The sequence below is a fragment of the Paenibacillus brevis genome, assembly GCF_018919145.1.
Taxonomy (GTDB): domain Bacteria; phylum Bacillota; class Bacilli; order Paenibacillales; family Paenibacillaceae; genus Fontibacillus; species Fontibacillus brevis.
Genome location: NZ_JAHLQJ010000003.1, coordinates 57672 through 288357 on the forward strand (window position 1 = coordinate 57672; position 230686 = coordinate 288357).

The window sequence follows — 230686 nt, forward strand, 5'->3', positions numbered from 1 at the left end:
AAAGCGAGAAGCAGGTCCCTCATCCGCAAGCCTATGATCTGACCGAGCTGCAGCGGGATGCGAACCGCTATTTGGGCTTTTCTGCAAAGCAGACCTCAAATGTACTGCAGCGGCTATACGAGCAGCATAAGCTGGTGACATATCCGCGGACCGACTCGCGCTATCTGACGACGGACATGGTCGATACCTTGAAGGAACGGCTGACCAGTGTAGCGATAGGCCCGTATGCGTCTTTGGCCCGGCCTTTGCTGCGCAAGCCGCTCCAACCGGGCAAGCGTGTGGTCGATGACAGCAAGGTTACTGATCATCATGCAATTATCCCGACCGAGCAGACAGTACTGCTGAATACGCTGAACACGGAGGAACGGAGATTATATGATCTGATCGTTCGCCGCTTCATCAGCTTGTTCTACCCGCCGGCCCGTTTTGATCAGGTTGCGGTGATCGTGGAGGCAGAGGGCGAGAAGCTGCATGCCAAGGGGATCACGATCAAGGACAGCGGCTGGAAGGCCGTCTATGACGGACAAGCCGGGGGCGAAGAGGACGAGGAGGAAGAATCCGGAGAGGACAGCGGCACCCTGCCGGAGCTGAAGGAAGGCCAGCGCTTGACGATCAAGCGCTGCCGCTTGCTGCCGGGGCGGACTCAGCCGCCAAAGCGGTATACTGAAGCCGCCCTGCTGACCCAGATGGAGAAGCATGGACTGGGAACCCCGGCGACCCGTGCGGACATTATCGAGAAGCTGGTTAGCTCGGATACGATTGAGCGGCAGGGATCTTCACTGCATCCGACGGGCAAAGGCAAGCAGCTTATCGAGCTGGCGCCCGAGGATCTGCGCTCGCCGGAGCTTACGGCCAAATGGGAGGCCGAACTGGAGCGGATTGCGCGCGGACAGGGCAAGCCTGAGCCGTTCCTTGGCGGCATCCGCGAAATGACGATGACGCTCGTGCGTGGCGTGAAGAACAGTGAGGCTACTTATAAACCGCACAATGTCTCGAACAGCCATTGCCCCGATTGCGGCACGCGGCTGCTGGAGAAGAAGAGTAAACGCGGCTTGCTGCTAATCTGCCCGAGCGAGGATTGCGGGTACCGCCGTTCAGGCGAGAAACGGCTGTCGAACCGCCGCTGTCCGCAGTGCCACAAGAAGATGGAGCTGAAGGATGGGAAAGTCGGTCTGTACGTGCAGTGTTTGCCTTGTGGAATTACGGAGACCTTGGACAAGGATTCGAAGCATGTGAACAAACGGGAGCAGCAGAAGCTTGTGAAGCAATACGCCAAGCAGGAATCGCTCGGTAACAACCTCGGCGATCTGTTGAAGGCAGCACTGGAGAAGCAGGACAAATAGCAATTGATGAATGAGGGCTCCACAGAGCTTGCATAAAACGGCAGCCCCTGCGGGAGGATAATGATGGGAAGGAATAGATTTGCATTCTTATTTCCGCAGGAGGTGAAGCTCATGCCGCATCATAAAGCGCGCAAGACAGAGAATCAGCAGAATAAATCCAGTATTCTGGAGGAGAGCATCACGCCCAAGCCGAAAAAGCAAGGCGAGCGTCCAGCCAGTCTGAACGATATTCCGAAGCAGGAATCCTGATAGATTCAGCCGGCAGGTGCAGCAGCATCTCCTAAACGTAAGGCCAGGCCCTTGAGGGTGCCTGGTCTTTTTCTATTTGGTATGCGGAAGAGGTTAGCAGTATAATAGAACTATGAGCACGAGTTCAAAAGGCCGACAACTTTTTGAACAACCTCTTTCGAGGGAGCGGTGAAGGGAGGGGAGCGGTTATGCGGACTGGAATCGTGATATGGTTTGTATTTATTAATTTGGTAGCCTATATCGTCATGTCCGATGACAAGCGCCGGGCCAGACAGCGCAAGGATCGTACGCCGGAAAAAACACTGTTTCTACTGGCGGCTATCGGCGGTGCGCTGGGTATCCTGCTGGCAATGAATATCAAACGTCATAAGACGAAGCATGCCAGCTTCCGGATCGGAATTCCGCTGCTCTTGCTGTTAAATGCGGTGTTGTACGGCTATTTCTTAAGCTGAGACCGGCCGTTAACACGGATACAGACCGGAGGCGATGCCTGGAAAAGTTTCATTCGTTGGGTCAAGGTGTAATGGTTTACATACTTTTAGAGATAAGGGGTGCTGACCTATGTTATTTTCTAAAATTGTTGCCGCCTTCGACGGATCCAAAGCCGCCAACAAGGCACTGGATAAAGCGATTGAACTGGTAAAGCTGACGCCGGGAGCCAGTCTTACGGTTGTTCATGCGTTCGATTTTCCAAGGTTTTATGTAGCGGAAGGCTTCGCGCCGATCCCCGCTTCAGTGAATCAGGATTTCTATAATATGGCGGAGAGTACAGTTAAAGAAGCTGAGGAACGGGTCAAGCAAGCAGGATTAACAGCGAAGGTCGAGTTGCTGCAGGGGCCGCCAGCCGAAGCGCTGCTTGATTATGTGAAGAAGCAGGATTCCGATCTGATTGTTATCGGCAGCAGAGGGCTCGGAGGCATCCGCGAATTTGTTCTGGGCAGTGTCAGTCATAATGTGGTGCAGCATGCGCGTATTCCGGTACTCGTCGTCAAATAAATCATCTTGAATAGAATAGTGATCCGCCTGGATTGCATGGAAAAGCGGGGGGTTCCCCCGCTTTTTTGTTTTAACTATTTGTCTTGTAATATATTAAGATGAATATAATTTGAACCCGCTTCTTGATATAGGAAAGGAAGAATGAACATGGCACAACTTGTTTTTGATCCGGCCGGCTATACGGTGAACGACGGAACGGAAAGCGTGGAATTGCTGGCCAAGGAATTTGCCTTGCTGCAGTTTTTATATGAGCAGCGGGGGCGGGCATTTTCGCGCGAGCAATTGCTGGACCGGGTTTGGGTGCTGGAATATCCGGTAGAGCGGACGGTTGATGACCATATTTACCGTTTGCGCAAAAAGCTTCGCCGTTGGGCGCATGTTCAAATTAACACGATTCGGGGATACGGCTACAGTCTGATCATGGCTGAGCCCAAAGCTTTGGATAATCCCTCTATGCGTGATGAAGAGATCCGGAATGCGGTACGGGGGTTGTTTGAAAAATACCATTTGCTCGGGCAGGGAAAATCTATCGTGGCATTGGCGGCTCAGCGCGAAGTCCTCGGATTTGAGATTGATGCATTTTACCGGAGCTATATCCGGTTTATTCAAGCCGACATCGGGTGGTTTCTGGAAACGGACGAAGTTCCCCCGCGGGAACGTTTTTATTGGTTGCTCCTTCTTTACTGGGCGGGCACGCCAGATTACGTTCGGGTGCTCGATTACTGCGAGGAAGTGCTGAGGCAAGGCCTGATGACTCCGGAACAGCACAGGGAGATGGAAATCCTGAATATTCTTGAGATGTATGCCGATGCCGGCAAGACCAAGAAAGCTATAGAACGATTTGATTCTACTAGGCGCGTAGTGGAGCAAGACGGATTAACCGGTTTTGTCATGCCCGTGGCATTGATGGAGATGTATGTTCATCTGGTGGCCGAAAACTGGGAGGAGGCAGATCAGACTGCTGCCAGACTGGAGCGCTTGCTGGAGAAAGAGCCTTATATTAGAGAAATAGGCCGATTTCGCGTTTTTAAAGGATTGCGGCTTCTTGCGATGGGGCAAGAGCGAGAAGCGGAAGAAAATCTGGATGAAGGCCTGGAGATACTGGGCATGTCTCAACACCAGCCGCTTTATCTAGCTGCTATCAAACAGATTAATCTTTTTTTGCGGCGGCGTGATCACGAGAATTCATTAGTACGCAAATATGCCGGTTTATTTGAGTCCGTACAGAAGGAATACCGTCTATCGACGCTTGGCCCCGCCATGGAAGAATACATTACGGAATTTCTTGGGGCTGGTACGGTCGAAAAGGAGTAATTTATTCCCGTCCCCCATTCTTATCTGATCATTCTCTGATATTCATCGGTTAAGCTGCAAAGAGTGATCACGAAAATGACAGATGAAGGATGGAGGAACCGGTAAATGATATCTGCTTCCCGCTCCGCGCTATGGTCGATCCGCAGTTACAGGAGCATGTTTTCCGCCTATGCGCTCGCTTCGTTCGGAGACTGGTTCGATGCGCTCGCCATTCAGGTCTTGGTAGTTTATCGCTGGGGCATAGATCCGTTCATGATTGCGCTCATTCCGGTATGCATGGCGTTGCCGGCCGTTTTGTTCAGTTCTTTTGCGGGCACGCTGGCGGACCGGATCCAGCAGGCGAAGCTAATGATGCTTTGCGATCTGCTGACCGTTATCCTGACAATCGGCGTGCTGTTCGCCCCAAACTTTTCATGGCTATTGCCTTTGCTGGCGCTTCGGGCCATGGCCGGTGTATTTCATGTGCCGGCTCAACAAGCGCTGACCCGCCGGGTCGTTCCGGCTGATTTATTGCTGCAGGCGACATCTTATAACGGACTGGTTGGTCAGGGATCTAAGGTAGCCGGACCGCTGCTGGGCGCGGTAACGCTCGCTGCCCTGTCTCCTCAGGCATGTATCCTGATTAACATGGGGGCGCGGCTGCTGTCTGCTCTGCTGCTACTGGGATTATGGAAGCTGCCTGATAGTAGAGCTGGTCAAGGGATGGCAATTGCAAAAGGGCAGACTCGAAGACAGAGCTTCTGGGGTGAATGGAAGGAAGGCTGGGCATTCCTTTGGCACCGTAAAGTGGTGTTTCATACCATGATTTTCGGCTTTGTCGGCTTAGCGGCGATCTTGATGGTTGATTATCAATTTCCGACCCTGTTCAAGTCTATTTCTCCCGATAATGAATCGTTGACCGGACAGGTTGTGGCCGTGATTGGAGCGGGTGCCGTGGGCGCGCTTATTGTTCTGAACAAGCTGGGTAAAATCCATTATGCTTGGGGACTGGGCGGAGGCTGCGGATTGATCGGCCTGGGTATTGCCCTGCTGGGGTTATGCCCTCCGGCAAGCCCGCTTTGGCTGTTGTTAGGATTTGGTCTGCTGCTCGGAATCGGCAATGGGACATATATTCTGGTCCAAAATTATATTTTGCAAAAGGAAACTTCGCCGGACGTCGTCGGGCGCGTGTTCGGTATTCAGAATACAATGAACAGTCTCGTGATGCTGACCGCGCCGTTGGTTGGGGGACTATTCATCCGGGCGCTTTCCGTTGGGACGGCCTTCATGTCTATCGGCGTGACGATGGTGGGACTTGGCCTGACAGGAATTTTGCTCCGGCGCTGGCTCTGGCCTCAAACGGAGGGCGAACAAACCGGGACTGGTGTATCCGGAATGAATATGCCCTCCGCTTAAATGTGCTTTTCTATAGCTATCGAATATCGTTGCTGAAGGATCATCACTTTTGTAAAAATACGAACGATATTTTGTCAACAAAAAATTAATGTTCGTGTTTGAGTTGACATCTCTTGTCGGGGATTGTTAAACTAAGAGAGCGCGCGGGAGAACCGCGAATGAGAAAGAAACTTATAGAGGTAGTTTAAATAGTTATCTTTTGATCACGAAGTGTTTCAGGTAGTTGGTTCGACATCGAATCTTGCGTTCACCCTAGAAGTCCGGTACTCATGTAGGTTCGCCTACACTCTGTTCCTCCTTCTTCGGGTTCTCGCAACCTTCTTGGTGCTGAAAAGCTGACTTTTTAAACACGCATTAATATACTCTCGTATAAAGCCGGGGATAGGGCCCGGAAGTCTCTACCCGGAAACCGTAAATTTTCGGACTACGAGTGAATACGTCATAGGAATAGGCTGTTTCTTGCGTTGCCTTGACGGGCTGCGGCCGATAAGGCCGGTTTCGTGCTCGTCAGGGCAAGCGGTGTATTCACAACCGGGTCCGGAACTTCTGAAAATACGTGTATTTTCATAGAGTTCGGGCTTTTCTTTTTTTAGCTCGGGGTAAGAACAGCAATTTCAACCAACCATTTTAATTATAGAAGAAGATTTACGAAAGATTAGGAAACCTAAAGAAAGCGGGTGGATGTCAAGCATGTCAGCACGGGTTGGAGTCATTATGGGCAGCAAATCGGATTGGGAGACCATGTCTCACGCATGCATGGTGTTGGAAGAGCTTCAGGTACCTTATGAGAAAAAGGTTGTATCTGCGCACCGCACGCCGGATCTTATGTTTGAATATGCGGAGCAGGCTGCAGAACGCGGACTGAAGGTAATCATTGCAGGTGCCGGAGGTGCGGCGCATTTGCCGGGGATGGTTGCTGCCAAGACCATGCTGCCCGTAATCGGCGTACCGGTACAATCAAGAGCCCTGCAGGGGCTGGACTCGCTGCTGTCGATCGTTCAGATGCCGGGAGGCATCCCCGTTGCGACGGTGGCGATCGGCAAGGCAGGCGCGATCAATGCCGGACTGCTTGCTGCCCAGGTGCTGGGTGCATTTGACCCGGAGCTGGCTGAGCGGCTCACGGCCCGGCGGGAGCGGATCCGGGATGAAGTGCTTGAGAGCAGCGGCGAGTTGGTGCTGGAGGAGAAGCAATGAGCCGTTTGAGACTGGAGGCGGCAGGACCTCGCCTGGCTCCGGAAGGAGGCGGCGGAGAAGCGCGGGCTAACCTGGATGAGAAGGTAATCGCTCCCGGCTCCACAGTCGGTGTGCTGGGCGGCGGCCAATTAGGGCGGATGATGGCCTTGGCGGGAAGTAATCTCGGCTATCGCTTTGTCACGCTGGACCCGACCCCGGAGTCGCCGTGCGGGCAAGTTGCCCGGCAGATTGTCGCCGGATACGGAGACCGGGCGGCGGCCCAAGAATTGGCTGCTCAAGCGGACGTAATCACATATGAATTCGAAAATGTGGATGCAGATGTAGCTGCATTGCTTGAAGAGCAGTCTTACGTCCCTCAGGGGAGCCGCTTACTCTATACAACGCAGCATCGCTTGCGTGAGAAAGCGGCTATTGAGACGGCTGGCGTGCCGGTCGCTCCTTATGAACAGATTCATAACGAGGAAGGGCTGCGCGGAGCGGCAAGCCGTCTGGGACTACCGGCAGTATTGAAGACCGCGACTGGCGGTTATGACGGAAAGGGGCAATGGGTGATCCGCTCAGAGGCTGAGATTGCCGAGGCGTATGCCACATTGAGTCAGGCGGGCACGGAGCTGGTTTTGGAGCAGTTCATTCCGTTCGAGAAGGAATTGTCCGTGATTGCTGCCCGCAGCCCGCGTGGTGAGATTAAGACTTTTCCCGTTGCCGAGAATATTCATATAGACAATATTCTTCATGCGTCGATCGTTCCGGCCCGGATCGGGTCGGGAGTGCAAGAAGAAGCGGAGGAGCTGGCTTCGCGGATTGCGGAATCGCTTGGAGCAGTAGGGCTGCTGGCGGTGGAGATGTTCCTGACCGGAGACGGAAGGCTGTATGTCAATGAGCTGGCGCCAAGGCCGCATAATTCGGGCCATTATACGATGGAGGCAAATGCGACTTCGCAGTTCGAGCAGCATGTTCGGGCCATCTGCAATTTGCCGTTGGGCGACCCTGGCTTGAGAACACCGGTGGTGATGGTCAATGTGCTTGGCGAACATTTGCAGGCGGTAGAGCAGGCCGTAGCAACCGGACAATGGGGAGAGAGGATGCCGTCCGCGGCTGGCAATCCGGTCATCCCGAAAGTACACTTATATGGAAAGCAAGGTTCTGCGCCGAAGCGGAAGATGGGACATGTCAATCTTTTGTGCAGCAATGTGCAGGACGGGCTGGACTTTATACAGCAAACCAAAATATGGAGGAACCAACAGTTATGATCGAACGTTACAGCAGACCGGAAATGCGGGCCATTTGGACCGAAGAGAACAAGTTTAAGGCCTGGCTTGAGGTGGAGATTTGCGCTTGTGAAGCGTGGGCGGAGCTGGGAGTTATTCCGAAGGAGGATGTAGCGCTGCTGCGTCAGAATGCCACCTTCGATATGGATCGGATTTATGAGATTGAGCTGGAGACGCGTCATGACGTCATTGCCTTTACGCGTGCCGTTTCCGAGAGCTTGGGTGCAGAGCGCAAATGGGTGCACTATGGCCTCACTTCGACGGATGTGGTGGATACGGCGCTTGGTTATCTGCTCAAGCAGGCGAACGAGATTCTGGAACGGGATTTGGTAAGCTTTATCGATATTCTGCGCAACAAGGCAATCGAGTACAAAGATACTGCCATGATGGGACGGACACACGGAGTTCATGCCGAGCCAACGACCTTTGGTCTGAAGATGGCGCTCTGGCATGAAGAGATGAAGCGGAACCTGGAACGGTTCAAGCGGGCAGCCGACAATGTTCAGTTCGGAAAGATCTCCGGTGCGGTCGGCACTTACGCGAACATCGACCCGTTTGTAGAGGAGTTCGTCTGCCGCAAGCTGGGCACGAGCCCGGCGCCGATCTCAACGCAGACGCTGCAGCGTGACCGTCATGCCGAATATATGGCGACCCTGGCGTTAATCGCAACCTCGCTCGACAAGTTCGCCACGGAGATCCGGGCGCTGCAAAAGAGTGAGTTCCGCGAGGTGGAGGAAGCCTTTGCGAAGGGACAGAAGGGCTCATCGGCCATGCCGCACAAGCGCAATCCGATTGGCTGTGAGAACATTTCCGGTCTATCGCGCGTGATTCGCGGGCATATGCTTTCCGCTTATGAGAACGTGACGCTGTGGCATGAGCGCGATATTTCGCACTCTTCGGTGGAGCGTGTGATTTTACCGGATGCAACGATGCTGCTTAACTACATGCTGAACCGCTTCGGCAATATCGTGAAGAATCTGACGGTATTCCCTGAGAATATGAAGCGCAACATGGAGCGCACATTCGGCGTGCCGTTCTCCGGCCGGGTGATGACGAAGCTGATTGATAAGGGCTTCAGCCGCGAGCAGGCATACGATACTGTACAGCCTCGCGCAATGCAGGCCTGGGAGACGCAGCGGCATTTTCGAGACATTATTGAGGAGACGCCGGAGATCACCTCCGTGCTGACCAAGGAAGAAATCGAGGATGCGTTTAATCCATCCTGGCATTTGAAGCATGTGGACACGATTTTCGGCAAGCTTGGTTTGAACTGAGCAGGATAGTAGATACATGGGAGGGGAGCAAGCATGTCAACACCGGCGATTTCCACAGCGGAGGGAATGATTGGGGCCCCGCTGCTTTATAAAGGGAAGGTCCGCGAGCTGTACGATCTTGGGGAGCACTATCTTATTGTCGTAACGGACCGGATCTCGGCCTTCGACTTTGTGCTTGAGCCGGCCGTGCCGGAGAAGGGCAAGGTTCTGAACCGGCTCAGCGCTTATTGGTTCGAGCAGACCGGTCATCTGATCGACAATCATGTGATCCACACCGATGTGGATCGGCTGGAAGGCATTGTTCCGGCGGAGCATCGGGAGGCATTGCGCGGACGAATCATGGTGACCCGCAAGGCTCAGCGCATCGATATCGAATGCGTGGTCCGCGGATACGCGACCGGCGGAGGCTGGCGGCAGTATCAGGAGAGCGGGGAGATTAACGGAATCAGGCTGCCTGAGGGACTGCGTAAGAACAGCAAGCTGGCAGAACCGATCTTCACGCCGGCCGCAAAAAACGATGTCGGGCACGATGAAGACATCCCGTTCGCGAAGATGGCGGAATTGACCGGTGCGGAGCTGGCAGAACAGCTGCGGACCCGCAGTCTGGAGCTGTATAGCTACGCCCGCGAGCGTTGTGAACAGCGCGGCATTGTTCTTGCGGATTGCAAGCTGGAATTTGGCCTGGCGGATGGCAAGCTGATCCTCATTGACGAGATTTTTACCCCGGATGCCTCGCGCTTCTGGGCCGAAGAGAACTATGCGCTCGATATTGAAATCGACAGCATGGACAAGGAACCGGTCCGCACGTATTTGGCCGGCTCGGACTGGGACAAGATTAGCCAGCCGGCTCCGTTGCCGCCGCAAGTTGTGGAGGAGACGACCCGGAGATATAAGGAAATTTACCGGCGTTTGACCGGAGCGGAGCTGTAGCCATTGCAGGGTCAGCCAATCTGTTTTGCGGCATCGCCGCACATACCATGACAAGGGGGAACACGGGAAAATGTTGAAAGCTCGCGTATATGTCACTATTAAGCAAAGCGTACTTGATCCGCAGGGGGTTGCCGTACAGGGGGCACTGCATTCGATGGGATTCAGAGAGGTTGAGGGTCTGAGAATCGGCAAGTATATGGAGATGCAGCTGGACACCGATGACCGCTTTGAGGCGGAAGCCCGGGTCAAGGCGATGTGCGAGAAGCTGCTGGCCAATACAGTTGTCGAAGATTACCGCTTCGAGTTGGAGGGCTGATCCAATGAAATTTGCAGTACTCGTATTTCCCGGCTCCAACTGTGATATCGACTGCTACAAAGCAGTAGAATCTGCACTTGGCGAACCGGTTGACTACGTATGGCACACAGCTACAGATTTGTCGGGCTATGATTGCATTCTCGTGCCGGGCGGCTTCTCTTACGGAGACTATCTTCGCTGTGGAGCCATTGCCCGCTTTGCGCCGGTTATGAATGAGGTAGCCAAGGCGGCGGAAGAAGGCAAATATGTCCTGGGCATTTGCAACGGCTTTCAGATTCTGACCGAGGCCGGCCTGCTCCCGGGTACGCTGCGCCGCAACGATTCCCTGAAGTTCCGCTGTCATGATACGGTGCTTCGCGTCGAGAATAACGACAATCCATTCACTTCGCTTTATGCGGAAGGAGAAGAAATTACGATTCCGATTGCGCATGGGGAAGGCAACTATTATTGCGATGAGGATACCTTGAAACAATTGCAAGAAAATCGGCAGATTATTTTCAGATACAGTAACAATCCCAACGGTTCGGTGGACGACATTGCGGGTATTACGAACGAACGCGGCAATGTGGTCGGCATGATGCCGCACCCGGAACGGGCGGTTGACGGATTGCTTGGCTCGGAAGACGGCAAGAAGATGTTTACTTCGATATTAAAGGCATGGAGGGATCGGCATGAATCAGCAGGTATCCGCTAAGGAACCGAATGCAGAGCAAATTGCGCAGCAGCACATTTACAAACAGATGGGCGTATCGGACAGCGAATATGAGCTGATCTGTGGATTCCTTGGACGCAAGCCGAACTACACGGAAATCGGTGTATTCAGCGTCATGTGGTCAGAGCATTGTGCTTACAAAAACTCCAAGCCACTCTTGCGCCGTTTCCCGACAAGCGGGCCGCGCGTACTGATGGGACCGGGCGAAGGCGCGGGCATCGTCGATATTGGCGATAATCAGGCGGTCGTATTCAAAATCGAGAGTCATAACCATCCTTCAGCGGTTGAGCCTTATCAAGGTGCCGCTACAGGTGTCGGCGGGATTATCCGCGATATTTTCTCCATGGGGGCAAGACCGGTGGCGCTGCTGAACTCGCTTCGCTTCGGCAAGCTGGAGAGCGAGCGCGTGAAATATTTGTTCGAGCATGTCGTATCCGGCATTGCTGGCTACGGTAACTGTATCGGCATTCCGACGGTAGGCGGCGAAGTGGTGTTTGACGAGAGCTATGACGGTAACCCGCTCGTTAACGCGATGTGCGTCGGCTTGATCGATCACGATAAAATTCAACGCGGCGTAGCCAAGGGCGTCGGAAATCCGGTGTTTTATGTCGGTCCTCCTACAGGCAGGGACGGAATTCACGGAGCGACCTTTGCATCCGAGGAGCTCACCGAAGAATCTGAGGCCAAGCGGACAGCAGTACAGGTGGGCGATCCGTTCATGGAAAAGCTTGTGATGGAGGCGTGTCTTGAGTTGATCGATACCGGCATTGTGCTGGGGATTCAGGATATGGGCGCAGCCGGGTTGACCTGCTCCAGCGCGGAGATGGCGAGTAAGGCGGGGAATGGCCTGGAGCTGTATCTCGATCAGGTTCCGCAGCGCGAGGAGGGCATGACTCCGTATGAAATGATGCTGTCGGAATCCCAGGAACGCATGCTGTTCGTAGTGGAGCCGAAGGATGAAGCACAGGCGCTGGAGATTTTTGACCGGTGGGGCGTGATTTGCGCGAAGGTCGGTAAGGTTACGGATGACGGCCGGCTGAAGCTGTTCCATCATGGCGAAGTGGTTGGCGATATGCCGGTGACTGCACTCGTAGATGAATGCCCGGTGTACGAAAAGCCATCTGCGGTGCCTGCTTATTATGAGCTAAACGCAGGAATCGACACGCTTCGCTATCCGGAAGTGAGCGATCTGAACGCAGCGTTGGAGCAAATCCTGGCTTCGCCTTCGGTGGCAAGCAAGGCTTGGGTGTATAACCAGTATGACTACATGGTTCGGACCAGCACGGCGGTTCGTCCGGGTTCTGACGCCGCGGTGGTGACGGTTCAAGGCACCCGCAAGGCGCTGGCTATGACGACGGACTGCAATGGGCGTTTCGTCTATCTGGATCCGGAAGTGGGCGGCAAGATTGCAGTGAGTGAAGCCGCGCGGAATATTGTGTGTTCGGGTGCAGAGCCGCTGGCGATTACGGACAACCTGAATTTCGGCAGCCCGGAGAAGCCGGATATTTTCTGGCAGATGGAGCGCGCGGTTGACGGTATGGCGGAAGCTTGCCGTGTTCTGGACGCACCGGTAATCGGCGGTAACGTCAGCTTGTACAATGAAAATTTGAAAGGCGCGATCTATCCGACACCGGTTGTCGGTATGGTTGGCCTGGTTCATGATACAGATCATATTACGACGCAAGGATTCAAAAATGAGGGCGACGTCATTGTGCTGCTCGGGGATACCCGCGGCGAGCTTGGCGGCAGCGAGTTCCAGGCCGTGGTGCATGGCGTTACAGAGGGACGTCCGCCAGTGCTGGATCTCCAAGTGGAGAAGCAGCTGCTTGATGCCGTGCTGAGCGCTATTCAAGGCGGCTTGGTTCGTTCGGCACATGATTTGTCAGAGGGCGGTCTTGCGGTAGCACTTGCCGAGAGCTGCATCAGCGGCGGCATCGGCGCCAAGATTGCGCTTGACTCTGCACTGCGTGCTGATTTGGCATTATTCAGTGAATCCCAGTCGCGGATCGTGTTATCTGCAGCTCCGGCACAGGCGGAGCAATTGCTGGATCATCTTGCCTCGCGCGGGGTTCCGGTACAGCGGATCGGCGTTGTTGAGGGCAGTGCGCTGAAGGTCTCCATTAACGGAGTCTCAGCGATCGACAGACCGGTGAAGGAGTTGGCCCGGGTCTGGGAGGATGCGATTCCATGTCGGATGCAATGATGCCTTCGCAGCAGCTATGGACGGGAGACTATTATAACGAAGGTACGGGGCGCAGCGATATTTTCGATACCTTAAAAGAGGAATGCGGCGTGTTCGGCGTGTTCGGGCATCCGGAGGCGGCTTCGCTGTCTTATTACGGCTTGCATGCACTGCAGCATCGCGGCGAGGAGAGCGCAGGACTCTGTGTAACCGATGGAGAGCAGTTCAATTACCATCGCGGCATGGGTCTGGTCAAAGAGGTGTTTGACCGTGACAAGTTGTCCTCGCTGCCGGGGAGCCGCTCAATCGGCCATGTGCGTTATTCGACGAGCGGCGATAGCCGTCTGACGAATGCACAGCCGCTAATCTTTAAATATCGGGATGGGGATCTGGCGGTGGCAACGAACGGGAATATCGTCAATGCCCCGCAGATTCGCCGGGAGCTGGAACTGGCGGGTTCGATTTTCCAGACGACTAGCGATACAGAGGTTATCGCGCATCTGATCGCTCGTTCATCAAAGGAATTTGTCGAGGCAGCCAAGGATGCGCTTCGCCAATTGGTTGGCGGGTTTGCTTTCTTGCTGATGACGAACAACAAGCTGATCGTTGCCAGTGATCCGAACGGTCTGCGTCCGCTGACGATGGGGCGGTTAGGAGATGCCTATCTGTTTTCATCGGAGACTTGCGCCTTTGAGGTGGTCGGTGCCGAGATTATCCGCGACATCCTTCCGGGTGAGCTGTTGGTGCTGGACGAGAACGGGCTGCGGGAGGATCGTTATGCCGAGCCGCAGCGCAAGGCGCTGTGTGCGATGGAATACATCTATTTCAGCCGGCCGGACAGCGAGTTGAACGGAGCCAATTTGCACCGGGCCCGCAAGCAGATGGGACTGGTGCTGGCACAGGAATCCTTTGTGGATGCGGACGTAGTAACCGGAGTGCCGGATTCGAGCATCTCAGCTGCGATTGGTTACGCAGAGCAGACAGGAATTCCTTATGAGCTTGGACTGATCAAGAATAAATATACCGGCCGGACCTTCATTCAGCCGAGCCAAGAGCTGCGCGAGCAAGGCGTCAAGATGAAGCTCAGCGCTGTGCGCGGCGTGGTAGAGGGCAAGCGGGTTGTGATGATTGACGACTCTATCGTCCGGGGAACGACCTCGCGGCGTATCGTCAATTTGCTGCGGGAGGCCGGAGCGACCGAGGTGCATGTGCGGATTACGTCGCCGCCGTTTAAGAATCCGTGCTTTTACGGCATTGACACACCCGATCGGGCAGAGTTGATCGCTTCCTCCATGTCGATTGAGGAGATTCGCCAAGAGATTAATGCGGATTCCCTGCAATTCTTGACACCGGATGGATTGATACGAGCTGTCGGCGGCTTTAATCAGGGCGACTATAAGGGCGGCTTGTGCATGGCTTGCTTCGATAACGACTATCCGACTCGAACGGATTTTGATGGGGAAGAGAAGTTTGGTTGTATGTGTTGAATAGTGAGAAGTAGCTGTAAAACTACATTTATATTTCTTCGATGAAGGGGAAAAACGTAAACTAGTTGTAGAAAGGACAGCTATTTTCCACGATTAGGCTCTTTACCTTGGCATAGGGGTCATGGTGTGCTGAAGAAGCGTAAGCGTTCGCCTTTATGAGTGGATTTCTACTGTATAATAACTTAGTTCAATTAGAGAAATCCGCGAATAACAGCGATCGTAAGCACACTCCACACGTTGCCCTATGAATGTAAAACTTATTAGTTCAACCTATATATAAGGATAATAAGGCGCTAGTTATCTTAAGCCAAGTAAATATATTAAAGGGAGAGTGTCGATACGTGTCTGAGGCATACAAACAAGCCGGGGTGGATATTGCGGCAGGCAATGAAGCAGTAGAGCGGATGAAGAAGCATGTCAAACGGACGTTCCGTCCTGAGGTCATGACAGAGCTTGGCGGGTTCGGCGGATTGTTCGGCTTGAATAAGGACAAATACGAGGAGCCGGTGCTTGTGTCGGGAACCGATGGGGTCGGCACCAAGCTGAAGCTGGCTTTCGCAATGAACAAGCATGATACGATCGGCATCGATGCGGTTGCAATGTGTGTCAACGATATCGTGGTGCAAGGCGCAGAGCCGTTGTTCTTCCTGGACTATCTTGCCTGCGACAAGGTCATTCCCGAGAAGATCGAGGCGATTGTAGCGGGGATTGCTGAAGGCTGTCATCAATCAGGCTGCGCTCTGATCGGCGGCGAGACGGCTGAGATGCCCGGCATGTATGCTGAGGGCGAATACGATATTGCTGGCTTTACGGTGGGCGTGGTTGACAAGAGCAAGATCGTGAATGGCAGTTCAATTGCTTCGGGAGATGTTGTGCTGGGACTGCCGTCCAGCGGAATCCACAGCAACGGCTTCTCATTAGTGCGCAAGCTCTTGCTGGAGCAAGCAGGCTATGATCTGAAGGATCGGGTATCCGGACTGGATGGAGAAGTGCTTGGCGAGGTTTTACTGGCACCGACGCGGCTCTACGTTAAGCCGGTGCTGTCACTGCTTGAGAAGGTCCAGGTGAAGGGAATGGCTCATATTACGGGCGGCGGCTTCATCGAAAATATCCCTCGCGTATTGCCGGATGGCGTAAATGCGGAAATCGACTATGGCTCCTGGCCGGTGCAGCCGATCTTCCGGCTGCTGCAGCGTACAGGAGAGGTCAGTAACCGGGATATGTTCACAACCTTCAACATGGGAATCGGACTTATCATCGTCGTCGCGGAGCAGGATGCCGAGCAGGCGCTTGCAGCTTTGCGCGAAGCGGGCGAAACCCCGTATCAAATCGGCCGCATTACTGCCGGAGAACGGGCGGTCACTTTTACCGGGGTGGAAGTCTGATGTCGCAAGGCTGTCGGATTGCTGTATTTGCTTCGGGAAATGGCAGTAATTTTCAGGCGTTGCTGGAGGCCTCCCGAGCAGGGAGACTTGGCGGCGGCGAAATCGTGCTGCTCGTCTGTGACAAGCCGAATGCCTTTGTCGCCGAACGGGCCCGTCAGGCGGATGTGGAGACATATCTGTTCCGCCCGAGGGAATATGGAAGGCGCGAGGATTACGAGGCCGAGATCGCAGCAAGGCTAACGGAGCTCGAGATTGACCTGGTCGTATTGGCTGGCTATATGCGTTTACTTACACCGGTATTGGTTAGTCCTTACGCCGGAAGAATGTTGAATATTCATCCGTCCCTGTTGCCTGCTTTTCCGGGCACGGATGCCATTGGACAAGCCTGGAATTACGGAGTCAAGGTTACGGGCGTGACCGTGCACCTGGTGGATGAAGGTATGGATACGGGAACCATTGTGGCACAAGAAGCTGTGACGGTGGAGGCCGGCGAGGATGTCGATTCTTTGACGGCCCGGATTCACCAAGTCGAACAGCGCTTATATCCTCAGGTTGTGAAACAATTTGCCGAGGGCAGGGTTCGCGTGAACGGACGCAAGGTAGAGTTGGGTTAAGGTGTGTATGAGCTATATAAGTTTAACTTATATAGAATGGTTTTTCGATATTTCCCGAGAAATATTGCAAGCACATTCGTCAAAATCAAAGGGGGACCTGGAACGTGGGAATCAAGAGAGCGCTGGTCAGTGTGTCGGATAAGACAGGGATTGTAGAGTTTTGCCGGGAGTTGTCCGGACTGGGGGTAGAAATCATATCCACCGGCGGTACGAAAAATCTGCTGGCGAAGGAAGGCGTGCCAGTCATCGGGATTTCCGATGTGACCGGATTCCCGGAAATTTTGGATGGGCGGGTGAAGACGCTGCATCCAGCCGTGCACAGCGGATTGCTGGCGGTGCGCGACAGTGCGGAGCATCAGGCGCAAATGCAGGAACTGGGACTGGATTATATTGATCTGGTGGTCGTGAATCTCTATCCGTTTCAGGAGACGATTGCCAAGCCGGATGTGACTTATGAGGACGCGATTGAAAATATCGATATTGGCGGCCCGACTATGCTTCGTTCTGCGGCGAAAAACCATGCGTTTGTCAGTGTGGTAGTGGATGCTGCGGACTATGCCGGCATTATTGAAGAGATTCGGACTGGCGGCGACACTACGCTCGACACGCGCAAGCGTCTGGCGGCGAAAGTGTTCCGTCATACCTCGGCGTATGATGCACTGATCTCGGAATATTTGTCGAAGGTGACTGGTGATCCATTGCCGGAACGTTTTACCGTCACTTACGAGAAAATTCAAGATTTGCGTTATGGCGAAAATCCACATCAAAAGGCTGCGTTCTACCGGAAGCCGCTCGCAGCTGCGGACACATTGACTTCAGCGGAGCAACTGCACGGCAAGGAGCTCTCTTATAATAATATCAACGACGCGAATGCGGCTTTGCAAATTGTTAAGGAGTTTGATGAGCCGGCTGTTGTCGCTGTGAAGCATATGAATCCTTGCGGCGTGGGAGTAGGCGAAAGCATCTATGAAGCTTACCGGAAAGCCTATGATGCGGATCCGGTATCGATTTTTGGCGGAATTATTGCTGCAAACCGGATTGTTGACGAAGCTACGGCAGTATTGTTGAAAGAGATTTTCCTGGAGATCATCATTGCTCCTGACTTCACCCAAGAAGCGCTTGACGTGCTGACACAGAAGAAAAATATTCGTCTATTGAAGCTGGGGAACTTGCAGTCGGGCGCTAATCGCAGCAGTCAGTTCGTCGTTACCTCGATTGATGGCGGAATGATCGTGCAGGAGAGCGATGTCCACACTTTGTCCGAGAGCGATCTGAAGGTCGTTACCGACCGCAAGCCGACCGAAGCGGAGCTGAAACAGCTGTTGTTCGGGTGGAAGGTCGTTAAGCACGTGAAGTCTAATGCGATTGTGTTGGCAAAGGACGATATGACGGTCGGAGTAGGTGCCGGACAAATGAACCGCGTAGGATCGGCGAAGATTGCGATTGAGCAGGCGGGCGACAAGGCAAAGGGCAGTGTGCTCGCTTCCGATGCGTTCTTTCCGATGGGGGATACGCTGGAGTTTGCTGCAAAGGCTGGAATTACGGCAGTAATTCAGCCCGGAGGCAGTGTTCGTGACGAAGAGTCGATCAAGGTTGCTAATGAGAATGGAATTGCAATGATCTTCACGGGAGTCAGACATTTTAGACATTAATAAACACTCACAGTTTTCGTCCATGGATGTAGATGTCAGGTTTGACTAGGCCGAGATCGGCAGGAGGTACCCAAATGGATATATTAGTCGTCGGCGGCGGAGGCCGTGAACATGCAATTTGTTGGGCGCTCGCCAAGAGCCCCAAGGCTGGAACCATCTATTGTGCGCCAGGGAATGCCGGGATCGCCCAAATAGCGGAGCTTGTGCCGATTCAGGTTGGCGAGTTCGGGAAGTTGGCTGCATTTGCCCGGGAGAAGCAGTTGGGCCTTGTCGTAATTGGTCCGGATGATCCCTTGGTCGAAGGAATCGTCGATGCGATTGAAGAGGCGGCTCCGGGAATTCCGGTGTTCGGCCCGCGCAAAAATGCGGCATTGATCGAGGGCAGCAAGACGTTCATGAAGGATCTGCTGCACAAGTACGAAATTCCGACGGCAAGCTACCGGAAATTTGCGGATTATGAAGCCGCGCTTGAATATTTGTATTCCCAGCAGGTGCCGATTGTCATTAAGGCAGATGGATTGGCAGCCGGTAAGGGAGTAACGGTGGCTTTCACTCGGGACGAAGCAGAAGAGGCCTTGAAGCGGATTATGGTCGACAAGGTATTCGGTGATTCGGGCAGCCAGGTCGTGATCGAGGAGTTCCTAGAGGGGCAAGAGATGTCGATTCTGGCATTTGTAGATGGAGAAACGGTACGTCCAATGGCTGCGGCTCAGGATCATAAGCAGGTGTATGACGGCGACCGCGGACCGAACACCGGGGGAATGGGGACCTATTCGCCTCTGCCCCATATTTCGAATGAGATCATTGCCGAGGCGATCGAGACGATCATCAAGCCGACCGCAAAGGCTATGGTGGCGGAGGGACGCGCATTCCGCGGTGTCTTGTTCGCCGGTCTGATGGTGACGCCTGAGGGTAAGCCCAAAACGATCGAATTCAATGCCCGCTTCGGAGATCCGGAGACCCAGGTAGTGCTGCCGCGCCTAAAGAGCGACTTGCTCGAAATATTCCTTGCGGCGGTTGAAGGCCGGCTGGATGACGTGGAGATCGAATGGAGCGAAGAAACGGCGGTATGCGTGATTCTGGCCTCCGGAGGCTATCCGGCTTCTTATCCGAAGGGTCTGCCGATTCAAGGGCTGGAGCAGGCGGAGAACGTGCATAGTCTCGTCTTCCATGCAGGAACCGCGCGGGGCGAGCGGGGAGAGTGGCTGACGAACGGCGGACGGGTATTGGGCGTTGTCGGCGTCGGTGCCGATATTGCCGAGGCGAGAGAGCGGGCTTATGCCGCAGCCGGCAAGATTACGTTCGACGGGAAGCATAGCCGTACAGATATTGCAGCTAAAGCATTGGTATAATGAACTTAGAAATGCCGTCCGGGACGCCGGGCGGCATTTTTTAAATTTTTATTCGGTACAGAGGTTGGATTAGCGGGAAGGGATGGCAATCAGATTGTATGAAGGACAATCCGGCCGTAATGCAAGCGGTGAAAGCAATAGCGTGGAACTTTGATCCCCGCTCGATAGGGTATGTATGGGATTATGACGGCAACAAGCAGGATTATCAGAGGCATTTCCCGGAAGGATACGGGTATGCGGTGGTACGTCCTGTAAAAAGAGCACCAATCCAACCATAAAGCTCTGTACGGAGCCATGGATAAACTCTCTCTTTCTGGAGATATTACCAGGGAGGAGGCGATGCTGCTTGAGTAATGAGGAGAAAAGAATGCACCCGGTCTCGAGGGAAGTCGTCGAGACGGAAGGTGTGTACACTGACGAGCTTGGACGCGAGACGTACCTGCATAAGGGGGAGGAGTTCCCTGCCGATCTGGTCCTCGGAACGACGGAATATAAGCTGACCGAGCTGGCCCAGGTCAAGCATGCAGAAGGACGAACCAATCCTAGATTGGTTCCGAAAAAGGAAGAAGATAATTGATTAGAGCGCCCTTTGAGCCCGGCATTCTGCCTGAGCGTCAGAGGGCGCCTTTACTTTTTCACTTGAAGACTGGCCGTTTCAGGTGTACCTTTAATAGAATGAGAGTAATGATAACGAGGTGAGGAGAACGAGATGAAGCAGACGGAGCAGCAGCATACAACCGGAACGGTCGGTATGGAGGATATTGTACGGGCACATCATGTGCTGAAGGAAGTGGTCAGACGGACTCCGCTTCAGTTAGATCATACCCTGAGTACGAAATATGATTGTAAAGTTTATTTGAAGCGCGAGGATCTGCAGATTGTCCGCTCCTTCAAGATTAGAGGAGCTTATAATATGATCCGGAGCCTGGCACCAGAGGATCTCGAAAAGGGCATTGTATGCGCCAGCGCAGGGAATCACGCTCAAGGCGTGGCTTTCTCTTGTCATGTGATGGGGATCAAAGGAAAGATTTTTATGCCGAGCACGACACCGAATCAGAAGATTAAGCAGGTAAAACGATTCGGAGGCGAAGCAGTAGAGGTCATTCTGACCGGCGATACTTATGATGATGCCTATGCTGAGGCGATTAAGGCCTGCAAGGAAGGCGGCATGACCTTCATTCATCCGTTCGATGATCCGATGATCGTGGCCGGCAACGGGACGATCGCGATGGAGATCATGGAGGGCCTGGACTCGCCGGCGGATTATATGTTCGTCACGATTGGCGGAGGCGGCCTGATCTCCGGTGTAGGCACGTATTTGAAGACAGTGAGTCCGAATACGAAGCTGATCGGGGTGGAGCCGTCCGGTGCGGCTTCGATGACGGAGGCAATCCGGCGCAAAGAGGTCGTGACATTGGAGTCGATCGATAAGTTTGTTGATGGTGCGGCAGTAAAACGGGTCGGCGACTTGAACTATGAGATCAGCAGAGGCTTGATCGATGACATCGTCCTCGTTCCCGAGGGTAAAGCCTGCACAACTATTCTGGAACTGTACAACGACAGCGCAATTGTTGTAGAGCCGGCGGGAGCGCTGGCTGTCTCGGCACTGGATATCTACCGCGAACAGATCAAGGGCAAAACGGTGGTCTGCATTATTAGCGGCGGCAACAACGACATCGACCGAATGCAGGAGATGAAGGAGCGCTCGCTCATTTACGAGGGCTTGAAGCATTATTTCCTGATCAACTTCCCGCAGCGGGCTGGCGCACTCCGTGAGTTCCTGGAGCAGGTCCTTGGGCCGAACGACGATATTGCGCGTTTCGAATATACGAAGAAGCATAACAAGGAGAACGGCCCCGCACTCGTTGGCATCGAGCTCAGCGACAAGGAGGACTACCAGGCGCTGATCGACCGGATGAGCGCGAAAGGAATTGCTTATACGGAGCTGAACCGGGATCTGAATCTGTTCAATCTGCTTATTTGAGCAGAAGAGGGCCTAGATTGATAACATTCATAGGGTTAATAATAACCGTAACGTCCGAGAAATCGGGCGTTATTTTTTTTTGAAATATACTATCTATCTGATACTTTTTGAAAAAAATATACATTATTATTGATGGTTTTTGAAAATTGTGATATTCTCTTGATGTAATGTAATCGCTATCATAAGGAGTGGAGAAATGATGAGACATTATGAGGTAATTGTGTCCGGTGGCGGCGTATCTGGAGCCATAGCCGCTATCGCAGCGGCGAGGGCCGGAGCGAAAACCTTGATTGTCGAAGCAAACGGGTTTCTGGGCGGCACGTTGACAGCTGCAGGGGTTGGTCCCATGATGACTTTTCATGCAGGGAAGAAGCAGGCGATCCAGGGAATTACGGACGAGCTGATCCAGCGGCTGCGCCGGATTGGCAAGTCACCGGGACACATTGAGGATGCGACGAACTACACCTATTCCGTGACTCCGTTCGATGCCGAGGCCATGAAGCACGAGCTGGAGACCATGCTGCTGGAAGCGGGAGGCGACATCTTGTATCACACGATGCTGGCCGGCGTAGTCACGAACGGGAGCCGTATCACTTCGCTGACCTTGTGCAATAAGGCAGGGCTGAGCGAGATTACGGGCGACGTCTTTATCGATGCGACCGGGGATGGAGACGTGGCGGCCTGGGCAGGCGTAAAATTCGCAAAAGGCCGTGAGAGCGACGGCATGTCGCAGCCGATGACGCTGAAGATGAAGATGCGGAATGTGGATACTGCTGCTATCCGCGATTATATCCGCAAGCATCCGGACGAGTTCACGCGTATGAATCAGGATCTGTCGGTCATGGATACGGCCGAACGGCTCTCCGTTATCGGCTTCGAGAAGCAGTTCAAGGAAGCGAAGGAGCGCGGCGAGGTGACGATCAAGCGGGAGGATGTGTTGTTCTTCGAAACGAATAATCCCGGCGAGGTCATCATGAATACAACGCGCATTCTCGGCTGCGACAGCACCGACCCGTGGAGTCTGAGCCTGGCGGAGATCGAGGGGCGCAGGCAGTGCCGCGAGCTGGAACTGTTCCTGAGGAAGTATGTTCCCGGTTTTGAGGAGGCTATCGTTGTATCGACCGGCCCATCCATCGGTGTCAGGGGTTCACGCCAGATTAAAGGACAATATACGCTGACGGGTGAGGATATTTTAACCATGAAAAAATTCAACGACGTCATCGCCCACTCCGGTTACCCGATTGATATCCACAGCCCGGACGGCGAGGGAACGACGCATGGACGGCTGGAATGGGGCGGAATGTACGGTATTCCTTACCGCTGTCTTGTGACCGACCAGTTCGACAACCTGATTGTAGTCGGACGTTGTCTGTCTGCAACCTTCGAGGCGCAGGCCGCTGTGCGGACGACGCCGACGGTGGGGGCGATCGGGCAGGCGGGCGGCACGGCCGCGGCACTCGCCGTCAAATCCCGCGAGTCTGTTACGGACGTGGATATAGCCGAATTGCAGCGCAAGCTGCGCGAAGAAGGAGCTTATCTCGAAGTTTAATATGCTAGAACCCGCAATTATATGAATTTTAAGGGGATGTGTCTATGGAAACTTTGCAAGTAATCGGTATTTTGCTTGTATTCGCTGTATTTGTAGCCTTAATGATGATGAGAAAGCTGCCTACCCTGCTGGCACTGCCGCTGATGGCCGTCTTGCTGGCTGCTGTGGCGGGCATACCGTTCATCTCAAGCGACCCGGAAGCGTTTACAATCGCTAAAGGCGTATTAGCGGGAGGAGCGATGAGGCTGTCCACCGCGATCGCTGGCCTTATCTTCGGGGCCTGGTTTGGACAGATTCTGAACAAGGTCGGCATTACCAAAACAATTATCCGCAAAGCAGCCGAACTGGCTGGCGATAAACCGCTGGCAATCGCCATCGTCTTCTTCCTGGCAGCGTCGGTTATTTTCGCGGCGGCGAGCGGCCTTGGCATGGTCATTCTCGTCGGTACCATCACGATACCGATTATGCTTACTGCCGGACTAAAGCCGTTCGTCAGCGGCTTGGTCGTACTTCTGGCAAATGCGGTAGGTGTGACGTTCAATGTGTCCAACTGGGCAATTTATACGGATGTGCTGGGAATCCCGACTTCGGAAGTAGCTTCCTATTCGGTACTGTGCGGACTTCCGCTGATCCTTCTGGCACTCGTGATGATCGTCTTCTATACGAAGAAGGGCGGCAAGGTTAAAAAAGCATGGGCGATGCCGGCCAAGCAAGATCCTTCAGGCGGCCCCGAAACTAAAAATGTTCGCTCCATTGCGCTGATCAGCCCGCTGGTGCCTGTGTTGCTGGTGTTTCTGCTGAAGCTTGATATCGTATCCGCCGTCTTTGTCGGCGCGGCTGTCACGCTGCTGCTTTCGACGCCAAAACGGCCGGTGCACGTGTTGTCCAGTGCACTCGTGGAAGGCATTCAGGATGTAGCCGGGGCTCTGGGATTGATGATCGGCATCGGGATGCTGCTGGCTGCCGTTACCGCTCCTGAAGTGGCTGCGCTTATTCAGCCGCTGATCGAAGGGATTTTGCCTTCATCGCCGCTCACCTTTGTACTGGTCTTTACCCTGTTGTCGCCGCTTGCAATCTACCGTGGCCCGCTGAATGTTTGGGGTCTGGGCAGCGGCATCGCCGCCCTGATGGTAGCGGGCGGCATGGCTCCAATCGCTGCTATGCTTGCGCTGCGCATTGTCAGCAACCTGCAGGCCGTCAGCGATCCCACCAACTCGCATAACGTTTGGGTGGCCGATTTTACAAAGACGGATATCGTGGAAATTTTGAAGAAAACGGTGCCGTGGATGATCCTGATTGTGTTTGTTTCCATGATTATAGCGGCGTTCTACGCTTTTTAGAGGATCATTAGCAGAACCGCAGAATTAGCAGAAACGAAGAGACAGATAAAAGGCAGAAGATATATGGGGAGGAATACCGGATGGGCAAACAAGAGGTGCGCATCGGCATCGATGTGGGCGGTACGTTCACGGATGCTGTAGCCATCGACAACCATACTTACGAAGTCATGTCCAAGGTTAAAATACCTACAACGCATCACGACAAGCGAGGGGTAGCCAGCGGCATTGTACAGATCATCGAGCGGCTTATGAAGGAAAACGGAATTGCGCCGCAGGATATTACCTTCATCGCCCACGGCACAACCCAAGCAACGAACGCTCTGCTTGAAGGCGATGTTGCCCGGGTTGGCATTCTCGGCATGGGCACGGGCATCGATGCCCGCAGCGCCCGCTCGGAGACGAATATCGAGCATATTGAACTGGCGGCGGGCAAATATCTCGTTACGTACCACACATTCGTAGACTCCAAGGATTTGACCGATGAGGCGATAGATAATGCGATCACCGATCTCGAAATGCAGGGCGCCCAGGTTATCGTCGCTTCCGAGGCTTACAGCGTCGACGATCCAGCCAATGAATTGAGAGTCATCGAGCGGGCACGCAGCCGGGGAATTTACGCCACAGGCGGACATGAGATATCGCAGCTGTACGGCTTGAAGACGCGTACGCGCACGGCGGTGGTCAATGCCAGTCTAATTCCGAAAATGATGGAGACGGCAAACATGACCGAGCAGGCGGTCAAAGAAGCGGGGATCACCTCCCAGCTTATGATTATGCGCTGCGACGGCGGGGTGATGAGCATCGATGAGGTGCGTCAGCGGCCAATACTGACGATGCTGTCCGGGCTTGCCGCAGGCGTGGCCGGTGCGCTCATGTACGAGAAAATCTCCGATGGCATTTTCTTTGAAGTCGGGGGCACCAGCGTCGATATTTCTGTTATCAAGAACGGCAAGGTCATGATTGAAAATGCCGAGGTCGGCGGACATAAAACCTATTTGCGCTCACTCGACGTGCGTACGCTGGCGGTGGCAGGGGGAAGCATGATCCGGATTGAAGACGGCGCGATCATTGATGTAGGACCGCGAAGCGCTCATATAGCCGGCAAGGAATACGAGTGCTTCACTGATACCGCCAACCTGGAGGGAGCGGAGCTTAAGCAAATCAGTCCCCGCGAGGGAGATCCCGATTATACGATCGTTAGCGCAGCCGGAGGCGAATATGCGTTAACGCTGGCCGGTGCGGCCAATATCCTGGGCTATGTGCCGGAGGGCGACTACGCGCGCGGTAACGAAGCAGCGGCACGCAAGGCGTGGCAGGTGCTGGCCGACCGGCTTGGCGTGACCGTGGAGGAAGCGGCTCGTGCGGCGATGGACATCGCCGTCCGCAAAGTGATGAAGGCGGTCCGCGAAATGATCAACGACTATGAGCTGGATGAGAGCTTTGTCACCCTCGTCGGCGGAGGCGGGAGCGGAGCCGTGCTGGTGCCGGCCCTGGCCGATGCAGAAGGCTTCAAGCATCAAATTGCGAATAATGCGCCGTATATTTCCACGATCGGCGTAGGCATGGCAATGGTACGGGAACAGATTGAGAAGACGGTGGTCGGCGCCACTGAGCAAGATATTAAGCTGATCCGCGCCGAGGTGATCGAGAAGATTGTTCGATCCGGGGCTAATGAGGCCACGGTGGACGTAACCATAGAGATAGACGCCCAGCGCAATATATTGCGCGCCATTGCCACGGGTTCCACGGAGCTGCGGTCCAAGGACTTGGCCAACCGCGATGTTCCGCTGGAGGCGCTGCAGGCTACGGCTGCCGAAGCGCTGAATGCAGGGGAGCAGGAAACGGAGCTGAAGGCAGCTTCAGGGCGTTGGTACCTGTTCGAATGTATAGAGACAAAAAAGGCGATGCTGGGTCTGTTCAAAAAGAAAATTCCGCATATCGGAGTGCTGGACCGCGAAGGTGTAGTGCGCTTCAAAAAGACGAACGCTTATTATCTTCAGTTCCGCAAACGGGACCTAAGCAGCAGCTTCTCGGCTTTTCTGGACGAAAACACGATTTATTCTGATGCCAACGCGACGATTCCCAAAGCGTTTCTGTTCTACAAGGAGAAAATGCTGGATTTAACAGGCATGCAGACAAAGGAGCAGCTTTTCTCTATTCTGGAGGTAGAGACCCAGCTGCTGGAAGAGGACAGCGAAATATTAGCCGTTGTCTATCAGTAACGCAGGCGAAGAGTGCGGGATAGAGCTATTCAGGATGAAAGGAGAGCGGGAACGTAATGGCGAAAGAACATTTGCTGCTGCCAGACGAGCAGGTGATGGCCTATGCAGAGCTGACCCAGGATTTGCTGTTTCATAAAATTCCGCAAAGCCGTGTAGCCTTCTATGTCCAGCGGTCGCTGGAGCGCGGAGCGGAATTGGCCGCTGCTGCGCGGAAGGAAGGGAAGGGTATCCGCGAACTGTGCCGGGCGGCAGGCATCTCGGTGACGATCGCCGACGGGGAGAGCACGTTTGGGAAAGTGCGGTTCCGGGCAGAGATCGAATTTTCTGACAAGGAACGGGCTATTACGGTTTACCGCAGCTCGCTGCACGAGCTGGAGCAAGCCTGTCAGCGCTATCTGCCGGAAGCGGCGCTGTCGTTCAATGATATGGTCGACATTCACCTGGCACATGAATATTATCATTATCTGGAGTACAGCGGCCACGGCTTCACGAACGAGCTGCTGCCGCCGGTAACGACGCTGTCCTTCGGCCCGCTTCGGCGCAGCGCGACGATCGTCCGCTGCTCTGAAATCGCCGCTCATGCCTTCAGCAAGGGCTTCACAGGTGTGGATTGGCTGCCGAATCTATTCGATTACTTCTATATGAGAGAAAGCGGCCAGTTGACCGAAGACGAATATGACGTCCTGGAGCGGAACTGGCGCTTGGGATGGGAGTCTGCCCTGGCTGTTGCGGAAACGGTAGAACCGGCGAAATAATCGGATTCTCTTCGGCTGTGCGCTTCCTTAACTTTCCCGGCCCCCCGGCATGCCTTGCGCCGCGGGGCCGTTTGACTATCATTTGTAGTCGAATTTTGATAAACTATGGGAACGGAAGAAGGTATTGCGCGGGGGGTACATATGAGCAGCCAAACGAATGCGGTTGTTGCCAAAATTATATCTAGCAAAGATAAGCTGACATTCAGCGAAAATGAGATTGCCAACTTCGTCATGGACAATCCGGATTACGTCATTCAGAACACGATCACTTCTATTGCGGCCGAAATCGGTGTGTCAGAAGCAAGCATTAACCGTTTCTGTAAAAAGGTCGGCTTTAAGGGCTTCAACGATTTCAAAATTGCGATCGCCCAGGACACGCATTACCGCAATATGAACCACAAGTCCAAGCGGCGAGAGGATATCCCTTTTTCCGACGAGTTGGCCTTCGATTATAACGATCTGATAACGAGCACAGCGGCGCTGATCGACCCGGGAGAGATAGCCAAGGCGGCTCAGGCCATCGCCAAGGCTAAAAACATCTATATTTTTGGGGTTCTAAGCTCCTGGCTTGCGGCGCAGGAACTGCGCCAGAAGCTGGATCTGATCGGCATCAAGTCATTTGCCTACAACGATACCTACAATATGAAGCTCTCCGGGTCCATGTGCACCGGAGGGGATGTCGTGATCGCGATTACCCGTTCCGGCCTGGTGCGGGAAATCGTAGACAGTCTCAGTCTGGCAAGCCAGAGCGACGCTACAGTCATTACGCTTACTAGCTATAATTCCACTTCGGTTACTCAGTACGCAGACATCAAAATCATTGCCTCGGATAAACTGTCGGTGAGAAACAGCGCCTTTTTGTCGGAGCATATTACGTTTCTGTACGTCATCGATCTGATTTTTGCCGCCTTGGTAAAGTCGGATAACCGCTATATGAAGCGCAAGCTTAGCAGTGAGGCGATTATTGAGAGCAGTCAGTTTTGGAATAACGAGTATTTGTAAGCCGTCTGAATAAGGCTTTAATAGCCGGCAGACCTTAAACGGCCTTTTTTGGGCCGTTTTTTATGTATCTAAACACTTTACAACAACAAAATACTAGTGTACTATTTAACTATGACACAGGTACAGTTTGAAAATAATCATAAAATGAAACAAAGGAAGGTCGAAGGGAGGAGATCATGTGACACTTGAATTTGATAATAACCTGCCTATTTATTTACAGATCATGAGCTATATCAAGCGGGAGATTGTGACGGGCAAGCTCAAGGCAGGAGACAAAATTCCTTCCGTCCGGGAACTGGCGGCCGAGCTTCAGATTAACCCGAATACGGTACAGCGGACTTTTCAGGAACTGGAACGGGAAGAGGTCGTAGAGACACGGCGCGGGCTAGGACGATATGTAACCAGCGAGGAGGCTAAGATTATGGCGATCAAAAAAGAAATGGCCGGAGATTTGATCCAGCGGTTTATTACCGGGATGCAGGAGCTTGGGTTCGCTAACAAGGATATTGCAGCGATTATTGCCGAAGCGGTAGACGACAAAAATCCGCCGGCTCTCAAATGACCGTTATGATTTTAGTGAAGTGGCCGAGGAAGTTGGATTTTCGCGTGAGGAATAGAAGGAGGACAGTGAAATGAAGGATCAAATTTTGCACCTGCAAGGTGTTTCGAAAAATTATGCGGGGAAAAAAGCGCTGGATCAAGTCTCGTTATCCATTGGCAAAGGTAAAATTGTAGGGCTGCTGGGTACGAATGGGAGCGGTAAGAGTACACTCATGAAAATCGCCGCAGGCTTGATTCCTTATGAAGGAAGTGCAACTGTGCTGGGAAAACCGGCAGGCCTGGAGTCCAAGGCTGAGGTGGCATTTATGCCTGACCGTCCGCTGACGGAGAGCTGGATGCGTGTATATGAGGCGATTAGAATGCAGCGGGACTTCTATCCCGACTTTGATGAGAACAAAGCAGGCCAGATGCTTGAATTCATGAATCTGAGAGACCGCGACCGGGTCAGCACACTATCGAAAGGAATGCTGGAGCGGCTGCAGCTTACGCTGACCTTGTCCCGGAAAGCCAGATTGTATTTGCTGGATGAGCCGATCGGAGGAGTTGACCCGGTAGCAAGAGCCCGCATTCTGGATGCAATACTGGAGTTCTATGACGAGGACAGCAGCATTGTGATTTCCACGCATTTGGTGCGCGAGATTGAACGGATCTTTGATGAGGTGTTATTCCTGAAGCAGGGGAAGGTTGTTCTCCAGGATGAAGTAGAGCAGTTGCGGAGCAAGCACGGAAAAAGCGTGGAGGATTTGTTCAAGGAGGTGTTCGCTGAATGATGAAGCTGTTTAAATACGATTGGAAAAGAGATTCCAATACAATCTATAGCGTTCTTGCTGTACTGGTTATAGCTCAACTATTGTTCCACTGGGTCGGGACTGCCCGCGGGTGGGACCCGATGATCAGGCTGGCTGTAAGTCTGATGATGTATGTATCCGCCATGGTCGTGATGGTCATTACCGGCTCGAAAGGATACATCAAAAATCTCAAGTCATATCAACGGAGACTGGTTCCGATCCATCCGATCTACCACGTGCTGTCATCCTTGTTGTTCAGTACGCTTATCATGATGGCGGTATTCGTCATCGCTGCCGCGCATGGTCTATTGCTGATTCCTTGGAGTGACCTCACAGCCTTCCTGGAACTTGGCAATTTGCAGCTTACGGCATGGGATGTGATCATTGCTGCTGCCAGCGGAATCTGGGGTACCTTCTTCGTTATGCTGTTGATTTATTTCTCCATGACGGTTGGCGCTATGGTCAACATCCGCGGGAAGGCCGGGGTCTGGGTAGGCATTATCGTATTTATCATTCTTTCAAATATCATCAGCTCGATCAGTGAGACGGTGTTCAGACAAGCTGGCAGTGCAACTAACTTCGGGATTGTTCAGATCGAATCAGGTCCCGCGGCGGTTCCGGATACAGTTACGGTCAGTTCCTTGGGAACAGGGTTGGGCGGCTTCCTATTTGAACTTGTTGCAGCCGTCCTGCTGCTCTGGCTGATGGCATGGCCGATTCGTAAAAAGCTCGAAATCTAATGCTTATTTGGAGCTGCGGAAGAGCCCGATTTGTCCGACGAGTCCAACGGCAAAAACGATCAGGCTCTCCAACGGGGTCACCGGGAAGACTGGAAGCATGCGATCCAGAATCAGACCTGCGGCGCTTACCAATACAACAAAGACAACATACATTCCCAATGACTTCAAACTAAGTTTTCTGCGGGAGGGGACGCCAGGCGTCTCCTCTTTGATATTTCGCGAGCCTGTTCCCAGAAAGCGGGTCATGAGCTCGATCGAAGCCACGGCAAGGGCGGCAATCAGCAGCAAAAGGGTCGAGCTGATTTCGTACCTAGGGACGGTTCCTTCAAGCCATAAGTTAAAATAGCCTCGAAACATATAGATAAAAAATACCCAGGTTATAGCTGACCAGGCGATCAATACATAATAATGCAGCTTGTCTTGGGTGGTGCGCGGTCTGCGCATCTTGATATCATCCGCCAACTGTTCGGCGAATGCGGCAGGCGGACCTTGCAGCAGCTGATCTACTGGTCGCCCTTGAGCTTCAAGCCGTACGATTTGTCTGGCAAGCTGGAGCAGCGCACGATCAGCACGAGCTTCAGTTAATCGGGTTGATTTATCGGTTGCTTTATAAAGAAGCTTGGAGACCTCTTGGAAATAGGCGCGGTGAGAATCATTCATTTGCAGCTTGATGGCCTGAAGCTCAGGCTTGTTGATTTTCTTGTTCAAGTCATGTTCGCTCCTTAATAGCTAAAAATGAAAACAGATACTATTGTCATCATACTTCACCTGAGGAAAAAGCTGCAAATCTCAATGAGACTCGTTAGGCGAGCAACAGCGATCGTAAGCACCCTTCACACGTTGCCCCCGATACGCAGACATCAGTCCTAATGTGACGTTTTCTTGAACAGGTATAAAAGGCTTATCCTCACGGCGAAACTACAGCAAATTGGTTCTGGAGGGAAGCCGTAATGGATTATGATGAATCGGAGTTGACTCGCCGCTGTTTATTGAATAGTCATTCTAGGGGAAGCCTGGAGGAAGTGGCTTCGGAGGATGATGTGCTTGTGATGAGTTATGACATGAATGAGTCTGAGATCAATGAGGCAGATATGACCAGCCATTATTTGAGGCAGGCCTACGAATAGCGAGTGGAATAAGATTGACACCGTTTCGATTCCAATGCTAATATAAGATTACATTAAATCTTATTAAACTTATCGGATTAATATTAATATGATTGATTCGATGATTTGTATAGGAATGGGGGCGGAAAAGGATGGAACGTCAAATTATTATTCCGTATGGACAGGAGTCGTTGGCTGCAAGCATACATTATCCGACAACAGCTAATCAGGAAGGGCGTTGTAAGGGGCGTTCCCCGCTAGTCGTGATCTGCCATGGCTTTGTCGGGAGCCGCATTGGGGTTGACCGGTTGTTCGTGAACACCGCCAGAGAGCTCGCCGCTAAAGGTTATTTGGCTGTCCGCTTCGATTATCTGGGCTGCGGGGAAAGCACCGGCAACTATGGAAATGAGGGTGTGGATTCCATGATTGCCCAGACACGCGCAGTGCTTGATTATGCGCTGGGGATCGGAGACATTGATCCTACCCGTGTGACCTTGCTGGGACATAGTCTTGGCGGGATGATCGCACTTCTGACTGCTGTCCGTGACCGCCGGGTGAAAAATCTGGTGCTATGGGCTGCGGTCGGCTATCCATTCGGAGATATTGTGAAATTAACCGGACGCCAGGTCTATGACCAGGCCATCGGGCAGGGAAGTGCGGATTATCTAGGCTATGAATTGACGCCTGTGTTCTTTAATTCCCTGGGCAACTTCCAGCCGCTTCAGGAAGCGCTGAAGTTCTCGGGCGATGTGCTTGTGATTCACGGAACCTCCGATGATGACATTCCGGCAGACTATGCGTTTCTGTACCAGAAGGTGTTCTGGATGCGGAGCGAGGGAAGCTGTGATAAGGAGATTATTTTTCAGGCCAATCATACTTTCTCATCCGGGGAATCGCGCAAACAGCTGTTACAGACGACCTTGTCCTGGCTGGGACGCCTTCAGACGACCCAAAGTGATTGGCAGCATTGGATGATTTAATCCGTTTCAAGAGCTGAAAGCAGACTGAAAATCTTCAATCTTTTTTCGCAAATGTGGTAAATCGCTTCCTTTCGGGATAAAATGGAAATATATCCTTTGGCGAATGCCCGGGAGGTTGATAGAATGACTCAGCCTGCTTTATTTATTGCCCATGGAGCTCCAACTTTGGCGATCGAGAACAACGCATACACGGCATTTTTACGCAGGCTCGGACAAGAGATCTTGTCCAGACCGAAAGCGATTGTCCTGTTCTCCGCACATTGGGATTCCCCGATTCAATTCGTGACCTCCGATCAGGTTCATGATACCATTCATGATTTCTACGGATTTCCGGATGAACTATATGAGATCAATTATCCTGCACCAGGAAGCTCTGAACTGACTGCAAAGATTGAAGCTCTGTTCAAGGACGGCAATCTGGCCTATAAGAGCATCGCGGGAAGAGGTCTTGATCATGGGGCATGGATCGTGCTTCGGGAAATGTTTCCTGCATGTGATGTCCCTGTTGTGGCTTTATCGGTGGATGCCAGACGTACTCCTGCGGAGCAGTATGCGATTGGCAAAATGCTTATGGCCCTTCGGGATGAAAATGTGCTGGTGATCGGCAGCGGAGGGTTGGTTCACAATCTGCGAATGCTGGAGCGCAGCGGCGATTCGCCCTCATCGTGGGCGGTCGACTTCGATAAATGGATTGAAGAGCAACTCGCAAATTGGGATCTGCGTCAGTTGTTTGAATATGATAAGCGCGCGCCCCATGCTCGTGAAGCGGTTCCATCATATGCTCCAGAGCACTTTGCACCCCTGCTCTATGCGATGGGCGCTTCCGACAATGACCGTAGTGCCAGCAAACTGCATCAGGAATATGAATTTGGCAATCTCAGCCTGAATTGCTGGATGTTCGGAAGCAAATCCTAGATTTTAATTCAGCCGTCATGACGTCAGGAGACTCTTGAGTCTCTTGGTTCATGGCGGTTTTTTGCGTTCAAATTCTTTTTGATGAACACACTCTATTAATTTTCAGCCAACTCTTGGTTTTCTCCGGGATACCCGAGAGCGTATAATAGAATTTACAAATAGTTAGACGGAGGAAATATGACTAAATTCAACCCTAAATTGAGTTTCTTCTCATTACTGCTCTCTGCTTGCCTAATTCTGCTGCCCGGATGCAATACGGCCAAGGAGGTTGCTGATCTGGACGAGCACTCGCCTCCTGTTACGGAGCAGGATACAACGACGCCTGATGAATCCGAGGCGCCAGCGGTTCCGCTTTACACGGCGCCGCTCACAGGCATGCCCATGGATGAACCGGTTACTCGCCGGCCATTGGCGATTATGGTCAATAACGCGCCGGCCGCCAGACCTCAATCCGGTCTGCTGGGGGCCGATATCGTCTATGAAGTGTTGGCGGAAGGCGGAGTTACCCGGTTAGTCTCTATCTTTCAAAGTCATGCGGATGGAGCCAAGATTGGCCCGATCCGTAGTATACGTCCATATATGATCGATCTTGGGGAGAGCTACCACGGTGTTCTTGTCCACGCCGGAGCGAGCAATGATGCTTACGCCATTCTTCAACGTCAGCATAAGGAGGATCTCGATGAGATCACGAATGCGGGTTCCTTCTTCTGGCGGGATAGTTCCCGCAAGGCACCTCATAATTTGTATTCCAATGTGGAGACCTTGCTGGAAGGAGCAAATAAGCGGGGCTATGCTTTAGAAGATATGGATGTCCCATCCTACACCTTCCGGGGTGCGGATGAGACTGTTGAAGGCGAAATAGCTCAAAAGCTAGAGATTAAGTTTCAACTAGAGAACTATAAGGTTCAATATCAATATGATGCTTCCACCGGATTATACGAGCGCTTTGTTAACGGGAGCCCTCATATCGATCTGGAGAGCAAAGAGACGTTGACCGCAGCGAATGTTGTCGTCATGGGTGCGAATCACAAGGTGCTGGACGATATCGGCAGATTATCGGTTGAGCTGGACCTGGGGGGAGAAGCCGTGCTGTTCCAGCAGGGAAAAATGATTCGGGGACAATGGATCCGGCGCGCCGATGATGTGATCCGCTTCGTGAAGGACAATATAGAGGTTCCTTTTGTCCCCGGAACGACCTATTTTAATATTGTCCCGAACAAGCCTGATTTTGACAGCCATTTGAAGGTGAATGAGGAAGTTACCAGTCTATAATTGTCTGAAATTGTATAAGCAAGGATAGTTTTGTATCTGATTGGGTAAATTTATGCTGTGAGTTTGAAATGTTTGCGACATTATTACCTACAATCTTATTTGTTGTGTTAAGATATTCAAGGTGTGTTAAGCCAGTGTTAAAAGTGTAATAGGAGTGTAAATTCGTATATTTAAAGAAAAGGGGAAACAAGATGCGTGTCAAGAAAAAGGACATCTTTTTTCAAACTTTAGAGAACATGGCAGACGCTATCGTGCATGCTGCGGATTATTTCGCCCAACAAGTAACGGAATTCAACAATGTGGACCAATTCGCCAAGAAAATGAAGGAATTTGAGTCCCAGTGCGACGGTTATACACATACGATCATCGTTGAATTGAACAAGACGTTCATCACACCGATCGAGCGAGACGATATCATGAATCTGACGACGACGTTGGACGATGTGATGGATGGTCTGGAGGCAACGACTTCCCGGTTCTTCATGTATCATCTGTCCGAGCCGGACGAGCATATCACTCATTTTGCAGAAATTTTGCGCAATTCGGCCTATGAGATTCAAAAAGCTATCCATCTGTTGTCCGAAAAGAAGCTGCTTGCGATCCGCGAGTATACGATTCGGCTTAATGATCTGGAGAATCAGGGCGATGATTTGCTGCGGATTTGCATCAATGAATTGTTTGCTAAAGTAACGGATCCAATTGTACTGATCAAGAAGAAAGAAATATATGAGCGCCTGGAGACGACGACAGATGCCTGCGAGCATGTTGCCAACATGCTTGAATCCATCATTATGCGTAATTCGTAATACCGAAGCTTTTGAATCGATCAACGGGAGGTTGGGAATTGCGCGGATTTAGACAGAGAGGACCCATCTGTGCAGACTAGTTATGGATATAAGTTTACTAATTATTCTGATCGTTATCATCCTTGCGCTGGGCTTCGACTTTATTAATGGTTTTCACGATACCGCCAACGCGATTGCGACATCGGTATCCACCCGGGCGCTAAAGCCGCGGACAGCGATTATGCTTGCTGCCTGCATGAACTTCCTTGGAGCTATCATGTTTACCGGTGTCGCCAAGACGATCGGCGGCAGTGTGGCCGATCCGGCGAAGCTCGATAACGGTCTCGAAATCTTGATTGCAACGTTGTTGTCGGCGATTATTTGGAACCTGATTACCTGGTGGCTTGGTATTCCATCGTCCTCTTCCCATGCACTGATCGGCTCGCTTGCCGGTGCGGTATATGTGGGTGCGGGACCGGACAAGCTCAACTGGAGCGGATTCATTACTATTATTGAAGGCCTGGTACTGTCTCCGATTATTGCATTTGCCGTTGGTTATATTATTATGATGCTTCTGAAATGGATTTTCGCCAGACGCAGCCCTCATACTGTGAATAAAGGCTTCCGCAGCATGCAAATCCTCACGGCGGCAATCCAAAGCTTCACCCATGGTACGAATGATGCCCAGAAAGCGATGGGGATTATCACCTTTGCACTGGTGACGGCTAAATTCCAGGATCATATGGAGGTGCCGCTGTGGGTTAAGCTCTCGGCAGCTACCGCAATGGCACTGGGGACTTCGGTCGGCGGCTGGAAGATCATCAAGACGATGGGGACGAAGATTTTCAAGATTGAACCCATTAACGGCTTTGCAGCCGACCTTACCGGAGCGACGGTTATTTTCGGAGCGACATTGCTTCACTTGCCGGTCAGCACTACGCATGCTATTACATCGGCAATTCTGGGTGTAGGCTCCGCGAAACGCTTCTCTGCCGTGAAATGGGGAGTAGCCGGACGGATCGTGGTTGCATGGGTAATCACCATTCCGATCGTAGCTGTACTAGCCGGTGTATTGTACAAATTGTTATTCGGTCTTATCTAAAGTTGAACTAAGAAGCTACGCAGAAAAGGCAATGTGTGAAGTGAATTCACTTCACACGTTACCCCAGCGTAAATCATTAGTTCAACTTTTTCTTATAGGGGGAATGCCGTTCATGATTCGAGTAATGGGAATTACGCATGATCATCGGGTCGATGCCGGAATTTCGTTGGAAGATATTCAGGACACCAAGTACCTGTGGAGCTGGATTGATTTCAGTGAGCCGACCGATGAAGAGGGCTGTCTGCTGGATACCGGTTTTCATTTTCACCCCTTGGCTATTGAGGATTGTCTTCATGTGCTTCAGCGTCCCAAGATCGACTATTACGAGGAATACGAATTTCTGGTGCTGCATGCGCTGGACCCGGATACCCTGGCAACGGCAGAGGTTAACCTGTTCATTGGCTCAAATTATATGGTCTCCTTCCATCACCGTCCGATCACCGAGATTGATGCGGTATGGGAGGGATTGCAGCACCGGACACAGGGCCGCAAGTCCTGGACGAGAGGACCGTTTGTGGCTGCTTATTTTGTTATTGATGCACTGGTGGATCAGTATTTTCCTTGTGTATATGCCGTTGAGGACGAACTGGACGAGCTGGAGAACCGGGGCAGCAAGGAGTCTGTGGAGTTGTTGATGAATCAGGTATTCGAGCTGCGAAGCAGGCTGTTAAAGCTGCGGCGGACGATTGTCCCCATGCGGGATATGATGTACCGAATCCTGAATTCGCAACATATTCAAGGGGAGAACGAGCCGCGGGCATACTTTGCCGATGTGTACGACCACTTGCTCAAGCTCTCGGAGATGATTGAGAGCGATCGGGAGATGACGGCGGATCTGCGCGATTCTTATATCTCTCTTAATTCGAACCGGATGAACGGGATTATGAAGACCTTGACGGTCATTACCACTGTATTTATGCCTTTGACCCTGATTGCGGGCATCTATGGGATGAACTTCATATACATGCCGGAGCTAGACTGGAAATACGGATACTTCGCTGTGCTGGGCGGGATGGCGGTGCTGACCGTCTGGATGATTCTCGCGTTTCTGAGGCGCGGCTGGTTCAAATAAAAGAGACGCCGCCGTTGGCATTAACGGCGGCGTTTGACGTTCTTCTTGCGGCTGCTTGAGCCCGATCCGCTTCTTTTTTTGGTTCGGCGACCGTTGCGTTTACGCCGGGAAGGCTTGTAGTAGGAAGTCTCCTCAGCAGCTGTCGCACCTGCTTGAAGCTTGGCGGCAGCTCCGGGAAGAAATGCGGTGAACATTTTGGCCATGGGGGCAAACTGCTGTACAGTCTGCATTACCTTCTGTACTTTGCCGACCGTTTCGAGAATGCCGTCAAGGCCGCCCATCCGGTCAATAATGCCTTTGATGTCCCCCAGGTTTCCTAGATTACCCAGATTACCTAAACTGCCTAACAGCCCTCCGCTCTTTGCCGCAGCATCGGCTGCTCCGCCTCCCAGCGGTGAGAGTGCGCCTCCCGCCTGCGGACTGTACGGTACTAATGCGGAGGATTCTGCTTTGAGCACCTCTTCTGCAGCACCTTCCAGGGGAGCGAGTCCCGGGTATTGACTATACGGGTACGCAGGCGGAACTGCGCTGCGGGTTGTGCGCTGCGGATGGGGTGATTGATAATGTGGCATGAATATCACGATCCTTTTCCTATAATTCTGAATCGTTGGCAAACAGCATGAGATTTCTTCACCTTCTTAGGCGATTGCTTACTATACTGTATGTGTCCAGGGGCGAATGCGTATAGACGAATGTCCCGATTTATTAGGCTTCTGCCGGATTTGGGCATTCTTTCTGTAATGCGTGAAACCGTTAATGCTTGAAAAGGGGGACTTGACTCAGGTACAATGGAGTTGTGTTTAAGTCATGGTAGGGGATGATTATCCAGTGCAGCTTAAGAAATTGAATGATAAAAGCATTGATCAATTATTCGAAGCAATTCTTACATTGAAAGACATCGAGGAATGTTATATCTTTTTTGATGATTTGTGCACGGTCAATGAAATTCAGTCGCTCTCCCAACGTCTGGAAGTGGCGCGAATGCTTGGCAAAGGGAATACCTATAACCAGATCGAAGCGGAGACCGGAGCCAGTACGGCTACGATATCCCGCGTGAAGCGTTGCCTGAATTATGGCAATGATGGTTATAAGATGACCTTGGACCGCTTGGGCAGATAATAGAGGTAGTTCAAAAAGTCAACTTTTGATCACGAAGTGTTTCAAGAGGTTGATTCGACACCGAATCTTGCGTTCACCCTCGAAGTCCGAGCGGATGCTTACGAGGCATGCTTCCTTGGGAAGCATTTCACTCATGTAGGTTTTGCCTACTCCGTCCCTTCTTCTTCGGGTTCTCGCAACCTTCTCGGTGCTGAAAAGCTGATTTTTGAACACTAGGGAGTCGGGCTCGCCTCAATGAACGGGAAGGATAGGAATGCAATCATGACGAACAAGAAGGGGCCTCTTGCATTGAACAAATCGGTTCAGCCAGGTGTGCTCATCATTAGCCATGGTTCTCCTGACCCGGAGTGGGCGGAGCTGGTCGACGGCACGGTTTCCGAGTTGATGGAATTACTCCCTGAAGGGATATCCGTGGAAGCTGTATTCCTGGATAACCATGAGGGCAGACTGATCCAGGACGGAATAGACCGACTGGAAGCGCAGGGGATTACGGAAATCATCGTTATCCCCTTGTTTGTGTCTTCTGGAAGTACGCATATAGATGAGATCACCTATGCTTTAGGCATAAAGAGCACGCCGGAGAAGGAGACCGATATGGAGCGCCTCCGTATTTCCGCACGCGTGTTTCTTGGCGTTCCTGTACACGATGATCCGTTGATCGCGGAGCTTGTCTGGGACAAGGTGAGAGGATTATCGAAGCAGCCGGAACGGGAGGCGCTTGTTCTCGTCGGCCATGGCAGCAGGCATGACGGGTTCAGGCAGCGATGGGAAGAAGGAATAGCTGCTTTGTCTGCCCGAATCGGCGAGATCAGCGGCCTGGCCGCTGCCGATTATGCGCTGCTGAATCCGGATAGTCTTCGGTCACAGGTCAGCCGGTATACCGAGGAGATGGGGGATGGAGTTATAGTAGCTCCTTTATTTTTAAGTGCGGGTTATTTTACGAAAAGGGTCATTCCCGACCGCCTTAAAGGCCTGCAATACCGGTATTCCGGGGAACCGCTGCTGCCGCATCCTCTGGTCGCCCGCTGGATGTATGCGCAAATATTGAATATAATGAGATCAGTGAATAACTAAATTGCGTCCAAACGGGTAATACCTTCTAATAGGGTTGCTTAGTACACCCTAGCAGTGAGTGGGAAGGTACTGAGGACGATAATGAATAACAGGTGGCGTTGATGAGATGAAAAAAGCTAGGCTGATCTATAATCCAACCTCCGGACGTGAAGAAATCCGGCGGTTGCTTCCTGACATCCTGGATCGGCTTGATAAGGCAGGGATTGAGACCTCCTGCCATGCGACAACAGGAGAAGGGGATGCGACACGCGCGGCAGCGGAGGCTTGTGAGCGCGGCTACGATATCATTATCGCTTCGGGAGGAGACGGAACGCTGAATGAAGTCATTAACGGAATGGCGGGACAGAGCCATCTGCCTCCGCTAGGCATTTTCCCGCTTGGGACGACGAACGATTTTGCAAGGGCGATGAAGATTCCGAAGCGCTGGGAGGATTACTGTGATCTGATTATTCAGAATCAGACCCGGCCGATTGATATCGGAAAAGTGAACGGAAGGCATTTTATTAATATTGCCGGAGGCGGCTCCTTGACGGAACTGACGTATGAGGTGCCCAGCCGGCTGAAGACGATGATCGGACAGCTTGCTTATTATGTAAAGGGCGTCGAGAAGATGGTCAATTTGAGCCCGATGCATTTGGTCATTGAAGCAGCCGGACATGATACGATTGAGGGCGAGTTCATGATGTTCCTGATCGCAAACAGCAACTCTGTCGGCGGATTCGAGAAGCTGGCGCCTGGAGCGGAGATTGATGACGGGATGCTGGATGTGATCGCGGTAAGAAAATGCAATCTGGCTGAGTTCATTCGCCTGGTGACGATGGCGCTGAGAGGAGATCATTTCAATGATCCGCATGTTGTCTATCTTAAGACGCCAAGGATGGAAGTGATCTCGCCGAATCATGTGCTGCTTAATCTCGATGGTGAGCTCGGCGGCGAGCTGCCCGGCGTGTTCGAGATTTTGCCGCAGCATTTGCGGATTTTTGCGTAGATGGGGCAGGAAAGTGATTATGTGCCTTTTGTGTTCTGCGCTTTGTGCTTTAAGGTGAAGAGATGCTATAATTTGCTCATGAGTCCCCGCCAGAGATCGGCGGGGTTTTGTGCGGATGAGGCTATTTTGAGGGAACACTCCTGACTCCCCCATCACGTCAGACACTGATTTTAAGATTGAACCTAATACAGGAATATGTTCTGGAAATGAGGCAATGAGATGAAGCGACAGCAGAGGAATCAAGGACAGCAAGGGCGAGGCAGGAAGGGACAAGCTGATGAACGGCTGGAAGGTGTTCCGGTAGCCAAGAATGATGTAGTCACACTGGAGATGGTCGGCATGAATCATGATGGAGAAGGCGTGGGCCGTGTTGAGGGCTATACCTTGTTCGTTCAGGCGGCGCTGCCCGGTGAGGTGATTCAGGCCAAGGTGCTGAAGACCAAGAAGCAGTATGGCTATGCGAAGCTGCTAAAGATCGTGGAACCAAGTCCCGAGCGCGTACCTGCTCCTTGTGCGATTTATGACCAGTGCGGCGGCTGTCAGCTTCAACATCTCAGCTATGAAGGACAGCTGGCTTGGAAAAGGCAGCACGTCGTCGATGCGCTGGAGCGGATCGGCAAGCTGCGTATCGCGGGGGAGCAGAAGGATAGTTACTTGAGGGCTGCGACGACGGATGGAGAACGTGTGGCGACCGAGGTGTACGCAGCAGGAAAGGCGACCGGAAGTTCTCGGGATGGCTCCGATCATTCCCGATTCAATTCGGGAGATTTACTGGGAGCAACAGCAGACAGTTTTAGTGAGGGTATCCGAGTGCTGCCGACGCTCGGGATGGATGAGCCATGGCGCTATCGGAACAAGGGCCAGGTACCGATTGGGGCGGCGGATGGCGGACTTGTGGGCGGATTCTATGCCCGGGGAAGTCATCGGATCGTGGATATGGAGACTTGTCTGATCCAGCATGAGGATAATGACGCCGCTGTCGCCGTGGTGAAGCAGCTCGGCAGTGAACTGGGCATTTCCGCTTATAACGAAGAGACGGGGCGCGGACTGCTGCGCCATGTAGTGGTGAAGAAAGCTTTTCGTACGGGAGAAATGATGCTGGTTCTCGTAACCAATGGACGGGATATCCCGCATCTGGATGCCTGGATTGGCAGTATTCGTGAGCGTCTTCCGGATGTGGTTAGCATTTGCCAAAATATGAATACCAAACGGACTAATGTGATCTTCGGAGACGAGACGCTTGTCCTATGGGGAAGAGATGTGATCTATGATTACATTGGAGATGTGCAGTTTGCCATCTCGGCCCGCTCCTTCTATCAGGTGAATCCTGTGCAGACGGAGGCTCTTTATCGAAAGACAGTGGAGTATGCCGGGTTGACGGGCAAGGAGACGGTGATCGACGCTTACTGCGGGATCGGTACGATCTCGCTGTTCCTGGCGCAGCATGCGGAGCAGGTGTACGGCGTCGAGATCGTCAAGGAAGCAATCGAGGATGCCCGGGTCAATGCGGAGTTGAACGGGATGAAGCATGTGACGTTTGAAGTTGGAGCTTCTGAGGATGTAATTCCAAGGTGGAAATCGGAGGGGATTGAGGCCGACGTCATCGTCGTCGACCCGCCGCGCAAGGGCTGCGACCCACGCCTGCTGGACACCATTCTCGAGATGAAGCCTGAGCGGGTTGTGTATGTGAGTTGCAACCCGGCCACCTTGGCACGGGATTTGCGGGTGCTGGAGGATGGGGGATACACTACCGTCGAGGTGACTCCGGTGGATATGTTTCCGCATACGGTGCATGTGGAGGTAGTAATAGGAATGCAACGCAAAGATACCTAGAAATCCTTTGTTTTCAGCACTTTGCGCCGTTTACGACTTTTACGAGGGATGGCTCCGATTTCAAAAATAAGGTTCTAAAAGAAACAATTGAGGTTTCGGTCGTGCTGGACCTTGGTTTTGAGGTCGAGTGTGTAGACATGTAGTAAAGTGTGTGGAGCGTCTTTAATTAGACGCTTTTTTTATGGCTTCAATGGGAGAGGAATTTCCAATGATTTGTCGAATAGTCAATGAACGTGGTTTAAATCCTTTTTGAATAGGGGTATGATTGGCTAATGAATCGAAGTAAATACTTCAATTATATAGAAGAAAAGCTGGAGGTTTTGGCAAGACGAATTGAAAAACGAGGAAAGATCAATTTATTGGATTTGAATATATATTCAGAGACGTTTTTTGCTGAATTAATGAATTTATTGTTTGGATTTACGTTGGTTAATATGAATATACTTAAGCAGAATGTTGAAGGTATTGATTTGGTGGATGTAGACCACAAAGTTGTCGCTCAAGTATCTTCAACATGTACAAAGCAAAAAATTGAAGGCTCATTAAATAAGGACATATTCCGTAGGTATTCCGGTTACCGTTTCATTTTTGTTTCAATTGCTAAGGATGCAACCAAACTTCGTGATATGAGTTTTATTAATCCACATAATGCTGCTTTTTCTCCCTCGGATGATATTGTGGATATAAACACATTATTAAATGTTATACTGAGCATGGAAATTGATAAACAGCGTGAGGTATTTGAGTTTGTAAAAAAGGAACTTGGAAATGATGTTGATTTACTTAAAGTTGATACGAATCTTGCGACCATCATAAACATACTCGCAAATGAAAATCTTGCTAACTGTATTGAATCACCAGAGATTAATTCCTTTGAGATTGATAAGAAAATAACCTTCAATGATTTATCGGACGTCAAAGACACAATTGATGATTACAAGATATTTTACCAAAAGTTAGATGAAAAATATGCTGAGTTTGATAGGGAAGGCTCTAATAAAAGCTTTTCCGTTTTTCAAATTATCAAAAAGCAGTATACGATGCATCAACATGAAAAAGCTAACTCTAAAGAACTTTTCTACAGTATAATTGATAACATAACCAAGATAATTGTCGAGAGCAAAAATTATATTGAAATTCCGTATGAAGAATTGGAACTCTGCGTCTGTATTTTAGTCGTAGATGCTTTCATACGATGCAAAATTTTTAAGAATCCGGAGGGATATAGCCATGTTATTGCCGGATAATATACATCCACAGCTTAGCATTTACTATAATGGATCTTTAGTTTTGAAAGAACTTAAACAACATGCCAAACAACAAGTATTTGATCTGTATCAAAGGATTAAGAGCCAATATAACATGTCTTTTCCCACTTTCATGCTTTGTTTAGATTGGCTTTATCTAATTGATTTTGCAAAGATAGACGAAGATGGATGGGTGGAATTATGTTCATAAAAACACTGAAAATAACGAGTCGCACAGGGACAATAAGGGAACTGACTTTTAAATCCGGTTTGAACCTAATCATTGACGAAACACCATCCAATGATGATAAATCTACTGGGAATAATGTAGGGAAAACAACAGTATTAAAGCTAATTGACTTTTGTTTAGGGTCTAACGCTTCAATAATATATTCTGATACAGAGAATAAAAAGGAAGTCTATGAGTTGGTTAAAGATTTTCTTGTAACCGAGGAAGTACTGATTACTCTCATTCTTGTTGAGGATTTATCAGATGAGGCGTCAGATGAAGTAGTAATTGAGCGTAATTTTTTGTCAAGAAAAAAGAATATAAGGAAAATTAATGGAAAGTCAATACTAGATAAGGATTTTGAAGATGAGTTACAGAGGCTTCTTTTTCCCAACCATAAGGCTGAGAAACCCACATTCAGACAGATCATCTCTCACAATATTAGATACAAGGATGAGAATATAAGTAATACGCTTAAGACTTTGGACAAGTATACCTCTGATGTGGAATATGAGACTTTATATTTGTTCTTATTAGGTTGTGACTTTGATGAAGGGGCAGAAAAGCAAGCATTAGTGGCAAAAATAAAACAAGAAGAAGCCTTCAAGGAAAGACTGGAAAAAAAGCAAACCAAAACAGCTTATGAAATTGCTTTAGAAATGATTGAAACAGAAATAGCTCAATTAAATGAGAAAAAATCAAATTTTAATTTAAACGAAAATTTTGAAAATCAGTTAGATCAACTTAACTTCGTAAAATTTCAAATAAATAAAAGCAGTTCAAACATAAGTAAAATGAAAATTAGAAAGAACCTCATAGAAGACGCCAAAAGAGAGATTGAAAATAGCAAGGCTAATATTGACTTGAAGCAATTGGAAGTACTGTATGCTGAGGCTAACGCAAATATTTCTAACTTACAAAAGACCTTTGAAGAATTAGTAGCATACCACAACAATATGGTTGTAGAAAAAATTAAGTTTATTACTGCTGATTTACCTTCTTTAACTGGAAAAATTGAGACTGAAGAAAAGAACTTAAATACATTGTTATCTCAGGAGAAAGAGTTGGCAATGACTATATCTAAAGGTGATTCCTTTGAGGAGTTAGAGAAGGTTATCACTGAGTTAAATGATAAGTATCGAATTAAGGGTGAATATGAGAGTATTATCTCGCAGTTAGATGAAGTAGAGAAAAATATTAGTGATATTGATGCTCAAATTAAAGTCATTGATGATGTTTTATTTTCAGGAAGTTTTGAAGAAAAGTTAAAAGGCCAAATTCATAAGTTTAATAAACATTTTTCTGAGATTTCTTTTGAATTGTATGGTGAGAAATATGCATTGAAGTATGATAAAGTTATTCATAAAAAGAGCCAGCAGCAAATATATAAATTCAGCGCATTCAATGCTAATTTAAGCTCAGGCAAAAAACAAGGTGAAATTTTATGTTTTGATCTTGCGGCTATATTATTTGCTGATGAGGAAAAAATACCGAGTTTGCACTTCCTTTTAAATGACAAAAAAGAATTAATGCATGATAATCAACTGATTAAAGTAGCAGATTATGTAGATAAAGAAAATATTCAATTAGTGGTTTCTATTCTGAAGGATAAGTTGCCCGTAAGCTTACTTGATAAGGCTCATATTGTTGTGGAATTATCTCAAGAAAGTAAACTATTTAAAATAGAAGAGTAATTATTTTGAAATCCAATTTGATATGACCAAGAGAGTATCCTTCGCCGGGTGCTCTTTTTTTATATAGATATCTTTTAAAAGCCGATTGCCCTGAAATTCAGCGCAGTCGGCTTTTTTACATTGAAGGGAGGAACTGCGATGACAAAGGTAATCGCCCTGGCAAATCAAAAGGGCGGTTTAGGCAAAACGACAATGGCTGTCAACTTGGGAATCGGCTTGGTAAAGGACCAGCTTGTAGTCCAGCTTGCCTGAGCCCAAGGCTGGGACGGGGCGCTACACAGATTGTAGCTACCTGATACAGTGGGTGTATAAGCAGTTAAATATTCAGTTGCCACGCACCGCGGCAGAACAGGCACGCTATATAGTAGACCATAATCTTGCAATCCAATATGAGCATTTAGCTCCCGGAGATTTGGTGTTTTGGAGCTATGAACGTAATGGTCGTTTTATGGATATTACGCATGTCGGCATTTATGCAGGTAATGGGCAGGTCGTCGATGCTTCCTCCAGTCGCGGACAGGTGGTTTATCGGAATTTGTTTGATGGGGACAGGCAGGTGATGTATGGGAGGGTGACTTAAGCCGCCCTTTTGAGGATACTAATTTGTATTTAAAAACAATATTGTACAGTATGATTGTCTGATTGGAAGCATGAAAAATGGAGGGATCCTCCAATTTATGTCGAATTCTAGTCTGTAAGTAAATAAGGAATCTATTAGAATAGTAAGGTGTGATTTGATTGGAGTGGGCACTAGATATAAATCAGGAACATGTTCACGCCTCTTCGCCCGGCGCAATAAGGGGCATAATTTATGTGTGTCCTAGATGCAAAAAAGATACTTTTTTGAGAAAAGGAACTAAAAGAGTTCCTCATTTTGCTCATGTCTCTGGACAAACTAATAATAATTGTGAATTATACAAACCACCAGCAATCTATTCGACAAAAACAGAAGGCAAAACAGCAATAGATGCCCTAAGTGAATATTCACCAGATATCTATTTAAATATAGAAAAGGATAATTGGTCTCTTGAAATAAAAATATTCTCCGCAATAGGGCAATATGAAGGGAATACATTTGTTAAACTTCCATTTGCTTGGGAGGGAGAGAGGAAGATCCCATTATCCTCTATACGTACAAATGGGAAAAAAATTCGAGTTAAATTACAAGCAGAAGAATATAAAGTAATAGTTAATGGTATCGTTCGAGATGAGTGGAAAATGAAATTAGAATCACCAATTAAAGGATTAGATGAATTTAAACCTACGGTTTTTTATTACTCTCGATTAGGAGGTAGAAGACTAAAAGAAAGTACTTCTCTTCAATGGGGGGAGAGATACGTTCTAGTATGGGACGATTTTGAAAACAGAATGTCCCACAGGTTTCCACCCATGCTTGCCATCCGAAAACTACAGAGCCAGGATAACTGGTCATGTATGATTATAGAATTACCTAATTCATATGATAAATTGGTAGAGAAATGGATTAACCAGCTACTTAATCGTAGTGTAACTTTTACTTTGCCTGAAATAAGGCTGGTAACGCCAGTTTCAACAAAAGTAATTAATGAGGGAAGATTTGAAATATCTTCATCAGGTAAAGTTGTTATTGGAGTGACGGGAACAGAAGGAGCAAAAAAATGGTCGACTATTCACGTTTATAATATTGATAGAGAATTAGAGGTACAGCATTTAGGGAATGGACAGGTTCCAATATTATTACTATTAGGAAAGTTGCCTCTTGGAAGAACAGATATTTGGTTAGATGATAATAGAGAAAATGCTCTAAGATTAATATGCCAAGACGCTGTAAGTTTATTTCCCACAATAAATGGTGTTTGTTTTCGTGCAGTCAATTTTGTAGGTGTTGAAGAAACATGTAATTTGCATTCTATAGAGGCTAAAGAGTTTTTTAGAAAAATCCAAGATAATAAGTTAACGTTGACTGACATACAGTTTCCGATGGGTATTAATATTACCGTGAATTTATTGGGAAGTCGATCTAATCATTGGAGTTTAGATACTGAAAGTACTACTGAGGTTGTTTCAATTCTAAATAATTTACTGCGACAAGATGAGCATATTCAAATTGATGCATGTGGTCTTGGTAGCATAGAAATAATGCCTAAAGCTCTATCTAATGCTAATAAATTTACAATGAGTACTAGATGGCGTGAGCAAATGAAATGGATGTTAATAAGTTTACAAATGATAAATCATAAAGAGGTTACCTTTAGAAACGACGTTATTAATAAAGTCGATTTGTCCCAAATCCATAATCTGAGTAAAAAGGATCAAGGTTTAATATTAGATTTTGTTAAAGTACGTTTTATTCCTAAATCAATGTTTCAATACGCTAATGCGATTATAGATGAATACAGAAGATTGATTTCTGTGAAAAAATTTTGAACATAGGTTAGGTGAAGTTCAATTATGAGTTTTATTGATTACCCTGAAGAAAGAAAAATAATAATTAGGGATTATTCTTTCGATGAATTCAAGGCTTTTTTTGATTTAATCCCGACAGGAATGTTAGCAAACTCAATCAAGGTATTACCTAAAATTAATGGTTTTAGAACCGGAAAAGATACTGAAATTAAGCTTAAAGTTTTTTTAGGAAGAATTGATCGTTGGGACCAGAAAGAGTGGAGATTGTTTTCTAGAATATGGATATTATGGGCGGAGTCACAGGAGAGCTTGATGAATTTAATAAATCATCAAGATATTAAAACTACAGTTGAAAAAATGTTAAGCAGCCAAAGTGAGAAAATACGAATAATGAACATTCTTGTTCAAGGTGAAATATCACAGAGTATCATTAGTCACTGGTTGAAGTTCGGACCATTTAATATAGACATGAATATATTATGGCTAGTATCTTTAGCTCCTCCAGCCACGTTGAAAAGATTAGAAGAACGGATTGGAACTTTAGAGAGACAGAATTACGATTTACAACAAAAATTATTTGAAAAACAATCGGAAACTATTGAAGAGAGTCTATCTACATTAGCTAGTGATTTTTTGAACATTAAAGAAGAAGTTTCTTTATTGGACAAAGAAACTGTTAAGGTTGCGAGGAAAGCTCAACAGATTGAACATGAGACTTTAACGTTAACCAATCATGTGAATAAGTTATCCAAGTATAAGTCTATTTCATCAGATGCATATAAGAAACTAATAGAACAAATAGCGTCTTTAAATCAAACAAGTAAGGATTTAGAACTAAATTACAATATGCTTGCTTCCGACCAATTAAGACTAGAAGATCATTTGAATCAAATTAATATGAATGAAATTGAAGCAAGTATAGGGCGGATCAAAAAAATAGGTCAAATGGCAGCAGTTGCTGAAGCAAATCAAATTTACGAAAGAAATATTAAGTTTGAGTCAGAACCGATTCAACTTTCCAGTTTAGAACAAGCTCTTACTCATTTGAAAAATAACTTAAACAGTTTAGGTATAAAGCTAGCTGATGCAAAATCTATTTCTTTTGAAGTGCTTTCGGCAGTTCTTTCGAATCAATTAGTAATGTTTTGTGGATCGATGGCTATGTTTGTAGCAGAATATTGTGCAGCTAGTTTATGCGGACATACAGCAAAAATAATCAATGTTCCATTTGGTAAAATAGATGATCTTGTTTCATACGAACAAATTGATCAGTGGATTAATCAAGCCAAATCTTATGGATGCCCAATTGCTATTATTTTTGAAGGATTAAATCGCTCATCTTTTGAAGTCTATGGAGCTAGCTTAAAAAAATTTATTGCTAAACGTATAGTTATGCTGAAAAGCGAGGACATACCGATTGTATTTATGGGAACTATTGTTACTGGTTCTTCCGTATTAAATTTAGGAAGGGAAATTTTAGAAATTGGACCAGTGTTTAATACAGATCATATTGGATGGAACTATAAGAATATTACTCCATATACTACTGGGGTAATTGACTCCAGCATATTGACGAGGCAAGAAATCGAAATTATTGACCATCTGGAAATAGAGGATTTATTACCTAAAGGAATAGTTGAACATGGTAGTATTTTATGGAGAAAGACGATAGCAGCTACTTATAAAACGATGATCCAAGTAGATTCATCATTTGATTTTTCTTCTGTAAATTTTGGTTGGTTAATTCCTACAACGTCCTTGTATTTTTCTGATCATATGGAGCAATTGTTTGATGAAATAGAATTGGATGAGAGATGCAAGGCACTCATAAATTATATGAAATTGGAAATCCAATAGTTATGAAGCATGCAAAAGTATTGAATCAGAAAGAACTAGTAGAGTTGCTTTTAAATGATAAGATTGTTTCACTTCCAGAAAATGTTGAGTATCAGAGAGAACTGCTCATAGCGGAATATTGGAGAATTCTCCTCTATGATCTAACCTTAAAAAAAAATTTAGAATATAGTGATATTAGCTTGGAGCCGGTTCGTATTCGTAAACGACTGTTACTCCAATATCTCGATACTATTTGGCCAGAGTTAAGAGATGAAGAATCACAAAATATTATTTCTTCTGTTTGTAGCAGGCTAGATCAAGTTGGTGATATGGTTCGTTTACCTAATGGATTTTTTCTGGCTACTCCACTAAGACTCATTGAAGTCCCGAATAGCAAGTATTCAATTATAGTAGGTGGTATTTCAACCGAAGTAGTGCAACTTTTGTTGCCTGAAGCAAAGATTGCGGGATACGGGCGTATTATTGAGAATGATAAAATACCTGATGCTGTTAAAAGAAATCAAAATTGGTGGCAAGATTATACGAATTGGATAGGCTGGAAGCCTGATGATATAGAGAATTGGGTTAAAACGCAAATGAGTCAGTTATTTTCATTAGGAAGTCAGAGTATTCAAAATTTTGAAGAGTTTGAAGTTTTTAATTCTTTTAAAGAAAGAAAAAATAAAAATCGAACTCTTTGGCTAAATCAAAGTTCTATTTTAACCGAAGGAGCATCAGGTGTTTTCTTATGTAAAACAAATGACTCCAACAGGCGTTACTTTCTTGGAGAGTTTAGCAAAGGACTTTTAATTAAAGAATTATCCATTATGGATAAACAAACTCAACTATGGCTGATGCTTGGTTTGCGTCTATATAATAGACACTTTCCTGTGGCACGTTGGAATAATAATTACCTGAGGGTAATTCCCCAACTTCCCAGTGCAATTGAGCGTCATATCTTAGTGTTTTCGTTGAAAAAAAATGCGTATGAATATTATGTATATGAGCAGTTTCACGACGATGTTGTAGAATTACTCAATGCTTACGGTTATCAGTTTTCAATCAGGAGGACTAAAGATGAATGAAACATACGGTGCTTTTAAAATTTCCAATGTTCTTCATGAGACATTAAGATCCTATCTTGAGTCAGCGTATCATATCAAAAATAACAGTTTAATCAGAGAGAGGGTTCAACTACTAAATCAACTTGGTCAAATAAGCCAGGAACCTTATATTGAAGCAACACCAAGCTATAAAATGGGAGCTTCCTATGATACTCTAGATATCCCTGATTCAGCTAAACAAATTTTAATGGACGTTGCTAAATTAAGCAATCCTGGAGTGGGTGTCTTTCCTAAACCTTATACACATCAGGCTAAGGCACTTGAGTCTTTTTTAGGTGATGATAAAGATATAATAGTTGCGACAGGAACAGGATCTGGGAAAACAGAAAGCTTTTTGATGCCCATTTTAGCATCCTTAGCCATTGAGGCAAAGGAACGAACAAATGTGGCTTCTATGCGAGGATGTCGTGCAATTTTATTGTATCCTATGAATGCCCTTGTAAATGATCAATTAGGCAGAATAAGAAGATTATTTGGTGATGAACGAGTAGCTTCATTTTTGCAAAAAGGGAGATCGAGGAATATTCAGTTTGGTTCATATACCTCAAAAACTCCATATCCAGGGGTCCCTAAATCCGGTAAAACGACAGCACATATAGAAAAAATGTTTGAAAATTTTTACTTGAAGTATGCTGAAGATGCGGAGAAAGTAAAGGAATTACAGTCTAAAGGGAAATGGCCCAGCAAAGATTTAGTTCAATTTTATGCAAAGAATAAAGAACAAATTGATACATTTAAAACAGGAAAAAAACAAGGTAAAAGGAGAGTAACAAAAAATTGGAATTTACGTTTAAAAACACAACCAAATGATAGGGAACTATTAACAAGACATGAAATGCAAGAGTTGTGTCCTGATATCTTAATTACCAACTATTCAATGTTAGAGTATATGCTAATGCGTCCTATTGAAAGGAAAATATTTGAGGACACTAAGAAATGGCTTGAAGCTGATCCAAGCAATAAATTAATCCTAGTTTTGGATGAGGCGCATATGTACCGTGGTACTGGGGGAGCAGAAGTTGCTTTTCTAATAAGACGATTAATGGCCAGATTAGGCATAGATCGTAGTAGGATGAAATGTATACTTACAAGTGCAAGCTTGGGGAAAAGTGAAGAGGATGAACGAGCAATCATAGATTTTGCTGGAGAATTAACAGGAATCACTAGCAATTATCCAAGAAAATTTCAACTGATAACAGGAGATCTTGAATCACGAGCAGGATGGAGTAAAGGAACTACAGGACAGGCGGATATACTTTCAAATGTTGATTTATTTAGTATTCAAAATGCCTTAACTAATCCACAAACTGCAATCAATGAATTTAATTCTACAGCAAGTAAGTTAAAATGGAACACCTTTAAAGGTAATAATTTTAGTGGATTTATGAACCATCTCTTTTTTCAATTGACAGGCTGGGGACCAGCGGAACAAATGATTAACGTCTTGAGTGGGAATGCACTTCCATTAGGGGAATTAACAAAAAAAATATTTCCAGATTCAGATGAACAAACAGCTCAAAAAGCAGTTGAAGTTCTGTTAGCGTTGGGAGCCTTGGCAAGAAGAGAGATAGATAATAAAGTACTTTTGCCTACCAGGCTTCACCTTTTTTTTAGAGGAATACCTGGTCTATATGCATGCACAAATCAACAATGTGAGTGTCGGTTGGATAAAACAGATTCAAATCCAATTCTGGGAAGACTGCATGCGGTTCCTATGTTAAATTGTACATGTCAAAAAAAAGCTAGAGTGTACGAATTGTTAACTCATAGAGATTGTGGCGCAGCCTTTATAGTAGGCTACACACATGGGGAACATGGTGATTTTTTACTTCATGAGCCGACTAATATAACAGGAGTCAATGATGAGGTTGAAGATCGTCTTTATAAGATTCAATTATTAGTAGATGGTGAACCAAATGAAAGAGCTGTGGAACATAGTGTTCCTGCTTGGCTGGATATCAGTTCAGGAAAACTTTTTGATAAGGAGCCCACTGAATTAGAAGGCTTTATTAAGGTTTTTAAGCCTATTGGTAGTACTACTGAGGGAAGAGTATTTAATAGTTGTCCAATTTGCCTAAAAAAATGGAAAAAAAATAAAAGTAAGATTATGAATCTCTCTACTAAGGGGGAAGCACCTTTTGCCAATCTTGTAAAAGCTCAATTGTTTAATCAACCTGCACAACGTATTGAAAGCAATGAATACCCAAATGGTGGTAGAAAAGTATTGCTATTTTCTGATGGTAGACAAAAGGCAGCTCGTTTAGCTAGAGATATTCCAAGAGAGGTCGAATGGGATACATTTAGGCAAGCTATTGTTTTAGCTGCAGTTCGCTATAAAGCAGTCTGTAACAGAGATCCGAAAATAAATGATGCTTTATATGTTGCTTTTGTATCAATAGTTTCTGAATTCAACCTTCAATTTTTTGATGGAGATGATAGAAAATCATTATTATTAGATGTTCGTGAGTTTAAAGATGGATACTCTGGCTCATTAAAGGAGGCCATAGAAGAGCAATGGGATGTTAGACCCTCATCTAGTTATCATAAAGCAATATTGAGGCAATTATGTAATAGAGAGTACTCTTTACGAGCAGCCACTGTTGGTTATTTAAAACCTACTAAATCAGCTCTTAAGAGAATACAAAATGAAATTTCGATAGTAACTAGTAAAATGGATGCTCTTCAAATTGAAGCGCTAATCAACTATTTTATTGAAGAAATTCTGGATGATTATGCATTTGAATTAGAAACTAAGATATCTTCCTCAGTACGTAGGAAAGCAGCGGGATATTCACAAAATTCGTGGACAAGCTCGGGTAAAATTGGAGAAAACCAGAAATTTATATTGGAAAACTATTTTAATATTTCTTTAGATGAAATAACCAGTATTCAAGAGATACTGAGAAAAAGACTTTGCCATAAAGTTGGCGATGCTTTTGTTATAAATAGTAACGAAGTTGTATTAAACATTGATATTGAGTCGGAATGGTATAAGTGTGATAGCTGTACATTCCTTTCTCCAGTAAAGATTGGAGATTATTGTGTTAATTGTGGAAGTAAAGAAATAAGTTCTCTAGATCCAGAAAATCATGAATATATAAAGGCACGAAAAGGATTCTTGCGAAATCCAGTTGTAATGTCAGTTATCGGTAAGGATAGACCGAAGTATGTGACTGCTGAAGAACATACAGCACAGCTTTCTCACAAAGATGCTGGAGAAATATTTGCCTCGAACGAAATGTATGAACTTCGTTTTCAGGATGTTAAGCTAGAACAAGATGAGCTAGAAGGGGATTCAATAGATGTATTGAGTTGTACCACTACAATGGAGGTTGGGATTGATATAGGTTCGCTAGTTGCGGTTGGACTAAGGAACGTTCCCCCTCAGCGTGAAAATTATCAACAAAGAGCCGGTAGAGCAGGACGTCGGGGATCATCACTTTCCACTGTTATTACTTATGCTGAAGGGGCTCCCCATGATAGTTTTTATTTTCAAAATCCTGATAAAATTGTCTCTGGAGCTCCTAGGTTGCCAATGATAAAAATTAACAACATAAAAATTGCTAAAAGACATGTATTTGCCTTTTTATTTCAAACCTTCTTTCATGAGATGATTGACAAGGATGAATTGCATATAGATCGTGATAAAAACCTATTTGCAGCCCTTGGGTCTGTCACAGATTTTTTTAATGAAGAGTCTGATAGTAATTTTAGAAAGGTAAGATTTATTGAATGGATCGAAAAAGAAAAGTCAATTTTAGTGAAAAGAATAATAGAATGGCTTCCTGAAAGAATATCTGATGATAAAGACGAGAGTGTCAATATTTTTATAAGTGAGTTGTTGCATAAATTAAATGAAATTAACTTTAAAAAATCACCTTCAAATGATACGAATTCAGATGAAGATGACGAAGATGAGATCGATTTAAGTTCAAGTAGAGATGAACTTCTAACTTATTTGTTTAATGAGGGCTTCTTACCTAGCTATGCATTTCCTACTAGTCTATGTAGTTTCCCAATTGAGCTGAGAAAAGAAAAAGGAAAAAATAGTTATAAGATATTTACTAAAGAATTGCCACAACAATCTATTGATAAGGCACTAAGTGAGTACGCACCTGGCAGGCTAGTTGTTATTGATAAAAAAACTTATCGCTCTGGAGGGATTGTTTCCAATGACGCTAAGGTTACAGATCCCGATCGAGCAGAGAAGCTTTTTCAGCATAACTTACGTAAATATGTATCCTGTAGGAGATGTACATTTGTACGGGATATAAATGAATCCATAAAATTAAATAAAGATGATTTCTGCCCTGTATGTGAAGGACCCCTAGACATTGGTGAACTACTAATACCAGAAGTGTTTCTTCCTGAAAAAGGAACTTCAATTATTGAAGGGGATGACGAACAAGAACTGACTTATGCTACTACTGCGCAATTTCCACTTCCACTTTCAGAAGATGACTTGGGTGAATGGAAAGGGCTTGGTAAGAGACTGTTAACAGTACAAGCAAAGGATAGATGGTTAGTTACAATTAACAAAGGAAATGACGAAAGTAATGCTGGATTTTATGTGTGCGAAGCGTGTGGGGCATCCAAGGTAGTGGATCCTGAAGATAAGACACCAAACGGTTCACATGAACGCCCATATCAAGTGGAGCCTCTTTATGGAGTGAATGTAACTACAAGATGTCATGGATCATTTAAAAATGTATTTTTAGGTCATGATTTTAAGAGTGACTTGTTGCTTATTCGCTTAAATATTGAAGAGCCATTTGTTAGAACAGTGAGTAAAAATTTAGCTAATCATATTCTCAATGCTGCATTACGAACAGTTTCTGAAGCAGTGTTATTGGCTGCAAGTAGGGAGTTAGATATTGATCCTTCAGAATTTAAATCTGGTTACAGACTGGTAAAATTAAATCCAGATGAAACATTGAGGGCAGACATTTATATGTTCGATTCTTTAGCTGGTGGTGCAGGGTATGCTGAGCAAACAGGTAAAGATTTGCCTAAAGTATTAAATAAGGCGCTAACTTTGTTGGAAAATTGTCCCCAAGGGTGTGACCGTTCCTGTACAGATTGTATTAGACATTATCAAAACAGATATTGGCATACTCAATTGGATAGGCATTTAGGCTCTCAGTTGTTGCGGTACATGATTCATTCAAAGATACCTGATATTTCAGACGTTGCAAATCAAAGCAAAGCTCTTCAACCCCTAGTTCGACTTTTACAATTGGAAGGCTACACATGCGAAGATAATGTGAGTTATAATGGAATTCAAGTTCCATGGATAATTAGCAATAAAAATAGTTTTTTTGTAATTGGTGCGTATCCAAGTCTAATTGATGAAACAGATTCTAATAGGCTACATCCATTAACTAAACATTTTTCTAAGGAACAACTGTTTTTAGTAAATGAATATTTGATTGGTAGAAATTTGTCATTGGTTTACAAACAATTTAAAGAAAAGGTTATGAAGGCTTGATCTATTTTGATAAAGTGTCACCTCCGAAAGGTGGGAGGTGACTTTTTATTTTTGACGGCCAGGTGAAAAAATATGATTAATGAGAAATCAGTAATACAACCGTTTTTATCAGAAGAGTATTTGCAGGACCTTACTGAAATACTAAAAAAAGCGGGAAGCTTGATGGCTGGGCGAGAACGAGCAAATTGGATCGCAAATAATATCCCGGATTCCAACAATAATGAAGTGCTGGATGAAATGAGATTCAGAAGCTTGTTATTGCTGTTACGAGACTTGTTTTCACAGGGATGGGAATTGACTTTTAAAGATGGAATTGCCAACATCCATCATCCCATAACACCAGATAATGTTGAAACAAAGCAGTGGTATAAAGATGCACTTTTACGCGAAAGAAATAAGCAGTTAGAGAATGATTCAATTAAAAAGTTTATTTTGAAAATGGAAAAGGAAAGAAATTACAATGGAGATAAGGTATCAATAAGAAATTTGATATTGCCTGTTAATCAGCTTCTTAGCGATATAGAGGATTATAAAGAGGATGCAGTGAGACCTTATTTACAAATTATACAATCAAGCTCGGAAAAAGATGAAAAGACAGGATTTAAATTGCTTGATATTTGGAGATACTTTCGTTTGACATGGACGTTACCACATAAACCGACCCCTGGAAGAAATATTTTTCTTTTGGTCCGAGACTCGGCACAGGAATATCATCCAATTATTGGAATTGCGGCTCTTGGAAGTAGTATAGTGCAAATAACTTGTCGTGATAACGAAATAGGCTGGACATTAGAAGGAATCCGAGAACGTATGGACACCATGAATGATGTTACAGCCGGACAAATAATTAATTCTTTAAGTCATTCGCTTGTAAAGTCAATTTCCGGAATTGAGTTTCGCGATTTAATAGGTGGAGAAGTAAATATATTAAATGCAAAAGATTATGAAAATACATTGAGTACTTTTTTAAAAGGAACTGGAAGTAGGCCAGCAGCTCCGAGAATTTCTTCAAATTTAGACGAAGTGAATTGGAGTGATGTTTGTCAAAGTCCCTTTTATAAAGTGAAGCGTGCAAAAGCACTTCTTAAACTTTTTAAAGCCCAGTCATTTTTTAGCGATCTTAATATTAATGAACCCCTGGAAGCGCTCCGACAACTTATTATGACGTCACGTGGACGCTCGGCTCTGTCTACAGCATTGCAGTCAAATAAAAAAGAAAAAGTTGGGGCTAATATGATGGATATCATTGTATGTGGAGCAATCCCACCATATAATTATTTGCTTGGCGGAAAATTGATTTCAATGTTAATGATGAGCCCCGAACTTACTCAAGAATATCAGAGGAAATACAAAAATCAAATTTCAGTAATTGCTTCTGCTATGAAAGGCGAACCTGTTGTAAAACCGGCTAATCTTGTTTTTTTAGGTACAACAAGTTTATATGAAACTGGGAGTAGTCAATATAATCGTTTAACAATTCCTAAATATGCTTTGAATGATAATGAGCCGCTGCATAAAATTGGTTTTAAGCCCCTAGGTGTGACTAAGGGATTTGGTACAGTATATATATCAGATGAGACTGTTGAAGCTCTTTCTGGACTGACAACTAAATTGCACGGAAGAAGGGTAGTCAACAATACATTCGGAGAAGGAACGAGTCCCCGGATGAGATTAATTAGAGCAGGATTGGACGCACTTGGTCTTCCGTCAAATCACTTACTTAATCACAATTTTAAGCGGATCGTATATGGAGTGAAATTAGCCGATAATGCATATGAATATTTGCGTGGTGAAGAAAATGAGCCTTGTTATTTTTTAAATCAAGATAAACCTCATGAGATGACAGAAGCTATCTGTGAATTTTGGAGAAAACGATGGTTAGCAATGAGAATAAACAATAACGATATTATACAAAAATTAAGTCAATTTGATAGTAATAAATTCCTTTTAGGCCATAATTATTTCGAAAATAAATAGACAAATAACTTAATATTGCTTAGTGTACTTCAACTACGACATAATGTCTAAATGAAGTGTGATAGGTTGTTTTGGGTTTCTAAAGTGTTTAGTTAATTTGTGAATTGTCAGCAGTAAATCAGACAGCTTTTTTAAGGGCTTCTTGCCGTTGGACGGGTAGTACTGATTTTTACAGGATAAGGAGAATAACCGTGTAATGATTGTTGATGAAAAAATAATAGCTGGAATTTTTGTGGAGGAGAGCAAAAATAGATTTTTGTGTAGAGTAATAATTGATAACAAGATTTGTGAATGCTATGTTCCTAGCTCGTCTAGGATTGATAATTACTTAAATTTAAAGGGACGTGAGGTTCTTCTTACTGAAAACAAGGGAATAAATAAAAGAACTAGATTTAGTCTTTTTGCGGTGAAATATTATAATAAATATATTCTAATTAATTTGAACATGGTTAATAAAATAGTAGGAGCTATGATTCTTGAGAGGAATATGAAGCATCTTTCTGAAATAGGAATTAGAAGAGAACAAACAGTAGAGGGGTATAAAACAGATTTAATAGTAGAGGATAACGGTGAGTTTACTATTATAGAGATCAAGGGAGTAATTTCAGCTAAAAGGGAAGTTGAATTTCCAAGTGTAGCTTCGGAAAGAGCAACAATGCAGCTTAAAAAGATTAAAGAGCTTCTGCAGCGTGGATACAAGGTTGTATATCTGATCGTATCACTTAGTCCCATTGTGAAAAAAATTGTATTAGACCCTGATTTCTCGGAGTATTATTATTTACTAAATGAATGTGTTGAATTAGGAATGCGTCTAAAGGGGTTTTCATTGTCGTATGAAGAGGGTAGCATTATCTACAATCAAAAGTTAAGAATTATTTAATTCTTGCACTATTTTCATACTAAAATAGTAGGCTAATCATAGGAAATATAAATTAGCTTAGTATCGTATGATGTTGCAGTTAATTTGATTAAAGCACGAAACTCAATTACGAGATTCGTGTTTTTTTATGTCAAGGTTCCGATTATAACTGGAAAATGAAAAGACAAGTAGAGGCACATAACCTCCTTGTTCATTGAAAACAAAATACTATCTTATCCAGCACTTTCTTCGCATGCTCCAGAAGGAGAAAGCCAGTTTGCAGGTGCGCCATAATCATCTTGAATTATTAAGATGCAAGCGATTTTGCCATGCAGTAAATAAATGGTGGTTCCATTTAAGGCGACGATTCATGCGAAGGTATAATGATACTTCTGTCCAGCCACAGCTTATCGCAATGGGGGCAGCTCGCAGAGAACCTGGGAGAGGTTAGATACCTATGAGAATGACTAACCATCGTTCGCTGGATAAGTAAATCATCAAACCCAAACAGAGGAGAAGGGGCATTCGCATGCCCCTTTCATTTAAACTTATGTCAAAATATGTGTTTATCTTAAACCAATCCTTTAATAATGAAGTTTCTTAATCTGCTTTATTGGGAGGTATTGTATGAAGCACAATCTGAATCCGATACAGCATGCAAATTGCTATGCTCAAGCAGTTATTATCCATATCTCTAATTACCGAACAGGAGTTTCGTGCTCTCAAAAGCAAAATCATGAGGGACTACGGTGTGATTTCTGACCTGACAACCTGATTCGCACAATTGTTGATTACACCCAATCTTGCGGAAAGAAGCGGAGGCGCGACACGCTAAAGAGATAAAGGACCCAATTGATGGTTGGAGATTCTAAATTAAAGCATCCTTCGGGGTGCTTTTTCTATAAACAAACTCAACCTTTGACAATAGCTTCGACAATAAGGAAAATGATAAGCACGCCAAGCATATAAATCCCGCTTCTAAGGTGCTTAGGATCGTCGTAACTCCATTTAGGAGTAGTGCCCCTACTTATCGCTTTGACTAGTCTTTCAAGTAAATAGAAAAGTAGCATTCCAAAGAGGTTTAAAAAACACAAGACAAGATTATCGTACCCAATTTAACTCAAGACAAGCACTCCTCCCAATCGCATCTTAATATCTAATACGGGTAAGGATGAGAATCAATTCATAAAACGGCGTTGACTCATATCCTTAAAATGTCGACCACACCACCGACCACGTGAATAAGTGTCTGGTTAGCTTAATCATTCTCGATTGTTTTTCCTCTAGATTGAAGGTCTCTTGTCAGTCGATTTTTTAGTTCTCCTTATTATGTGTGGTTATTTTGTCGTTCAAGGATTAAAGGATGTGCTTGCCCCGCTTTTTACAAAGAAATTTTATATAATGAAGGAAGTAATTGGAATAAAATAGAATCTAAGGACAAAATTATCCGCATGATGACAGAGAATTCTGCAGATTTCTATGATATGGAATTTTCAATAGAATTGTGATGTTCAGCATGTTCTAATGCCATTGTAAGACGCGGTAAAGGTATGCCTGCCTTTTTTGCTTCTCTCACAACTTCAAGTACCGCAAAACCCGCTTTACTATTATTGTATTCCATGAAAAGTCGCGGCAAGCTGCCTTTTGCAAAAATAACCTTGTTAAAAAGTGTGCCGAGAAGTGCCGGTGGAACTTTAGTCAACATGAGAGAAATGGCATCAACCTTTGCGCCCCTTGCTTTAAGTACAGGGATCATTTCCCTCATATTTAACCCAACATTTGCAAACGAGTCCTTATGGTTCATGAGCGCCGAAAAGCTTCCCCGTTTTATCACCTCCGTCTCCATAGCCGCATTCATGGCAAAGTGGTTCCATAGCCAGTTTTGCATATCCTTGATCCAGCTAATTTTAAAATGGGCACTTTCAAATAGTTCTTTGACTTTGTTGTTAATATGTTCAGTACCTGCCCGTGGTTTTTCAAGAAATATCATTTTCAAAAAGCCGCCTCTAAGCCGATTGTCCGCTATGCCGCCTCCTGCTCCGGGGAAGCCAAAGACAACATTGTTCATAGACAAGGGTGCGATAGATGACTTCAAATCTTGCCAAACATTATTGAATATGAGGACAGGGGTGTCTCCTGCAGCAGTTGATAGGAATTGTGCTGCTTCCGGAAGTTGTTCCGTGTTGACGCTCATAATAATGAGATCATAATTGGGAAGCACTTCCTCATGCAGTTTGACGTTCCAGCTTTCTTTTATGAGCTTTTTCCCTCTTCGTGCGTCCCACATCTCAAGATCTATACTACTTCCGAAGGCTTCTTTTCTCCCCTTTCTAACGTAAAACTCAACTGTATGCCCTGCCTGTTCGAAAGCCCACGCATATTGGGTCGATATTAAACCTCTGCCGAAGAATAAAATTTTCATGTTAGCCCCCCAAAAAATAGTTTATGATCCTTGTTTATGATCCGACAACGTGTTGTATAATAATATTGTATGCATTCACTATAGGTTCATCAACCATCAGATTTTTAATATCTGTCGGATCATCGATTGAGCCGGAAATGGAGGCGAATAATGAAGAAGCAACCTGAAATTACGGAAAAAACAAGGCAAACATTTATAAATGTATTCTGTGATTTATATAGCCAAAAACCCATTGAAAAAATATCTATTCAAGAGATTGCTAACAAGTCAGGCTATAACCGCAGTACATTTTATCAATACTTTACGGATATTTATGAGTTGTTGGACTACGTTGAAGAGAATGTTTTGAAATCCATTAACGAGGAAATGGCAAACAGGGAGCTTTCTACGCATACATTCCAGGATGCGCTTCAATGTTTGGAAAATACAGAAGAAATTTCAGTCCTAAAGGCCCTTTTGGGTGACTATGGTTCTGTTCATTTTGTTGAACGGCTGAAAAGAGAAATCCCCTTTGAAAGACTGATTGTGGACCTTCCAACAAATGATATCTTAGCGCCATACCTGATTGAGTTTTACATATCAACATTAATGTCTATGTTCCGGCTTTGGATACGCAACGACAAAGATTTATCGTCGGAAGAATTGGTCAAGCTGATTGATAGCCTATTCGCGAACGGGATAACACCGTTTCATATCTTTGGCGGAGAAAGAGAATGAGGAAGTTTAATATCGGATCAACTTGCCATTGGCGGGTATCATTGGCGCATTCTTGATATATAGTGCAATGTGGACTTGATTTAAAGTGAGTGCCAATTATTACAGTTAAACCCCCAACTGTTCGGCAGAGATCCGAATGTGTGGGGGGGGAGGGGTCATACAATCAAGAAGAGCATTAAAGAATATGCTTAGTCAAATGAAATAACTTCATGGCGTCCTGCTTGTTAAGTGTAGGAAGCGAAAGATCGACGGCCTTGGTTCGGTCCCAGGCGATCAGAGGCTGCGGCGGAGGATTATCTATCAGCCTGATAATCGGTTGAATACTATTGTCCACCGTCTGGGCGAAGAGCTTCCCCATGACGAGCAGGATGGATTTAAACGGCTGAGCCACGTGATTCGTTCCGCTATGAGTGTACCCGGGATGATTAAGAATGAAGCGCGTTTTCGTACCTTTATGATTCTCGGCATAGGCGACTCCGAGCAGATCGTTCGCCCGCCCTCCCTGCAGAGTAGCTTTCAATAAACCGTACTTATTTTGAAGATTGAGATCATCCCAATGAATTTCCCCTTTTGTCATTCCGGTACCGCCGATGCTTACAATGACGGGATTGTTCCCTCTCTCCAGCAATTCCGTCAAACCATAGCTTAGAACAAACCGGCTGATGTAATAGAGAGCAAACGTGCTTTCATATCCATCCGGGGTTAATTTACGCTTTGGGAATTGTTGCATGGCTGTGAGAACCACTCCGTCAAGCGATTTATGGCGTTTTTTAACCTCTAGGATGACACGATGATTTTCCGACAGCGACAACAGATCGGCTTGAATAAAGGAGGCGCGGTCAGCGGCGCCTAAGCGTGACGCCTCGTCCAGAAATTCCTTCCCCCTGAGTCGGTTGCTCCCGGAAACGGTCACTTTGCTCCCCTGGCGCAAATAGTGAATGGCCAGCCCTTTGCCCATTCCGGAAGTACCTCCTGCTATGAATAAGTCTTTCATTGATGCCACTCCCTCTACGTATGAATTATGACTAATTATGTTGACTAGGCAACACCTGTCAATTAGTATATTAATATCAATATCCAAGCCTATCAATAAGCAGAGTTGCCGATCTGTTATCTATACAACAATTTTCCTCAATTGTGGTTTTTCCGGAAGGGGATTATCGTACAAGGAGAGGATAAGGTATGAAATTGGCCAATCCCAACGACCCACGAGCGAAGCGAACTAGAAAATATATTCAAAATGCATTCATGGATTTACTTGCAGAAAAGGACTTCGAAGCCATCTCCATTCAAGATATTATGGACCGGGCCGAGTTAAATCGTGTCACTTTTTATAATCACTACCAGGATAAATATGAGTTTCTGGAGCTGACCCTAAACGAAGCGTTTTCGGATAGTTTATCCGCATGGATTCCTCCAGGTACGGTAATGAAGGGGCCTGAGTTGTTGCGCAGGTTAATGATGGCGGTTTGCGAATGGCATATTGAAATGATGAAGAGGTTAAATTCACGGCGCACACTGACCCAGGCGATGGAGGAAGCGGCCAAGCAGCAGCTATACAATGTTATTATGTCTTGTTTAACGCAAGTCAAAGACATTCCGGCGCGAAAACAGAGAGAATTGGAAAGGATCGCAACGATGATCAGTTGGTCGATTTACGGCGTAATTGTGAAATGGAGCCATTCGCGGGAGGAGCCGGCCGAAGATTTGATTGAACAAGTGCTTCCTATTCTTATGTCCAACTTACGTACGCTTGATTTCATGGAAGGAGAATGACAGGAGGACCAACGGTGGTTTTCTCATTCCTCAAAACCGTTCTAAGTCCGGGTAACGCCGTTTTTTGAAAAATCAGCTTTATATGCAGGGTAGATATACTTGACAAACACAAACATGTTGGTTGCCCCGATCACACCAAAAGCCAACCGAGCAACCACCTCTGGTATGCCGAACAAGATAATCCCGTTCATATCACCACCGCCAAAAAATCCGCATAAGACTGACAAGTAGACGGGGTCAATGATAAGCATGCCTAAAGTCATATAATAAAAGGTGGCTTTGATAACCTTGTTATTGGATTTCAATATCCGTTTTGTTAACAAAACAAGTGCATATCCGAGTAAAAGTGTAGCAAGCGGCCCGGCGATACAAAATACAGCAAGTTGCAGATCAGACATAGCATCTTTATTAACAACGATTTGCATTCCGGGGAACATAAATTTTATCCTCTGATAAGACCCCATAAAAAGCGCGGCAATCGCATGTGTTCCCTCATGAACAATGTAATAACAAAGGATAGCTGTAATTAAACCTAACCATTTTCGTGCGTTACTCTTCATGGTTTATATCTCCCTGTTCCCAGTTAGGTGATGAAATAATTGAAAGTGTACGTTGTTTACGTTCTTGGTTAGCTTCAAAATTTAAGTGTTTTTTTACTACCTCAAAAATCTCATCAATAAATTGGCTATATTCATTATCAGACATTAAAAGAGTATTACTGGATAGAAAAAGTCTGTCTTTAATTGGATCCCCCTTGTCTTTAAAATAACGGTCAAAATCGGATAATAATTTCATTAGAAAAAACTTCGCATTTTTTTCAATAGATTCCTCCTCAGCAGTTTCTTGTAATGCTTCAAGATTAAGCATATATTCACGCTCGTATGCTCCTCGTATTCTTGTTTCTTTGCTTATTAATAAATAACCGTGTTCAAACAACATATTGATGTGTCTGTATAATGTAGTCCTTGGAATATCGCTCATAAGTTCCGAAAGACTCCCGACGGTTCTCCCTTTTTTGTCGGCCATATGCTGAATAATACGCATTCTAATAGGGTTGAGCAAAATATCGCCATGATTATCCATAATTGCACCTCCATGATTGATTCCAATTTCGATTATGATACCGAAAATGGAATTGGTCAAGATATTTTAATATTTCGGCATCACAGCAAGATACTTAAAACAAAAGACGGATACCTGGTAATTGGTGTCCGTCTTTATCCACATTAGCATTCTCTTTCTAGCATTATTTAAAAATCAAAATATACAAAATGCAGTAATGGGTGTAATATGAAGTTATTTGAGGCTGCCTGGAGGAACATGACTGCTTGTCCGATGTATTGTGAATAAAGTTGCAAACCGAGACGGTAGAACAGACTTAAGCCAGTATGGCGCAGGCTATGCCTACATAGATAGAATATACAGGGAGATGGACAACAATGAAGCTTGAGACTACTAAAAGAACTATCATACTGCTAGCACTGGTGCTGATCGTCAGTATCGTGGGTGCGGCTTGCGGCAGCAAGGCAGCTAATACTGCGAATACGAGTGAGGGAAACGGCACATCGGCGATAGAGGATTCGGCGAATCATCAACCGGAGGAATTGGCTGAACTGACGCTTGGCCTGTTGCCATCCATAGATGCCATTCCGTTTGTCATTGCTCATGAGCAGGGCTTTGACCAGAAGCACGGGGTTCTTCTGGACATTGAGACGTTCAAGAGCGCCAAGGATCGGGATGTTGCTTTTCAAGCAGGCAAGGTGGACGGGATTAGCGCCGACCTGGTTGCAATCTCCATCTATAATGAAGCGGGGCTGGATGTGAAAATTACCAGCACGACCTTTGGAGAATTTGACCTGCTTACCGGCAATAGCGAGATTCAGGATGTGAAGGATCTGAAGGGGAAGACGGTGATCCTGTCCAAGAACACTTCAACGCAATATACCGTTGCGATGATGCTGAAGCAGGCCGGTCTGACGGAGCAGGATATTCGTATCACGGAGGTGCCGCAAATTCCAACCCGGCTGGAGCTGTTGAAAAATAATAAAGCAGACGCGGCTGTTCTGCCAGAGCCATTCGTCACGATGGGGGAAGCCGCAGGCTTGCGCATGCTTAGCTCGACGCACCAAGCGAATATCAATCCGTTCGTGCTGGCTTTCCCGCAGAGCGTGATCGACGCCAAGGCCGAGGCGATTCGCGCCATGTATGCTGCTTACGATGAAGCAGTAGCGTATATGCAATCCCATGACAAAGCGGACTACATTGATCTGGTGATTGAAGAAGTGGGTTATCCTGAAACCTTGAAGGAGCAAATTGAGGTGCCGGCTTACATTCCGGCAAACCAGGTGGATGTGAAGGAAGTGGAAGCGGCCTTCGCCTGGGCCCGTGAACAAGGGCTGTTGACCAAAGATATTACCCCAGAAGAAGTGATCTCTGATGTCCAATTCAAGAAATAACGGACTATGTGTCAGGGAGCTTGAGGCGGAATACAGAAGCGGGGAACTGGCTTTGGGGAAGGTCAGTTTCACCCTGCCGGAGCATGGGATATATACGATTCTCGGCCCCTCCGGGAGCGGAAAATCTACCTTGCTCCGAGCCATCACCGGCCTATTGCCGGAATATCGGGGCGAACTGCTGTTCAATGGAAGCTCTTTGCGTGAACAGAAGGTTCTGATGGGCCTGGTGCCGCAGAATTACGGTCTACTGCCTTGGAAGACCGTTAAGGGCAATATTCGCGTAGCGATGAACATCGCGCATCCCAGGGGACAGAGCAAGCAGGCCCGGGAAGCACAAATAGACCAATGGCTCACAGCAATGGGCATCGCGGAGCTGGCGGAGCGGTATCCGCTGTCACTTAGCGGAGGTCAGCAGCAGCGGGTCGCCATTGCGCGGGCCTTTGCTATTGCCCCATCCCTGCTATTGCTGGACGAGCCGTTCTCGGCGCTGGATGCCATCACAAGGGAAACGCTGCAACAGCTGTTCCTGGAGCATTGGCAGGCCAATCCGGCTACGGCACTATTCGTGACGCATGATGTGGATGAGGCCATTTTGCTGGGACAGAAAATGATCGTGCTCCCTTCAAGCAAGAATGATCCTGCGGAGATTATAGATAACGAGGAAGTGTTTGCGCTGAAGCTGAAGGAGAAGCGAGCCAGCGATGCTTTTTTTGCCCAAATCAAGAAGGTCAGAAAGGTTATGCAGGAGAAATGGTGAATTCGCGGAGGCTTAACTATATCTTGAGATTGTTGCTTGTATTCCTGGGAATGAATATCATCTGGTACGTGGCGTATGTACTAGTGAATCACCCCATGCTGCCAAGCCCGCTCGGGGTCTATCTGGCGATGGGCCAGCTTGGGGGAAGGGAGCTTGTACTGAATGTTGGCTACAGCTTGATGCGCGTATTTGCCGGAGTGCTGCTGGCGTTGATTCTTGGCTTGCTTGTCGGTCTGCTGATGGGGCGTTCCGCGCTGTGGAACAAGCTTCTGGACCCGGTGGTATATTTAACTTATCCGGTGCCGAAGATCGCCTTGCTTCCCGTTGTGATGCTGTTCTTCGGACTTGGCGAGACATCCAAGATTCTCATGATTATGCTGATTCTGTTATTCCAGATTATCATTTCCGTGCGGGACGGCATCAAAGCGATTCCGGCAAATACCTATGATGTGCTAACCAGTATCGGGGCAGGTAAGGGCCAGAAGTTCTGGCATGTTACTTTACCAGGTGCGTTATCCGTCATTCTAAGCACGATTCGTGTCTCACTGGGGACAGCGATTTCTGTCCTGTTCTTTACCGAAATATACGGGACCGAGCACGGCATGGGCTTCTTCATCATGGATGCCTGGCTCCGGCTGGATTACCCGCAAATGTATGCCGGTATTCTGCTGTTCAGCCTGGTCGGGTTCTTGTTGTTCCTTTTGGTAGATCTGCTGGACTACCGATTTATGAAGTGGCGGAGGTAGATTGATATCCTCTGCCTTTATATTGACAAGTGAAATCTTGAAACTCTATAATTAACTTAACGTTCGTTAAGTGAATAAATTGGAGGCTGAGCGAAGTTGACACAAGAGCAGAAAGTGAAAAAAATGACCAACCGTGATCAGCAAGCCGCAGCTCGAAAAGAGCAGATTTTAAATAGTGCCAGACGGTTGTTTGCCGAGAAGGGCTACCATGCGACAACAATGAGGGAGCTTAATAAAGCGATTGGGATGACGGAGGCCTTAACCTATCATTATTTTCCCGGAGGGAAGCTGGAGATTCTAAGGACCGTTCTTCGTCTGGCGCAAGAGGAGAGGATTGGCAATTTTAAGACCTTTTTTGAAAATTGTTTCAATCAGGATCAGCCGCTGAAGACTATTCTAGCACTCCTGCTGCATGGTCTTTCCGATAAGATCTCACTGGATCGTGAGTATTTTCAAATACTGATCAGGGATCGCAATTTGCTCGATGATGAGGATAAAGAGACGCTGGATGCTTTAGCGGGCTTACCTTCTCAAATTATGGGGAAATTTCTAGCGCAGCGTTATGAACGGGGAGAAGTCCGCAAAATGAATTTTGAGATTGCTGCATTCCAATTTATGTCTCATGCGGTAGTTCTGATCATTCAGCAATTGCTGGATGACCGCGCCTTGGGAAAGGAAAAGATTCAGGAAACATCAGATTTCTATGCTGAATTATGGGGGGGATAACTCCAGATCAGCTTTTTTTTACAAATATTAATTCAACGAACGTTTAGTTAAATATTCACTAGGGGTGATCCATACATGGAAGAAATGATTCGTACAGAGGAATTAACCAAGGTGTACGATGGAAGAACGATCCTCGATCGTGTATCTCTCAAGGTCAATCAAGGAGAAATCTATGGATTTCTCGGATTGAACGGGGCAGGCAAAACGACGACTATTCGCATGCTGCTCGGGATGATTAAACCAACGTCAGGCCAAGTGTATTTGCATGGCAGAAGGCTTACACCCGGGGGTGATTTATGGAATCAGGTTGGCTATATGGTGGAGGTTCCGTATGCGTATCCCGATTTGACAGTCAGAGAGAACCTGATCTTGTACGCTCAAATGCGGGGGATTCGCCGTGCCCGGAATGCTGTGAATGAGGCCGTAGATCAGTTGAGTTTGAGTGCATATATCGATACGAAAGTGAAGAATCTGTCCTTGGGCAATGCGCAAAAGCTGGGCATAGCCAAAGCGGTCATTCACCAGCCGGGGATTCTGATTTTGGATGAGCCCATCAACGCGTTAGACCCGGCGGGTATTGTGGCCATCCGCGAACTGCTCAAATCACTGGCTGATAAGGGCGTTACTGTATTCATATCCAGCCATATTCTGGAGGAAATGTCCAAGCTGGCTTCGCGTATCGGTATCATTCATCAAGGTGTGTTGCTTCAAGAAATATCAGTCCGTGAATTTGAGGACTTGCGCGCAAAAAAATTGTATCTTGGTGTACGGGGAAATCCGGAACTGGCCAAACAAAAATTAATCGAGGCGGGCTTCCATGCCAAGGTCAGTGCGGAGCAAATACTTGAGCTGTCCAATCCAGGAGCAGTTCAGCGGCCTGAGCTTATAAATCAAATCATGGCCAAGGCGGGGATCCCTGTTTATTTGCTGAGGGTGGAGGAAGAGGAATTGGAGTCTTATTTTCTTCATATGGTTGGTTCAGACCTGGCGAAGGAGTTGAAATAAATGAGATCATTATTATCCATGATTGCGATTGAAAGTAAAAAGTTAAGCCGATCTTATGTGGTCTGGGGGATGCTGGCCTTATACTTATTCATCTGCGCGATTCGGGTCGGAGAGGGCGATTGGAGCACTTACCTGGGGAATGTTCTGTTTATGTTCGCCAGCGTGCTGGGGCTTGTTGGCTATGCCGCTCTCACGAGTTGGACGTATGGAAGAGAGTATAATGATCGAACCTTCAAAGACCTGCTGGCCCTTCCGGTTTCCCGGGGCAAGATTGTGGCGGGCAAAGCCATTGCCAGCTTGGCCTGGTGTCTGCTGTTGACCGGCACTGCCTTTGCATTTTCGTTATTGATTGGTATGCTGGCAGGTATTTCCGGCTTGACCGGAGAACTGATCATTTATTATTCGTTAAGGCTGCTTATTATTGCAATCATTCAAATGCTGCTCTGTGGTCCTGTTATCCTCCTGGCGAGCCTGTCACGGGGGTATCTGGTTCCGATTGCTTACGCATTTACGACGTTGATCGTTGCGCTTATCGTAGGAGCTACGCCGTTGGGGCATTACATGCCATGGGTTATTCCGTCCCTGCAATATGCCGGGAGTGAAGAAGCATTATTGCCATTATCCTTGGGCAGCTATCTCATTCCTGTGCTGACAGGCCTGGCTGGCTTCGTCGCTACCTGGGCCTGGTGGCGTTGGGCAGATCATAAGTGAATATATTGGTTAAATAAGCTTCTCCCGGGTTATGATATACTCTTTAATGTCTATCCAGATATTAATAGAGAGGTTTTTGATATGACAGATAACTTTTGGCGTGATTTGCCGCGGCCTTTTTTTATATTGGCACCTATGGAAGATGTGACGGATGTTGTTTTTCGCCATGTCGTAAGTGAGGCGGCCAGACCGGATGTGTTTTTTACGGAATTCGCAAATACGGAGAGCTATTGCCACCCGGAGGGGAACCAAAGTGTACGCGGGCGGCTGGCGTTTACAGAGGATGAACAGCCCATTGTAGCGCATATTTGGGGAGACAAGCCGGAATATTTCCGTCAAATGAGCATCGGAATGGCAAACGAAGGCTTCAAAGGCATCGATATTAATATGGGGTGCCCTGTGGCGAATGTAGCAGAGAATGGGAAGGGGAGCGGTCTGATCTGCCGTCCTGACCTCGCAGCGGAACTCATCCAGGCTGCCAAAGCCGGAGGACTGCCCGTCAGTGTAAAAACAAGACTCGGTTTCAGCGACGTAGATGAATGGCGCGGCTGGTTAACCCATATTTTGAAGCAAGACATTGTGAATCTGTCCATTCATCTGCGCACAAGAGAGGAAATGAGCAAAGCGGATGCCCATTGGGAACTCATTCCGGAGATTAAGAAGCTTCGTGATGAGGTGGCGCCGGATACCCTTCTGACCATTAACGGGGATATCCCTGACCGTCAGACGGGTCTTAGGCTCGCTGAGCAATACGGTGTGGATGGGATTATGATCGGGCGCGGTATTTTTCATAATCCGTTTGCTTTTGAGAAGGAGCCGAAGGAGCACAGCAGTGAGGAACTGCTTGATCTGCTGCGGCTGCATCTGGATCTCCATGATCAATATTCAGCACTGGAGCCGCGTTCGTTCCGGCCTCTTGCCCGTTTCTTCAAAATATATGTCCGCGGATTTCGCGGGGCTAGTGAATTAAGAAATACCTTAATGAACGCAAAGTCCACAAATGAAGTGCGTGCTCTGCTCCATGAGTTCGGAAGTAAGGAGCAGGATGGGACGGAGGAATGAGGGGATAACATGTCCTGGAGTAAATTGAAGCAGCAGCTGGAGGTCTTTCTCAGCCCTGCGTTAAACGGAAGGGTAGAATACCGGGCGCCGGGGTATCGTTATCTGCCTGATAAATCAGGGATTTGTTATATTCTGGTGGATAAAAAGAACATCCTCCATATGAGTGATAAAACGAACCCGATCCGCTGGTATCACACCGAGCTGGAAATTAAGAATGATCCGGATATTCGAATTCCTGTCAGCAGTGACGAAATTGAAGCGGTCAGAAAAGGAATACCGGGGACAGTGCCGGAGGATCGCTTAATAGTGATTGCCAGAAGCAGAAAAAGTACAGAACATGCAAAAGAGCTTTTGTCCGCACAGGCTGCGTTAAGTAAATCGAATTTTATTGTAGTAGCTAATAAGTTTTTAACAACCCCAATAGAGGAAAGCCTGGGAAGCAACGATATTCTGTTGAATGTTTTAGCCTTGGTAGACAAGAGGGTTGGTAAAAAACGTATTTTAAATATGTCCGAGAAGATCAAGTTAAAGCATCCGATTGTGCAGTATTTTTATGAGTTGCGGCGTAATACATTGTGAAGTGTATTGACTATGTCGAACGATAACTAAAAGAAGTAAGAATGGGGTTGCGGGCTTCTACAGTCAGCGCTCCATTTTTTTATGCAAGCGGTTTGCAGAATTTTACAGAATTAGGGCTATCGGTTGACACTTTATTTAAAATTGATATACTTGTATAGGGTTATTGAAAATGATAATCATTATCGTATAAGGATGTAAGATGAATTAATGAATGCAAGTGCTCGGGCAACGTGTGAAGTATGCTTATGGTCGCTGGTGTTCACGGATTTCGTGTTTAAACATAAATACCCGGGTAGAAATCCGCTCACAAATCAGAGCGTTAACAAGCGTAAGCTTTGGAAGCATTAGCCCGCACTAATTCCTTTTCTACATAACTTCATGAATTCAGCTTATACCGATCCTAATTTATCAATTCAATAATCTGATTATCCACAAAGCTTATATAAGGGGAGAGATGAAAATGAAGAATTTTAAATTAACTGTTATTATAGCAATTTTTGCTATGGCATTGGTAGCTTGCTCAACTTCTAATAATTCAACTTCCGGTAATTCAGCTTCAAGTAATGGCAACGGAGCTAGCCAAACTGAAAATAATGGGCAAGCCAATGCTGCGAATGAAGCTCCAACAACGGTTGAAATTACGGATATTCATGGAACGGTTACTGTGCCTGTAAATCCCAAAAATGTAGTTGCTTTGGATAGCAGAACGTTTGAAACTTTGGCTGATTGGGATATTAAATTAGTGGCTGCTCCCAAGGATGTTATGCCTGCGGATTCACCCTATGTGAGTGATGATTCCGTTCAGAACATTGGAAATCACCGGGAACCAAATCTTGAAATTATAGCCGCGGCGGACCCTGAACTTGTAATCGTCGGTCAAAGATTCGCCGGCTTTTATGAAGAAATAAAAAAGTTAGTGCCGAATGCAGCAGTGATTGATCTTAACTTTGATGTTTCTGAGGAAGCGGATGCCCCTGGAGAGAATTTTGTAAATGGATTTAAGGATACGACAATTACTTTAGGAAAAATCTTTGACAAAAATCAAGAGGCTGAACAATTGGTAGCTGATTTTGAAAAAGTAATTGAGGATGCCAAATCTGCATATAACGGCACAGATACGGTTATGAGTGTTATCGTTTCTGGCGGGAATATTGGTTTTTCAGCGCCTCATTCCGGACGCGTGTGGGGACCTATGTATGATATTTTCGGATGGGTATCCGCATTAGAAGTTAACAATTCTTCCTCAGATCATCAAGGGGATGAGGTTTCTGTTGAAGCTATTGCGCAAAGTAATCCGGATTGGATTTTTGTACTGGATCGCGATGCTTCAATCTCTTCAACAACGGACGCCGTTCCTGCTCAGGACGTGATTAACAATTCACCGGCTCTTCAAAATGTAACTGCAGTTACTAAGGGACAGATCGTTTATGCGCCAAATGACACTTATACAAATGAATCCATCCAAACGTATATCGAGTTATTCGGAAACCTTGCAAATACTTTAGCTAAGTAGTGTGAAGGAGTATAACATAGTGACGAAGAATGTCATTACCGGGGTTGAGAATAAAGATTCTCAACCCCGGCTTTATAATCACAATAAGATATGGACTAAATCTTTTATAGTAGCGATTATAGCCGTTGCTATTTTGAGCATTATATCGCTGTTTACCGGAGTATATGATATACGCGGACAAGAGGACGGCATGCAAATGTTTTTCATCACTCGCGTTCCAAGAACAGCGGCCCTAATGCTCACCGGAGCTGCCATGTCCATGGCAGGACTCGTAATGCAACTGATTACGCAGAATCGTTTAGTTGAACCTACCACAACAGGAACTATTGAATGGGCAGGCTTGGGACTTCTTACGGTTTATTTAATATTTCCTGCACCAACATTAGTTCTGAGAATGACGGGAGCAATCATTTTTTCTTTTATAGGAACTATGATTTTCTTTTTGTTTTTAAGGAGAGTTAAACTACGTTCGTCTTTAATTGTCCCTATTATTGGATTAATGCTTGGTGCGGTTATTTCTGCAGTTTCTACTTTTATTGGGCTCCTATTTCAAATGACACAAAATATTGAAACCTGGTTTGTAGGTTCCTTTGCGCCGGTTCAAGTTGGAAGGTATGAATATTTGTGGATTATTATCCTGGTCACCGTTCTTATCTTTATTTATGCCAACAGATTGACTTTGGCCGGACTGGGGGAAGATGTTGCGACAAGTCTTGGAGTGAATTATAGCAGGATCGTTCTTGTCGGTACGGGTCTTATTTCTGTTGCCGTTGGAATTGTTGCGGCTGTTATTGGAAATCTGCCCTTTTTGGGATTAATCGTTCCCAATATTGTCTCCATGATCAGGGGGGACGATCTTAGAAGTAACCTGCCTTGGGTATGCGTATTAGGGATGGGTACGATAATGGGCTGTGACATCATTTCGCGGACAATTATAATGCCTTTTGAAGTACCTGTTTCTTTAATCCTGGGAACCGTGGGGGCGGCCGTATTTATTGTTCTTTTATTGAGACAAAGAAAGCCAAGGAGGCTAAGATGAACGCATTGGAATATAGAAATAAAGAAAATGTCGGCATCGATTCTAGTCTCCCTAGTAAAAATAGATCGGCTGGGGCGTTTCGTTCCAAGAAAGAAGAACGACGGTATTGGATTCTGTTGATCGCATTGATTGCTTTGGGTATTCTGTCCGCGTATGGACTTTTAGTGTACAACAATCCGGTTCCGATTGACTCTCCTTCTTTTATCCCCGTGGTTAGGAGAAGAATGGTTGCTCTGGTTGCCATGATCATTGCTGCAGTCTGTCAGAGTTTATCGACCGTTACCTTCCAATCGATTACGAACAATCGGATTATAACCCCTTCACTTCTAGGTTTTGAATCCCTTTACTCGGTAATTCATACTAGCACCATATTTTTCTTTGGTGCGGGTGCATTGATAAATTTTACGGGTACGGGGCCATTTTTATTTCAAGTTGCCGTTATGGTCCTAATGAGCTTGATCCTGTATGGATGGTTGCTTTCCGGCAAGTATGGCAATCTGCAGCTTATGCTCTTGATCGGAATTATTATTGGAGCCGGGCTGAATTCGGTGTCTACTTTTATGAGAAGACTTCTAGCGCCGTCTGAGTTTGATATTTTACAGGCAAGATTGTTCGGTTCTGTCAATAATTCGGATTATGATTATTTTCCTATTGTAATTCCAATGGTTATCATGGTAGCCTTATTGCTTCTTGCTAATTCCAAGAAATTAAATGTGGTGTCGCTTGGAAAGGATGTCTCTACTTCTTTTGGAGTTAAACATCAAGCTAACATCATTTATACGCTTATATTAGTCTCTGTTCTGATGTCAATTTCAACAGCCCTGGTGGGACCATTTACTTTCTATGGATTTTTAGTGGCAACCTTGAGTTACCAGGCGGCGCCGACTTATGATCACAGATATATTTTTCCGATGGCTCTGGCTATAGGATTTTTGATAATAACAAGCGCATACTTTTTTATGTATCATGTATTCAATGCTCAGGGCGTAGTCTCAGTTATTATTGAGTTGTTTGGCGGGATAATATTCCTAATCGTCATTTTAAGGAAGAGGGCTCTATGATAAAGATTGAGAATGCTAGAAAGTTATATAATGACGAAGTAAACATCGGACCGTTGAATATTGAAATACCAAAGGCTGGTTTTACTTCTTTAATTGGGCCCAATGGTGCCGGAAAGTCTACGACACTTCTAATGATTGGAAGACTTCTGAATTTGGACGAAGGGCAAATCAGGGTAGCCAATATGGATGTTTCTACAACTAAATCAAAAGACTTGGCTAAAATCATCACTATTTTGAGGCAGGAAAATCATTTTGTAACGAGACTTACGGTCAGGCAATTAGCTGGCTTTGGACGGTTTCCTTATTCAAACGGAAGGTTAACGAAAGAGGATGAGGCTATTATTTCTAAATATATTGATTTTTTAGACTTGACTGATCTAGAGAATCGATATTTGGATGAGCTTTCAGGCGGTCAAAGACAAAGGGCCTATGTAGCCATGGTGTTGTGCCAAGAAACTGAATATGTACTTTTGGACGAGCCTCTGAACAATCTTGATGTTGCGCGTTCTGTTCAAATGATGGAGCATTTGAGGCTTGCTGCTAATAAATTTGGAAGGACAATTCTGACTGTTTTGCATGATATAAATTTTGCTGCAAAGTACTCTGATAGAATCTGTGCTATGAAAGACGGACGAATAGCCGCATTTGGAACCGTAGAAGAGATTATGAAACCAGAGATTTTGACAGATATTTTCGAGACGAAAATAGAGATTATCGATGGTCCTTATGGACCCATAGCGATTTATTAGGTATAAACAGACCCAAGGAGAGGTATTTCTTTCCTTTAATGGAACCGGAAATATCCCCTGGTGAGCTACGCCTATATAATGGGATCCGACAGGGAACTGCATGCAAAAAAGCCAGCCCGTCGAGGAGGGTAACGTTCATGGATGATCTTACTAAGCAACCGCTGATCGAGAAAAACGAAAATATGATTCGTATGGTGATTGAACGCGCCAAGCGGGACTTTCCGGAGGATATTGCGATTATTGGGCTGACTTGAAACGCGGCATAAAGAGATATCTTGAGGAAACAAGGGAATACCGATATATCCCTGAAAACTACGAAAGTAATTATATGGGTGTGATTAATGCGAAGGAACGATACGATTCATTCGAGCAGCTATATGGCCAATATATGAAAATTCGGACCGTTTGATGGACCGGAGGATCAGGAGGGAACATGACCCTAATGAATCCTCCGTCTGTACTCATTGGGAGTGATCCCGACGATCCGTTTGAACAATCTGTTGAAATAAGCCGGATCGGGATATCCGATTTCACTGCCGATTTCGTGAATTTTCTTGTCGGAAGCGTGCTTTAGCAGCTGCTTGGCCTTCTTGATCCGAATCTCGATTAAATAGTCGGTAATCGTCATGCCGGTTTCATGCTTGAACAACTTGCTGAGATAGCTGGGTGTCAGGTAGACCATACGGGCGAGGGTTCCAAGCTCCGCCGGCTGAGCGTAATGCTCTTTGATCCAGCACTTTACGGTCTCGACGGACTTCCCCGCCTGCGCCATGCGTACGGACCGGATATGCTCCAGAATCTTCGCGATCTCCCCGATGAACAGCCGCTTCATTTCATCGAAGGACATACAAGCCAGAAGCTGCTCCTCCAGCGCTTTGGCGGCCTCTTCGCTATATAACTCTCCCCATTCCTGCAGTTCTACGAAAGCCGTCTCTTCAATCAGCCTGCAAAGGTAGAGTATGGACGGCGTATCCGCCTTTCTCTTCCTCAATTGTTCAAACAACGCCTCCAGACCATGGACGACTTGAGGGATATTTATTAGCTGCAAGTTTTGCGCAAGCATTTCCCGGCAACCTGCGAACAATAGAGCGGCATCCTGATACGGACCGGGAGCTTCGCTGAAATGAATGAAGTTCCAGCATGAAAAACAATATATCCCTTGATCGCAGGCTCTTTTCGCTTCCGAAAAGGCCTTGCCCAGCAGGACAGGGGTAGCGTATCCCGGACTGGCTCCGATATTGACGATACCGGGATGGGGCAACCGGCGGAGCAGCTCTGCAAACTGTACGATATCCTCAGGTCCGGGTTGACGGGAGTAATAGCAGACCATGGCCAATGTTTGATCGTCCGCGTCGACCGGATCGAAACAACATTGCTCCTGCCGCAGCAACATTCGGACACTGGAACGCAGCATATCCATATCGCTTGCTTTCAAGGCAAGAACGGAAAAATACGGTTGCGGAAGAGCCAGCTCCGGAAGCCGGGAACAGTGAGGGAGAGTCGTCTTTAGGTATGGGAGGAGCAGCCCGGAACGGTACTGCTGTTCCTTTTTCAGGCTGGCGGTTCTTTCCTCCTCCAGCGCATAGAGCCGTTCGAACAACTGCTTTTTGTTGATCGGCTTGAGCATATAGTCCACGGCGGCATAAAGGAGGGCCTGCCTTGCATATTCAAAATCAGTGAACCCGCTCATGATAATGCAATTTGTCTCGGGGCGAATCACTTTTACTTCTTTGATCAGTTCCAGTCCGTCGACCAGCGGCATGCGGATGTCGGTAATCACCAGATCAATCTCTTCTCCCGAGATGAATTCGAGGGCTTCCTGACCGTTGGAGAAGGAGCCCGCAATCAAGAAGCGGCCGCTCTCCTTGCCGATCATTTTTGCCAGTCCTTCGCGGATCGAAGCTTCATCGTCCACGATTACGATCCGAAGCATTGCGTTTCCTCCTTCAAATTCGCAGGATGATCGTCGTTCCTTCCCCAAGTTTGCTGTGCACGGACAGCCTGGAATTGTTACCGTAATGAAGCCGCAGACGTTCGTTCACATTGCGAAGCCCGATGCCGAATTTATCTGTTTTCCCGTCCGTCAGAGTGAGAATCAGATCGGCCAGACGCTCTTCGCTCATTCCGACACCGTCATCCTGAATGGAAAAGATCACCTCGTCCCGTTCGCTCCAGGCCGAAATCGTAATCATCCCAGGCTCCGCCTGTTTCTCTAGCCCGTGAAAGACGGCGTTTTCCACAATCGGTTGAAATACGAGCTTGATGATCGGTAAGGAGTGGAAGTTTTCGGGTACAAGCATCCGGTAGCTGATTTTGCCCGGAAACCGGATTTGCAGCAGCTGCAAATAATTCTCGACATGGCTCAGCTCCTGTTGAACCGTGACGATTTCATCACTGCGGGTAATGCTGTAACGAAGCAGCATCCCGAGCAGGTAGGTCAGCTCCGCGACCCGTTCGTCGTCGTTCAGTTCGGCCAGCATGCGGATGGATTCCAGCGTATTGTATATAAAATGCGGATTGATCTGGTTTTGCAGCGCCAGCATATCGGCCTTTTGCTTGCTTTTTTCCGTCTCGGCCACCTCGTCAAGCAGATCCCTGATGCGGGAAATCATCCGGTTGAAGTGGCTGCCCAGCATGCCGATTTCGTCGTTGTATTTGACGTGGACCCAGACGTCCAGCTTTCCGCGCTGCACTTGTTTCATCAGTTGCACGGTCTGTTTCAACGGTTTCGTCAGCGCATAGGAGATCAACATGGCTGCCGCCAGGGCAACGCCGAGGATGGACAAGGTCATCACCATCATGGAATTGCGGCTTTGCTTTATGGGGGCGAGCAATTCCTTCAGCGGAATCGTCACCATGGTTTTCCATCCCGTCTGCTCCGACACGGAATACACTGCAATATAGGGCTCCCCGTCGATTTTCAGGCGGAAGCTGCCGCTGGGACCAATCACTCCAGCCAGCAGGGGGCTTCCGGTTAAGTCCTGGCCAAGCCGGGCACGTTCGCTGGCGTATACGATCCTGCCGGTCTCGTCAACGATGACGGCATTGCCATGGGTAACATTGTTCAAGGGCTGAATGATCCCTTCGAATAATCGTGCATCGACATCGATGACGATCATCCCGATGTATTCCAGCGTGCTGATGGACTGGATGGAGCGCATGACGCTGAACACCTGCAGCTCGTCGGAGCCGTTGACCCGAATCGGATGCGTGCCGACCAGAACCGGAGCAACACCGGAATTTGCGGTTTGCTCCTTCCAGTCGGACAGCCGATCATAAGGATAAGGCTCATTTAACCCCGACTTATGGTTGTAAAAAATCATCCCATACCTGTCAACCATATAAACTGCGGCGATTTCTTCCTTCATGTGCGTCAAGTACGATAGGAACATAATGACCGTGGAATTTTTATCCCAATCGGTTCCTTCCTGGTCGAGAAATCTTTGCACATCCTTGTTGTATAACGGCAAAATCGTATACCGCTTGAGGTCTGCGATGTAACGGTCGACTTTATCCATAGCGTTGTCCGCCAGCTGGCCGGCCGATTCCGTTGTGCTTGCGAGCTTCGCATTTGAGTTCGTCCGATAGGACGAATAGCTGACATAGATGATCGGCAGCGTAATCAGAAACACGAAGATGACGACCAGCTTTTTCTGCATCGAAAAATTGGCGAAAAATGTCCAAAGCCTTTTCAATGTATATCCCCTGACCCTCTCATATCAACTTCCCCCTATTTTACAGCACCGCTTGCCACGCCTTCAAAGATATATTTTTGCAGGAAAAAGTACAGGATGACGGTCGGCAGTAAAATGAGCAGGATCGCCGCGCTAATCAGATTCCAGTTGGCCAGATTCAGGCTCTGGAACCGCATTAGCACCGTAGTAACGACCCCAAGGGCCTGCTTCGGCATATACAGGTATGGGGTATACATGTCGTTATAAATGCTGATGGACTTTAAAATAATCAGGGTCGACGTCGCCGGCGTGAGCAGCGGAAAAATGATCGACCGATAAATTCGAAGCAGCGAAGCTCCTTCGACCATCGCGTTCTCATCGAGATCAACCGGAATGTTGCGAATAAATTGCAAGTACAGAATGATTTGTATTACATCCGCACCGATGTATAAAACGATAGGCGCCCCCATCGTATTGTACAGGCCAAGCGACTTGATAATTCCGAACGTGGCGACCTGGGTTGTGATTCCCGGAATAACCGTAGCGAAAAGGTAGAGGGCGAAGATCGCTTTTTTCAGCCGAAAATCAAATCGGCCGAGCACATAGGCAACCATGGTGCCGAAAAGGATATTGAAGACCAGGGTGATGCAAATAATAGTCAGCGTATTGGCAAAGCCGTTAATCAGCCCGCCGCGTTCAAAAACGGCTTTGAAGTTGTCGAAATTGAAAAAGCTCTCCGGTAAAGCCATCGTGCTGCCTGTGTTGAATTCCTCATCCGCTTTGAAGGAGTTGACGATGACTACATAAGGCGGGAACAGGACAACAAAAACCCCGATCAACAGCGTCATGTATTTCAGCGTATTCGCAATCGTCTTGGTTTGGATCATTTGCTGCTACCCCCTCTGCTTAGCACAAACTGCTGCGCTCCTACGACAAAGATGACGAAGAACAATAAAATAATGCTCATTGCGGAGGCGAGACCGTAGTTGTTATAGGCAAATGCGGTTTCAACGACGCGCTGCACGTAGGTTTGGCTTGCTCCGGCCGGGCCGCCCTTGGTCAGAACGAACGGCAGGTCGAATACTTCGAGTGCGCCGGTGACCGTCAGGAACAGGTTCAACTGGATGACCGGCTTCATATTCGGCAATGTAATACGCCAGAAAGTCTGCCATGCATTGGCACCGTCGATTTTGGAGGCTTCGTAAATATCCGACGGAATCGCTTGCAGAGAGGCGATGTAGATCACCATGTTGTATCCCATGAACCGCCATAGACCGGTGGAGGCAAGGGCGTAGTTGACAAGTCCCTTCGTGCCGAGCCAGCTGGTTTCGCTCAGATGAGTCAACCCGATGCTATTCAGGAACAGGTTTAACGAGCCTTGTGTCGTATCGAAGACATAGCCGAACATAAAGGCCACAGCCACGCCGTTCATGATGTACGGGAGAAATAGAAGCAGCCGGAATACGTTCTTGCCGCGAAGCCGGGTATTCAGAATGACGGCAAAGTAAATAGCAATCACGTTCTGAACAAGCCCCATGATAAAATAAGCAAAGTTATGCGCAAATACCCCGAAAATATCAGGATTTAAAAAGACTTCGCGGTAATTGTCCAGTCCCACCCAGGGCTTCTCCGGGCTGTAGCCATCCCACGAGGTGAAGCTGAAGTAGACGAGCTTGGACGCAGGATAGTAGGTGAACAATAAAAGCAAGGCCACAGGAATGAGCAGGAAGGTGAATATGATGATCCTTTTTTGCTTCAAGTACGACATGGAACCGAACATGGTAGGAATCCCTTCTTTCCGCTGTAATATGTGGAGATTCTGCTTGTTGCGAAAGCAAAATGGATTATCGAAGGCCGATAATCCATTTTGCATCCGGTGCGGATTAGTAACCGAGATCCTTCTTTGCTTTGGCCCAGGCCTTATTCCACTTATCAAACACCGTTTGCGGATCCTTGGCGAGAACGAATTCCTGTGCGATCGCCGGCAAATCGATTTGCGCCTTGTTCGAGATTTGGATGACTTCCGGGTCATCCGCTACGCCTTCCTGAAGCTCTACGGCCAGCGCCTGGAACTCGGCAAGCTGCGGAAGCTTCGATTCGCGGCCCTCCAGCGGGGACATGAAGCCTGCGAAATCCTCGTAGCCGGAGTCCTCGATCAGCCAGGTCAGGAACGCTTTGGTTGCTTCGAGGTTTTTGCTGTCCTTGTTGACGGCATAGAAGAAGTCGGGACTTAAGCCGGCTCTGGTTTGGCCTGAATTGTCATAAGGAAGCGGGAAGAAACCGATATTGTCGGCTTCGGCACCTACGCCGATGACCTGATTAATAACCCAATTGCCCAGGTAATACATCGCCATTTTACCGTTGGCGATATCCTTTTTCGACTGTTCCCAGTTCGTGGAGTTGATGTCCTTTTCCAGATAGCCCTTATCAGCCAGTTCTTTCAGCAGGCTCAATGATTTGCCATACCCGTTGTCCATGGTGAAAGGAGTATCAGTATTCAGCTTCTCATTGGGAAAGTTAGGGTTGTTTTCGATCAGACGCGGCAAATCATATACCCAACTGCCCAGGGGCCATTTGTCCTTGAAGTTGGAAGACAGGGGAATGACACCGTTTTGCTTCAGCTTTTCGCAAGCGGCCAGAAATTCATCCCAGGTTTTCGGGATCTCTGTAATGCCGGCATCGGCGAAGGCCTTCTTGTTATATACGATCCCCGAGCTGGCGTTCCCGGTCGTAATACCGTACAGCTTGCCCTCGTAAGACTTGAAATCCTTGAATGTCAGCTCGCTGCTAAACGGCATATCATCGAGCTCGGCAAAATATTTGGGCAAATCCGAGTTCGGGATATCGGGAACGAACATCAGGTCAGGCAGCTCTCCGCTCGCCATCCGGACTTTTAATTGCTGGTTATAGTCGGTCTGGCCTCCTTCGAATTCGATTTTGATGTCAGGGTACTTCTCGTTGAACCGTTTGAGATATTCGTCGTATTCCTTGCCGATCATGTCCGTGCGGTTGGTCAAGAACGTAACTTTGCCGCTAAGCTTGGTTTTCTTCGTTCCTTCAGATTCAGAATTTTGGCCTGCCGTATTCGCGGCTTCCGTGTTTCCGGCATTGCCTGTGTTCCCGGCACTGTTATTTCCGCCGCCACAGCCTGACAGAATGGCGGAGAGCACAAACAGCATCATGAATGTAATCAGAACAGCTTTCTTCCTCATTGTTTCATCGCCCCTTAACATGTTTTGTTAGCGCTTACAGTTAGATTTTATCTTGATTGTTAGGGACAAATAAATGCATTCAGTTATTATTTATTGTCCTGAATTATGTTGTTGTATCCGTACATTTTATTACATTTAAGGGTCGGGAGATAGATTGTTTATTCTACTATTCAGCTAACAAACAACTAACAAAAGTGGATGTCTACCTTATAATATCTTAGTTCAATCAGAGAAATCCGCGAACAACGGCGATCATAAGCACACTACACACGTTGCCCACAAAATGTAAAATTCAATAGTTCAACTTATATAGATCTTATGACCTATTGGAATTTTTTGTATACTAATGTAGTATTTGAATTGTAATAATTTAATAGAAAATGTCAATTGTGGAATTAACTCTAGCACGGTTTTACCTGTGGTTTGTCTTATGGACAAGCCGCAGATAAACAATAATAAGGAGGTTTGCGAATATGTCGAGTAAAAACTTTCCTTCTAGAGCCTTATCACTATTGGTAGTTTTGGCCGTGTTTCTATCCGCATTTTACACAGCATCACCGTCAGCAAGCGCAGCTGCAAGGGGAGCATGGGCTCCGAATACGGCATATGCAGTGAATGACACCGTAACGTATAGCGGAAGCACGTATACCTGTCTGCAGGCACATACTTCCCTCGTAGGTTGGGAGCCGTCCAATGTCCCTGCCTTATGGCAGAAGGGTAGCGGAGGTGGAACTACACCACCCACTACACCACCGGCAACAAACGGAGCCATATTCTATGCAGATATTAACTATGGCGGAAAAGCGGTAACACTTGGAGTGGGGAATTATACGTTGTCTCAGTTGAATGCAAACGGAATTCCGAATGACTGGATGTCGTCACTTAAGGTTCCAAGCGGCTGGACGGTTGAAGTGTATGAGAATGATAATTTCGGAGGAACAAAGTGGACCTTTACTTCAGATTCATCCTGGGTTGGCACCGCGATCAATGACAAAATGTCATCGGTCAAGATTTATAAGGGTTCACCGTCTCCAACAGTAACAAAGCCTGCCGAGGTGCCGAGCCATATATGGACCTATGTCATGAATGTGGACAATAAATTTGGCAAAGGCGGGGATTTTGCCCTATTGTTAAGTGCTGTGATCAAAAAGGAAAGCAGCTTTGGAGCAGGCTTACCAGGCAGCCCATCCGCTGGTGACGGACTGATGCAGGTAGAGCCGAATACGCGTAATGCTTATTTATCTCAATTCAGCTCAAGATTCGGCCGTGCCTATAATCATAGCAGTGAACAAGACCAGGTATGCATGGGTGCATTGATCTTGGAGGAGAAGATTAATAGATTCGGCGGTATATATAACGGCTTACTGCGCTATAATGGCGGAGACAACTGGTATCCGGGAGCAACAGACTCCTATGGTCGTCCTATTTTGGCAGATCAATATGCAAATCAGGTCTACGCTACTTATAAGGGCTATGGCGGTAAGAATTAAGGTTTAGATTTCTATCCAAATTGAAAATAGGCAGACATTTATAGAAGGCATGAGTTATCAAGCGGATTATTGCTTGCACAACTCATGCCTTTCTTTATGAGATTTAATTTGATCATTTGACAGTGTAAACCTATTCCAATATAATCTTTACAGTGTAAAGATACGCGAAAGGAGTATCCCTTTTAATGAAGGAGAAGCCTTATCACCACGGAAATCTGCGTAATCAGCTTATAGAAGCAGGAATTGAACTTATCAACGAAGATGGACTAAAGGGATTTTCCTTGCGCAAAGTCGCAACAAAATGCCAAGTCAGTCATGCCGCGCCTTATAGCCATTTCAAGAACATCGATGAATTGATTTCCGCTATGGGAGAGCATGTAACGGAGCAATTCATGGCTAAGCTGCTTGCATCCATAAAGGGGCGTGAAGACAGCCGTGAAGCCGTTGCGCTGCTTGGGCAGGCATACATTGCATTTTTCACCGATCATCCTCAGTACTTTTCGTTTCTTTTTTACCACTCCGGACTAACTATTGATTTGGACCATGAAAGTCCGGATGATTATCCGCCATTTGCGTTGTTTAGGAAGACAGCTTACCGAATGTTTCGCAGGATGGGCATACCGGAAGGCAACGATTCGCAGCAATTGATTGCTTTATGGTCGATGGTTCATGGCATTTCTTCCTTGCTTACCAATCAAGGGGTCCGGTATTCGGGGGATTGGAGTGAAGTTTTTACAAGAAGAATGTGAGCAAAGGAGCGGGTAGAATGAAGATGATTATCCACGATCTCAAGCAGCAGGATTATGCCGCATTGGTTGGAGGCCAAGGTGAAGACGTAACCGTCATATCAGACGATGGCACCATTCGTAAGTGTACGGGCTGCTTCGGATGTTGGGTCAAAACGCCTGGAGTGTGTGTACTTAAGGACGGCTACCAAAACATGGGTGAGCTTCTTTCGAAATGCGATGAACTGGTCATCATCAATAAGTGTGTCTACGGCAGCTACAGTCCCTTTGTCCTGAATGTTTTGAACAGAAGCATCTCTTATGTGCTGCCTTATTTTGTTACGAAGAACGGAGAGACTCATCATCGCAGACGCTATCCTCAGTCCTTCGCCTTAACCGTTCATTTCTATGGCGAGGATATTAGCGAGGCCGAGCAAGATACGGCGAGGGCCCTGATTGCAGCGAATAGTGCCAATTTGTACTCGACAGGCAACCATGTGCATTTTCATAACAATTTGCAAGCCGTGAAGGAGGCTTTAAGATGAGAATCGCCATGATCAACGGAAGCCCCAAGTTAGGAAAGAGCAATTCATCCATTCTGCTAACAGCGCTTGAAGGGTTAATAAGCAATGAGCATGAAATCGCCCGCTATTCCCTGAACAAAAGGCCGCTTACCCCTGAGCAGTATAGTGAGCTTTGCCGCATGGATACGCTGATCCTGGCCTTTCCGCTTTATGTGGATGGAATACCGTCCCACTTGTTCAGAATGCTTGTTGCGCTTGAAGAGTATATGAAATCGGAACGTCAACATGATATATACGTTTATGTCATGGTGAACAACGGCTTTTATGAAGGGAAGCAAAATCACATTGCTATCGAGATCATCAAAAATTGGTGCGCCCGTTCAGGCCTTCATTTTGGGCAGGCGGTTGGTCAAGGTGCCGGAGAAATGATGGGACTTATTGAAAAAATACCTCTTGGCCATGGTCCCCTTAAGAATTTAGGCAACGCTATGTTAGCTCTTGCCGATAACATTCAGACCCATTCCTCAGGCGAGTCCGTCTTGATCAATCCTAATTTCCCGCGCTTTGCATGGCGATTTATGGGGACCCACTCATTCTGGAATGCAACTGCTAAGAAGAATGGGCTAAAGAGGAAAGATATTCTGCGAAGGAATATTAATTAATGTAGTTTCAAATGGGGATTGCTCTTCTTAAAGGGCAACCCTTTTTTTTGAAAAATGTTGTAAAATAAGTTCTATTACTACTGGGGAGTTGTTGAACTGGGTCATGCAGAAAAAAGAAATCGCGTATATTCGCAAACAGTTTAAGCTGGATCACGAGAGACTTCATATTTACGATATTCTAAATGCCTATATTATGAAAGAAACCAATGAGATCTATCATTTCGAACGGCATCCGTTTGAGTTGCTGGACCGGGAGAAGCAAGAGCTCTATATGAGTAATTTTAAGAAGCTGTTATCCGGGGAGATTGATCAGAAGCTGTTCGAGCTGAAGCTCCATGAGGAGGCGGAGATGCCGACGAGAACAATGCTTCATCAAGGTCTGGTGACTGGGGATGCGGACGAATGGACCGATCTGATGCTAGGTCTCGTCGATAAAATGATGGCAGACACCAAGTTTGAGCGGGATACCGTGGTGACGTTTATTCGCGGTCAGTATTATCAGCCGACAAAGGTCAGAAGCGAAGAATCGGAAGAGAGTGAGAGCGATGAGATGTTCGCTAATCCCTTCATTCTGTGCAGCATCAATTCCACGGAGCAGCAGAAGAAGACGTTGATGTTCGATTACGTTGAACGGGAATACAAGTATAATGTGATCGTCGATCCGATTATTAAGCTCAGTGCTCCGCAGCAGGGCTTCTTCTATCCCAGCGTGACGGAAGGGTACTCTGACGTGAATCGGATTCTGTACTGTTCAGGCAAAGTCCATTTCCCGGACCAGCATTTCATCGAGGAAGTGTTGAATGCGGAGAAGACGGTGACGGCTTTGGAGGAAAGGGCTATTTTCGAGGAGATCGTAAAGGAAGTGGCAGGCGAGCAGTTGGATGCAGCCGTCATTGCCCAAGTGTACGAGGAGATTCATCAGGTTGTCGAGACCCAGGAGGAAGATGAACCGGCCAGGTTGGACTACAGAGATGTAGAGCGCGTGTTAACCTCAAGCGGGGTAGAGAATGTGACGGTTGAGAAGGTGGAGCGTGCCTTTGAGACGATTGTCGACAACAAGAACTACGAGATTAAGGCCAGCAGCGTTGTCCCGAAATTCACTTCCAAATCGATCAAGATTGATACGAAGGTAGCGACCATTTCCGTTAGCCCTCAGGATTTAAAGTATGTGAGACAGGTTAATTACCAAGGGAGACGGTGTATCCTGATCGAGGTAGACGAAGATGCGGTGATTGAAGGGTTTACTCTGAACACGGAGACGCTGTAGTAATCGCCGGGAAAATAATTCGGGCGGGTCATTCTATTTCATACATGAATAGTCGAAGGCATCAAGACGGTGAGTCTTGATGCCTTTGATATTGTATACATTAAACAACATTTCAAAGCGATTAAATATCATATAATTATAAAACTTATCCGAATTTTGTAAATACTTAAGTATCTCTTCCAAGTAGAATGGCACTAAAGATGAGAAGGGAGGATATTTATCTTATGGGAATAGGTAAAATCTTGAGGAAGCCTTTACTTGTCGTTATGATCATTCTACTGTTCTTGCCTTACAGCTTCACGTCAGCTTTGGCAAAGGAGGAAGCCTCTCCGGCCGTTCATGGGTTGAAAGCCGAATATTACACTAATTCCGGGGGGCCCAACTGGAACTTCGGCGCTCTAAAAGCAACCGTAATTGATCCGCAGATTTATTTCCCCAACTTCGAAAGGATACTTGAAAATTTAACCGGGCAAAACGATGATGTCAGCGTAAGATGGACAGGGCGAATCACACCGGAATTCACGGAGGATTATACGTTCTGGATGGTTGGCGATAACGGGTTCAGATTATGGATTGATAATCAATTGGTCATCGATTTCTGGGTGAACGAATGGGATAAGGAGAAGGCAAGCAAGCCCATCCCGCTGGAGGCTGGGAAATCATACGATTTCAAAGTGGAATATTTCGAGGACATAGGCGGGTCGAACCTGTATTTGCGCTGGAGTAGTCCAAGCGTGCCAAAACAAATTGTTCCGCAGGAGGCATTCACTTTACCGGCTGATTATGTTTATAACGGCCCTGTTTATGGAAGCGTTTTCCCTGACGGCATTACTGCGGAGCTTGGCTTTGCTGAGGAGGTTTCTCTTGAGGAGCATGCAAAGGATCAACTTTCCGTCAACGTGCAGGGAGTGAGTTGGCCGATTCAAGCGGTCGCATCAAAATCCGGCGATCCAACGACCATCGTGTTGACCTTTGAGTACCCCGTGTATTCCAAGGATGCTCCGGTTGTCAATGTGTCTTACGACGGGGGAGGTGCCCTGAAGTCCGTTAAAGACGGAAAAGCCTTTGAAGAGTTTTATTTCAGCATGAAAAATCAGTCGGAGTTCAAGATACAAACGCCATGGGCCGACGACGTAGATCCTGAACTTCCGCTTCCAGAGTACCCTCGGCCGCAAATGGAACGTGAGCAATGGTTGAATTTGAACGGGAGCTGGGAATTCCAGGTTGCCAAAGAAGGAGATTCGGTCCCGACCGGACAGACTTTGGAAGAACAAATCCTGGTTCCATTTGCCGTTGAATCCCAGCTCTCCGGAATTGAAAGAAATGAAAAATTAATGTGGTATAAGCGAAACTTCGAAATTCCGAAGGATTGGGATGGACAACAGGTGTTGTTGCACTTCGGCGCTGTCGACTATCTGGCGACGGTTTATGTGAACGGCGAAAAGGTAGGCAGCCATAAGGGCGGATTCACCTCGTTCAGCTTTGATATTACGAATTATTTGGCAGCAGGAGAAAATGAAGTCATTGTCCACGTGTTTGATCAGACCGACGATGGAGGCGAGCAAATTGTCGGGAAGCAAACTATCGTAAATCCCGGAGGAATATGGTATACGCCTACTTCAGGGATTTGGCAGACCGTCTGGCTAGAGCCTGTCTCGCAATCTTACATCGAGCGGATGGATATGGTTCCGGACATTTGGAAGGATCAACTGGAGCTAAAGGTGGATGTCCATAACAGCGAAGGGAAAACAGTAGAAGCGATCGCCTACAGTGATGGGGTTGAGGTTGGCAGGGTCAGCGGTGCAGCAGGCGAGGCTTTGTTAGTACCGGTCCCTGATTCCAGATGGTGGTCGCCCGATGATCCTTTCTTGTACGATTTGAAAGTCACCCTCAAAGACGGTGGAAGGAATATCGATGGAATTGACAGCTATTTCGGGATGAGAGAAATAAAGCTGGGTGTCGTTGATGGAATTCAGCGTCCGCTGTTAAACGGCGAATTCGTGTTCCAAATGGGACCGCTTGATCAAGGCTTTTGGCCGGACGGAATCTATACGGCTCCGACGGATGAGGCTTTGAAATATGATATTGAAACCGTGAAGCGTCTGGATATGAACATGATTCGCAAACACATCAAAGTCGAGCCTGCCCGCTGGTATTATTGGGCGGATAAATTGGGCGTAGTGGTTTGGCAGGATATGCCGAACGGAAGGAGCAACAGTGAAGGCGCGAAGGCTCAATTTTATAAAGAATTCGATGAGATGGTAAGCCAACTGCAGAACTCCCCTTCGATCGTGACGTATGTTGTGTTTAACGAGGGATGGGGACAGTTCGACCAGGGAGGTCCCGAAACAAGGAAAGCGATCGCTCATGCTTTGGCAGCGGACCCGACCCGGTTAATCATGGGGGCGACGGGATGGCATGATGCGGGAGGCAAGAATAATGAATTCGACGATGCGGCCGGACACTTCATCGATGTGCACAGTTATCCGGCTCCGAACTCTCCGACTCCCACGAAGAACAGAACGGCGACGCTTGGAGAATACGGCGGGCTGGGCCTCCATGTTCCCGGCCATGAGTATAGTCCACTAGTCTTCTCCTACCAATTAATGAAGGATAAGGAGCAGCTTACGAACCAATATATCCAGTATATCAATACGCTTAAAAATCTGAAGAAGAGTCCGGGGCTGAGCGCGGCGGTCTATACTCAGATTTCCGACGTGGAGTATGAAATCAACGGCTTGCTATCGTATGACCGCAAAGTCGAGAAGCTGGACTTTGAACGCGTGGCGGCTGCGCATCGGGAATTGATCGGAAATATAAACAAGACCGACTTGCTTCGTGCGATTCAACAGGCAAAGAACGTGCTTGACCATGCAGTCGCAGGGAATGAACCTAACCAGTATCCGCAAGAAGCCATAGACGAGTTCACTGGCGAAATCGCGGCCGCTCAGCAAGTCTATGACAACGCAGCAGCAACCTCCAGTGAGATCAAACAGCAAATTGCGAGCTTGGAACAATCGCTGGAACGGTTCTTATCCAGAGTCATCGATCCGATTCCGGCCAAGGCGGTTACGGATCAGTTTGATGGCGATCAATTGGACGCGGGGTGGACGATTATCAGGGAGAACCGCCAGCAATGGTCGCTTACGGAAAATCCCGGAGCCTTGACGTTAAACGCAACATTCGGCGAATTGCATGAGCGGACGAATGATCTTCAGAATGTGTTCCTGAGGAATGCAAGCTCGGAAGACTTTGAGATCATCACGAAGGTGCATGCCGCAGTAGCCAGTAACTATCAACAAGCCGGGTTGCTCGTCTATGAAAATGATGATAACTATGTGAAGCTGGGGCATGTCTGGGATACAACCGGCAGCACCGGAAAATCGCTAGAGACCGCCTATGAGGTGAACGGTTCTTATTCTAAGCCGGCACATATGGCTAGCCATCCGGGAAGCGATACTATTCAATTAAAAATCAAGAAGCAAGGCGATGTATATTCGACGTTTTATTGGGATGGCGCCAACTGGAAGGCAGCAGCGGATCCGATTACGGTAACGCTGAATAATCCGAAAGTCGGTCTCTACGCCATACCTTCCGGGGGGAATGGGACTCCGACGAAAGCCACCTTCTATTACTTTGCTATCTTGGAAGATACCGGCGGTACCGATACGAATTACGATGTTAACGGAGACGGCCGTTCCAGCGTAGCAGACTTGGCAATCATCTCTTTGTATTATGGAGCCGCAAGCGATGATCCTAGCTGGGAAACGATCAAGGGAGCGGACCTGAATCGGGATCAAGTAATAGATTCCAAAGATATCGAACTCATGATGAATCATTTGTTTGAAAGGATGAACGCGCATGAATAAGCTGTTGAAAACGTTGATGGCGCTTGTCATTTTAATCGGAACAATCAGTGTGCAGTCCCATGTTCGTGCCGCGGAACCAACAATAGAAGAAGCTGAACGGGGGACGCTGAGCATGGAGCAGACGGTGATTGAGCCGGGCCAGCCGATTACCGTTCATTACACAGGGGCTCAAAACGCTAAAGATTGGATCGGCCTTTATCGCTCAGACGAAACTCCGGAAAGCAATACGCCTTCCCAGAAATGGGCCTACGTTCAAGAAACTCCCGATGGAATCATCACCATTTCAGACGCTAGCGAGGGCGAGGCCATAGCCCTGATGGACTTGGCGCCAGGCGATTATTACTTCGCACTTTTACTTAACGATGGGTATGAAGAACACGCTGATCGTCTGGAATTCCAGATCGTGAATAAAGCAGTAACGCAATTGAAGGTCATTCCGGAAACGGTGAAGCTGCAATTGAACGAGGAGGAGAATAATGTACAGCTGCAAGTTGAAGCGGACTATGCTGTGAGTGAAACGTTGAATGTAACGGCAGCCGACGGGATTCAATATGTCAGCAATGATGAACTAGTGGCGACGGTTACTTCAACGGGTCTGGTGGAGGGTGTATCAGAGGGTACAGCGGTTGTAAGCATTACTTATGAAGGCAAATCTGCAGAGGTTGCGATTGCGGTAGAATCGACGCCTGACTCTAATCCAGAGCCCGAGCCAGAGCCGGGGGCGGCCAGCTTAACAGGCAGCGACAGCGTGAAGGGCGGCTCAACGGTCGAATTGATCTATGCTTTGCAGGATGTGGCGGACAATCAATTTGAGCAGATTTATGCTCAGGGCCTATCCTTGAACTTTGATCCCGCATACCTGGAGTTTAAAGGGGTTGACTCGCTGAGAGGCGATGACCTGATGGTCTCCGCTAAAGAGAATGCTCCTGGAAAGATTCATGTGCTTGCTGCAAGTAAAGGCATCGCGCAGGATAGCCATGGCGAGTGGCTGAAGTTCAAATTGGCTGGAAAGGCAAATACTTCGGGCGATACGCAGGTAACGCTGAGTAATATCGTTATTGCGAACGGAACAGGCAGCGAATACGCGGTACCTGATGCTTCGCATCAAATAACGGTCAAGGATGAGGGCATGGCCGATATTGCGGTTGAAAGTATTACGATTAACGGAGCTTCGGCCATTACCACAAAAGGCGGCACAGCCCAAATGACAGCCGTTGTATTGCCGGAAAACGCTACGAATAAAGCGGTCGTCTGGTCTGTAACGAACGGCACCGGCAAGGCAATCATCAGCCCGTCCGGGCTGTTAACGGCAGTAAGCAACGGTACAGTTACGGTGAAGGCGACAGCTCAGGACGGTTCCGGCGTTGAGGGGACGAAGGCTGTGACCATCAGCGGCCAGACATCTACCGGCCCGGGTCCGAGCGATCCAGGATCAAGCTCTCCGGGTTCAAGTGGTTCCGGCTCACAGGCTCCAAGCACTCCGACACCGCCAAAATCGAATCTAGAGATCGTGGGGAATAAAGCGATTGTTGCTTTAGATCAGAAGAATCCATCGGCGTCGGTTCCTGTAGAAGAGCTCAAGGACTTCGACCTGGAATTGAGGGCGGACGGTGCGTCGCTGACGATTTCTGCCGCAACGATCAAATACTTGTTAAGCCAAGCGCAAAATCTCGTCGGGGCTGTGCTCGAGGCCAGCATTAACCCGGTCGCAGATGCGGATAAGGATGCGCCGGTTTCAGGCGGAACGGCCCGCATCAAGGCTGCGGGTCAGGCTTATCAATATAACCTGCTGCTGCGCACGGCGGACGGCAAGCAAATCAAGCTGGACGCGGCTAAGGAAGGATTAGATCTGGTCCTGGATTATGAGGCGGGTGTTGACGAGAGCCTTCTGGGAATCTATGCATACAACGAAGCAGCCCGTCAATGGGAATACGTTGGAGGCGTGATTGACCCGGCTTCCAAGCAAATTAAAGCTTCATTGGACCGTTTAGGCTCAATAGCTGCATTCGAATATTCGAAGTTGTTCGAGGATGTGCCTGCCAGTCATTGGGTATCCAGAACGCTGCAGGTTCTGGCTGCCAAGCACATTGTCAAAGGGACCGGCGATACGCAATTCTCACCGAATGGCCAGACAAATCGCGCCGAATTCACCGCGTTGCTGGTCAGAGCCTTAGGCTTAACGGCAACAAATCAAGCGGTGCCGTTCCAAGACGTATCCTCGAATAAATGGTACACATCCGAAATTGCCGCAGCTTACCAAGCTGGCTTGATTACCGGGATTTCGCAAACCCATTTCGCGCCGGAGGCGGAGATCACTCGCGAACAAATGGCGGCATTGCTTGTTCGTGCTTACGAATATAAGCTCGGCGACATTCTGGCGACAGGCGATGAACTGGCGGCATTTTCAGATCGCGCGCAAGTATCCGACTGGGCGCAAGGCGAGCTGAGCAAAGCTATAGCGGCAGGCATTATGCAGGGCAAGGGAAATGGACTCTTCCATCCAGGCTCCGAAGCCACCCGTGCAGAGACCGCACAAGCAATCTATAACCTGCTTCTTGGCAGATAAGTAATACAGGCAGCCTGCCAGACTCGTGTTATGAGTTTGGCAGGCTATTTCTTTTTTCCTGTCAGACGATCCTTGCTTGTGAACTCTTTTATAGTGGGAGGAACGTAAATGAATAGGCTGTTAAACATGCTGATAGCAGTTATACTTATCGCAGGAGCATTAAGCTTGCATGGGAATGTTCAAGCGAAGGAATCCAGGATGGAAGGTCATGGGCTCTTGGGGGAATTTTTCAGGTGCGTGCCGAATCCGAACAACCGGGAAGATATCGCGGTGTTTACTTTTGATGATTTTCGCGGAGAAAAGGTGATCGGCAATTTTCATGGAGATTCGTTCACGGGCATTTTCAATCAACTTACCGGCTCCCCTGATTATAATACGGCACGCTTTACGGGGACGATTGTTCCGCAATACAGCGAGGATTATATTTTTCACATGGTGGGCGACGACGGGTTCAGATTATGGATTGATGGGGAATTAATGATTGATTTCTGGGAACAGAAGTGGGAGAAACCCCAACAAAGCTCCCCGATTTCCTTAGTGGCAGGTCATAATTACGATATCAAGATCGAATATTTACAAGGCTGGGGAGGGGCGTGGCTTAAATTGGAATGGGAAAGCGACAGCCAGAAGAGGGAGGTCGTGCCGGAGGCGGCGTTGTATCTGCCGCAAGAACGGATGCTTAACGCCAAGAGAAGCGACCTGGACCTGGAAGTGCAAAAGGCAGCCTATTTGTCAGAGAATCATGCGGGCCAAGTGCCGGATCGTATAACCGCTCAATTGAGATCTGCCGCAGCTGATGCGGATCAATTGCTTCAAGCCTTGGAAGAAATGCAGATCACTGAGCGAGAGAAAGTAAAACTATTAACTGCCGCGATTGAGAAGGTATATGTCTCCCGTTCTGACTTCATGAAGGAGACGGGTACGGCCGCGTCCACCGTCTTTAATAAATTCAGCAACCCGCTGTATCAAGGGCAGGACCCGTTCGTAGCCTATAAAGACGGTTTTTATTATTTCGTATCTTCAAGCAATCTGGATTCGAACAATAAGATCTATGTATCTAAATCACGCACTCTGACCGATCAGGGCGAGAAAATCATGGTGTTTGATTCCAGAGGGACACAGACGCGGATTTTTGCGCCGGAAATCTTTTTTATAGATGGGAAATGGTATATTTATTACTGTGCGGATATCGATGAATTCGGCTATAGACATATGGCGGCCGTACTGGAATCGGTGACCGATGACCCGCAAGGTGAGTATGTGAGCAAGGGTGTCCTTTATACTGGCGTTGACGGGGACTACAGGCAAGCAAATGACATTACCGTGTTCCAGCATGAAGGCCAGCTTTATGCGGTTTGGGGCACCTTGGGCAGCGGGGAACCGATCGGTCCGGCGATTGCTCCGATGGATAATCCCTATACGATTACACAAGATCGTTCGATCCTCTCGGGAGGCGGCGGAGAAGGCCCGCGTGTACTGCAAAAAGGCGGCCGAATTTTTATTACGACCTCGGAAGGCGACTATCAGTCCAATGGTTACCGCTTATCGTACTTTATGTATAAAGGCGGGGATGTTCTGAGCGCGGATTCATGGAGCTTCACCAGAGACGTATTCGGCTCGACGAAGGATGTCTCCGGCCCGGCCAGAGCCGGCTTTGTTCAATCCGTTGACGGCACGGAAGATTGGATGATCTACCATTCGCGCGTGTACAAAGATGCAGAACGGAATTGGTGGCGGCAGGTGAACATTAAAAAGTTCGACTGGAATGAGGATGGCACGCCGAACTTCGGCCAGCCTGCTTCCCCATACGAGTGGCAGGAGCTTCCTTCCGGCGATTTAGGCCAAGGCGACATGTATCAAGCTGAAGAAGCCATCTTTTTCGGCGAGGTGAAGCTCGATGATAGCCATATGAATTACCAGGGATCAGGCTATATCAACCTGCCGAACAAAGTGGGGGCTGAAGTCAGCTTTATCGTCAATGCGGCAGAGCAGGGAGATTACATCGCAGGTATAAGATATGCCTATGGGGCGGCGGTAAACGGGGAATCCACCAACCATCCTACGGTGCAATTGCCTGAAAGAGCAAAGATCGATGTATATGTAAACGGCGAATATGCCAAAACCATTACCCCGGACAAAACGGCGGTCAGCTGGAATGAATGGTTTACCGCTTCCGAGCGGTTAACGCTGCAACAAGGCAAAAATGTCATCAGCTATCGAATAGATAATGGCTCTATAGGAAACGTGAACGTGGATTATATTACGGTATATAAAGCGGATGTTCCTAACCCGGGCCCGGACGACGATTTATTGGGAGATATGAATGCGGACGGAAAAATAACCGTAGGCGATCTTGCCATCATCTCAACTCATTATGGTAAAAATGCATCCGGTTCCGACTGGTCAACGGCGCAAAAAGCGGACCTCAACAACGATGGCTTGATTGATGAAACAGATATTGAGCTTTTGATGGAAATTATGAACCGTTAGCTGTGTTTCATAAGACCCGCCAAGCATTTATTACGACGATATCAGCGGGGCGGAACGGTTTGAGGAGCATGTTACATTCGATAACCTTGAAGCTTTGTGTAGCGGTGATCTGACGGAAATCAGGAGGATTAAATGCAGGGAGGATTAGCAGCGAAATAATGGAACTTTTTATGAAAAATTTTAATTTTCTAGCGCTATTGGATTTGACTCAGGTTCAATTGATAGTAGTGATTATCGCCGCGTTTTTAGTGGGCTTCTCCAAGACAGGGATCGGCGGCGTAACTATGCTTGTGATCCCGGTTCTTGCGAGCTTCTTTGGCGGAAAGGACTCTACGGGAATTTTGCTCCCGATGCTGTTGGTCGGAGACGTAATCGCTGTCTGGTCCTACCGCAAGAGCGTGAATTGGAAGAACGTGTTTGCGCCTCTGCCTTGGGCTTTAATCGGTATGTTAGTCGGCGCCGTTGTCGGGAATGTGATCAGTGACCAGGTATTTATCATCTTGATCGGAACCATCGTCTTATTCTGCTTGGGCATTTTAGGGTACGCGGAAAAGAAGGGAAAGAACTTTAAGGTGCCCACCGGCACATGGTTCTATATCACAGCGGGGATTTTAAGCGGATTCGCTACCATGATCGGAAATGCTGCCGGCCCGATTTTCAGCGTCTACTTGCTGGCCCTCGGGTTGCAGAAAAATCATTTCATGGGAACCAATGCGTGGTTCTTCTTTATCATCAATTTTATCAAGCTTCCTGTTCAGATTTTTGCATGGCATAATATCGGGCTGCATTCCTTCACGTTAACGGCGGTGATGTTGCCGGTCATCGCGGCAGGAGCGGTTTTGGGACTCTTTGTCATCAAGAAAATTAACGAGAAATTTTTCAGGATTCTGATCATTTCCATGACAGCTCTATCGGCACTAAGACTATTTATATGAACAGGGGTCTCTATTCACGAATCTCGCAATGAAATGATGTTGGGAGGGTGCCTATTGGCAAAGAACGACAATATGCTGGCGATTTTGTGGATGCTTCATTCAGGGGCAAAAATAACGGCAAAGCAAATAGCCGAAAAACTGGAGATTAATATTCGCACCGTGTATCGCTATATGGATTCGCTCTGCGCCAGCGGAGTTCCGATTGTATCCGATGCGGGACAGAACGGGGGATACAGCTTGCTGAACGAGTTTATCCATGCCCCCTTGTTGTTCGACTTGGAGGAACAGAAGGCACTGCTTCATGCTGCCGTATTTGCCAACGAAGCGGGGTATCCTTTCAGCGAGTCACTTAACCAGGCAACTCAAAAATTGAAGATGTACGCGAACCGGGATCAGGAGAGCACTCTTAATCGCCACTTGGCGGGCTTTGAAGTAATCCATCGGGATATTGCTGCGTCAGTGAAGTTGACATTGGAGGAACTGGAGCAGGCTATAGCCAATGAAGCTGCCGTAGAAATTGAATACCATACCAGTCATGAGGCACAGGCCAAGAAAAGAATTATTGATCCATATGGAATGTTATATTGGAACAATAAATGGTATGTGGTCGGATTTTGCCGTCTTCGGGGCGGAATCAGGAGCTTTCGAGCGGAGCGGATTGTTCGGATCGAGCGGACGCAAATAAGGTTTGCGCGACCGGCGGATTTCTCTGCGAAGGAGTTTTTTATGCAAAATCTCTTGCCGGACGTGGAAGGGAAGGAAGGATTAGTATCGCTGGTTATTGAAGGCAGGTCAGAAGCTTTGGACGATTTATGCATCCATTGGTTTTTAGGCCATCATTTGACGGAGCGGACGCCGCAGCAAGCCGTTTTTTTAATTGATGAAGGAGCGCTTCAAGCCTATGTGCCTTACTTCCTTCTCTCTTACGGAAAGGTTATTCAGGTGGCTCAACCCCAAAGCTTAAGGAATAAGCTCGCTTTAATTGCTTCGGATTTAATGAAGCATTACCAATAATAATTACAGCTTCACTGACAGGCTCTGTCAGTGAAGCTGTTTTATGATTAAGGACAAATTCACCTATTAATCAAGGAGGAATTATAATGACGGATAACAAGCAGTATAAGGGCGTGTCAGGTAACTATACGAAGAATGGAACTCCGGATGGATTCACATCCATCACGCCGTTTATCGTAGCGGACAATCCTTCGAAAGCCATCGAATTCTATCAAACCGTGTTCAATGCAAGAGTGAAGGATATCACCGAATTTAAAGATGAGAACGGCGGCACGTTCATTGCTCATGCGGAATTGGACTTTGGTAACGGCTTGTTGCAGCTGGGAGCCGCAAATCCGGACTATAAATTGTCCTTGCCGCCGGATGATGACCATGCGTGCTATTCTCTAGGCATTTACGTTGCCGATGTGGATCAGGTATTTGAACATGCAGTTGCACAGGGCGCAAAGGTCAGGGAGCCGATTGCCAACTTTGTGTCAGGCGACCGATACGGGAGCATTTTAGATCCTTGCGGCGTAAGATGGTCCATTATGACCCGGGTGGAGGATTTATCGGAGGAAGAGAGCGCCCGCAGAATCAGAGAATGGGCGGAGGCAGGTGATAGACAGGGATAAAGGATATGCTGGAGCACATCTTGCTATCAAAATTGAATAATCGGCTAAAATATGGTATTCCTAGATAAATAGATGATTTCGGGGGACCAGACGATGAAGGTCAGTATCTTTGATGTAGCCCAAAAATCGGGCCTATCCGTAGTTACCGTTTCAAGAGTGCTGAATAATTCCTCCTCTGTCCGGCAAAAGAACAAGGAGAAGGTGCTGCAGGCGATGAAGGAGCTCGATTATCACCCGAATGCTGCGGCAAGAAGTTTGGCAAGAGGCAAGACGGGGATCATTGGACTGACCCTCACGACGCTGGATGATTCCTTCTTTGATGCTGTCGTGAACGAGATGAATGAAAGGCTGATGGAGTGCGGCTATTATTTGGCCCTTTCGGTTTCCAGAAGTTATGCTGACAGAGTCCACCGTCCATTGTTCGCAGAGGATCGGGTGGATGGGGTTATCCTGCTGTCCCTGTCCCCGGCGGATGAGGAAGCGTATATTCATGATTTGATGAAAAAGAATATTCCGTTCGTCATGATCGACAATTCGAATCATAATCACGCTGTGAATTCCATAATCGTCGATAATTTCAAGGGAGGCTACGAGGCAACCAGGCATCTGATCGGGCTTGGGCATACGGAGATTGCTCATATTGCTGGCCCTGAGCATTTTTTAAGCAGCCGTGAGCGGGAACGAGGCTACCTGGCGGCGCTTGCCGATTCGGGCTTGGAGCCGCATCGGGTAGAGCGGGGAGCCTTCGAGATTCCCTCGGGATACCAGATTGCCATGAAGTGGATCAAGGAAGGGAGGCTCCCTTCAGCCATCTTCGCTGCGGATGATTATATCGCTATCGGAGTGATGGATGCTTGCTTGAACGAAGGGATCTCCATCCCTGGCGGCGTGTCCATCGTCGGGTTCGACGATCAGGTGCTGGCGTCGGAGTTCCGCCCGATGCTGACAACCATTCGGCAGCCGGCAGATAAAATCGGGAAGGTGGGAGTTGATTTGCTGCTTGCGGCAATTAAAGATCCAGACAAGGAGCAGGTAACGATACAGGTCGATCCGGAGCTGGTTATTCGTGAATCAACCGCACCTAGATAATCATAGGCGGTAACAGGGTTTGCTGTTTGACAGCAGGTTCTTTTTTTCGGACATCCGGTCTTAATAAAGATAAATGATACGTCAGACCTAATTATGTTAAAGCGCTTTAATTTTCGTTGACAGAACCTTCAATGAGCTACTACAATTATAGTGATTACAGGAAATTATTGGTTGAAGACATCCAGAGTTCTTTCATATAGCAGGCAGTATTTCTATTTAGGAAGGAGAAGGGAGGTAGTTTTCAGCCTAAAAGTTAAAGCGCTTAAACATTTAGGATAAAGACCAATAATCCAATATGAGAGGCAGTGATGATCATTATGGGATTCCGTCATGGTAAGAGACGTCATTTTGGAGTAACAGTGGTCGTGCTTGTGGCATTGTTGGCTGGATTATTTCCTGGAACGGCAGGCATCGGTTCCGCGGCCTCAATCACAAGCACAGAGCTACGCCCCTTTCCGCAGCACGTGACATATACGGCAGGTACGATTAAGCCGAATCATGTCACGCAGACGCAAATGGACGCTGAGGTCAAGCTACTCTATAACGAATATAAGAAGAAGTATATCAAACAAAATCCGTATAACAGCAATCAATACTATGTGTGGTATAACGATGGGGGCTGGAACGGAGATGCGATCACCGTGTCCGAAGCCCATGGCTATGGCATGATGATTACCGCCTTGATGGGCGGACATGATTCACAAGCGAAGACTTTGTTTGACGGGATGTATCGTTATTTCCGGGCTCATCCGAGCTCACAGAGCCCGGACCTGATGGCTTGGCAGCAGGCCAACCGCAACGGCAGTATCGTAGATATTAATGGAACGAACTCAGCCATTGACGGTGACATGGATATCGCGTACTCGCTGCTGCTAGCCGACAAGCAATGGGGAAGCAATGGAACTATTAACTACCGTGCAGAAGCCATTAAAGTGATCAATGCAATTCTGAATAGCGAGGTTCACCCGGTTCATTATCATTTGCAGTTGGGTGACTGGGTGCAAATCTCGGGGACTAATCCGGATTACCGCAACGCGACACGTCCATCGGACTTCATGCTGCAGCATCTGAAGGAATTCTATCAGGCTACGGGCGATGCACGCTGGCTGCTCGTGATAAATACGACTTACAATATCATCGAAGACGTATATGCCAGCTACAGCCCTTCAACCGGCCTGCTTCCGGATTTCGTATATCGCGACACGAACGGGAAATACAAGCCTGTCTCGCAATTTACCTGGAACACCCCGGACGGGTACTTTCTGGAATCGGAATTTGACGGAGATTATAATTATAATTCTTGCCGGACACCATGGCGAATCGGGACGGATTACTTGGTCACCGGCAACAACAGAGCGCAGCAGCAATTAACGGCACTGAATCAATTCATCACTGCCAAGCATGACGAACCGTGGGAGGTCTGGTCGGGGTATTCACTGGATGGACAGACTAAGCTTAGTCCATGGGATGGCGGCATGGACTTTACCGCTCCATTGATGGTTAGCGCGATGATCTCAAGCAATAATCAGCAATGGCTTAACGACCTGTGGGATTATCATACGAATGCCTCCAACCCAACGGCCTTGGAATGGAATTATTACTACGGCAACTCGATCCGTCTGCTCAGTATGATCGTCGCTTCCGGCAACTGGTGGACGCCGACGGGGGCTAACTAGAAATCGGCATTTAAGTTCAATCCTCGGAACGGCGAGGAATCGGGGAGAACGTATGAAATCATGCGTTCTCTTTTTTATGCTGTGTAATTCATGAGTGTTGGGACCGGGATGAGGATGGACCCATGTACGTTAGCTCCCGCTGCGTAAGCTTGCCTTGATCAAGTTTTTGAATATAGAGCCGTAAAATTAAGCGTACTCTTCAGCATTTGGCTGCAGGGTGCGTTTTTTAACTCTTTCCTATTAAAAATGTAAAAAATAGAAGGTATAACCTTTAATTTGCAAAGTGTAATGTATGCGCTTACCTTCTATAATTTTCTAATAAAGGAGGTGATAGTAAGATGAGGTGCGGATATGCTCCGGGATAAGGACAATGCCGGAAAAGAAGGCAACCGTAGTTTCGCGCAGGTGAATCATTTGTAATCCAATAAAACGATTTGAGGAGGTAGTTTTCATGTTCGGGTTCAATAAGAAACTTTTGACCTTATGCCTTGCAGCTTCGATGAGTTTTGGCTTGTTTGGAGCAACCTCAAATGCAGCGACGGACTACTGGCAAAACTGGACCGACGGCGGCGGAACCGTCAATGCGGTCAATGGATCAGGCGGGAATTACAGTGTCACATGGAGTAACAGCGGAAATTTTGTTGTAGGCAAAGGTTGGGGCACGGGATCGCCGAATCGGACGATCAACTATAATGCCGGCGTCTGGGCGCCTTCCGGGAACGGATATCTGACGCTCTACGGATGGACAAGAAATTCACTCATCGAATACTACGTTGTTGACAGCTGGGGCACGTATCGGCCTACCGGAACGCATAAGGGCACCGTGACCAGTGACGGCGGCACCTATGACATCTATACTACGATGCGGTACAATGCTCCTTCCATCGACGGGACCCAGACCTTCCAGCAATTTTGGAGTGTCCGTCAGTCGAAGCGGGCAACGGGCAGCAATGTAGCTATCACTTTCAGCAACCATGTCAACGCTTGGAAGAGTAAAGGCATGAACCTGGGCAGCAGCTGGTCTTACCAGGTGTTGGCGACAGAAGGATATCAAAGCAGCGGGAGTTCCAACGTAACGGTGTGGTAAACGATTGATCCTTGAATACAGAGGCCGTTCGGTCTCCATTGCCGGCGGCCTTAATGCTTTCAGCCAAAGCTTCTGCATAACTGCTGGAATATAGTAATTCTATTTTCCCGAAGGAGACCTATCCATGAGAAAGCTGATCATTTTCCTGCTAATAGAATTAATGATTGTTGTCAGTGCTTGCTCGCAGGGAGGGGCCGAGAAGGATGACGGCTTGGTATTCATCAAGGGAGGTGCTTTCCTGAACACAAGGTCCAACTACCATGGAGGAGACGCAGTTCTATCAGGCTTCTATATCGGAAAATATGAGGTGACTCAAAAAGAGTGGGTAGAGATTATGGGAACCAATCCCTCCCAATTTATTGGCGGCAATTTGCCGGTTGAAGGAGTGAGTTGGTACGATGTGGTAGAGTACTGCAATAAAAGGAGCCTGCTGGAGGGCTTGGAGCCCCATTATAATATAGACAAGAATACAAAAGATCCTAATAACAAGAACGAGCACGATTCTGTAAAGTGGACAGTCACGGTAAATGAAGGAGCTAACGGTTACCGTTTGCCGACAGAAGCGGAATGGGAATATGCCGCAAGCGGCGGCCAACTGAGCAAGAGCTACAAGTACAGCGGCAGCAATCAACCGGATGAAGTGGCCTGGTATTGGAGAAACGTTGGGGAAGAATATTTATCCGGAGACTGGAACTGGCCTGCGATCGAAAATAACCGGAGTCAGACCCAACCAGTCGGGGGCAAGAAGCCCAATGAATTGGGGCTCTACGATATGTCTGGCAATGTGAGAGAGTGGTGCTGGGATTGGTATATAGACGATTCGGACGATCTTGGCGGTTCTTTTCGGGTAGTCAGGGGCGGCGGCTGGATTGGCGAAGTTGGCAGCAGCGAGCTGTCTTACCGGGGTAAATTCGACGCAAACGGATTTGGGCCGGATCAAGGCTTCCGTGTGAGTCGTAATGAATAGAGGGAGGAGAGGGAAAGAGCAATCTGGCCCTCCAAAAATGAGGTTGCCCCAGTCCGATCAGGACATTTGGGACAGCCTCATTTTTGTATGGTTGCCCAGTCCGGGCTTCACGCTAAATAGACAGATTCAGTCTAGAACGTACTGGAAGGCCATAGCATATAGAATCTCTGCCATTTCTCTTGCGGATTTATTATGACCGTACTTTAGCCAATGCTGTATAAGTCCGACGCTTCCGTTCACAATGAATATAAAGTAGGATTCTTTCGTATCCATCGTTCCATCGGGCTCCGCATATGGATTAATGCCGGAATGTTGGTAAATAAGTGTGAACAACTGCTTCTGGAATTCCAAGTCGCCTTGTTCACTCATTAATACTTGAAGGTAATTACTGTTCTGAACAAAGTAATGAAAGATCTCCTCCAGAAGCTGCAAGGCTTCCTGCTTGTTTGTTTTGTGCTTAAATCCAGAAATCATTTCCTTCGCCCAGGATAGAGTGTCGTCCTCGATCTTGCGAAGCAAATCATATTGATCTGAATAATGCGCATAGAAGGTAGTCCGGTTAATGTCTGCCCGTTCACATAATTCCTTTATCGTAATTTTATTGATCGGTTTCTCTCTCATCAGCTCAATAAGACTGTCTTGAAGCACCATCCGGGTATACCGCCTTTTGCGGTCAAGCTTCACTTCATTCATGTCTTGGTTATCCTCCTTCCAATAAAATCATACACGATGTTTTTAATCCAACATATTTATAGGAAGTGTCGTAAAATTAACGTTTTGAAGTCAACTGATGGTTGTAAAAACAACACGTTGTCTTTAAGCTATTATATTAACAGATAAAAGTCAATGGGTTGCGTGTTGAATCAACCTTTGCAAAAGGAGAGAATCAAGTGGCATATATCGAATTCAACAAGGTCATCAAGGAATACGCCTCAGAGGGCGTTGCAATTCGGGCATTGGATGATGCGAACTTTTCGATTGAAAAAGGCGAGCTTGCCGTCATATTGGGGGCTTCCGGAGCCGGTAAAACGACGGCGCTGAATATCCTGGGAGGCATGGATACGGCGTCGACCGGCGATGTGATTGTGGATGGCGAAGTCATTTCGAAGTATAACCAGAAACAACTGGTAGGCTATCGCCGTACGGATATCGGTTTTGTATTCCAGTTTTACAATCTGGTTCCGAACCTGACGGCATTGGAAAATGTTGAGCTGGCGGCCCAGATTTGCGAGAACTCCCTGAGTGCTTCGGACACGCTGGATAAGGTAGGACTTGCCGACCGCAAGAACAACTTCCCCGCTCAATTGTCCGGAGGGGAGCAGCAACGGGTATCGATCGCCCGGGCATTGGCCAAAAATCCCAAGCTACTGCTATGCGATGAGCCTACTGGAGCCCTGGATTACAATACAGGCAAGCAGATCCTGCAGCTTCTTCAGGATACATGCCGCCGGGAGAAGATTACGGTGCTCCTGATTACGCATAATTCTGCAATCGCACCGATGGCAGACAAGGTTATCCATTTTAAGAGCGGCAAGGTGGTCAAGACTGTTCACAATGAGCAGCCGGTACCGATTGCGCAGATTGAGTGGTAAGCGATGAACAAGGCCTATCAAAAAGACATCCTGCGTTCGATCAAGAAAGGCTGGAAGCGATTCTTATCTATAACGTTCATCACAGCGCTCGGCGTGGCCATGCTGACCGGTCTATACGCCGCTTGTCTCGATATGTATTATTCGGCAGATAAATTTTATGATAAGCAGCAGTTATTCGATATCCGGGTGATGTCCACCCTTGGATTAACAGATGAAGACCTGAATGCACTTACTCAAATTGACGGAATTGAGCAGGCAGAAGGCGGATATAGCGAGACGATTTACACCGATGTCGAAGGTATCCGCAAGAGCACTGAAGTCAAGATGCTTAGTCCGAAGGGCTTGAATGCGCCTCATTTGCTGGAGGGAGCCTTACCGAGTCAAGCCGGTGAAATTGCCGTGACGAAGAAGTATTTAGAAGAAAGCGGCAAGTCAATCGGTGATACCCTGATACTGAAGGAAGATACGGAGGAAGGCGAAGATAAGAAGATCGAGTCTCCGGCAGCGGCGGATCAAAAGGATGCATCTACAGATGAAGGCGGTACGCTGGATCAAGATTTGGAGCTCGACGTGGAGACGGATCTGGAGGATGAGGAAGCTTCCAGTCTGGTGAGATCAAGCTTTAAGATCACAGGTGTTGTCCTGGACCCGATGGATATTCAGGGAAGCGGAGCAGGTAATATTTTCCGGGCCAATACTTCTACGGACTTTATCTTTTTTGTAACTGCCGATGATGTGGACCATAAGATTTATACGGTTGCGTATCTGGTGTTGGCGGGAACGAAAGAAATGGACACTTACTCCGAAGAATACGATCAAGTTGTGCAGGCCGCTATCGGCCAGATTGAAAGCCGAATCAAGTCACAGCGGGAGCAGGCACGATATGAATCGGTACAGGAAGAAGCGCGCTCAAAAATAGAAGATGCCGAAATAACCATGGACGAGAAGTTTACGGAGGCAGATCAGAAGTTTGCTGATGCATGGGACGAAATCTCATCCGCCAGAGAGGAATTGGCCGATGGCGAGGACAAGCTTGTCCGTGAAGAGAAGAATGCAGCACAGCAAATTGCGGATGCTCGTGCCACCATTAATAGCTCGAAGAAGAAGCTGGCTGAGGCGGAGAAGCAATTGGCCGAAGGTGAAGCTCAGCTTGCCAAGGGAGAAAGTGAGCTGAATGCCAATGCCCAGAAGCTGAAGGAAGGCAGAGAGCAACTGGTCAAGGAGCGCGAACAGGCGGAAGCGAAGCTTGCTGCGGCTGAGCAACAGTTGAAGCAGGCGCAGGAGCAATTGGATGCAGGGCGCGCACAGCTCGAGCCCCAGGTTGCTTCGCTGAAGGCTGCCTTTGGCGACTATTGGCCGGAGGAGCAATGGGACGCTTTGGTGAATGCGGCTGCTGCTTTGGCTGCGAACGGTGCAAATGATCAGGCGATCGCAACAGGCACCGGGAAAGAGAGCACAGCGCTCGCTGCTGCCCTGCCTGCACAAGGCGATGCTGCTGTTCAGGCCGCACTCGGCATGGGCAAGATCATCGGCGGCCAGCAGGCACTTGATCAGCAGAAGAGTGCCTTTGCGGAGCAGCGGGAACTCGGTGAACAACAGCTCGCAGCAGCGGAGGCAGAACTGAAGGCCGGGGAGAAAGAGATTGATACAGCCCGCCAAACCATCGAGTTGAAAAAGGCCGAGATGAAAGCCGGAAAGGCCGAACTTGCCAAAGGAAAGACAGAACTCGCCGAAGGTGAAGCCAAGCTGGATGCTGAGGAAGCGGAGGCGAAGGATAAAATTGCCGATGCCCGCCAGGAAATCGCAGAAGGCAAGGAAGAGCTTGCCGAGGGTGAGGCGGAGCTAAAGGAACAAGAGCAGGAGTATGCGGACAAAAAGGAAGAAGCCGAGCAGAAGCTGGCTGACGCCTACAAGGAACTGGATAATCTGGATATGACTCAGTGGTATGTTCAGGACCGCACGTCGATTGACAGCTTTTCCAGTTTGAGCAGCGATCTGTCCTCTATTGAAGCGGTCGGAAAGGTATTTCCGGTTATTTTCCTGCTGGTTGCCATTCTTATGAGTCTTACGACGATGACCCGGATGGTGGAGGAGGAACGCGGACTGATCGGCACGTATAAAGCCATGGGCTTTGGAAATGCGGCGATCTATCGCAAGTATATTCTTTTTGCGCTGTTGGCCTGCCTTTTGGGTGGTGTCCTGGGCGATCTGTTTGGCTTTGTGTTTATGCCGAAGTTCGTAGCTGTTATCTTGCGGGATCTGTATACTCTGCCATCCTATGAGTTGCAGTTCGATCTGGTCTATGGCCTGGGAGGCGTGCTGCTGTTCATCGTCGGAATTGTCGGTGCTACTGTGCTGGCTTGCCGCAGTGAACTGGTTAAAATGCCTGCGACGCTTATGCGTCCCAAGGCGCCGCGGGCAGGCTCGCGCGTCTTTCTGGAGCGAATTCCAGCCGTCTGGAACCGGCTTAAATTTTTGAACAAGGTAACGGTCCGGAATTTATTCCGCTACAAGAAACGCCTGTTTATGACGATTGGCGGGATTATGGGCTGTACCGCTCTGATTCTCTGCGGGTTTGCCATTAAGGATTCGATCGCTGATTTGGCGCCGAAGCAGTATGAGCAGATCAACCGTTATGATTTGATGGCCGTATTCGAAGATGATGCGAACGATGCGATTGTCGGGGAGATGGCTGCAGATAGCCGGGTTAAGGACACGGTGAACCTCCGGATTGAGAGTGTCAAGGCAATCAATAAGAACGAACAGGGCGAAAAAGTGCAGTTAATGGTTCTTTCTGAGCCTACTGCCCTCAGAGATTATATTCGTATTGAAAATCTGGCCGGCAAGCAGATTGATCCGGATGATGAAGGGATTATGATTACCCGCAGTGCAGCACGGATCCTGGGACTTTCATCGGGAGACGCCCTTTATTTGCAGGATATGAATCTGATGCAGCGTGAAGTCGTGGTCTCGGATGTAATTCAGAACTATCTGGGAAATAACGTCTACATGACCCAGTCGCTATATGAGAAGCTGTTCGGTTCTTACGCTCCGAATGCCGTGATGGCTCACTTAACGGACATTCCGCGCGCTGACCAAGCTGCCTATGCGGATGAGCTGCTGGAGAATGACTCTGTTCTCTCCTCCGTAAGCACGGCGGCTCTGATCGACGAATTCGGATTTGATCTGATTAATGCTGTGGTGCTGCTGATCACTGCGATGGCAGGCGGCTTGGCATTTGTCGTGCTGTTCACGCTCTCGAACACAAACATTTCAGAGCGGGCACGGGAGCTTGCCACCATCAAAGTACTTGGATTTTATGATAAAGAGGTACATTCATACGTGAACAAGGAATCGTTGATCCTAACGCTCATTGGTATTCTTGTCGGATTGCCGGTTGGAAGAATTCTGAGCGGATTCTTGACCACAGCACTCAACATGCCGTCGATGTACTTTGCCGTACATGTCCAGCCGATCAGCTATCTGTTCTCAGCCGCGATTACCTTCTGCTTCGCGATTATAGTCAACCGCATGACGAATCGCACCCTAAACCGGATTAACATGGTGGAAGCGTTGAAGAGCGTGGAATAGAAGCTGTATCCTTTATAAATTGAAGAAGCCCTTCCGGAAAGCTGCTATGGCAGACCGGATGGGCTTTTTTTGAAGAGAGGAGTTTTTGTCCTTTGTATCGAATGAGGTTTACAGATGTAAAATTAATTAGGGTGAGGTTTCCGTATTAGATACAATCTATGATCATTTGTTGAAATCCAATATCACTGATCAAAATATCCGCACCCAGCATGTTCATAGAATTCTTACAAATGCCAAGGGAAACAAGGGTAATCGTACATAGCTCTCGGTGCTATAATAGAATGGTTGAACGAACATGAACCTCTCTAAGAACGAGACAGATGATTTTGAGTAAAGAAGGTAGAAAGACGACATGAATTCATTTGATCGGCAACAGGTAGAAAATGAACTGCGGAAGTTTGTTGGGGGCAAGGTATTTGTGCATAGTGAGGCTACGTCTTATGTGTTTGTCCGAAACTTCAGGATGAACTTGAAAGAAGCGCGTGTCGCCGGGGGAGAAAGAGGCTCATTCCGCGTAGCGTTTCGCTTTGATGAACAGGGCTGGCTGCGCATGGAAGGATTGACCCATTATGAGGTCGACTCGGAAGGACATTTGCTATTGGCTGGCTACGATGATCATGGCCGTATGGATGTGGCGCTCCATTTGGGAAGGGAGGCATTTCCCGAATGAAAGAGGACTTGCTAGGGGCAGGTAAAAAGCTGCTTGCCGTATTCGCGCATCCTGACGATGAGACATTTATTTGTGGAGGTACTTTGGCGAAGTATGCCGCTGCCGGGGCCGAGATTACATTGATCAGCGCCACGCGCGGAGAAATGGGACGCCGCATGGGAAATCCGCCATATCTGAACCGCGAGACGATTGCGTCGGCACGGGAACAAGAGCTGCGGGAGGCTTGCCGCCATCTGGGCGTTGCCCATCTTCATTTTCTGGATATCCGTGACAAAACGGTAGAATTCATTGAAGAAGCGGAGCTTACCGCTCGAATTGAGAAGTACATCCGTGAGATCGAGCCGGACGCGGTGCTGACCTTCCATGAACAATGGGGAGGACATCCCGATCATTGCGCGATTGGCAGAGCTACTCGCATTGCCTATGAGCAATCAGGCTGTCAGAGCGGTCTCTATTATATTTCCTATGGAAATATGATGGCTGCACCGGAGCGGTATGGCTACACGCGCAAAGATGTTGTGAAGATTGATATTTCGGAGCAATTCCGGGCCAAGCTTGCAGCCTTTCGGGCACACCGCTGTCAATCGGAGCTGGATGCATGGGTATGGCTGCCGGATGCCGAAGCAATCGCCCAGTTTGGAAAGCATGAATACTTCGTCAGACATCAGGCATGATTATCGTAAGGGGCCGTCCCGAAAGGCCGTCAAATCAAATGCCAGCGTTGCCGGACTTTTGTGCGAAATATCAGCCAACATTTTGAACGAAATATCGATCAAACTCTTCCAGTCGATGGCGTCAAGGAGCAGTTATATACGAAAATTCGTACAAAAAGCATTTGCGCCGCGCCGCGGCCACTTCCTAAAAACACAAAAAGCCAGATGGGAAATATCACCTTTTCCTTTCGGCTTTTTTGTGTTCAGGGACTTTTGGGGCAGCCCCTTTTTTTGTTGCCATTTAAGTTGAACTTAATAAGCAACGTAGAAAGGGCAAAAGTGTGAAGTGTGCCGAAGTGAAAGCCTTCTGAAAGAAAGTTACTTCGGGAGCACAAGCTCGGAAGCGTTCACCTTTGTGAGCGGATCTCTACCCTATGATGGTTTAGTTCAGTCAGAGAAATCCGCGAACAACAGCGATCGTAAGCACACTTCACACGTTGCTCCTAGCGTTCATTTTTTAGTTCAACTGATATAGATTGAGATTTGTTTTCGCAAGGTCAACGCTATGTAAATGAACGCTTCAAAATTTTTACAGGCAGATAATCATTACATAACAAAGGGCTTGTATGATGAATTTGGGTTTGCAAACGAGAAGCAAAACAACCGGCGAATCCGAATTATAAAAAAGTGGGGGTATTTGATAGTGAGAAACAGATGGATGTTAACTGCTGTATTTGCATTAGGCGTAGGCCTTCTTGCGGGATGCGGCTCTAACGGAAACACGGCAAATAACGGAGCGGCGGCGGATAATACGACTCCTGCCCCTCAGACGAATACGGCGCAAGAGGCAACGCCTTCTGCAACAGAGATCAAGGAGCTTAAGGTCAGCTTTGTTCCTTCCAAGGACCCGGACCAAATCATTACGGCAACAGATCCACTGAAGGATCTGCTGAAAGAGCAATTGGCTACGGAAGGCTATAATGTGGAAAAGGTTACGATCGATGTAGGCACGACTTATGAGGCGGTTGGCGAGGCGTTGACGGCAGGGACGACGGACATCGGGTTCATCCCGGGCGGAACGTATGCCCTGTACGATGACGGTGCAGATGTGATTCTGACTGCTACCCGTGCAGGTCTGTCCAACGATTCTGACAATCCGAAGGATTGGAACGATAATAAACCGACGGCACCTACAGACAAGCAAGCAACTTACTACCGTTCAATTGCCATCGCCGGCCCAACGGATAAGGGTAAAGAGCTGGCTGCAAAGGTGAATGCAGGCGAAGCCTTGACCTGGGAAGACCTGGACAGCGCGAACTGGGCGGTAATGTCGACTTCTTCTTCCGCGGGTTACATTTACCCGACATTGTGGCTTCAAAAGAACTACGACAAGAGCATTACAGATTTGAAGCATGTGGTGACTTCGGACTCTTACGGAAGCTCGTTTGCCCGTCTGGCGGCTGGTCAAGTGGATATTATTGTGGTCTTTGCTGATGCAAGAAGAGATTATGAAGAAAAATGGACTACCGAATTCAGCCGTTCCGCTTCGATCTGGGATGAGACCAATGTGATCGGAGTTACGCAAGGAATCTATAACGATACGATCAGCGTAAGCAAAAACTCTCCGCTGATGGATGATCAATTCAAGTCTGCCCTGCAAAAGGCTTTCATTGCTATTGCTCAAACAGACAAAGGAAAAGAAGTTATCGCCGTGTACAGTCATGAAGGCTACCAGGAAGCAAAATCCTCAGATTACGACAACGAGCGCAAGGCTCAAGAGCTGATCAAAAGCCAAAAGCAGTAATTCAGGATCAAGGCGAGAAGGTTAGAAGGAAGCTTTGGAATGAAATGAGTGCATCATGGCAACGTGATGCCCTCATTTTTTCACGTTTTTACGCAGACTAAAGGATCGGAGCTTATGCCATGATTGAATTCAAACAGGTGGAGAAGAAGTACGCAAACGGAACCACAGCCCTGAAAAATATTAATCTGTCCATCGAGCAGGGCGAATTCGTCGCCATCATCGGTCTCTCCGGGGCGGGGAAATCCACACTGATCCGTTGCATTAATCGAATGCATGAGATTACCGGAGGCCAGCTCCATGTGGATGGCGTAGATGTAGGGAAGCTGAAGGGCAGCCAGGTTCGCCGGTTCCGCCGGAGAATAGGCATGATTTTTCAATCCTTCAATCTGGTGACAAGAACTTCCGTAATCAAGAATGTACTGGTTTCCTTTGTCCCTGATCTGCCGCTATGGCGCAAGCTGACCGGAATCTTCACGAAGGATCATAAGATCAAGGCGCTGGAGGCATTAGATAAAGTAGGTATTCTCGATAAGGCCTATATACGTGTGGATCAGTTGTCAGGCGGTCAGCAGCAGCGGGTAGCACTTGCGCGGACGCTTGCCCAGAACCCGGATATTATTCTGGCGGATGAGCCGATTGCCTCGCTTGATCCGGTGACGTCCAGGATGGTTATGGATGATTTCAAACGGATCAACCAGGAGATGAACATCTCGGTTATTATGAATATTCACCATGTCGAGGTAGCACTGGAATATGCCGACCGCATTATTGGCATTCGTCAGGGTGAGGTTGTCTTTGACGGGGAGGTCTCCGGTGTCACTACGGCAGTGCTGGGCGAAATTTACGGCGGCCGTTTTGAGGAGGAAATGTCGGTCCAAGCGGAGGCAGGGATTGCTTATGTATGACAAGCTATTTCCGCCTAAAAAGGTTATTCTTCCGAACGGAAAAATCGTTTTGGAGAAACGCTCCCGTACGCCGCTGATTCTATTGCTCATCATTGTTGCAGTTGCTCTGTCCGTGGAATTTACGAATTTTGATTTGAAAGTGTTGTTTGTGCGAATAGGCAAGCTGTTCGGGATGATCGGCGAGATGTTTCCGCCGGATTGGGCGTACTTTCCTAAATTGTGGGGAGCGCTTGTAGATACCCTGCAGATGTCGCTTATCGGTTCCATGATCGGCGCGCTGCTTGCACTGCCTATAGCGATCTTGGCATCCTCCAATGTCGTTCCGAACCGGTTAGTGACAGCTTTCTTTAAGATTGTTCTGAGTCTGCTGCGCACCTTGCCAACCCTGGTCACAGCTTTAATTGCCACCTTTATTTTTGGTCTGGGACCAACCGCGGGCGTTGTAGCGATTTTGCTGTTTACGCTGTCCTATGTAGGCAAGCTGCTGTATGAGCAGATTGAAAATGTGGATATGGGTCCATTTGAAGCGATGGAGTCCATCGGTATGACAAGAATTCAGGCATTCCGCTATGCCTTGTTTCCACAGGTACTGCCAAGCTATTTGTCGAATTCGTTGTTCTGCTTTGAGGGAAATGTACGTTATGCGGCGATTTTGGGATACGTGGGTGCGGGCGGGGTTGGCCTGTTGATTAAAGAAGATTTGGGCTGGCGTGATTATCAGAATGTGGGGATGATCATTTTAGCGCTGGTAATCACCGTCTATCTGATCGAGACGACTAGTGAGCATTTCCGTAAAAAGCTGATTTGATGAAAGAGAGGAGGCTCGTGAGTGACGACTATTGAGAAGCAACTTCAGGCTCACCCTCGTAATATGCGGTATGTGCTGACGCTTACGGCGATTATTATTGTGCTGTTTGCCTGGTCGCTTGCTGCGGTTAACTTGAAGGATATTAATCAGAGCGGTCTGAACATCGCTCAGAATATTATAACCGGAATTCTGAACCCCGACTTGAACTTGCTCTTGAGCGTCTCAAAACAGAGTGTACTGTATTTGCTGGTTGAGACGGTAGCAATTGCATTCTTGGGCACGATTGTAGGGGCGGTCTTATCCGTTCCGCTTGCCTTTCTTGCTGCTTCAAATATCGTACCCAAGCCGGTGGCTTGGCTTACCCGCTTGCTGCTGATCTTCATCCGGACGATTCCGGCCCTCGTGTATGGCTTGATGTTCATCCGCGTCTCCGGTCCGGGGCCTTTCTCGGGCGTGATGACGATAGGGATCACGTCGGTTGGAATGTTGTCCAAGCTGTATGTGGACGCGATTGAGGAACTGGATACGAAGGTGCTCGAATCCATGACCTCGATTGGCTGCACGACCTTTGAAAAGGTACGCTACGGTATCTTGCCGCAATTGATGTCGTTGTTCCTATCGGTAACGATTTACCGGTTTGATATGAATATGCGCGAAGCATCCATCCTGGGCCTGGTTGGCGCAGGGGGGATCGGTGCACCGCTGATCTTTGCCATGAACGGGTATAAGTGGAATCAGGTCGGGGCAATTCTGATCGGATTGGTTATTCTGATTCTGATCATTGAGTGGATGTCCAACAAGCTTCGAACTAAGCTGGTAAAAGGGTAAAAAGGGCGGTGTCAGAGAATGTGTCTCTGGCGCCGCCTTTTTGATTGTGAATTTTTGCAGGGCTGCCTGCCGAGCTTAGTAGGCAACCTCCCAATTATGATTGCAAGTCGCCTGGAGCACGCCCGCCCGGGAAATGTAGTCCGCGAGAATCTCGGTCATATCGGTAGGGATTTCGCGAACGACGGGTGCGTCCTTCAGCATGTCGAAGTTACCGCCACCGCCAGCCCGGTAGCTGTTCATGACGACATCGAAGCTTTGATCTGGCTCCAAAGGCGATCCGTGGTGCTCTAATCTGACCACCCGTTGTCCGACAGGCCTTGAGATATCGAGGGTATAGTCGATGCCTTCCCACATATCATAATTGAAATGCTGCGGCTTTGGCTCCAGATAAGACGGCGCAATGCATAGTCCGTCACGGGTTTCATTCACCTCAAAGTATTGGGCAGTCTGCTCCAGCATGGCTCGGATGCCGCTGCCTCGCATACGGACGACTTTTAACGTATTTGGATAAATGTAGTTGGACACCACATCACGCATCGTGATTAATGCTCCAAAGCCTCTGGCTTCATTGGTAAAAATGGCAGCCAGAGAGAGCTCCGCCCCGGTCACCTCCATCTGAATCCGATTTATCATTTCTGTAAAGGCATGATCTGCCTGACGAGCTGTGAACGGATCGGGAATCGAGAGATCTCCCTCGGTGCGGCCTATGGGCTGATCGAGCCAATGCTGCGTTTGCCGTTCATCCTCGGCAAATAGAGACAGAAAATCCTCATCCGCCTGATCCGATTCACCTATAAGAAGCAACGAGGAGGATTTGTCCGATAGCCGCCATCCCCCCTCTGGAATCGCCTGAAATTCTAGCTCTACCTTTGCGACCGCTTGTCCGGCACTGCCAGGCTGGGTAATGACTACCCCGTTAATCTCCCCGTTTAACAGGCGGTGTTGATGGCCGGTGAGCAGGACGTCGACACCCGCTACAGTTTCACATATGGCATAGCCTTGATTTTCGCCGGTTAAGGGTTCGGTTGCTTCACCGGTCACGGGATCACGTTCGAAGCCCCCGTGATAGCTCAAAATCACCGCATTCGGCTGTTCGGTGTAATGAATCTTGTCTACCCAGTACTTAGCAGCATCAAGAGCATCAATAAAGGACAATCCTTCAATGTGATTCGGTTCCTCCCAATTTGGAATGAAATGGGTGGTAAGCCCCAGCAGGGCGATCCGGACGCCTTGCGGAAGCTCGAATATCCGATAAGGCTTGCCGAATGCAGGCTTGCCGCCGGTTTTGTCTACGATGTTAGCAGATAGCCAGGGACAATCGGAATCGCTGATCGCCTGCCGAAGCAGCTCCTGTCCGTAATTGAACTCGTGATTCCCGGGCACAGCCGCATCATATCCAAGCGCATTCAGCGCTCTGGCAGCCGGATGCAGGCCGTGACGGTTTAGCTTGGCATAGTGATACATCAGCGGTGTTCCTTGAAGCAGGTCCCCGTTATCAATCAGGAGCAGATTCGTGCTCCGGCTCCTCTCTTTCCGAATCAGACGTGACAGCTTGGCAAGGCCGAGCGGCTTGTCGCCAGGGCCGCGGTAGTCGGTCGGATACAGATGACCGTGAATATCGCTTGTATGCAGAATCGTCAGATTTATAGAATTCATAGATGCCATTAATGGCTTGCCTCCCATGCCGATCAGATAAATGTGAAACTTGAGTGGAATACAGCTATTATAAACAACTACTTCTGCGGCAGGGTAAACGCAGTGTTATTTTTGTTATTTCTTTAATTTTTACATAACCTTACTTTTTAGCTAATAATCCCATGCCAAAATAAGGATGTTAAATACTCTTAATCTCATGGGAGGGAAATTATGAGCAGAAAGCTGGTTGGGCTTGGAAAGAAGATCGGGACGAAGTGGTTGCGGATCGGACTTGCTGCATCCTTGGCATTTACGATTCAACTGGAGCTGGGCGCTATTCTTGCACCTGTGCATGCCGAGGGTCCGAACGATCCGGCACCCTATATTGCTGCCAAAGTGGTAAATGAGAATGCCGGCAAGAGAATTCTTTTTGACAATACTCATGCCCAGACCGCGGGTGCCGCAGATTGGGTTATTGACGGCGGGTTTTCCGATTTTGGACAAGCATTGGCGGCCGACGGATTTGATGTTGCCGAGCTGCGCAAGTCAACACCAATTACCTACAGCGATCTAAGCGCCTATTCTGTATTTGTTATTGCTGAGCCCAACATTCCCTTCAAGCAGAGCGAACAGGCTGCGATGGAGCAATATGTACAGAACGGAGGAAGTATATTCTTCATTGGAGATCATTATAACGCTGACCGCAATAAGAACCGCTGGGACGGCTCCGAAGCGATCAACGGGTACCGCAGAGGGGCCTGGGAGGATCCAACTAAGGGCATGGGCTCGGAAGAGCGAAACTCGGAGGCGATGCAAGGCGTCGTCAGCTCGGATTGGCTCTCGGACAATTTCGGGGTTCGTTTCCGGTATAACGCATTAGGCGACATTACGGCTAATCATATTGTTGAGCCGGATCAAGCCTTCGGAATCACCGAGGGAGTTGACGGAGTCGCGATGCATGCCGGCTCTACGCTAGCGATTACCGATCCGGCCAAGGCCAAGGGCATCGTGTATCTCCCGCAGACGAATGAGGCATGGGGAAGCGCGGTGGATCAGGGCGTATATAACGGCGGCGGCATGGAGGAGGGACCTTATGTTGCCGTAGCCAAGGTTGGATTGGGCAAAGCGGCCTTTATCGGTGATTCCTCACCGGTAGAAGATGCCACGCCAAAATATTTGCGTGAAGAGACAGGAGCTAAAAAGACGACCTATGACGGCTTCAAGGAGCAGGATGATGCCATTTTGTTAGTCAATTTGATGAATTGGCTGGCAGACCAAGAGAGCTATACAAGTCTGGCACAAGTCGATGACCTTCAATTGGACGAGGCGACAGAGCTGCATTCCTTCGAAGCGCCGGAGGCTTCAACGGAGCCTCAGCCCGAACCATGGTCTGCACCGGCCGCCGGCTATAAATGGTGGGACGGCTCGACCTTCAAGCCAGGCTCCTACGGGGGTGCTACAGTGAGTGCATCGCCAGTTTACAGCTTTGTCCGCCAATCGGTTCTACCCAATGCATCAGAGTTCCAAATTCGCGTTCTCATCGAGAATCTGCCTGCCAATTCAACGGTGTCCGGCTTTAGTGCAGGGGTCTACTTGACGGGAGGAACCCAGGTGGCCATGACGCAAAAAGCGGACGGAACCTGGCCAACCGCTTATGGATACGGGGACACCTTCAGCTTGACTGCTGACAGTCAGGGACGAGCTTATAAGGATTTGACGATGCGCATCAAGCCAGGCACCTCCGGAGCGGCCAATCTTCGTTTGCGGCAGAACGGCAACAATCTGTTGACCCAATCCGTGACGCTGGATAATGTGCCTGCGGAGCCGTTGCCGGATGCAGGCAGCTCGATTCCGGAATTGATTACGATCGCGGAAGGAAGAAGCAAGCCGGAAGGAAGCCTGATCACGGTTCAAGGTACTGTAACGACTGAGCCGGGCATTTATGGAGGACAAACCTTCTATCTGCAGGACGCTACCGGAGGAGTCTATGTGTATCAGAGCAGCACGGGATTTCATCAAGGAGACGTGATCAAGCTCACGGCTTCAACAGCTCTTTATAACACAGAGCTCGAATTGACGAGCCCGGTCTTGATCGAAAAGGTCGGGACGGCAGATCTGCCGGAGGCAGCCGCGGTCGACAGCGTAGATGCTGCCAATCAAGGCCAGTTGATTGCACTTCACCAGGTGGAGATCACTAATATCATTACGGCATCTCCATCCGGTTCCTTCGAATTTGATGCGGTCAGCGCGAATGGAGTCAGCAACCATGTTCGCGTGGATGTCAGAACGGGTCTGACACTCGCAGACTTCCCCTATGAAGAAGGACAGATTGTAAATCTTCAAGGTGTATCTTCAATCTTTAAAGACGTATATCAATTGAAGGTACGGGGGATAAACGATATTTCGCTTGCGCAGGCCAATGTTCCCCCGGCAACCACTGCCATTCTATCAGAACAGCCGAACTCGAAAGGTTGGTTTAACCGGAATGTGGCCCTTACTTTGACGGCTACGGGTTCGGAGCCGGTATTGACAACCTATCGGTTGAATGAGGGAGCTGAGTCCGTATACTCGGGTCCTGTGGATATCAGCAGGGAAGGAATCAATGTCATTCAATATTACTCTTCTGCCGGCGGTGCGACTGAAGAGGCGAAGACGATAGAAATCAAGCTGGATAAGACAGCGCCTGCCGTAACTTTGACTCAATCGGGGCACAGAATCGGAGACGTATGGGAGCAGGATGTCCTGAAGTTTGAACTTCACGGCACGGACGAGCTCTCCGGGGTCATTGCCCGGAAGCTTCTCCTCAACGGCCAGCCGATTGAAGAGGGTCAGACGATCAGCGCCAAGGAACTGGGAGCAGGAGAGCATGCCATTGAATACTGCGTAGAAGACGCCGCAGGCAACGTGGCCTCGGACCGGGCCGTATTCCAGGTGAAGCAGCCGCATGCCGCCGCAGCTCCGGGCATACCTGTACTGTCAGACAATAATGGTTATGATACCGGCCTTCGGGACGGGGATTATAAGGTAACGATGAATTTGTGGTGGGGAAATAACGGTTCGGAATTCAAACTGTATGAAGACGGCGTCCTGATTCAGACCGTCCCATTGACGGAGGCTTCCCCTTCGATACAGACGGCTTCTGTCAATATAACGGGAAAGGCCAACGGCGTATATACGTATGTCGGCGAATTGGTGAACGCCTGGGGCGCATCGCAGTCGGAGCCCCTCCGCGTAACGGTGACGGAGGCTTCGCCGGGCAAGCCGGTATTGTCGCATGACAATTGGGACGGAGATGGCAGCTACCAGATTAGCGCGAACCTGTGGTGGGGGACGAATGCTACCGAATACCGTCTCTATGAGAACGGCGTATTGATCGACACCCGGGCTTTGACCAGCGCCTCTCCGGGTATGCAGCGCGCTGCCACTGAGATCCAGGACCGGGCGCCGGGCATTTATGAATATTATGCTGAATGGATTAATGCCGCAGGCGTAACTCAAAGCGACCGCATTCAGGTTCGTGTAGGAGCATGGGGCTTCCTGCCGCAGCACGCCGCTTAAGCAAAGTTAGCGCATGACTTGTGAAAGGCCGATCGGACCGGGGCACCCGGAGCCGGTTGGCCTTTTCTCTTTTGGTTCTCCATAAGAATAAACTTAAGAAAAACTTTAGATTTACCATCCGTTCTTTTTAAAAAGTTCCTCTTATCCTTAAGGAAGAAGAAAAGGTATGGAGGAAGCACGCATATGAAGAAGTGGTTGATTTCTTTGGTGATCCTGCTGCTCCTGGGGCTTGGGTTTGTGAAACTAAAAGTGAGCACGCTTGAAGGATGGTATAGAGAACTGACCGCCCCTGTGGAGCAAAACGATCAGATACTGGAACCGGAGAGTTTTACGGAAGAACTGGGATTTACGATTGAAGTAAGCCAGTCCATGATTTATGAAGGAGATCTGCTGCTGGTGAACAAGGATCATCCGGTGCCCGACGGGCTCCATCCTGAAACTGAAGCGGTAAGCTTGGTTAAGAATCCCGAGTTGATCGATGGTTTTGGTGTCTTGGATAACAGCATCCTGTTATCGCCACGGCTGGTTGAGCATTTTACCGCGATGGTTAAGGCCGCAGGCAAGGAGGGTATTCATCAATTTTTGATCAGCAGCGGGTACCGGGATGAGAGCAAGCAGGACGAGCTGTATCGCGAAATGGGCTCCAAGCGGGCCCTGCCTGCCGGATTCAGTGAGCATAACCTCGGTCTGTCGCTCGACATCGGTTCATCCCAAGGCGAGATGGGCGAAGCGCCCGAAGGATTGTGGCTCAAGAAGCATGCGTGGGAGTACGGCTTTATATTGCGCTATCCCGAAGACAAGACGGACATCACGGGCATTCGGTTCGAGCCCTGGCATTTCCGGTACGTAGGTCAGCCGCACAGTACGATTATGCAGGAAGAAGGTCTGGTTCTCGAACAATATCTTGATGAGCTAAAGAGGCGGAAAAGTATGAGCGCAACGGCAGGTGGGCAAGATTATCGGGTGTTTTATTACCCGATTTCGGAAGATCAGGTCATCTATGTACCTGCACAAGGAAAATATTCACTTTCCGGCAACAATATAGACGGCATCATTGTGACGGTTGCGGAGTAAGCAATACAAGCGAGCTTAGGGAAGGCAAGGAGATGATCCCATGAATATTTCGTCCAGAATAATCCATGCCGGGATTCGGCTTATATTTGTTATTTATTTGTTCGTGCTGGTGAAGATTATCCTGTTCAAGATGCAGATCATTGAACCGGGGTTCCTATGGAACCAATTGTATAGCAGCTTGAGTCATCCTGGACTGGTCTATCAGAGACTTCTGACGGGGAATCTGGTGCCGTTTAGAGAAATAACAAGAACGATGGAGATGATGACGGGCCATAGTCTCTTCAACTTGATCGGCAATGTGGCCATCTTTGTTCCTTTCGGCTTGTTCATTGGAATCATGCTGCAAAAGAAAGGGATCTCCGCTCTGGCTGCTCTCATCTACAGTCTTCTGATGAGCCTCTTGCTGGAAAGTGCCCAGCTATTGCTGAGAATCGGCCAGTTTGATGTGGACGACTTGCTGCTGAATACATTTGGAGGGCTTGTCGGCTACTTCATCTTCAGCGTCATAGCTATGGCAATCAGATTCGCGCGAGCAGAGGACACGAGCAGTGAACCTGCTCTATGATCCGCAGTTTTGGGGGATGGCCTTCCCGCTAGCGATGTATACAACCAGCACCTACCAATTGTCCAAAGCGCTTCATTTGCCGTTTCTGGCCAGCATTCCGAAGGGAATGGTGGTGGTTGCCTTTGGTTGCCTTTACCGCCTGGCTGGCGGTTCTTATTGGTTTTATTCATCATCAAGCAGCCTCCATTCGCGCAGCAAAAAGCACGAAGCTTCAGTGAGTGTTCCCTCTGCCGTAGAGGAGCTTTGCTTTTCCGAGGGAGTCGGGAATGGTGATGACCCGAGATCAGATCATCCAAGTGCCTGCACATGGGTTGGTCATTGAAATCGCAGGCTGTCTCGGTTATGCTGTCCTTGAAAAGGAGACGAAGCTATGAAACCGATATCGATTCTGATTGCGGACGATGAGGAGGAAATTGCCGATCTGATTGAGCTGCATCTGTCCAAAGAAGGCTATCGCTGTATGAAGGCTTGCGACGGACAAGAGGCGCTTGATGTGATTCGAACGCAGCCCATCGACCTGGCTATCCTGGACATTATGATGCCGAAGATCGATGGTTATGAGGTGACCCGGCAAATTCGCGAGCAGTATCATCTGCCGATCATTTTCCTGAGTGCCAAGACAACCGATCTGGATAAAATCACCGGATTGGTCCGCGGGGCGGATGACTACATGACGAAGCCCTTTAATCCGATGGAGCTGGTTGCAAGAGTAAATGCGCAATTGCGCAGGTTCATTCATTTGAATCCTTCGATGGCTTCAGCCCCAGACATTTCCGTCCTGGAAGCGGGGGGAGTTCGTCTTTTTCCTGAGCAGCGGACGGCCTTCTTGTACGGCGAGCCGATTGAGCTGACACCGAAGGAGTTCGATATATTAATGCTGCTGGCCAGCCATCCGAAGAAAGTGTTCAGCTCGGAGCATATTTTTCAGCAGGTGTGGGGCGAGGCATATTATGAAGGCGGGAATACGGTCATGGTGCACATCCGGACCTTGCGCAAGAAGCTAGGCGAGGACCAGCACAAGAATAAGCTGATCAAAACCGTTTGGGGAGTAGGGTATACATTCAATGGCTAAACCGCTACGGAGCTTCCGTTTCAAAATGATCCAGTTGTTTGGGCTCAGCATGCTGTTGTCAGCATTCACCACCTTTCTTATCTATTTGGGTCTGCAACGTTATTACCATACGCTTTATCGTGAGGATCCAATGTTCGAAGTCCGTCAAATCATGAGGGAGATCGGCGATATCAACGTGTTTCTGATCATCTTCTTCCCTCTGTCCTTCGTTTACTTTTTCCTGCTCAGCCGACGCTATGTCGGCTATTTCCGGGAGATTTCCCGCGGGATCAACCAACTGGCAGGGGGAGATTTTGCGAGTAATGTTGTTATTCCGTCAAATGACGAGTTCGGGGATATCGCCAGAGACATTAATCTAGCCGGGCAGCAGTTGAGAGAAGCGCTTCAGCGAGGCGATTTTGCGGAGAACAGCAAAGAGCAGCTGGTGCTGAATCTGGCTCATGATTTGCGGACGCCGCTTACCTCGGTCATCGGGTATCTGGATTTCATCTTGCAGGGCAAGGACCTGAACGCTGAGCAAATGAAGCATTATCTGACGATCGCTTATACCAAATCACAGCGTCTTGAGAGACTGATCGATGAGCTGTTCGAAATTACGCGGATGAATTACGGAAAGATGAATATGAACCGGCAAACCCTTGATCTGACGGAGCTGCTGACCCAGTTAGCTGAAGAATTAGTTCCCTTGTTCGAGAAGAATGGCCTGACGGCCCGGCTCGAGTTCGAATCGAGGCTACTGGCATTCGGGGATGGAGAACTGTTGGCTCGTGTATTTGAAAATATACTGTCCAACGCCGTACGTTACGGCAGTGACGGAGAATTTGTGGATATCACCGGCCGTGTGGCAGGAGCGGAGATTGTCATTACAGTTACGAACTACGGGAATTCGATAACTGAGTCTGAGCTTTCTCATGTCTTTGAAATGTTCTTCACCGGCGACCGAGCGAGAACGCATAAGGAAGGCAGCACCGGCCTGGGGCTGTTCATCGCCAAGAACATTGTGGAACAGCATGAAGGTTCTATTTCTGTCCATAGCGATGTGATCCGCACGGAATTCGAGGTGCGCTTGCCCACGCAATAAATAGCTTGGCCGTGGGCACCTGTTTTTACTGCCGGTCGGATATGCCGAAGGAGAGCCATCAGCTAAGCAAATGAAAACAGTTACGGAAATTTCCTTCCGAAATACATATCAAAGGAGATGAAGAGTAATGGACAAAATGGCTTATGAAAGCATAGACGCTTATATTGAGGCCTGTCCTTCCGAGGTACAGGGCATTCTGCATGAGATTCGCCGGATCATCCGGGAAGCGGCGCCTGATGCGGCGGAGAAGATCAGCTACCAGATGCCGACATTTGATCTGAATGGAAATCTGGTGCATTTTGCCGCATTTAAGCAACATATCGGTTTCTATCCGGCTCCGCAGGGTATCGAGGCCTTCGAGGCAGAATTGGCGAAATATAAGGGCGGAAAAGGCTCGGTACAATTTCCGCTTGATCAGCCGATGCCTTATGATCTGATCTCCCGGATCACGAAGTATCGGGCGGAGGAGAACCGGACCAAGGACAAACGGAAGGCGAAGAAAGGAAATTCATCGCAATAGATAATTTACAAATCTTGAAATAATGCTACTTTTCTTTGAAATCTTGTTATAGAGAATGGGACCTCCACGATATACAATGGAAGCGCCGGAAATGAGAACGCTTCATGTTCGGTAATTATCCATTGGAGGTATGAAATGAAGAAAAAGTCCTGGTTTTCCGTGACGGCAGCAGGAGTATTATCTTTGTTCATTTGCTTAAAAGCATTTGCTGGGTTCGTATTCTGGGAGCCGCTAACCTATTTCAATCCGGAGACGTGGTATAAGGCTGACGGCTATTCCAACGGAGGTATGTTTAACTGTACCTGGCGTGCCAATAATGTCGGCTTCACCAGCGATGGAAAGCTGAGACTGGGATTAACGAGTTCAGCTTACAATCAATTTGACTGCGGGGAATACCAATCCAACTATAAGTACGGATACGGATTGTACGAGGTTAGTATGAAGCCGGCCAAAAATACGGGCATCGTATCTTCCTTCTTCACTTATACCGGACCGGCATATGGCACGCAATGGGATGAAATTGACATCGAGTTTTTAGGTAAGGATACGACAAAGGTACAGTTCAATTACTTTACCAACGGGGTAGGAGGCCATGAGAAAATTGTTGATCTTGGCTTTGATGCGTCGAAAGGCTTCCATACCTATGCTTTTGACTGGCAGCCTGGCTACATCAAATGGTATGTAGACGGTGTACTGAAGCATACAGCTACGGCAAATATCCCGAGCACACCCGGCAAAATCATGATGAACATCTGGAACGGGAAGGGTGTTGACGGTTGGTTGGGATCGTATAACGGTGCGAACCCGCTGTACGCCGAGTACGATTGGATGAAATATACGAGTAATTAATAATCAACTCTGCAAAAAGCAGCCGCCACGGCTGCTTTTTTATGTTAGTCTGAGAATATCTCAATCCATTTGGAGTTGAACTTCATCATCATGAAGCGGGGGAGAAGCATTGGACAAAAGCGACAACAAATTCTTGTTAAGGCTGCTGGCGGCATCCGCTCTGGGGCTTTCCCTATTGATCAGCGGCTGTTCCGGCGGCAGTACCGACCCCGGGAATTCAACTCCGTCGATAACGATAACTTATTTGCGGCCTTGGGGGCCAGACGTGAAATTCCCGGCAGGAGAGGATCAGGATAATAATGTCCATACAAGATGGGCGAAGGAAAAGCTAGGCTTAGAGTTGAAGAATTTATGGGTTTCCCCTTCCACGAATAATGCCTTCGAGACCAAGCTTCGTCTGACCCTCGCTTCCGATGCGGAGATGCCGGATATCATAGCCTACCGTGGTGACTTCAATCTCGTCCGGGAGCTGATTGAATCCGGCAAGTTTCTTGATGCGGGCGAATTATTCGATGAGTACGCTGGTGATGTATGGAAGCAGGCCGTGAACGAGGACCCAGCGGTCTGGTATCCGTTCATGCAGGATGGGAAGCGGATCGGGATTCCGATTCTTGATTATGCCTATAACAGCGATCCGGTGATGTGGATTCGAGAGGACTGGATGCAGACATTCGGCTTTGACGCGCCGAAGACGCTGAGTGATCTTGAAAACATCATGGAGGCTTTTACGAATCAGGATCCGGATGGGAACGGGGAAAAGGATACCTATGGATTGACGATTGGCTTCAAGAATTGGGTGAATACCTGGATGTCCGATGCCGGTTGGGTGTTCGGTGCCTACGGAGCCATGCCGAATCAATGGAATCTGACAGAGGACGGAGAACTGGAATTCGGATCGGTTGCGCCTGAATCCAAGCAAGCGCTGGAGAAGCTTCACAGCTGGATGAGCAAAGGCTATATCCCGGAAATGGCGGGATGGTATGACGAAGCCAAGGCAGTAGAGGAATTCACTGCAGGCAGGGCGGGCATCGTGGTCGGTCCGCACTGGATGCCTTCATGGCCGTTGGAGGACCTCGAGAAGAACGTGGAAGGAGCACGGCTTAAAGCCTATCCGATTCCTTCGGGCGATGACGGGCAAGCGGGAAGGCACGGCACATCCATTGCCAATGGGGTGATCTTGATTAATAAGGATATGGCGCACCCGGAGGCATTTTTTACTTATCAGAATTACTTGTTTAATCACTTTGCCAATCCAACGGTAAGCGGTGATTTTGAAATTGGATTAGCTGCTGATGATACTCCAGAGGGAGATCAGCCGCTGCCGGATGAAGAGCCTGCCGAGAGTTATATTTCCGAGAAATACACTATTACGTTTGACGGCGCCCGCATTCCCGGCCTAAATATGGCGACATTGCTGAAGCTGGCAAGAGGGGAAGAGGCGCAAACGCCGTTTGAGAAAAGGGTGGAAGCCAGTGCCTCCCGGGTGATGCTTGAAGCGGCAGAGATTGTGATGGACCAGAAGGACCTATCCATGAAACAGATGTTCACAGGGGCTCCGACGGCCACAATGCAAATGAATAACGATATACTGGCGAAGCTGGAGAAGGACGCGTTCACTCAGATCATCTATGGCAAGGAGCCAATCGATTCGTTTGATACCTTTGTCGAGAAATGGAAGGCTGCGGGAGGCGAGCAAATTACCCGGGAAGTGAATGAATGGTACCGGTCTGTCCGCGGCGAAGAACATTAACTGCAATAAAAGGATTGGACTATAGCGCTAAGAGGGTGTTCCTGGTCACCTGTGATGACCTATGGAACACCCTCGTTGTCTGTCGTACCGGAATTTGTTCTAAAGAGGCACTTGATCACGGTATTCTTGGGGAGTGACGTCATAGTACTTTTTGAATACCCGAATGAAGTACGCTGTATTGTTATAGCCGACAAGCTCAGCGATTTCAAAAACCTTGGCGGTGGAGGTACGCAAATAAAAAGCCGCCTTCTCCATTCGGAGCCGGTATACATAGGCCGTCAGGGCTTCCCCTGTTTCGGCCTTGTAGACTTTGGACAGGTAGACCGGATGAAGATGCACTTCATTGGCAATCGCAGGAAGCGACACATCTCCGGCCAAGTTATGGTCGATGAAGCTTCTCGCGCTACGGACAATCGAGCTATGTGTATCCTTCATATCCTGTACGGCGTCTTCCTGAATCCATTGAAGGATACGGATGGACCAGTCCCTTAGCTGCTGAACCGTTGAGAAGCTGGGGTTCTTGAAGTAGCGATAGGAATCCTCGGGCAGTACTGCGGATAAGTGCTTGCCGTTCTTATGGATAATATATGAAAAGGCGCCGGCCAAGCCGTGGTAGGCCTCGATAAGATATTCGGCAACGTCATGCTCCTCAGCCGACATCAGCAACTCTTCAAAGATTTGCCGAATCTTGTTCTCCACATCTTCAAAGCGGGCTGCTTCCAGAAGACTGATTAACGATGGAGGCTCGTACAAGGAACGAATCGTATGGACCGGTGCTGTATCCGGTTCGTCCGATGCGCTCACGAACAGGCCTTGTCCATGTCCCATTCGCTTGCGCATAGACATCACAGAGTGCTCATAGATCTCACGGATTTGAAGCGGAAATTCCCCCCAATTGCTGACGAGGATTGAAATTGCACCCTTCAGGTACAACTGTACATTGGTCTGGATTTGTGCCGCATATTGTTCCAGCAAGGACTTGCTATGCTCGTCATGTCCCGAAGATTCGTGCCGTCTGCGGCGGACCAGGATGACAATATAATCATGGGCATCCCTCGCATGCCAAATATAGAATTGCTTTTGCATCACTTCACTCACGATGTTGCATATGGCATACTCCATCAAGGCAAGATCCCAATGAGCCAATTCCGATAAATGCTCTTCCATCCGGATGATCAGCATGCCTAGCTCATCCCCGGATGAAAAGGGGAGTTCCAGAAGCTTCAGCTTATCCTTCAGGGCAGCCTTCGAGTATGTCCTTCCGGTCAGCAGCTCATTGAGCAGGGTGGAGCGAAGTAAGGGTTTATTTTCTTGAAAAGTATAGAGCGCCCGCTGGTAGGATGCCGCTTCCTCCCATTTGGTCTGAATGCGGGCAACTAGCCGCTTGACGGAGCGAATCAGATCCTCGTCACTGACGGGCTTGAGCAGATAATCAAAGCTTCCCTGAATAATGGCTTGCTGGGCATAAGCAAAGTCGGCATGCCCTGACAGCAAGATCGTATTGACTAATGGCCAGCGGTTACGGATGGCTCCAATGAGCTCGATGCCGGATATCCCGGGCATGCGGATATCCGTAATCACGATGTCGATCGAATGATTCTCCAAAATGTCGAGTGCCATGGCGCCTGATGTAGCTTCATGAACGGTACCGATTCCGCACGTCTCCCATGGGATCGTCTCGGCCAGTGCTTCAACGACGGAGCGTTCGTCGTCAACCAGTAATAATTGCAGCATGTTGTCATCACCTACTTGTTCGAATGTTCTCGCCAGATCATGTCTACTCGGACACCGCCGAGCGGGGAGCGGCTATAGATCAGGCCGGATTCGCCCCCGAATTGATAGGATAGCCGCTGATTAACATTCCATGTTCCACACCCCATATCTTCATGCAGGTGCTTGGCCAGGTCCTGTTGGATTTGCTCCAGCTGCTCATCGGTCATCCCAACTCCGCTGTCTTCCATAATGATAATATGCAGTCCATCCTCCGTCTTCCCCCGAATACTGATTTGACCCTGCTCGCCCTTCGGCTCAAGACCATGAATGATTGCGTTTTCAATAATCGGCTGAAGACTCAGTCTAGGGACGGTTCTTTCTAAAATATCATCCGGCATATCGATTGTAAAACTCATTCGATCCAAACGAAGCGATTGGATCTTCAAATAATTGGTCACCATGTTCAACTCCTCGCGGACCGTCGCGAGATCGTTCTCGGATCTGGTGATGTACCGATAGTACTCTCCGAGATTGAGCGACATGGCAACCACCGCCTCTTCATTTTTCAACCGCGCCATATTTTTGATGTAGAACAGACAGTTGTACAGGAAGTGCGGGTTGATCTGGGACTGAAGCTGCTTCAGGGTGGCATCGCGACGGCGCAGCTTTTCCTCGTAGACGTTCTCAATGAGCTCCTGGATGCGTTGGGCCATGATGTTGAACCGAAGAAATAGCTGGCTGAATTCATTATGCTTCGAGTTGTCCAGCCGGACGGAGAAATCTCCGTCAGACAACCGTTTGGTACCTTTGATGAGCTGCAGTAAGGGAAGCTGGACACTTCGGTATAGGGTGAATATAACTGCGAAGCTCATGACCAGGAGAACGGCAATCGACAGATAGAACAGATTTCTGCTGCTCGTAACCGGACTTAGAATTTGCTGCATCGGGACGTAATCCACATAATACCAGTTCAGACTATTGGATTTGATATAGGATACATAGTACTCCGTATTGTCGAGCTTGGTCCGGAATCCTTCTTGCTCTTGAAGTGGAGCTTGCCGGAGCTCTTCCCCCAGATTAGCCATGAGCGCCGTGTTTGCCGAGCTATTGCTGATGATGCCAAATTCGTCATGAAACAGAAACGGATCACCCCGGTTATTCTCTTTATCCTGATCAAGCAGCGAGGACAATTGGTTTGCCGGGAAACTGATTTTGGTAATCAACCGGGCTCTGCCCGGGTTTTCCATAGCCGTTGTCGGCTCCGTCGTGTGCCAGATGAAGCTGTTGTCCGCATAGATCCATGTCTGCGGGAAGGGGGCACTCAACTCCCCCTCGTCGTAAGGGATGGAAGTATAATAATCCGTCGAAATCACCTCTTGCTGCCGTGGAAAATAAAGAGTGATCGTGGAGTGCCATTTGCTTGCCGCATTATACAGGTTCATCTTTTCCAGAATGGCGCCGCTGAGCCTTACCCGTTCATAAGGCGCTTTGTTGTCAGGCAGCTGAAACTCCTGAATGCTGGAATCTTGTCCGATCGATATCCCGTATAGCGACAGTTGATAAATATTGGACTCCACCGAAGCAGCGAAGGTTGACAGCCTGTTTGTCGTACTGCTTTGGATTTCTTGCTCAATGACGGCCACGCTTTCCCGGTTGGAATAGGTATAGAGAACAATGACCGGAATCAGAAAAAACAGAATCAGCAGGGTCATCTTGGTAAAAACATTCATGCGAGCGAGCACCTTTTAGCCTCCAATTTGTATAAGTTGGCATCATTTGTTCAACTTAGATAGTTAAAATATCAATATCGTTGTTGGAATATTAGGATATAGATCGTAAATGGGCGTTGCTATAATCGTACTATACAAGGTCTGGACGGCCTGTGAAAGACAATTTTCGGGTTTGATGGGCGAGGCGGTTTAGGAATTAACATCATAAGGGGGAATACAGGTGAAAAAATGGCTGGCATTATTCATGGCATGCTGCTTGACGTTATCCGCAGGTCCTGTGGTATACGGTCAGGGAGAGGGAGGAGGCTCTGCTCAAGCCGCTCCGATATTTAAAGATTTATCAAGGCACTGGGCCCAGTCTGCAGCGGACCGTATGGTTGACTTGGAATTGATGCAGGGGGACGGCAGCGGAAGCTTCAGACCGAACGATGGCATCAGCCGCGCGGAATTTGCTTCAGTACTTTACCGGATGTTTGGCTTCACCGGGCAGGGCTCATTTCAATTCGAGGATATCCGCAACACCGATTGGTTTTATGAGGCAATTATGCATGCCAATGGGTCGGGTATTGTTCAAGGAATAAGCCAAACCCAGTTATCACCGCATGCCACGATTACGAGAGAGGATGCCGCAGTGATGATCGACCGGGCATTCCAACTGTCGACTGGAGCCGAAGGCGATGTGGCATTGCGTCAGTTTGCGGATGCCAACGATATTTCCGGCTATGCTTCGAAATCGGTTTCGTACTTGGTAAGTGAAGGGTTCTTGAGGGGATATAACGGAAAGCTGGAACCCAAGTCCCCGATTACGCGGGCGGAGGCGGCAACGTTGTTATCCAATATGGTGACAGATGCTGTTACGACCCCGGGCGTATATGACGCTGCGAAGGTGAATGGCAATCTGATCCTTCGTGCTGCCGGTATTACCTTGAAAAATACGGTCATTGAAGGAAACCTGCTGTTAGCCGAAGGCATCGGCGAGGGGGAGGTTCAACTCGAAGGGGTGAAGGTAACAGGAACGGTTGTGATTAAAGGGGGCGGCAATCATTCGGTTCTGATCGGCAACTCAGAGCTGAACCGGGTTGTTGTCGACAAGAATGGGGACTCGCCGGTAAGGGTCGTGTTCCAGGAGAACAGTAAGGTTAAAGAACTGCTGATACTGAAAAAGGCACTCATCGAGCAATCGGTAAACAGCCCCTTCGAGACATTGACAGTCGGCTTGCAGGCTGGGGGGACTGAGCTTAAGCTCCAGGGCGAGGTTGGACGAATGGCTGTCGAAGCAGCCGGGGTTACGCTTAATGGAGATCAGGTAGAGGCTGGATTCCGGGGTTCAAGAGCAGCGGATGCAACGCAGCCATCCGGCCAGGGCACGGCGCCATCGGCTTCCGGGGGATCAGGCGGATCGGCAACTACGCCGCCGGGACCGCAGCCTAGCGGGGAGAAGCCCGTAGCTGAGACGACGATTCCGGATAGCAAGTGGCAGCTGGCTTGGCAGGATGAGTTCAATGGGACACAAATCGATAGCTCCAATTGGACGGTAGAGAATACCGGACTTGTATATAACAATGAGCTGCAATACTATAGTCCGAATAATGTTAGTCTTGTGAAGGACGGGGACCGTGGTGTTCTGCAAATCGAAGCCCAAAAGGGCGGTTATGGCAGCAAAGACTACAGCTCCGGCAAGTTGACCTCCAAAAATAAGAGAGACTGGACTTACGGCAAAATCGTCGTCCGTGCAAAGCTTCCCAAGCAGCAAGGCATGTGGCCGGCGATCTGGATGATGCCGACGGATGAAGCCCATTACGGCGGTTGGCCGGCCTCCGGAGAGATCGACATTATGGAACTGCTCGGGGGAACCAAAGGCAGCGGCAATCCGAGCCAGACATACAGCACGATTCATTACGACAGCGTACAGCCGGACGGATCCCACGGCCATGATCAGGGGATTTATGCCCTGCCTGACGGGGCGACATTTGCCGATGACTATCATGATTTTCAGTTGGAATGGCTGCCAGGCGTGCTTCGCTTCTATGTGGACGGAGATCTGGTTCAGGAAGTGGAGCGCTGGCAGACCAAAGCACCGGGGCAACCGGAATATTACACCTACCCGGCTCCGTTTGACCGCGACTTCTATCTGATTTTGAATTTAGCAGTCGGGGGAGATTGGCCGGGTGCGCCGGACCCTGATTTTACTTCCGAGACGATGAAGGTGGACTTCGTTCGCGTATACGACTATAAAGATCTGGACAATTGGCCGGATGTCACCGGCAATCCGCCGGCCGTTGAGCCGAAGCGCGATCCGCAGGCAGACGGTAATCTCCTGTACAACGAGAACTTTAGAGGAGCCGTGAATGAGCAAGGGATCCCGGAATCCTGGGAGTTCCTGAAGAATGCAGGCGGTGATGGCAGCGTAGAGATCATTAACGATCAAGCCAAGGGCAAAGCCGTGAAAATGACGATCGATCATGCGGGGACGGAAATCTACTCCTTGCAGCTCACCCAGATGCCGCTCTATATCGCCAAGGACAAGAAATACAAAGTAAGCTTCGAAGCGAAGGCCTCTGCGAACCGGAGCATCATGTCCAAGATCACCCAATTCGGGGGCAGCTGGAAGGCTTACTCGGGAGAGAAGACATTTGATCTCACGACAGCTTGGCAGCCTTACTCCTATGAGTTCGAGATGCGCTCTAACAGCGATAACAATGCAAGATTCGAATTCAATGCAGGAAAAAATGCAGAAGCCGTTTATTTTTCAAATGTTCGTGTCGAAGAGATCGGTGATGCAGAGCCGTTGCCGGTGGAACGGAAGCCGCTGCCGGATCTCAATCTGATCTACAACGGCACCTTCGATCAGGGTAGTGATCGTCTTGCATTCTGGGATGCCCGCATAGCTTCCGGAGCTCATGCCGATATTTCCGTGAGCAACTTCCGCAAATCGAATATCATGGAACGCCAGCTTGTCGTAAATACGGTGAGCACCGGTGCTCCTGAGGACGTTGTTGTTGCGCAGCCGGGGCTGCCGCTGGAAGCAAACGCAACCTATGGCCTGTACTTTGAGGCCAAGGCCGATACGGCAGGCAGCATGAGTGTAGGTATGGTCAGTCAAGGCGGACACGGTGCGGGTTTCCCGCTCGGCAAGACAGCCCAGCTTACGACTGAAATGAAGAATTATGCATATGAGATCGTAATTGGCGATGGCACTGCGGTTGCAGAATCGGAGCTTCAGTTGCTCTTCGGCGGTTCTGCCGGTACGGTCTACATGGACAATGTGCAGCTGGTGAAGCGCGGAAATCCGGTTACAGTGGATGGTTATGCCCATATCCCGGCGAAAGACGCATGGGTAATGAATGGCCTGCAGCTGGAAAACTCCGATGAAGGGGGTCAGCATGTTGCTTATATGGCCGAGGGAGATTTACTTCAATTTAAGATCAATGCAGCCCGTGACGGAGATTATGTATTGTCCGCCCGAGTAGCGAGCGGCGTGGATGACTCGTACATCCGGCTCAGTGTAAAGGATGAGGACGGCAAAACGGTTACCCAAGCAACCTATGATTTGGGTGAAACCGGTGGATGGCAGAGATACAAGACGATATACTTCGAGCCGGTTCAATTAGATGCAGCTCAGAGCTATTATCTTGATTTTGAAGGCTACGAATATAACACGCTGTGGGTGGATATTTCGGAGAACAAAGTGAAGAATGACAGCCAGAACGATTGGCAACCGGTAAGCATTAACGATTTCTCCCGCTCCGGGAATGGGGAACTGATTCTTCAGGTAGCAGACGGAACGAGTAATTGGTGGGATGTCCAACTGCAGCAATTCGGAATCTCGTTGGATGAAGGCAAGCATTACCGGCTGGAGTTTGATGCTTCTGCTACCGAGCCGAAAGCATTGCAAGCCGTGCTGGGCTTGAATGGGATTCCGTATACAAAATATCTGGAGCAGCCCGCCCCGTTGACAACGGGTAAGCAGCACTATTCTTTTACTTTCGAAATGACGGAGAAATCAGACTCCCAGACTCAGTTGGCTTTCGGACTAGGTAACCCCGTAGCAAGTGCCGCTGAGCACACCGTTTCAATCAGTAATGTGAGACTTTACGAGGTGAACCCGGCAGCCGAGCAAGGCGGACAGCCGCAGAACGTAAATTTGATCTCTAATGAGAGCAACTGGTTCAGCTATAGCGATAACGAAGGAGAGCTTGCGTTAAAAATCGAGAACGGAGCGCTGCAAGCGTCTATCGGTTCGGCGGGGAGTGAGGAATGGAGCCGCCAGCTCATTTACGAGGGCTTCGCCATCCAAGAAGGGTATCAATACAGCTTGAGCTTTACAGCGAAGGCCGGGAAGGAGCGGAAACTTGGAATCGGGGTAGGTTGGCTTAGCGGTGCGCCGGACTACGCATTTACGGATTACTATGGGAACCTGGTAGAACTGACCGATCAAGAAGAGACCTTCTCCTTCAACTTTGTAATCAACAAAGCAGGTTACTCCAATTCCCGAATATCGTTCAACATGGGCAACTTCGGGAACGGCAACGACAGCTCAAATACAATTACGATCTCTGATGTTCGTCTGATCAATATGGGCGCCGTCAAGTAACCAGCTTCCATGCCAGTCCAACCCGGTTATATCGGGTTGGACTGGTTTTCTTTAGGAGGCAAGAAATCTGTGAACAACAGCGATTGTAAACACACTTCACACGTTGCCTCGATAACGTAGAATTCAGTAGTTCAACTTATATATTATAGTACATTCGAGCTTGAATGCATTAAGCCGCGGCGGATCATTGCCGATAAATAACTATAGCTGAAATGACACGGAGGATCTGTAGAACGTTGAGAAAAATACTGAAAACCGCATCCATGATCACCCTACCGTTTGCTCTACTGGTACTGGCTTATTTAGGCGCAGACCGTACGCAAGGGTTAACTGAACCTCAACTAGACTTGTTAAGCATGGCACCTTACCCTATCTTTCTGATTGGCGGTGTGCTTGCCTGGAAGTTTAATCGCAGCAGGGAGTTCTTTCTTCTCCTTGTTTTTGCTCTGACGTTAGCCTCGCTGCAATACTTGCCTCAGGCTGGCGCAGTTACGGGAAAGATCCCGTTGAATGACCTTCTCCTTCTTATTAGCATGGTTCTTCCGGCAAACATCCTGATCTTCTCCTTCTTTAAAGAGAGAGGAATTCTTAGTATGTGGGGAATGACTCGAATAGGCGTTATAGCGGCCCAAGCGGCGGGAGCCGTATGGCTGATGAAGCCGGAGCAGCAGACTCTGCTCCATCAATGGGGGAAAGACCTGCTTCCCTTTTCACTGGAAAGGTACACGTCCTTGTCTCAAGCTGCGCTCTTTCTGGTTCTGTTAGCGGCAATTCGTCTAGTGTATAAGCAAATCAGCCGGCCATCATCACAGGATGTTTCGTTCCTGGCCGTGCTGCTAGGGATGGGATTTGTGCTGCATCAGACCTTTGATCCACTTCTGGTTGCCGTGTTCTGGGCTGTGTCGGGAATCATTTTAATCATTTCAATTATTCAGGATAGCTACTCGATGGCATTCTCGGATGAGCTGACAGGTCTTCCATCCAGACGGGCATTGAAGCAGGACATGCTTAAGCTTGGAATGAATTATGCCATAGCCATGCTGGATATCGACTTTTTTAAAAAATTCAACGATAAATACGGCCATGATACAGGGGATGACGTACTGAAGCTGGTAGCTTCCATTTTGAGGGAGGTAACCGGGGGAGGCAAGGCTTTCCGTTACGGGGGCGAGGAATTTACAATTCTATTCCCGGGCAAAAGCACTTCCGAGGTGATGCCTCACCTGGAGCAGCTTCGCGAGAAGGTGGCTGGGCGAGGTTTTACACTTCGCGGAAAGGGCCGTCGAAAAGGCAAAGGAAAAAACCGTTCGAAATCAGGAAGCACCAGAGCCGGTAAAACGATACATATCACGGTCAGTATCGGCATTGCGCAGAAGAACGAGAAGAATAAAACACCGGATGCGGTCATGAAGGCAGCGGATACCGCTTTGTACCGGGCTAAGAAAAAGGGGAGAAATTGTGTCAGTAAGTAGGGGTATAATGTTGTTCGCTTCAAAGATATAATCGAAGATATCGGCCGAGCAGGCCAAACCAAGTCTAGTATGGAAAAGAGGTATGTCCATGTTCAGAGCGACAGACGATCAGGAATACTATGAATTGCTTAGTCCTACGCTGCTTCCCAAGGCTTCGGGTTTTCTGTGGAATGAAACGATGATGATTCATATGAATTGCCGCGGGTATGCGGTAGCCCAGTACATGCAGCCGGAGCCGGCAAAATATTCGCATGCTCCCAATCTGGAGGCCAAGACGTTCATGCAGCCGGAGCAGCCCTACTATGCTCATCATCCGGGCCGATTTGTCTTTCTGAAGGACGAAGAAAATGGAAGCGTATTCTCGGCTCCTTACGAGCCGGTTCGAGTTCAAGCCGATAGCTACACCTTTGCAGTAGGGGCGAACCGAATTGTCTGGAAGGTGGAACATCAAGGAATTGCAATTGAGATGAGCTTAAGCCTGCCGAAGGAAGAGGCTATGGAGTTATGGCGGGTTAAGATAAAGAATGTCTCTGACCGGGAACGGAAGCTAAGCCTATATCCTTATTTTACAGTCGGCTATATGTCATGGATGAACCAGTCGGCAGTATATCATGAGGAATTGCAGTCCATTGTCTGTTCATCCATTACCCCTTATCAAAAATATCAGGATTACGATAAAATCAAGCACTTTCGCGACAAAACATTTCTAATGGGAGATCAGGCGCCATTCTCATGGGAGGCCAATCAGGAGGGATTCGAAGGCGAGGGCGGCATTACGATGCCGTCTGCTTTAGGACAAGCAGAGCTTGCCAAAGGAGAAGCCAGATACGAGATGCCTGCGGCCGTGTTCCAATACCGCGCTGCCTTGGCGCCCGGCGAAGAACGGGAATATCGCTTCCTGTTCGGCCCTGCCCGGCATGAACAGGAAATTGCAGCCATTCGTGAGCATTATTTTAACCGGAAGCTTGGTGGAAACGAAGATGGCTTTACATTAGCGGAGCAGGAATATGAGGAGTACCTTCGGGAGGGGCGAGGCTGTTTGACGATCAACACGCCTGACAAGGATCTGGATCATTTCGTCAACCGCTGGCTGCCCCGGCAAATTTATTACCATGGACAGACAAATCGTCTGACGACGGACCCGCAAACCCGAAATTATCTGCAGGATCATATGGGGATGAGCTATATTAAGCCTCCAACAGCACGGGAGGCATTTCTGACAGCCCTTAGGCAACAGAAAGCAAGCGGAGCAATGCCTGACGGAATCGTATTGCATCCCGAAGCAGAACTGAAATATATCAACCAGGTGCCGCATACCGATCATTGCGTGTGGCTGCCGATATGTCTAAGCACATATTTGGATGAAACAGGAGATTACTTGATTTTGGAGGAAGAGATTCCTTACGCCGACAGTGATGAAGCCGCTCCGGTATATGAGCATATTGACCGGGCCATGGGCTGGCTTATGAATGACCGGGACGAACGGGGGATGAATTACATCAATCAAGGGGATTGGTGTGATCCGATGAATATGGTCGGTTACAAGGGTAAGGGCGTATCCGGATGGCTGACGATTGCGACGGCCTACGGTTTCCGGGTATGGGCGGATATTTGCGAACAGAGCGGGTTTGCCCGAAAGGCAGACGAATACCGGGCAGCGGCCCAAGCGACCAACGATATCGTCAACCGTTATTTATGGGACGGGGAATGGTACGCCCGGGGCATTACGGATGACAACGTCAAATTTGGCATCAGCCGCGATGCATCAGCGACCGGGACAGAAGTGCGCGTGGGCGGCGTGTTGCTGCCTGATGGCGTACTGCGGAACGTACAACCGAACCGGGAATATGAGGTGCGGGTCGTGCTTGCTGGTTCAAGCGGTTAGGCGTTCACTTTTTTTCCTGTCTGGGCATATGCTGAGTTAGCAAACCAAGAAGGGAAGAAGCGACGTGTATGATATTCCGCAAACCTATGCCTACCCCAACGGCAGGTATGTAAATCCATCTATTTATTCATCGCATGAAGGGCTGGCCTACCAAGCAGGCAATCAAGCCGTGGTCGCAGCCATTCTATCCGGAATCCAAAGAGAGGCCTCCGATCTGGAATTCTATAGCCGTCTTGCAGACACAGCGCCAACACAGCAGCAACGGAGCAGCATTCTGCAAGTGCTGGAACGAAAAAGGCCTCGACTGCAGCAATTTTCCAATCTTTATGCTGCAATGACCGGCAATTCTCCTGCTTGCCGATTTGCTCCAACCGCATTTTCCAGTTATCCGGAAGGTTTACGAATAGCCTATCAAGCAGGCCTGGAGGAATATGAAGAATACAGGAGACACAGCCGCTTGGCAGGGCCTCCTGTATTGCAGCAGATGTTTATGGATGCCTTCAGAGGCGCCTACGAAAATATCGCGCAATTCGATGAGTTAAATCGGAACCAATCCAGGGATGCCGGGCCCAATCCATTTGTCGTGAATATAGAAAAGGTCACCGAGCAGAACGACACTTACCGTACAGCAATATGGACAGGGAAACATCTTCAAGTGACCGTGATGAGCATCGGTGTCGGCGACGATATAGGACTAGAAGTACATCCCTCGACGGATCAATTTATTCGGATCGAAGAAGGCCAAGGGCTTGTGCAAATGGGAGACAGCCAAGACCGCCTGGATTTTGAAGCGAGAGTTCATGAGGATTATGCCGTGATGGTTCCCGCTGGAAAATGGCATAATATCACCAATACAGGCAATAAGCCGCTCAAAGTTTATTCGATTTATGCGCCGCCGCATCATCCGCATGGTACAGTTCATCTTACAAAAGCCGCTGCAATAGCCGCTGAAGGATAGCAGCCAGCGAATAGTTGCCCGAAATAGCCGCTTCTTCACAGAAGGGGCTATTTGTCATAAACTACACTTATCTATCAAAGGTCTGGGGATACTACTCCTTAATAGGCCTATTAGAAAGGGACGTTGAAATGACCAAGCAGCTCTACTATGATTCGGCTTATTTGCAGGAATGGCAGACCACGATCCGCGAGGTAGCGGAAAGAGCGGAAGGCGTTTATCTTCTATTAGAAGAAACGGCGTTTTATCCGGAGGGAGGCGGGCAGCTCTGGGATAAAGGAACCATCGGCGGGATGAACGTACTTGAAGTGGTGATGGAAGAGGAGAAAATCCTGCATAAAGTGGACAGGCTATCCTCGGCAGAGCTGGAGATGACCGTCATATGCCGGCTGGATTGGTCCAGAAGATTTGATCATATGCAGCAGCATAGCGGACAGCATCTGCTGTCGGCGGTATGTCTTCAAGCTCTGGAAGCTCCAACGTTAAGCTTTCATCTAGGAGAAGAATATGCCACGATTGACATTAGGCTTGACGAGCCTTCCTGGGAACGGATGGAGATGCTTGAACGGGAAATCAACCGGCATATTTACTTGAATCATGCCATTTCAAGCTATTTCGTCACGGCGGAGGAAGCCGCGGAACTGCCTTTGGTTAAAGCGCCGAAGGTGACCAGCGGGATACGGATCGTGGAGATGAAGGATGTGGAGCATAATGCCTGCGGCGGAACTCACGTCTCTTCTACGGGCGAAATCGGTATGATCAAGCTGCTGAAGGCGGAGCGGCAAAAGGGCAACATCCGGATTTATTTCCTATGCGGTTATAGGGCGCTCAGAGAGTTTAACGAGGTTCAACGGACATTGAATGCGCTGGCGCTAAAATTCAATACGGGCAAAGCCGATGTTTTAAACCGCATTGAAAAGTGGGAACTGGAGTATAAGCAGCTGCAACATGACCTCAGTACTCAGAAAGAGATCAACGACGGGTATTTGCTGCGGGAGCTTCTGTCCGATTCTACTGGCGGAGTAGTGGCTTATGTGTTTGAGGACAGGAGCCTGAAGGATTTGCAGCAACTTGCCGTGAAACTGGCCGCAGAGACCGCACTTCCCGTCTTGTTAATGGCAGCAGGGGAGAATAAGGTGGTGCTGGCACAGGAAGCAAGCGGGGGCTTCTCTTGCGGAGCGTTCTTCAAAGACAACCTAAGCGCCTACAACGGCAAGGGCGGCGGCAATGAAAAAATGGCTCAGGCGGGCTTTGGCAGTCGGGAGGAAGCTTCCGCTTTTTATGAATATGCGAAGCAGGTCTTGTCCGATCGCTGATAACGAGGAGAAAAGCCAATGAACAAATTGCTCATTATAGAAGACCATGAGGATGTCAATCGAATGCTGGCGGAGGCGTTGAGCAACGCGGGCTATTCCGTGCAATCCGCTTATACGGGGATTGATGGCATCCGTGAACTGAAGCAGCATGTCTATGATGCGGTGCTGCTGGATATTATGCTCCCTTACAAGAACGGTGATGAAATTCTTCGGGATCTGCGGGAGTTCTCGGAAGCGCCCGTCATGATTATATCGGCCAAGGATGGGGTGGATACGAAGATCGACTTGCTTCGTCTGGGAGCCGATGACTATATGACAAAGCCGTTTAACCTGGACGAAGTCGTGGCACGGGTGGAGAGCCTGCTTCGCCGGGCACGGAAATTTGCGGAAGGCGGCGCCGTATTCCGATATAAGGATTTGACGCTCGACGAGGGTCTGAAGCAAGTCTACATTCAGGGAAGAGGGATCGATCTGACGGCCAAGGAATATGCGATTCTGGAACGGTTGCTAAAGCACCGGGGCAAGGTGTTCACGAAAGCCAACCTGTATGAATCCATTTGGGAAGCGGACGATCCCGGTGATGAAAATGCCGTCAAGACGCATATCAGCAATCTGCGGAACAAGCTGAGGAAGGGCAACCGGGAGCAGGAATACATAGAAACAGTCTGGGGGCTCGGCTACCGTTTGTATAAGGAATAAATCCGGGCCCCGTGCAAAGACAGTCAACTTAACCTTTTCTAAACCTTTGGGAGATAGTCTGGGAATAGAAAGGACAGGTGGTCAAACATGAATCAAGCTGTGTTGAAGACATCGCAATTAACGAAGATCTACCAGGGAGTCACGGTGCTGCACAATGTATCCGTCACGCTGGAGGCGGGGAAAATATATGGACTAATTGGTCAGAATGGAGCCGGAAAGACAACGCTGATGCGCCTGATCTCCGGGCTTGCTTTTCCCAGCGGAGGATCGTTGGAGCTGTTCGGCCGGCAAGGCGAACAAGCCCTGCAGGCAGAGCGGAAAAGGGTGGGTTGCATGATCGAATATCCCGGAATTGTCGGGCATATGTCCGCCCGGGAGAACCTCCGCTTGCATCGGCTGATGAAGGGGATTCCCAATCCGGAGATCGAAGAGGAATTACTGAGGCTAGTCGGGCTTGCGGATACGGATAAAAAGAAGGCGAAAAATTTCTCGCTCGGCATGAAGCAGCGTCTGGGGATCGCCATAGCATTGATCGGAAACCCGGAGTTGCTAATTCTCGACGAGCCAATCAACGGACTCGACCCGCTCGGCGTGGTGGAGATCCGCAACCTGTTGAAGCAGTTGAGCGAAGAGCGCATGATTACAATCCTGATCTCCAGTCACAATCTGCCGGAGCTGTATCAGACGGCTACTGACTATTTGTTCATTCATCAAGGCCAACTGCGAGAGGCGCTGACACTTGCGCAATTGGATGAGCGCTGCAGGCAGCATATCCGCATTGAGTGCGATCAGCCCGACAAACTCGTATCCCTGTTGGAATCGGAGCTAGGCACCCAAAATGTCCAGGTGCTGCCCGATAAGACGATAAAGCTATATGACTATTATGACGACCGTGAGCAAGTATCCCGTCTAATGTTCGATCACGGCATTCGGGTCATGGCTTTATCGAATGAAGGAGATACGCTGGAGGATTACTATATCTCGCTGATTGGGGGGGGGAAACATGATTAATCTGCTATTTGCGGATGCCTATAAATTGTGGAAATCAACAGCGATCCGAGTTCTCATTGCGATTACGGCGGTTAGCGCGGGGCTTGTGACCTGGTTCGCTTATCAAATTCCGGGAGGCAATCTGGATGCGGGGTTGTCCGGAATCGCCTTCATGTTCTCGGACATGAACGTGATCAGCATTCTGGGAGCCGTACTGGCGACGATTATGATCTGCGGCGATTTCGACAATAAAATGATTCAGCATGCCATTTCCGGCGGTACAGGCAGAGGAGCAATCATCGCGGGCAAGGCTGCCATTCTTGCCATAGCCGTAATCGTTCTCCTGTTACCTTATGGGCTTATTATAGGAACAGCGATCGGCTCGGGAACAGATTTCAGTCTGGGAACAGCCTCGATCGGCTTTGTCAACTTGCTGACTTCCGGATCAGAGTTAAGCCTGGCGGCGATATGGAAGCTGGCTGCGGTCATGCTGATCATGATGCTTGTGTATGCCGCACAGATCAGCATTTGCCTTCCTTTGGCGCTGCTGCTCCGCAAGCCGGTGCTTGTTATCGCAATCTATTATGGTTTTAGCATCCTGACGGGTCAACTGCTCTCGATCAGTAAGCAGTATGCCTGGTTCGACCGCCTCTTCGGGCTGACCCCTTATGGGGGAACGCATATCTTCCTGAGTCTGGATTCCGGGGCCGGAGATATGATGAAGGCAGTCGTGGTCAGCCTGGCGTTCTTTGCGGCCATGATAGCTCTGACTTATGTCATGTTCAGAAAGGCCGAAATAAAATAAGCAAAGGTGTTGAAGCTCCATTGGAACCGCTTGAATTGGTGATCATCCTGTTATCGGCCGGGTTGCTCGGATGCGCGCTTTATCTTATCTTGCTGCAGCGGGAGCTGCGCCGCTTGAACCGCCAGCTCAAGCGAAGGCTGGAGGAAGCCTCAAGGCAGCCTCTTAGCCTGGAGCTCCTGAATCCGGAGCTGAATCAGCTTGCAAGCCATATCAATCAATGCCTGAAGGCGGAGGAATCCCTCCGCCTGGAGGCTGTTCGGGAGGAGAAGCGCTTCAAGGAGTTAATCTCCCACTTGTCCCATGATTTAAGGACGCCGCTTACAGCCATCAAAGGCTATTTACAGCTTATGGCGAGGGAAGAGCTCACAATGGCCCAGACGGACAAGCTGACGGTCGTGCAAAAGCATGCGGATATTCTGGGGGAGAGGGCGGAGCAATTTTTTGAATATGCAGTACTGGCCTCCGCCGAGCAGGAGCCTAATATGGCCCATGTTAGTCTGAACCGCTTAGTTGCCGAATGCCTTGCCGCCGCCGTTCCCGATTTCGAACAGCGTCAAATGGAAGTGGCACTGGAAGAAACGGAGCAGCTATTCATCTGGGCGGATGCGGAATTAACGGCTAGATTGCTTCAAAATCTTATTCGAAATGCAATCACTCATGCAGCGGGAGATCTGCAGATCCGTATAGAGGCAGAGCATGGGAAGGCGGCTATTGTCTTCCGCAATCCGGTTGCGGCTGGCATCCGGATCGACCCGGAACGGTTGTTCGAACGGTTCTATACGACCGATCAGGCCCGAACGGGAAAGGGGGCCGGCCTAGGTCTTCATATCGTCAAACTGCTTGCAGAACAAATGGGCGGACACGTAGGAGCGGCGATGCAGGATAGGGAGCTTGAGATCCGGGTGTATCTTCCGCTCTCCGGGGTATATCTCGCTGTTCAGGCCAGAGGATCGGGTTTTAATTGCAGGAGATAATTGACTACCGATTGGGAGGCTGCTAAAGAACACCCTTTCTGCAAGAGAGACCGGAAAGGTATATAATGGATTAGGAATGCAAATCAACTTGCTGAAGGAGGAAATTCAATGGAGTATAGAAAATTAGGCCGGACTGGCCTGAAGGTCAGCGAAATCAGCCTGGGAAGTTGGCTTACATACGGCGGGTATGTGGAGAAAGAAAATGCTGTCCGTTCCATCGAAACCGCCTATGATCTCGGAATTAACTTTTTTGATACCGCCAATGTTTATGAAAAAGGCGCAGCAGAGGAGCTTGTAGGAGAGGCCTTGAAGGCTTATCCTAGAGAATCGTATGTGCTGGCTACGAAAGCCTTCTGGCCAATGGGCGATGGACCGAATGACCGGGGCTTATCCCGCAAGCATGTCATCGAGCAAGTTCACGCCAGTCTGAAGCGTCTGGGTCATGATTATGTTGATATATTCTATTGTCACCGCCATGATCCCGAGACCCCTCTGGATGAAACGCTCCGCACGATCGATGATCTGGTCCGTCAGGGCAAGGTGCTCTATGTAGGGGTCAGCGAATGGCAAGCCTCCCAGATCGCAGAGGCACTTACGGTTGCGGATCGTTATTTGCTCGACCGAATCGTTGTTAACCAGCCGGTCTACAACATGTTCCAGCGCTACATCGAACAGGAAGTGATGCCGCTCAGCGAGCGCCACGGAATTGGCCAGGTCGTATTCTCGCCGCTGGCGCAAGGCCTGCTGACAGGCAAGTACACTTCCGCCACCGACCTACCGGCAGACAGCCGGGCTGCGAAGCTGGATGGGATGCGAAAAGGAATCACGGAAGAGAAGCTTGCTAAGGTTCGGGAGCTTGAGAAGATTGCGGCTGAACTGGGCTTGTCCGTTGGCAACCTTGCACTAGCCTGGATTTTGCGCAAGCCGGTCGTGGCAAGCGCTCTGGTTGGCGCAAGCCGGCCTGAACAGGTAATCGAGAATGCGAAGGCATCAGGTGTGAAATTAAGCGAAGATGTATTGTCGCGGATTGAAGAAATATTGAAATAAGTGTGGAGAGGAGCCCTTGAATTTTGAGGGCTCCTCTATTCTAGTGGACTGATGGTGGTGGGATATCTTTCGATTGCTCGAAAATAAGTAGTGCCTAAGATTTGATTATTGCAAGAATCATCTGATTTGCATTGTGGGCCTTGGTTGAGGCATCTTTTACTTGATACGAGGCATTAACTTTAATTTGGATATCTTCTGAATGGTTGCGAATCAGTAGCCATTGAGAAACGTCCAGCACTGCTTCAACGAATTCTGTTATTAGTTGTTCAAGCAGCTTGTCTTCGGAGGACCAGAAGGAGGCGGCAGTCTCCAAATCTATTTCGACTTGTAAGAAATCAGAGTCTTCAAAAACACAACATTCCCAAGACAGAAGATTGGCAATCTTGTTCCGTAGTGCTTGATAAGAGGGAGAAAATGAAGGAACTGCTAAAGGGATGGTAACTAAAGCTTCGTCTCCGGTTTTGCTTCGATTTTGTAATTGTTCATGCTACAATGGGAGTATACATCTTGATACAGGGTGGTGTCTTTCTTGAGTGTGAATAGGGAGGATTTGAAGGAACTAATTGACGGCATTCATGATCAAGATGCAGAAGAAGTGTATGATTTCATTAAATATTTGCAAATGAAACGTGAACAAAAGGAACTTAAGGAACTTGAACGTATAAGTGAAACGAGCATGGATTTCTGGAACAATCCGGTGGATGACGAGGTATGGAATGAGGTATAGGGCGGAGATATTCTACTTATTCCATTTCCTTTTAGTGACTTGTCTTCCGTCAAGAAAAGACCGGTTCTTGTTCTTTCGAACGATTTATATAACCATACGAGCCTAGATATTATCGTTGCGGCGATAACTTCGAATATTAGTATGCGTGATTTTTCAGTTTTAATTGCTCCTGATGATTTATCCGAAGGAAGACTGAAAACCGAATCCGTTGTCCGAGTTGATAAGATATATACGTTCTCAAAGAAAATCGTGACTAGTCAATTCGGACATTTAGGGAATGACAAAATGAATGAGATCCGTGCAAGGGTAAACAAATTGCTTACCTAACCAAGCCTACTACAAGACCCCTGAGCCAATAAGGATCAGGGGTCTTGTAGTAGTGAACAGTCCTATTATATAAGTTGAACTACAAAACTACATAGAATAGGGCATAAGTGTGGAGTGTGCTGAAGAAGCGTTAGCGTTCGCCTTTGTGAGTGGATTTCTACCTTCAAGTGGGCTTAGTTCAGTCAGAGAAATCCGGGAACAACAGCGATCGTAAGAACACCTCACACGTTGCCCCCAGCAGCCATATTTTTAGTTCAACTTATATAAATCTTTATTATACAACTTCCATCTTCTGCGCGCTGTACAGTCGGTAGTACAAACCTCGCTTCGCCATCAGCTCGTCATGCGAGCCCGATTCGGCGATGCCTTTGTCCGATACATACATGATTCGGTCGCAGTTTCTGACTGTAGACAGACGGTGCGCAATGATGAACGAGGTGCGGCCTTTGAGCAGCTCGTTCAGACCTTGCTGCAACAGGCGTTCTGTCTTGGCATCGATGGACGAGGTCGCTTCGTCCAGGATCAGAATCTTCGGATCGGCAAGCAATGTCCGGGCGAAGGAGATTAACTGGCGTTGGCCTTGCGACAGCTTGGAGCCGCGTTCATTCACCTCGGTCAAGTAGCCATTCTCGAACTCTTGAATAAATTCGTCCGCACATACGGTCTTAGCGGCAGCAATAATCTCTTCTTCCGTTGCATCAAGACGTCCGTAGCGGATATTGTCCAGGATCGTTCCCGAGAAAATAAAGCTGTCTTGGAGCATAATGCCCATCTGGCCGCGAAGCGACTTCAAGGTAACCTGTGAGATGTCCTGATCATCAATCAGAATCTTTCCGCCGGTCAGATTATAGAAGCGGGAGATCAGATTGACAACAGTCGTCTTACCTGCTCCGGTAGGGCCGACAAGGGCAATACTCTCGCCAGGCTTGATATCGAAGTTCAGGTTTTCAAGTACATTAATCCCGGGATCATAACCAAAGGTCACATTATCAAAGGTGACTCTGCCTTGTACAGGCGGCAGTTCTTTGGCGTCAGGCACATCGCTGACCGTTACGGGCTCATCCAGGGTTTCAAATATACGTTCCAGATAGGCGACGGCATTAATGAAGCTGTTGTACAAGTTAGACAGGTTAAGAATAGGCTGCCAGAACCGGAAGGCATAGCTGCTCATCGCGAGAATAACCCCAAAGGTAATATCCTGCGGGCTGAGGGCCAGGAGTCCAACCAGATAAAGCAAGGCGGACACGATGGTCGCCAGGTTATCCACCGAGAATGGAATCAAGGCGTTGTAGCGCAGTGCTCTCATCCACTCTGTACGGAAATTGGTTGCCAGCCGGGTAAAGATGCCTTCATTATGCTGCTCCCGGGAGAAAATTTGTGTTACCCGGATACCGCTGATGCTCTCCTGCAGATATGCGTTCAGGTTTGAGCTTTTGTTCGATACGGCCTGCCAAGCCCGGCGCTGCTTGTTCTTGATAAGCAGCATAATGCCGAGGAAGACGGGAAGACCGGCAAGAATGACGAATGAGAGCTTTACGTCTACGGCAAACATAAATGCTGCGATGAAGACCAGGTTAAGCATTTCAAGAATAAAGTTGATAATCCCGTTCGACAACACATCGGACACCGAGTTAACATAGTTGACTACCCGGATCAGGATTTTACCTTGAGGACGATCATCATAATATTTGAATGGCAGCTCTTGCAGGTGCTTGAACAGATCCGTCCGAATATCGAAGATAATGTCCTGTCCGACACGGGTCATGATCCGGGAGCGGATCGTCGCCAGGTACACGCTGACAACAATGGTCGCCAGCATCAATGCAGACCATCCGAACAGCGCTCCTACAGCCTTTGACGGTATGGTGACGTCGACCACGTGCTGCATGATCAGCGGCGCAGACAGTGCGATTGCCGCGGAAAGAGCGCTTAGAAGAAAGGCGATAATCATCGGTTTTTTCTGCTTTTTAATATAGACCATGGCCCGGCCAAAGTGCCGTATATCAAATGGTGACTCCAGATTTTCATCGATGTCGAATTTATTCCGTGCCATTTCCGGTCACCTGCCTTCCAATGCCTTCGTTTTGAAGCATGAATACATCATAGTAATATCCGCGCTTAGCCAGCAGCTCCTTATGCGAGCCTTCCTCGACCAGACGTCCGTTGTCCAGAATCAGAATGCGGTCAGCTTGTGCGGTTGTGGAGACGCGCTGAGCAATAATAATTTTGGTGCAAGAATAATCCAGCTCACGCAGACTATTCTGAATATGCTCCTCTGTCTCCAGATCGACTGCCGAGGTCGTATCGTCAAGGATCAGAATCGGACGATGAACAGCTAGCGCACGGGCAAGAGCAATCCGCTGCTTCTGTCCGCCGGACAATCCCACGCCGCGTTCCCCAACAATCGTATCGTAGCCATCAGGCATTTTTAGAATGAAGTCATGAGCGGCCGCAAGACGAGCATTATGAACCGTATCCTCTTCGGATAAATCCGGGTTCCCGAATGCGATATTCCCGTCAATGGTATCGGAGAAGAGCAGCACGTCCTGGGTCGCAATCCCGATATTTCCGCGCAATTCATCGAGCTCCAGCTTGCGGACATCCTTGCCGTCAACCCGCACGCTTCCCTCTGAAACATCGTAAAAGCGAGGGATCAGGTTGATCAACGTGGTCTTACCCGAACCGGTCGATCCCATAATGGCGATTGTCTCACCCGGATTAATCGTGAAGCTGACATCATGGAGTACCTGGACACCATCATATTTGAAGCTTACATGATCAAATTGAATGCGGCCTTCATAGCGGCGATTCTCCGTCAGCTTATGCTCATTGACAATATCAGGCTTGGCATAATAGATCTCGATAATTTTGCTCAAGCTGGCGAAGAACCGTTGGAAGTCATTGATAATAATCCCGATATTACGCATCGGGTTGGAAATCGCCCACACCAAAGAGGAGAAGGCTGCGAATTCCCCGAAGGTAATCCGACCGTTCATGACGAACAGACCGCCAACGAACAACAGTGTCACGCCAAAGGCCTGAGCAAAGGTTTCCAGATAAGGAAAGTAATCAAGCCAGACGAGTGCCGCCTTTTTATTCGCTTGGGAGTAGTTGATGTTCTTCTCGGTGAATTTCTCCACTTCATAATCCTCGCGGGCAAAGGCTTTAACCACCCGATTTCCCGCAATGTTCTCCTGAGTTGTCGTATTCAACTGCGAGAGTCTTTCCCGCAGGTCTACATACATCGGACGAACCTTTTTGGCGAACAGGAAGGCTACTACAAAGATAGCAGGCGACAGAATCAGCAGCCACAAGGTTAGTTGAACATCAATCGAAAAGAAATAAATGACGGCCACAAGGAAAATCGTGAGCGATTCGATGATCGTCTTGATAATCCATGATAAGGAGTGCCGCACCATGTCGAGATCCCCGGTCATCTTTGTCATAAGATCCCCGGTTCGATTGTGATCGTAATAATGCATGTCCTGACCTTGAATCTTGTTGTACAGATAAATTCTTACATCGTAAAGCATGTTCTGTGAAGCGCGTTCATATTGCATCGTCGTAACATAAGCCAACCCTGTTCTTAACAGGGTAAAGCCGATCATAGCCAGACAGAGTGCGATGAGCAAGCCCCGCTTATCTGTCAGGTTCTGAATTGCATTGTCGCCCGATATAAACGTGTCGACAATTTGTTGGCCTATGTAGGGGTTCGCAATCATTAGAGAGGAGCCCACCACCGAGAGGCAAAGCGCGAGAATATACCGTGCCCGGTTACCCTCAAGATTTTGCCATAGCCATTTTAGTTCGAACATTCCATCACCCGCTTTGGTTTGTTTTGATTCATGTTGAAGAGAAAATTCTGTACCCAATCAACAAACTAAAGCGATTATACCACTACCAGAAATGGAGTCTACCCGTTTTTAAATATTTGTTTCAACAAATAACTGAATCGTTTCCGGTATGGAATAAACTGCTCTTTTCTTCCAGTTTAGTGCGACTAATTCCTATGGGTTTTATCCCTTTAATTTTGAGATAAATCGGGTGGGAATTCTGTTTCTTCCTATATATTAAATCCAGAAGCAAGATATAAAAGCCGGGTTACGAGAACTCAAAAAAAACAAGATTTTTGGTGAGGCGCCGCATGGGCTGGTTATAAGGCCTGTCGATTTCTTCAACTTCAATAGAGGTTTTGTCAAAGGGATTGTCCTTGAAATAAAGAGAAGCTAAACTAATCAGCACAGGAGAGATTCAGGTTTGGAAGGAGGACATTTTCTAGCTTGAAGGGTTTAAATCCTTCTACAAATAGTAAGCGTTATCATGCTATCGTTATTCCATTTACGAAACCGGTTTAGGAATCAACAGTAATCTTAAGAAGGGGGAGACAGTCTTATGATGAAATCCGGTAAAACAATGCTAAAACAGTTTACGGCTATTCTGCTTGTCCTCTTGCTGTTTGGAAGCTTGCTGGCAGATTTCGGCAGACTGGCCGCAGCTCAGGCAGACGGGGTTGGAAATTCGCCGTTTAGCGATGTGGAAGGTCATTGGGCCAGGGAACAGATTGGAAAGTGGGCTGCACTTGGAATCGCTGAAGGCAGCGAGGGGAAGTTCAGGCCGGGGGATGAGGTGAGCCGTGCCGAACTCGTAAAACTGGTCAATGTTCTATTCGGCTATAAGACAGACGAAGGGAGTGCAGGAGGAGGCTTTACCGATGTAGAGCGAGGGAAGTGGTATACAAGTCATGTAGCTGCCGCTAAAGAAGCCGGATATATGGCGGGCTATCCGGATGGAAGCTTCAAGCCGGGCGGGATGGTTACCCGTCAGGATGCAGCCAAAGTGATCGGAGCCTTGTTTTATTTCAATAATTCGAATCCGGTTTCGCTAGAAGGTTTTCAGGATAAAGAACAGGTTGCTTCTTATGCGGCTGACTCGCTGTCCGCGCTAGTTGCTGCTGGAGTTATGAAGGGCTTCCCGGACGGAACACTTCGTCCTAAGGCGGTGATATCGCGTGCCGAGCTCCTCGTGCTGCTGGATCGTGTGGCCGGAGAGATCATCCATCAACCGGGACAATACTCGGGAGTTACAGCAACTGGAAACATGCTGATTGCTAGCCAAGAGGTTGCGTTGGAGGATTCTTCAATCGACGGGAATTTGTTGATGACGCCAGGAGCTGACGGTAAAGGAATTTCGCTGGAGGGTGTGACGGTAAGAGGAACGATGTACGTGAACGGAGGCGATTCCGTTCGTGTCAGCAATTCAACGATTGCCGACGTAGAGATTGCCCGCCAGCACGGAAAGAGCGTTGAATTTATTGTGGATGGAAGCATGATCGGACAATTAACCCTATCCAGTGATGCGGTAATCGTGTTGAATGAGACATCTACGATTGAACAGTTGACCATCCTGGATACGGCTAAATATGTTACTTTAGGCGGTAAAGCCTTAACGCCCGGTACGATCTATCAAGTCATTGAAGGCCAGCTAACGGAGAAGGGGAAGACTCCTGCAGTCACAACACCGGTCCCGCAAACTCCTGCAGTATCTGGGGGAAGCGGCAATAACGGCGGTGGCGGGGGAACCGACAATGGCAACAAGGAGATGTGGAAGCTAGTATGGAGCGATGAGTTCGACAATAGCGGAAGCAATCTGGACAGCAATGGCCTTGACCTCGATAAATGGGGTTATCAGGAAGGCACTGGCTCTCAATACGGGCTGGATGGCTGGGGCAATGAAGAACAACAGTATTACACGAGGGATAATATCAAGGTTGAGGATGGCAAGCTGACGATTACCGCAAGGAAGGAGCAGGTGGAAAATAAGCCTTACACGTCCGGCCGGATCTGGACCTCGCCTACCTACTCGAAAACCTACGGGAAATTTGAAGCTAAAATAAAAATGCCGGTGGGCGAAGGGCTCTGGCCTGCTTTCTGGATGATGCCGCAGGATAGTGAATACGGCGTGTGGGCTTCCTCGGGCGAGATCGATATTATGGAAGCCAGAGGGAGACTGCCTGAGGTTGTTGGCGGGGCGGCTCACTTCGGCAAGGCATGGCCCAACAACAAGTACGTCGGAGGCGAATATGAATTTCCGGCAGACCAGTCCATCGATAGCGAATATCATATCTACGCTTTGGAATGGGAGCCGGGAGAGCTCCGCTGGTATGTAGATGGCAAGCTGTATTACAAGCTAAATGAATGGAGCAGTCAGGGCGTAGGCCAGCCTGATAAATATGCATTCCCTGCGCCGTTCGATAAGCCATTTCACATGATCTTGAACCTGGCGGTCGGAGGAACCTATGACGGAAACCGGATCCCTCCGGAATCGAAGCTTCCCGCTCAAATGGAGGTCGACTATGTTCGGGCCTATGAATTGGCGGGCAGACCTTACCGAACACCGGTAGAACCCGTGCTGAATAAGGATCCGATTCCGGCAGAAGCGCGGAAGCCGGTGAATGGAAGCTATATTTCCGATCCCGACTTTGAACGTGGACTTAACGATATTACAGTGCCAGGACAGGCGCTTGATTCGGACGACTGGAACTTCCTGCATACCCCCGAATTTGGCGGAGCAGGATCGGCGGCTATTGATTCAATAAACCAGAATCCTTTTGTCAAAATCATGCCAACCAACGGCGGTAACCAAAATTATTCGCTTCAACTCATTCAGTATGTGCCTCTGGTCAAAGGACGCATCTATAAGCTCAGCTTTGATGCCAAGGCTTCGGCTAACCGCTCGATTGCAGTTAAGCTGGGAGGGGATGCAGATAACGGATGGGCAGCCTATTCGGATAATTTCGACACCGTATTAAGTTCAGATGCGGAGCCGCAGCACTTCGAATATCGCTTCCAAATGTCTCATCCCACGGATGTGACAGCCCGGCTGGAATTCAATGTGGGGCTGGACACAAATACGGTATGGATCGGCAATGTCAGGCTGGAAGAGGTTGAACAGCTAGTAGAACCGAACGGGATCAAGGCGCCTCTCGAAAATGGAAACCACGTGTATAACGGTTCATTTGACTTGGGAACGATGGATCGGATGACGTTCTGGAACTTCCTTGCCGAAGGGGCAACTGCTCAGGCAAGTGTTGATCCTCAGGAGCGGACCTTAAACGTGAAGATCGCTAACGGCGGCAACAGTCCGGGACGTATCCGTCTCATACAGAAGGGGATCGAGCTGCTTCAAAGCGATGAATATGAGTTGTCCTTCGATGCCCGATCCGATGCGGTGCGCGGAATTAACGTCAAGCTGGCCAGCAAGGATGGCCTGACCACATATCACGAAAGCACTATAAGCGTGGGAGTCGCAATGACTACTAAAACGGTAGGGTTTACGATGCCGGAAGGGGTCAGCGATCAAGAGAGTCAATTGATTTTTGAATTGGGAGGGAGCTCCGCTTCAATTAAATTGGATCAGATTTCCCTGATTCGAAAGAGCAATCATAACGTGGATTACAGCGAGATTAGTATGTATCCGTTGATTAATGGACAATTTGAATCGAATTTAGAAGGCTGGGAGCCGTTCGTTCAGGATGCATCCGCGACTTTTCACACAGAAGACCGGACGGCAACCATCCAAATTGCTAATTCTGGCGGTCAGGACTGGAATGTGATGCTGATGCAGCCGGGTCTCGAACTGAGTAAAGGAATTACTTACAAGCTGTCCTTCGAGGCCAAATCCTCGGAGGCCAGAAATGCGTTGCTTACCTTGGAGGATGCGGCATACCAACGGCAATTTGATTCGGGCAGCATCACCCTCGGAACGGCTTGGAAGACCTATGATTATACATTCAAAGTTACAAAGAATGAATTATCCACGTTCAAATTGCAATTGGGCAATGCCAAGCTTCCAAATGCCCATGAGGTTTCAATCCGGAACGTGGTGCTCGAAATGAAGGACGCTCCTCTTAAGCGGCCGCCGCTTCTCAAGGCAGACCAGAGCGATAATATGCTTGGTAAGCCTGTTGAACTGGCGTTTACAGATCATCCGGATTGGCGTAGCCATATCCGCACAGTGCTAGTAAAGGATGAGCCGCTTGGAGTAGACCAGTATACGGTAGAAGCGGGCCGACTTAAGCTAGCTGCCGAGGTATTCCCGGACTCGGGCAGTTATACGGTGAAGGTTCTGGCAGATGGATATGCCTATACCAAAGTAACTCAGACGATGATTGCCGGTGACGGTAATCTGCTGGCAAATGGCAGCTTTTCTGCCGGAGCTGCCGGGTGGGAGCTGCTGGTCAATAATCCGCCGGATTCTCAATTTGAAGTAAAGGATGGAACGGCCGAAATTCAGATCAGCTATTATGGCGGCGTAACTACAGAATGGGGAGACCCCGTGCCTGTAAGCTGGTATACTCAGCTCATCCAAAAGGGCCTCAAGATTGAGCAGGGAAAAGCCTATGAATTATCCTTCCGAGCTTGGTCATCTATGGATCGCCCGATTTTTATCGAGCTTACGGGCTATAGCGGCGACAAGTTGCCCTTCTCGTTGACGGACAATCAGGAAAAGGTGTACCGGACGGTCATCAGACCCGTAAATGATGCTGCATTCGATCTGAAGTTCCTGCTCGGAAATGTGATCTTCGAAGGTGAAGCAACTGCAGATCAAGAGCATATTGTCTGGATTGATGATGTGGTTCTGAGGGAGATTCCGGCTTTGCCCGAGCCTCCTGCCAATGATGAGAATCTTGCGCTCAATAAGAAGGTGATTGCCTCTAGTTCGAATACGAACTTTGATCCCGCAGTGATCACCGACGGAAACACCGATACGCGCTGGGAAGCCGACTACAATCAAAATAGTGTGACGGAGTGGGTCTATATTGATCTGGAAAAGGTACAGGAGCTGCACCTGATTCAAGTGGAGTGGGAGCGGGCTTATCCGGCGGGCATGGAGCTCCAGGTAGCTGATACACTGCCCGCTGATGATCTGGGATGGACGACCGTTCAATCCTTTCAGCTGGATGATGCGGTTGATGACCGTTGGACCCAGATTATTGATCTGAGCGAAAAAAATATACGGGGAAGATATGTGCGGATTTTTATGACCGAACGTCACTATCCCCCATATGGGCCGTCGATCTATGAGATAATTATTCATTAACGAATGGGAAAAGTCGCACAACTCACTCCCGCATCGCCTGAATCCGGGATTTTGAACGGAATATCGTATAAAGGCGCCCGTTAAGCGAGGGGACGAGGGCAATTTGTATGAAATATCGTTCAAACTTTTCCAGTCGAGGGCATCAAGGAGCAGTTATATACGAAAATTCGTACAAAAAGAATTTGTGCCGCGCCGTGGCCTCTTACTACAAACAAAAAAGCCGGATGGGATCCCCTTTTCCTTCTGGCTTTTTTTGTGTTCAGGGACTTGGGGGACACCCTCTTTAATTACGACACGCTAGGTCAGGTATTATAATAATCACAGTTTTTTTATGAAGTTTCGTTGAAAATGGTACAGAACTACTGAAGAAGGTCAAAAGAGCTCGACTTGTCTGTGAAAGGGGGCAATTGATAATTCAGCTGTATGCGAATTCAAATGAAGCTGAAGCTACTGGGAGTGAATTTATTTAATAATTATCTGAGGGTGAGGATTCAGAAATATGTTTAAATCGTTAACCGGAAAAATATTGCTTATTATCGTCGTGCTGATCTCGGCATGCACGATTTCTTTTACCGCCATATCATCCTTTGAAATTCAACAATCCGTGACCAGACAGATGAAGGATGACGGTAGCACACTTGTTGCCAATATCAAGCGCGCAGTCATTCAAGACGAGATTCTCAATCCGGAGGATCTGCAAAATATATTCAAATCGATCAAAGAGGACAGTGGAGACAACATCGTCTACGTATCTCTGTCGGATTCGAATTCCAATCTGATTGTTTCGGATAACAACCAGCTAGACCAAGACCAATCGGGAGTCAAAGGAGATGCAACCTCGGCTGCTTCAACAACCGCTCACAGCAGTGTTGCGAAGGTAGTGGAGAATAAGGAAGCGATCGGGACGATTTTGCAAATGCCCTCGGGTGAGAAGGTATATAACATTTCAACAGATTTCGCATATAATCAGGAGCTGTCGGGTGTGCTGAATGTCGGCATCTCTCTGGAAAATATGTATGATCAAATCCGGCAATCGTTCGTCTGGACACTTACGATTTCCTTGATCATCATGATTGTTGCCGTATTGATCGGGATCATTGCCGCTAAGAAAATCATCCAGCCCCTTACCCGTATGTCGCAGCAATTAAAGAAATACGCGGAGGGCGATTTCACCTCTGAGCTGCAATTAAAACAAAAGGATGAAATCGGAGTGATGTCCAGGGATCTGGCAAATATGAGACAAACGTTGGGGGTCCTGGTGACGAATATCCAGCGCAGCTCCAAGCAAATTGCAGACAACTCGCACATGCTGAGTTCTGTTATTAGTGAGACTACCAGCTCGACTGAAGAAATCTCGAGAGCTACGGATGAGCTGGCTGCCGGGGCGGGAGAACTCGTGAATTACTCTCAGGAAGGCTTGAATCGGTTACAGACATTGGCCGATGAGATTATTCGGCTAACGGATCGAGCCAATGAGATGAAGGATCGAATTGAGCAAGTCGACGAAGCGAGTCTTTCCGGCATGAACAGTGTTCGCGAGCTTCAGCAGGCTGTTGATAACAATGCAGCTCTGACTCTGGAAATCGGAAAGGAAATTGATGATCTGGCATCCAAGTCGGAATTGATTACAGAGATTACCGCTGTGATCAGAGCCGTATCGGAGCAGACGAATCTGCTGGCCCTGAATGCGATGATCGAGAGCGCCAGGGCTGGTGAGCAGGGACGCGGCTTTGCCGTAGTAGCAGATCAGATTCGGAAGCTGGCTGAGCAGACGGCAAGCTCTGTTCAGAATATCGAAGGTATTGTACAGCAGGTGAACGGAGCCATCGTGAAGACGCAGAATCACATGCACCAGGGTACTCGCCTTACCCGTAGAACCACGGAGGCTTCTGCAGATACAGGACAAGCCTTTGGCGAGATTAAGCATTCGGTAGCCGAGGTTATTCAAGGAATTGATGTATTGGTCCGGGGAATTAATCAGCTGAATCAGGATAAGGACGGTACGGTTCTGGCGATACAGAGCATTGCAACGATTACGCAGGAATCTACGGCATCGACAGAGGAAATCTCAGCTTCTATTGAACAGGAGCTGGCAACGATGGAGCAGATCTCCCATTCGACCGATGATCTGAATGAGGTCGTCCGGGAGATGGAAAAGTTAACGGGGCAGTTCAAGTTTTAACGCAGATCCTGTAGCCGGACATTGCTGCTGAACAAGCCGGATGGGCTGCTAAGCTTAAAGGTGGGAAGCGGAAGGTTCGCTTCAAGCTGCATCTGTGCATCAAACAGGGAGGCTTGCTGCTGATCGACCACGAATGTGAATGGTGCCGCATCAATGGGCAAATCGGTATCTAGCGGCTGCCGGATAATCTGTATAGCGGGAACTCCGTTGCAGCCGCAGTCCTCGGTGTCATATAACAGCTTGAACACGGCCGGCGTCTGAACCTGAAGCTCGCGCAGCCGAGCCTCGGAATTGGAATCAAAATGCAAAGAAATCTTCATAACCATGTAATTCTCCCTTCTTGAAGGTCAATTTCGACGATATTTCAAATTTAATTTAAAATAACATGATTGCCCGGTTTCTTTTGTGATTCCAGTCACGTACTCCTTAAAAGGCTCCCTTACAATGGAACTAAATCCATCCGAAAAGGAGAAAAGAGCTATGAGTATTTTACGTGAGACTGGGGATTCCATTCAAGGATTTACATATGAGGATATGAAGAAGACAGGCCGCAAGCAACTGCCGAATTCGGTGCCGCTTGAATTGTACCGGGCAATCCGTCTGATCGGCATGTATCAGGCCCTGCCGTTGAAGGGAAGAAGCACGACTGCTGCCATCGGCAGAAAGATCGGTGACAGCCTGCCCGTGCAATCTGTGGAAGAGCTGCTGGAGTATTTCCGCGAGCTTCAAATCGGCGACCCGCGCATCGTGCTGCAAGAAGAGCGGAAGCTTCATATTGCTGTAGAGGATTGCTTTTGTAAAGGCCTTCCTGAGCTTGAAGAGAGCCTTGTCTGCGATCTGGAGGGTGCCATTATGGAGGGGGCCTTGAGCCGGATTTTCAATAAAACGGTACATGTTAAGGAAATCAAGTGTAATGTAAATGGGGACGAATGCTGCGAATATGAAGTCCGGCTATAAGAGGGTGTTCAAAAGGTACCTTTTGAAGAGACACTATTAATTGGGAATGGCAGTCAACTGTGGCTAACTTGCACACAGGGGGCTGCTTTTTTTATAGTACTTGATCCAAAGATGACCTTTTTGAACTGCCTCTTATGGAGGGAAGAGGGATTCGTGGTAGAATAATGAGATTGGAGTCAGTCTATGCAATGGAGGTAAGCCGGTGTTAAATCATGAAATCGAAGAATCGATAGAGCAATTGAATATACAGCAGGCCATTATTGGCGTCCCCCAGCATACCCTGCGGGGATGTCTGGAGCTATGGAGCCGGGGCAGGCTGTCTGCACTTGCGAAGGCGCATGAAGTCTCGGGCAGAACCCGGATGTCCAAGGAAGAACAGCTTACGGCAATAGAAGAAGCAATTAAGGATCCGGAGCAATTGGCTAACAGCTTGCTGATTCTGGATGAACAAGAATGGGCTGTATTTGAGGATGCCTATCGCGTGGAAGAATTATCCATACAGCGGGTCCCTTATGGTTATTACCGTTTTTTGCTGGAGCACGGCTTCGTGTTTACTTTTTTCCATGATGCTCAGGTTGTTATGGTTATGCCGGAGGAGGTCAAGGCCACTTATACACGTCTGAATGACGAAGTGTTCCAAATGAATCGGAGTAGAATGTCGCTGATTTTCAAGTATCTCACGGCAATGACACATTTCTACGGCATCTTTACTGTGGAGAGCCTGACGAAGATGTTCAATCAGCATCATCCATTAGAACAGGTAAACCTCCAGCAGATGGAGGAGGCCGTCTCCTTCTTGTTGCGAAGAGAGCAGGAATTTGTCAGAGAGCGCGGCTTCATCGTTGATTCCAGCCTTGTGCACCATGCAGAAGCAGGAACATTAGAGCAGTTGATCTCTCAGACAAAAGGAAAACCGTATTACATTCCCGGGCAGGAAATGCTGATGAACTATGCGGACGGGGGATATTTCGAAGTTACGCCGCAGCTTGAGGCGCTTCAGGTTTATGTTCAGGACCGGATGGCATGTGACGAGGTCACCGCAGAGGATTTGACGGATGATATTCAAATGCTCTGTACGATGGAAGAGCCGCTTGAAGCGCTGCTGCAGGAGTTTGAGCGAAGAGACATCATGTTCAAGCATCAGCGGCAGGGTGAGGAAGTTCTGGGCTTGCTTAAGGATATTCAGAAGACGACACGCCTCTGGCGTCTAGGCGGACACACGCGCAAGGAGCTGGAGCATCCGGCCGCAAGGGCGACAAGCGCCAAGCCAGGCCGCAATGATCCTTGCCCCTGCGGCAGCGGCCTGAAGTATAAGAAATGCTGCGGCAAAGGATAGACATGCAAGAGGAGCGAAGATGAAGAAATTGGCGAGATGGAGGTTTGAATTATGAAAATACTTCACACCGCAGATTGGCACCTCGGCAAGCTGGTACAGGGTGTCTATATGACCGAGGATCAACGGTTTGTGCTGGAGCAATTGCTGAGCGTGATCGAGGCGGAGCGTCCGGATGCCGTCATCATCGCCGGGGATTTGTATGACCGTGCAGTTCCTCCCACAGAGGCGGTGCAGCTGCTGGATGAATTACTGGAGCGGATTGTGTTGCGCCTTCAGGTTCCCGTTCTGGCGATTGCAGGCAACCATGACAGCCCGGCACGTCTGAATTTCGGTAACCGGATTATGCGTGCTTCCGGGCTGTATATGGCCGGGGAGCTTACGCTTCCGGTTCAGACGGCGCGGCTTCAGGACGAATTCGGCCCGGTGGATTTTCATCTGGTGCCGTATACGGAGCCTGGGATTGTCCGGTTTATGACTGGCGATGAATCGGTACGCTCCCATCACGATGCGATGCGGGCGATTACGGACCGAATTCGGGAGGAGATGGACCCGGCGGCAAGACATGTGCTTGTGGGACATGCCTTCGTGACCCCTCACGGAGAAGCAGAACCGAATACAAGTGATTCGGAGCGGCCTCTCACGATCGGCGGAGCGGAGCATGTCAGTGCGGCGCACTTTGACGGATTCCATTACACAGCACTGGGTCACCTTCATCAGGCTCATTTCGTTGGACAGGAGCACGTGCAATATGCAGGGTCGCCGCTCAAGTATTCCATTTCGGAGGAGCATCACAAGAAAGGGTATTTAATGGTGGAGCTGGATGCGGAGGGGAAGGTATCTGTTGAGAAAAGAGAGCTGCTGCCGCGTCGCGATATGCGGGCGGTAGAGGGCTTCATCGCGGACCTGGAGCGCCATCCGATCAACGAGGATTATGTCTTCGTTCGGCTGCTGGATCAAGCGGCGGTCACATCCCCGATGGAACGAATCCGCGCTGTCTACCCGAATGCCATGCATGTTGAGCGGAAGTCGGCAATGGAGCAATTGGCTGGCATCCGGGAGACCGGCTCGACCACCGGAAGAGCCAAGATGGACGGCTTATCGCTCTTTAAAGCCTTCTATGAGGATGTGACGGGAAGCCCTCCATCCTCTGATACGGAGAGGCTACTGATAGAGACATTGCGGGAAATTGCACTGGAGGAGGGGGAGCGCCATGAAGCCCATCAAGCTGACGATGACGGCGTTCGGGCCGTATAAGGATACCGAGATTATCGATTTTGGCGAATTGGCGGAAAACCGTCTGTTCGTGGTATCCGGAAATACGGGAGCCGGTAAAACCTCGATCTTCGATGCGATCTGTTTCGCGCTCTATGGAAGTGCCAGTGGAGAAGACCGCAATGACAGCCGGATGTTGCGCAGCCATTTTGCAGAGGATCAGGTGCACACCTCGGTTGAGCTGGAATTTGAGTTGAAGGGGCAAGTGTACCGGGTATTCCGGCAGCTCGCCCATGTGAAAGAAGGAAACAAAGGGGCTACAGGAGATCGTTACGAGCTGTATCAGCTTTCCGGCGGAGAGCCTGTTCCGCTGACCGACCGCTTCATTGTCACTCAGGTTGACGACAAGATCAGGGAACTGATCGGTCTGACCCGGGAGCAATTCAGCCAGATCGTCATGCTGCCGCAAGGCGAATTCCGCAAGCTGCTGACCTCGGAGACCGAGGATAAGGAAGAGATTCTGCGGCGGATTTTCCGGACCGGAATCTACAAGCATGTCGCGGATCGGTTGAATGAAAAGCGGAAGGAAATGCAGCAGATCGGGTTGGCGCTGCAGCAGACCCGGGACGGCTATATCGATCATATTAAAAAGATGATTCCGGTAAGAGAAGGTTCATTGCTTGAGCATATATTTCAGCAGGAATTCTGTAATGCGCATCAGGTTCTTGAGGCTCTGAGTGAAGAGGTCTTATATTACGAAGAGCTTGCGAAGCAGCTAAAAGGCAAGCTGGAGCAGGAGACGGCCCAGCACAGGCAGTTAGCTGAACATTATCATCAGGCAAAGGCGCTGAATGCACAGTTTGATCTGCTGGACCAGCTTTCGGGTAAGCTCCATCAGTTGGGGGCTGAGGAGCCGGCCATGCGGGAGCTTGAACAGCGGTTGAAGCTGGCAACTCAAGCCGTGCAGCTTCAGGTGCATGAGCAGCATTATCAGGAGGCAGTCGACGAGCTTGTCCGCAGAACAAAGCTGCTGGAAGAAGCAGAAGCCGCGCTTCATCAGACACGGCAGCAGTTAGATGAAGCAGAGACTGCATTCAAAGCAGAGGAGCAGCTCGCCCAGGTCCGGGAGGATCAAGCACGTGAGCTTGAGCGTCTGCAAGGCTATTTGCCGAAAGTTGAAGAGCTTCGAAAGAAGGAGCAGGTTGTTCGTGAACTGGATGCCGGGGTGAAGCAAGGAACCCGGAGTCTGGAGGAGCAGCAAAGAATTCTGGAGGAGCTAACCCGGGATCGTCAGAAGCTCAGTGAAGAGATCGGAGTCAGCGAAGCGCGGACGGCGGAGCTGCCTGCTGTAACCGATAGGCTCCGGCTGCTAAGGGAGCAAGCCAAGCTGATCCAGGAACTGACGAAGCTGGACGCTTCGCTGAAGCTCCAGCTTGAGCTTCAAGGCAAGCTTCATGCAGCATTCGAGCAAGGAGATCAGGCATACAGGAAGCTGGAAGAGCGCTGGATCGGAGGACAGGCCGGGCTGTTGGCGCGCCACCTTCATCAGGGAGAGGCCTGTCCGGTCTGCGGAAGCATGGAGCATCCTCAGAAGGCGGGGACGCAGCAAGACATTCCGGATCGAGAAGAGCTGGAGCGGTTGCGCCAGACACGTTCAGATGCGGAGCGGAACTATCTGGAGGCAGAGGCAGGCCGCAAAGCCTTGCAGAAGCAACTGGAGGAGAAGGAGACGCTTGCCCGCGAGCAGGGAATCTCCCTGGATCAATTGGAGCATCTCTTTGAGCGCCTTGTTCAACAAGGGAAACAACTGGCGGAAGAAGAAAAACAGCTGAAGGAAGAGCTTGCCGGCATGTCGGCAAGGAAGCAGCAGCTGGCTGCGCTTGAACGCAGTCAGGAGGATACCCGCACCGCGCGCGAGCAGTTGCAGCAGCAGTGGGGAGAACTGCGGACAACCTTTGCCCGCGAGTCGGCTTTGCTGGAACAGCTTCTGGCTGAGGTGCCGGAGGACTTAAGAAGCCTGGAGCAGCTGAAGCAAGGCATCCTGCAAGCCGATCAGCGTAAGCAGCAGCTGGAGGCTTTCTGGCAGGAAGCGCAAAGACGCTTCCGCGAAGCTCAGGACCGCTCGTTGCAGGCAACGGAGACCTGTAAGCATGCGGAGCGGTTGAAGATCGATACGGAGACGGCCTGCAAAAGGTCGCAGCTCAGCTATCATGAAGCCTTGGAGCGGGCAGGCTTTACATCCGAAGAACGCTATAAGGAAGCCAAGCTTCCGGAATCGACGCTTTTGGAACTGCAACGGCAGCTTGAGGAGTATAAGTCGGAGGTTGCCATGAACCGCAAACGGCTGGAGGAATTATCGGTAGAGCTGGCCGGTAAAGAGCGCTTGATGCTCTCTCAATTGGAGGAGCAGATGCAGGAGCTGGAGCAGCGGATTGAATCTACCCGGGCAAGCTCGATGGATGCCGGAGAGAAGCTTAGAAAATGCCTAGAGAGCGGAGAACAGATTCAAGCGGCTGAAGCCAAGTGGCAGGAGGCTGAACAAGAATATCAATTGGTCCGTGGATTGCATGACGTGATTCGCGGTGATAACAGCAAGAAGCTGTCCTTTGAACGTTATCTTCAGGTGGAGTTTCTGGAGCAGATTATTCATCAGGCCAATCAACGTCTTCAGCGGGTTTCAGGGGGACAATACTACCTCATCCGTAGTGACCGGATGGAGAAACGGGGCAAGCAAAGCGGGTTGGGTTTCGATGTCTATGATAACTATACCGGCCAGCTTCGGGATGTGAAGACGTTATCCGGGGGAGAAAAATTCAATGCTTCCCTCTGTCTTGCGCTGGGCATGGCTGACGTGATCCAGGCCTATGAGGGCGGGATATCGCTTGAAACCATGTTCATTGATGAGGGCTTCGGCTCACTGGATGAAGAGTCTTTGAACAAAGCCGTTGATACCCTGATTGATCTGCAACAGACGGGCCGAATGATTGGCGTCATCTCTCATGTGCAGGAGTTGAAGCAGGCCATTCCTGCCATTCTTGAGGTCAAGAAGACCAAGGATGGACACAGCTATACCCAATTTATCATCAGATAGCCCAAGGCTGAAACAATAGGCTTTTTAAGCTCTTCCTGTCCAAGAAACAAAGGATAGGACGAGCTTTTTTATCGTCGAATGTAATATTATGTAACAAAAATAAAATATTTCAAAATAATCATAAAAATTAAAAGGAAATTTATGGATTATAGCGAATGATTAATCATCGACATCTTGTTTGACATCACCAATTAAAGACAAGAGGAGATGAGATGATGAAGAGGAGAGCAATCGCAGGTTTGATGAGCTTTATGCTGGCATTTACACTTCTGATGCCAGGCGTCAGGGCCGAAGAAGGAAACGTCTATTCGGATCATGACGGGAGGAAGATCGAGTCCAGGCTTCAATGGGAAACCGCTTCGGAAGCTGTGCTTCCTTTTGAGCAAACCGGGACCGAAATTGGCAAGAGGGAGCGGACGGAGGCGAAAACCTTCCGCCGTTCTGCCGATTTAGGCGGAGCGCTTGCCCTTGAACCTTTGGAAGCAGGCGAGGAGCCAGGCAACTCCCGGCAAGGGCCGCAGAATTACGTCGCGCCTTCAGACCTTGCTGAAGAGACCTCTGTCATCGTAGAGCTTCAGGAGGATCCTGCCAAGGTGGTTGAGGCCGGACAAGCTCAAATCCAGCAGCGCAGCTCCTCCGGAGCCTCGGCAGGAGCAGCCCAGAAGGTGAAGATCAATCTGGAGCAGCAAGCATTCAAGAAGGCAGCGTTGAACCGGTTGCCGGTCAACTTTGGACGCGAGTATTCAAGTGTATTCAATGGGGTAGTTGTGAATTTGCCGGCAGACCGTGTCGATGAACTGCTGCAAATGCCTGGCGTGAAGGCAATTTATCCTAATAGCACAGTATTTGCAACCGAAGTTGGAGAGACTGCAGAAGCTGTTCTTCAACCGCCAAGCAGTACAAGCTTTATCGGAAGCGAGTTATTGTGGGCGGAGAATATTCGCGGAGAGGGGATCAAGGTAGGGGTCATCGATACGGGCATTGCCTTTGATCACCCTGATCTGATGGACGCGGTAGTAGATCCTTCCGGATATTGGGGCTATGATTTCGTGAATGAGGATAATGAGCCTTATGAGACTACGAAGCAGGACTTTGAACAAGCGAAGGCTGCGGATCCGTCGATTCCAGAAGTCAATGAGAACGGAAAGCCTTACTACACCTCCCATGGAACACATGTGTCCGGGATCGTTGCGGGTCAAGGAGCCGGTATCCCGGGAGAAGGAGCGGTTACGGGCGTAGCCCCGGAAGCGGAGCTATATGCCTATAAAGTGCTTGGTCCTTACGGCAATGGCTCTACCGAAGACGTGATTGCCGGGATTGAACGGGCTGTTGATGACGGGATGGATATAATTAATCTTTCGCTCGGTTCACAATCGAATAATGAGCGGTCCGCCGATTCGGTAGCGGTTAATAATGCAGTGAAGACCGGCGTTATTGCAGTGGTCGCTGCAGGCAATTCCGGGCCGGATGAAGCAACTGTCGCTGATCCGGGAAGTGCGGAAATGGCGATTACCGTAGGAGCATCAAAGCCGCCGCTGTTGACACCGATTGTGCAGGCTGTAACGGCGGAGGAAGCTCCGGTCGGCAGCTTCTTTATGGAAACGTTCGATAAGTCCTTTGGAATTGAGGCATTGACTGATACGTATGAATTAGCGGATGTTGGGCTTGGCTATGAATCAGATTATGCAGGCAAGGATATGGCAGGTAAAATCGCGTTGATCAAACGGGGCGAATTCTCCTTTGCTGACAAGGCCTTATATGCAATTCAGTCCGGAGCAGCGGCAGCGATTATTTACAATAATTCGCCGGAAGCGCTGGAGAGCGGAACGTTGGGCAATACGGATGTGACGATTCCAATCTATGCCTTGTCAGGCGTCTATGGTGACCAACTGGCTTCGGCTTTGGCATCAGGTATAGTTAAGGTTAATTTCAGCCGGACCCTGGAGCAGGATACGATAGCAAGCTTTAGTGCGCGAGGTCCGTCAAAGCCGTCATTCGATCTTAAGCCGGATATTTCGGCTCCGGGTGTATCTATTTTATCCAGTGTGCCGGAGTATGAGGGCTGGTATGAAGCGCAAAATGGAACAAGCATGGCTGCTCCGCATGTAGCTGGTGCCGCCGCACTCCTGAAGCAGAAGTACCCGAGCCTTGCTCCATCTGAGCTTAAGGCACTGCTGATGAACAATACAGTCAAGCTTACGGATCGCACCGGCGCTCGATACACGCACATGGATCAGGGTGCAGGAAGAATCGCACTGGATCAGGTGTTGGATGCCCCTGCCATCGCTATGACAGAAGAGGCAACAGAGTCGGTTGAGCATCATTTGACAACCACGCATTACTCCGGCAGCTTGTCTTATGGTTATGTTGGCTTGGGAGGCACCTCCTCCAAGAGCGTGGTGATCAAGGATATTGAAGGGGTGGCGTCGAATTACAGCATTCAGTCCCTTTGGTACAGCGAGTCGCAAATCAATCTTTCGGTTTCTTCCAATGGTGTATCTGTTCCAGCAGGGGGAGAGCAGTCTATTGACGTTACGGTTACTGTTCCTGCCAGCACTACAGAAACATATGCGGAAGGTGAACTCATTCTATCAAATACGGTAAGCAGCCACATCATTCGGATGCCTATTTCGATCTATGTCGGGGAGGCTCCCGAAGTGGTTGTGGTATCCGGTCTGGCGTTAACGCCGGAGATTATTTCGCCGAATGGGGATGGAGTACAGGATGCTACGGACATTACCTTCACCATTCATGAATATACGGCTTATTTCTCGCTTGATTTATTCTCGGCGGCAGGACAATGGCTGGGCACGATTGTGGAAGCAGACGAGGGACTCTCGCCAAACAGCTATATATTAAGGGGCTGGTCGCCTCCAATCCCGGATGAACTGTATTTTGTCGTTCCGTATGCGGGCACGTCGGTTCAGGAGGCAGAGCCTCTATTGAGTCAGGCAGCTCCATTGGTAATCGACACGGGGGCACCCGTTGCGGAAGTGATCGGAGAACTGGAGTACACCGGCGGATTGCCGGAGGGTACGATTCGCGGTCAGGTAACGAGTGATCTGCTTATTGATTTATTCGTGCTGCAAAGAGGTCTTGCGTACGGGGATGTCATCGGTGTGGCCGCTTTGTATCAGGATGCGAACGGGGAGTGGATCCAGTCAGACGGCATTATTGATGCAGGCGGCCGTTTCACAATTCAGGTGCCGATACAACCCGGCCGCAATGAATATGAGGTGTATGTGTATGATTTGGCAGGCAATGGTGCGATTGAGCCGGTTCAAGTCATTGAATACAACTACGGGGGACAAGTCGTTCCAGCCACTCCCGGAGCTGTCGGCAAACATCAGCCGTTCAATCTGGATCTGTTCTTCACGGTTCCTGAAGCCGTATATTCTGCCAGCGTAGAGCTTCAATACAGTACAAGCCTAACGCTGGCCGGAATCCAGGCTGGTCCGGAGCTCGAAGCGCACCAGGCACTGCATCGGCCGGATATGCCGCTGACCTTAGTCGGTACTCCGCTTGATGGAGGCGGCGCGGTAGCCCGTTATGAATACTTTATTAGTCTGGAAGGAACGGACGGATATGCAGGTTCCGGCTCGCTCGGCAGCTTGACGTTCAAAGCAAGCCAACCAGGTTATTATGTGATTGAATTGTCCAAGGTGATTCTAAGAGACCGGGCAGGCCATGAGATTCCTGTTCAGGTTTCGCCAATAGCAGTCATTTATGTTCACTAAAGTATGATAAAAGAAAAAGGGCTTCCCAAATGATGATATGATCTGGCGGGAAGCCCTTTTTGTGTTAAGAGAATGGCATGCAACGAATTTCTTGGCAGGCGGACGCTCCGGTCCACTCTTCCGAAGTAGCTTTCTTACAGAGAGTTTATACTGTCTCAGTGTCATCCGGCGTTTCATATGCCGGAAGAACGAGCCTGTATGTATATTGAGCGATTCAAGTGCTTTGCCACTGCATGAAGGGGCCGTGTGAGAGCTACTATCATGCATTCGGCAGCTATAAAGCCGGACTAAAGAGCCTGCGTAATAAGGGTATAAGTGTGAAGGTTGCTGCAGAAGCGGAGCGTTCGCCTTTGTGAGTGGATTTCTACCTTATGATGGCTTAGTTCAATCAAAGAAATCCGCGAACAACAGCGATCGAAAGCAACCTTCATACGTTACCCCCAGTACGCAGAAACGTTAGCTGTTTTATATTTACTGCACACTTGTAATTACTCAGGAAGAGACAAGGAGGGATCTTCCTGAACAAGAATGACCTCGGCATTCGTGATGCCCGGCAAAGAGAGTGCCATCACCATGGAGTGAAAGGCTGTGATTTTCATGCCTGGCTTCAACGCCGTATCTCCGCCGATAACAGGAATGATAACCGTATCGTCGGACAGATTCAGTACAATGTCGTTCTCTTTGACCGTATCGGAGCCGACATTGACATAGATTTTGCCTTCACCCGCAAAATCTGAAGCTTCAATGGTGCCTTCTACCTTCGGTGCTTCTCCCTTGCGCACAATAATTTTATCGGCATGGGATTGAGCCGGATAGATCATGATCATGACTTGAGGGTAGAAAGCCTGTACGTAGGCTCCTTCCTTCAAGACCTCCTTATTCAATACATTGCCTTCCTCATCAACGATCTGTGTTGCTTCATCCACGCTTAGAATAATGTAATTGGTGCCTCCTTGCTCCAGAGGGTGACCGACCACGGTCATTTTCCCGTCGTTAAAGGAGGTGATGATTCCGTCTGTACCCGGCGCTTCTTGTTCTGCTTCATTATCTTCAGCAATCTCCGTATTTACACGGATATAGCTGGCTATGGCCTGTACGGGGAAACTTTCCATGACTTCCGGACCATAGAAAGCTCTCAGCGTCATCCCGCTTTGAATTTCGTCCTTGGTGATCGGTTTTCCGTTTTGATCCAGCAGCTTGGTCTGGTCTCCTGCCCTCAGAATGATCTCTTGATCATTTCCGCTGTAAATATCTGCGCCCTTGACGAGAAAACCAGCCTCAGACAGAGAATCTACTGTACCGTCAATAGCCGTGAACGTATAATCTTGAACAACCAGGGTTAACAAGGTGCCGCGAGCTGGCAGGCTCTTGGTGATATTAGGGCCATAAAAGGCTTTGACAACCAGCTTCTCGTCAATCACCGTCTTCAACGGTACCGTTTTTCCTTTGGCGTCAATAATCTTGGTATCTTTGGTAATGGAAAGAATGATCTCGCTCTGGTCAGTTGCAGCAAGGCCTCGGCCGGTCACTGTAATGAATTTGCCTGATTGGTCATTCTGAAATCCGGTGATCAATCCCATGGTAGCAGGGACAACTTTAGTCTCCGGTTGCACCTGTGCGGAGATAGGTTGAATCGGGCTAGCAGATTCGCTCTGTGCAAATACGGCTATCGGAAGGGCAGTCATGGCGAGCACAGATACAGCTGCAATAGTCTTATTCATTTTTTTCATCTCTTCGTTCCTCCAGTTATAAAATCCAGTTGTTTTTGGGATCATGCCTGTACTTTCCAGACGAAAAACGGGTAAAAAGGTTGCAGCTGAAAAAACAGAAGAACTAATTATTGTGGAATCGTGAGAAGTCTTATATTCTGTTTGGTGAAGAAGGTGAATGAACATGCCCGGATTAAAAGAGATGATTCTACAATTGTTTCTTACCCTGTTGCCGTTCTTATGCTACAACGTGTACTACCGTAACAAGGCGCATAATTATTCCTCACCGTTCATCCTGCTGACCACCGGGATCAGTCTTTTTTTATCCATGACCTTCAACCGGGAGGCTGCAAACGGCTTCATTTATGATGCCCGGTACATCCTGTTGTTCTTCGGTCTGATATTCGGAGGACTTCGAACGGGCTTTGTGCTGCTTGCCGGGTTCATTGTCTATCGTCTGTACCTGGGAGGTCCCGGAACAGAGATCGCTATGTGGACCATTCTGGTATCGTTCCCGGTCTCTGTTCTGCTCAGTCAGCTCTATCGCAGAGTGAAGCGGAGACCATTGTTTTTCACGTTCTCGGCACTGCTTATCTCGCTGATTCCTACGACACTGCTCTATCTGTACAATCCGGACACTATACGGGAAAGCCTTTTATTTTATTTACTCTATGTGCCCCTTCTGAACTTTATAGGAATATGGCTGCTGCTCTCTCTCTTTCAGCGGGCGGTGATTGATAAGAACCTGTCGATCGTGTACGCGCAAAAGGAAAAGCTGGAGACGATCGGGCAGGTTGCGGCTTCACTTGTCCATGAGGTAAGGAATCCTCTGACTGCTGTAAAAGGATTTTTGAAGCTAATTAGCGAGTCCTCGGGGAATCAGGAGAAGGTGCACAGATACATTGAGATTTGCGTTAGTGAAATGGAGCGGGCAGAATATATCCTTTCTGAGTATCTGGCAATTACCAAGCCGTCCACCGACCGGCGGGAGCAGGTTAATATGAACGCGATTCTGCAGATTACGGTGGATGTCATGCGTCCGTATGCGAACATGAACAATGTAGAGCTTCAGCTTCAGCATGAGGAGGGGGCCTGCAGAGTGATGGGGAATCCGGAGAAGATTAAGCAGGTACTGATGAATCTGATAAAAAATGCAATCGAAGCCTGCTATGATGCGGAAAATGCGGTTGTGTCCCTTACCCTTGAGACGCTTGACAATGAAGCTTTCATCTACGTGCGGGATAATGGCATCGGGATGAGCAAGGAGCAGGCTGAGCGTCTGGGCTCCGTCTTTTACTCGACAAAGACAACCGGTACCGGCTTGGGTTTGGCCTTCTCTTATCAGGTCATTCAGGAGCTGGGGGGAAGTGTGAAGGTTCGAAGTGAGCCGCGGCAAGGGACGGAATTTGCCATCACCCTGCCTCTTTATAATCCTTCGGCCATCCAGTCCGGCTAGGAGGCCGCCGCTTCGCCGTCCTAACTTTAGAGCAGCGCGCATATCCTTGAAGCAAGGAGCGTGAGGCGTGTGAGCGTAGAGAACAAGAAGCTGGATGGAATTGCAGAACGGTACTTTGAGATCAAAGTGCTGCAAAAGGAGCTGGATCAGGAGCTCTCAGGGCTCCGGCAACAGATTTTAGATAGCTGTAAAGAGCAGGACTCGAACCGCCTGGAGCTGGAGAATTATGAGATCAAACTGATTGTCCAGCAGCGAAGAGAGTATGACGAGAACCGATTATACGAGACCCTGCCCGATCTGGAGCTGTGGCGTATGTTGTCCAAGCCGGACAATAGCAAGATTTCCAGTCTGATCAAGCTTAAGATTATTTCCGAAGAGAAGATCAAAGACACGTATGCTGTGAAAAATGTGACCGTGGTACAGGTGGACAAAAAGTAGCCGACTTATTGACATTCAGGGAAAATATGGATAGATTAATAACCAAGTGAATAAGAAATTCCACTAGGGGAGCCGGCATCGGCTGAGACAAGAGTGATCTTGGACCCTTTGAACCTGATCTAGTTCGTACTAGCGTAGGGAAGTGGAGCAGGCCAACTTTTCGATTTGTCCGATTTAATCGGTACTTCTTCGATCAGTCAATAGCCGCTCCGCTATCGGGGCGGCTTTTTCGCGTGGATTTTGATTATTCCAATTCAATGATTGACGGAGGTGGGGAAATGAGCTTTACCGAGCAACTGCGCAGGGAAAATGACGACTTGTTCGCAGCGATCTTCAAGCACCCCTTTGTGAGGGGAATAGCTGGAGGGAAACTGGACAGGGAGCAACTGATCCATTACGTGAAGCAAGATTATGAATATTTGAATGCGTTTATGCGAATCTATGGAATTGCGATTTCAAAATGCTCCCGGCGGGAAGACATCGCTATGTTTCAAGAGCAGATCGGGTTTATTCTTCACAGTGAGGTGCATCCGCATCAGAATTTTTGCAAGGAGGCCGGGGTGCGCTATGAGGAGCTTCAGGGAGATCCGCTTGCTCCGTCGGCGCATCATTATATCCGCCATATGCTGACGGTGGCACATGAGGGGAGCCTCGGAGAAATTGCCGCCGCCTTGTTGCCTTGTCCCTGGACGTATGTCGAAATCGGCCAACGGCTCATGGCGGAATTGCCGCCGCAAGAAGCTCATCCGTTCCGGGAGTGGATCGAATTTTACGGCAAGCTGTCCGGAGGAAGCACGGAGCGGTTATGCGAGCTTGCGGATCGCTTGGCGGCGGAGGCTACTGCCGGCGAACGGGCGCGTATGGGCGAGTATTTCCGCCACAGCTGCCAATTGGAATATATGTTTTGGGATATGGCTTGGCGGGTGGAGACATGGCCGGTAGAATCGAATACTTTGGTGAAGGGTTGATGATGATGAATTGGAATAGGGGCAACAGTTCAAGTATTCCAGAGAACGAATTCGCGGGATTGATCACAAAATTACAACAGGCTAAGCCGCTCGTTCATAATATAACCAACGTTGTGGTGACTAATTTTACCGCTAACGGGCTCTATGCAATTGGCGCTTCCCCGGTGATGGCCTATGCGCCTGAAGAGGTGGCTGAAATGGCTGTTCAGGCAGGGGCACTTGTACTGAATATTGGAACACTCAGTCGGGGGCAGGTAGAGGTGATGATCAAGGCCGGACGGGCAGCGAACGCTGCAGGGGTGCCGGTGCTGCTGGACCCGGTCGGAGCAGGGGCTACGAGCTATCGTACGAAGTCGTCCCTTCGTATTCTGGAAGAAGTGCGCATTTCACTCCTGCGTGGCAACGCCGCTGAGATAGCTCAATTGCTCGGCGAGAAGCTGGTGATCAAGGGTGTGGATGCCGGAGAGAACAACGGTGCTGATCAAGCAGAGATTGGGCGATGGGCTGCAAGGCGGTTCGGTTCGGTGGTGGCAGTTACAGGAAAAGAAGATGTGATTACGGATGGTCATATTTGCCGAATAATCAGTGGGGGGGATGCCTTGCTTACCCAAGTGACGGGGACGGGATGCTTGTTGACCTCGGTGCTTGGAGCATTCGCTGCTATAGAACCGGACCTGATGCGGGCAGGGACGGCAGGTTTGGCCTTTTATGGCGCCGCAGCCTCCAGGGCAGCGGAGCGGACAGCCGCTCTCGGGCCAGGCAGCTTCCAGATAGCCTTCCTGGATGAACTGGCCAAGCTGCACCCGCATTCCCTGAAAGGTCATGCGGCGGTTGCCGAATTATCGGCCGTAGAAGCGGGAGGATGGCTGTGAGCGGAACGAGACTGGCCAGAGCACTGACGGTGGCCGGCTCGGACAGCGGCGGCGGAGCGGGGATCCAGGCGGACCTGAAAACCTTTCAAGAGCTCGACGTCTATGGGATGTCGGCTATAACGGCTGTGACGGTGCAGAATACTTTAGGCGTCAGCGGGGTATATCCTCTGCCGGCACAAGCGGCGGCGGAGCAGATCCGCAGCGTTGCCGAGGACCTTGGCGTAGATGCCGTCAAGACGGGAATGCTGTTCGATGCGGAGATCATCCATGCCGTGGCTGCAGAATTCAAGAGCCAAGGTATGAAGCGCATCGTTGTCGATCCCGTCATGATCGCCAAGGGAGGAGCCGCATTGCTGCAGAGCGATGCGGTGAAGGAGCTGAGGGAAGTGCTGCTTCCGCTGGCAGCGGTCGTGACGCCGAATCTCCCGGAAGCGGAGGTGCTGGCCGGTATGCCGATTCACAGTTCCCGGGATCGCCGGGAAGCGGCGGTCAGAATTTCTGATCTGGGTCCGGGCCTGGTCATTATCAAGGGAGGTCATGGTCATGAGGCTCTTGACTCCGGCCCGGGGGAGCAGCAGGTAGTCGATCTGCTGTATGACGGGCAGCATTTTACGGAGCTTAGCTATCCGCGAATCCAGACGCCGCACACGCACGGCACAGGCTGTACGTTCTCGGCGGCGCTGACGGCAGGGTTAGCCAAGGGTCTGCCCGGCATCGAAGCAGCCGCGCTTGCCCGTCGCTTCATCCAAGCGGCTATCGAGGACGGGCTTGGCCTTGGACAGGGTCATGGTCCGACGAATCATTGGGCATACCGCCGCAGACAGGCGGTGCTTGGCTGATGGACCGGCATATCGATGCGAGGAGCCGCTTCAATGTTCACGGTCGGAAGATTTCTGCCGATGTGATGCGAGAGTGTTTGAGGGTCTATCTTGTTGTTGGGAGTGCGAACTGTCAGGAGGATCCCCTTTACGTAGTCCGGGAGGCGCTGGCGGGCGGGGCAACCATGGTCCAGTATAGAGAGAAGGGCGACGGCTCGCTGACCGGAGAAGCTAGGATAAAGCTTGCGCTTCAGCTTCAGGGGCTCTGCCGGGAGGCGGGAGTTCCCTTCATTATTAACGATGATGTGGAACTTGCCCTGCGGATCCAGGCAGACGGGATACACATCGGACAGGAGGATGCGGATGCCGGATGGGTACGTTCCCGGATCGGAGGGGGGATTCTGGGCGTTTCGGTTCATCAGCTGGAGGAAGCGGAGCGTGCGGTTCAGCAAGGAGCCGACTATTTGGGGATCGGACCGATTTATCCAACGTCCTCCAAGCCGGATGCTCATGCCGTCCACGGCTTGGAGATTTTGCCCGGTCTGCGCCAGGCCGGCATTCATCTGCCTCTCGTTGGCATCGGAGGTATCACGTTGGAGCGTGCCGGGGAGGTTATATCAGCCGGGGCGGACGGCATTGCCGTGATATCGGCCGTGGCAGGGCTTCCGGGCGACCAAGTGCGGCATGCCGTGCAGCAACTCAAGAAGCGAATAAATCGATAGGGATGAGGAATCTGTATTGACATAAAAATAGAGGAAATTTAATATAGAACTATAAGAATTAGCACTCTAAACTTTAGAGTGCTAATAATTTTTGCAGGCGAAGAAAGGAAGGGGCAGTACTATGGACAAGAAGCAGTTCAAAGCGGAATCTAAACGACTTCTGGAGATGATGATCAACTCCATCTATACGCAGCGGGAAATATTTCTCCGGGAATTGATCTCCAACAGCAGTGATGCCATTGACAAGATCTACTACAAGGCATTGACAGACGAGAACTTGACGTTCAACAAGGATGACTATTTCATTCGTTTGAAGGCGGACAAGCAGGCTCGGACGCTCACCATTTCCGATACGGGGATCGGGATGACGAAAGAAGAACTGGAGAATAACCTGGGCATTATCGCCAATAGCGGCTCTTTTGCCTTCAAGAATGAGAACGAGGCGAAGGACGGACATAATATCATCGGTCAATTCGGCGTCGGTTTCTACTCTGCTTTCATGGTTGCAGATAAGGTTACGGTCATCAGCCGGGCGTTGGGCAGCAGTGAAGCCTATAAATGGGAGTCGGAAGGAACGGACGGGTACACGATCTCCGAGACAGAGAAAGAAAGTGTCGGTACCGATATTATTTTGACCATTAAAGAGAATACCGAAGATGATCAGTACGATGAATACCTGGAGGAGTACCGCCTGAGATCCATCATCAAGAAATACTCCGACTTCATCCGCTATCCAATCAAGATGGAGGTCACCTCGCATCGGCCTAAAGAGGGGGCAGAGGGCGAGTTCGAGGAGGTTCAGGAAGAGCAAACGGTGAACAGCATGGTTCCGATCTGGCGCAAGAATAAGAGCGAATTGACGGATGAGGACTATGAGAACTTCTACATGGAGAAACGCTACGGCTTTGACAGGCCCGTTTCTCATATCCATATCAAGGCAGACGGAGCAGTTGTCTATAACGCTATCCTCTTCATTCCGGAGAAGACTCCGTTCGACTACTATACCAAGGAATATGAAAAAGGGCTGGAGCTCTATTCCAACGGCGTACTGATTATGAATAAATGCGGCGATCTGCTCCCGGACTACTTCAGCTTCGTCAAGGGGATGGTCGATTCCGAGGATCTGTCGCTGAACATTTCGCGGGAAATGCTCCAGCATGACCGTCAACTCAAGCTGATTGCGAAGAACATCCAGAGCAAGATCAAGAGCCAATTGCTGACGCTGCTCAAGGATGAGCGTGACAAGTACGAGCAGTTCTATGACTCATTCGGACGCCAGTTGAAGTTCGGCGTGTACAATGATTATGGTATGAACAAGGATGTACTTCAGGATTTGTTGTTGTTCACATCCTCGAAAGAGAAGAAGCTGGTTACGCTGGATGAGTACGTATCCCGGATGCCGGAGGATCAGAAGTATATTTACTATGCAACCGGTGAATCGGTAGACCGGCTGGAAAAGCTGCCGCAGACGGAAATGGTATTGGATAAGGGCTATGAGATCTTGTACTTTACGGATGATATCGATGAATTCGCCATCAAGATGATCATGACCTATAAGGAGAAGGAATTTAAATCCGTATCCAGCGGTGATCTCGGCATCGAATCCGAATCCGATGAACAGGATGCGAAGGAAGGCGACAGCGAGCATCAGGAGCTGTTCGAGGCCATGAACTCCCTGCTGAGCGGCAAGGTGAAGAACGTCAAGGCATCGAAGCGCCTGAAGAGTCACCCTGTCTGCCTGTCGGCAGAAGGCGAATTGTCCATTGAGATGGAGAAGGTGCTGAATGCGATGCCGAACGGCCAGGAAGTCAAGGCGGATAAGGTACTGGAGATTAACGTCAACCATGAAGTCTTCCGTTCCCTGAAAGAGGCGTATGCAGGGGACAAGGACAAACTTGCTCTGTACACCAGCCTGCTCTACAATCAGGCACTTCTGATTGAAGGTCTGCCAATCGAGGATCCGGTAGAGTTCACGAACAATATCTGTAAGGTAATGGCGTAAAAATATTAAACGGCAGTCGCGCTGGTTTCTCACGCGGCTGCCGTTTTGTTATGTTCTTGGACTTCAAACGGTGAATCCGGCGGTCATTTCGCGTAATTGCTTCGACATGTTGGCCAGTCGTTCCGCGGTATGATCAATCTCTGTCATCATCCCGAGCTGTTGCTGAACACTGGCATTGATCTGCTCGGTTCCGCCTGCGATATCGCCAGTGGAGTAAGCGATGTTCTGGATAGCATGCTCCATTTCCCGGGTGCTTGAGGCCTGCTGATTATTATCATAATCGATATGCTCAATCTGGTTGCCGATATCCTGGATATGACTCAAGATGCGGAACATACTGTTTTCGGCCTCCTCGGCAATCGCTACCCCCTGCCGGACCTTCTCCGCAACTGCATCCGAGGTGTGGACCGCTTCGGCAGAAATGGTACGGTTGTCTTCCACCAGTCGGGCAATTTCCTTGGCAGCAATTCCGGACTCATCGGCGAGTTTGCGGATCTCATTGGCTACCACGGCAAAGCCCTTCCCTGATTCCCCTGCGCGTGCGGCTTCAATCGCTGCATTCAAGGAGAGCAAATTGGTTTGCGCGGCAATCCCTGTAATCAAGGCCGTTATCTCTCCAATGCGCCCGGAAGAAAGACTTAATTGTTGAAGTGTGGTTGTGACCAACTCGCTTGAATGATTCATATCCTCGATGGAATTACGAATCTTCTGAATCTTTATCGTTCCGTCCTCGGCGGCCTGCTTCACGGTTCTGCTGCTTTCGGCAGTTGCTTTGCTGGCTTGGGCTGTTGATTCGGAAAATTTGGCCATTTCGGCCAGACTTGCTGAGGCCTGCTGCGCAACAGCAGCATTTTCGGTTGTACCTGTGGAGATTTCACCTATCGTCCGGGCGATTTCCTCAAGTGTTACGGTTGTATTTCCAGTAGCCCGGCTCAGATCCTCACTGGAATCAGAGATGGTCGCTGCGGATTGGATAACTCCTGCAACCATGTCCTGCAGCTTGGCGATAAAGCTGTCAAAGCTCCGGCTAAGCTCACCCAGCTCATCCTTGCTGTCATAACCCAGACGTACCGTCAAGTCCCCGTTGGATTCAGAGATTTCCTTCAACTTGCCGGACACCTTAGTTACGGGGATGATCACGGACCTGGAGATTAGCATGGTAATGAATGTGATAAAGGCTGCAGAGATTACGACCAGAGTCAACATAGTGATCAATGTTCCCCGGTAGACCCCTTGACTGTCCTCGTATGTTTGGCGTGCTGACTGGATGTGCCCGTCAATCCATGCATCCATGGCAGCGATTAGTTCGCTTCTTGCGTTATCAAGATTCTCCATTTCGGCTGGCGGACCGCCTTGAACAGCTGCCTCCCCTTGAGCGGGTATTTCTCCAGAGCTCTCGGGAGCGACTGGTACGGCTCCGCCTGCTCCGCCTCCCGTCATTCCGGTGCCGAAAGCTTCCACAAACGCATCAATAGCCGTGGTATAGGCGGAATATGCGCCGGCCACTTGTTGTATCGTCTCAGTCTGCTCGTAGGTTGACAGCTCTTCCTGGATCGATGCCAGAGAAGCAGCCAATTCCTCTTTAAGCGCCGTACGTTCTTCATCATCGCTGGCATTCATATAATCGCTTGCCAAGCTTCGCGTAGTCTCCATCTTTGATTTGAGATTCTCCAGCATCACGATAGGGACGAGCCGGGAATCGTTCAGCTCAATGACTTTTTTGTTGACGTTTGAAATCTGGGATATTCCTACAAGACCAAACACAATCAAGAATACAAAAAAGCTGATGGACAACAATCGGAATTTCGCGTTGAGCTTCATGTTCTGAATAAGTTTCATATGAAATCCTCCTATGTACAAAAACATCTTTTGGCTTGGAACTCTGAGTAGTGTGTTCATTATATGCGGCATGTCTTAAGCGAATATGAATTCACGCTGAAAGTTAACTGAAGAGAGGAGGACCGGGGTCGTCGGCAAAGCTCGGGATATGGTACACTTAGACTTGTGAAAACAGTGTAAGGAGTAATGGACATGGCACTTGAAATTGAACGCAAGTTTCTGATATCCGAATTTCCGAAGGCTTTCCTTGAGGATGGCAGCATCGTCCTGGTCAAGGAGCAAGTCATCGATCAGACCTACCTGGCTCTGGATAAAGATCAGGAGCTCCGGGTACGGAGAATCAAGGATTTGGCCACGGGAGACATCAGCTATACACATACGTTCAAACGCGGATTCGGACTAGCTCGTGAGGAAGTGGAGTATCCGATTTCTGCGGGGATTTACGAGCAAATGATTCATAGCCGCGGAGCGATCCCGCTGGTGAAGAAGCGGACAACGGTCAAATGGAATGACTATATGCTGGAGATTGACGATTATCATCAGATTAAACTGATGGTGCTGGAGATTGAATTCGAATCGGAGGAAGAGGCGACAAGCTTTGAACCGCCGGATTGGTTCGGCCAGGATATCAGTACCGATAAGCAGTTCAGCAATAAGAAAGTATGGAGAGATTTGCAATCCCGCAAGCAACTGTAAATTGTAAATGATGTGGGGAATTAAAGAGAGTGTCCCGGTGTCCCATAGCTAACGTAATCGCAGATGACCTAGAAACACTTCTCACCGAGGGTGTCGTTGTTGTGTGGCGTGAGGGCTCGTATGGGTGCTCGTGTGGCGATTATAGTGCAGAAAGTTACTAAAAATAGCTGATGTGGGCGCTCGCGTGGTGATTATAGTGCAGAAAGTCATTAAAATAGCTGATGTGGGCGCTCGTATGGCGATTAAAGTGCAGAAAGTCATTAAAATTGCTGGTGTGGGCGCTCGCGTGGTGATTATAGTGCAGAAAGTCACTAAAATAGCTGATGTGGCGCTCGCGTGGTGATTATAGTGCAGAAAGTCATTAAAATAGCTAATGTGGGCGCTGATATGGGCGCTCGTGCCGCTGCCTTCCTACAATAACTGCGCGAACAATAAAAAGTTGGACGAAACATAAGTTTCGTCCAACTTTTATTTGGGGGCTAACTGGACAGCCCCAAGCTTTTAGTAGATTCAGAAGACTATTCCAGGGCGAGCCTGCTGTTGTCTTTTAAAAGGAACCTGTAGTTGTTCTGCACGAACTCCAGTACTTTATCGCATATGATCCGATGCCCGGCCTCATTGGGATGAATGCCGTCCGAGCATAGAAACTTGGTAAAGTCGGGATGCTCAAGAAAGGCGCCGCGCACATCGATATATTTGGTCTTTGTCATCTCGGCAACCTTCACGATCATGGTGTTGTATCTTTCCTGCCACCAGTAGATTTTGGTAATGCTGCCAAGCCATTTTAAGATGTTTTGCTCAGCAACGGGATCATTTTTGCTGACCCATTTGAAGTAGCTGTCCGCATTAAGCGGAGGAAGACTCATCAGAATCGGCGTAATGTGTTCGGAACGCAGGAAGGAGATGGTCTCCGTCAGCATTTTCTCGAACATATTAAAATCCGTCTTGGGAAGATGCTCCGCATCGGGATTCAGTGCGATCTCATCCCAGTTGAAATCACAGTCATTGCCGCCGTATTCAATCAGTACAATATGAGGCTTCTCCTTCTGGATGTCCTTCTTCAAGTTGGTGACGCCCTTGATCAAGGTATTGCCGAAGCGTGCGGTATTTCGTACCGCACCCATCATCTTTTCCTGCAGGAGCGTTACATAATTATTTTCCAACAGCACATATTTTTTGCGTATCTCGTCATAAATGACGCCTTTGGAGATGGAATCTCCGGTAATCATATATTTGGTTGCAGCGATCGCGTTAATTACATTCTGGTTGTCTCTGTTCATGAGAATCACCCCGCTTCATATCCTGATAATCTTATTTTAGTGGAGCATGGAGATCGATGCAAGGCGAATCTCTATCCGCGGCAGTCCTCAACTCAAAACAGTTGTCTCGTCTTCGGATACTCAAAGCTAGACATAGACTGCACAGAGTGAGAGAATACTAAGAAGATCATGTTTAAAAAGGGAGGACATTTCTTTGCTTCGATTCGGAATTGTCGGAACGAACTGGATCACGGAACGTTTTATTCAAGCGGCGGAAGAGACTGAGCAATTTGAACTGAAAGCGGTATACTCACGGACGGAAGAGAAGGGGAGAGCATTCGCCGCGAAATACAACTACCAACCTACGGTATACACTGATTTAGCAGAGATGGCTTCAAGCGATGAGGTGGATGCTGTCTATATTGCTAGCCCGAACTCGCTGCATGCCGAACAGGCAATTGTGTGCATGAAGCAAGGCAAGCATGTATTGTGCGAGAAGCCGCTGGCATCGAATGTGAAGGAAGTTCAAGCGATGCTGCAAACTGCGAAGGATCATGACGTATTGCTTATGGAAGCAATGAAGTCAACGCTGATGCCGAACTTTAGAGTAATTGCGAACAACTTATACAAGATCGGACGAGTGCGGCGTTATTTTGCAAGCTATTGCCAATACTCCTCCAGATTTGATGCTTTCAAGCAAGGAACAGTACTTAATGCGTTCAAGCCGGAGTTCTCCAATGGAGCGCTGATGGATCTTGGTATTTACTGTATTTATCCGATGGTAGCCCTGTTCGGGAAGCCGGAGCAGGTTCAGGCAAGCGGAATTATGCTCTCCTCCGGTGTGGATGGCGAGGGAAGTATTCTTATGCGTTATTCGGACATGGATGCGGTCGTGATGTATTCCAAGATCTCGGATTCTTATGCTCCCGCAGAGATTCAAGGGGAGAACGGAACCCTGGTTATCGACAAGATCAATCAGCCTTATGATGTGAAAATCTATTATCGTGACGGGACGATTGAGGATTTGCGCCAGCCGCAAATGCAAGAGTCCATGTTCTATGAGGCAAGAGAGTTCATTGAGCTGATTCAGACCGGCAGAAGGGACAGCACAGTCAATACGTTGAACAACTCGCTGATTGTGGCAGAGATTATGGAGGAGGCCCGGCGCCAGATGGGACTGACCTTCCCGGCGGATTTGCGCTAAATGATTGTGCTGCGACAGCACAAAGCGCGATCTCCTGCAGGAACACAGCAGTATAGAACCGTCTAAAGATTGATTCTGCGTGCCGGGGGTAACGTGTGAAGGTTTCTTTCGATCGCTGTTGTTCGTGGATTTCTCTGATTGAAATAGTAGGGTAGAAATCCACTCACAAAGGCGACCGCTCCGCTTCTGCAGCAACCTTCACACTTATACCCTTTTACGCAGGAACTTTAGTTTGGCTTTATAGTGCTGAATGCACTATAGTAGCTCACACACAGCCCTTCATGTGCTGGCAAAGCACTTGAATGTATATACAGGCTTGTCATCTGGCATGTGAGGTGCCGGATGACAAGCCTGTATTCTAAACTTCACGGAGCATGACCGAAATGAGATTGGTCAAGTAGGACGAGTGAAGTTCGGGTCAAGACTAGAATGACGATCGGACAAGCGAAGTCCGGCGCAAAGCCGAAGCATAATGAGTCCGTGTAGCAACTCCAGCCACGCCTCGGTATGCCATCGCGTTCGCGAGTAAAGCGAATCGCGCAAGCTGACATGCCGCAGGTTACAAGCTTATTGCAGCGCAACTATGGCGCAGCCATGTGCAGACTGCATTGCAGTTAAACTGCAATGGCGAAGTAGTCAGGCAAAAGTTTGAAGGGTTGTGAAGAAGCGTTAGCGTTCGCCTTTGTGAGCGGATTTCTCCCTTGTGAGAACTTAGTCCAATTAAAGAAATCCGCGAACAACAGCGATCGTAGCAACTCTTCACACGTTGCCCCATCCAACTAGCCCTAATGTTTAAATGGGGCAGCAGCCTTTTTACGCTAAGATTAGCGCTTGATATACATTTTGTTGTAGTATTCCTCCAGCATCCGCTTGGTAGCAAATGCCTCACGGGTCGTCTCGATGCTCTTACGCATCATTTCTACCCACTTGGCACGGTTCTCATAGTAGGTTGGCAGCACCCGGTTCAAAAGGGTATCATACAGTGCGTCACTGTCATGCTGGTCAAGTACAGCAAAGTCGGTCGTCTCGAAGCCATCGCCGATCTGCCAGCCATTCTCCCCGTCAATGCAGGCTTCCGGCCACCAGCCATCCAGAATGGAGCAGTTCAGTACGCCGTTCATTGCAGCCTTCATACCGGAGGTGCCGCTGGCTTCCAGCGGTCTGCGCGGGTTGTTGAGCCAAATATCTGAGCCCCTTGTTAATTGGGCGCCGATCGTCATGTCGTAGTTCTCAAGGAAGACGACACTCTTCGGATATTTCTTCATCATGGACACAAGATTGCTGACGATTTTCTTGCCGGTGTCGTCCAGCGGGTGCGCCTTCCCGGAGAAGACAATCTGAACCTTGCCGGACTCCAGATACGGTTCAATGATCTCAGGCTGAGAGAAAATCAAATCACTGCGTTTGTAAGGAGCAGCACGGCGGGAGAATCCGATCAGCAGATTGTCTTCATTCAGTGCAATGCCTGAACGCTCCTGGATAAACGCGATCAGCTCACGTTTGATCTCCATGTGCGTCTCCCATAGATCACCGTCATTTTCATAAGCGTCTGTCATCCGCTCATCCACCCAGGTTGGCGTATGAATGGCATTGGTGATTCCGATGATCTCCGAGCGTCCGGCGACTTCCTTCCACATTTTGTTGGAGGTATCCGCATGGAGGGCTGCAACCCCGTTGGAAATACGGGACAGGCGCAGGCCGGCCACCGTCATGTTGAACGGGCTGCCGCCGATGCGTTCCATTTGATCACGTGTCAAGCCGTTAAATGCCGTCATATATTCCAGACGATCCAGGGGATGCGTCTCATTTCCTTCCTTGATCGGTGTGTGCGTCGTGAAGACAACCTCTTCGCGTGTAGCCGTCCAAGCCTCTTCAAAGGTTCGCCCTGCACACATCTTCTCACGGATCAACTCCGTAGCTGCCAGTGCCGCATGTCCCTCATTAAAGTGATAGACATCGATTGGAATTTGAAGCGCACGCATCGCTTTCACACCACCGATACCAAGGACAATCTCCTGAGCAATCCGTTCCTCGCCGAACCATCCGTACAATTGTCCGGTAATCCAAGCATCGCCATTTTCAGGAATGTCTGTATCAAGCAAGTAGAGAGGGGTGTTGCCAAAATGCTCTGTCTTCCAGACCTTGCAGATGACATCGGTATTCCGTACCTTCACCGCAACCTTGACCCCGGTATCCTCCAAAAAATCATATACATAGTTGTGATAGGTATCGTAAGGCTTGCCATGCTCATCAATCCGCTGATCGGTGTATCCCTGCTTCCATTTGATGCCGATGGCTATAATCGGCGCCTCAATATCCTTGGCTCCCTTGATGTAATCCCCAGCCAATATTCCGAGCCCTCCGGCATACATCTTAAAATCGGAATGCAGCCCGTACTCCATGCTGAAGTACGCTACAGTAGGCAATTTTTTCTCACTCATTGCAAAAGCCTCCTCGTATTTTTTTCATAAATACACCGGCAGATGGTTTCGCTCAGAAAGTAGATGAATTTGTGCAAACGTTTGTCCGATAGAAAGCAGCTTGCCAATGTGAAAGCGATTTCGAGAATTATTCTAGCACATTTTATGACGGATGCGATAGGAAATTACACCGATCAACCCAATTTTTTTAAAAAATTATAAAAATCATTATGAATTTAGGAATGTGTTCTCATTTTGAGATCAAACGTTTGCATTGCGAGGCGAAATTGGTGTGCCCCTAACGATTCCGGGAAAGGTGAACCTGCTGTACTTAATCCACTGGGTCGACGTCTTGGAATACTCGCATTTCATCCGCGACCGACTGAATATCCTCAAGACCAAGCTGCAGATAGAGGTAGCCTTCCGCATGCTGCTTTTGCATTGCCCGGCGTTTAATAAACTTGGGACTGGCTTCGCCGCTGTCCTCATCATAAACAAGCAGAATACCGTCACTTTTTCGCAGCAGCAGATCATCCCGGGCAGAGAACTGCCAAGGTCCCAGATAGCCTTCTTTGCTAATGGATGCAAAATAATCCACTTTAGAAATCAAATCGCGGAAATAATGTTGCTTCTCCTCGCTCCACTGCTCCTCCTGACTCTGGAAGGCGGTAATGATGGCGCATTTTAACTCGGGATATTCAAGCTTCAATTCCAGAACCGCCTCGCAGGCCCACAGATCGACGCCATATTGCCCCGGTGTGAGCACCCATTCCAGGCCTTCTTCAGCCAGCGGCAGGAGACGGTCCCTGATCGCCTTGCGTATGTAAGGGATTCCTTCATGCTTATTATTATAGATCCCCAATTCATGGGCACGGTAGCCGGTAATAAGAAGGTTCTTCACGATAGGGTCATCCTTTCGATTGCAGGGCAGTCCGATAAATCTTACAGGTTGTCTGACTATTATATCACTGTTCGGATACATGGTTTATGCTAGTCTGTCACTATAAATGGATATTACTGGAGCGTGAGTGATGAACAAGCGGTATTTTAAAGGCCTTATTCTTTGGATGGTTCTTATACTTACTGCGTGCGGGGCGAGTGAATCTGTAACTGATCTTGCAGAGGCAGGTCCTAGTGAAAGCCGCATCCTCTTGTCCGCAGGCGAAGTAATTCGTCAAGCGGCTGATAACTTTGAGGAGGCAACCAGTTACTCCGTGAAGGGTGAGGCTCAGCAAGAACTAGAGAGAACCCTAAATGGAAAAATATCAATCATGAAGTCTGAAATGATAACGGAAGCCCAGTGGATCAAGCAGGCGTCTCAACATCACATGCTAATAGATATCAAGACAGAAGGAATGCAGCCCACGACAGTGGAGCAATACTTTATTCCCGGTACAGGCCACTTTTCAAGAATTGGAGAAGAGGGTTGGGTCAAGCTCGCAGGAGAGGAACTGGACAGGGGGGTAGCCGATATGCAAATGAACCCGCAAAGCCTGGAGTATCTATTGGGCGTGTTAGAGAGGTTGCAGGACGATGTGCTTTTTATGCAGGAAGGCAATTATTATACAATGACGCTTGAGCTTCCTGAGGAAGAGCTTGTGCGGATAGACGAGATGACGAACGCAGGTCTGGAAGCGAACGAGTCCTCAAACGCGCCCTTATTGACAGCCGCTTATTCAGTAAAGAAGATGAAAGTAGGCTTCAAGGCCAATAAGGACAGCCTTTTGCCACATGAATTATCGATGGAGAGTGAGACAGAGATTGGCGAGGGCGAGAACCTCATGGTGCAAAGAAAGATAGATAGAAGCACCTTCTTCAATTTTAACGGGATAGATACGATAGAACTGCCTCCAGAAGTGATTGAAACAGCGCGATGATGGAGTAGGGACAATTAAAGGTTAGACGATTAACCGATAGTCCAAATCAAAGTCAGTCGTGTTAAACAGGCAGCCATCGGGTTCTCTAGCGGCGGGGCCTGTTAAATCATTATTGAATGATCCTCCAACTAGAATTATGATGGAATTTAAACCATGGGGCAGCACGGCCTCATTCACCGAAATAAAGGAGATCAGAGATGCAAATAAAAGTTGGAGTTATTGGTACGATAGAGTTTGTGCAGCAGGTGCTTCGGGTCATCAAGTCTTTTCCTACCTTTTTGCCCATGACGCGTGTGGCCGGCAATGAAGCCGAGGCCGTAACGGCAGCAGAGGAACTGAGCAGGGAGACGGAGGTCCTCTTGTTGTCCGGAGCCTTGCCGCATCGTGCCGTCAAGCTCACTGCGATGCTGAGCATCCCCGTGTTCTACGTGCCCCTTAACGGGGCTGGTTTATATAAGTCGCTATTTAAGGTATTCCGTGCGGGTAAGCTGGATCGTGGAATTTCCACCGATTCCTTAACGAAGGCGATGGTCACCCGGACGCTGTCAGATCTGGGGCTGGAACGGACGAAGGTGTATGTGTATGACGGTCCGGCGTATGCTTCTGCCAAGCAGCTTGTGGCTTTTCATCGAAACCTGGCGGAATCGGGAAAGTGCGCTATGGTGTTAACGGGGGTAGAACAGGTGGCGGAGCAATTAAACCATTTATCCATTGAAAACGAGGTGATAGCTGCCTCTGATCAGGATATCATCGTGACGTTGGAACGGGCACTCCTCTCCACGGAATCCCGTCGTGGCAAGGAATCGCAGATCGTAGTCGGTATGATTAACGTAGATGACTTCGGCAAGTTAGCCATGAAGCGGAGCAGTGAACATGAAGTTCAGAAGCTGAAGCTGGATATCCATCGGATGCTCCTTCATTATGTGGAACAACTCGACGGCTATTTAACAGCATTGGGTGGAGATGAGTATTTGTTCTTCACTACCCGGGGGATATTCGAGCGTGAGACCGGGGGATACAAGACGATCCCTCTTGCCAAGGAAGCCTATCAGTCCTACGGGATTTCTTTAAGTGTGGGTATCGGCTTCGGGATGTCGGCTAATGACGCCGGGACGAATGCAAGAAGCGCCTTGCGCAAGGCGAAGGATGCAGGTGGCAATGCTTGCTTTATCATTCGGGAAGACTCAACGCTGATTGGTCCGCTGGAAATGGCAAACCCGGTACAGGCGATTCTGGCTCCTACCGATCCTGAACTCATCAGACAAGCCCAGGAGGCAGGCATGACAAGTGCCTATCTCAGCAAGCTGCTTCATCATATGGCCCGATTCCACAAATACGATTACAAGGTTCATGAGCTGGCCGCTCTATTGGGTATCACTGTGCGCAGCACCCATCGCTTGCTGGTGCAATGGATGGATGGGGGCTTAGTGGAAATTGCCGGGTATGAGAAGGTGCCGCGAGGTCGTCCGATGCAAATCTATCGGTTCACGTTCCTTATGGGGAGGTCAGTATAGCAGTCTGCTCTTATATAAAGACGATTTAATCTCCTGTCTTTATATATTTGGTAGCCGTATGCTGAAGAGGAACATACCGAGAGGGGAGCTGTGTGAATGATAACGGTTGAACAATTGGAGGCCAAGCTGGCCGAACCCACAGAAGAACTAGTTAATGACCTGGGTCGAGTATCCGGTGATCTTATCCTGTTGGGAGTAGGGGGGAAGATGGGACCAAGCCTGGCTAAGCTTGCGGTGAATGCTATCCGCGAAGGAGGGCTGAACAAACGGGTCATCGGTGTATCGCGATTCTCCAATGCCGAGGCACGCAAGGAGTTGGATGAGGTCGGTGTAGAGACGATTTCCTGTGAGCTACTGGATGATGAGGCCCTGCGCGCGCTGCCCCATGCTGAAAATGTCATCTACATGGCGGGTAATAAGTTCGGTACGAAGGGCCGGGAGCATTTTACTTGGGCGATGAATACGTATTTGCCGGGAAGAGTGGCGGACAAATTCAAGGATTCTCGCATCGTGGTGTTCTCGTCCGGCAATATTTATCCGTTCCTGCCCGTGTCCGGGGGTGGGGCGGATGAGCAGGTGATGCCGCAGCCGATTGGCGAGTATGCCCAATCTACATTGGGCCGCGAGCGGATCTTTGAGTACCATTCCCATAAGAACGGTACGCCGATGGCGATGTACCGGTTGAATTACGCCATAGACATGCGCTATGGGGTGTTGCTGGAGTTAGCCAGAGCGGTCAACGAAGATCGCGAGATTGATTTAACGATGGGCTTTGCCAATGTGATCTGGCAAGGAGACGCTAATGTGATGGCACTTCGTTGCCTGACACAATGCGACAGTCCTCCGAACATTGTGAATATTACGGGACCGGAGACACTGTCCATTCGCTGGGCAGCGAACGAGTTCGCCAAGCGACTAGGCAAGGAAGCACGGCTGACCGGGGTTGAATCGGAGACGGCACTGCTGAACAATGCCTCCAAGTCCCATCAATTATTTGGATATCCGCGGGTGTCGCTATTACAGATGATGGATTGGACGGCGGAATGGGTGAAGCAGGGCGGGGCAACTTGGAACAAGCCTACCCATTTTCAGGAACGAAAGGGGAATTTCTAAATGCCTAATACGGACAAAGCCAGAACCCTCTCACCGGAACTAAGTGCCGCATTGCATGACGGTCTCGCCATACCGGCCCATCCGCTTGCGCTGGATGAGCATCGTAAGCTGGATGAAGTCAGCCAGCGGGCATTAACCCGATATTACATCGCCAGTGGAGCTGGAGGTATTGCGGTGGGCGTTCATTCCACCCAATTTGAAATTCGCGATCCTGAGCACGATTTGTTTGAAACGGTGTTGAGAATGGCCGCAGAAGAAGTGGAGCGTGCGAAGCTGACTCGTCCTTTCCTGAAGGTAGCGGGAGTTTGCGGTCCAACCGAGCAGGCTTTGCATGAGGTCGATGTGGCTGCTCGCCTTGGCTATGATGCGGTCCTGCTGAGCATGGGCGGGCTGACGGATTGGTCCGAAGCCGACTTGCTAGAGCGCACCCGCCAGGTGGCTGCGCGTATCCCGGTTATCGGCTTCTACCTCCAGCCTTCCGTTGGCGGACGTCGGTTCACCTATGAGTTCTGGTTGCAGTTTGCCGAAATTCCGAATGTCGTGGCGATCAAGATGGCACCGTTCAATCGATACCAAACCCTGGACGTCGCCAGAGCGGTATGCAGTTCATCTCGCCGAGAAGAGATCGCCCTCTATACGGGTAACGACGATAACATTGTGGCTGACTTATTAACTACGTTTCGTTTCGTCGTTGATGGTGTTCCTGTAGAGAAGGCCATTGTTGGAGGATTGCTTGGTCATTGGGCGGTGTGGACGCGTAAAGCGGTAGAATTGCTGGAAGAAATTAAACAGCTTCGGTGTGAAGACACTCTGGCGAGGGAATGGTTGACGCGTGCGGCACAAGTTACCGATACGAATGCAGCCTTCTTCGACCCTGCTCATGCCTTTGCAGGCTGCATCCCAGGCATTCATGAGGTGCTTGTAAGGCAAGGACTTATGAAGGGGATCTGGTGCCTGAACCCTGCGGAGCAGCTTTCTCCTGGTCAAAGTGAAGAGATCGATCGGGTCTATTCGCAGTATCCTCAACTCAATGACGATGAGTTCGTCGCTGCGGGCTTGCAGCAGTGGCGCTCTTTTTCATAGCGGTTATGAGGTTCAAGGATGTCTTTTCCATTATAGGACCCAGCATGATCGGGCCCTCCAGTTCACACACGGCAGGCGCTGTGCGCATTGGCCGAGTGGCCCGGCAAGCGCTGGGCGGCATACCGACGGAAGCAAATATCCGGTTGTACGGTTCTTTTGCCGAGACTTACCGGGGACACGGCACGGACGTTGCGCTGGTTGGCGGGATGCTTGACTTCGCCACGGACGATGAAGCCATTCCTGACGCTTTCCATCATGCGGAGCAAGCGGGCTTAAATATACAACTATACACTGAGAAGAAGCCGGTACCTCATCCTAATACAGTAGACCTGTTGCTTCGGAGTCAAGCGGATGCGATCTCCATTCAGGGCTGCTCCATCGGCGGAGGCAATATTGAAATCTTGAAGGTGAATCGTTTTCCTGTGAAATTTACGGCGATGCAGCCTACACTGCTTATTTTTCATACGGATCGGCCGGGTATGGTTGCGGAAATGTCCGGTGTCCTGCGAAGGGCAGGGGTAAACATTGGACTGATGCAGGTTGTTCGGGAATCCAGGCATGGTAAGGCTCTGACGGTAATAGAGTGCGATCAGCCTCCTGGAGGGACAGTTCTGAGCAAAATTGGCCGAATGGAGAGCGTAAGCAAAGTACGTGTGATCGATCTTATAGGAGAGGGCGGGAGAGCATGAGATTTTCCAGTTTACTTGAGCTTGGGAAATTATGCGAAGATGAGTCGATGTCCATCGGGCAATTGATGATTACGGAGCAGGCAAGGGAATCCGAACAGAGCAGCGAGGCCGTATTTGAGCAGATGGCAGGTTATTATGGGGTGATGAAGGAAGCGGTTCAGAAAGGTCTTATGGACAAACCGAATTCGCGCAGCGGATTGACGGGTGGGGATGCGGGGCGAGTGAAGGCCTATGCCGATCATAAAGTCCCCTCGCTGGGCATCGTGGCTGCTCGTGCGTTGAGCTACGCATTAGCCGTTTCTGAAGTGAACGCCTCCATGGGCCGAATTATTGCTACCCCGACAGCAGGGTCGTGCGGTATCATCCCTGGGGTCTTCGTCAGTATGCAAGAACGGTTTGGATGGGAAGATGAGTTGCTCGTGCACGGTTTGTTTGCCGCCGGAGCTATCGGATATGTGATTGCCAATAATTCGTTTATCTCTGGGGCGGAAGGTGGTTGTCAAGCAGAGGTTGGCTCCGCCATCGGGATGGCAGCGGGGGCGCTGACCGAGATGCGGGGCGGTACACCGGAGCAAGCCATTCACGCTGTAGGGCTGGCACTCAAGAATTGTCTGGGCCTGATCTGTGATCCGGTGGCGGGACTAGTTGAGATCCCCTGCATTGTGCGAAACGGCTTTGGTGCGGTGACAGCTCTTGCAGCCGCGGATATGGCCCTTGCTGGTGTGACCAGCGTCATTCCTTCCGACGAGGTGATTGGCGTCATGCTGGAAGTCGGAAGCAATATGCCTGAAAGGCACCGGGAGACGGCCAAGGGAGGCTTGGCTCAGACGCCGACGGGCCGTAAGATCATGAAGGAATTGGATCGGAAGGGGCCATCGACATGAGCAGGCTGCTTGATCTTGCCCATGAGCACGCAGACAAGTGGACCTGGTTCCGCCGGGAGCTTCACCGTTATCCCGAACGGAGTCTGGAGGAAAAGGAAACGGCGCGAAGAATCAGAGAGCAGCTTGACCACATGGGGATTTCCTATCGCTCAGATGTCGGCGGATACGGAATCGTGGCGGAAATCTCTGGAGGACAGCCAGGACCGACTATCGCTTTACGCGCTGATATGGATGCGCTCCCGATTCAGGAGCAGACGGATTTGGCTTTTGCCTCGGAGAATCCCGGCCTAATGCATGCTTGCGGCCATGACGCCCATACGGCGATACTGCTGGGAGCTATTGAACTATTGGCAGGAGAGCGATTTGCGGGAACAGTGCGCTGCTTGTTCCAGCCAGCCGAAGAAGTGAACACAGGGGCCAAATCCATGATTGCCGAAAAGGTACTTGAAGGTGTTGCGGAAATTTACGGTTTGCACAATCTGCCCACCTTGCCCGCAGGCCATGCAGCTACAAGAAGCGGCCCTATGATGGGCTCTGTGGACCGGATTGAAATTGTCCTGGAAGGCAAGGGGGCTCATGGAGCGATCCCGGATCAAGGCATCGATCCGATTGTGTGTGCGGCTGCGCTTATTCAGTCACTGCAAAGCATCGTCAGCCGGGAGATATCCCCGTTCTCGCCCGTGGTAGTCACGATAGGAGCTGTCCATGCCGGGGAAGCGAACAATGTGATTCCGCAGTATTGTCAGCTTGCCGGTACTGTTCGTACCTTCAATGCCGACGTACAGAAGGGGGTGCCTGCTTCCCTCGAACGTATCGTGCAAGGCATTGCCGCAGCTCATCGCTGTAAGGCAAGCTTGAAATACAATTATCAGGTTCCGGTACTGGTCAATCACGAACGTCAGGTGCAAGCCGTCGAAGCAGTGATTGAGACAACCCTCGGTTCTTCTTATGACTGTATAGCTGAACCCTTGCTGGCGGGGGAGGATTTCTCTGTTTATTTGGAGCAAATCCCGGGTTGCTTCTTCTGGTTGGGCTCGGGTCCGGAGAAGGATGCTGAGCAGGCGTTTGGCCTGCATCATCCTCGATTCGAATTAAACGAAGCGTGCATTCCCGTTGGCATGGCTCTGTTGGCGGGTATCGCATTAAGCAGATTACAACCATCTTCAGGAGGGGCAGACGATGATCTTAGAACCATTTGAAAAGAAGCATGAGGAAGAAATAGTGGCCTTATGGAATGGGGAACTGGGGAAGACATTCCCTATGCAGCTTCGACTCCTTCAGCAAAATTGGACGATGGACCCCCGTCTTCTTAAGGAAGGCTCATGGGTTGCCCGGGATACGTTGGGAGGGAGTATCACAGGGTTTGTTGCGTCCAAGCTTGTCCATCCTCAAGATGGACGCTTCGGGCTCATTCAAGGGCAGGGCTGGATTTCAGCCCTGCTGGTTGCGTCTGCGCAGAGATATCAAGGCACGGGAGGGCTTCTACTCCGTAAGGCGGAAGAGGCGCTGCGGAGTGCCGGGGCCAGTCGGATCGCATTGGGCAACGACCTGCATTTAAGAATGTTCCCGGGGATTCCAAGTGAGCTTGAGCAGGTGAGGCAGTGGTTTGAGCGTAGGGGTTATCTATTTCGGGAAGAGGCCTTTGATTTGCTCAAAACCTATGCGGAGAAGGAACCAACAGATCTGCCTACGTTAGGCGAAGCATCTATGCGAGTGGCTGTCCCGACTGACCGGGCTGCCTTGACGGAGTTCATGGCCAGATGCTTTCCGGGAACGTGGGATCTTCAGCACTGCGACTATTGGGAGCGGGGAGGAACAGGGCAAGAGTATGTCCTTCTGGAACAGCAGGGGAAGCTGATAGGCTTCTGTAGAATGAACACGATACACGCCCCATTACTCGCGCAAAATGTGTACTGGTCGCCTTTACTTGAAGGCGAGCTTGGAGGAGTGGGTCCCTTGGGCATCGATGAGGCATACCGTGGACATCGATACGGATTGTCGATTGTTCAAGGGGCGATTCATTTCTTGAGAACACGCGGGGTCCGTCACATCGTGATTGATACGACCCCGTTTGTGGATTTTTATGGCAAGCTGGGCTATACGGTTTGGAAAAGCTATGCCAAGTATGATAAGCCGCTTTAGACCGGTGTGGGGCGGCTCAAAAAGCGTGGTGAACAAGCTGCCGGAGAGCCGATATGGAGCTGAAACAGCGAGTGTAAGCCCATACCGGCCGCAGCCCCCCCATTGTTCACCACACTCCTAAAGCTCCCCTCCATCAGCGGAATCAGGCTCAGCAAGCCCGATTTCCTGGTACAACGTCTCCTGTAAATAATCATGCAGATAAAACCGGGACAGAACATAGTGGTCCGCCATATCATTGGGCTGAAAGACGCGAAGCGCTTCTTCCATGGCCACTCGGGCGCGGCGCAGCCCGACTCGGGTGATTTGGTAATTGTTCATTAGCGATCGCCATTCCGCCTCGCTCTGAGGGGATAATTGCCAGCGGTAGATATATTTATGAATGGTTCTGGAGCGGTCGGCAGCGGTCTCAAAATCAAGCATCGCCACAATGAGCTCCGCCGTGCTGCGGTTCTTGACCACAGCCTCCAATAGCTTTGGCATGGAGGTGTAATAATCCTCATCGTCATAATTCCCCAACAGGCGCTTAGCCATGTCGATCCCTATGCCGTGAAAGTTCAGCAGGAAACGGTCGATGAATCGGTCCTGCCTAGAGCGCTTCGCGTGCCAGCAGGCGTCCGCGAAGTAAGCCATGGTGTACCACGACGTTTCAAAGGGGCCGTAAGGTACGCCCAGGCTGAAGACGGCCGTCCAGTTCGTCCCGACCAGGCCGGATAGCTGCTGCCGCGTCGCCGCTTCGCTCCATTGATTGATATTCGCCATTCGCTGCTCCACCAGCGGGTAGTTCTGGTCATCTTTGCGGTCGAAGCAACGCACCGATGGAGCGCCCATCACCACGATTCCCATGGCTTGGAGCTTGGCTGCAAGCGGAGAGACCAAGGCTTCAATGTTCTTGCCATTGTAATGCCAGATCATGACACAGACACGCCGGTCAAGTAGATCAAGCTCCTCGTCAGAGCAGGCTGCAAGGACATCCTGCCAGATAATCGGCTGTTTGCCTAGATGGCAAGTGTAATCAATCAGCTTGTTCACAAAGTCCAGGAAAGCCCGGTTTCGGGAGCCGTCATACCGCTCGCGGCATTGGGGACACTCGCATAAACTGTACACTTCGTCACAGCCCAGGTGAAGATAACGGGACCGGGGATGGTGTGCAGCTACTTCTTCAAGCAACTCCGAGACGAGAGTGAAGGATTCTGCGAGACTGGGGCATAGCTCACCAGTAGACGTTGCTGATTCCCGCAGGTGTTGGTACTCTTTTCGGCCTAAAATATACTCCAAATGACCAAACGATTGCTGAAGTGGAATCACTTCGATGAAATGTTGCTCTGCGGTCTCCAACAACTGCTCCAGATGATGGTTGGATAGGGCATGACTTGGGTGACGGAAGTCGGGATGCCGGGAGAACGGAAATTTATCTTCATATTCCACCAGCAGAGCATTGGCCTTGAAGGATGCCAGTATGGGAATATAGTCGATCAGCAGTTCAGGCTTGGAGAACGTCTGCCGCAGATCATAGTTCATACAACGCAGTGGAACATCGGGCCAATCTGTAATATCGGTAGCGGAGAGCGGCCTACCAGAGTCCAGTAATTGCCGCAGGGTATGCAAGCCATAGAAGAGGCCCGCAGCATCATGGGCACCGATGAATACCGATGACTTCCGAATCGCCAACCTATAGCCTTCGGCTGGTAGTTCTTCTACAGAGAATGGAGTCTCCTTAAGGAAGAATTGCAACTCTTCGCCCAGGGAGTGATCCGGCCCCCACAGTAACATATAAGCAAAGGGGGAAGCCTCCGTCAGTTCCGCCCATAACGCTGAGAGGGTTAACTCCTGGATCCATACCTGATCAGGGAACAGAAGCCGCCCCGCCTTGAGCAGCCGTGGGTCCGGGTCGGGGCCCACCAGTATGAAAGGACAACCTTCGTCCAGTGCAAATGGTTCCTCTTCATAGTCCATCCAACGTTGCACAAGCGGAAGTGTAGGGTTCATGACAATTCCTCCTTCATAGCGCCTCTGGCTATGGGAAGCCGCAGGCTTACTTCTTCCATTGATGATGCCTCCGGAATTCACCCGGGGTAACCCCTGTATGACGCTTGAACACACGATTAAACGAAGCAACCGTGTAATAGCCGACCAGCGCAGCAATCTCCTGAATCTTCAGGTCCGTCTCCCTCAGCATCTCGGTGGCTTTACGCATACGGACAGAGAGCACATAATCGCTAAAATTGGTCCCTGTCTTTTCCTTGTAATAGGTCGACAGGTAGGAGCCGGTGATACCGATTTTGCCTGCGATCATATCCAGGGACAGATCTTCTCCGTAATGAGCTTCCACATATTCCGTCACGAATTTAGTGATGATGTCCGCTTCAGATTTCTTGGCCTGAATCGCTGCCGCTGACTTCGATAAAAAGCTCTGGAAGAAATCCTTATACTGCTGAAGGGTATAGCAGGATTTGAGAAGATCATACGGCGATCTGCCTCCAGCCAGATTGTTAAATGAAATATTTTGGGCGTACATAATCTTGATGGTCCGGTTCACTACATCCTTGGAGAAATCCTGGAATTGCTGAGCCAAAGCCCCGGCATTCTCCAGTTCCTCAAGCAGTCTGTTCACCAGTGGAATCGTGATCTCGTCACAACCGGATTGCAGGTTGGCAGTCAATTCTTGCTCTTCGGCGGGGGATGGGATCATCAGCGAAGGTTGAGGAGTCCACTCCTCGATAACCTGTATGTCCTCTCCTAATCTGCGTTGCTTGATTAAATCCAGTACGTTCTGATAGGTTTCGGCAAAGTCGGCGGAACGATGACGGATGGGACTCATAGCAATGGTGAAGTTGCAATAAGGAATATCCTTATCCAGCAGTTGGACCAGGCCGTCCAGATCATCCGGCTTCTCCTTGGTGCTCTTATCCTTCACGAATAAAATAGATAAGATTTGGTCCTTCTCCAGTTGGAAGGTCAGCGAGTTGGTATATACGCTGGAGAAATGAGCGCTGATCAACTCCTTGTACATATTGAAAGCCCGCTGAGGGGCATTCGCAATTTCAGCAGCGAACCGCTCCTTGAACTCGATCTGGGACAGAACGAGGCGATAGGGTCCATCCGTATCGATCGGGGCGGGGAGAAGCTCTCCACTTCCATGTATTTTTTTCAACCTCATCATATAAGAGAGCTGTTGCAGCAAATTGTTTTTCGCCTGCAAATCCTGCTGGTACTCATCCTTGGAACGCGACAGGTCGCTTAATGTGTTATGCAGCAAGTTAAATTCGCGAATTCTACTGCTTTTACTTATGGGAACGCTTACGTTATTCAAAGGCTGGATGGACCGAATCATATTGGCCAGCGGATTGTGAAACCGTTTGGAGAACCAATAAGACACGGACAGGCCAATCAGCAGGGAGATGATCAGCAAGGTGCCTATTGTCAGGTTCAGCCGATGAAGCTGCTGGGTCAGCCCTTTGTCTGACACGACCTCGAAGTAGGTATAACCGGTTTCCATACCCGTTTGATAGAAGTAATAATGATCCTTAATTTTGCTGTAGCCTGTACCTTTCTTTTCCAGAGCAGCGGGTGGCAGTACAAATTTATCAGAGGAGAAGATGATTTGCTGATTTCGGTCTACGATAAAGAAGCTGCTATCCGGCTTGGGCTGATGGAACGCGGCATAGATTTTGCTGCCATCCAGCAAGGCAATAAAAGCAAATTCATGATCAAAAGCGCCCTTGACCAGTATGGGCATAAAATTGCCTAGAGGCTCCTGACGGAATGCGGTTGCGGAACTGAATGGAGCGGCAGGGTAGATATGAAAGCTCTCGTCTCCGTTCATCTCCTTGCTCCAGAAATCTGCAGTGTATGTTGAATGTGTATAAAATTTGGAGAACATCGTGTCAGCATTGCGGGTTCCATCCCGCTCGATAATGAAGTCGTCATCCCTGAAGTAATAGATGATATTATCCAGGAACAATTGGGTATTACTCAGGTTGTGCTGCAGTGTCTTCTGGACCCGTATAACCACGTCATAGCGATGCATCGGACTGTCACTTTTGAGAATTTCTGTGTCGCTGTCGAACAGATAGCCCAGCATGAAGCTGCGGACTAGCTTGATATGCTTCTCATAATTAGAAGCCGTCGAGTTTAAGTTCAGACTGCTGTTCAAAATGACTTCCTTCTTAATCGTATTGCTAAAGAAGTTGTAAGCGAGCATATTGATGGACACTAGTAGCACGATAATCACAATAAAACTGCCAAATAACGTGTAGAACAGCGACAATTGATTTTTGGCGGTGCCCCTCATTGACTTTGCCATCCATTTCATTGGGATTATTCCTTTCTCTTGATCGTTATCACCCTAGCCGTGAATTCTAGTATAGTACCATGTTAGGTTTTCTCACAATACTCATCCCTCTGGAAACTTATCCGTTTTCAAGATTTTAAATGAATTTGGTCAATGAACGAAAGATTTGTGAAGAAATGAAAAATATCCTCATGGTCTCTCTGCAAATCTGTTGTTATGATTTCTCTCGAATCATGATAGGGAGGTGATCGAGATGACTTATCGCGTGGCTATCATTGGAGCCGGGAAAATCGCCCACGCTCATCTGGAGGCAATGAGCAAGCTTGCTAAGCTGCAGCCATGTTCTATTGCGGATGTGCAACAGGAGCGTTCAGATGCGCTCGCTTCGGCGAACGGCCTTTCCTCCTACTCTGATTATAAGGAGATGATCCTTCGGGAGAAGCCGGACATCGTCATTGTCACCCTGCCTCATCATTTACATAAGAAGGCAGCGCAGTTTGCTGCGGAGCAGGGATGTCATATTCTTCTGGAGAAGCCCATGGCCCTGAACACGCAGGAATGCGATGATATCATCTCTACTGTCCAAACAAATGATGTCAGGTTAATGGTAGGTCATACCCAGCACTATATCAGTCATAATCTGGAGGCCAGGCGCTGGATTCGAAGCGGACGTCTTGGCAGACTCATTATGATCAACGACAGGCGACATCAGCAGTATGATCTGCCGGGAAGGCCGGATTGGTTCTTTGAGAAGTCCAAGGCCGGTGGAGGAATTTTGATGAATCTGGGCTCTCATACCATCGATAAAATTCAATGGTTAACCGACAGCTGCGTGACCCGGCTAACAGCTAGCGTCGAGTATGAGCAAACACGGGGGGATGTGGAAGGAGGTGGGTGCGCCTTTCTTCATACGTCTGCAGGCATTCCGGCGACCCTGTCATTATCGGGTTATCCGGGAGCGATCGTCGACGAGACAGAATTACTGTTTACTCGCGGAAGCATGATGCTGCGGACTGGCATCGGCTTATGGGTTAGCGAGGGAGCGGATTACCGTGAAGTGCCGGTGGAGGAACAGGTGAACCCTTTTGTAGGTCAATTCGAGGATCTTCTAGGCGCCATAGAAGAGAAGCGGGAGCCGCATTGCTCATTGGAATATTCCCGCAGCGTTGTGGCCGCGGTGGAGGGCCTATACCTCTCACATCAGCAGGGAGCGGAAATTACCGTGAATCAGCGAGGCTGCACCCATGCCAGCTAGTAGTAGTGCTGCGATATCAACCGGTAAGCCGCTGCGCATCGGAATGATCGGGCTGGACAATCCGCGAGTGGTCTCCTTCGCCAAGCTGCTTCATAACAAAGGTGAACCCAATTATATCGGCGGGGCGCGATTGACGGCGGCCTATCCGGGCATTCCTTCACTGGATTTCTCTCTGAGTGCCAACCGGCTGGATGGGTATGTTGAAGAACTGCGAGACCGGCAAAGGGTAACTATGCTGAGTTCACTGGAAGAGGTCGCAGAGAAATGTGATGCCTGGATGCTTGAGGCTGTGGATGGCAGGACACGTGTTGCTTTGTTCGCACAGATGGTTCCTTATGGCAAGCCTATTTTTGTCGACAAGCCCTTTGCCCTGGATTCGTCCACCGCGGAAGAGATGATCAGACTAGCAGCAGTTTATGGAACTCCCTGGATGAGCTGTTCCGCTCTCAGGTATGCGGTGGGGCTGACCTCGGGACTACGATCAGGCAATGGAGAGAGGCTTTGCGGGGCTGATTTTTACGGTCCGATGGGGCTTGAACCTACTCAAGCAGGCTATTTCTGGTATGGCATCCATACCGCAGAGATGTTGTTCCGGGCTCTGGGCCCTGATTGTACGGAGGTTCATGCGGTAAGAACGGCCGAACACGATGTTGTGACCGGAGTATGGCGAGACGGAAGAATAGGAGCTATTCGCGGCAACCGAACGGGCAATGAGGCATTTGGAGGGGTATTGCATTGGACGTCATTTTCGCAGCCGTTTGAGGTCAAGGATGAGACGGATAAGCCTTACCTGGCCAGCTTGCTGGAGGCGGTGGTCTCCTTTCTGGCAACGGGCCAATCTCCCATCGATCTCGAGGAGACACTGGCGATTATGCGCTTTTTGGAGGCGGCAAACCTCAGTCTTGCCCAGAAAACCACCATTAAGCTGCGCAGGCCTATTCTTTAAATGGATGGATTTGGATCACAACACTTCCAAGACGAGAGGAAAAGGAACGAATACCCATGACAAATTCTACAGAACACATAAGAACACAGGAGCGGGAGCGGCTGCGAGCAATGGTGAAGGCCATGTGCTGCATCGGTTATCCCGGCTTGCAGCCAGGACAAGAGACGAGCCGGCGACTGGGTGAGGGTGGATATGGTGCGCTCGGGTTATTCCCTCACAACATCCTGTCTGAACAGCAGCTTCAGGGGGCTTGTACTGAGTTGAGGCCGAGCGGGCAGGCATCTGACCGTGATGTCCCGTTATTATCCATTGATGAGGAGGGGGGCTCGCTATCCAATCTGCTGGCGTTCTATCCCTCGTTGCCTGGTAATCGGGCGATCGGGCTGGGAGAGGACCCGGAGCTGGCTTACGACAGTGGCTGGCTGATTGGCAGCCAGTTGCATCGGCTCGGAATCCCGATGGATTGGGCCCCCGTCCTTGATGTAAATTCTAATCCGTTGAATCCGGTGATCGGGGTTCGCTCCTTCGGCGAAGACCCTCAGCTCGTGGCCGATTACGGCAAAGCCTTTATCCGGGGGATGCGCCGAGCAGGCATCTTGACGACGGCCAAGCATTTCCCCGGACACGGCGATGTGGACGCGGATTCGCACAAGCAATTGCCTTCCAGCCAGGCCACGCTGGATGACCTGCTCGCCGAAGCGCTAGTCCCCTTCATTGCAGCGATCAGCGAAGAGATTGATGCCATCATGGTTGCCCATGTGGCCTATCCTAACATTGCCGAATCGGATGGTCTGCCGGCTTCCTTGTCTCCCTTTCTAGTCAATGGCATTTTGCGGGAGCGCCTGGGTTATAACGGGGTGATCTGCACAGACGATATTGAAATGCATGCGATTCAGAACTTGTATTCCCCTGAAGAGGCTGGCGTTCTGGCCGTACTGGCAGGGAATGATCAAATCCTGATGTGCCACACCCCGGAATATCAGGAGCGTGTTGTTGAAGGCATCGTCACGGCGATTGAAGCCGGACGTTTGTCGGAAGAGCGAATCGATGCTTCGCTGGAGCGCCTTGGCCGTCTTCACGACAAGAGCCGCGAGCTGGCAGCCGCCGCTGATCCCATCCCCTACGAAGCATGGGGAGAGATGGCGCGAAGCATTGCTGAACGCTCGATCCGGGTCGAACGCGACCCTCGCCATTTGCTGAAGCTAAGATCAGAATTGCGATACTTGCTCGTGCTGCCGGTCCAGGAGCGGCTTACGCAAGCGGATAGTACGGGTGGGAGGGCGATCACCCTTGCGGACCTGCTAGATCCCTGCTTGCCTCAACTGGAGACCGTCAACATTGATTTGCAGCCTACTCCTGAAGACATAGCCCAGGTGGCAGCCAAGCTGCAGCAGGTGGATGTGGTGCTGCTAGGCACCATTAATGCTCACAGGTTCACCAGTCAGTTAGAACTGGCGTTGCTTTGTGCACGGGAGCGAGACACGGTCTTTCTGGTCCTGCGCAATCCTTATGATCAGGACGTACTGCCCGAGCAAGGTTCAGTCGTCCTGCTGTGCAGCACCTCAGATGTGACCATGGAGGCGTTCGTGAACCTGTATACGGAATAAGGCACATTTATGTAAGACTGGAGGATGAACCATGGGGTTGTTTCGTCTAAGATGGCACAGAAGCAAGTATCTGCTCCTGCTGTTTTTACCGGCACTTGTGTATTACGTTCTATTCAAATACGTGCCCATGTTCGGAATTTTGATCTCATTTAAGGACTACAATCCCTTTCAGGGGGTATGGCAGAGCGAATGGGTAGGGTTGAAGCACTATGCTCTGTTTTTTAACAGTCCGGATTCTTTCAAGCTGATCAAGAATACGATTTTGCTGGGCGTCTACAAGCTTGTTTTCAGCTTTCCCGCACCTGTCATTTTGGCCTTGCTCTTAAATGAGGTTCGTGTGGGAATGGTCAAGAAGCTGGCGCAGACCATCAGCTACTTGCCTCACTTTATTTCCAACGTGGTGGTTGTCAGCATGATGTTCTTGTTCCTGTCTCCGACAGGCGGCATTGTCAACCAGGTGATTGAATGGCTAGGCTACGCCTCGGTCAATTTTATGCAAGACGAGAATTACTTCCGTTCGCTCTATATTATCTCTGAGATCTGGCAGCATGTGGGCTGGGATACTATTATTTATCTGGCGGCGCTGAGTGCCATTGATCCGCAACTGTATGAGGCGTCTACGGTAGACGGTGCCAATCGCTGGCATCAACTGTTGCATGTCACCTTGCCAGGCATCGCCCCGGCCATCGTCACTTTACTGATTCTCAATGTCGGCCATGTGCTGGATATCGGCTTTGAAAAGGTCCTGTTGATGCAGAATCCTTCCATCTATTCAACAGCCGATGTGCTTAGCACCTATGTATTCCGTACAGGGATACAGGCGATGAACTATAGCTACGGTACCGCGATTGATCTGTTCACCAGTGTCATTAATCTCATGTTCATCTTTACAGCGAACTGGATCAGCCGCAAAACGAGCGGGACGAGCCTGTGGTGAGGAAAGGAGAGGACTTAGGATGAAGCTCAAATTCAGCGCTTTTGATATTTTGCTATACCTCATCTTATGCGCCATTACGCTCTCGGCACTGTATCCCTTTATTTATATGATTGCCGTTTCATTGAGTGGAACGGTGCCTGTTTTGAAGGGGGAGGTATTTCTATGGCCCAAGCAATTTAATCTCAACACGTATGCCGCAGTATTTGATAATCCTGCGATAGGTCGGGCTTACCTCAATACGATCCTGTACACCGTGCTGGGGACGACCATTTCCTTGCTGATTACCGCTGCGGGAGCCTATTCGCTCTCCAAGCCTGAAATGCTATTCCGCAAAACCTTTATGGTGATGGTTGTCATTACGTTGTTCTTCAGCGGCGGCATGATTCCTACCTTCCTGGTTGTTCGCAGCTATGATCTGCTCGATACGATCTGGGCGATGGTGCTGCCGGGTGCCATCAGTACCTGGAACCTTATCGTTATGCGTACTTTCTTCTCGGCCATGCCGCAGGAGGTGGAGGAGTCAGGGAAGATCGACGGCCTGACCGAAATCGGCATTTTCTTCAGGCTGGTCCTACCGTTATCCAAGGCTATTTTGGCGACAATTGGACTCTTCTACGGCGTTGCAATCTGGAATAATTTTTTCTCTGCACTGCTTTATTTGCGTGATGCCGACTTATTCCCGTTGCAAGTTATCGTTCGTAATATGGTGCTGCAGGGTGCAGGCGGCGCTAACGGTGCTTCCAATGTGGGAGGCGACAGTCTGATCGTGGATGAATCGCTGAAATATGCTACGATCATCGTGACCACCGTCCCTATTCTCCTGGTCTACCCGTTTCTTCAGAAGCATTTTGCTAAAGGAGCGCTTATCGGGTCAGTCAAAGGATAACATACAAGGGAAAAATCTATCGTTCACAGAAAGTGAGGGACAACAATGCAGAAGAAGTCAAGATTGGTGTTATCCGTTATGTTGGGGGTGAGTCTGTTGCTGGGAGCGTGCTCGAACAACAGCTCGGGAACAACTTCCACCGCTCCTATCGAACAGGGGACGGGTGCCTCGAACGTATCACAGGGACTGGAGCAGCACACATTTACGTTTCTGAACTACAGCAATCCAAGCTGGCCTTATGATCAGAACTGGAAGGTGTGGCAGTACATTAAGGAAGCCACCGGTGTCACTCTGGATGTCCAGCTGCCGGCAGGTAATTTGCTGGAGGATTCCTTAAGTCTGACCATTGCCTCCGGGGATATGCCCGATTTGATGTGGACGCAGTCCAAGGCTATTGCCGACAAATTCGGACAGCAAGGCGCGCTTGTGAACATTCTGGATCATGTTGACGAAATGCCTAATTTCAAAGCATGGATGGAGAAATATCCTACAGAAACCCAGAACGTTCTCTCCGCTGACGGGAAGATGTATGTGTTCCCAAATGAAGGCCTGGGCGAATCGAACCGACGTACCTGGATGTACCGCGAGGATGTGTTCAAGGAGCTTAATTTGAACCCTCCAGCTACATGGGATGAGCTCTATGAGACGCTGAAGAAGTTGAAGTCTGCTTATCCGGACAGCTATCCTCTGACTTTCCGCAGCGGTCTGCGCTATTTCTATGATTTTGGAGCAGGCTTCAATGTACCTGCTCCGGTCGAAGTAACCAAGGCAAGCATCTATCTAGATACCGCGACGAGCGAGTGGAAGTACGCACCGATTCAGCAAGAGTATAAGGACCTGCTTACCTACTTCAACAAGTTCTACCAGGAGGGACTGATCCCTAAAGATTTCCTGACCATTGATACTAAGATGTGGCAGGATATCGTATCCACGAATCGCGCATTCATCACCCTTGATTATATGGGACGCATCGATTTCTACAACACTGCACTTCGTCCGGATAATCCGGAGTTCTCGATGCAATTTATGGCGCCTCCGGCCGGTCCGGGAGGAGTGCAGCGTAATGCCTACACAGCAACGATGGAGGAAGGATTTATGATCTCTTCCAAGACTCCGAAGATTAAGGAAATCGTCAAATTTATTGACTTCTTCTACTCGGAAGAAGGACGCAAGCTTGCCAGTTGGGGAGTAGAAGGCGAGACCTATAACGGGAATGCCTTTATTGAGAAGTATGCGGATATCACTGATTTGCGCAAGAAGACGGGCTTGTCTACGGACGGTACGTACACTTGGTTCGATTTTGACGCCCATATTGCGGTTTCCTCCCCGGAATATAAAGCAGCTTATGAACAATCGCCTAAATATGATGGCGAAAAGCAGGCATTGCTGGCCTTTACCTCGGAGGAGCAGCAAATTCTCAATACCCAGGGAGATTCGCTGAATAGCCATCGAGACGAGAATTTCGCCAAATTTATTATGGGAAGTCGCAGCTTTGACGATTGGGACAAATTCGTGGAAGAGCAAAGGAAGCTGGGATATGAGCAGATTCTGGATATTTATAAGAAAGCAGATGAACGTGCAAAGGCCGCTGTGAAATAAAAACAAGCTTACCGTGCAGTAGAGGTTCGTCGAATACAGCAAGTCCTGTTCATGGATCAGCAGGGCTTGCTTATTTCCACATCGAAGAGGGAGGAAGGAACACATGGTTATGAACAGATTGAACCGGCAAATAGCGGCAGTCATCGCCGCGCTCCTGTTCGTTATGAGCGTTCAAGCCTCTATATTTGCGAATGGCGCAGAAGCCGCAAATACACCTGTAGCTGTACCGTATACCTTGCCGTTAAACGATATGGATTCAGCGAGCAACTCGACCGGCGATACGATTGGTACAGCCGGCGTTGCCCTGGTTGCCAATTCAGACCCGGCTTATATCAAGGAAGGCACAGGCTCCAAGAAGTGGCTTCTGGCCATTAATCCAGATGCAACTAATCCTGATGCTTACATGGCAGGAGCGGCTCTCATCTATACGAAGCTGGCACCAAACGTTGATCTTAACGGTTACAGTAAGCTTAAATTCTGGGCATATAATGTGAAGGCCCGTACCGGCGATCAGGCGGACAAGCCGATTCAGCTCCGGTTCTTCATGAAGGGAGATAGCGAATACTATTATTACCGGCTCCCGCTGGACTGGACCGGGTGGCAAGAGATTGAAATTCCCTTGGATGTAGTGAAGACGCAGAAGAGTTCGGCGAGCGTCAAGGCGTGGGGAGCGCTGGACTACGTCCGCTTTGATCAGGCGGGGGTTGGAGGTACTACGCTAGACCCCGAGTTAATGATGTATCTGGATGGTATCCGGCTAACCGGAGACGGTGAACTGTATCCGGTCACCGCGGACAAGTCCTCCGGTGAATACGTCAATCAAGTCACGGTCACTCTGTCGAGCCAGACGAAGCCTTCTTCCCTGGCGAAGATCTATTACCAAAGAGAGGGGATCGATACCAGCTATCAGCTCTACACAGGGCCTATCGTGTTGAACTCGGATACTATCCTGACTACGAAGGTCTCACTTCAAGATGTGGATAGCGCGGAATCGACATTCTACTATACTTTTGTTTACCGTGATGTAGTGAAGAATGTCACCGCTAGTCCGGCTGCCGGGACTTATGCCGAACCCAAACAAGTTACGTTAAGCTCGGCTACGGTTGGCGCGGCAGTCTATTATCAAGTCGAAGGAGTAGATACGGCTTATCGGCTCTATACGGAGCCGATAACTGTAGGCAGTTCGCAGACGATTCTGACCAGGGCAGAACTGGACGGGAAAAGTAGTGAAGAGATCAGGCACACTTACCATATAGACCACTCCGGAGGTTCCAGTATATCTGTCAGCGACACGGAGACCTTCAGTGGGTGGACCAATACAAGGGCAGTGCCGGAACCTGCTGTGCTGGGAAGCTTTGCCGGCCAGTGGCAGGACCCGACCTTGCCCATTGATATTACGGATATTACGGGAGCCCTCTGGACAGGCAATGACCAGATTGAATTCTGGCTGTATTCCGAGACGGCCTCGGGCAAGAAAATCTACTTTATCATGAGCGCGCCGGATGACAGTATTCCAGGTAATGAATATTTTATGAGCTCGTTTTTCGTAGATTGGCAGGGTTGGAAGAAGATTGAACTGCCATTTCATCAATTTTTGAATTCTAACGGAAGTGCTGATTTGGAGAATATTCAGAAGTTGATTATCCATCCCCGTTGGTATAATTCAGATCCTGCCCCTCATCCAGACGATAAGCTATACTTCGACGGTCTGGCATTAACCAAGAATTCCATCGAGCCGTCCATCCGTTCGATTGATAAGAAGGTAGTCTCGGACAGCGTGGTTCAATATCCCTTCTCTTTCAAAAATATAGGCGTTTCAGACACCGGTTATGAACTTACGCTAAGCACGGCATTCGGACCGGGTTACGAGGTGAGCCTTCCGACTGTAACGCCTGTGGTTGCGGTGGGAGCCGAGACTGAGGTTACCGTCCAGGTGACGGTACCTGCATCTGCCGAGACCGGCGAGATGCGGCGGGGAGTGCTGAATATCCGTCCGCTGCAAGGAGGCAAGGCAACGACCATTGAGTTAAATCTAACAGTAGGAGTGCCACGAATGATAATGAAGCAGCATCCCTATGTCATGGTCTCTCGGGAGCAGCTAAATGAGGCCAGAGCCAAGATAGCTAACTATGATTGGGCTAACGATTATGTAGATGCCATTCGTCTTAAGGCAGATGAATGGGTGAATAGAACGATGCACTATCCAGCCAAGCCAGCCGGCGAAAGTACGTTGTACGTATGCGGAGACACACCGCTAGTATTCAACTATGACAAGCCACATGAGCATCTATGCCCGGTAGACGGGGAGTGGCATACCGGCGATGATCTGGACGCAGGGTGGAGGTTCACTGCCCATACGGTGAATATTGAAGCTGCCCGTAATCTCTCGCTGGTCTACGCTCTAACTGGTGAAGAGAAGTATGCGGAGAAGGCCAAGGAAATTCTGTTGAAGTATGCAGCCTTATACCCGAGCTATCCGCTACAGCCGCTAAATGGCAAGATTTATTATCAATCACTGGATGAAGCCGTGCAGATCATCTCTCTTGTACACGCCTATGACCTGATCGAGCCTAGTGGTTTACTCAGCGATGCTGAGAAATATGACATAGAGCAGAATTTATTGCTGGCCTCTGCCAAGACCTTGCAAATCTATGATACCGGAAAATCCAATTGGCAGACCTGGCATAACGCAGCGATAGGCTCGATTGGAGCGCTGTTGGAGGATGAGGACTTAATTGAATTCTCTGTGAATGGGCGCAGCGGGTTTAACTTCCAGATGAACCATAGCGTACTGACCGATGGATTCTGGTACGAGGGAGCGATTGGCTACCATTTCTATGCCCAATCTGCCCTGTATCATCATGCACAAGCTCTGCAAGGCACGGAATACGACTTGTTTGCTAGTCCGAACTTCAAGAAGATGTATGATGTTACGCTTCAATATGCCTTTCCCGACCTGGGGATTATTAACGGCAACGATTCGGGGAAATATCCGACCAGCCTGGCAGCGCCGGGCCGAGTGGTACCGATGGATTATGAAGCTGTATTTGCTCATTATGCCGACCCATCGTATGGGGCATTGCTCCATAAGCTGTATACAGATAACCAAAGGGTGCGGGGCGGCTTTGTGGTACCGGGTAACACCTCTTCCGGAATCGCGGGCGAACAGGCCGTGTTTTATGGAAATCCGATCATCCCGGGGGATGCCTCTCTGCCTTCGAGCAGTATGAACTTTACGGGGATAGGTCATTCGGTGCTGCGCGCTGGCGAGGGTGATGATCAGCTATATGTTCTGATGGATTACGGGTTGCATGGAGGTTATCACGGCCATCCCGACAAGCTGCATCTGGAGATCTTCGGCAAGGGAGAGCGCTTGGCGCCCGACCTTGGCATTCCCCCTTACAGTAATTCGATGTATGAATCTTATTATAAAAAATCTTTTGCTCACAATACGGTTCTGATTGATGGGGACACTCAACAAATTCCTAGTGAGAACAATGTTGAGATCTATGAGCCTACCAAGCTATTCTTGCAATCTGCTCCGATTCAGCTCATGACGAACACTTCAACCAAGGCCTATACCGGGTTAGAGCGGTATGAGCGAACGGTGGCGGTTACGCAGGACTACCTGATTGATCTGTTCTGTGTGGATTCGCAGACAGAACGTCAGTATGACTGGATCTTGCACGGAATGGGTGCATTTATACCCGGAACCGAGATGGAGCCCTATGAAGGGCCGCTTGGGACCAAGGACGCCTATTCCTTCTTCCGCAATGGCAACGTGCAACAGGTATCCGGTGCTTGGGAAGGAGCATGGGCCACGCCTGCGGGCAACGGCTTGAAGCTGTTTAGTCTGACTAGTTCCCCTACGGAGACTTCACAAATGATTGTCGGAGAGGCGCCAGGGCCGGGTAACTTCACGGACGTCTATACACCAACGCTCATCCATCGTGTACAAGCGCAAAATGTACAGTTCGTCAGTGTGCTTGAGCCACACCGTGGCTCCAGTCAGATTCAAGCTGTACGCAAGACGGAGGCAGACCAGATTGAAGTGAAGCTTCTGAATGGGCAGACTCAGGTCTTCTATTATAAAAAAGAGGCAGAGACTGCTGGAAGTCTGCAATATTACTTCACCGATGGTCAGAGCTATACCGCAGAGGATATTCAGCTTGCGGTCGATTTTGAGAACGGTGAGCTCACGATTAACGTTGTGCAACCTGAAGGGTTGGATAGCATAAGCGCCGTGGTATATGCTCCTGCTGCGACCACGATTAAATGGAACGGAGTAGAGGTAGATTACACAGAGGATAACGGCTTTGTGATGGTTAGCTTGACCCTATAAATTTTTGGTGGGATAAATCAATAAATGTAAAAAAAATATGAATGGCACAGGACTATTCCTGTGCCATTCATATGTGCTTCAGCACACTATTATGTTAGCGGTTACATCATTGTGATTCTATGATCCATGAATCGCAAACAAAGTAAACACGATATAAAAAACGGCATAGAAGATCCCCAGTCCGATAATGATACCAAATACATTGCCCTTATACTTGCTGCTCCCAGGTTCCCACATACTTATTCAACTCCTTCATTCGTCGTTGATTAAATGTGAACAATTTGTGTCTTACTTAATTATTGAACATTTTGTGACTAAAATCAAACATTTTTTTGAACTTTTAAAATTTGGGCAGCAAATTACTCGATCAATCCGGGAGGCTGCTTCTTTTTTGTGGGCAATAGAATACCCACCGTTCTTTCTTGCGTTATGTTGATGTTATGTATTTGTTTAAAAATAACTAATTGTGTTCTTTTCAAAGTTCAAAAAAGTGCTATGATAAACGAAAAAAATGTCGAAAAAAATCTGATGTAAGCATTTCTGACACATTCTATTAAATGGAGCGCTTACATTGATGGAGTGGGGGAGTTTTATGATGAGACGCTTTTTTGGCCGTTCTTTAAAGCATAAGCTTTCACTGATGGTAATGGTATCGACCGTGCTGCCGTTGCTATGCTTTGGCTTTTTTTCTTATTATATTGCCACGGAAATTTCGGAGGATAAAGCGAAGCAAGCCGGCATGAACACATTGCGGCAAATTCGCACCCAACTGGAATTCATGACCAAGGACATAGAGAATATGTCGATCTTTTTGATCGGGGATAATGACATTCAGGATTATCTTGGGGGGACAAGGAGCGATTCCTTGCTGCAGTCTTCTATTTATGGCTTTCTGATGAATTTGGCTTATACCAAAGAGTACATCGCCAATATTGAAATTCGCTCTTACAACGAAAAGCCTACTATTGCCCAGACCACCGTTTTTAGCAGCGGTTATCCGATCCAGACCAGCAAGTCATCCCCGATGGAAGGGAAAGTTTGGACTTCGCTGTATGAGGACATCACGGCTACGGGGACGAAGCGAGTCATTTCCCTAATGCGTCCGATTCAGCAAATCGGCACCTACCAGTACATTGGAGAGATGACAATTAGTCTTGATGAAAAGGTTGTGGCCGGATTATTAAGAAAATCTGATCTGGAGGGAAACGGATATATCTTACTCCTGGACAGGGATCAGAAGATTATTTCTAGCACGGATTCTGCAAACCTCCAGTTGCCCATTGCCAGCGTTTTACCTGACTTTCCTAGCAGGATGGCAGAGGAAGGGGCGTTTAACAGCGGCGGAAAGGACAACACAGTGCTTTACTATAAGGTTCCTTCGATGGACTGGACACTAGTGGGGGTTATACCGTTTAAGGAATACAGCGCCCAGAACCGCTATGTACTCTCCTTAACCGGTTTTGCAGTTATGATTGCTATCGTGTTGTCCTTCGTTTTTCTGTTGCTGCTGATATCAAGAGTAACCAAGCCTCTCTCTTCTTTAGTTAAATATTTGAACCTAGCCAATCCTGAAAAGCCGATTCCCTTGCTGCCGGTAGTAACGATGGACGAGGTGGGGCAGTTGATGCGCAGCTACAACAGATTAACCGAACGGATAAGAAATTTGACCGATCAGGTAAAACACAACGAAGCGTTGAAGAAGGAAGCCGATTTATTGGCTTTACAGGCGCAGATCAATCCTCATTTCCTATACAATACCCTGTCGTCGATTAATTGGCTTGCTTTGCTGAATAAAGAGTATCAAATTGCAAAAATGGTAGGCTCGCTTAGTGAATTTCTCCGATTCAGCTTGAATGGTGGGGGCGAATTCTGTACGGTGCGCCAAGAGATTGAGCATGCCCAAAGCTATGTCAACATTCAGTCGATCCGATATCCTGCTTGCTTTGATTTTCAGATTCGTGTGGATCCGGTATTGATGGACCAACCGATGCTGAAGCTGCTGCTACAACCGTTAATTGAAAACGCTATTTTGCATGGTGTTCTGAAAAAAGAAGGGAAAGGAAATATTGGGGTCCAGGTGGAGAAGTCAGAAATGGGAACCTGCTTTACAGTATCCGACGACGGCGCCGGGATCGAGAAGAGCAAGCTGGCAGAATTAAGTGAACTGATCTCAGAAGCTGACGAAGAACGGGAAATTGTGCTTAAGCAGGGAAGCTACGGATTGCGAAACGTTCATCAGCGACTGATTTTACATTATGGTCCTGGCTACGGGCTTAAATTGGACAGCGACCTTAGCCGGGGAACAAAGGTATCCTTTGTGATCCCTGACCAAAAGGAGGAACAGCAATGAAGGTACTTATCGTGGACGACGAAATGATTATTCGTGAGGGCATCAGCAAGGTGATCGATTGGGGGAAGGAGGGCTTTGAAATGCTGAAGCCGGCCGAATCCGCGGAGGAAGCGATGGAGCGCATTCCCGTTGAGCGTCCGGATATCCTCTTTACCGACATACGGATGAATGGAAAAAGCGGCTTGGAGTTGGCGAAGGAAACCAAGGTTGCCTATCCTGACTTACAGGTGGTCATTTTGTCTGGCTACGATGAGTTTCAATATGCCCAGCAGGCGCTTAGGGACGGAGTAAGTGATTACCTGCTGAAGACGTGCCAGCCGGATGAAATTCTGCGTGCGGCTCATCGAATGCGGCAGGTGATTCTGGATCAACAAAATCGCTTGGGGGGGCCGCGTTTGTTGGAGAAGCTGCTGCTTACCAAGCAGGAGCTCAGTACGAAGGAGCAGGAGTCCTTGTTAAAATGTTACCCTGCCCTGAAAGAGAGCGTAGATGGAAAATATCCTTTGCAGGTACTAATTGTGGCTGTCGACGATGCTCCTGACGTTAGCCAATCACAAATTTACGATCAGCTAGAGCAAGCTCTCGGAAATGTCATTGTTGAGGACGGTCACCAATGGATATGTGTGGTGCGAGCTTTACACGCAGCGGAGCGTCCGGGAAGCAGACTTGTCGAGCTGGAGAGAAAGCTGAGAATCCGTTTGATCTCCGGCTCAGGTGGTGCGGCAGTTGCTTTGAACAGCTTAAACCGTTCATGGAGTGAAGCCGTTGCTGCTCTGGAGTTCCATTGGATATTAAAGGGGGAGCGCCATATTGCTTTTGAGCAAATTGCAAACCGAAAGGGCATCAGGACACTTTGCAGCCAAGAGGAAGAAGTACAGCTGATAGGGATGCTGAAAAGCGGAAACCCGCAGGAAGCCAAGCAATGGGCAGCCGAGCTGTTGGAGCTTCTTCGCAGGGATCCACAGCTTACTCCGGCTTCGCTGCAAACCTTCCTGCAATCTATAGTTATTGCCGGTTACCGCTGGTTGGAGAGAGTAGCAGACTCCCTGGGGAAGTCCGGGCAAGTCAGCACAACCAAGGAGCAGTCGGAAGCAGCAAGCCGCCCTTTCTCGGAGGAGGCTTTTGCTGAACAATTGATACGGATGATGGAAATGTACAATTTGCTCTCTTCCGGAAAAACCTCTCATGTTCAAAAAGTAATTGAGTACGTGCGGGAAAATTTGGACAGCCATCTTTCCCTTGGTGAAGTATCCCGCCATGTTCATATTCATCCCACTTATTTGAGTGAGATGTTTAAACGGGAGACTGGAGAAAACTTCAGCGAATTCGTGGTTCGAAAGAGAATGGAGGAGGCCATGACTATTCTGCGGGAGACCCCGGCAAAGATTGGAGAGGTTGCCAACCTGGTCGGCTACAGTGACCTGAAGCATTTCAAAAAGCTGTTCAGGAAGCATACCGGACAAACGCCGTCAGGTTTTCGGGGGCAAAGCTGAAAGATACCCCCCCTTAACCTTGACGTTCGCCCCTTATCTGGTTTTCTGGCCCATCTTACAATAATCATGTAACCACTTTCAAAGGGAGGGCAAGAAATGAGAAAAACAATGTCTATTTGTCTGGCCGTAGTGATGGTTGTGTTATTAGCTGCTTGTGGAGGGAAGAACGCGGAGAGCGGTTCCCAGGACACCCCGGTATCGAATGGCGGGACTCAGCAGGTCTCCCTGTCGATCTGGCACAATTTCTCCGGTGATGATCAACGGGCCAAAACGATGAGAAGCTTGATTGATCAATATGCTGCGGAGCATCCTGAAGTAACACTGGACGTTCAGGCTATTCCGTCTGACGGCTACAAGCAAAGATTGAAGACGGTAGCCGCAGCGGGCGAATTGCCAGATGTATTTCTGACGAATCCAGGCAGTATGATTGCCGAGTTCTACAACGGCGGACTTATTCAGCCAATTGACGATTTGTTTGCTGCTCATCAGACGGAGTGGACAGACAACTTCCTTCCTGGAGCATTTGACGCTCTTACGTTTGAGGACGAGGTTTATGCCGCACCGGTCAACCTGTCTCCTTCCTCCATTCTCTATTACAATACGGAGCTGTTTGCAAAGTATAACGTCAAGGTTCCTGAGACGTGGGACGAATTGATGACGGCAATTCAAACCTTCAAAGACAATAACATTATTCCGTTTGCACTAGGCAACAAAGCGAATTGGGTGGCCAACTCCACGATCATCTCCACCTTGGGAGATCGAGTGACTGGCTCGGAATGGTTCCTGAGTGCAGTGAATAAGGAGGGAGCTTCCTTTACCGATCCTGAATTCGTTCAGGCCCTGACCTATTTCAAACAGCTTGTAGATGCGGGTGCATTCCAGGATGGAGCGAATTCCATTGATAATGCCCAGGCCGAGCAGCTATTTTCTCAGGAGCAGGCAGCAATGACCATGGGCGGTAACTGGACGCTGACAAATCTTGCTTCCACCGCCTCCGAATCCTTTTTAAATAAAGTCGACGTTACCGTCTTTCCTTCCGTCCCGGACGGCAAAGGTGAAGCCAAATCATTATCTGCTTCGACAGGCACCGGCTTTGCTTTGAACAAAAAAGTGGAGGGCACAGCACGCGATGCCGCTTTGGAATTGATTTACACAATTAGCGGACCAGAGGCCCAAAAGGCCATCGCTGAAAGCAATATTCTAGTCAACTATAAGGTGGAAATGGATGCTGCAAAGTCAACGCCATTATTCATGAAGGCTTATGATTTGGTCTCTGGGGTAGCATTCACTCCTGTGTATGACGCTTATATGTCTTCGGCGGCTACAGAAGCGCTGAACAACGGGCTGCAGGAATTGATGATGGGCGGCGATCCGTCTGCGATAGCTCAAAGCGTGCAGGATGCCCAAAAGTATTGAAAACGGTGATAGGGTCTGAATCTATAGCTTGTCAATAAACTCTTTTGAATGAACAACTCTGTCTGAGGGGGATTTCCTTGATATCTACTATGCACTTCAAACGCTTTGTGACGTTGGCTCTCCTCCCCTCCCTGATTCTTTACGCTTTCTTTGTAGTGATCCCTGTATTTTGGTCGATGTACTATGGCTTCTTTGATTGGAAGGGGATTGGTTCACTCAGCTACATTGGCCTGGAAAATTACCTTGAGGCAATAAGTGACCCTGTGTTTTGGAGAGCGCTTAGAAACAACTTGATCATTGTTGCTGCCTCCATCCTCGGTCAAGTACCTATTGCACTGGTGTTGGCGCTGCTCTTGCGAAAGAGCAGCATGCTGCACCGCTTCATCCGCAGTGCGGTATTTATGCCCATGGTGCTCTCCACCGTAGTTGTTGGCTTAATCTGGGGCTATATTTATCATCCGCAGTTTGGCTTGGTCAATACGGTACTGGAAAATATCGGGCTGGGCTCCTGGACACGCCCTTGGCTGTCAGATCCGTCCGTGAATATGCTTGCGGTGTCCGTTCCGATTATATGGAATTTTATTGGTCCCTACCTCATCATGTTTATCGCTGCAATTCAGAACATCCCGTCAGAAGTTGAGGATGCCTGCAAAATTGATGGTACTAAGCCATATCAGAAATTATTCTACGTCACTCTTCCGATGATTCGCGGCACGGTTAACGTGGTGATTGTCATGTGCATTGCGGGCAGCTTAAAAGCCTTCGATCAGGTGTTCATCATGACTGGCGGCGGGCCGGCGCAATCCACGGAATTGCTGGCCACCTATATGTACAACAACACCTTTAACGTATACCGATATGGTTACGGCTCAGCGGTATCTACTGCAATTGTACTGATTAGCGGCGGATTAATCGCTGTCAGCCAACTGTTGTTCAGAAACAAGGACGCATAGAAAGGGGGAGGGGCATGCAGAATTCCATGACGCTGAGATCCAAGCGCGGTCTGCCTGGAACGGGCCGAAATGAGGGGAAATCATTCCTGTCAAAAGGCGGGGAGTATCTCGTAAATCTGCTGATGGTCGGCTATGCACTGGTTACCCTATATCCGCTTTACTGGTTGTTTATCAGCGCGTTCAAGACAAATCAGGAGTTCTACGATCATCCGTTTGCGCTACCGCAGGCGATTAAATTTGATAATTTCATCCGCGCCTGGGAGCTCTCCGGAATGGGGAGAGCTACAATTAACTCAATCATTGTAACCGTGTCGGCAATTGTGCTGACCTTGTTCTTGGGGGCATTGACAGCCTTCGTCTTGTCTCGGTTTACCTTTCGGTTTAGAGGGGCTGTCAGTGGATTATTTGTAGTCGGTATGCTGATTCCAATTCATAGCACACTCGTTCCTTTGTTTATCATGATGAAAAATGTGGGAATTCTTAACACTTACTGGGCACTAATTTTGCCTTATACCTGCTTTGAGCTTCCAATTGCCATTTTTGTTGTTTCAGCATATATGTCCACCATTCCCAAGGAGATTGAAGAGGCTGCCATCATGGACGGTGTCGGTTATTGGGGGATTTTTACCCGCATGATGCTGCCTCTTGCGCTTCCGGCTTTATCAACAGTAGCGATTCTCGGGTTTTTACGCTATTGGAACGACTTTGCTTTTGCGTTGGTGTTCATCAATAAGCAGTCGCTGAAGACCATCCCTTTGGGCTTATCCATCTTCTCCGACGGATTTGGTACGGACTATGCCTTGACAATGGCGGCTATGGCTCTATCTGTATTGCCGACGATCGTGGTATATCTGATTTTTCAGGAACAAATCATGAAGGGCGTTGTCGCTGGTGCTGTTAAAGGTTAAGCTTAGCCGCCGCTGATTAGGAAAGCGGGAGGTGGAGCATGAATTAAAGGAGGAAGCATGAAACAGCTAATCTTTTACGATCCGCAATTTCCTTATCCCGGAGAACGGCCGCAGCCAGAGGCTGTGAGCCAATTGTCCAGGCAGCTGAAGCTGATAGATACAAGCGAATTGAAAGCAGCCTTAGAAGACGATCAATTATCCTGCCTTGTCTATCTTCATGGTCCTTATTTTCCAAAAGACGCCTGGCCTGCGCTGCTTGCTTTTCTGCGCAGGGGAGGCGGCCTGGTGGGCTTGGGCGGGGCTCCCTTCAAGATTCCGGTTGAGAAGCAGGATGGAGTATGGACCGAGCTAGGAGAGATGACAGCCTACCATCAGCAGCTGCTGATTCATGAGGCACTTGCTGTAGACCCGGCTCCGATAGAACGGCTGCAGGCATGTGAAGAGATCCCGTTGTTTGCGGGCAAAGAACGATTGTTCAAGATATCGCCTACCTATGGACTGGTGCTACATGTGTCCAAGAGTCGGGATATTCCGGCTGAGAGCGGCTCCAATGGTCCTATGGACGCGCGGATTTATCCGTTGCTGAAAGGAATTTCTGCCACAAGTCGTGAGGTTGCTGCTCCCGCTATTTTGCTGGAGCATACAAACGGAGAGTTTGCTGGCGGCCGCTGGATATGGATCAATCAACAAGTAGACAGCGGCTTCTGGACGGAGGAGGGCTTGGCGGCACTGGATGAATGGGCAGACTTTTGTGCGGCGGGCGTAACCGAAATGTGGTTGAAACCGACCTATGCATCCTATCGTCAAGGTGAACGCCCCGGGCTGCGGCTGCAGCTGCAGCGGATACGAAAAAAAGAATGGGAAGACCTCGATGGAGCGATCGAGTGGCAATTCCACATCGTTGTAAGGCGAGAGGGCGAGCAAGAGGCTATCTGGTCTACAGAGCTAGGGCTAGAGGCAACTCCTGACCTTTCTTTTGAATTTGTTCAGGCTCCGTTTGAGGTAGAGCCTGGTTTATATCAGATAAAGGCAGAAGCGGTTTCCTCTTTGGGGGAACGGCGCATTCTACGCCAAGGATTTTGGGGCTGGGATGCCAAGCTGCTGCGAGAAGGCGCTCCGCTAACTAAGGGAAGAGATTACTTCCAGAAAAATGGAGAGCCATTTCCGGTGGTCGGGATGACATACATGACCTCTGATATTTCGCGCAAATTTGTCTTCCTACCGAATCCTGATGTTTGGCATCGGGATATGGCAGTAATGAAGCGCGCGGGCATTAACTGGATCCGCACGGGACTATGGACAGCCTGGCGCAATGTGATGTTTGCAGATGGACATGTCTCCGAAGAAGTGCTTCGCGCCATTGATGCGTTTATTCTAACTGCCAAGCATTGGGAGCTGGAGGTGACGTTTACCTTTTTTGCTTTTACACCGGAGGCTTGGGAGGGAGAAAATCCTTACCTTGATCCCCGCAGCATTGAAGCGCAAAAGCGTTTTGTGCTAAGCATTGCTTCCAGACATCGTGAGACTACGAATATCAATTGGGATTTTATTAACGAGCCCTCCATGTTTGATCCTAGCCGGATTTTTACCGGGCCGCGCCGGATCGGCGACCGGTTTGAGCGTGCCGCCTTCGTAGAGTGGCTGGAGCATCGCCATGAGCAGATCGGGGCGCTGCAGGATCGCTGGAACATGACGCCGGATGAGCTTTCGGACTTTTCCAGAGCTGAATTGCCGGAGCCGGAGGAAATCAGCTTTGACATCGAAAATATGAGGCTGCCGCGCAAGAACAATCGCTGGATCGATTTTACATTGTTTACGATGGAGATGCATAATCGCTGGATTTCAGAAATGAAGCAAGCATTGGCCAGAACGGTCCCAGGCCATTTGGTCACAGTTGGCCAGGATGAAGCACTTGGCCGGGGGCCCCGTCCATCGCCATTTTTCTATGCGGCAGAGACGGATTACACCACAGTGCATACTTGGTGGCTGAACGATCAACTTGTTTGGGACAGCGTATTTTCCAAAGCTCCGGATCGTCCGCTGCTTGTTCAGGAGACGGGTATCATGTATCTGGAGATGCCGGACAACCGGGCGAAGCGAAGCGAGAGCGAGCTGAGGAATATCCTGGAGCGCAAATATGCCTACTCATTTGCAACCGGTGGAGCAGGGGCCGTTCAGTGGCTCTGGAATACTAATTACTTCATGAACAATGTGAATGAATCCAATATCGGTGCCTTGCGTGCGGACGGGACAGAGAAGCCGGAGGCTGACGTCTCTTATGACTTCGGAGATTTTATGAAGGAGATTTCCGAACTATTCGAGGACAGAGAACTGGAAGATATTGCAGTCATCTTTCCGTATAGCAATGACTTCTCCAACCGCCGCTTTGCTTGCGAAGCGACGGCCAAGACAGCCAGGGTGCTGGGCTATGAATTGAAGGTTCCATTCCGGGGACTTGGGGAGTATCAACTGGATGCTCTGGAGGCTTTTCCTCCCAAGCTGATTATCGTACCTAGCCCGCACAATTTCAGTGATGAAGCCTTGAATCGGCTGATCAGCCATACCAGCCTGCATGGGGGCGTGCTGCTCTTTACGGGGCCACTGGGGCTGGATGCCTACTGGAAGCCCACGAATCGACTGACTCAAGTGACGGGTCCTCGCAGGCTGACCAATGTTCGACGGGAAGAGGAATTGCTTATTCAAGGGCGGACCTACCCTATTTCATTTGGACAAAAGAGGATCGGTGAAGTATCAGCGGAGGTTGTCTCCGGCTGGGAGGGAATGTCGGCTGAAGCAAATGTCTTCAAGCTTGGTCAGGGACAGCTGGTCTGGTGTCCGTTGCCGATTGAGCTAGGAGAACGCTCTGAAGGAGTTGCGGCATTGTATGCCGAGGCTATGACCTTGGCAGGAGTAAAGGGCAAGCTGCGCTGGCTGGAGGGCGGGAACTTGCCGGGAGTGTATGGATCGTTGCAGCGCTTTGCCAAGGGGTTTCTGTTTGTGTTCGTTTCTGAATACGGGCGTGATGCCACTATTAAAGTAGAGAATCCGGCAAACGGAGCAAGCTATCGCTTCAAGCTCGAGCAGGAGCGTTCGGTGCTGTTTGCCACGGATGAAAAGGGGAGCATCACAGCTTCCTACCGCAACGTGCTGGTAGAGAACCTGATTTGAAGAAGGGGAGAGACCTATGTATGAGGGCTGGATTACACCTCAACCGATCATTGATTTGGATATCGTGGAACGCAATATAGCGGCGATGGCCAAGCGGCTGAAAGAACACGGCATTAGCCATCGTCCGCATATCAAGTCTTCAAAGTCTGTTTTGCTGGCCCGCAAGCAGCTTGCAGCAGGTGCGACAGGCATCACGGCCTCCAAGCTCTCCGAGGCGGAGGTGTTTGTAGATGCCGGCATCAGCAATATTCTGATTGCCTACTCTATTATTGGAGAAGTGAACTTGAAGCGATTTGCCCAGCTTCATGGGCGTGCCGAGCTTCTGACGACCGTTGATAGTCTAAGCGGTGCTGAGGGCCTGGCTCGTGTTGGGCTGGAGAGTGGAAAGCCGGTGCGCGTCCTGGTGGAGGTGGACGGAGGACTGCACCGCGGCGGACGCCAGCCCGGGGAAGATGCGGCATCGTTTGCCAAGACGGTGCATGCGATGGAGGGTCTCGAAGTTAAGGGAGTTATGAACTATGCAGGAACGATTTACAAAAATACCACCCGTCAGGGATTTAGTGACGCGGTAACCGCTGAAGCAGCCTTGCTTAAAGAGACGGTTACGCGTATGAAGGCCTACGATGTACCGGTCGACATCGTCAGCAGTGGCTCGACCCCGTCAGCTCTATTTTGTGATCTGCTTCAGGGCGTTACGGAAGTGCGCGCCGGGAATTATATCTTCTTCGACGCCAGCGGTGTTGGCATGGGACTCGCTGCTGAGTCCGATTGTGCATTGCGGGTGTTAGCTACGGTGATCAGCGTACCGTTGCCAGGGTTAGCTACGATGGATGCAGGCACCAAGACGTTGACGAGTGACAAGGCGCATGGGCGCTCCGGCTATGGCATTGTGGTGGGCAGACCGGGAATTGAAATTTCTGGTCTCAATGAGGAGCATGGCTTCCTAGCATTTGATCCGGCAAAGGAGCATCTTGCTGTCGGTGACAGAATTGAGATTATCCCGAACCATTCCTGTGTGATTCCCAATCTTTGCAATGAGATTCAGGGGGTAAGGAAAGGGGAGGCCGCTGAAGTCATTTCTATTGATGCCAGAGGCTGCAGCTACTAAACAGACCAGACCGGAGGGGAATAAGATGAGTTCGTATTCGGCATTGTTGCAGCCAGAACGCTTAGTGGAGGTGCTGCGGGAACTGGTACAAATCCCTAGCGTTAATCCGGGATTTCCCGGCGGACATGGAGAAGACGGTGTGGCGGCTTATGTGAAGAAGTTTTTACATCATCTCGGCCTGGATTCTTTCTATCAGCCTGTGGAGCAGGGGAGAAGTAATGTAATCGGGGTATTGCCTGGAGCGGATGTCAGCAGACGGCTGCTATTGGAGGCTCACATGGACACGGTTCAGGTGGAGGGCATGACTATACCACCATTTGCTGGAGAGGTGCACGGCGGAAGGCTATATGGGCGAGGCGCCTGTGATACTAAAGCTTCGCTTGCGGCTATGTTGGTTGCACTTGAAACCTTGAAAAAGGCTGGTCTGACCCCGCCGATCTCGGTCTGCTTAGCGGCGGTAGTAGACGAAGAAGTCCATTACCGAGGTGTGTCCGCATTTGCGGAATCTGTTGCAGGAGAGAGTGCGCGTTATGTCGGCGCTATCGTAGGAGAGCCGACGGGTCTTGATATCATTACAGCTCACAAGGGCTGTGTACGTTTCTATATCGATGTGCATGGCAAGGCTGGACACAGCTCCAACCCGGCTCTTGCAGATAACGCAGTTGAGCGGGCCTGTATGGTTATTTCGGAGCTTCAGGCCATAGAGCGGGAGGACTATCCCGGCCTGGAGCACCGACTTGTCGGTCCGCCTACCCATTGCATCAGCATGATTCAAGGGGGGGTGGCGCCGAATACGGTGCCGGAATTGTGCCGCCTAACTCTGGACAGACGGACCGTGCCGGGGGAAGAGCCGCTGGAGGTGTTTGAAAACATGAAGCTGAGGCTGCATACACTTGCCGAGCGTGAGCCAGGTCTACAGCTCAGCGTGCCGGAGCCGTTTATCATTGATTTTGCCTTGGATACGCCCGAAGAAATGCCGTTTGTTCAATCATTGCTTGCCGCAGCTCGGGAACACCGTTCCGGAGCGGGGCTGCTGGGAGCAGCTTACGGCAGTGATGCCAGTAAACTGGCCCGTGTCGGCATCCCAGCAGTTGTGTTTGGACCGGGCAACATTGCCCAGGCCCATACGGAGGACGAGTGGGTCGAATTAGCGGAGGTAGAACAGGCTTGTCGAGTCCTGATCGACTTTTCAATGAAACCTATTTTGAAGGGAGCTTAACACATGGGAAAAGTAGAAGAAAAGCTGGAGGAATTAGGAATCGTGCTGGAGAAGGTTCCGGTGCCGGTAGCCCAATATGTGCCTGCTAAAACCACGGGCAAATTAGTCTACACCTCAGGTTGTGATTGCCGTAAAGACGGGGTATTAAAGTATAAAGGAAAGCTCGGCCTGGATCTGACCATAGAAGAGGGCTACGATGCAGCGCGTCAGGTGATGATTAATATCCTTTCCGTGCTCAAGGAGCAGGTAGGTGAACTGGATCGGGTCAAGCAGGTTGTAAAAATGCTGGCATTTGTCAATTCATCCGCCGGGTTCGTAGAGCAGCCTTATGTGATTAACGGTGCTTCGGAATTGCTGGTAGAGGTATTTGGAGAAAAAGGGAAGCACGCTCGATCTGCTATTTCAGCCAATGAACTACCTTTTGATACGCCAGTGGAAATTGAACTTATTGTGGAGTTGGAATGAGACTAACAAATGGAAAACGGCTGGACCCGACAGATCATCTGGGGCCGGCCGTTTTTTGTATCCCTATACCTAATTTAAAATGGTTAAAGGGAGGGTATACCCTTGAAAGGCTGAAACCCTTCCTCTTCCAGGTAGATTCCAGCTTCCTCACGGGTCTCAAAGGCCATCTCCAGTTGAATGCCGGAATAAATGTACCAGATATCATCCTCATATTTTAAGGTAAGCACCTGTCCGTCCTCGTTCACCCAATTGCCTCCGCCTGGGGAGGGTTTAATGATTGAAGAAGGGGCTGAAGGCAAAGGTTCAACTGGAACTTCATCATTTGCAGTCAGCGAAAGAATGGACTCATGAACAAGACCTCGCAGCTGGGACTCCGAGAACTCGCGAATGTTCACATAGCCTTTAGCATCTTTATCGTATCCCTTCAGCAATCCGGCATAGATAAATCCGTTGCCATTAGGATGCAGGTGATAGCCGACAGTCTTCTTCTCTTGCACACTTCCCTCAAAATGATAATTAACCCGTCCAAGAGACACCGTTTTTTTCTCCAATTCAGGAAATGAGTCCAATATGTTTAATTTTTGTTCAAAGGATAGCATAATCCGCCTCCGGTCAGCGATATGGATAGGGAGCCAGCAGCTCCCATGATCAGTATAATGATTCTCCAAGCGGGAAGCAAAGGAATGCCCTCTCGTTCTTCACAGCAAGCGATTTGGGGTACAAGTACATCAACGGAAGAATTTTGCGAAGAACGGGAGGAACTTGTATGGTAAAAGGCTCGAAAGTCAGATGGGGGATCATGGGCACGGGCGTGATTGCCGAGCAGTTTGTTACAGATCTGGCATTCACCAGCACGGGGATTCCCTATGCGGTAGGATCACGGCAAAAGAGCAAGGCTGCGGATTTTGCCTCGCGTTACGATATACCAAAGGCCTATGGGAGTTACAAAGAGCTGATCGAAGATCCGGAGGTGGATGTGGTATACATCGCAACCCCGCACCGGTATCATCTGGAGAACTCGCTGAATAGCCTTAGAGCCGGAAAGGCTGTATTGTGCGAAAAGCCGATTACGGTAAATCGTCAGGAGCTTGAGGTGCTGATCTCTGAAGCCAGAGCGCGTGATCTGTTTCTGATGGAGGCGATGTGGATGTTATTTTTGCCTCCGATGCGCCGGGCATTGGAATGGATAACAGAAGGGAGAATCGGTGAGGTCAGACTTGTACAGGCGGAGTTCGGATTTGTAGGGGACGGTGAGCCGGAAGGCCGGCTGCTCAATCCGGAATTAGCGGGGGGAGCGTTGCTTGATGTCGGCGTATATCCTGTGGCCCTAGCCACTGCTATCTATGGCTCTCAGCCATCACAAATCATGAGCACTTCATCCATCGGGGAGACCGGCGTCGATGAGCAGTTTTCCGCCTTATTGACCTACGACTCAGGGAAATCTGCCTCCCTTCATGGATCGATCACGCTTGGCATGCGAAATGAAGCAGTCATTCACGGTACGGAGGGCTGTATTGTCCTTCCCTCGATGAATAAAGCACCTTCCGCTATCCTCTACAAAGAGGGCCAAGAGGTGGAGAATTATAGCGATGAGCGCCAGGGAAAGGGCTATGAATATGAAGCGGACGAAGTGGGGAGAAGTCTGCTTGCAGGCAGGAAGGAATGTGAGTGGCTTGCACCGAATTGGTCGTTGGAGGTCATGCGCTTATTGGACGCATTGAGAGCACAGTGGGGATTAAAGTATCCCTTTGAATAAGCCCATTACTCGTTTACAATGAAGAAAGAATCGAATTACGGGAGGCGATGAGGATGGACAAATCTTCTGAGAATAAAGTGAAATGGGGAATCATGGGCACCGGCTGGATCGCGGAGCAGTTTACTGGCGATCTTGTCCATACCGTCAGCGGAGTGGGATATGCCGCAGGCTCACGTACGCTTGAAAGTGCAGAACGCTTCGCTGAAAAATTTGGACTGGCCAAGGCCTATGGGAGTTACGAGGAGCTTGTCTTAGACCCTGATGTGGATGCTATTTATGTCGCAACACCCCACCCGCTTCATCGAGAACATGTATTGTTGGCGCTTGCCGCCGGGAAGGCCGTACTGTGTGAGAAGCCGATTACGGTGAACAGCCGTGAACTGGCTGAAATTATAGATGCTGCCCGCAGCCGGGGATTATTCCTGATGGAAGCGATGTGGACAAGATTTTTACCGGTTATTTCTCAAGTCAGAGCATGGCTAAAGGAAGGCAAGATCGGGGAAGTACGGATGCTGAAGGCAGACTTTGGCTTCCGCACCGACTGGAATCCCGAGGGGAGGCTGTTAAATCCGCAGCTTGGGGGAGGAGCTTTGCTGGATGTGGGCATCTATCCGGTCTCTCTTGCCTCCATGATATTTGGCGCTACTCCGCAGTCGGTTAACAGCACTGCATGGATTGGGGAGACAGGAGTGGATGAGCAGTTTTCTGTGTTACTGGATTTTGGAGCAGGGCGAACCGCTTCATTAAACGGAGCAGTCCGTCTCGGTCTTAACAACGACGCCTGGATATTCGGTACAGAGGGGATGATCCATATTCCTTCCTTCATCAATGCCAGGGAGGCGACGCTTCGGGTTGCAGGGCAAGAGGACATCAAGGTAACGGATGAACGCGAGTCGAAGGGATATGCATTTGAGGCGGAGGAAGTGGGCCGCTGCTTGCTGACAGGGGAAAAGGAGAGCCCGTTGATCCCGCTGGACGAATCATTGAGCATTATGAAGCTGATGGATGAAATTCGGGATCAGTGGGGACTTAAATATCCATTTGAATAAAGTGGCGGAGCCGCAGAGACATTAAGGCAAGAAGCAGATGCTTCTTGCCTTTACTTTGAGAGGCAGACTTTTTGAACACTTCCTCTAATGTTCTATTCATGCTCGCTGAAGCTGTCGATAAACCGCTTGGCCAAGGAAGACAAGTACCGTTCCTTGGACCAGATGGCGGCAATTTGGGTCCGAAGGTACTCGCTATTGATCGTCTTGACGATAAGCCCGGTGTGATTGGATAGCCGCAGGGCAGATTCGGGAATAATCCCTATTCCCAGTCCGGCATGGGCCCATTGGAGCGTGGTTCGGGCATCGTCATTTTTGCAGAACAGCTCCGGTTCAAATCCGGCTTTCCCACAGGTTTCCCGAATCAGGGATTCGAATCGGCGATAAATGATGAGCGGCCTTCCCTGAAGGTCTGGAATATCGCAGCTGTCAGCCGCGGGATTCCAGTCAAATCTCGGAGCCATCACAGCGATCATCGGCTCCTGCTTCATCGTGATCCAGTTCAAACCTCCGGCATGGAAGGGAGTCCTGACGATCCCGATCTCAATGACACCGCTCTGCAGTAAATCAATAATGTGGAACGTGTTTCCTTCGTGAATTTCGAATTTAACCCCCTCATAGGTCTGGAGGAAGTCGATCAGTCTCTCGGTAAGCAAGGCCGCTCCCGAAGAAGAGACGGTTCCAATTTGCAGCGTTCCGCTTAGCCCTTTGGAAATATCACGGATCTCTCTCGCAGTAGAGTCCGCCAGATCGATCATCTGTTGGGCTCTTCGCCGGAGCATCTCCCCCGCATCCGTCAGCTGAATGCTTCGAGGGCCTCGTTCGGCTAGCTTGACTCCCAGCTCATCCTCCAGAAGCTTGAGTTGCTGGCTGAGGGGAGGCTGGGCCATCCGGAGCTTCTTGGCTGCCGCTGTAATTTGTCCCTCCTCCGCGATGGTCAGAAAGTACCTGAGTTGCTTGATATCCATAGCTATCCCTCCCGTTTTGATATATTGAAAACGTATGACAGAGATATGAAAGCAATATTTTAACTATGTCACAGGGTATGTCATAATCATATTTGGCACGGAAAGAAAGTCAATACGCCGGCGACAATATTGAATAAGAGATGGTGATTCAGCTTTGTTCAAACTTGCTGTATTTCTGAAACCGTATAAGAAAGAAACGATTCTCGGTCCCCTGTTCAAGCTGCTGGAGGCTATTCTGGAGCTGCTGCTGCCCACCATCGTGGCGCTAACCGTTAATCACGGAATTGGCAACCGGGACAGCAGTTATGTTCTTAAAATGGGCGTGCTGATGCTGGCGATGACGCTCCTTGGTTACGGAAGCTCTTTAATTTGCCAATACTACGCAGCAAGAGCCTCACAAGGGTTCGGTACTACCTTGCGCAACCGGCTGTTCCGTCATGTCTCCTCGCTGTCCTTCGCGGATTTGGAACGCTTTGGTACGCCTTCGCTAATCAATCGGGTAACCAATGATGTCAACCAACTGCAAGTGGCGGTAGCGATGCTGATTCGGCTGGTGATCCGTGCGCCGTTCATTTGTATCGGGGCGATTATCATGGCGATGATTCTTGATTTTCGTTTATCCCTTATCCTGCTTGCGGCCACACCGATTTTTGGAATTGTATTATATCTGATTATTGCCAAATCCGCGCCTATGTACCGTCTGTACCAGAAGAAGCTCGACAAGCTTGTGCTTGTGCTGAGTGAGAGCCTGGGAGGGGTAAGAGTGATTCGCGCCTTTGCCAAGAGAAGGGAAGAGCAAGGCCGCTTCAAGGAAGCCTCCGATGATATCACGGTTACGGCTATTCGGGTGGGACGCATCTCGGCTCTGCTAAGTCCATTGACGATGCTGGTGGTGAATGCGGCTATCATTGCTATTCTATGGGCGGGCGGAGTTCATATTAATCAGGGCAGTCTGTCCTCCGGTGAAATTATCGCCTTTATAAATTACGTAACCCAGATTTTACTTGCGCTTATCGTGGTCTCTAACTTGATTATTATCTTTACAAAAGCAGCTTCGTCAGCAGCACGGGTCAATGAACTGCTTGATACCTATCCGACGATTATTGATGGTTCGGCGGACAAGGAGAATTCGACTGCCGCGGAGACGGACACCCCGCTAGTCGAGTTCGATCATGTCGGCTTCGGATACAGCTCGACTGGCGATCCGGCCTTGAAGGAGATCTCCTTTAAGGTTCATCGTGGGGAAACAATCGGGATTATCGGGGGTACCGGGTCGGGAAAGTCCTCCCTTATTCATTTGATTCCAAGGTTCTACGATGCCGGACAGGGTGCTGTCTATGTGGAAGGCATTAATGTGAAGGATTACTCGTTGGAGAAGCTGCGGAGCAAGGTTGCCTTGGTTCCCCAAAAGGCGATTCTCTTCACCGGAACAGTGGCTGATAACATCCGCTGGAGCAATGAGCATGCCGGAGACCAAGAGGTCGCGGAGGCTGCACGCGCAGCCCAGGCCGAGGAGTTTATCAACAAGCTGCCGGAGGGGTACCAGACCCGAGTGGCTCGAGGCGGTCTGAACCTGTCGGGAGGACAGAAGCAGCGGATTACGATCGCCCGGGCGCTTTTGGCCCGTTCAGAGATTCTGATTCTTGATGATTCCTCCAGTGCATTGGACTATGCGACTGAGGCGGCTCTTCGCCGTTCCATCAGACAATATCATGCCGATACGACGATGCTTCTGGTCACACAACGTGTAAGCACTGTACTTCATGCAGACCGGATCATCGTGCTGGAAGAAGGCAGAATTGCGGGAATCGGCACCCATGAGGAATTGCTGAAGCATTGTGAGCCTTATCGCGAGATTTGCCGTTCACAGCTGTCGGAAGAGGAGGGCGTTCAGGGATGAACATGAAGTCAACGTGGTTAAGAATTTTCAAATACATGGCAGCCTATAGACTCCTGCTTCTCGGCTCAGCGCTCAGCGCCTTGATCAGCGTACTGGCAAGCTTGGCCGGACCGCTCTTGATCGGTAAAGCCATTGACCGGATGCTCGGGCAGGGAGCGGTGGAATTCGATATTGTGTTCCGCTTGCTGAGCTGGCTAGCGATTATATATGCGCTGGGCAGTCTGTTCAGCTGGCTGCTTGCTTATCTGACGAACCGGCTGGCTTATCAGACGGTCAACTCCATGCGTGAGGAAATGTATGATCGTCTGAACAATCTGCCGCTTACCTATCATGATAATCATCCGCAAGGAGACAGTATAAGCCGGTTTGTCAACGATATGGATGCGATCTCCGATGGATTATTGCAGGGCTTCTCAACACTGCTCACAGGGGTCGTAACAATAGCGGGTTCAATTGTTCTCATGCTGTACACGAGCCCGATCATGACCTTGGCTGTTCTGTTATCCGCTCCGGCTTCTTATTATGTAGCCCGCTACATTACAAGAAGCTCACAGCAGCTGTTCCGCGATCAGGCCAAGATTGTAGGGGAATTGAACGGCTATGCAGAAGAAATGATCGGCGGGCAGAAGATCGTTCAAGCCTTCCGGTACGAAGAACGCAGCTATGAGCAGTTTTCGGATATGAATCGGCGCCTGTATGAGACAGGGGTTAAGTCGCAATTTATCAGCTCGATTTCCAATCCTTCCACAAGACTCGTGAACAATATTACCTTTTCTGTCATCGCGACTGTCGGAAGCTTGATGGTCATTGCAGTGAGAATTACGGTCGGGGATTTGTCCAGCTTCTTGATCTACGCCAATTTGTTCGCGAAGCCGTTCAACGAGGTCACAGGAGTTATTTCGCAGCTTCAGGCAGCTACAGCTTCGGCGCAGCGGGTATTTAAAGTGCTGGATGAACATGCAGAGACGCCTGACTCATCCCGTTCCGCGATCTTGTCCCACAAGCAGGAGACGATCGAATTCCGTCATGTCCGATTCGCTTATCAGCAGGACCGGCCCTTGATTTCAGATTTGAATCTGACGGTGCCTCCAGGAACCAGAATTGCAATCGTCGGGAAGACGGGTGCAGGTAAGACAACGCTGGTCAACCTGTTGATGCGCTTTTACGATGTTGACGGCGGGGAGATTCTAATCGGGGGAGTGAACATCAAGACGATGACACGCGACAGTCTCAGACGTGCCTTCGGAATGGTGCTTCAGGATACCTGGCTGAAGAGCGGTACGGTTCGTGACAACATTGCTTACGGTAAGCCCGGGGCCGCCGAGACCGAAGTAATAGCCGCTGCAAAGTCGGCGAATGCTCACTCCTTTATCATGAGGCTGCCAAATGGATACGATACAGTCATTAGCGGGACCGGAGATCAACTGTCTCAGGGGCAAAAACAGCTGCTTACCATAGCAAGGGTCATGCTGGTCGATCCGCCCATGCTTATTCTTGACGAGGCCACGAGTAGTATTGATACGTTGACTGAAATTCGTATCCAGCAAGCATTTCAGCGGATGATGCAGGGAAGAACCAGCTTCGTCATCGCCCATCGGTTGTCCACGATCCGTGAATCGGATGTCATCCTGTACATGAAGGATGGAGATGTCGTAGAGAGCGGCAGCCATGATGAATTGTTATCCCGCGGCGGCTA

At 49.0% G+C, this 230686-nt stretch carries 181 protein-coding genes, 1 pseudogene and 2 riboswitches (2 of these 184 only partly in view); of the genes and pseudogenes, 154 read left to right on the top strand and 28 right to left on the bottom strand.

The genetic code is table 11. From position 1 onward, the window contains the following. The 29 genes from KQJ23_RS04145 to KQJ23_RS04285 all read left to right on the top strand — a co-directional run. Window positions 1–1343, top strand: the 3' portion of a protein-coding gene (locus tag KQJ23_RS04145) for a DNA topoisomerase III (RefSeq protein ID WP_216477423.1). The gene continues 781 nt to the left of window position 1, outside the view; only the last 1343 of its 2124 coding nucleotides appear in the window; its start codon lies beyond the left edge, outside the window; it ends in the stop codon at window positions 1341–1343. A gap of 111 nt (window positions 1344–1454) precedes the next feature. Continuing rightward, window positions 1455–1592 carry a hypothetical protein gene (locus KQJ23_RS04150; protein WP_216477424.1) on the top strand — a complete coding sequence of 46 codons (138 nt, stop codon included), beginning with the start codon at window positions 1455–1457 and terminating at the stop codon, window positions 1590–1592. Between the two features lie 188 nt (window positions 1593–1780). Next, window positions 1781–2044, top strand: a complete 264-nt coding sequence (locus KQJ23_RS04155) for a DUF1294 domain-containing protein (protein WP_216477425.1) — start codon at window positions 1781–1783, stop codon at window positions 2042–2044. Window positions 2045–2153: 109 nt separating this feature from the next. Next, on the top strand, window positions 2154–2588 hold the full coding sequence (locus KQJ23_RS04160) for a universal stress protein (protein WP_216477426.1): 435 nt from the start codon (window positions 2154–2156) through the stop codon (window positions 2586–2588). Window positions 2589–2735: 147 nt separating this feature from the next. Beyond that, complete coding sequence (locus KQJ23_RS23905; protein WP_216477427.1) at window positions 2736–3902, top strand: winged helix-turn-helix domain-containing protein; 1167 nt, start codon at window positions 2736–2738, stop codon at window positions 3900–3902. A gap of 105 nt (window positions 3903–4007) precedes the next feature. Then, the gene (locus KQJ23_RS04170; RefSeq protein WP_216477428.1) at window positions 4008–5297 is read left to right on the top strand and encodes an MFS transporter; all 1290 of its coding nucleotides are present in this window, start codon (window positions 4008–4010) and stop codon (window positions 5295–5297) included. Window positions 5298–5642: 345 nt separating this feature from the next. Next, a riboswitch (purine riboswitch) is annotated at window positions 5643–5744 on the top strand. A 243-nt stretch (window positions 5745–5987) separates the two neighbouring features. Continuing rightward, window positions 5988–6491: a 5-(carboxyamino)imidazole ribonucleotide mutase gene (purE, locus tag KQJ23_RS04175; RefSeq protein WP_216477429.1), complete on the top strand. Its 504-nt coding sequence runs from the start codon at window positions 5988–5990 to the stop codon at window positions 6489–6491. Further along, window positions 6488–7741, top strand: a complete 1254-nt coding sequence (gene purK / locus KQJ23_RS04180; RefSeq protein ID WP_216477430.1) for a 5-(carboxyamino)imidazole ribonucleotide synthase — start codon at window positions 6488–6490, stop codon at window positions 7739–7741. The genes purE and purK overlap by 4 nt, the downstream gene beginning before the upstream one ends. After that, window positions 7738–9033, top strand: a complete 1296-nt coding sequence (purB, locus tag KQJ23_RS04185; RefSeq protein ID WP_216477656.1) for an adenylosuccinate lyase — start codon at window positions 7738–7740, stop codon at window positions 9031–9033. The genes purK and purB overlap by 4 nt, the downstream gene beginning before the upstream one ends. Before the next feature lie 33 nt (window positions 9034–9066). Continuing rightward, entirely contained in the window at window positions 9067–9963 is an 897-nt protein-coding gene (locus KQJ23_RS04190) for a phosphoribosylaminoimidazolesuccinocarboxamide synthase (RefSeq protein WP_216477431.1), read from the top strand. Window positions 9964–10033: 70 nt separating this feature from the next. Beyond that, complete coding sequence (gene purS, locus KQJ23_RS04195; protein ID WP_044477180.1) at window positions 10034–10279, top strand: phosphoribosylformylglycinamidine synthase subunit PurS; 246 nt, start codon at window positions 10034–10036, stop codon at window positions 10277–10279. Window positions 10280–10283: 4 nt separating this feature from the next. Further along, the gene (purQ, locus tag KQJ23_RS04200) at window positions 10284–10973 is read left to right on the top strand and encodes a phosphoribosylformylglycinamidine synthase subunit PurQ (RefSeq protein ID WP_216477432.1); all 690 of its coding nucleotides are present in this window, start codon (window positions 10284–10286) and stop codon (window positions 10971–10973) included. Beyond that, a complete protein-coding gene (purL, locus tag KQJ23_RS04205) occupies window positions 10951–13194 on the top strand; it encodes a phosphoribosylformylglycinamidine synthase subunit PurL (RefSeq protein ID WP_216477433.1) in 2244 nt (747 codons plus the stop codon). Before purQ ends, purL begins: the two co-directional genes overlap by 23 nt. Then, the gene (gene purF / locus KQJ23_RS04210) at window positions 13179–14660 is read left to right on the top strand and encodes an amidophosphoribosyltransferase (RefSeq protein ID WP_216477434.1); all 1482 of its coding nucleotides are present in this window, start codon (window positions 13179–13181) and stop codon (window positions 14658–14660) included. Before purL ends, purF begins: the two co-directional genes overlap by 16 nt. Before the next feature lie 341 nt (window positions 14661–15001). Then, window positions 15002–16045: a phosphoribosylformylglycinamidine cyclo-ligase gene (gene purM / locus KQJ23_RS04215; RefSeq protein ID WP_216477435.1), complete on the top strand. Its 1044-nt coding sequence runs from the start codon at window positions 15002–15004 to the stop codon at window positions 16043–16045. Next, a complete protein-coding gene (purN, locus tag KQJ23_RS04220) occupies window positions 16045–16659 on the top strand; it encodes a phosphoribosylglycinamide formyltransferase (protein WP_216477436.1) in 615 nt (204 codons plus the stop codon). The genes purM and purN overlap by 1 nt, the downstream gene beginning before the upstream one ends. 104 nt (window positions 16660–16763) lie before the next feature. Then, the gene (gene purH / locus KQJ23_RS04225) at window positions 16764–18311 is read left to right on the top strand and encodes a bifunctional phosphoribosylaminoimidazolecarboxamide formyltransferase/IMP cyclohydrolase (protein WP_216477437.1); all 1548 of its coding nucleotides are present in this window, start codon (window positions 16764–16766) and stop codon (window positions 18309–18311) included. A 74-nt stretch (window positions 18312–18385) separates the two neighbouring features. Next, the gene (gene purD, locus KQJ23_RS04230; protein WP_216477438.1) at window positions 18386–19663 is read left to right on the top strand and encodes a phosphoribosylamine--glycine ligase; all 1278 of its coding nucleotides are present in this window, start codon (window positions 18386–18388) and stop codon (window positions 19661–19663) included. Window positions 19664–19761: 98 nt separating this feature from the next. Next, a complete protein-coding gene (locus KQJ23_RS04235; RefSeq protein ID WP_216477439.1) occupies window positions 19762–19941 on the top strand; it encodes a hypothetical protein in 180 nt (59 codons plus the stop codon). Between the two features lie 68 nt (window positions 19942–20009). After that, on the top strand, window positions 20010–20240 hold the full coding sequence (locus KQJ23_RS04240) for a hypothetical protein (RefSeq protein ID WP_216477440.1): 231 nt from the start codon (window positions 20010–20012) through the stop codon (window positions 20238–20240). A gap of 132 nt (window positions 20241–20372) precedes the next feature. After that, on the top strand, window positions 20373–21647 hold the full coding sequence (gene ilvA / locus KQJ23_RS04245; RefSeq protein WP_216477441.1) for a threonine ammonia-lyase IlvA: 1275 nt from the start codon (window positions 20373–20375) through the stop codon (window positions 21645–21647). A 199-nt stretch (window positions 21648–21846) separates the two neighbouring features. Beyond that, window positions 21847–23196 carry an FAD-dependent oxidoreductase gene (locus tag KQJ23_RS04250; protein WP_216477442.1) on the top strand — a complete coding sequence of 450 codons (1350 nt, stop codon included), beginning with the start codon at window positions 21847–21849 and terminating at the stop codon, window positions 23194–23196. 44 nt (window positions 23197–23240) lie between these two features. Then, a complete protein-coding gene (locus tag KQJ23_RS04255) occupies window positions 23241–24536 on the top strand; it encodes a TRAP transporter large permease subunit (RefSeq protein WP_216477443.1) in 1296 nt (431 codons plus the stop codon). An 80-nt stretch (window positions 24537–24616) separates the two neighbouring features. After that, window positions 24617–26758 carry a hydantoinase/oxoprolinase family protein gene (locus tag KQJ23_RS04260; protein WP_216477444.1) on the top strand — a complete coding sequence of 714 codons (2142 nt, stop codon included), beginning with the start codon at window positions 24617–24619 and terminating at the stop codon, window positions 26756–26758. Window positions 26759–26814: 56 nt separating this feature from the next. Beyond that, a complete protein-coding gene (locus KQJ23_RS04265) occupies window positions 26815–27513 on the top strand; it encodes a hypothetical protein (protein WP_216477445.1) in 699 nt (232 codons plus the stop codon). A gap of 141 nt (window positions 27514–27654) precedes the next feature. Continuing rightward, the gene (locus KQJ23_RS04270; RefSeq protein WP_216477446.1) at window positions 27655–28515 is read left to right on the top strand and encodes a MurR/RpiR family transcriptional regulator; all 861 of its coding nucleotides are present in this window, start codon (window positions 27655–27657) and stop codon (window positions 28513–28515) included. A gap of 178 nt (window positions 28516–28693) precedes the next feature. Then, window positions 28694–29077: a GntR family transcriptional regulator gene (locus KQJ23_RS04275; RefSeq protein ID WP_216477447.1), complete on the top strand. Its 384-nt coding sequence runs from the start codon at window positions 28694–28696 to the stop codon at window positions 29075–29077. A gap of 70 nt (window positions 29078–29147) precedes the next feature. After that, complete coding sequence (locus tag KQJ23_RS04280; protein WP_216477448.1) at window positions 29148–29846, top strand: ABC transporter ATP-binding protein; 699 nt, start codon at window positions 29148–29150, stop codon at window positions 29844–29846. Further along, window positions 29843–30604 (top strand): hypothetical protein, encoded by a 762-nt coding sequence (locus KQJ23_RS04285; RefSeq protein WP_216477449.1) that lies wholly within the window; start codon window positions 29843–29845, stop codon window positions 30602–30604. Before KQJ23_RS04280 ends, KQJ23_RS04285 begins: the two co-directional genes overlap by 4 nt. A 3-nt stretch (window positions 30605–30607) precedes the next feature. Here the strand turns inward: KQJ23_RS04285 and KQJ23_RS04290 are convergent, their stop codons facing one another. Further along, window positions 30608–31312, bottom strand: a complete 705-nt coding sequence (locus KQJ23_RS04290) for a hypothetical protein (RefSeq protein ID WP_216477450.1) — start codon at window positions 31310–31312, stop codon at window positions 30608–30610. Between the two features lie 242 nt (window positions 31313–31554). Between KQJ23_RS04290 and KQJ23_RS04295 the strand changes: the two genes are divergently transcribed. The 7 genes from KQJ23_RS04295 (at window position 31555) to corA (ending at window position 37836) form a co-directional block, all read left to right on the top strand. After that, the gene (locus KQJ23_RS04295; protein ID WP_216477451.1) at window positions 31555–31731 is read left to right on the top strand and encodes a hypothetical protein; all 177 of its coding nucleotides are present in this window, start codon (window positions 31555–31557) and stop codon (window positions 31729–31731) included. Between the two features lie 131 nt (window positions 31732–31862). Next, entirely contained in the window at window positions 31863–32690 is an 828-nt protein-coding gene (locus KQJ23_RS04300; RefSeq protein ID WP_216477452.1) for an alpha/beta hydrolase family protein, read from the top strand. Between the two features lie 123 nt (window positions 32691–32813). Next, complete coding sequence (locus KQJ23_RS04305) at window positions 32814–33605, top strand: DODA-type extradiol aromatic ring-opening family dioxygenase (RefSeq protein ID WP_216477453.1); 792 nt, start codon at window positions 32814–32816, stop codon at window positions 33603–33605. Between the two features lie 177 nt (window positions 33606–33782). Then, complete coding sequence (locus tag KQJ23_RS04310; protein ID WP_216477454.1) at window positions 33783–34877, top strand: DUF3048 domain-containing protein; 1095 nt, start codon at window positions 33783–33785, stop codon at window positions 34875–34877. Window positions 34878–35068: 191 nt separating this feature from the next. Further along, window positions 35069–35683, top strand: coding sequence for a DUF47 domain-containing protein (locus KQJ23_RS04315; RefSeq protein ID WP_216477455.1), 615 nt, complete (start codon window positions 35069–35071; stop codon window positions 35681–35683). Between the two features lie 82 nt (window positions 35684–35765). Next, window positions 35766–36764, top strand: a complete 999-nt coding sequence (locus KQJ23_RS04320) for an inorganic phosphate transporter (RefSeq protein ID WP_216477456.1) — start codon at window positions 35766–35768, stop codon at window positions 36762–36764. 112 nt (window positions 36765–36876) lie between these two features. Then, window positions 36877–37836 (top strand): magnesium/cobalt transporter CorA, encoded by a 960-nt coding sequence (gene corA, locus KQJ23_RS04325; RefSeq protein ID WP_216477457.1) that lies wholly within the window; start codon window positions 36877–36879, stop codon window positions 37834–37836. Between the two features lie 20 nt (window positions 37837–37856). On the opposite strand, the gene KQJ23_RS04330 is transcribed toward corA, so the two are convergent. Further along, complete coding sequence (locus KQJ23_RS04330; protein ID WP_216477458.1) at window positions 37857–38408, bottom strand: hypothetical protein; 552 nt, start codon at window positions 38406–38408, stop codon at window positions 37857–37859. Window positions 38409–38664: 256 nt separating this feature from the next. Here KQJ23_RS04330 and KQJ23_RS04335 point away from each other — a divergent pair, with 256 nt between their 5' ends. From KQJ23_RS04335 to KQJ23_RS04405, 15 genes are all read left to right on the top strand, one after another. Next, entirely contained in the window at window positions 38665–38955 is a 291-nt protein-coding gene (locus tag KQJ23_RS04335) for a YerC/YecD family TrpR-related protein (protein WP_216477459.1), read from the top strand. Window positions 38956–39216: 261 nt separating this feature from the next. After that, window positions 39217–40029, top strand: coding sequence for a sirohydrochlorin chelatase (locus tag KQJ23_RS04340; protein ID WP_216477460.1), 813 nt, complete (start codon window positions 39217–39219; stop codon window positions 40027–40029). A 106-nt stretch (window positions 40030–40135) separates the two neighbouring features. Next, window positions 40136–41017: a diacylglycerol kinase gene (locus KQJ23_RS04345; protein ID WP_216477461.1), complete on the top strand. Its 882-nt coding sequence runs from the start codon at window positions 40136–40138 to the stop codon at window positions 41015–41017. 219 nt (window positions 41018–41236) lie between these two features. Then, complete coding sequence (gene rlmD, locus KQJ23_RS04350) at window positions 41237–42850, top strand: 23S rRNA (uracil(1939)-C(5))-methyltransferase RlmD (protein ID WP_216477462.1); 1614 nt, start codon at window positions 41237–41239, stop codon at window positions 42848–42850. A 272-nt stretch (window positions 42851–43122) separates the two neighbouring features. Further along, window positions 43123–44097, top strand: coding sequence for an ABC-three component system protein (locus KQJ23_RS04355; RefSeq protein ID WP_216477463.1), 975 nt, complete (start codon window positions 43123–43125; stop codon window positions 44095–44097). After that, window positions 44081–44308, top strand: a complete 228-nt coding sequence (locus KQJ23_RS04360) for an ABC-three component system middle component 6 (RefSeq protein WP_216477464.1) — start codon at window positions 44081–44083, stop codon at window positions 44306–44308. The genes KQJ23_RS04355 and KQJ23_RS04360 overlap by 17 nt, the downstream gene beginning before the upstream one ends. Continuing rightward, entirely contained in the window at window positions 44299–46020 is a 1722-nt protein-coding gene (locus tag KQJ23_RS04365) for a DUF2326 domain-containing protein (RefSeq protein WP_216477465.1), read from the top strand. Before KQJ23_RS04360 ends, KQJ23_RS04365 begins: the two co-directional genes overlap by 10 nt. 138 nt (window positions 46021–46158) lie before the next feature. After that, window positions 46159–46272, top strand: coding sequence for an AAA family ATPase (locus KQJ23_RS04370; protein WP_283571151.1), 114 nt, complete (start codon window positions 46159–46161; stop codon window positions 46270–46272). Further along, window positions 46265–46600 carry a C40 family peptidase gene (locus tag KQJ23_RS04375; protein WP_249529499.1) on the top strand — a complete coding sequence of 112 codons (336 nt, stop codon included), beginning with the start codon at window positions 46265–46267 and terminating at the stop codon, window positions 46598–46600. Before KQJ23_RS04370 ends, KQJ23_RS04375 begins: the two co-directional genes overlap by 8 nt. A 158-nt stretch (window positions 46601–46758) precedes the next feature. Next, on the top strand, window positions 46759–48426 hold the full coding sequence (locus tag KQJ23_RS04380) for a competence protein CoiA family protein (protein ID WP_216477467.1): 1668 nt from the start codon (window positions 46759–46761) through the stop codon (window positions 48424–48426). Window positions 48427–48450: 24 nt separating this feature from the next. Beyond that, window positions 48451–50262 carry a hypothetical protein gene (locus tag KQJ23_RS04385; protein ID WP_216477468.1) on the top strand — a complete coding sequence of 604 codons (1812 nt, stop codon included), beginning with the start codon at window positions 48451–48453 and terminating at the stop codon, window positions 50260–50262. A 2-nt stretch (window positions 50263–50264) separates the two neighbouring features. Next, window positions 50265–51326, top strand: a complete 1062-nt coding sequence (locus KQJ23_RS04390; RefSeq protein ID WP_216477469.1) for a hypothetical protein — start codon at window positions 50265–50267, stop codon at window positions 51324–51326. Further along, window positions 51319–56853 carry a DEAD/DEAH box helicase gene (locus KQJ23_RS04395; protein ID WP_216477470.1) on the top strand — a complete coding sequence of 1845 codons (5535 nt, stop codon included), beginning with the start codon at window positions 51319–51321 and terminating at the stop codon, window positions 56851–56853. The genes KQJ23_RS04390 and KQJ23_RS04395 overlap by 8 nt, the downstream gene beginning before the upstream one ends. Window positions 56854–56925: 72 nt before the next feature. Further along, entirely contained in the window at window positions 56926–58830 is a 1905-nt protein-coding gene (locus KQJ23_RS04400) for a Druantia anti-phage system protein DruA (RefSeq protein WP_216477471.1), read from the top strand. Between the two features lie 196 nt (window positions 58831–59026). Beyond that, window positions 59027–59710 (top strand): DNA/RNA nuclease SfsA, encoded by a 684-nt coding sequence (locus KQJ23_RS04405; RefSeq protein ID WP_216477472.1) that lies wholly within the window; start codon window positions 59027–59029, stop codon window positions 59708–59710. Between the two features lie 1456 nt (window positions 59711–61166). Here KQJ23_RS04405 and KQJ23_RS04410 read toward each other — a convergent pair. Continuing rightward, on the bottom strand, window positions 61167–62111 hold the full coding sequence (locus KQJ23_RS04410; RefSeq protein WP_216477473.1) for a ketopantoate reductase family protein: 945 nt from the start codon (window positions 62109–62111) through the stop codon (window positions 61167–61169). A gap of 150 nt (window positions 62112–62261) precedes the next feature. On the opposite strand from KQJ23_RS04410, the gene KQJ23_RS04415 reads away from it, so the two are divergent. Continuing rightward, window positions 62262–62828: a TetR/AcrR family transcriptional regulator gene (locus tag KQJ23_RS04415; protein WP_216477474.1), complete on the top strand. Its 567-nt coding sequence runs from the start codon at window positions 62262–62264 to the stop codon at window positions 62826–62828. Window positions 62829–63003: 175 nt separating this feature from the next. Here KQJ23_RS04415 and KQJ23_RS04420 read toward each other — a convergent pair whose 3' ends face one another. Next, entirely contained in the window at window positions 63004–63822 is an 819-nt protein-coding gene (locus tag KQJ23_RS04420; RefSeq protein WP_216477475.1) for an SDR family NAD(P)-dependent oxidoreductase, read from the bottom strand. A gap of 188 nt (window positions 63823–64010) precedes the next feature. On the opposite strand from KQJ23_RS04420, the gene KQJ23_RS04425 reads away from it, so the two are divergent. Beyond that, complete coding sequence (locus tag KQJ23_RS04425; RefSeq protein WP_216477476.1) at window positions 64011–64604, top strand: TetR family transcriptional regulator; 594 nt, start codon at window positions 64011–64013, stop codon at window positions 64602–64604. A 41-nt stretch (window positions 64605–64645) separates the two neighbouring features. On the opposite strand, the gene KQJ23_RS04430 is transcribed toward KQJ23_RS04425, so the two are convergent. Both KQJ23_RS04430 and KQJ23_RS04435 read right to left on the bottom strand, forming a co-directional pair. Beyond that, the gene (locus KQJ23_RS04430; protein ID WP_216477477.1) at window positions 64646–65164 is read right to left on the bottom strand and encodes a hypothetical protein; all 519 of its coding nucleotides are present in this window, start codon (window positions 65162–65164) and stop codon (window positions 64646–64648) included. Next, entirely contained in the window at window positions 65154–65687 is a 534-nt protein-coding gene (locus KQJ23_RS04435; RefSeq protein ID WP_216477478.1) for a helix-turn-helix domain-containing protein, read from the bottom strand. The genes KQJ23_RS04430 and KQJ23_RS04435 overlap by 11 nt, the downstream gene beginning before the upstream one ends. Window positions 65688–66043: 356 nt before the next feature. On the opposite strand from KQJ23_RS04435, the gene KQJ23_RS04440 reads away from it, so the two are divergent. The 12 genes from KQJ23_RS04440 to KQJ23_RS04495 all read left to right on the top strand — a co-directional run bounded on the left by KQJ23_RS04440 (window position 66044) and on the right by KQJ23_RS04495 (window position 77008). Further along, a complete protein-coding gene (locus KQJ23_RS04440; RefSeq protein ID WP_216477479.1) occupies window positions 66044–67060 on the top strand; it encodes an ABC transporter substrate-binding protein in 1017 nt (338 codons plus the stop codon). Continuing rightward, complete coding sequence (locus KQJ23_RS04445; RefSeq protein ID WP_216477480.1) at window positions 67041–67817, top strand: ABC transporter ATP-binding protein; 777 nt, start codon at window positions 67041–67043, stop codon at window positions 67815–67817. The genes KQJ23_RS04440 and KQJ23_RS04445 overlap by 20 nt, the downstream gene beginning before the upstream one ends. Before the next feature lie 23 nt (window positions 67818–67840). After that, complete coding sequence (locus KQJ23_RS04450) at window positions 67841–68563, top strand: ABC transporter permease (protein WP_249529500.1); 723 nt, start codon at window positions 67841–67843, stop codon at window positions 68561–68563. 96 nt (window positions 68564–68659) lie between these two features. After that, entirely contained in the window at window positions 68660–69289 is a 630-nt protein-coding gene (locus KQJ23_RS04455) for a TetR/AcrR family transcriptional regulator (protein ID WP_216477482.1), read from the top strand. Window positions 69290–69364: 75 nt separating this feature from the next. Then, window positions 69365–70294: an ABC transporter ATP-binding protein gene (locus tag KQJ23_RS04460; protein WP_216477483.1), complete on the top strand. Its 930-nt coding sequence runs from the start codon at window positions 69365–69367 to the stop codon at window positions 70292–70294. Further along, a complete protein-coding gene (locus tag KQJ23_RS04465; protein ID WP_216477484.1) occupies window positions 70295–71005 on the top strand; it encodes a DUF2705 family protein in 711 nt (236 codons plus the stop codon). It abuts the gene before it with no gap. Window positions 71006–71086: 81 nt separating this feature from the next. After that, window positions 71087–72067, top strand: coding sequence for a tRNA dihydrouridine synthase (locus KQJ23_RS04470; RefSeq protein ID WP_216477485.1), 981 nt, complete (start codon window positions 71087–71089; stop codon window positions 72065–72067). 9 nt (window positions 72068–72076) lie between these two features. After that, the gene (locus tag KQJ23_RS04475) at window positions 72077–72646 is read left to right on the top strand and encodes an SF0329 family protein (RefSeq protein ID WP_216477486.1); all 570 of its coding nucleotides are present in this window, start codon (window positions 72077–72079) and stop codon (window positions 72644–72646) included. 460 nt (window positions 72647–73106) lie between these two features. Continuing rightward, window positions 73107–74159: a siderophore ABC transporter substrate-binding protein gene (locus KQJ23_RS04480; RefSeq protein ID WP_216477487.1), complete on the top strand. Its 1053-nt coding sequence runs from the start codon at window positions 73107–73109 to the stop codon at window positions 74157–74159. Between the two features lie 19 nt (window positions 74160–74178). Beyond that, the gene (locus tag KQJ23_RS04485) at window positions 74179–75198 is read left to right on the top strand and encodes an ABC transporter permease (protein ID WP_216477488.1); all 1020 of its coding nucleotides are present in this window, start codon (window positions 74179–74181) and stop codon (window positions 75196–75198) included. Further along, entirely contained in the window at window positions 75195–76259 is a 1065-nt protein-coding gene (locus KQJ23_RS04490; protein ID WP_216477489.1) for an iron chelate uptake ABC transporter family permease subunit, read from the top strand. Before KQJ23_RS04485 ends, KQJ23_RS04490 begins: the two co-directional genes overlap by 4 nt. Next, window positions 76256–77008, top strand: coding sequence for an iron ABC transporter ATP-binding protein (locus KQJ23_RS04495; protein WP_216477490.1), 753 nt, complete (start codon window positions 76256–76258; stop codon window positions 77006–77008). The genes KQJ23_RS04490 and KQJ23_RS04495 overlap by 4 nt, the downstream gene beginning before the upstream one ends. Before the next feature lie 439 nt (window positions 77009–77447). On the opposite strand, the gene KQJ23_RS04500 is transcribed toward KQJ23_RS04495, so the two are convergent. From KQJ23_RS04500 to KQJ23_RS04520, 5 genes are all read right to left on the bottom strand, one after another. Next, complete coding sequence (locus KQJ23_RS04500; protein WP_216477491.1) at window positions 77448–78941, bottom strand: response regulator transcription factor; 1494 nt, start codon at window positions 78939–78941, stop codon at window positions 77448–77450. A 13-nt stretch (window positions 78942–78954) separates the two neighbouring features. Next, the gene (locus KQJ23_RS04505) at window positions 78955–80667 is read right to left on the bottom strand and encodes a cache domain-containing sensor histidine kinase (RefSeq protein WP_216477492.1); all 1713 of its coding nucleotides are present in this window, start codon (window positions 80665–80667) and stop codon (window positions 78955–78957) included. Between the two features lie 71 nt (window positions 80668–80738). Continuing rightward, the gene (locus tag KQJ23_RS04510; protein WP_216477493.1) at window positions 80739–81569 is read right to left on the bottom strand and encodes a carbohydrate ABC transporter permease; all 831 of its coding nucleotides are present in this window, start codon (window positions 81567–81569) and stop codon (window positions 80739–80741) included. Beyond that, a complete protein-coding gene (locus KQJ23_RS04515) occupies window positions 81566–82462 on the bottom strand; it encodes a carbohydrate ABC transporter permease (RefSeq protein WP_216477494.1) in 897 nt (298 codons plus the stop codon). Before KQJ23_RS04515 ends, KQJ23_RS04510 begins: the two co-directional genes overlap by 4 nt. 103 nt (window positions 82463–82565) lie before the next feature. Beyond that, window positions 82566–83894, bottom strand: coding sequence for an ABC transporter substrate-binding protein (locus KQJ23_RS04520; RefSeq protein ID WP_216477495.1), 1329 nt, complete (start codon window positions 83892–83894; stop codon window positions 82566–82568). A gap of 473 nt (window positions 83895–84367) precedes the next feature. On the opposite strand from KQJ23_RS04520, the gene KQJ23_RS04525 reads away from it, so the two are divergent. The 15 genes from KQJ23_RS04525 to KQJ23_RS04595 all read left to right on the top strand — a co-directional run bounded on the left by KQJ23_RS04525 (window position 84368) and on the right by KQJ23_RS04595 (window position 104869). Further along, the gene (locus tag KQJ23_RS04525; RefSeq protein ID WP_216477496.1) at window positions 84368–85384 is read left to right on the top strand and encodes a carbohydrate-binding protein; all 1017 of its coding nucleotides are present in this window, start codon (window positions 84368–84370) and stop codon (window positions 85382–85384) included. 185 nt (window positions 85385–85569) lie between these two features. Beyond that, window positions 85570–86133 (top strand): TetR/AcrR family transcriptional regulator, encoded by a 564-nt coding sequence (locus tag KQJ23_RS04530; protein WP_216477497.1) that lies wholly within the window; start codon window positions 85570–85572, stop codon window positions 86131–86133. Window positions 86134–86150: 17 nt separating this feature from the next. Continuing rightward, window positions 86151–86654 carry a flavodoxin family protein gene (locus KQJ23_RS04535; RefSeq protein ID WP_216477498.1) on the top strand — a complete coding sequence of 168 codons (504 nt, stop codon included), beginning with the start codon at window positions 86151–86153 and terminating at the stop codon, window positions 86652–86654. After that, complete coding sequence (locus tag KQJ23_RS04540) at window positions 86651–87295, top strand: NADPH-dependent FMN reductase family protein (protein WP_216477499.1); 645 nt, start codon at window positions 86651–86653, stop codon at window positions 87293–87295. The genes KQJ23_RS04535 and KQJ23_RS04540 overlap by 4 nt, the downstream gene beginning before the upstream one ends. A 103-nt stretch (window positions 87296–87398) precedes the next feature. Continuing rightward, window positions 87399–88562: a DUF4317 domain-containing protein gene (locus KQJ23_RS04545; RefSeq protein WP_216477500.1), complete on the top strand. Its 1164-nt coding sequence runs from the start codon at window positions 87399–87401 to the stop codon at window positions 88560–88562. Between the two features lie 224 nt (window positions 88563–88786). Beyond that, window positions 88787–92431: a PA14 domain-containing protein gene (locus tag KQJ23_RS04550; RefSeq protein ID WP_216477501.1), complete on the top strand. Its 3645-nt coding sequence runs from the start codon at window positions 88787–88789 to the stop codon at window positions 92429–92431. Further along, a complete protein-coding gene (locus KQJ23_RS04555) occupies window positions 92424–94997 on the top strand; it encodes an S-layer homology domain-containing protein (protein ID WP_216477502.1) in 2574 nt (857 codons plus the stop codon). Before KQJ23_RS04550 ends, KQJ23_RS04555 begins: the two co-directional genes overlap by 8 nt. A 108-nt stretch (window positions 94998–95105) precedes the next feature. After that, complete coding sequence (locus KQJ23_RS04560) at window positions 95106–97487, top strand: family 43 glycosylhydrolase (RefSeq protein ID WP_216477503.1); 2382 nt, start codon at window positions 95106–95108, stop codon at window positions 97485–97487. A 170-nt stretch (window positions 97488–97657) separates the two neighbouring features. Then, a complete protein-coding gene (locus KQJ23_RS04565; RefSeq protein WP_216477504.1) occupies window positions 97658–98422 on the top strand; it encodes a sulfite exporter TauE/SafE family protein in 765 nt (254 codons plus the stop codon). A 54-nt stretch (window positions 98423–98476) separates the two neighbouring features. Then, on the top strand, window positions 98477–99436 hold the full coding sequence (locus tag KQJ23_RS04570; protein WP_216477505.1) for a helix-turn-helix transcriptional regulator: 960 nt from the start codon (window positions 98477–98479) through the stop codon (window positions 99434–99436). A gap of 86 nt (window positions 99437–99522) precedes the next feature. Further along, complete coding sequence (locus KQJ23_RS04575; protein ID WP_216477506.1) at window positions 99523–100050, top strand: VOC family protein; 528 nt, start codon at window positions 99523–99525, stop codon at window positions 100048–100050. Window positions 100051–100143: 93 nt separating this feature from the next. Continuing rightward, entirely contained in the window at window positions 100144–101139 is a 996-nt protein-coding gene (locus tag KQJ23_RS04580) for a LacI family DNA-binding transcriptional regulator (protein ID WP_216477507.1), read from the top strand. A gap of 308 nt (window positions 101140–101447) precedes the next feature. Further along, window positions 101448–102815 carry a family 8 glycosyl hydrolase gene (locus KQJ23_RS04585; RefSeq protein WP_249529501.1) on the top strand — a complete coding sequence of 456 codons (1368 nt, stop codon included), beginning with the start codon at window positions 101448–101450 and terminating at the stop codon, window positions 102813–102815. 451 nt (window positions 102816–103266) lie between these two features. Then, window positions 103267–103902: a glycoside hydrolase family 11 protein gene (locus KQJ23_RS04590; RefSeq protein WP_216477508.1), complete on the top strand. Its 636-nt coding sequence runs from the start codon at window positions 103267–103269 to the stop codon at window positions 103900–103902. Window positions 103903–104026: 124 nt separating this feature from the next. Continuing rightward, entirely contained in the window at window positions 104027–104869 is an 843-nt protein-coding gene (locus KQJ23_RS04595; protein ID WP_216477509.1) for a formylglycine-generating enzyme family protein, read from the top strand. A gap of 126 nt (window positions 104870–104995) precedes the next feature. Here KQJ23_RS04595 and KQJ23_RS04600 read toward each other — a convergent pair whose 3' ends face one another. Then, window positions 104996–105562, bottom strand: a complete 567-nt coding sequence (locus KQJ23_RS04600) for a TetR/AcrR family transcriptional regulator (protein ID WP_216477510.1) — start codon at window positions 105560–105562, stop codon at window positions 104996–104998. Between the two features lie 197 nt (window positions 105563–105759). Between KQJ23_RS04600 and KQJ23_RS04605 the strand changes: the two genes are divergently transcribed. From KQJ23_RS04605 to phnE (KQJ23_RS04640), 8 genes are all read left to right on the top strand, one after another. Next, on the top strand, window positions 105760–106461 hold the full coding sequence (locus KQJ23_RS04605) for an ABC transporter ATP-binding protein (protein WP_216477511.1): 702 nt from the start codon (window positions 105760–105762) through the stop codon (window positions 106459–106461). A gap of 3 nt (window positions 106462–106464) precedes the next feature. Further along, on the top strand, window positions 106465–110052 hold the full coding sequence (locus KQJ23_RS04610) for an ABC transporter permease (RefSeq protein ID WP_216477512.1): 3588 nt from the start codon (window positions 106465–106467) through the stop codon (window positions 110050–110052). Window positions 110053–110404: 352 nt separating this feature from the next. Further along, window positions 110405–110722 (top strand): DUF1806 family protein, encoded by a 318-nt coding sequence (locus tag KQJ23_RS04615; protein WP_216477513.1) that lies wholly within the window; start codon window positions 110405–110407, stop codon window positions 110720–110722. Next, entirely contained in the window at window positions 110719–111396 is a 678-nt protein-coding gene (locus KQJ23_RS04620) for a PIG-L family deacetylase (RefSeq protein WP_216477514.1), read from the top strand. The genes KQJ23_RS04615 and KQJ23_RS04620 overlap by 4 nt, the downstream gene beginning before the upstream one ends. Window positions 111397–112078: 682 nt before the next feature. After that, window positions 112079–113179, top strand: a complete 1101-nt coding sequence (locus tag KQJ23_RS04625; RefSeq protein ID WP_430522276.1) for a phosphate/phosphite/phosphonate ABC transporter substrate-binding protein — start codon at window positions 112079–112081, stop codon at window positions 113177–113179. Between the two features lie 119 nt (window positions 113180–113298). Next, window positions 113299–114084: a phosphonate ABC transporter ATP-binding protein gene (gene phnC, locus KQJ23_RS04630; RefSeq protein WP_216477515.1), complete on the top strand. Its 786-nt coding sequence runs from the start codon at window positions 113299–113301 to the stop codon at window positions 114082–114084. Then, the gene (phnE, locus tag KQJ23_RS04635) at window positions 114077–114892 is read left to right on the top strand and encodes a phosphonate ABC transporter, permease protein PhnE (RefSeq protein ID WP_216477516.1); all 816 of its coding nucleotides are present in this window, start codon (window positions 114077–114079) and stop codon (window positions 114890–114892) included. The genes phnC and phnE (KQJ23_RS04635) overlap by 8 nt, the downstream gene beginning before the upstream one ends. A 21-nt stretch (window positions 114893–114913) precedes the next feature. Then, window positions 114914–115720 (top strand): phosphonate ABC transporter, permease protein PhnE, encoded by an 807-nt coding sequence (gene phnE / locus KQJ23_RS04640; RefSeq protein WP_216477517.1) that lies wholly within the window; start codon window positions 114914–114916, stop codon window positions 115718–115720. Window positions 115721–115795: 75 nt separating this feature from the next. Here phnE (KQJ23_RS04640) and KQJ23_RS04645 read toward each other — a convergent pair whose 3' ends face one another. Beyond that, a complete protein-coding gene (locus tag KQJ23_RS04645) occupies window positions 115796–117385 on the bottom strand; it encodes a bifunctional metallophosphatase/5'-nucleotidase (RefSeq protein ID WP_216477518.1) in 1590 nt (529 codons plus the stop codon). Window positions 117386–117586: 201 nt separating this feature from the next. Between KQJ23_RS04645 and KQJ23_RS04650 the strand changes: the two genes are divergently transcribed. From KQJ23_RS04650 to KQJ23_RS04690, 9 genes are all read left to right on the top strand, one after another. Next, entirely contained in the window at window positions 117587–120913 is a 3327-nt protein-coding gene (locus KQJ23_RS04650) for an endonuclease (RefSeq protein WP_216477519.1), read from the top strand. A gap of 183 nt (window positions 120914–121096) precedes the next feature. Continuing rightward, complete coding sequence (locus KQJ23_RS04655; RefSeq protein WP_216477520.1) at window positions 121097–121987, top strand: M15 family metallopeptidase; 891 nt, start codon at window positions 121097–121099, stop codon at window positions 121985–121987. Between the two features lie 40 nt (window positions 121988–122027). Beyond that, entirely contained in the window at window positions 122028–122552 is a 525-nt protein-coding gene (locus KQJ23_RS04660) for a VanZ family protein (protein ID WP_216477521.1), read from the top strand. Beyond that, a complete protein-coding gene (locus tag KQJ23_RS04665) occupies window positions 122536–122874 on the top strand; it encodes an SLAC1 family transporter (protein ID WP_346779342.1) in 339 nt (112 codons plus the stop codon). The genes KQJ23_RS04660 and KQJ23_RS04665 overlap by 17 nt, the downstream gene beginning before the upstream one ends. A 48-nt stretch (window positions 122875–122922) precedes the next feature. After that, complete coding sequence (locus KQJ23_RS04670) at window positions 122923–123624, top strand: response regulator transcription factor (protein ID WP_216477522.1); 702 nt, start codon at window positions 122923–122925, stop codon at window positions 123622–123624. After that, window positions 123617–124705 (top strand): HAMP domain-containing sensor histidine kinase, encoded by a 1089-nt coding sequence (locus tag KQJ23_RS04675; RefSeq protein ID WP_216477523.1) that lies wholly within the window; start codon window positions 123617–123619, stop codon window positions 124703–124705. The genes KQJ23_RS04670 and KQJ23_RS04675 overlap by 8 nt, the downstream gene beginning before the upstream one ends. Before the next feature lie 136 nt (window positions 124706–124841). Then, window positions 124842–125225 carry an iron chaperone gene (locus KQJ23_RS04680; protein ID WP_430522280.1) on the top strand — a complete coding sequence of 128 codons (384 nt, stop codon included), beginning with the start codon at window positions 124842–124844 and terminating at the stop codon, window positions 125223–125225. A 135-nt stretch (window positions 125226–125360) separates the two neighbouring features. After that, window positions 125361–126074 (top strand): beta-glucanase, encoded by a 714-nt coding sequence (gene bglS / locus KQJ23_RS04685; protein WP_216477525.1) that lies wholly within the window; start codon window positions 125361–125363, stop codon window positions 126072–126074. 109 nt (window positions 126075–126183) lie between these two features. Further along, window positions 126184–127824, top strand: coding sequence for an extracellular solute-binding protein (locus KQJ23_RS04690; RefSeq protein WP_216477526.1), 1641 nt, complete (start codon window positions 126184–126186; stop codon window positions 127822–127824). A gap of 99 nt (window positions 127825–127923) precedes the next feature. On the opposite strand, the gene KQJ23_RS04695 is transcribed toward KQJ23_RS04690, so the two are convergent. Continuing rightward, the gene (locus KQJ23_RS04695) at window positions 127924–129558 is read right to left on the bottom strand and encodes a response regulator (RefSeq protein ID WP_216477527.1); all 1635 of its coding nucleotides are present in this window, start codon (window positions 129556–129558) and stop codon (window positions 127924–127926) included. A gap of 11 nt (window positions 129559–129569) precedes the next feature. Then, window positions 129570–131267: a sensor histidine kinase gene (locus tag KQJ23_RS04700; protein ID WP_249529502.1), complete on the bottom strand. Its 1698-nt coding sequence runs from the start codon at window positions 131265–131267 to the stop codon at window positions 129570–129572. A gap of 220 nt (window positions 131268–131487) precedes the next feature. On the opposite strand from KQJ23_RS04700, the gene KQJ23_RS04705 reads away from it, so the two are divergent. The 10 genes and pseudogenes from KQJ23_RS04705 (at window position 131488) to KQJ23_RS04750 (ending at window position 146004) form a co-directional block, all read left to right on the top strand. Then, window positions 131488–135861, top strand: coding sequence for a carbohydrate binding domain-containing protein (locus KQJ23_RS04705; RefSeq protein ID WP_216477529.1), 4374 nt, complete (start codon window positions 131488–131490; stop codon window positions 135859–135861). A 236-nt stretch (window positions 135862–136097) separates the two neighbouring features. Next, window positions 136098–137333, top strand: coding sequence for a GGDEF domain-containing protein (locus KQJ23_RS04710; protein ID WP_216477530.1), 1236 nt, complete (start codon window positions 136098–136100; stop codon window positions 137331–137333). An 88-nt stretch (window positions 137334–137421) separates the two neighbouring features. After that, window positions 137422–139095, top strand: a pseudogene (locus KQJ23_RS04715) (GH36-type glycosyl hydrolase domain-containing protein); the annotation flags it as partial. Window positions 139096–139282: 187 nt separating this feature from the next. Continuing rightward, window positions 139283–140176: a cupin domain-containing protein gene (locus KQJ23_RS04720; RefSeq protein ID WP_216477531.1), complete on the top strand. Its 894-nt coding sequence runs from the start codon at window positions 139283–139285 to the stop codon at window positions 140174–140176. A 128-nt stretch (window positions 140177–140304) separates the two neighbouring features. Continuing rightward, window positions 140305–141489: an alanyl-tRNA editing protein gene (locus tag KQJ23_RS04725; RefSeq protein ID WP_216477532.1), complete on the top strand. Its 1185-nt coding sequence runs from the start codon at window positions 140305–140307 to the stop codon at window positions 141487–141489. 18 nt (window positions 141490–141507) lie between these two features. Beyond that, entirely contained in the window at window positions 141508–142188 is a 681-nt protein-coding gene (locus KQJ23_RS04730) for a response regulator transcription factor (protein WP_216477533.1), read from the top strand. Between the two features lie 87 nt (window positions 142189–142275). Next, window positions 142276–143199, top strand: coding sequence for an ATP-binding cassette domain-containing protein (locus KQJ23_RS04735; RefSeq protein WP_216477534.1), 924 nt, complete (start codon window positions 142276–142278; stop codon window positions 143197–143199). After that, a complete protein-coding gene (locus KQJ23_RS04740; protein WP_216477535.1) occupies window positions 143192–143983 on the top strand; it encodes an ABC transporter permease in 792 nt (263 codons plus the stop codon). Before KQJ23_RS04735 ends, KQJ23_RS04740 begins: the two co-directional genes overlap by 8 nt. A gap of 20 nt (window positions 143984–144003) precedes the next feature. Then, window positions 144004–144957 (top strand): sensor histidine kinase, encoded by a 954-nt coding sequence (locus tag KQJ23_RS04745; RefSeq protein ID WP_216477536.1) that lies wholly within the window; start codon window positions 144004–144006, stop codon window positions 144955–144957. Window positions 144958–145065: 108 nt separating this feature from the next. Then, window positions 145066–146004, top strand: a complete 939-nt coding sequence (locus tag KQJ23_RS04750; RefSeq protein ID WP_216477537.1) for an aldo/keto reductase family protein — start codon at window positions 145066–145068, stop codon at window positions 146002–146004. Between the two features lie 94 nt (window positions 146005–146098). On the opposite strand, the gene KQJ23_RS04755 is transcribed toward KQJ23_RS04750, so the two are convergent. Continuing rightward, complete coding sequence (locus KQJ23_RS04755) at window positions 146099–146317, bottom strand: hypothetical protein (protein WP_216477538.1); 219 nt, start codon at window positions 146315–146317, stop codon at window positions 146099–146101. 222 nt (window positions 146318–146539) lie between these two features. On the opposite strand from KQJ23_RS04755, the gene KQJ23_RS04760 reads away from it, so the two are divergent. Together KQJ23_RS04760 and KQJ23_RS04765 are read left to right on the top strand one after the other, a co-directional pair. Further along, window positions 146540–146731 (top strand): DUF2281 domain-containing protein, encoded by a 192-nt coding sequence (locus KQJ23_RS04760; protein ID WP_249412920.1) that lies wholly within the window; start codon window positions 146540–146542, stop codon window positions 146729–146731. A 9-nt stretch (window positions 146732–146740) separates the two neighbouring features. Beyond that, a complete protein-coding gene (locus KQJ23_RS04765; protein WP_216477660.1) occupies window positions 146741–147058 on the top strand; it encodes a type II toxin-antitoxin system PemK/MazF family toxin in 318 nt (105 codons plus the stop codon). Window positions 147059–147332: 274 nt separating this feature from the next. Here KQJ23_RS04765 and KQJ23_RS04770 read toward each other — a convergent pair whose 3' ends face one another. After that, a complete protein-coding gene (locus KQJ23_RS04770) occupies window positions 147333–149111 on the bottom strand; it encodes an ABC transporter ATP-binding protein (protein WP_216477539.1) in 1779 nt (592 codons plus the stop codon). Then, window positions 149098–150873 (bottom strand): ABC transporter ATP-binding protein, encoded by a 1776-nt coding sequence (locus tag KQJ23_RS04775; RefSeq protein ID WP_216477540.1) that lies wholly within the window; start codon window positions 150871–150873, stop codon window positions 149098–149100. Before KQJ23_RS04775 ends, KQJ23_RS04770 begins: the two co-directional genes overlap by 14 nt. A gap of 580 nt (window positions 150874–151453) precedes the next feature. Between KQJ23_RS04775 and KQJ23_RS04780 the strand changes: the two genes are divergently transcribed. Together KQJ23_RS04780 and KQJ23_RS04785 are read left to right on the top strand one after the other, a co-directional pair. Then, window positions 151454–156157 carry a carbohydrate binding domain-containing protein gene (locus KQJ23_RS04780; RefSeq protein ID WP_216477541.1) on the top strand — a complete coding sequence of 1568 codons (4704 nt, stop codon included), beginning with the start codon at window positions 151454–151456 and terminating at the stop codon, window positions 156155–156157. A gap of 499 nt (window positions 156158–156656) precedes the next feature. Beyond that, window positions 156657–158339, top strand: coding sequence for a methyl-accepting chemotaxis protein (locus KQJ23_RS04785; protein WP_216477542.1), 1683 nt, complete (start codon window positions 156657–156659; stop codon window positions 158337–158339). On the opposite strand, the gene KQJ23_RS04790 is transcribed toward KQJ23_RS04785, so the two are convergent. Further along, window positions 158336–158659, bottom strand: coding sequence for an iron-sulfur cluster biosynthesis family protein (locus tag KQJ23_RS04790; protein WP_216477543.1), 324 nt, complete (start codon window positions 158657–158659; stop codon window positions 158336–158338). The two genes, KQJ23_RS04785 and KQJ23_RS04790, sit on opposite strands and share 4 nt — an antisense overlap. A 160-nt stretch (window positions 158660–158819) precedes the next feature. On the opposite strand from KQJ23_RS04790, the gene KQJ23_RS04795 reads away from it, so the two are divergent. The 5 genes from KQJ23_RS04795 (at window position 158820) to KQJ23_RS04815 (ending at window position 168672) form a co-directional block, all read left to right on the top strand. After that, window positions 158820–159296 carry a V4R domain-containing protein gene (locus KQJ23_RS04795; RefSeq protein WP_216477544.1) on the top strand — a complete coding sequence of 159 codons (477 nt, stop codon included), beginning with the start codon at window positions 158820–158822 and terminating at the stop codon, window positions 159294–159296. A gap of 202 nt (window positions 159297–159498) precedes the next feature. Continuing rightward, the gene (locus KQJ23_RS24080; protein WP_216477545.1) at window positions 159499–160632 is read left to right on the top strand and encodes a YecA family protein; all 1134 of its coding nucleotides are present in this window, start codon (window positions 159499–159501) and stop codon (window positions 160630–160632) included. 51 nt (window positions 160633–160683) lie between these two features. Continuing rightward, complete coding sequence (locus KQJ23_RS04805; RefSeq protein WP_216477546.1) at window positions 160684–161886, top strand: exonuclease SbcCD subunit D; 1203 nt, start codon at window positions 160684–160686, stop codon at window positions 161884–161886. Beyond that, window positions 161843–164935 (top strand): AAA family ATPase, encoded by a 3093-nt coding sequence (locus KQJ23_RS04810; RefSeq protein WP_216477547.1) that lies wholly within the window; start codon window positions 161843–161845, stop codon window positions 164933–164935. Before KQJ23_RS04805 ends, KQJ23_RS04810 begins: the two co-directional genes overlap by 44 nt. 215 nt (window positions 164936–165150) lie before the next feature. Then, window positions 165151–168672 carry a S8 family serine peptidase gene (locus KQJ23_RS04815; RefSeq protein ID WP_216477548.1) on the top strand — a complete coding sequence of 1174 codons (3522 nt, stop codon included), beginning with the start codon at window positions 165151–165153 and terminating at the stop codon, window positions 168670–168672. A gap of 488 nt (window positions 168673–169160) precedes the next feature. Here the strand turns inward: KQJ23_RS04815 and KQJ23_RS04820 are convergent, their stop codons facing one another. Then, window positions 169161–170402 carry a YobA family protein gene (locus tag KQJ23_RS04820; RefSeq protein ID WP_216477549.1) on the bottom strand — a complete coding sequence of 414 codons (1242 nt, stop codon included), beginning with the start codon at window positions 170400–170402 and terminating at the stop codon, window positions 169161–169163. A 163-nt stretch (window positions 170403–170565) separates the two neighbouring features. On the opposite strand from KQJ23_RS04820, the gene KQJ23_RS04825 reads away from it, so the two are divergent. From KQJ23_RS04825 to htpG, 7 genes are all read left to right on the top strand, one after another. Continuing rightward, the gene (locus KQJ23_RS04825; protein ID WP_216477550.1) at window positions 170566–171837 is read left to right on the top strand and encodes a sensor histidine kinase; all 1272 of its coding nucleotides are present in this window, start codon (window positions 170566–170568) and stop codon (window positions 171835–171837) included. Between the two features lie 69 nt (window positions 171838–171906). After that, entirely contained in the window at window positions 171907–172275 is a 369-nt protein-coding gene (locus KQJ23_RS04830; RefSeq protein WP_346779343.1) for a hypothetical protein, read from the top strand. Between the two features lie 55 nt (window positions 172276–172330). Continuing rightward, window positions 172331–172433, top strand: a riboswitch (TPP riboswitch). A gap of 120 nt (window positions 172434–172553) precedes the next feature. Then, entirely contained in the window at window positions 172554–173243 is a 690-nt protein-coding gene (gene tenA, locus KQJ23_RS04835) for a thiaminase II (protein WP_216477551.1), read from the top strand. Window positions 173244–173248: 5 nt separating this feature from the next. Beyond that, window positions 173249–174115, top strand: a complete 867-nt coding sequence (gene thiM, locus KQJ23_RS04840; RefSeq protein WP_216477662.1) for a hydroxyethylthiazole kinase — start codon at window positions 173249–173251, stop codon at window positions 174113–174115. After that, window positions 174112–174954, top strand: a complete 843-nt coding sequence (gene thiD / locus KQJ23_RS04845) for a bifunctional hydroxymethylpyrimidine kinase/phosphomethylpyrimidine kinase (protein WP_346779344.1) — start codon at window positions 174112–174114, stop codon at window positions 174952–174954. Before thiM ends, thiD begins: the two co-directional genes overlap by 4 nt. Beyond that, window positions 174954–175655 carry a thiamine phosphate synthase gene (thiE, locus tag KQJ23_RS04850; protein ID WP_216477553.1) on the top strand — a complete coding sequence of 234 codons (702 nt, stop codon included), beginning with the start codon at window positions 174954–174956 and terminating at the stop codon, window positions 175653–175655. The genes thiD and thiE overlap by 1 nt, the downstream gene beginning before the upstream one ends. Before the next feature lie 121 nt (window positions 175656–175776). Continuing rightward, window positions 175777–177657 carry a molecular chaperone HtpG gene (htpG, locus tag KQJ23_RS04855; protein WP_216477554.1) on the top strand — a complete coding sequence of 627 codons (1881 nt, stop codon included), beginning with the start codon at window positions 175777–175779 and terminating at the stop codon, window positions 177655–177657. Between the two features lie 63 nt (window positions 177658–177720). Here the strand turns inward: htpG and KQJ23_RS04860 are convergent, their stop codons facing one another. Further along, window positions 177721–179496 carry a methyl-accepting chemotaxis protein gene (locus KQJ23_RS04860; protein WP_216477555.1) on the bottom strand — a complete coding sequence of 592 codons (1776 nt, stop codon included), beginning with the start codon at window positions 179494–179496 and terminating at the stop codon, window positions 177721–177723. 192 nt (window positions 179497–179688) lie between these two features. Between KQJ23_RS04860 and KQJ23_RS04865 the strand changes: the two genes are divergently transcribed. Then, the gene (locus KQJ23_RS04865; RefSeq protein ID WP_216477556.1) at window positions 179689–180192 is read left to right on the top strand and encodes a CYTH domain-containing protein; all 504 of its coding nucleotides are present in this window, start codon (window positions 179689–179691) and stop codon (window positions 180190–180192) included. 196 nt (window positions 180193–180388) lie between these two features. Further along, window positions 180389–180535 carry a hypothetical protein gene (locus KQJ23_RS04870; RefSeq protein WP_216477557.1) on the top strand — a complete coding sequence of 49 codons (147 nt, stop codon included), beginning with the start codon at window positions 180389–180391 and terminating at the stop codon, window positions 180533–180535. 175 nt (window positions 180536–180710) lie between these two features. Here the strand turns inward: KQJ23_RS04870 and KQJ23_RS04875 are convergent, their stop codons facing one another. Then, a complete protein-coding gene (locus KQJ23_RS04875) occupies window positions 180711–181472 on the bottom strand; it encodes an SGNH/GDSL hydrolase family protein (RefSeq protein ID WP_216477558.1) in 762 nt (253 codons plus the stop codon). A gap of 193 nt (window positions 181473–181665) precedes the next feature. Between KQJ23_RS04875 and KQJ23_RS04880 the strand changes: the two genes are divergently transcribed. Continuing rightward, window positions 181666–182655, top strand: coding sequence for a Gfo/Idh/MocA family protein (locus tag KQJ23_RS04880; protein WP_216477559.1), 990 nt, complete (start codon window positions 181666–181668; stop codon window positions 182653–182655). An 824-nt stretch (window positions 182656–183479) separates the two neighbouring features. Here KQJ23_RS04880 and glgP read toward each other — a convergent pair. Together glgP and KQJ23_RS04890 are read right to left on the bottom strand one after the other, a co-directional pair. Further along, the gene (gene glgP, locus KQJ23_RS04885) at window positions 183480–185096 is read right to left on the bottom strand and encodes an alpha-glucan family phosphorylase (protein ID WP_216477560.1); all 1617 of its coding nucleotides are present in this window, start codon (window positions 185094–185096) and stop codon (window positions 183480–183482) included. A 310-nt stretch (window positions 185097–185406) separates the two neighbouring features. Further along, on the bottom strand, window positions 185407–185976 hold the full coding sequence (locus tag KQJ23_RS04890; RefSeq protein WP_216477561.1) for an SLOG family protein: 570 nt from the start codon (window positions 185974–185976) through the stop codon (window positions 185407–185409). Between the two features lie 130 nt (window positions 185977–186106). Here KQJ23_RS04890 and KQJ23_RS04895 point away from each other — a divergent pair, with 130 nt between their 5' ends. The 8 genes from KQJ23_RS04895 to KQJ23_RS04930 all read left to right on the top strand — a co-directional run bounded on the left by KQJ23_RS04895 (window position 186107) and on the right by KQJ23_RS04930 (window position 194377). Then, entirely contained in the window at window positions 186107–186952 is an 846-nt protein-coding gene (locus tag KQJ23_RS04895) for a DUF6612 family protein (protein WP_216477562.1), read from the top strand. 197 nt (window positions 186953–187149) lie between these two features. After that, window positions 187150–188466 (top strand): GGDEF domain-containing protein, encoded by a 1317-nt coding sequence (locus KQJ23_RS04900; protein ID WP_216477563.1) that lies wholly within the window; start codon window positions 187150–187152, stop codon window positions 188464–188466. Between the two features lie 96 nt (window positions 188467–188562). After that, window positions 188563–189579, top strand: coding sequence for an NAD-dependent epimerase/dehydratase family protein (locus KQJ23_RS04905; protein WP_216477564.1), 1017 nt, complete (start codon window positions 188563–188565; stop codon window positions 189577–189579). Further along, window positions 189580–190662, top strand: coding sequence for a dihydrodipicolinate synthase family protein (locus KQJ23_RS04910; RefSeq protein WP_216477565.1), 1083 nt, complete (start codon window positions 189580–189582; stop codon window positions 190660–190662). A gap of 5 nt (window positions 190663–190667) precedes the next feature. Continuing rightward, the gene (sdaAB, locus tag KQJ23_RS04915; RefSeq protein ID WP_216477566.1) at window positions 190668–191351 is read left to right on the top strand and encodes an L-serine ammonia-lyase, iron-sulfur-dependent subunit beta; all 684 of its coding nucleotides are present in this window, start codon (window positions 190668–190670) and stop codon (window positions 191349–191351) included. Then, complete coding sequence (gene sdaAA / locus KQJ23_RS04920; RefSeq protein WP_216477567.1) at window positions 191348–192235, top strand: L-serine ammonia-lyase, iron-sulfur-dependent, subunit alpha; 888 nt, start codon at window positions 191348–191350, stop codon at window positions 192233–192235. The genes sdaAB and sdaAA overlap by 4 nt, the downstream gene beginning before the upstream one ends. Further along, window positions 192232–193434 (top strand): M20 metallopeptidase family protein, encoded by a 1203-nt coding sequence (locus KQJ23_RS04925; protein WP_216477568.1) that lies wholly within the window; start codon window positions 192232–192234, stop codon window positions 193432–193434. The genes sdaAA and KQJ23_RS04925 overlap by 4 nt, the downstream gene beginning before the upstream one ends. After that, entirely contained in the window at window positions 193415–194377 is a 963-nt protein-coding gene (locus tag KQJ23_RS04930; RefSeq protein ID WP_216477569.1) for a GNAT family N-acetyltransferase, read from the top strand. Before KQJ23_RS04925 ends, KQJ23_RS04930 begins: the two co-directional genes overlap by 20 nt. A gap of 117 nt (window positions 194378–194494) precedes the next feature. Here the strand turns inward: KQJ23_RS04930 and KQJ23_RS04935 are convergent, their stop codons facing one another. Both KQJ23_RS04935 and KQJ23_RS04940 read right to left on the bottom strand, forming a co-directional pair. After that, entirely contained in the window at window positions 194495–196363 is a 1869-nt protein-coding gene (locus KQJ23_RS04935) for a family 20 glycosylhydrolase (RefSeq protein ID WP_216477570.1), read from the bottom strand. Between the two features lie 46 nt (window positions 196364–196409). Then, entirely contained in the window at window positions 196410–198689 is a 2280-nt protein-coding gene (locus tag KQJ23_RS04940; protein WP_216477571.1) for a helix-turn-helix domain-containing protein, read from the bottom strand. Window positions 198690–198921: 232 nt separating this feature from the next. Between KQJ23_RS04940 and KQJ23_RS04945 the strand changes: the two genes are divergently transcribed. From KQJ23_RS04945 to KQJ23_RS05020, 16 genes are all read left to right on the top strand, one after another. Continuing rightward, window positions 198922–199923: a Gfo/Idh/MocA family protein gene (locus KQJ23_RS04945; protein ID WP_216477572.1), complete on the top strand. Its 1002-nt coding sequence runs from the start codon at window positions 198922–198924 to the stop codon at window positions 199921–199923. Continuing rightward, window positions 199913–200869, top strand: coding sequence for a Gfo/Idh/MocA family oxidoreductase (locus KQJ23_RS04950; protein WP_216477573.1), 957 nt, complete (start codon window positions 199913–199915; stop codon window positions 200867–200869). Before KQJ23_RS04945 ends, KQJ23_RS04950 begins: the two co-directional genes overlap by 11 nt. Window positions 200870–200925: 56 nt before the next feature. Further along, window positions 200926–202476, top strand: a complete 1551-nt coding sequence (locus KQJ23_RS04955) for a glycoside hydrolase family 3 protein (protein WP_216477574.1) — start codon at window positions 200926–200928, stop codon at window positions 202474–202476. Between the two features lie 31 nt (window positions 202477–202507). Then, complete coding sequence (locus tag KQJ23_RS04960; RefSeq protein WP_216477575.1) at window positions 202508–203413, top strand: ABC transporter permease; 906 nt, start codon at window positions 202508–202510, stop codon at window positions 203411–203413. 19 nt (window positions 203414–203432) lie between these two features. Continuing rightward, entirely contained in the window at window positions 203433–204299 is an 867-nt protein-coding gene (locus tag KQJ23_RS04965) for a carbohydrate ABC transporter permease (RefSeq protein ID WP_216477576.1), read from the top strand. Window positions 204300–204344: 45 nt separating this feature from the next. After that, window positions 204345–205898 carry an extracellular solute-binding protein gene (locus KQJ23_RS04970; protein WP_216477577.1) on the top strand — a complete coding sequence of 518 codons (1554 nt, stop codon included), beginning with the start codon at window positions 204345–204347 and terminating at the stop codon, window positions 205896–205898. A gap of 103 nt (window positions 205899–206001) precedes the next feature. Next, window positions 206002–210240, top strand: a complete 4239-nt coding sequence (locus tag KQJ23_RS04975) for a heparinase II/III domain-containing protein (RefSeq protein WP_216477578.1) — start codon at window positions 206002–206004, stop codon at window positions 210238–210240. A gap of 595 nt (window positions 210241–210835) precedes the next feature. Beyond that, window positions 210836–212590: a sensor histidine kinase gene (locus KQJ23_RS04980; protein ID WP_216477579.1), complete on the top strand. Its 1755-nt coding sequence runs from the start codon at window positions 210836–210838 to the stop codon at window positions 212588–212590. Continuing rightward, window positions 212587–214083 carry a response regulator gene (locus KQJ23_RS04985; protein ID WP_216477580.1) on the top strand — a complete coding sequence of 499 codons (1497 nt, stop codon included), beginning with the start codon at window positions 212587–212589 and terminating at the stop codon, window positions 214081–214083. Before KQJ23_RS04980 ends, KQJ23_RS04985 begins: the two co-directional genes overlap by 4 nt. A 96-nt stretch (window positions 214084–214179) precedes the next feature. After that, window positions 214180–215499, top strand: a complete 1320-nt coding sequence (locus KQJ23_RS04990; RefSeq protein ID WP_216477581.1) for an extracellular solute-binding protein — start codon at window positions 214180–214182, stop codon at window positions 215497–215499. Between the two features lie 77 nt (window positions 215500–215576). Then, a complete protein-coding gene (locus KQJ23_RS04995; protein ID WP_430522277.1) occupies window positions 215577–216452 on the top strand; it encodes a carbohydrate ABC transporter permease in 876 nt (291 codons plus the stop codon). A 14-nt stretch (window positions 216453–216466) separates the two neighbouring features. Then, entirely contained in the window at window positions 216467–217360 is an 894-nt protein-coding gene (locus KQJ23_RS05000) for a carbohydrate ABC transporter permease (protein WP_216477583.1), read from the top strand. 57 nt (window positions 217361–217417) lie between these two features. Then, window positions 217418–220528 carry a beta-galactosidase gene (locus tag KQJ23_RS05005; protein ID WP_216477584.1) on the top strand — a complete coding sequence of 1037 codons (3111 nt, stop codon included), beginning with the start codon at window positions 217418–217420 and terminating at the stop codon, window positions 220526–220528. A 16-nt stretch (window positions 220529–220544) separates the two neighbouring features. Beyond that, on the top strand, window positions 220545–221636 hold the full coding sequence (locus tag KQJ23_RS05010; protein ID WP_216477585.1) for an alanine racemase: 1092 nt from the start codon (window positions 220545–220547) through the stop codon (window positions 221634–221636). 25 nt (window positions 221637–221661) lie between these two features. After that, complete coding sequence (locus KQJ23_RS05015) at window positions 221662–222855, top strand: M20 family metallopeptidase (protein ID WP_249529504.1); 1194 nt, start codon at window positions 221662–221664, stop codon at window positions 222853–222855. 3 nt (window positions 222856–222858) lie between these two features. Then, window positions 222859–223320: a RidA family protein gene (locus tag KQJ23_RS05020; RefSeq protein WP_216477586.1), complete on the top strand. Its 462-nt coding sequence runs from the start codon at window positions 222859–222861 to the stop codon at window positions 223318–223320. Between the two features lie 83 nt (window positions 223321–223403). Here KQJ23_RS05020 and KQJ23_RS05025 read toward each other — a convergent pair whose 3' ends face one another. Then, on the bottom strand, window positions 223404–223919 hold the full coding sequence (locus KQJ23_RS05025) for a hypothetical protein (protein WP_216477587.1): 516 nt from the start codon (window positions 223917–223919) through the stop codon (window positions 223404–223406). A gap of 167 nt (window positions 223920–224086) precedes the next feature. Between KQJ23_RS05025 and KQJ23_RS05030 the strand changes: the two genes are divergently transcribed. Both KQJ23_RS05030 and KQJ23_RS05035 read left to right on the top strand, forming a co-directional pair. Beyond that, window positions 224087–225076 carry a Gfo/Idh/MocA family protein gene (locus KQJ23_RS05030; protein WP_216477588.1) on the top strand — a complete coding sequence of 330 codons (990 nt, stop codon included), beginning with the start codon at window positions 224087–224089 and terminating at the stop codon, window positions 225074–225076. Between the two features lie 53 nt (window positions 225077–225129). Beyond that, window positions 225130–226125: a Gfo/Idh/MocA family protein gene (locus tag KQJ23_RS05035; protein WP_216477589.1), complete on the top strand. Its 996-nt coding sequence runs from the start codon at window positions 225130–225132 to the stop codon at window positions 226123–226125. A 92-nt stretch (window positions 226126–226217) separates the two neighbouring features. Here the strand turns inward: KQJ23_RS05035 and KQJ23_RS05040 are convergent, their stop codons facing one another. After that, on the bottom strand, window positions 226218–227090 hold the full coding sequence (locus KQJ23_RS05040; protein WP_216477590.1) for a LysR family transcriptional regulator: 873 nt from the start codon (window positions 227088–227090) through the stop codon (window positions 226218–226220). Window positions 227091–227244: 154 nt separating this feature from the next. Between KQJ23_RS05040 and KQJ23_RS05045 the strand changes: the two genes are divergently transcribed. Together KQJ23_RS05045 and KQJ23_RS05050 are read left to right on the top strand one after the other, a co-directional pair. Then, complete coding sequence (locus tag KQJ23_RS05045; protein WP_216477591.1) at window positions 227245–228990, top strand: ABC transporter ATP-binding protein; 1746 nt, start codon at window positions 227245–227247, stop codon at window positions 228988–228990. Beyond that, window positions 228987–230686: the 5' portion of an ABC transporter ATP-binding protein gene (locus KQJ23_RS05050; RefSeq protein ID WP_216477592.1), read on the top strand. 55 nt of this gene lie beyond the right edge of the window; only the first 1700 of its 1755 coding nucleotides appear in the window; the start codon lies at window positions 228987–228989; its stop codon lies off the right edge, out of view. Before KQJ23_RS05045 ends, KQJ23_RS05050 begins: the two co-directional genes overlap by 4 nt.

Excerpts from the sequence above, each read along its gene's own strand:
- KQJ23_RS04785 (WP_216477542.1), top strand. The coding sequence starts at position 156,657 with ATGTTTAAATCGTTAACCGGAAAAATATTGCTTATTATCGTCGTGCTG.
- phnE (WP_216477516.1), top strand. The coding sequence starts at position 114,077 with ATGTATGACAAGCTATTTCCGCCTAAAAAGGTTATTCTTCCGAACGGA.
- KQJ23_RS04805 (WP_216477546.1), top strand. The coding sequence starts at position 160,684 with ATGAAAATACTTCACACCGCAGATTGGCACCTCGGCAAGCTGGTACAG.
- rlmD (WP_216477462.1), top strand. The coding sequence starts at position 41,237 with ATGAAGCGACAGCAGAGGAATCAAGGACAGCAAGGGCGAGGCAGGAAG.
- KQJ23_RS04405 (WP_216477472.1), top strand. The coding sequence starts at position 59,027 with ATGATTGTTGATGAAAAAATAATAGCTGGAATTTTTGTGGAGGAGAGC.
- KQJ23_RS04340 (WP_216477460.1), top strand. The coding sequence starts at position 39,217 with ATGACGAACAAGAAGGGGCCTCTTGCATTGAACAAATCGGTTCAGCCA.
- KQJ23_RS04670 (WP_216477522.1), top strand. The coding sequence starts at position 122,923 with ATGAAACCGATATCGATTCTGATTGCGGACGATGAGGAGGAAATTGCC.
- KQJ23_RS04330 (WP_216477458.1), bottom strand. The coding sequence starts at position 38,408 with ATGCCACATTATCAATCACCCCATCCGCAGCGCACAACCCGCAGCGCA.
- KQJ23_RS04410 (WP_216477473.1), bottom strand. The coding sequence starts at position 62,111 with ATGAAAATTTTATTCTTCGGCAGAGGTTTAATATCGACCCAATATGCG.
- KQJ23_RS04190 (WP_216477431.1), top strand. The coding sequence starts at position 9,067 with ATGTCAACACCGGCGATTTCCACAGCGGAGGGAATGATTGGGGCCCCG.
- KQJ23_RS04860 (WP_216477555.1), bottom strand. The coding sequence starts at position 179,496 with ATGAAACTTATTCAGAACATGAAGCTCAACGCGAAATTCCGATTGTTG.
- KQJ23_RS04520 (WP_216477495.1), bottom strand. The coding sequence starts at position 83,894 with ATGAGGAAGAAAGCTGTTCTGATTACATTCATGATGCTGTTTGTGCTC.
- KQJ23_RS04825 (WP_216477550.1), top strand. The coding sequence starts at position 170,566 with ATGCCCGGATTAAAAGAGATGATTCTACAATTGTTTCTTACCCTGTTG.
- purF (WP_216477434.1), top strand. The coding sequence starts at position 13,179 with ATGTCGGATGCAATGATGCCTTCGCAGCAGCTATGGACGGGAGACTAT.
- KQJ23_RS05035 (WP_216477589.1), top strand. The coding sequence starts at position 225,130 with ATGGACAAATCTTCTGAGAATAAAGTGAAATGGGGAATCATGGGCACC.
- KQJ23_RS04250 (WP_216477442.1), top strand. The coding sequence starts at position 21,847 with ATGAGACATTATGAGGTAATTGTGTCCGGTGGCGGCGTATCTGGAGCC.
- KQJ23_RS04400 (WP_216477471.1), top strand. The coding sequence starts at position 56,926 with ATGATTAATGAGAAATCAGTAATACAACCGTTTTTATCAGAAGAGTAT.
- KQJ23_RS05000 (WP_216477583.1), top strand. The coding sequence starts at position 216,467 with ATGCAGAATTCCATGACGCTGAGATCCAAGCGCGGTCTGCCTGGAACG.
- KQJ23_RS04595 (WP_216477509.1), top strand. The coding sequence starts at position 104,027 with ATGAGAAAGCTGATCATTTTCCTGCTAATAGAATTAATGATTGTTGTC.
- KQJ23_RS04910 (WP_216477565.1), top strand. The coding sequence starts at position 189,580 with ATGCCTAATACGGACAAAGCCAGAACCCTCTCACCGGAACTAAGTGCC.
- KQJ23_RS04900 (WP_216477563.1), top strand. The coding sequence starts at position 187,150 with ATGCAAATAAAAGTTGGAGTTATTGGTACGATAGAGTTTGTGCAGCAG.
- bglS (WP_216477525.1), top strand. The coding sequence starts at position 125,361 with ATGAAGAAAAAGTCCTGGTTTTCCGTGACGGCAGCAGGAGTATTATCT.
- KQJ23_RS04725 (WP_216477532.1), top strand. The coding sequence starts at position 140,305 with ATGACCAAGCAGCTCTACTATGATTCGGCTTATTTGCAGGAATGGCAG.
- KQJ23_RS04360 (WP_216477464.1), top strand. The coding sequence starts at position 44,081 with ATGTTATTGCCGGATAATATACATCCACAGCTTAGCATTTACTATAAT.
- KQJ23_RS04355 (WP_216477463.1), top strand. The coding sequence starts at position 43,123 with ATGAATCGAAGTAAATACTTCAATTATATAGAAGAAAAGCTGGAGGTT.
- KQJ23_RS04395 (WP_216477470.1), top strand. The coding sequence starts at position 51,319 with ATGAATGAAACATACGGTGCTTTTAAAATTTCCAATGTTCTTCATGAG.
- KQJ23_RS05015 (WP_249529504.1), top strand. The coding sequence starts at position 221,662 with ATGAGTTCGTATTCGGCATTGTTGCAGCCAGAACGCTTAGTGGAGGTG.
- KQJ23_RS04345 (WP_216477461.1), top strand. The coding sequence starts at position 40,136 with ATGAAAAAAGCTAGGCTGATCTATAATCCAACCTCCGGACGTGAAGAA.
- KQJ23_RS04255 (WP_216477443.1), top strand. The coding sequence starts at position 23,241 with ATGGAAACTTTGCAAGTAATCGGTATTTTGCTTGTATTCGCTGTATTT.
- KQJ23_RS04955 (WP_216477574.1), top strand. The coding sequence starts at position 200,926 with ATGACAAATTCTACAGAACACATAAGAACACAGGAGCGGGAGCGGCTG.
- KQJ23_RS04170 (WP_216477428.1), top strand. The coding sequence starts at position 4,008 with ATGATATCTGCTTCCCGCTCCGCGCTATGGTCGATCCGCAGTTACAGG.
- KQJ23_RS04505 (WP_216477492.1), bottom strand. The coding sequence starts at position 80,667 with ATGCAGAAAAAGCTGGTCGTCATCTTCGTGTTTCTGATTACGCTGCCG.
- KQJ23_RS04445 (WP_216477480.1), top strand. The coding sequence starts at position 67,041 with ATGTCCAATTCAAGAAATAACGGACTATGTGTCAGGGAGCTTGAGGCG.
- KQJ23_RS04820 (WP_216477549.1), bottom strand. The coding sequence starts at position 170,402 with ATGAAAAAAATGAATAAGACTATTGCAGCTGTATCTGTGCTCGCCATG.
- KQJ23_RS04935 (WP_216477570.1), bottom strand. The coding sequence starts at position 196,363 with ATGAACCCTACACTTCCGCTTGTGCAACGTTGGATGGACTATGAAGAG.
- KQJ23_RS04525 (WP_216477496.1), top strand. The coding sequence starts at position 84,368 with ATGTCGAGTAAAAACTTTCCTTCTAGAGCCTTATCACTATTGGTAGTT.
- KQJ23_RS04495 (WP_216477490.1), top strand. The coding sequence starts at position 76,256 with ATGATAAAGATTGAGAATGCTAGAAAGTTATATAATGACGAAGTAAAC.
- KQJ23_RS04550 (WP_216477501.1), top strand. The coding sequence starts at position 88,787 with ATGGGAATAGGTAAAATCTTGAGGAAGCCTTTACTTGTCGTTATGATC.
- KQJ23_RS04500 (WP_216477491.1), bottom strand. The coding sequence starts at position 78,941 with ATGCTTCGGATCGTAATCGTGGACGATGAAGCTTCGATCCGCGAAGGA.
- KQJ23_RS04815 (WP_216477548.1), top strand. The coding sequence starts at position 165,151 with ATGAAGAGGAGAGCAATCGCAGGTTTGATGAGCTTTATGCTGGCATTT.
- KQJ23_RS04940 (WP_216477571.1), bottom strand. The coding sequence starts at position 198,689 with ATGAAATGGATGGCAAAGTCAATGAGGGGCACCGCCAAAAATCAATTG.
- KQJ23_RS04695 (WP_216477527.1), bottom strand. The coding sequence starts at position 129,558 with ATGCTGCAATTATTACTGGTTGACGACGAACGCTCCGTCGTTGAAGCA.
- KQJ23_RS04300 (WP_216477452.1), top strand. The coding sequence starts at position 31,863 with ATGGAACGTCAAATTATTATTCCGTATGGACAGGAGTCGTTGGCTGCA.
- KQJ23_RS04320 (WP_216477456.1), top strand. The coding sequence starts at position 35,766 with ATGGATATAAGTTTACTAATTATTCTGATCGTTATCATCCTTGCGCTG.
- purK (WP_216477430.1), top strand. The coding sequence starts at position 6,488 with ATGAGCCGTTTGAGACTGGAGGCGGCAGGACCTCGCCTGGCTCCGGAA.
- KQJ23_RS04305 (WP_216477453.1), top strand. The coding sequence starts at position 32,814 with ATGACTCAGCCTGCTTTATTTATTGCCCATGGAGCTCCAACTTTGGCG.
- KQJ23_RS04680 (WP_430522280.1), top strand. The coding sequence starts at position 124,842 with ATGGCTTATGAAAGCATAGACGCTTATATTGAGGCCTGTCCTTCCGAG.
- KQJ23_RS04480 (WP_216477487.1), top strand. The coding sequence starts at position 73,107 with ATGAAGAATTTTAAATTAACTGTTATTATAGCAATTTTTGCTATGGCA.
- KQJ23_RS04740 (WP_216477535.1), top strand. The coding sequence starts at position 143,192 with ATGATTAATCTGCTATTTGCGGATGCCTATAAATTGTGGAAATCAACA.
- KQJ23_RS04435 (WP_216477478.1), bottom strand. The coding sequence starts at position 65,687 with ATGGATAATCATGGCGATATTTTGCTCAACCCTATTAGAATGCGTATT.
- KQJ23_RS05025 (WP_216477587.1), bottom strand. The coding sequence starts at position 223,919 with ATGCTATCCTTTGAACAAAAATTAAACATATTGGACTCATTTCCTGAA.
- KQJ23_RS04660 (WP_216477521.1), top strand. The coding sequence starts at position 122,028 with ATGAATATTTCGTCCAGAATAATCCATGCCGGGATTCGGCTTATATTT.
- KQJ23_RS04620 (WP_216477514.1), top strand. The coding sequence starts at position 110,719 with ATGAAAGAGGACTTGCTAGGGGCAGGTAAAAAGCTGCTTGCCGTATTC.
- KQJ23_RS04425 (WP_216477476.1), top strand. The coding sequence starts at position 64,011 with ATGAAATTGGCCAATCCCAACGACCCACGAGCGAAGCGAACTAGAAAA.
- KQJ23_RS04540 (WP_216477499.1), top strand. The coding sequence starts at position 86,651 with ATGAGAATCGCCATGATCAACGGAAGCCCCAAGTTAGGAAAGAGCAAT.
- KQJ23_RS04795 (WP_216477544.1), top strand. The coding sequence starts at position 158,820 with ATGAGTATTTTACGTGAGACTGGGGATTCCATTCAAGGATTTACATAT.
- KQJ23_RS04730 (WP_216477533.1), top strand. The coding sequence starts at position 141,508 with ATGAACAAATTGCTCATTATAGAAGACCATGAGGATGTCAATCGAATG.
- KQJ23_RS04990 (WP_216477581.1), top strand. The coding sequence starts at position 214,180 with ATGAGAAAAACAATGTCTATTTGTCTGGCCGTAGTGATGGTTGTGTTA.
- thiE (WP_216477553.1), top strand. The coding sequence starts at position 174,954 with ATGGACCGGCATATCGATGCGAGGAGCCGCTTCAATGTTCACGGTCGG.
- KQJ23_RS04770 (WP_216477539.1), bottom strand. The coding sequence starts at position 149,111 with ATGGCACGGAATAAATTCGACATCGATGAAAATCTGGAGTCACCATTT.
- KQJ23_RS05030 (WP_216477588.1), top strand. The coding sequence starts at position 224,087 with ATGGTAAAAGGCTCGAAAGTCAGATGGGGGATCATGGGCACGGGCGTG.
- KQJ23_RS04545 (WP_216477500.1), top strand. The coding sequence starts at position 87,399 with ATGCAGAAAAAAGAAATCGCGTATATTCGCAAACAGTTTAAGCTGGAT.
- KQJ23_RS04440 (WP_216477479.1), top strand. The coding sequence starts at position 66,044 with ATGAAGCTTGAGACTACTAAAAGAACTATCATACTGCTAGCACTGGTG.
- KQJ23_RS04160 (WP_216477426.1), top strand. The coding sequence starts at position 2,154 with ATGTTATTTTCTAAAATTGTTGCCGCCTTCGACGGATCCAAAGCCGCC.
- KQJ23_RS04515 (WP_216477494.1), bottom strand. The coding sequence starts at position 82,462 with ATGTTCGGTTCCATGTCGTACTTGAAGCAAAAAAGGATCATCATATTC.
- glgP (WP_216477560.1), bottom strand. The coding sequence starts at position 185,096 with ATGAGTGAGAAAAAATTGCCTACTGTAGCGTACTTCAGCATGGAGTAC.
- KQJ23_RS04975 (WP_216477578.1), top strand. The coding sequence starts at position 206,002 with ATGGTTATGAACAGATTGAACCGGCAAATAGCGGCAGTCATCGCCGCG.
- KQJ23_RS04555 (WP_216477502.1), top strand. The coding sequence starts at position 92,424 with ATGAATAAGCTGTTGAAAACGTTGATGGCGCTTGTCATTTTAATCGGA.
- KQJ23_RS04285 (WP_216477449.1), top strand. The coding sequence starts at position 29,843 with ATGATGAAGCTGTTTAAATACGATTGGAAAAGAGATTCCAATACAATC.
- KQJ23_RS04865 (WP_216477556.1), top strand. The coding sequence starts at position 179,689 with ATGGCACTTGAAATTGAACGCAAGTTTCTGATATCCGAATTTCCGAAG.
- KQJ23_RS04895 (WP_216477562.1), top strand. The coding sequence starts at position 186,107 with ATGAACAAGCGGTATTTTAAAGGCCTTATTCTTTGGATGGTTCTTATA.
- purQ (WP_216477432.1), top strand. The coding sequence starts at position 10,284 with ATGAAATTTGCAGTACTCGTATTTCCCGGCTCCAACTGTGATATCGAC.
- purS (WP_044477180.1), top strand. The coding sequence starts at position 10,034 with ATGTTGAAAGCTCGCGTATATGTCACTATTAAGCAAAGCGTACTTGAT.
- KQJ23_RS04565 (WP_216477504.1), top strand. The coding sequence starts at position 97,658 with ATGAAAAATTTTAATTTTCTAGCGCTATTGGATTTGACTCAGGTTCAA.
- purN (WP_216477436.1), top strand. The coding sequence starts at position 16,045 with ATGTCGCAAGGCTGTCGGATTGCTGTATTTGCTTCGGGAAATGGCAGT.
- KQJ23_RS04780 (WP_216477541.1), top strand. The coding sequence starts at position 151,454 with ATGAAATCCGGTAAAACAATGCTAAAACAGTTTACGGCTATTCTGCTT.
- KQJ23_RS04585 (WP_249529501.1), top strand. The coding sequence starts at position 101,448 with ATGATCATTATGGGATTCCGTCATGGTAAGAGACGTCATTTTGGAGTA.
- KQJ23_RS05010 (WP_216477585.1), top strand. The coding sequence starts at position 220,545 with ATGTATGAGGGCTGGATTACACCTCAACCGATCATTGATTTGGATATC.
- KQJ23_RS04650 (WP_216477519.1), top strand. The coding sequence starts at position 117,587 with ATGAGCAGAAAGCTGGTTGGGCTTGGAAAGAAGATCGGGACGAAGTGG.
- htpG (WP_216477554.1), top strand. The coding sequence starts at position 175,777 with ATGGACAAGAAGCAGTTCAAAGCGGAATCTAAACGACTTCTGGAGATG.
- KQJ23_RS04490 (WP_216477489.1), top strand. The coding sequence starts at position 75,195 with ATGAACGCATTGGAATATAGAAATAAAGAAAATGTCGGCATCGATTCT.
- KQJ23_RS04510 (WP_216477493.1), bottom strand. The coding sequence starts at position 81,569 with ATGATCCAAACCAAGACGATTGCGAATACGCTGAAATACATGACGCTG.
- KQJ23_RS05020 (WP_216477586.1), top strand. The coding sequence starts at position 222,859 with ATGGGAAAAGTAGAAGAAAAGCTGGAGGAATTAGGAATCGTGCTGGAG.
- KQJ23_RS04475 (WP_216477486.1), top strand. The coding sequence starts at position 72,077 with ATGTCCTGGAGTAAATTGAAGCAGCAGCTGGAGGTCTTTCTCAGCCCT.
- KQJ23_RS04370 (WP_283571151.1), top strand. The coding sequence starts at position 46,159 with ATGACAAAGGTAATCGCCCTGGCAAATCAAAAGGGCGGTTTAGGCAAA.
- KQJ23_RS04980 (WP_216477579.1), top strand. The coding sequence starts at position 210,836 with ATGAGACGCTTTTTTGGCCGTTCTTTAAAGCATAAGCTTTCACTGATG.
- ilvA (WP_216477441.1), top strand. The coding sequence starts at position 20,373 with ATGAAGCAGACGGAGCAGCAGCATACAACCGGAACGGTCGGTATGGAG.
- KQJ23_RS04610 (WP_216477512.1), top strand. The coding sequence starts at position 106,465 with ATGAACAAGGCCTATCAAAAAGACATCCTGCGTTCGATCAAGAAAGGC.
- KQJ23_RS04465 (WP_216477484.1), top strand. The coding sequence starts at position 70,295 with ATGAGATCATTATTATCCATGATTGCGATTGAAAGTAAAAAGTTAAGC.
- KQJ23_RS04905 (WP_216477564.1), top strand. The coding sequence starts at position 188,563 with ATGATAACGGTTGAACAATTGGAGGCCAAGCTGGCCGAACCCACAGAA.
- sdaAB (WP_216477566.1), top strand. The coding sequence starts at position 190,668 with ATGAGGTTCAAGGATGTCTTTTCCATTATAGGACCCAGCATGATCGGG.
- KQJ23_RS04295 (WP_216477451.1), top strand. The coding sequence starts at position 31,555 with ATGGATTATGATGAATCGGAGTTGACTCGCCGCTGTTTATTGAATAGT.
- KQJ23_RS04675 (WP_216477523.1), top strand. The coding sequence starts at position 123,617 with ATGGCTAAACCGCTACGGAGCTTCCGTTTCAAAATGATCCAGTTGTTT.
- KQJ23_RS04575 (WP_216477506.1), top strand. The coding sequence starts at position 99,523 with ATGACGGATAACAAGCAGTATAAGGGCGTGTCAGGTAACTATACGAAG.
- KQJ23_RS04810 (WP_216477547.1), top strand. The coding sequence starts at position 161,843 with ATGAAGCCCATCAAGCTGACGATGACGGCGTTCGGGCCGTATAAGGAT.
- KQJ23_RS04580 (WP_216477507.1), top strand. The coding sequence starts at position 100,144 with ATGAAGGTCAGTATCTTTGATGTAGCCCAAAAATCGGGCCTATCCGTA.
- KQJ23_RS04270 (WP_216477446.1), top strand. The coding sequence starts at position 27,655 with ATGAGCAGCCAAACGAATGCGGTTGTTGCCAAAATTATATCTAGCAAA.
- purD (WP_216477438.1), top strand. The coding sequence starts at position 18,386 with ATGGATATATTAGTCGTCGGCGGCGGAGGCCGTGAACATGCAATTTGT.
- phnC (WP_216477515.1), top strand. The coding sequence starts at position 113,299 with ATGATTGAATTCAAACAGGTGGAGAAGAAGTACGCAAACGGAACCACA.
- KQJ23_RS04365 (WP_216477465.1), top strand. The coding sequence starts at position 44,299 with ATGTTCATAAAAACACTGAAAATAACGAGTCGCACAGGGACAATAAGG.
- KQJ23_RS04310 (WP_216477454.1), top strand. The coding sequence starts at position 33,783 with ATGACTAAATTCAACCCTAAATTGAGTTTCTTCTCATTACTGCTCTCT.
- corA (WP_216477457.1), top strand. The coding sequence starts at position 36,877 with ATGATTCGAGTAATGGGAATTACGCATGATCATCGGGTCGATGCCGGA.
- thiM (WP_216477662.1), top strand. The coding sequence starts at position 173,249 with ATGAATTGGAATAGGGGCAACAGTTCAAGTATTCCAGAGAACGAATTC.
- KQJ23_RS04985 (WP_216477580.1), top strand. The coding sequence starts at position 212,587 with ATGAAGGTACTTATCGTGGACGACGAAATGATTATTCGTGAGGGCATC.
- KQJ23_RS04430 (WP_216477477.1), bottom strand. The coding sequence starts at position 65,164 with ATGAAGAGTAACGCACGAAAATGGTTAGGTTTAATTACAGCTATCCTT.
- KQJ23_RS04790 (WP_216477543.1), bottom strand. The coding sequence starts at position 158,659 with ATGAAGATTTCTTTGCATTTTGATTCCAATTCCGAGGCTCGGCTGCGC.
- KQJ23_RS04950 (WP_216477573.1), top strand. The coding sequence starts at position 199,913 with ATGCCAGCTAGTAGTAGTGCTGCGATATCAACCGGTAAGCCGCTGCGC.
- KQJ23_RS04260 (WP_216477444.1), top strand. The coding sequence starts at position 24,617 with ATGGGCAAACAAGAGGTGCGCATCGGCATCGATGTGGGCGGTACGTTC.
- KQJ23_RS04645 (WP_216477518.1), bottom strand. The coding sequence starts at position 117,385 with ATGGCATCTATGAATTCTATAAATCTGACGATTCTGCATACAAGCGAT.
- KQJ23_RS04750 (WP_216477537.1), top strand. The coding sequence starts at position 145,066 with ATGGAGTATAGAAAATTAGGCCGGACTGGCCTGAAGGTCAGCGAAATC.
- KQJ23_RS04930 (WP_216477569.1), top strand. The coding sequence starts at position 193,415 with ATGATCTTAGAACCATTTGAAAAGAAGCATGAGGAAGAAATAGTGGCC.
- KQJ23_RS04560 (WP_216477503.1), top strand. The coding sequence starts at position 95,106 with ATGAATAGGCTGTTAAACATGCTGATAGCAGTTATACTTATCGCAGGA.
- KQJ23_RS04960 (WP_216477575.1), top strand. The coding sequence starts at position 202,508 with ATGGGGTTGTTTCGTCTAAGATGGCACAGAAGCAAGTATCTGCTCCTG.
- KQJ23_RS04460 (WP_216477483.1), top strand. The coding sequence starts at position 69,365 with ATGGAAGAAATGATTCGTACAGAGGAATTAACCAAGGTGTACGATGGA.
- KQJ23_RS04265 (WP_216477445.1), top strand. The coding sequence starts at position 26,815 with ATGGCGAAAGAACATTTGCTGCTGCCAGACGAGCAGGTGATGGCCTAT.
- KQJ23_RS04155 (WP_216477425.1), top strand. The coding sequence starts at position 1,781 with ATGCGGACTGGAATCGTGATATGGTTTGTATTTATTAATTTGGTAGCC.
- KQJ23_RS04615 (WP_216477513.1), top strand. The coding sequence starts at position 110,405 with ATGAATTCATTTGATCGGCAACAGGTAGAAAATGAACTGCGGAAGTTT.
- KQJ23_RS04700 (WP_249529502.1), bottom strand. The coding sequence starts at position 131,267 with ATGAATGTTTTTACCAAGATGACCCTGCTGATTCTGTTTTTTCTGATT.
- sdaAA (WP_216477567.1), top strand. The coding sequence starts at position 191,348 with ATGAGATTTTCCAGTTTACTTGAGCTTGGGAAATTATGCGAAGATGAG.
- KQJ23_RS23905 (WP_216477427.1), top strand. The coding sequence starts at position 2,736 with ATGGCACAACTTGTTTTTGATCCGGCCGGCTATACGGTGAACGACGGA.
- KQJ23_RS04235 (WP_216477439.1), top strand. The coding sequence starts at position 19,762 with ATGAAGGACAATCCGGCCGTAATGCAAGCGGTGAAAGCAATAGCGTGG.
- KQJ23_RS04390 (WP_216477469.1), top strand. The coding sequence starts at position 50,265 with ATGAAGCATGCAAAAGTATTGAATCAGAAAGAACTAGTAGAGTTGCTT.
- KQJ23_RS05005 (WP_216477584.1), top strand. The coding sequence starts at position 217,418 with ATGAAACAGCTAATCTTTTACGATCCGCAATTTCCTTATCCCGGAGAA.
- KQJ23_RS04875 (WP_216477558.1), bottom strand. The coding sequence starts at position 181,472 with ATGAACAGAGACAACCAGAATGTAATTAACGCGATCGCTGCAACCAAA.
- KQJ23_RS04150 (WP_216477424.1), top strand. The coding sequence starts at position 1,455 with ATGCCGCATCATAAAGCGCGCAAGACAGAGAATCAGCAGAATAAATCC.
- KQJ23_RS04775 (WP_216477540.1), bottom strand. The coding sequence starts at position 150,873 with ATGTTCGAACTAAAATGGCTATGGCAAAATCTTGAGGGTAACCGGGCA.
- purL (WP_216477433.1), top strand. The coding sequence starts at position 10,951 with ATGAATCAGCAGGTATCCGCTAAGGAACCGAATGCAGAGCAAATTGCG.
- KQJ23_RS04470 (WP_216477485.1), top strand. The coding sequence starts at position 71,087 with ATGACAGATAACTTTTGGCGTGATTTGCCGCGGCCTTTTTTTATATTG.
- KQJ23_RS04945 (WP_216477572.1), top strand. The coding sequence starts at position 198,922 with ATGACTTATCGCGTGGCTATCATTGGAGCCGGGAAAATCGCCCACGCT.
- KQJ23_RS04735 (WP_216477534.1), top strand. The coding sequence starts at position 142,276 with ATGAATCAAGCTGTGTTGAAGACATCGCAATTAACGAAGATCTACCAG.
- KQJ23_RS04655 (WP_216477520.1), top strand. The coding sequence starts at position 121,097 with ATGAAGAAGTGGTTGATTTCTTTGGTGATCCTGCTGCTCCTGGGGCTT.
- KQJ23_RS04315 (WP_216477455.1), top strand. The coding sequence starts at position 35,069 with ATGCGTGTCAAGAAAAAGGACATCTTTTTTCAAACTTTAGAGAACATG.
- KQJ23_RS04420 (WP_216477475.1), bottom strand. The coding sequence starts at position 63,822 with ATGAAAGACTTATTCATAGCAGGAGGTACTTCCGGAATGGGCAAAGGG.
- KQJ23_RS04385 (WP_216477468.1), top strand. The coding sequence starts at position 48,451 with ATGAGTTTTATTGATTACCCTGAAGAAAGAAAAATAATAATTAGGGAT.
- KQJ23_RS04590 (WP_216477508.1), top strand. The coding sequence starts at position 103,267 with ATGTTCGGGTTCAATAAGAAACTTTTGACCTTATGCCTTGCAGCTTCG.
- KQJ23_RS04600 (WP_216477510.1), bottom strand. The coding sequence starts at position 105,562 with ATGAATGAAGTGAAGCTTGACCGCAAAAGGCGGTATACCCGGATGGTG.
- KQJ23_RS04415 (WP_216477474.1), top strand. The coding sequence starts at position 62,262 with ATGAAGAAGCAACCTGAAATTACGGAAAAAACAAGGCAAACATTTATA.
- KQJ23_RS04970 (WP_216477577.1), top strand. The coding sequence starts at position 204,345 with ATGCAGAAGAAGTCAAGATTGGTGTTATCCGTTATGTTGGGGGTGAGT.
- KQJ23_RS05040 (WP_216477590.1), bottom strand. The coding sequence starts at position 227,090 with ATGGATATCAAGCAACTCAGGTACTTTCTGACCATCGCGGAGGAGGGA.
- KQJ23_RS04925 (WP_216477568.1), top strand. The coding sequence starts at position 192,232 with ATGAGCAGGCTGCTTGATCTTGCCCATGAGCACGCAGACAAGTGGACC.
- purB (WP_216477656.1), top strand. The coding sequence starts at position 7,738 with ATGATCGAACGTTACAGCAGACCGGAAATGCGGGCCATTTGGACCGAA.
- KQJ23_RS04535 (WP_216477498.1), top strand. The coding sequence starts at position 86,151 with ATGAAGATGATTATCCACGATCTCAAGCAGCAGGATTATGCCGCATTG.
- KQJ23_RS04965 (WP_216477576.1), top strand. The coding sequence starts at position 203,433 with ATGAAGCTCAAATTCAGCGCTTTTGATATTTTGCTATACCTCATCTTA.
- KQJ23_RS04530 (WP_216477497.1), top strand. The coding sequence starts at position 85,570 with ATGAAGGAGAAGCCTTATCACCACGGAAATCTGCGTAATCAGCTTATA.
- tenA (WP_216477551.1), top strand. The coding sequence starts at position 172,554 with ATGAGCTTTACCGAGCAACTGCGCAGGGAAAATGACGACTTGTTCGCA.
- purE (WP_216477429.1), top strand. The coding sequence starts at position 5,988 with ATGTCAGCACGGGTTGGAGTCATTATGGGCAGCAAATCGGATTGGGAG.
- KQJ23_RS04280 (WP_216477448.1), top strand. The coding sequence starts at position 29,148 with ATGAAGGATCAAATTTTGCACCTGCAAGGTGTTTCGAAAAATTATGCG.